General features: G+C 68.4%; 188 protein-coding genes, 2 tRNA genes and 12 pseudogenes (1 of these 202 only partly in view). 105 read left to right on the top strand and 97 right to left on the bottom strand.

The window, feature by feature from the left end; translation table 11 throughout:
- Positions 1–191: 191 nt before the first annotated feature.
- Positions 192–1,336, bottom strand: a protein-coding gene (locus tag KHF85_RS08215; RefSeq protein WP_284566970.1) for an IS3 family transposase whose coding sequence is annotated in 2 segments (ribosomal slippage) — positions 192–1,084 and positions 1,084–1,336 — 1,146 coding nt in all. Because the reading frame shifts where the segments join, the coding sequence is not laid out codon by codon here.
- Positions 1,337–1,406: 70 nt separating this feature from the next.
- On the opposite strand from KHF85_RS08215, the gene KHF85_RS08210 reads away from it, so the two are divergent.
- Positions 1,407–2,309: an IS110 family RNA-guided transposase gene (locus KHF85_RS08210; protein WP_284569195.1), complete on the top strand. Its 903-nt coding sequence runs from the start codon at positions 1,407–1,409 to the stop codon at positions 2,307–2,309.
- A gap of 293 nt (positions 2,310–2,602) precedes the next feature.
- On the opposite strand, the gene KHF85_RS08205 is transcribed toward KHF85_RS08210, so the two are convergent.
- From KHF85_RS08205 to KHF85_RS08175, 7 genes are all read right to left on the bottom strand, one after another.
- Positions 2,603–3,037: a ClpXP protease specificity-enhancing factor gene (locus KHF85_RS08205; protein ID WP_284569194.1), complete on the bottom strand. Its 435-nt coding sequence runs from the start codon at positions 3,035–3,037 to the stop codon at positions 2,603–2,605.
- 79 nt (positions 3,038–3,116) lie between these two features.
- The gene (locus tag KHF85_RS08200; RefSeq protein WP_009598113.1) at positions 3,117–3,752 is read right to left on the bottom strand and encodes a glutathione S-transferase N-terminal domain-containing protein; all 636 of its coding nucleotides are present in this window, start codon (positions 3,750–3,752) and stop codon (positions 3,117–3,119) included.
- A 170-nt stretch (positions 3,753–3,922) separates the two neighbouring features.
- Positions 3,923–4,669 carry a cytochrome c1 gene (locus tag KHF85_RS08195; RefSeq protein WP_284569193.1) on the bottom strand — a complete coding sequence of 249 codons (747 nt, stop codon included), beginning with the start codon at positions 4,667–4,669 and terminating at the stop codon, positions 3,923–3,925.
- Positions 4,666–4,818 carry a hypothetical protein gene (locus tag KHF85_RS08190; RefSeq protein WP_284569192.1) on the bottom strand — a complete coding sequence of 51 codons (153 nt, stop codon included), beginning with the start codon at positions 4,816–4,818 and terminating at the stop codon, positions 4,666–4,668. Before KHF85_RS08190 ends, KHF85_RS08195 begins: the two co-directional genes overlap by 4 nt.
- Positions 4,811–6,073: a cytochrome b gene (locus KHF85_RS08185; protein WP_053837154.1), complete on the bottom strand. Its 1,263-nt coding sequence runs from the start codon at positions 6,071–6,073 to the stop codon at positions 4,811–4,813. The genes KHF85_RS08190 and KHF85_RS08185 overlap by 8 nt, the downstream gene beginning before the upstream one ends.
- Positions 6,074–6,076: 3 nt before the next feature.
- On the bottom strand, positions 6,077–6,700 hold the full coding sequence (gene petA / locus KHF85_RS08180; protein WP_009598116.1) for a ubiquinol-cytochrome c reductase iron-sulfur subunit: 624 nt from the start codon (positions 6,698–6,700) through the stop codon (positions 6,077–6,079).
- A 137-nt stretch (positions 6,701–6,837) separates the two neighbouring features.
- Positions 6,838–7,791: a lytic transglycosylase domain-containing protein gene (locus KHF85_RS08175; protein WP_284569191.1), complete on the bottom strand. Its 954-nt coding sequence runs from the start codon at positions 7,789–7,791 to the stop codon at positions 6,838–6,840.
- A 266-nt stretch (positions 7,792–8,057) separates the two neighbouring features.
- Between KHF85_RS08175 and KHF85_RS08170 the strand changes: the two genes are divergently transcribed.
- From KHF85_RS08170 to KHF85_RS08135, 8 genes are all read left to right on the top strand, one after another.
- Complete coding sequence (locus tag KHF85_RS08170) at positions 8,058–8,681, top strand: glutathione S-transferase family protein (RefSeq protein ID WP_284569190.1); 624 nt, start codon at positions 8,058–8,060, stop codon at positions 8,679–8,681.
- Positions 8,682–8,753: 72 nt separating this feature from the next.
- Positions 8,754–10,169, top strand: coding sequence for a tRNA (N6-isopentenyl adenosine(37)-C2)-methylthiotransferase MiaB (gene miaB / locus KHF85_RS08165; protein WP_284569189.1), 1,416 nt, complete (start codon positions 8,754–8,756; stop codon positions 10,167–10,169).
- A gap of 123 nt (positions 10,170–10,292) precedes the next feature.
- Positions 10,293–11,279 carry a PhoH family protein gene (locus tag KHF85_RS08160; RefSeq protein WP_284569188.1) on the top strand — a complete coding sequence of 329 codons (987 nt, stop codon included), beginning with the start codon at positions 10,293–10,295 and terminating at the stop codon, positions 11,277–11,279.
- Positions 11,276–11,761, top strand: coding sequence for an rRNA maturation RNase YbeY (gene ybeY / locus KHF85_RS08155; RefSeq protein ID WP_003471192.1), 486 nt, complete (start codon positions 11,276–11,278; stop codon positions 11,759–11,761). Before KHF85_RS08160 ends, ybeY begins: the two co-directional genes overlap by 4 nt.
- Positions 11,762–11,858: 97 nt before the next feature.
- Complete coding sequence (locus tag KHF85_RS08150) at positions 11,859–12,425, top strand: hypothetical protein (RefSeq protein ID WP_284569187.1); 567 nt, start codon at positions 11,859–11,861, stop codon at positions 12,423–12,425.
- 112 nt (positions 12,426–12,537) lie between these two features.
- Positions 12,538–13,419 carry an HlyC/CorC family transporter gene (locus KHF85_RS08145; protein ID WP_284569186.1) on the top strand — a complete coding sequence of 294 codons (882 nt, stop codon included), beginning with the start codon at positions 12,538–12,540 and terminating at the stop codon, positions 13,417–13,419.
- Entirely contained in the window at positions 13,419–14,720 is a 1,302-nt protein-coding gene (locus KHF85_RS08140) for a lipoprotein N-acyltransferase Lnb domain-containing protein (RefSeq protein ID WP_284569185.1), read from the top strand. The genes KHF85_RS08145 and KHF85_RS08140 overlap by 1 nt, the downstream gene beginning before the upstream one ends.
- Before the next feature lie 25 nt (positions 14,721–14,745).
- On the top strand, positions 14,746–15,738 hold the full coding sequence (locus tag KHF85_RS08135; protein ID WP_284569184.1) for a magnesium and cobalt transport protein CorA: 993 nt from the start codon (positions 14,746–14,748) through the stop codon (positions 15,736–15,738).
- Positions 15,739–15,868: 130 nt separating this feature from the next.
- On the opposite strand, the gene KHF85_RS08130 is transcribed toward KHF85_RS08135, so the two are convergent.
- From KHF85_RS08130 to KHF85_RS08095, 8 genes and pseudogenes are all read right to left on the bottom strand, one after another.
- A complete protein-coding gene (locus KHF85_RS08130) occupies positions 15,869–17,233 on the bottom strand; it encodes an NAD-dependent succinate-semialdehyde dehydrogenase (RefSeq protein ID WP_284569183.1) in 1,365 nt (454 codons plus the stop codon).
- A 196-nt stretch (positions 17,234–17,429) separates the two neighbouring features.
- Positions 17,430–18,284, bottom strand: a complete 855-nt coding sequence (locus tag KHF85_RS08125) for an ABC transporter permease subunit (RefSeq protein ID WP_284569182.1) — start codon at positions 18,282–18,284, stop codon at positions 17,430–17,432.
- Positions 18,281–19,255 (bottom strand): ABC transporter permease subunit, encoded by a 975-nt coding sequence (locus tag KHF85_RS08120; protein WP_284569181.1) that lies wholly within the window; start codon positions 19,253–19,255, stop codon positions 18,281–18,283. Before KHF85_RS08120 ends, KHF85_RS08125 begins: the two co-directional genes overlap by 4 nt.
- Entirely contained in the window at positions 19,252–20,412 is a 1,161-nt protein-coding gene (locus KHF85_RS08115; RefSeq protein WP_284569180.1) for an ABC transporter ATP-binding protein, read from the bottom strand. Before KHF85_RS08115 ends, KHF85_RS08120 begins: the two co-directional genes overlap by 4 nt.
- A gap of 130 nt (positions 20,413–20,542) precedes the next feature.
- Complete coding sequence (locus KHF85_RS08110; protein ID WP_284569179.1) at positions 20,543–22,030, bottom strand: efflux transporter outer membrane subunit; 1,488 nt, start codon at positions 22,028–22,030, stop codon at positions 20,543–20,545.
- 7 nt (positions 22,031–22,037) lie between these two features.
- Entirely contained in the window at positions 22,038–23,621 is a 1,584-nt protein-coding gene (locus KHF85_RS08105) for a DHA2 family efflux MFS transporter permease subunit (RefSeq protein WP_284569178.1), read from the bottom strand.
- Entirely contained in the window at positions 23,618–24,820 is a 1,203-nt protein-coding gene (locus KHF85_RS08100; RefSeq protein WP_284569177.1) for an HlyD family secretion protein, read from the bottom strand. Before KHF85_RS08100 ends, KHF85_RS08105 begins: the two co-directional genes overlap by 4 nt.
- Before the next feature lie 363 nt (positions 24,821–25,183).
- A pseudogene (locus KHF85_RS08095) lies at positions 25,184–25,579 on the bottom strand (extracellular solute-binding protein); the annotation flags it as partial.
- Between the two features lie 75 nt (positions 25,580–25,654).
- Here KHF85_RS08095 and KHF85_RS08090 point away from each other — a divergent pair.
- From KHF85_RS08090 to KHF85_RS08075, 4 genes and pseudogenes are all read left to right on the top strand, one after another.
- Positions 25,655–26,611, top strand: coding sequence for an IS1595 family transposase (locus KHF85_RS08090; protein ID WP_284566649.1), 957 nt, complete (start codon positions 25,655–25,657; stop codon positions 26,609–26,611).
- A 6-nt stretch (positions 26,612–26,617) separates the two neighbouring features.
- Positions 26,618–27,697, top strand: a pseudogene (locus KHF85_RS08085) (DUF445 domain-containing protein); the annotation flags it as partial.
- A 180-nt stretch (positions 27,698–27,877) separates the two neighbouring features.
- Positions 27,878–31,969, top strand: a complete 4,092-nt coding sequence (locus KHF85_RS08080; RefSeq protein WP_284569176.1) for a CHASE domain-containing hybrid sensor histidine kinase/response regulator — start codon at positions 27,878–27,880, stop codon at positions 31,967–31,969.
- 57 nt (positions 31,970–32,026) lie between these two features.
- On the top strand, positions 32,027–33,070 hold the full coding sequence (locus KHF85_RS08075; protein ID WP_284569175.1) for a response regulator: 1,044 nt from the start codon (positions 32,027–32,029) through the stop codon (positions 33,068–33,070).
- 133 nt (positions 33,071–33,203) lie between these two features.
- On the opposite strand, the gene rlmKL is transcribed toward KHF85_RS08075, so the two are convergent.
- The 5 genes from rlmKL to KHF85_RS08050 all read right to left on the bottom strand — a co-directional run bounded on the left by rlmKL (position 33,204) and on the right by KHF85_RS08050 (position 37,431).
- A complete protein-coding gene (rlmKL, locus tag KHF85_RS08070; RefSeq protein ID WP_284569174.1) occupies positions 33,204–35,384 on the bottom strand; it encodes a bifunctional 23S rRNA (guanine(2069)-N(7))-methyltransferase RlmK/23S rRNA (guanine(2445)-N(2))-methyltransferase RlmL in 2,181 nt (726 codons plus the stop codon).
- A gap of 142 nt (positions 35,385–35,526) precedes the next feature.
- Positions 35,527–35,652, bottom strand: coding sequence for an ABC transporter (locus KHF85_RS08065; RefSeq protein ID WP_284569173.1), 126 nt, complete (start codon positions 35,650–35,652; stop codon positions 35,527–35,529).
- A gap of 210 nt (positions 35,653–35,862) precedes the next feature.
- Complete coding sequence (locus tag KHF85_RS08060; RefSeq protein WP_284569172.1) at positions 35,863–36,372, bottom strand: GNAT family N-acetyltransferase; 510 nt, start codon at positions 36,370–36,372, stop codon at positions 35,863–35,865.
- Positions 36,373–36,415: 43 nt separating this feature from the next.
- On the bottom strand, positions 36,416–36,943 hold the full coding sequence (locus KHF85_RS08055; RefSeq protein WP_058363681.1) for an alpha/beta fold hydrolase: 528 nt from the start codon (positions 36,941–36,943) through the stop codon (positions 36,416–36,418).
- A complete protein-coding gene (locus KHF85_RS08050) occupies positions 36,940–37,431 on the bottom strand; it encodes an MOSC domain-containing protein (RefSeq protein ID WP_284569171.1) in 492 nt (163 codons plus the stop codon). Before KHF85_RS08050 ends, KHF85_RS08055 begins: the two co-directional genes overlap by 4 nt.
- Positions 37,432–37,472: 41 nt before the next feature.
- On the opposite strand from KHF85_RS08050, the gene KHF85_RS08045 reads away from it, so the two are divergent.
- Positions 37,473–38,066 (top strand): N-acetylmuramoyl-L-alanine amidase, encoded by a 594-nt coding sequence (locus tag KHF85_RS08045; protein ID WP_284569170.1) that lies wholly within the window; start codon positions 37,473–37,475, stop codon positions 38,064–38,066.
- Between the two features lie 247 nt (positions 38,067–38,313).
- Here KHF85_RS08045 and KHF85_RS08040 read toward each other — a convergent pair whose 3' ends face one another.
- The 5 genes from KHF85_RS08040 to KHF85_RS08020 form a co-directional block, all read right to left on the bottom strand.
- Positions 38,314–39,240: an IS110 family RNA-guided transposase gene (locus KHF85_RS08040; protein WP_284566813.1), complete on the bottom strand. Its 927-nt coding sequence runs from the start codon at positions 39,238–39,240 to the stop codon at positions 38,314–38,316.
- A 259-nt stretch (positions 39,241–39,499) separates the two neighbouring features.
- The gene (locus KHF85_RS08035; protein WP_409976697.1) at positions 39,500–40,417 is read right to left on the bottom strand and encodes a DUF1684 domain-containing protein; all 918 of its coding nucleotides are present in this window, start codon (positions 40,415–40,417) and stop codon (positions 39,500–39,502) included.
- An 86-nt stretch (positions 40,418–40,503) separates the two neighbouring features.
- On the bottom strand, positions 40,504–41,385 hold the full coding sequence (locus tag KHF85_RS08030) for a sulfurtransferase (protein WP_284569168.1): 882 nt from the start codon (positions 41,383–41,385) through the stop codon (positions 40,504–40,506).
- The gene (locus tag KHF85_RS08025; RefSeq protein WP_284569167.1) at positions 41,382–42,182 is read right to left on the bottom strand and encodes an NUDIX hydrolase; all 801 of its coding nucleotides are present in this window, start codon (positions 42,180–42,182) and stop codon (positions 41,382–41,384) included. Before KHF85_RS08025 ends, KHF85_RS08030 begins: the two co-directional genes overlap by 4 nt.
- A 116-nt stretch (positions 42,183–42,298) precedes the next feature.
- Positions 42,299–43,000 carry an FKBP-type peptidyl-prolyl cis-trans isomerase N-terminal domain-containing protein gene (locus tag KHF85_RS08020; RefSeq protein WP_284569166.1) on the bottom strand — a complete coding sequence of 234 codons (702 nt, stop codon included), beginning with the start codon at positions 42,998–43,000 and terminating at the stop codon, positions 42,299–42,301.
- 161 nt (positions 43,001–43,161) lie between these two features.
- Here KHF85_RS08020 and KHF85_RS08015 point away from each other — a divergent pair, with 161 nt between their 5' ends.
- From KHF85_RS08015 to nth, 3 genes are read left to right on the top strand one after another with little or no spacing between them, the layout of a single operon-like run.
- The gene (locus KHF85_RS08015) at positions 43,162–43,944 is read left to right on the top strand and encodes an enoyl-CoA hydratase-related protein (protein ID WP_284569165.1); all 783 of its coding nucleotides are present in this window, start codon (positions 43,162–43,164) and stop codon (positions 43,942–43,944) included.
- Between the two features lie 13 nt (positions 43,945–43,957).
- Positions 43,958–44,326, top strand: coding sequence for a hypothetical protein (locus KHF85_RS08010; RefSeq protein ID WP_284569164.1), 369 nt, complete (start codon positions 43,958–43,960; stop codon positions 44,324–44,326).
- Positions 44,323–44,997: an endonuclease III gene (gene nth, locus KHF85_RS08005; RefSeq protein ID WP_284569163.1), complete on the top strand. Its 675-nt coding sequence runs from the start codon at positions 44,323–44,325 to the stop codon at positions 44,995–44,997. The genes KHF85_RS08010 and nth overlap by 4 nt, the downstream gene beginning before the upstream one ends.
- A 280-nt stretch (positions 44,998–45,277) precedes the next feature.
- On the opposite strand, the gene KHF85_RS08000 is transcribed toward nth, so the two are convergent.
- The 3 genes from KHF85_RS08000 to KHF85_RS07990 all read right to left on the bottom strand — a co-directional run bounded on the left by KHF85_RS08000 (position 45,278) and on the right by KHF85_RS07990 (position 48,077).
- The gene (locus KHF85_RS08000) at positions 45,278–46,849 is read right to left on the bottom strand and encodes a SulP family inorganic anion transporter (RefSeq protein ID WP_284569162.1); all 1,572 of its coding nucleotides are present in this window, start codon (positions 46,847–46,849) and stop codon (positions 45,278–45,280) included.
- Between the two features lie 11 nt (positions 46,850–46,860).
- Positions 46,861–47,550, bottom strand: coding sequence for a carbonic anhydrase (locus KHF85_RS07995; RefSeq protein WP_284569161.1), 690 nt, complete (start codon positions 47,548–47,550; stop codon positions 46,861–46,863).
- A gap of 194 nt (positions 47,551–47,744) precedes the next feature.
- A complete protein-coding gene (locus KHF85_RS07990; protein ID WP_284569160.1) occupies positions 47,745–48,077 on the bottom strand; it encodes a hypothetical protein in 333 nt (110 codons plus the stop codon).
- Positions 48,078–48,367: 290 nt separating this feature from the next.
- Between KHF85_RS07990 and KHF85_RS07985 the strand changes: the two genes are divergently transcribed.
- Positions 48,368–49,618, top strand: a complete 1,251-nt coding sequence (locus KHF85_RS07985) for an OprO/OprP family phosphate-selective porin (RefSeq protein WP_284569159.1) — start codon at positions 48,368–48,370, stop codon at positions 49,616–49,618.
- A 166-nt stretch (positions 49,619–49,784) separates the two neighbouring features.
- Positions 49,785–50,804 (top strand): phosphate ABC transporter substrate-binding protein PstS, encoded by a 1,020-nt coding sequence (gene pstS, locus KHF85_RS07980; RefSeq protein WP_053834616.1) that lies wholly within the window; start codon positions 49,785–49,787, stop codon positions 50,802–50,804.
- Positions 50,805–51,127: 323 nt separating this feature from the next.
- Here the strand turns inward: pstS (KHF85_RS07980) and KHF85_RS07975 are convergent, their stop codons facing one another.
- Entirely contained in the window at positions 51,128–52,084 is a 957-nt protein-coding gene (locus tag KHF85_RS07975; RefSeq protein ID WP_284566649.1) for an IS1595 family transposase, read from the bottom strand.
- A 219-nt stretch (positions 52,085–52,303) separates the two neighbouring features.
- Between KHF85_RS07975 and pstS (KHF85_RS07970) the strand changes: the two genes are divergently transcribed.
- From pstS (KHF85_RS07970) to KHF85_RS07925, 10 genes are all read left to right on the top strand, one after another.
- Positions 52,304–53,404 carry a phosphate ABC transporter substrate-binding protein PstS gene (gene pstS, locus KHF85_RS07970; RefSeq protein ID WP_284569158.1) on the top strand — a complete coding sequence of 367 codons (1,101 nt, stop codon included), beginning with the start codon at positions 52,304–52,306 and terminating at the stop codon, positions 53,402–53,404.
- A gap of 240 nt (positions 53,405–53,644) precedes the next feature.
- Entirely contained in the window at positions 53,645–54,619 is a 975-nt protein-coding gene (gene pstC / locus KHF85_RS07965) for a phosphate ABC transporter permease subunit PstC (RefSeq protein ID WP_284569157.1), read from the top strand.
- The gene (gene pstA, locus KHF85_RS07960) at positions 54,619–55,485 is read left to right on the top strand and encodes a phosphate ABC transporter permease PstA (protein WP_003467254.1); all 867 of its coding nucleotides are present in this window, start codon (positions 54,619–54,621) and stop codon (positions 55,483–55,485) included. Before pstC ends, pstA begins: the two co-directional genes overlap by 1 nt.
- Positions 55,486–55,504: 19 nt before the next feature.
- Positions 55,505–56,332, top strand: a complete 828-nt coding sequence (gene pstB, locus KHF85_RS07955) for a phosphate ABC transporter ATP-binding protein PstB (protein ID WP_237650625.1) — start codon at positions 55,505–55,507, stop codon at positions 56,330–56,332.
- A 71-nt stretch (positions 56,333–56,403) separates the two neighbouring features.
- Entirely contained in the window at positions 56,404–57,114 is a 711-nt protein-coding gene (phoU, locus tag KHF85_RS07950; RefSeq protein WP_003467248.1) for a phosphate signaling complex protein PhoU, read from the top strand.
- A gap of 213 nt (positions 57,115–57,327) precedes the next feature.
- A complete protein-coding gene (locus KHF85_RS07945) occupies positions 57,328–57,699 on the top strand; it encodes an HvfA family oxazolone/thioamide-modified RiPP metallophore (RefSeq protein WP_284569156.1) in 372 nt (123 codons plus the stop codon).
- Complete coding sequence (locus KHF85_RS07940) at positions 57,686–58,561, top strand: HvfB family MNIO-type RiPP peptide maturase (RefSeq protein WP_237650624.1); 876 nt, start codon at positions 57,686–57,688, stop codon at positions 58,559–58,561. Before KHF85_RS07945 ends, KHF85_RS07940 begins: the two co-directional genes overlap by 14 nt.
- Complete coding sequence (locus tag KHF85_RS07935) at positions 58,554–59,300, top strand: HvfC family RiPP maturation protein (protein ID WP_284569155.1); 747 nt, start codon at positions 58,554–58,556, stop codon at positions 59,298–59,300. The genes KHF85_RS07940 and KHF85_RS07935 overlap by 8 nt, the downstream gene beginning before the upstream one ends.
- Positions 59,301–59,604: 304 nt before the next feature.
- Positions 59,605–60,249, top strand: a complete 645-nt coding sequence (gene rnt, locus KHF85_RS07930; protein ID WP_284569154.1) for a ribonuclease T — start codon at positions 59,605–59,607, stop codon at positions 60,247–60,249.
- 364 nt (positions 60,250–60,613) lie between these two features.
- Positions 60,614–61,540, top strand: a complete 927-nt coding sequence (locus KHF85_RS07925; protein ID WP_284569153.1) for a type III effector — start codon at positions 60,614–60,616, stop codon at positions 61,538–61,540.
- A 497-nt stretch (positions 61,541–62,037) separates the two neighbouring features.
- Here the strand turns inward: KHF85_RS07925 and rlmB are convergent, their stop codons facing one another.
- The 4 genes from rlmB to KHF85_RS07905 all read right to left on the bottom strand — a co-directional run bounded on the left by rlmB (position 62,038) and on the right by KHF85_RS07905 (position 66,390).
- Entirely contained in the window at positions 62,038–62,784 is a 747-nt protein-coding gene (rlmB, locus tag KHF85_RS07920) for a 23S rRNA (guanosine(2251)-2'-O)-methyltransferase RlmB (RefSeq protein WP_003467227.1), read from the bottom strand.
- A gap of 337 nt (positions 62,785–63,121) precedes the next feature.
- Positions 63,122–63,592 (bottom strand): GFA family protein, encoded by a 471-nt coding sequence (locus KHF85_RS07915; protein WP_284569152.1) that lies wholly within the window; start codon positions 63,590–63,592, stop codon positions 63,122–63,124.
- Between the two features lie 108 nt (positions 63,593–63,700).
- A complete protein-coding gene (gene rnr / locus KHF85_RS07910; protein ID WP_409976674.1) occupies positions 63,701–66,166 on the bottom strand; it encodes a ribonuclease R in 2,466 nt (821 codons plus the stop codon).
- 137 nt (positions 66,167–66,303) lie between these two features.
- A tRNA-Leu gene (locus KHF85_RS07905) sits at positions 66,304–66,390 on the bottom strand.
- A 441-nt stretch (positions 66,391–66,831) separates the two neighbouring features.
- Between KHF85_RS07905 and KHF85_RS07900 the strand changes: the two genes are divergently transcribed.
- Together KHF85_RS07900 and KHF85_RS07895 are read left to right on the top strand one after the other, a co-directional pair.
- On the top strand, positions 66,832–67,281 hold the full coding sequence (locus KHF85_RS07900) for a VirK family protein (RefSeq protein ID WP_284569150.1): 450 nt from the start codon (positions 66,832–66,834) through the stop codon (positions 67,279–67,281).
- Positions 67,282–67,394: 113 nt separating this feature from the next.
- Positions 67,395–67,481 (top strand) — tRNA-Leu (locus KHF85_RS07895).
- 290 nt (positions 67,482–67,771) lie between these two features.
- On the opposite strand, the gene KHF85_RS07890 is transcribed toward KHF85_RS07895, so the two are convergent.
- Positions 67,772–67,969 carry a hypothetical protein gene (locus tag KHF85_RS07890; protein ID WP_064538097.1) on the bottom strand — a complete coding sequence of 66 codons (198 nt, stop codon included), beginning with the start codon at positions 67,967–67,969 and terminating at the stop codon, positions 67,772–67,774.
- A gap of 287 nt (positions 67,970–68,256) precedes the next feature.
- Here KHF85_RS07890 and KHF85_RS07885 point away from each other — a divergent pair, with 287 nt between their 5' ends.
- A complete protein-coding gene (locus KHF85_RS07885; protein WP_003467211.1) occupies positions 68,257–68,601 on the top strand; it encodes a helix-turn-helix domain-containing protein in 345 nt (114 codons plus the stop codon).
- Between the two features lie 33 nt (positions 68,602–68,634).
- On the opposite strand, the gene KHF85_RS07880 is transcribed toward KHF85_RS07885, so the two are convergent.
- The 6 genes from KHF85_RS07880 to KHF85_RS07855 all read right to left on the bottom strand — a co-directional run bounded on the left by KHF85_RS07880 (position 68,635) and on the right by KHF85_RS07855 (position 76,063).
- The gene (locus KHF85_RS07880; RefSeq protein ID WP_284569149.1) at positions 68,635–70,176 is read right to left on the bottom strand and encodes a GDSL-type esterase/lipase family protein; all 1,542 of its coding nucleotides are present in this window, start codon (positions 70,174–70,176) and stop codon (positions 68,635–68,637) included.
- A 100-nt stretch (positions 70,177–70,276) separates the two neighbouring features.
- Positions 70,277–71,233 carry an IS1595 family transposase gene (locus tag KHF85_RS07875; protein ID WP_284566649.1) on the bottom strand — a complete coding sequence of 319 codons (957 nt, stop codon included), beginning with the start codon at positions 71,231–71,233 and terminating at the stop codon, positions 70,277–70,279.
- A gap of 112 nt (positions 71,234–71,345) precedes the next feature.
- The gene (locus KHF85_RS07870; RefSeq protein WP_284569148.1) at positions 71,346–72,920 is read right to left on the bottom strand and encodes a DHA2 family efflux MFS transporter permease subunit; all 1,575 of its coding nucleotides are present in this window, start codon (positions 72,918–72,920) and stop codon (positions 71,346–71,348) included.
- 8 nt (positions 72,921–72,928) lie between these two features.
- Positions 72,929–74,110: an efflux RND transporter periplasmic adaptor subunit gene (locus KHF85_RS07865; protein WP_284569147.1), complete on the bottom strand. Its 1,182-nt coding sequence runs from the start codon at positions 74,108–74,110 to the stop codon at positions 72,929–72,931.
- A 10-nt stretch (positions 74,111–74,120) separates the two neighbouring features.
- Positions 74,121–75,605, bottom strand: a complete 1,485-nt coding sequence (locus tag KHF85_RS07860) for an efflux transporter outer membrane subunit (protein WP_284569146.1) — start codon at positions 75,603–75,605, stop codon at positions 74,121–74,123.
- An 8-nt stretch (positions 75,606–75,613) separates the two neighbouring features.
- On the bottom strand, positions 75,614–76,063 hold the full coding sequence (locus tag KHF85_RS07855; RefSeq protein ID WP_284569145.1) for a MarR family winged helix-turn-helix transcriptional regulator: 450 nt from the start codon (positions 76,061–76,063) through the stop codon (positions 75,614–75,616).
- A 110-nt stretch (positions 76,064–76,173) separates the two neighbouring features.
- On the opposite strand from KHF85_RS07855, the pseudogene KHF85_RS07850 reads away from it, so the two are divergent.
- Positions 76,174–76,613, top strand: a pseudogene (locus KHF85_RS07850) (helix-turn-helix domain-containing protein); the annotation flags it as partial.
- A gap of 57 nt (positions 76,614–76,670) precedes the next feature.
- Entirely contained in the window at positions 76,671–78,920 is a 2,250-nt protein-coding gene (gene parC / locus KHF85_RS07845) for a DNA topoisomerase IV subunit A (protein ID WP_284569144.1), read from the top strand.
- Between the two features lie 169 nt (positions 78,921–79,089).
- On the opposite strand, the gene bfr is transcribed toward parC, so the two are convergent.
- A complete protein-coding gene (gene bfr, locus KHF85_RS07840) occupies positions 79,090–79,575 on the bottom strand; it encodes a bacterioferritin (protein ID WP_284569143.1) in 486 nt (161 codons plus the stop codon).
- A gap of 210 nt (positions 79,576–79,785) precedes the next feature.
- Here bfr and KHF85_RS07835 point away from each other — a divergent pair, with 210 nt between their 5' ends.
- Complete coding sequence (locus tag KHF85_RS07835; protein ID WP_284569142.1) at positions 79,786–82,161, top strand: penicillin acylase family protein; 2,376 nt, start codon at positions 79,786–79,788, stop codon at positions 82,159–82,161.
- A gap of 115 nt (positions 82,162–82,276) precedes the next feature.
- Entirely contained in the window at positions 82,277–83,317 is a 1,041-nt protein-coding gene (locus tag KHF85_RS07830; RefSeq protein ID WP_284569141.1) for a right-handed parallel beta-helix repeat-containing protein, read from the top strand.
- A gap of 151 nt (positions 83,318–83,468) precedes the next feature.
- Here KHF85_RS07830 and asnB read toward each other — a convergent pair whose 3' ends face one another.
- Entirely contained in the window at positions 83,469–85,163 is a 1,695-nt protein-coding gene (gene asnB, locus KHF85_RS07825) for an asparagine synthase B (RefSeq protein ID WP_284569140.1), read from the bottom strand.
- Positions 85,164–85,737: 574 nt separating this feature from the next.
- Here asnB and KHF85_RS07820 point away from each other — a divergent pair.
- Positions 85,738–86,943 carry an aldose 1-epimerase family protein gene (locus KHF85_RS07820; RefSeq protein WP_284569139.1) on the top strand — a complete coding sequence of 402 codons (1,206 nt, stop codon included), beginning with the start codon at positions 85,738–85,740 and terminating at the stop codon, positions 86,941–86,943.
- Between the two features lie 102 nt (positions 86,944–87,045).
- On the opposite strand, the gene dapE is transcribed toward KHF85_RS07820, so the two are convergent.
- From dapE to map, 5 genes are all read right to left on the bottom strand, one after another.
- Entirely contained in the window at positions 87,046–88,173 is a 1,128-nt protein-coding gene (dapE, locus tag KHF85_RS07815; protein ID WP_284569138.1) for a succinyl-diaminopimelate desuccinylase, read from the bottom strand.
- 164 nt (positions 88,174–88,337) lie between these two features.
- Entirely contained in the window at positions 88,338–88,694 is a 357-nt protein-coding gene (locus tag KHF85_RS07810) for an arsenate reductase (protein ID WP_064540192.1), read from the bottom strand.
- A gap of 187 nt (positions 88,695–88,881) precedes the next feature.
- On the bottom strand, positions 88,882–89,895 hold the full coding sequence (gene dapD / locus KHF85_RS07805; RefSeq protein ID WP_284569137.1) for a 2,3,4,5-tetrahydropyridine-2,6-dicarboxylate N-succinyltransferase: 1,014 nt from the start codon (positions 89,893–89,895) through the stop codon (positions 88,882–88,884).
- Entirely contained in the window at positions 89,895–92,501 is a 2,607-nt protein-coding gene (locus KHF85_RS07800; protein ID WP_284569503.1) for a [protein-PII] uridylyltransferase, read from the bottom strand. Before KHF85_RS07800 ends, dapD begins: the two co-directional genes overlap by 1 nt.
- Before the next feature lie 29 nt (positions 92,502–92,530).
- Positions 92,531–93,307 carry a type I methionyl aminopeptidase gene (gene map / locus KHF85_RS07795; RefSeq protein ID WP_284569136.1) on the bottom strand — a complete coding sequence of 259 codons (777 nt, stop codon included), beginning with the start codon at positions 93,305–93,307 and terminating at the stop codon, positions 92,531–92,533.
- Between the two features lie 226 nt (positions 93,308–93,533).
- Between map and KHF85_RS07790 the strand changes: the two genes are divergently transcribed.
- From KHF85_RS07790 to bamA, 16 genes are all read left to right on the top strand, one after another.
- A complete protein-coding gene (locus KHF85_RS07790) occupies positions 93,534–94,037 on the top strand; it encodes a Csu type fimbrial protein (protein ID WP_003467162.1) in 504 nt (167 codons plus the stop codon).
- Positions 94,038–94,049: 12 nt separating this feature from the next.
- Entirely contained in the window at positions 94,050–94,787 is a 738-nt protein-coding gene (locus tag KHF85_RS07785; protein WP_284569135.1) for a fimbrial biogenesis chaperone, read from the top strand.
- Positions 94,741–97,101 (top strand): fimbria/pilus outer membrane usher protein, encoded by a 2,361-nt coding sequence (locus KHF85_RS07780; protein ID WP_284569134.1) that lies wholly within the window; start codon positions 94,741–94,743, stop codon positions 97,099–97,101. The genes KHF85_RS07785 and KHF85_RS07780 overlap by 47 nt, the downstream gene beginning before the upstream one ends.
- Positions 97,098–98,114 (top strand): Csu type fimbrial protein, encoded by a 1,017-nt coding sequence (locus KHF85_RS07775; RefSeq protein WP_284569133.1) that lies wholly within the window; start codon positions 97,098–97,100, stop codon positions 98,112–98,114. The genes KHF85_RS07780 and KHF85_RS07775 overlap by 4 nt, the downstream gene beginning before the upstream one ends.
- Before the next feature lie 79 nt (positions 98,115–98,193).
- Positions 98,194–98,517 (top strand): Csu type fimbrial protein, encoded by a 324-nt coding sequence (locus KHF85_RS07770; protein ID WP_284569132.1) that lies wholly within the window; start codon positions 98,194–98,196, stop codon positions 98,515–98,517.
- Positions 98,518–99,231, top strand: a complete 714-nt coding sequence (locus tag KHF85_RS07765; protein ID WP_284569131.1) for a fimbrial biogenesis chaperone — start codon at positions 98,518–98,520, stop codon at positions 99,229–99,231. It begins immediately after the preceding gene.
- A gap of 302 nt (positions 99,232–99,533) precedes the next feature.
- Complete coding sequence (rpsB, locus tag KHF85_RS07760) at positions 99,534–100,331, top strand: 30S ribosomal protein S2 (protein ID WP_237650606.1); 798 nt, start codon at positions 99,534–99,536, stop codon at positions 100,329–100,331.
- A 147-nt stretch (positions 100,332–100,478) separates the two neighbouring features.
- Positions 100,479–101,357: a translation elongation factor Ts gene (gene tsf / locus KHF85_RS07755; protein ID WP_284569130.1), complete on the top strand. Its 879-nt coding sequence runs from the start codon at positions 100,479–100,481 to the stop codon at positions 101,355–101,357.
- Positions 101,358–101,473: 116 nt separating this feature from the next.
- Positions 101,474–102,979 (top strand): sensor domain-containing diguanylate cyclase, encoded by a 1,506-nt coding sequence (locus KHF85_RS07750; RefSeq protein WP_284569129.1) that lies wholly within the window; start codon positions 101,474–101,476, stop codon positions 102,977–102,979.
- Between the two features lie 93 nt (positions 102,980–103,072).
- Positions 103,073–103,795 (top strand): UMP kinase, encoded by a 723-nt coding sequence (gene pyrH / locus KHF85_RS07745; RefSeq protein WP_053837237.1) that lies wholly within the window; start codon positions 103,073–103,075, stop codon positions 103,793–103,795.
- 233 nt (positions 103,796–104,028) lie between these two features.
- Complete coding sequence (frr, locus tag KHF85_RS07740) at positions 104,029–104,586, top strand: ribosome recycling factor (protein ID WP_284569128.1); 558 nt, start codon at positions 104,029–104,031, stop codon at positions 104,584–104,586.
- A 38-nt stretch (positions 104,587–104,624) separates the two neighbouring features.
- Positions 104,625–105,362, top strand: coding sequence for a polyprenyl diphosphate synthase (gene uppS, locus KHF85_RS07735; protein WP_409976673.1), 738 nt, complete (start codon positions 104,625–104,627; stop codon positions 105,360–105,362).
- On the top strand, positions 105,359–106,183 hold the full coding sequence (locus KHF85_RS07730) for a phosphatidate cytidylyltransferase (protein ID WP_284569126.1): 825 nt from the start codon (positions 105,359–105,361) through the stop codon (positions 106,181–106,183). Before uppS ends, KHF85_RS07730 begins: the two co-directional genes overlap by 4 nt.
- A gap of 2 nt (positions 106,184–106,185) precedes the next feature.
- Positions 106,186–107,373 (top strand): 1-deoxy-D-xylulose-5-phosphate reductoisomerase, encoded by a 1,188-nt coding sequence (gene dxr, locus KHF85_RS07725; RefSeq protein WP_284569125.1) that lies wholly within the window; start codon positions 106,186–106,188, stop codon positions 107,371–107,373.
- Positions 107,374–107,399: 26 nt separating this feature from the next.
- Positions 107,400–108,764 (top strand): RIP metalloprotease RseP, encoded by a 1,365-nt coding sequence (gene rseP, locus KHF85_RS07720; RefSeq protein WP_053834582.1) that lies wholly within the window; start codon positions 107,400–107,402, stop codon positions 108,762–108,764.
- 86 nt (positions 108,765–108,850) lie between these two features.
- Positions 108,851–111,217: an outer membrane protein assembly factor BamA gene (gene bamA / locus KHF85_RS07715; protein ID WP_284569124.1), complete on the top strand. Its 2,367-nt coding sequence runs from the start codon at positions 108,851–108,853 to the stop codon at positions 111,215–111,217.
- Between the two features lie 129 nt (positions 111,218–111,346).
- Here the strand turns inward: bamA and KHF85_RS07710 are convergent, their stop codons facing one another.
- The gene (locus KHF85_RS07710; RefSeq protein WP_284566649.1) at positions 111,347–112,303 is read right to left on the bottom strand and encodes an IS1595 family transposase; all 957 of its coding nucleotides are present in this window, start codon (positions 112,301–112,303) and stop codon (positions 111,347–111,349) included.
- Between the two features lie 285 nt (positions 112,304–112,588).
- Between KHF85_RS07710 and lpxD the strand changes: the two genes are divergently transcribed.
- The 8 genes from lpxD to KHF85_RS07670 all read left to right on the top strand — a co-directional run bounded on the left by lpxD (position 112,589) and on the right by KHF85_RS07670 (position 122,517).
- Positions 112,589–113,611, top strand: a complete 1,023-nt coding sequence (gene lpxD / locus KHF85_RS07705) for a UDP-3-O-(3-hydroxymyristoyl)glucosamine N-acyltransferase (protein ID WP_284569123.1) — start codon at positions 112,589–112,591, stop codon at positions 113,609–113,611.
- The gene (fabZ, locus tag KHF85_RS07700) at positions 113,608–114,063 is read left to right on the top strand and encodes a 3-hydroxyacyl-ACP dehydratase FabZ (RefSeq protein WP_064538372.1); all 456 of its coding nucleotides are present in this window, start codon (positions 113,608–113,610) and stop codon (positions 114,061–114,063) included. The genes lpxD and fabZ overlap by 4 nt, the downstream gene beginning before the upstream one ends.
- Positions 114,064–114,083: 20 nt before the next feature.
- Complete coding sequence (gene lpxA / locus KHF85_RS07695; RefSeq protein ID WP_053840011.1) at positions 114,084–114,875, top strand: acyl-ACP--UDP-N-acetylglucosamine O-acyltransferase; 792 nt, start codon at positions 114,084–114,086, stop codon at positions 114,873–114,875.
- Positions 114,872–116,182 carry a lipid-A-disaccharide synthase gene (gene lpxB / locus KHF85_RS07690; protein WP_284569122.1) on the top strand — a complete coding sequence of 437 codons (1,311 nt, stop codon included), beginning with the start codon at positions 114,872–114,874 and terminating at the stop codon, positions 116,180–116,182. Before lpxA ends, lpxB begins: the two co-directional genes overlap by 4 nt.
- Positions 116,179–116,868, top strand: coding sequence for a ribonuclease HII (locus tag KHF85_RS07685; RefSeq protein WP_284569121.1), 690 nt, complete (start codon positions 116,179–116,181; stop codon positions 116,866–116,868). Before lpxB ends, KHF85_RS07685 begins: the two co-directional genes overlap by 4 nt.
- 143 nt (positions 116,869–117,011) lie before the next feature.
- Entirely contained in the window at positions 117,012–120,605 is a 3,594-nt protein-coding gene (gene dnaE / locus KHF85_RS07680) for a DNA polymerase III subunit alpha (RefSeq protein ID WP_284569120.1), read from the top strand.
- A 166-nt stretch (positions 120,606–120,771) separates the two neighbouring features.
- Positions 120,772–121,731: an acetyl-CoA carboxylase carboxyltransferase subunit alpha gene (locus KHF85_RS07675; RefSeq protein ID WP_284569119.1), complete on the top strand. Its 960-nt coding sequence runs from the start codon at positions 120,772–120,774 to the stop codon at positions 121,729–121,731.
- Positions 121,732–121,758: 27 nt separating this feature from the next.
- Positions 121,759–122,517: a tetratricopeptide repeat protein gene (locus tag KHF85_RS07670; protein WP_284569118.1), complete on the top strand. Its 759-nt coding sequence runs from the start codon at positions 121,759–121,761 to the stop codon at positions 122,515–122,517.
- 169 nt (positions 122,518–122,686) lie between these two features.
- Here the strand turns inward: KHF85_RS07670 and KHF85_RS07665 are convergent, their stop codons facing one another.
- Positions 122,687–123,142: a CopD family protein gene (locus tag KHF85_RS07665; RefSeq protein WP_284569117.1), complete on the bottom strand. Its 456-nt coding sequence runs from the start codon at positions 123,140–123,142 to the stop codon at positions 122,687–122,689.
- Positions 123,143–123,223: 81 nt separating this feature from the next.
- On the opposite strand from KHF85_RS07665, the gene KHF85_RS07660 reads away from it, so the two are divergent.
- Positions 123,224–123,829, top strand: coding sequence for a class I SAM-dependent DNA methyltransferase (locus tag KHF85_RS07660; protein ID WP_284569116.1), 606 nt, complete (start codon positions 123,224–123,226; stop codon positions 123,827–123,829).
- A 63-nt stretch (positions 123,830–123,892) separates the two neighbouring features.
- Entirely contained in the window at positions 123,893–125,203 is a 1,311-nt protein-coding gene (locus KHF85_RS07655) for a polyhydroxyalkanoate depolymerase (protein ID WP_284569115.1), read from the top strand.
- 45 nt (positions 125,204–125,248) lie between these two features.
- Here KHF85_RS07655 and KHF85_RS07650 read toward each other — a convergent pair whose 3' ends face one another.
- Both KHF85_RS07650 and KHF85_RS07645 read right to left on the bottom strand, forming a co-directional pair.
- A complete protein-coding gene (locus KHF85_RS07650) occupies positions 125,249–126,169 on the bottom strand; it encodes a sensor domain-containing protein (protein WP_284569114.1) in 921 nt (306 codons plus the stop codon).
- Entirely contained in the window at positions 126,166–126,531 is a 366-nt protein-coding gene (locus tag KHF85_RS07645; RefSeq protein ID WP_284569113.1) for a PadR family transcriptional regulator, read from the bottom strand. Before KHF85_RS07645 ends, KHF85_RS07650 begins: the two co-directional genes overlap by 4 nt.
- A gap of 158 nt (positions 126,532–126,689) precedes the next feature.
- Here KHF85_RS07645 and KHF85_RS07640 point away from each other — a divergent pair, with 158 nt between their 5' ends.
- Together KHF85_RS07640 and KHF85_RS07635 are read left to right on the top strand one after the other, a co-directional pair.
- Entirely contained in the window at positions 126,690–128,453 is a 1,764-nt protein-coding gene (locus tag KHF85_RS07640; RefSeq protein ID WP_284569112.1) for an XVIPCD domain-containing protein, read from the top strand.
- Between the two features lie 89 nt (positions 128,454–128,542).
- Positions 128,543–129,457 (top strand): peptidylprolyl isomerase, encoded by a 915-nt coding sequence (locus KHF85_RS07635; protein WP_284569111.1) that lies wholly within the window; start codon positions 128,543–128,545, stop codon positions 129,455–129,457.
- Between the two features lie 46 nt (positions 129,458–129,503).
- Here the strand turns inward: KHF85_RS07635 and KHF85_RS07630 are convergent, their stop codons facing one another.
- The gene (locus tag KHF85_RS07630; protein WP_284569110.1) at positions 129,504–130,016 is read right to left on the bottom strand and encodes a DinB family protein; all 513 of its coding nucleotides are present in this window, start codon (positions 130,014–130,016) and stop codon (positions 129,504–129,506) included.
- A gap of 11 nt (positions 130,017–130,027) precedes the next feature.
- Positions 130,028–130,957, bottom strand: a complete 930-nt coding sequence (locus KHF85_RS07625) for a DMT family transporter (RefSeq protein WP_284569109.1) — start codon at positions 130,955–130,957, stop codon at positions 130,028–130,030.
- A gap of 235 nt (positions 130,958–131,192) precedes the next feature.
- Between KHF85_RS07625 and KHF85_RS07620 the strand changes: the two genes are divergently transcribed.
- Entirely contained in the window at positions 131,193–132,134 is a 942-nt protein-coding gene (locus KHF85_RS07620) for a LysR substrate-binding domain-containing protein (RefSeq protein ID WP_284569108.1), read from the top strand.
- Positions 132,135–132,492: 358 nt separating this feature from the next.
- Entirely contained in the window at positions 132,493–132,786 is a 294-nt protein-coding gene (locus tag KHF85_RS07615) for a hypothetical protein (RefSeq protein WP_003478425.1), read from the top strand.
- 121 nt (positions 132,787–132,907) lie between these two features.
- On the opposite strand, the gene KHF85_RS07610 is transcribed toward KHF85_RS07615, so the two are convergent.
- Positions 132,908–133,090, bottom strand: a complete 183-nt coding sequence (locus KHF85_RS07610; protein ID WP_284569107.1) for a hypothetical protein — start codon at positions 133,088–133,090, stop codon at positions 132,908–132,910.
- Between the two features lie 179 nt (positions 133,091–133,269).
- Here KHF85_RS07610 and KHF85_RS07605 point away from each other — a divergent pair, with 179 nt between their 5' ends.
- Entirely contained in the window at positions 133,270–135,087 is a 1,818-nt protein-coding gene (locus KHF85_RS07605) for a DUF885 domain-containing protein (protein WP_284569106.1), read from the top strand.
- Positions 135,088–135,374: 287 nt separating this feature from the next.
- On the opposite strand, the gene KHF85_RS07600 is transcribed toward KHF85_RS07605, so the two are convergent.
- From KHF85_RS07600 to prmB, 11 genes and pseudogenes are all read right to left on the bottom strand, one after another.
- Positions 135,375–137,204 carry an ABC transporter ATP-binding protein gene (locus tag KHF85_RS07600; protein WP_284569105.1) on the bottom strand — a complete coding sequence of 610 codons (1,830 nt, stop codon included), beginning with the start codon at positions 137,202–137,204 and terminating at the stop codon, positions 135,375–135,377.
- A gap of 99 nt (positions 137,205–137,303) precedes the next feature.
- Positions 137,304–137,543, bottom strand: coding sequence for a helix-turn-helix domain-containing protein (locus KHF85_RS07595; RefSeq protein ID WP_284569104.1), 240 nt, complete (start codon positions 137,541–137,543; stop codon positions 137,304–137,306).
- A gap of 121 nt (positions 137,544–137,664) precedes the next feature.
- On the bottom strand, positions 137,665–138,012 hold the full coding sequence (locus KHF85_RS07590) for a toxic anion resistance protein (RefSeq protein WP_284569103.1): 348 nt from the start codon (positions 138,010–138,012) through the stop codon (positions 137,665–137,667).
- Between the two features lie 176 nt (positions 138,013–138,188).
- Positions 138,189–138,851, bottom strand: coding sequence for a phosphoribosylanthranilate isomerase (locus KHF85_RS07585; RefSeq protein ID WP_003475513.1), 663 nt, complete (start codon positions 138,849–138,851; stop codon positions 138,189–138,191).
- Complete coding sequence (gene truA, locus KHF85_RS07580) at positions 138,848–139,621, bottom strand: tRNA pseudouridine(38-40) synthase TruA (RefSeq protein ID WP_284569102.1); 774 nt, start codon at positions 139,619–139,621, stop codon at positions 138,848–138,850. Before truA ends, KHF85_RS07585 begins: the two co-directional genes overlap by 4 nt.
- A 308-nt stretch (positions 139,622–139,929) precedes the next feature.
- On the bottom strand, positions 139,930–140,040 hold the full coding sequence (locus tag KHF85_RS20615; protein WP_284569502.1) for a FimV/HubP family polar landmark protein: 111 nt from the start codon (positions 140,038–140,040) through the stop codon (positions 139,930–139,932).
- Positions 140,041–141,094: 1,054 nt separating this feature from the next.
- Positions 141,095–141,913 (bottom strand): annotated as a pseudogene (locus KHF85_RS20720) (type IV pilus assembly protein FimV); the annotation flags it as partial.
- Positions 141,914–142,457: 544 nt separating this feature from the next.
- Entirely contained in the window at positions 142,458–143,483 is a 1,026-nt protein-coding gene (locus KHF85_RS07565; protein ID WP_284569101.1) for an aspartate-semialdehyde dehydrogenase, read from the bottom strand.
- Between the two features lie 100 nt (positions 143,484–143,583).
- Entirely contained in the window at positions 143,584–144,621 is a 1,038-nt protein-coding gene (locus KHF85_RS07560) for a 2-hydroxyacid dehydrogenase (protein WP_284569100.1), read from the bottom strand.
- Positions 144,614–145,717: a chorismate synthase gene (gene aroC, locus KHF85_RS07555; protein WP_284569099.1), complete on the bottom strand. Its 1,104-nt coding sequence runs from the start codon at positions 145,715–145,717 to the stop codon at positions 144,614–144,616. Before aroC ends, KHF85_RS07560 begins: the two co-directional genes overlap by 8 nt.
- Positions 145,718–145,727: 10 nt before the next feature.
- Complete coding sequence (prmB, locus tag KHF85_RS07550; protein ID WP_284569098.1) at positions 145,728–146,654, bottom strand: 50S ribosomal protein L3 N(5)-glutamine methyltransferase; 927 nt, start codon at positions 146,652–146,654, stop codon at positions 145,728–145,730.
- Between the two features lie 79 nt (positions 146,655–146,733).
- On the opposite strand from prmB, the gene KHF85_RS07545 reads away from it, so the two are divergent.
- Entirely contained in the window at positions 146,734–147,381 is a 648-nt protein-coding gene (locus tag KHF85_RS07545; RefSeq protein WP_284569097.1) for an SCO family protein, read from the top strand.
- Positions 147,378–148,226, top strand: coding sequence for an archaetidylserine decarboxylase (asd, locus tag KHF85_RS07540; protein WP_284569096.1), 849 nt, complete (start codon positions 147,378–147,380; stop codon positions 148,224–148,226). Before KHF85_RS07545 ends, asd begins: the two co-directional genes overlap by 4 nt.
- A gap of 362 nt (positions 148,227–148,588) precedes the next feature.
- Here asd and KHF85_RS07530 read toward each other — a convergent pair whose 3' ends face one another.
- The gene (locus KHF85_RS07530) at positions 148,589–150,187 is read right to left on the bottom strand and encodes a transglycosylase SLT domain-containing protein (RefSeq protein ID WP_284569095.1); all 1,599 of its coding nucleotides are present in this window, start codon (positions 150,185–150,187) and stop codon (positions 148,589–148,591) included.
- Positions 150,188–150,373: 186 nt separating this feature from the next.
- Here KHF85_RS07530 and KHF85_RS07525 point away from each other — a divergent pair, with 186 nt between their 5' ends.
- Complete coding sequence (locus KHF85_RS07525; RefSeq protein ID WP_284569094.1) at positions 150,374–151,879, top strand: helicase HerA-like domain-containing protein; 1,506 nt, start codon at positions 150,374–150,376, stop codon at positions 151,877–151,879.
- A gap of 164 nt (positions 151,880–152,043) precedes the next feature.
- Here the strand turns inward: KHF85_RS07525 and KHF85_RS07520 are convergent, their stop codons facing one another.
- Positions 152,044–152,643, bottom strand: a complete 600-nt coding sequence (locus tag KHF85_RS07520; RefSeq protein WP_284569093.1) for an NUDIX domain-containing protein — start codon at positions 152,641–152,643, stop codon at positions 152,044–152,046.
- Between the two features lie 249 nt (positions 152,644–152,892).
- On the opposite strand from KHF85_RS07520, the gene KHF85_RS07515 reads away from it, so the two are divergent.
- On the top strand, positions 152,893–154,173 hold the full coding sequence (locus KHF85_RS07515) for a tetratricopeptide repeat protein (protein WP_284569092.1): 1,281 nt from the start codon (positions 152,893–152,895) through the stop codon (positions 154,171–154,173).
- 42 nt (positions 154,174–154,215) lie between these two features.
- On the opposite strand, the gene KHF85_RS07510 is transcribed toward KHF85_RS07515, so the two are convergent.
- Entirely contained in the window at positions 154,216–155,670 is a 1,455-nt protein-coding gene (locus tag KHF85_RS07510) for a rhomboid family intramembrane serine protease (protein ID WP_284569091.1), read from the bottom strand.
- A 109-nt stretch (positions 155,671–155,779) separates the two neighbouring features.
- On the opposite strand from KHF85_RS07510, the gene greB reads away from it, so the two are divergent.
- The 4 genes from greB to KHF85_RS07490 all read left to right on the top strand — a co-directional run bounded on the left by greB (position 155,780) and on the right by KHF85_RS07490 (position 157,749).
- Positions 155,780–156,286 (top strand): transcription elongation factor GreB, encoded by a 507-nt coding sequence (greB, locus tag KHF85_RS07505; protein WP_053836878.1) that lies wholly within the window; start codon positions 155,780–155,782, stop codon positions 156,284–156,286.
- A gap of 186 nt (positions 156,287–156,472) precedes the next feature.
- The gene (locus KHF85_RS07500) at positions 156,473–157,135 is read left to right on the top strand and encodes a dienelactone hydrolase family protein (protein WP_284569090.1); all 663 of its coding nucleotides are present in this window, start codon (positions 156,473–156,475) and stop codon (positions 157,133–157,135) included.
- A gap of 9 nt (positions 157,136–157,144) precedes the next feature.
- Positions 157,145–157,552, top strand: a complete 408-nt coding sequence (locus tag KHF85_RS07495) for an HIT domain-containing protein (RefSeq protein WP_284569089.1) — start codon at positions 157,145–157,147, stop codon at positions 157,550–157,552.
- Positions 157,553–157,581: 29 nt separating this feature from the next.
- Complete coding sequence (locus tag KHF85_RS07490; protein WP_003467495.1) at positions 157,582–157,749, top strand: LiaI-LiaF-like domain-containing protein; 168 nt, start codon at positions 157,582–157,584, stop codon at positions 157,747–157,749.
- A gap of 163 nt (positions 157,750–157,912) precedes the next feature.
- On the opposite strand, the gene KHF85_RS07485 is transcribed toward KHF85_RS07490, so the two are convergent.
- The 3 genes from KHF85_RS07485 to apbC form a co-directional block, all read right to left on the bottom strand.
- Positions 157,913–158,431, bottom strand: coding sequence for an RDD family protein (locus tag KHF85_RS07485; protein ID WP_284569088.1), 519 nt, complete (start codon positions 158,429–158,431; stop codon positions 157,913–157,915).
- A 27-nt stretch (positions 158,432–158,458) separates the two neighbouring features.
- Complete coding sequence (gene dcd / locus KHF85_RS07480; protein ID WP_053836876.1) at positions 158,459–159,031, bottom strand: dCTP deaminase; 573 nt, start codon at positions 159,029–159,031, stop codon at positions 158,459–158,461.
- A gap of 128 nt (positions 159,032–159,159) precedes the next feature.
- Positions 159,160–160,011: an iron-sulfur cluster carrier protein ApbC gene (apbC, locus tag KHF85_RS07475; protein WP_053840129.1), complete on the bottom strand. Its 852-nt coding sequence runs from the start codon at positions 160,009–160,011 to the stop codon at positions 159,160–159,162.
- A gap of 762 nt (positions 160,012–160,773) precedes the next feature.
- On the opposite strand from apbC, the gene KHF85_RS07470 reads away from it, so the two are divergent.
- Together KHF85_RS07470 and KHF85_RS07465 are read left to right on the top strand one after the other, a co-directional pair.
- A complete protein-coding gene (locus KHF85_RS07470; protein WP_284569501.1) occupies positions 160,774–163,512 on the top strand; it encodes a TonB-dependent receptor plug domain-containing protein in 2,739 nt (912 codons plus the stop codon).
- A gap of 494 nt (positions 163,513–164,006) precedes the next feature.
- Complete coding sequence (locus KHF85_RS07465; RefSeq protein WP_284569500.1) at positions 164,007–166,754, top strand: TonB-dependent receptor plug domain-containing protein; 2,748 nt, start codon at positions 164,007–164,009, stop codon at positions 166,752–166,754.
- A 102-nt stretch (positions 166,755–166,856) separates the two neighbouring features.
- Here the strand turns inward: KHF85_RS07465 and KHF85_RS07460 are convergent, their stop codons facing one another.
- On the bottom strand, positions 166,857–168,152 hold the full coding sequence (locus tag KHF85_RS07460) for a sulfotransferase (RefSeq protein WP_284569087.1): 1,296 nt from the start codon (positions 168,150–168,152) through the stop codon (positions 166,857–166,859).
- Between the two features lie 351 nt (positions 168,153–168,503).
- Here KHF85_RS07460 and KHF85_RS07455 point away from each other — a divergent pair, with 351 nt between their 5' ends.
- Positions 168,504–171,251, top strand: coding sequence for a TonB-dependent receptor plug domain-containing protein (locus tag KHF85_RS07455; RefSeq protein ID WP_284569500.1), 2,748 nt, complete (start codon positions 168,504–168,506; stop codon positions 171,249–171,251).
- 102 nt (positions 171,252–171,353) lie between these two features.
- On the opposite strand, the gene KHF85_RS07450 is transcribed toward KHF85_RS07455, so the two are convergent.
- Positions 171,354–172,943 carry a tetratricopeptide repeat-containing sulfotransferase family protein gene (locus KHF85_RS07450; protein WP_284569086.1) on the bottom strand — a complete coding sequence of 530 codons (1,590 nt, stop codon included), beginning with the start codon at positions 172,941–172,943 and terminating at the stop codon, positions 171,354–171,356.
- Positions 172,944–173,059: 116 nt separating this feature from the next.
- Positions 173,060–173,278, bottom strand: a pseudogene (locus KHF85_RS20605) (hypothetical protein); the annotation flags it as partial.
- A 226-nt stretch (positions 173,279–173,504) separates the two neighbouring features.
- On the opposite strand from KHF85_RS20605, the gene KHF85_RS07445 reads away from it, so the two are divergent.
- Positions 173,505–176,555, top strand: coding sequence for a TonB-dependent receptor (locus KHF85_RS07445; protein WP_284569085.1), 3,051 nt, complete (start codon positions 173,505–173,507; stop codon positions 176,553–176,555).
- A gap of 141 nt (positions 176,556–176,696) precedes the next feature.
- Here the strand turns inward: KHF85_RS07445 and KHF85_RS07440 are convergent, their stop codons facing one another.
- On the bottom strand, positions 176,697–178,289 hold the full coding sequence (locus KHF85_RS07440) for a phytoene desaturase family protein (protein ID WP_284569084.1): 1,593 nt from the start codon (positions 178,287–178,289) through the stop codon (positions 176,697–176,699).
- A 71-nt stretch (positions 178,290–178,360) separates the two neighbouring features.
- Between KHF85_RS07440 and KHF85_RS07435 the strand changes: the two are divergent.
- From KHF85_RS07435 to KHF85_RS07405, 7 genes and pseudogenes are all read left to right on the top strand, one after another.
- Positions 178,361–179,495 (top strand): annotated as a pseudogene (locus KHF85_RS07435) (peptidase); the annotation flags it as partial.
- Positions 179,496–179,562: 67 nt separating this feature from the next.
- Positions 179,563–180,707, top strand: a protein-coding gene (locus KHF85_RS07430) for an IS3 family transposase (protein ID WP_284568204.1) whose coding sequence is annotated in 2 segments (ribosomal slippage) — positions 179,563–179,815 and positions 179,815–180,707 — 1,146 coding nt in all. Because the reading frame shifts where the segments join, the coding sequence is not laid out codon by codon here.
- 41 nt (positions 180,708–180,748) lie between these two features.
- A pseudogene (locus KHF85_RS07425) lies at positions 180,749–181,846 on the top strand (M13 family metallopeptidase); the annotation flags it as partial.
- A 243-nt stretch (positions 181,847–182,089) separates the two neighbouring features.
- Positions 182,090–184,099, top strand: coding sequence for a M13 family metallopeptidase (locus KHF85_RS07420; protein WP_284569083.1), 2,010 nt, complete (start codon positions 182,090–182,092; stop codon positions 184,097–184,099).
- A gap of 326 nt (positions 184,100–184,425) precedes the next feature.
- The gene (locus KHF85_RS07415; RefSeq protein WP_284569499.1) at positions 184,426–185,004 is read left to right on the top strand and encodes a hypothetical protein; all 579 of its coding nucleotides are present in this window, start codon (positions 184,426–184,428) and stop codon (positions 185,002–185,004) included.
- Positions 185,001–186,314 carry a DUF6792 domain-containing protein gene (locus KHF85_RS07410; RefSeq protein WP_284569082.1) on the top strand — a complete coding sequence of 438 codons (1,314 nt, stop codon included), beginning with the start codon at positions 185,001–185,003 and terminating at the stop codon, positions 186,312–186,314. Before KHF85_RS07415 ends, KHF85_RS07410 begins: the two co-directional genes overlap by 4 nt.
- A gap of 29 nt (positions 186,315–186,343) precedes the next feature.
- Positions 186,344–186,894 (top strand): annotated as a pseudogene (locus KHF85_RS07405) (relaxation protein).
- Between the two features lie 60 nt (positions 186,895–186,954).
- Here the strand turns inward: KHF85_RS07405 and KHF85_RS07400 are convergent.
- From KHF85_RS07400 to KHF85_RS07390, 3 genes are read right to left on the bottom strand one after another with little or no spacing between them, the layout of a single operon-like run.
- On the bottom strand, positions 186,955–187,611 hold the full coding sequence (locus tag KHF85_RS07400; protein ID WP_284569081.1) for a rhomboid family intramembrane serine protease: 657 nt from the start codon (positions 187,609–187,611) through the stop codon (positions 186,955–186,957).
- A 40-nt stretch (positions 187,612–187,651) separates the two neighbouring features.
- Positions 187,652–188,092, bottom strand: a complete 441-nt coding sequence (locus tag KHF85_RS07395) for an MGMT family protein (RefSeq protein WP_409976671.1) — start codon at positions 188,090–188,092, stop codon at positions 187,652–187,654.
- Entirely contained in the window at positions 188,014–188,949 is a 936-nt protein-coding gene (locus KHF85_RS07390; protein WP_284569079.1) for a DMT family transporter, read from the bottom strand. The genes KHF85_RS07395 and KHF85_RS07390 overlap by 79 nt, the downstream gene beginning before the upstream one ends.
- A 603-nt stretch (positions 188,950–189,552) precedes the next feature.
- On the opposite strand from KHF85_RS07390, the gene xopX (KHF85_RS07385) reads away from it, so the two are divergent.
- The 3 genes and pseudogenes from xopX (KHF85_RS07385) to xopX (KHF85_RS07375) all read left to right on the top strand — a co-directional run bounded on the left by xopX (KHF85_RS07385) (position 189,553) and on the right by xopX (KHF85_RS07375) (position 194,879).
- Positions 189,553–191,694 (top strand): XopX family type III secretion system effector, encoded by a 2,142-nt coding sequence (xopX, locus tag KHF85_RS07385; protein ID WP_284569078.1) that lies wholly within the window; start codon positions 189,553–189,555, stop codon positions 191,692–191,694.
- Positions 191,695–191,834: 140 nt separating this feature from the next.
- A pseudogene (locus tag KHF85_RS07380) lies at positions 191,835–192,179 on the top strand (transposase); the annotation flags it as partial.
- A gap of 585 nt (positions 192,180–192,764) precedes the next feature.
- Positions 192,765–194,879, top strand: a complete 2,115-nt coding sequence (xopX, locus tag KHF85_RS07375) for a XopX family type III secretion system effector (RefSeq protein ID WP_284569077.1) — start codon at positions 192,765–192,767, stop codon at positions 194,877–194,879.
- Positions 194,880–194,930: 51 nt separating this feature from the next.
- Here xopX (KHF85_RS07375) and gorA read toward each other — a convergent pair whose 3' ends face one another.
- The 4 genes from gorA to KHF85_RS07355 form a co-directional block, all read right to left on the bottom strand.
- On the bottom strand, positions 194,931–196,289 hold the full coding sequence (gorA, locus tag KHF85_RS07370; protein ID WP_284569076.1) for a glutathione-disulfide reductase: 1,359 nt from the start codon (positions 196,287–196,289) through the stop codon (positions 194,931–194,933).
- Positions 196,286–197,539 carry an NAD(P)/FAD-dependent oxidoreductase gene (locus KHF85_RS07365; RefSeq protein WP_284569075.1) on the bottom strand — a complete coding sequence of 418 codons (1,254 nt, stop codon included), beginning with the start codon at positions 197,537–197,539 and terminating at the stop codon, positions 196,286–196,288. The genes gorA and KHF85_RS07365 overlap by 4 nt, the downstream gene beginning before the upstream one ends.
- Complete coding sequence (locus KHF85_RS07360) at positions 197,536–198,825, bottom strand: DUF418 domain-containing protein (RefSeq protein ID WP_284569074.1); 1,290 nt, start codon at positions 198,823–198,825, stop codon at positions 197,536–197,538. Before KHF85_RS07360 ends, KHF85_RS07365 begins: the two co-directional genes overlap by 4 nt.
- A gap of 163 nt (positions 198,826–198,988) precedes the next feature.
- Positions 198,989–199,468 (bottom strand): FKBP-type peptidyl-prolyl cis-trans isomerase, encoded by a 480-nt coding sequence (locus tag KHF85_RS07355; protein WP_039955799.1) that lies wholly within the window; start codon positions 199,466–199,468, stop codon positions 198,989–198,991.
- A gap of 176 nt (positions 199,469–199,644) precedes the next feature.
- Here KHF85_RS07355 and KHF85_RS07350 point away from each other — a divergent pair, with 176 nt between their 5' ends.
- The gene (locus KHF85_RS07350; RefSeq protein WP_009584137.1) at positions 199,645–200,124 is read left to right on the top strand and encodes a C40 family peptidase; all 480 of its coding nucleotides are present in this window, start codon (positions 199,645–199,647) and stop codon (positions 200,122–200,124) included.
- A gap of 108 nt (positions 200,125–200,232) precedes the next feature.
- Positions 200,233–201,060 (top strand): C40 family peptidase, encoded by an 828-nt coding sequence (locus tag KHF85_RS07345; RefSeq protein WP_284569073.1) that lies wholly within the window; start codon positions 200,233–200,235, stop codon positions 201,058–201,060.
- Positions 201,061–201,189: 129 nt separating this feature from the next.
- Here KHF85_RS07345 and KHF85_RS07340 read toward each other — a convergent pair whose 3' ends face one another.
- The 5 genes from KHF85_RS07340 to KHF85_RS07320 all read right to left on the bottom strand — a co-directional run bounded on the left by KHF85_RS07340 (position 201,190) and on the right by KHF85_RS07320 (position 205,420).
- Positions 201,190–201,558, bottom strand: a complete 369-nt coding sequence (locus KHF85_RS07340) for a hypothetical protein (RefSeq protein WP_206257460.1) — start codon at positions 201,556–201,558, stop codon at positions 201,190–201,192.
- A gap of 74 nt (positions 201,559–201,632) precedes the next feature.
- Positions 201,633–202,571, bottom strand: coding sequence for a hypothetical protein (locus KHF85_RS07335; protein WP_284569072.1), 939 nt, complete (start codon positions 202,569–202,571; stop codon positions 201,633–201,635).
- A 10-nt stretch (positions 202,572–202,581) separates the two neighbouring features.
- Positions 202,582–203,061, bottom strand: coding sequence for an acyl-CoA thioesterase (locus tag KHF85_RS07330; RefSeq protein WP_206257462.1), 480 nt, complete (start codon positions 203,059–203,061; stop codon positions 202,582–202,584).
- A gap of 174 nt (positions 203,062–203,235) precedes the next feature.
- Positions 203,236–204,072 carry a class I SAM-dependent methyltransferase gene (locus KHF85_RS07325; protein WP_409976670.1) on the bottom strand — a complete coding sequence of 279 codons (837 nt, stop codon included), beginning with the start codon at positions 204,070–204,072 and terminating at the stop codon, positions 203,236–203,238.
- Between the two features lie 7 nt (positions 204,073–204,079).
- Positions 204,080–205,420, bottom strand: a complete 1,341-nt coding sequence (locus KHF85_RS07320) for a dicarboxylate/amino acid:cation symporter (protein WP_284569070.1) — start codon at positions 205,418–205,420, stop codon at positions 204,080–204,082.
- Between the two features lie 149 nt (positions 205,421–205,569).
- On the opposite strand from KHF85_RS07320, the gene KHF85_RS07315 reads away from it, so the two are divergent.
- The 8 genes and pseudogenes from KHF85_RS07315 to KHF85_RS07280 all read left to right on the top strand — a co-directional run bounded on the left by KHF85_RS07315 (position 205,570) and on the right by KHF85_RS07280 (position 212,830).
- Complete coding sequence (locus KHF85_RS07315) at positions 205,570–207,285, top strand: alkaline phosphatase (RefSeq protein WP_284569069.1); 1,716 nt, start codon at positions 205,570–205,572, stop codon at positions 207,283–207,285.
- Positions 207,282–207,833: a WG repeat-containing protein gene (locus KHF85_RS07310; protein WP_284569068.1), complete on the top strand. Its 552-nt coding sequence runs from the start codon at positions 207,282–207,284 to the stop codon at positions 207,831–207,833. The genes KHF85_RS07315 and KHF85_RS07310 overlap by 4 nt, the downstream gene beginning before the upstream one ends.
- A 337-nt stretch (positions 207,834–208,170) precedes the next feature.
- Positions 208,171–209,517, top strand: a complete 1,347-nt coding sequence (gene tilS / locus KHF85_RS07305; protein ID WP_458296509.1) for a tRNA lysidine(34) synthetase TilS — start codon at positions 208,171–208,173, stop codon at positions 209,515–209,517.
- Between the two features lie 31 nt (positions 209,518–209,548).
- Entirely contained in the window at positions 209,549–209,812 is a 264-nt protein-coding gene (locus tag KHF85_RS07300) for an exodeoxyribonuclease VII small subunit (RefSeq protein WP_284569066.1), read from the top strand.
- A complete protein-coding gene (locus tag KHF85_RS07295; protein WP_284569065.1) occupies positions 209,802–210,683 on the top strand; it encodes a polyprenyl synthetase family protein in 882 nt (293 codons plus the stop codon). Before KHF85_RS07300 ends, KHF85_RS07295 begins: the two co-directional genes overlap by 11 nt.
- 223 nt (positions 210,684–210,906) lie before the next feature.
- Entirely contained in the window at positions 210,907–211,167 is a 261-nt protein-coding gene (locus KHF85_RS07290) for a hypothetical protein (RefSeq protein WP_284569064.1), read from the top strand.
- Positions 211,168–211,313: 146 nt separating this feature from the next.
- Positions 211,314–212,405: pseudogene (locus tag KHF85_RS07285) on the top strand (M35 family metallo-endopeptidase).
- Between the two features lie 122 nt (positions 212,406–212,527).
- On the top strand, positions 212,528–212,830 hold the full coding sequence (locus tag KHF85_RS07280) for a LysR substrate-binding domain-containing protein (protein ID WP_284569063.1): 303 nt from the start codon (positions 212,528–212,530) through the stop codon (positions 212,828–212,830).
- 48 nt (positions 212,831–212,878) lie between these two features.
- Here the strand turns inward: KHF85_RS07280 and KHF85_RS07275 are convergent, their stop codons facing one another.
- Together KHF85_RS07275 and pmbA are read right to left on the bottom strand one after the other, a co-directional pair.
- Positions 212,879–213,256, bottom strand: coding sequence for a DUF4870 domain-containing protein (locus KHF85_RS07275; protein WP_284569062.1), 378 nt, complete (start codon positions 213,254–213,256; stop codon positions 212,879–212,881).
- Positions 213,257–213,503: 247 nt separating this feature from the next.
- Positions 213,504–214,868 carry a metalloprotease PmbA gene (pmbA, locus tag KHF85_RS07270; protein ID WP_284569061.1) on the bottom strand — a complete coding sequence of 455 codons (1,365 nt, stop codon included), beginning with the start codon at positions 214,866–214,868 and terminating at the stop codon, positions 213,504–213,506.
- Positions 214,869–214,933: 65 nt separating this feature from the next.
- Between pmbA and yjgA the strand changes: the two genes are divergently transcribed.
- Positions 214,934–215,536, top strand: a complete 603-nt coding sequence (gene yjgA / locus KHF85_RS07265) for a ribosome biogenesis factor YjgA (RefSeq protein WP_284569060.1) — start codon at positions 214,934–214,936, stop codon at positions 215,534–215,536.
- A gap of 165 nt (positions 215,537–215,701) precedes the next feature.
- On the opposite strand, the gene tldD is transcribed toward yjgA, so the two are convergent.
- From tldD to KHF85_RS07245, 4 genes are all read right to left on the bottom strand, one after another.
- Complete coding sequence (gene tldD / locus KHF85_RS07260; RefSeq protein ID WP_284569059.1) at positions 215,702–217,144, bottom strand: metalloprotease TldD; 1,443 nt, start codon at positions 217,142–217,144, stop codon at positions 215,702–215,704.
- Positions 217,145–217,208: 64 nt separating this feature from the next.
- Positions 217,209–221,099: a YhdP family protein gene (locus KHF85_RS07255; protein ID WP_284569058.1), complete on the bottom strand. Its 3,891-nt coding sequence runs from the start codon at positions 221,097–221,099 to the stop codon at positions 217,209–217,211.
- A gap of 134 nt (positions 221,100–221,233) precedes the next feature.
- Positions 221,234–222,724, bottom strand: a complete 1,491-nt coding sequence (rng, locus tag KHF85_RS07250) for a ribonuclease G (RefSeq protein WP_003479481.1) — start codon at positions 222,722–222,724, stop codon at positions 221,234–221,236.
- Positions 222,724–223,290, bottom strand: coding sequence for a Maf family nucleotide pyrophosphatase (locus KHF85_RS07245; RefSeq protein WP_053834901.1), 567 nt, complete (start codon positions 223,288–223,290; stop codon positions 222,724–222,726). Before KHF85_RS07245 ends, rng begins: the two co-directional genes overlap by 1 nt.
- 133 nt (positions 223,291–223,423) lie before the next feature.
- On the opposite strand from KHF85_RS07245, the gene KHF85_RS07240 reads away from it, so the two are divergent.
- The 3 genes and pseudogenes from KHF85_RS07240 to KHF85_RS07230 all read left to right on the top strand — a co-directional run.
- On the top strand, positions 223,424–224,161 hold the full coding sequence (locus tag KHF85_RS07240; protein ID WP_284569057.1) for an SIMPL domain-containing protein: 738 nt from the start codon (positions 223,424–223,426) through the stop codon (positions 224,159–224,161).
- Between the two features lie 238 nt (positions 224,162–224,399).
- Positions 224,400–225,068 carry an energy transducer TonB gene (locus KHF85_RS07235; protein WP_284569056.1) on the top strand — a complete coding sequence of 223 codons (669 nt, stop codon included), beginning with the start codon at positions 224,400–224,402 and terminating at the stop codon, positions 225,066–225,068.
- A 165-nt stretch (positions 225,069–225,233) separates the two neighbouring features.
- Positions 225,234–227,060: pseudogene (locus tag KHF85_RS07230) on the top strand (TonB-dependent receptor domain-containing protein); the annotation flags it as partial.
- 6 nt (positions 227,061–227,066) lie between these two features.
- On the opposite strand, the gene KHF85_RS07225 reads toward KHF85_RS07230, so the two are convergent.
- The gene (locus KHF85_RS07225; protein ID WP_284566649.1) at positions 227,067–228,023 is read right to left on the bottom strand and encodes an IS1595 family transposase; all 957 of its coding nucleotides are present in this window, start codon (positions 228,021–228,023) and stop codon (positions 227,067–227,069) included.
- A 75-nt stretch (positions 228,024–228,098) separates the two neighbouring features.
- On the opposite strand from KHF85_RS07225, the pseudogene KHF85_RS07220 reads away from it, so the two are divergent.
- Positions 228,099–229,049, top strand: a pseudogene (locus tag KHF85_RS07220) (TonB-dependent receptor domain-containing protein); the annotation flags it as partial.
- A 175-nt stretch (positions 229,050–229,224) separates the two neighbouring features.
- Here KHF85_RS07220 and rlmH read toward each other — a convergent pair.
- Positions 229,225–229,695: a 23S rRNA (pseudouridine(1915)-N(3))-methyltransferase RlmH gene (gene rlmH, locus KHF85_RS07215; RefSeq protein WP_284569055.1), complete on the bottom strand. Its 471-nt coding sequence runs from the start codon at positions 229,693–229,695 to the stop codon at positions 229,225–229,227.
- Positions 229,696–229,741: 46 nt separating this feature from the next.
- Positions 229,742–230,686, bottom strand: partial view of a J domain-containing protein gene (locus KHF85_RS07210; protein ID WP_284569054.1) — the 3' portion only. 213 nt of this gene lie beyond the right edge of the window; 945 of the gene's 1,158 nt are visible here — the last part of the coding sequence; the start codon falls outside the window, past its right edge; the stop codon is at positions 229,742–229,744.

The raw sequence follows: 230,686 nt of genomic DNA, 5'->3' as shown, positions 1-230,686 counted from the left end.
AGCCAGGGCGGCCGCACATCGACCTCGTTGCCTAGCCCGAACAGTTGAACGAGCGTTCGCTCGAACTTCACAAGCGTGGGCAGCGACGAGGTGGCTCTCTCCTGTCCCCCAGTCTACCTAACGCTTATGCCTCTTTGGATCGGTATCGATGTGTTGTGGTCAAGTTTTGGTGGACACGTGGATAGGGGGTTTCAGGTAGTGGCTTTCTCGTAGTCGGCTGGAGATCGATAGCCGAGGGTGGAGTGCAGGCGGTGGGTGTTGTAGAAGCCGACGATGTAGTGGGTGATATCGGCGATGGCCTCGTTGGGGTTGGTGTAGCGACGCTGCCAGACGCGCTCCATTTTCAGGCTCAGGAAGAACCGCTCCATTACCGCGTTGTCCCAGCAGTTGCCCTTGCGGCTCATGCTGGCCACCAGCTTGTGCTTGGTCAGCAGGTCGCGGTGGGCCTGGCTGGCGTACTGGCTGCCGCGGTCGCTATGCACGATCAGCCCCGGCTTGGGCTGGCGCAGGGCAATGGCCATCTGCAAGGCGGTACAGACCAGCTCGGCCGGCATGGTCGGTGCCATTGCCCAGCCCACCACCTTGCGCGAGTACAGGTCCAGCACCGCGGCCAGGTACAGCCAGCCGCGCTCGGTGCGGATGTAGGTGATATCGGCCACCCAGGCCTGGTCGAGGGCGTCCGGGTTGAAGCGCCGATCCAGATGGTTGTCCGCCACCGGCATCTCGTGTCGGCTGTCGGTGGTATGGACGAACTTGCGCCTCCAGCGCGCCTTCAGTCCCTGCTGCTTCATCAGGCGGCGGACTCGATGGCGACTGGCGGGCAGACCCTGGGCCTTCAGGCTCGCGCTCAGCCGGCGGCTGCCATAGTTGCCGCCGCTGGCCTGGAACGCCGTCTGCAATGGCGCAGCGAGCGTGCACGCCCTCGGTGCTGAGCGCCGCCGACGGGCCGCATACAGCCCCGAGCGGCTCACGCCCAGCAGCTGGCACAGCCGGGCGGTTGCGGCCTTCTCCTGCCACTGATCGATCATCTGCTGGATCATTTCAGTTCCCGGGCGAAGAAGGCCGATGCTTTTTTTAACAAGCTGTTGTCCTCACGCAGTCGCTGGTTCTCCCGTTCCAACTCACGGATGCGTTGCTGCTCGGGGGTCAGGGGCCGACCTTGCCCAGGCTGGCCGGCATGCTCGGCCTCGTATTGGGCCAGCCAGCGACGCACGGCGCTATCGACCAAGTCCAGGTCGCGGCACACCTGACCCACGCTCAGGCCTTGGTCGCGGATCATTTGCACCACCTGCAGCTTGAAGGCGGTATCGAAATTTCTACGGATACGGGGCGTCATGTCGTTCAAAGTCCTCGCTGGGGATGATCATCCCCTATCGAGGTGTCCACGAGAATTAGACCAGGACAATGTGGCCAAGGACACCTTGGCCGTCCACGTGCTTCCCCTGGACCAGTTGCTGTCCTTTCCCAATACCGCCCAGGGCCACCAGCGCCTGTGCGACCACCTTGCCGGGCACTGCGTCGGCAACGCGCTGCTGGAGGCCACCGGCGGCTACGAACGGGCGGTGATGACGGCACTGGCCACGGCAGGGATCCCGGTGACCCGGATCAATCCGCGCCGGGCACGCGCTTTCGCCACGGCCTTGGGCACAACCGCCAAGACCGATCCGCTGGATGCGGCCTTGCTGGCGCGCATGGCTCACCTGGTGCAAGCGCCCGCGCCGGCTCCCGATCCCTTGCGTGAGCAACTGCGCATGCTGGTCCAGCGCCGCGAGCAACTGGTCCAGCAACGTGACGACGAGCGCCGTCGCTTGCATCAGGCGACCCTGGCCATGGTGCGCGCGTGCCTGATCGAGCAGATCGGCGACGTGCGCCGCCGTATCCAGCGGATGAACCAGGCGATCAAGCAGGTGCGGTGCCAGCTCGACGATGCGCTGGCGCACGCCCTGGGCACGGTCCCGGGCATCGGCGAGGTCACCACCGCCAGCCTGATGGCCTATCTGCCCGAACTGGGGACGCTGGATCGTCGCCAGATCGCGGCCCTGGTCGGCCTGGCTCCCTACAACGTGGACAGCGGGCAGCACTGCGGCAAACGCCGCATCCGCGGCGGGCGTGCCACGATCCGACGAGTGCTGTACATGGCCTGTTGGAGCGTTGTGCGCACTCAAGCCTCCTTCAAGGAGCGTTATCAACAGTTACGGGCACGCGGCAAGCCCGCCAAGGTCGCCATCACCGCATGCATGCGCGTGCTGCTTATCCGACTCAACGCCATGGCACGAGATCGCACACCATGGCGTGAGGTTATCGGATGAGAAGACAGTTGCTCCTACAGGGAGCGTCGTGCGAGCGCGGGAATCTGCCGCCTCATGTAGGAGGGGCTTCAGCCCCGACAGGTAGTTCGGCCCCGAGATGTGGTCGCGGATGGATGGCTCGCGGCTTCGCTCGCCGCGCCTGAAGGCGCTCCTACAGGGGCGCGATCCACCCTGGCGTTGGCGGGCGGGAACCGTGGCGAATGCTGCGCAGCGTCTGGCGCTGGGCGCGATCGGCGGGGCATCGACACCAACAGCGGACGGACCATCGCGGCGGCGCGGACCCGAGGTCGCCGTTACTTCACCACGCGCAGATGCGGACGCTTGCCGCCGGCGCCATCGTCGGAACCGCTGGGCCGCGGCGGCGGGGTGTCGTCGCCCGGCGGCTCGCCGGCGCCGTGGATGTCGTCCGGCAGCGCCATGCCCTGCCCGGTCTCGCGCGCATACACCGCCAGCACCGCGGCCATCGACACCTGCACCGGATAGCTGACGCCGCCGAAGCGCGCGGTGAAGCTGACCCCGTCGTTGTCGATCTGCAGCCGCACCACCGCGCGTTCGGCGATGTTGAGCACCACCCGGCCGTCCTTGACCGCGCTCGGCGGCACCTGCACGTTGGGCAGGCCCGCATCCACCAGGATGTGCGGGGTCATGCCGTTGTCGTTGATCCACTCCACCAGCGCCCGCAACAGGTACGGGCGATGGCTGGTCATGCGGGAAATATCGTCGGTCATGCGCCAATTCTACGCGCCGGCACGCGAAGGCGCCGGGGCAACTCGGGAAATATCGGATGCGCCACGCGCGGCCGGAGCATCAGGCCGGCAGGTCGCGCAGCTTCTTTTCCTGATCCGTCAGGCTGCGGATGAAACCGGGATTGCGGAAGATGCGGTTGCCATAGTCCTCGATCGCCTTGCCGTCCTTGGGCAGCGGAATGTCCAGCGCCTGCAGGCGCCAGATGATCGGCGCCATCGCGCAATCGGCCAGGCTCATTTCCGGGTTGAGGAAGAACTTGCTGGCCTTGAACAGCGGCACCGACGCGGTCAGCAGCTCCTTGAGCCGCTTGCGCCCGGCCTCGGCCTGGGCCTTGTTGCCGAGCTGGATCGCCTGCACCTGCGGCACCCAGTCGTGCTCGATGCGCAACATGGCCAGGCGCAGCCGCGCGCGCGACAACGGATCGACCGGCATCAGCGGCGGATGCGGATAGCGCTCGTCCAGGTATTCGCTGACCACGGAGGCGGCGTACAGCACCAGCTCGCGCTCAACCAGCGTCGGCACCGAATGGTAGGGATTGAGATCGATCAGGTCTTCCGGAGGATTCTGCGGATCCACCGCCACGAAATCGTAGGTCACGCCCTTTGCGGCGAGCACCAGACGGACGCGGTGGCACAGCACATCATCCGTGGAAGAAAACAACGTCAAGGTATTTCGCATACGCACACTCGCCGCCATTCAAGGCTCTCCGACGACCGGAATCCGCCGGCCGCATCGACGCCGCCAGCACCTTGCTGACGGTCGTCACGGTCCCCGAGTGTGCAACCCTCGCTCGCAAAAGCCAATAGGATGAACATGGGATCGGGTCAGCAACGATGCAGAGAACGCGCCGGCACCGCGGCCGACGCTCAATGCACGTCCTTCCAGTATTCCTTCTTCAGCAGATAGGCGAGGAAGGTCAGCAGCGCCAGGAACAGCACCACCCACACGCCCAGGCTCTGCCGCTTCAGCGCCGCCGGTTCGCCGGCATACTCGAGGAAATTGCTGATGTCGCGGACCGTCTGGTCGAACTGGGCCGGCGTCTGCCTGCCCGGCGAGGCCAGTTGCAGCCGCTCCACCGGCTTGTCCACGCCGGGCTGCTCGGCCTTGCCGTAGATCGGCTGCTGCAGGCCCTGCAGTTCCCACAGCGGATTGGGCATGGAGGCATTGGCGAACAGCTTGTTGTTCCAGCCCAACGGGCGCGACTGGTCCAGATAGAACGACTTGAGGTAGGTATAGACCCAGTCGGTGCCGCGCACGCGCGCGATCAGGCTCAGGTCCGGCGGGGCCTTGCCGAACCACTTGGCCGCCGCATCGTGCGGCATCGCCGCCTCGATGTGCTCGCCGACCTTGGCGCCGGTGAAATTGAGGTTGGCCATCACCTCGTCCTCGCTCAGGCCCAGATCCTCGGCCATGCGCGAATAACGCAAGTATTTCAGCGAATGGCAGCCGGAGCAGTAATTCATGAACAGCTTGGCGCCGCGCTGCAGCGAGGCGCGGTCGCCGAGGTCGTTGCCGGCCTGCTGGGTGGCGCCGCCCTCGGCGGCCAGCGCCGAGGCGGACAACAGCAGCGCGGAGGCGAAGCAGGCCAGCACGGACAGCAGGCGCTTGCTCATAGGGATCCCTCCGCCATCGCAACGAACCAGGAGCCGAGCGCCTGCCGGCCCCGGAACACGATCTGCCGCAACGGCAGCAGGTAGCGCATGGCGGACACCAACGAGACGCTCGCGAAGCAGGCCAGCACGGCAATCACGGGCTTAGTCATGGGTGGTCACCCGCTCCGGCACCGGCTTGGTCCGGTCCAACGTGGTCCAGACCGGCATGGTCAGGAAGAATCCGAAGTACAGCACGGTCAGCACGCGCCCGATGATGGTCTCGCTGGCATCGGTGCCGGGACCGGAGCCGATCACCCCGAGCCACACGAAGCACACCGCCAGCACGCCCAGCATCACCCTGGAGAGCCAGCCGCGATAGCGGATCGATTTGACCTTGGCGCGGTCCAGCCATGGCACCAGGAACAGGATCGCGATCGCCGAGAACATCACCAGCACGCCGCCGAGCTTGTTCGGCACCACCCGCAACATCGCGTAGTACGGCGTGTAGTACCACACCGGCTTGATGTGCTCGGGCGTGACCAGGCGGTTGGCCTCGGTGAAGTTGTCGTGCTCCAGGAACAGGCCGCCGAAGGCCGGCACGAAGAAGATGATGAAGGCGCCGATCAGCAGCAGGAAGCCGACCCCGACCAGATCCTTGACCGTGTAGTACGGGTGGAACGGAATGCCGTCGGCCGGCTTGTTCGGATCCCAGCGGTTGCCCTTGGGGCCCTTCTTGATGTCCACGCCGTCGGGGTTGTTGGAGCCGACCTCGTGCAGCGCGCCCAGGTGCAGCACCACCAGCAGCAACAGCACCAGCGGCAGCGCGATCACGTGCAGCGCGAAGAAGCGGTTGAGGGTGGCGTCGGACGGCAGGTAGTCGCCCATGATCCACTCGGTCAGGCCGTTGCCGATCACCGGGATCGCGCCGAACAGCGAGATGATCACCTTGGCGCCCCAGAACGACATCTGCCCCCACGGCAGCACGTAGCCCATGAACGCTTCGGCCATCAGCACCAGGTAGATCAGCATGCCGAGGATCCACACCAGCTCGCGCGGCTTCTTGTAGCTGCCGTAGAGCAGGCCGCGGAACATGTGCAGGTAGACCACGATGAAGAACAGCGAGGCGCCGGTGGAGTGCATGTAGCGGATCAGCCAGCCCCACTCGACGTCGCGCATGATGTACTCGACCGAGTTGAATGCCTCGGCCGCGCTGGTCTTGTAGTGCATCGTCAGGAAGATGCCGGTGACGATCTGGTTGACCAGCACCACCATCGCCAGCGAACCGAAGTAGTACCAGAGGTTGAAGTTCTTCGGCGCGTAGTACTCGCCGACGTGCTTGCGGTAGAACGGCATCAGTCCCGGCGCGCGTTCGTTGACCCAGTCGAACACGTTGCCCGCGGTGCGGGTGAGGAGATTGTCGGCCATGGCTTACGCTGCCCCCTTCGCGGACGAACTGGGATCGACGCCGATGATCAGCGTGTTGTCGTCCTGGTAGTGATGCGGAGGCACCAGCAGGTTGATCGGCGCAGGCACGCCCTGGAACACGCGGCCGGCCATGTCGAAGCGCGACTTGTGGCAGGGGCAGAAGTAGCCGCCCTTCCACTCCGGATCGTAGGGTTCGGGGCGGATCTCGGCGACCATCTCCGGCGAACAGCCCAGATGCGTGCACAGCCCGACCAGCACCGAGATATCCGGCTTGATCGAGCGGCCTTCGCCCTTGATGTAGGCCGGCTGCTGGTCGGTGACCTCGGACTTGGGGTCCTTGAGCCGCCCGTCCAGCGTCGGCAGCGCGTCCAGGATCGCCTTGGAGCGCTTGACGATCCAGATCGGCTGACCGCGCCACTCCATGATCAGGCGCTGGCCTTCCTGTAACGCGCTGATGTCGGCGGTGACCGGCGCACCGGCCAGTTTGGCCTTGGCGCTGGGGTTCCATGACTTGATGAAAGGAACCGCGACGAAACCCGCACCCACCGCGCCCACCACCGCCGTGGTGGCAGTGAGAAAGCGGCGGCGTCCTGCATTAACAGAATCGTTGACCCCATCGTTGGCCATCCGGCACTCCGATTTTTGATTGGGTAGCGTGAGGCTGCCAGCGGCTCGGTGGGGGTCGAGCCGCATAAAATCCACTGCAGTGTAGCGGAACCCTTAACGCGCAGACAATGCATTGGGGCGACGGCAACCAGAATGCCTCAATGCGCCGCCGCCAGCACGCCGCGGTAGCGGTCGGCGAGCACGCCGACGCGCTGCACGTAGCGCTGCGTCTCGCTATAAGGCGGCACCCCGCCGTGTTTGTCTACCGCGCCTTCGCCCGCGTTGTAGCCGGCGGCGGCCAGGCTCAGGTTGCCGTTGAAGCGTTTCAGCAGCCAGGCCAGGTACTGCACGCCGCCGCGGATGTTCTGCGCCGCATCGAACGCATCGCTGACCCCGAAGCGGCGCGCGGTCGGCGGCATCAGCTGCATCAGGCCCTGCGCGCCGGCGCGGCTCAGCGCCATCGGGTTGTATGCCGATTCGGCATGGATGATCGCGCGCACCACCGCCTCGTCGACCCCGTACTCGCGCGCGGCGGCGGCGATCTCGCTCTGGTAGGCGGTGGTGTTCAGCCGCACCGCACCGAAGTTCAGGCCGGGGTTGGCGCAGGCGTAGCAGGTCTCGATGAAGCTGTAGTGGATGGTGCGCACCGTGCCGACGCTGGCGACCTGGGTTGGCCGCGCGCTGGTGTAGTGGCGCACGCCGTCCTTCATATAGGAATAGACCTGGCCGCTGACCACCCGCCGCGGCGCGATACCGGCCATCGCAGGCACGGGCGCCACCCGCGTCGGCGCCGCGCTGGCGGCGACCGGCGCCGTGACCGGGGGACGACTGATGATGGTAGCAGGGGCGCCGGCCTGCGCCGCGGCCAGGGCGATGCCCCCGCGGCTGGGCGCGCGCTCGGCCGAAGCCGGAGCAAGCGCGGGCGCCGCGCGCACGGCACGGCGCTCGGGCGCATAGCGGCCGACCACGCTGCAGGTGGCACCGGCCACGCGCTTGCCGCCGTAGCTGGGCGCGCCGTCGCCACCGATGCACTTGTACAGGGTGCCTGCGCTGGCCGGCATGACCGACAGCGTTGCGATTGCCAGCCCCACAAGCCCCGCCATCCCCTTCATGGCCGCGAGTGTCCCAACTTCGCCGGCACTTGCCAAGTGCGCGGCGGCGGCAGGGGGACCGGCCGCCCGTGTCGCCGCCCGACCCGCCTGGCGCCTGGCCGGCTCATTCGAGCGTGGCCGGCGCCGGCCCGGACCCGGCGGGTGTGCAGCAAGCCGATCAGGCGCAAGGCGCGTGAGACAGGGGACGGCATGGCGCACGGAATTGCAGACAGACTCCGTCCGCAATAGCGCCTAGCATGGGCGCTCGATCACCGAGGAGAGCCGCCATGCCCATCGCCGACCGCCATGTGACCCTGTACCACAACCCCAAATCCCGCTCCAAAGGCGTGCTGATCCTGCTCGAGGAACTGGGCGCGGACTACGCGCTGCAACGCATCGACTTCGCCAGCGGCGCGCAGCTGGAACCGGAGTACCTGGCGATCAACCCGATGGGCAAGGTGCCGGCGATCGACCACGCCGGCGCGGTGGTCACCGAACAGGTGGCGATCTACCAATACCTGGCCGACCTGTACCCGGAAGCCGGGCTGGCCCCGGCGATGGGCGATCCGCGCCGCGGCCCCTACCTGCGCTGGCTGGCGTTCTACGGCTCGGCGTTCGAGCCGGCGGTGATCGACCGCGCGCTCAAGCGCGAGGCGCCGCCGCGGGCGATGTCGCCATACGCCGACTGCGACACGGTGATGGGCGTGGTCGACGACCAGCTGGCGCGCGGCGACTATCTGCTCGGCGACCGCTGCACCGCGGCCGATGTGCTGTGGGGCAGCGCGCTGGGCTGGATGATCGGCTTCGGCCTGGTCGACCCGCCGGCGCCGACCCGCGCCTACGTCGAACGCATGGCGGCGCGGCCGGCGGTGCAGCGCGCGCAGGCGATCGACGCGGCCGCCGAGGCCTGAGCCGCCTGCGCGGCGCGGCCGGCCCAGGTAGACTAGCCGGCTGTCCTCAACTACCCGCCTGGATTAAGCGCCATGACCGGGAACGCCCTGCATCCCCTGCCCTCCGCCGACACCGCGGCCGCTGCCGCACCCGCGGTCCGCGGCAAGCTTTACATCAAGACCCACGGTTGCCAGATGAACGAGTACGACTCGGCCAAGATGGCCGACGTGCTCGCCGCCGCCGAGGGCCTGGAGCTGACCGACAACCCCGAAGACGCCGACGTGGTGCTGGTCAACACCTGCTCGATCCGCGAGAAGGCGCAGGAGAAGGTGTTCAGCCAGCTCGGCCGCTGGAAGGCCCTGAAGGCCGGCGGCAAGCCGGTGATCATCGGCGTCGGCGGCTGCGTGGCGTCGCAGGAGGGCGAGGCGATCGTCAAGCGCGCGCCCTACGTGGACCTGGTGTTCGGCCCGCAGACCCTGCACCGGCTGCCGGAACTGATCCGCGCGCGGCGCGCATCGGGCAAGCCGCAGGTGGACATCAGCTTCCCCGAGGTCGAGAAGTTCGACCGCCTGCCGGAGCCGCGCGCCGAAGGCCCGTCCGCGTTCGTGTCGATCATGGAGGGCTGCTCCAAGTACTGCTCGTTCTGCGTGGTGCCCTATACCCGCGGCGAGGAGATCAGCCGGCCGTTCGAGGACGTGCTGGTGGAAGTGGCGCAGCTGGCCGCGCAGGGCGTGCGCGAGATCAACCTGCTCGGCCAGAACGTCAACGCCTACCGCGGGCCCTACGCCGACGCCGAGGCCGGCGAGCAGCCGCAGTACGCCGACCTGGGCCTGCTGATCCGCAGCATCGCGCAGATCGACGGCATCGGCCGCATCCGCTTCACCACCTCGCATCCGCTGGAGTTCAGCGATTCGCTGGTGGACGCCTACCGCGACGTGCCGCAGTTGGCCAACTACCTGCATCTGCCGGTGCAGGCCGGCAGCGACCGCATCCTCAGCGCGATGAAACGCGGCTACACCGCGCTGGAATTCAAGCAGAAGATCCGCAAGCTGCGCGCGGTGCGGCCGGACATCTCGATCAGCTCGGACTTCATCGTCGGCTTCCCCGGCGAGACCGACGCCGATTTCGACAAGACCATGCAGCTGATCGAGGACGTGGGCTTCGACCAGAGCTTCTCCTTCATCTACTCGCGCCGCCCAGGCACGCCCGCGGCCGATCTGGAAGACAGCACCCCCGACGCGGTCAAGCACGCGCGGCTGGCGCGGCTGCAGGCGCACATCAACGCGCACTCGCTGCAACTCTCGCGCGCCATGGTCGGCAGCGTGCAGACGGTGCTGGTCGAAGGCCCGTCGAAGAAGAACCCGGCCGAACTGACCGGCAAGACCGAGAACATGCGCTCGGTGAACTTCCCCGGGCATCCGCGCCTGGTCGGCCAGTTCGTCGCGGTGGCGATCACCGAGGCGCTGAGCAATTCCTTGCGCGGGCGCTTGGTCGCCGACGACGCCTGAGCGCCGCGGGCCGTCAGCCGCCCGCGGCGACGCCGACTGGCCCTTCACCGCCACGCGCGCTACGCTTCCATCCCCAGTCCTGAACGACCCCCGGCCGCGCCACGCGCGCCGCGTCAGCACCGAATGAGCCTACCCGCGCAACGCGATTTCACCCTGGACCCCGCCGACAGCGAACGCCTGGCCAACCTGGCCGGGCCGTTCGACGCGCACCTGCGGCAGATCGAACTGCGCCTGGGCGTGGAGATCTCCAACCGCGGCAACGTGTACCGGGTGACCGGCCCGGCCACCGCGGTCGCCGCCGCCGAGACCGTGCTGCAGGCCCTGTACGCCGAGTCGGACAGCGTCGTGTTCGACGACCAGGCCATCCACCTGCGGCTCAACCAGGCCAATGTCGATCTGGTCGCCGAGCGCGCCTACGCCCCGCAGGACGTGGCGATCAAGGTCAAGCGCGGCACCGTGCGCGGCCGCGGCGCCAACCAGGCCAGGTACCTGCACCAGATCGCCAGCCACGACATCAACTTCGGCGTCGGCCCGGCCGGCACCGGCAAGACCTTCCTGGCCGTGGCCAGCGCGGTCGAGGCGCTGAACGAATCGCGCGTGCAGCGGCTGATCCTGGTGCGTCCGGCGGTGGAAGCCGGCGAGAAGCTCGGCTTCCTGCCGGGCGACCTGAGTCAGAAGGTCGATCCCTATCTGCGCCCGCTGTACGACGCGCTGTACGAGATGCTCGGCGTGGAGAAGGTGATCAAGCTGCTGGAAAAAAACGTTATCGAGATCGCGCCGCTGGCCTACATGCGCGGACGCACGCTCAACGACGCCTACGTGATCCTGGACGAGGCGCAGAACACCACCATCGAACAGATGAAGATGTTCCTGACCCGGCTCGGCTTCGGCTCCACCGCGGTGGTCACCGGCGACCTGACCCAGATCGACCTGCCCAAGCACGTCAAGTCCGGTCTGCGCGACGCGATCGAAGTGCTGCATGAGGTCGAAGGCGTCAGCTTCACCTTCTTCGAGGCGCGCGACGTGGTGCGCCACCCGCTGGTGGCGCGCATCGTCACCGCCTACGAGAAACGCGACGTCATCGACAAGACGACCGGGCCGGCGCCATGACCAAAGGTCCGGTTCGCCTCGATGTCGGCGTCAGCTACGCCCTGCCCCGCGCCGGGCTGCCGGCGGCGGCGAGCTTCCGCAAGTGGGTGGCCGCCGCGCTGAAGAGCCGCATCCGCGAAGCCGACCTGGCGATCCGCCTGGTCGACGCCAAGGAAGGCCGCGCGCTCAACCACCACTACCGCGGCAAGGACTACGCCACCAACGTGCTCAGCTTCCCCGCCGAGTTGCCCGAAGGCCTGCCCAAAGGCGTCAAGTTGCCGCTGCTCGGCGACCTGGTGATCTGCGCACCGGTGGTGGCGCGCGAGGCCGCCGAACAGGGCAAGCCGCTCAACGCCCACTACGCGCACCTCACCGTGCACGGCGTGCTGCACCTGCTCGGCTGGGACCACGAGGACGACAAGGAAGCCGACGCGATGGAGCAGCTGGAGCGCGAGATCCTGGCCGACCTGGGCGTGGGCGACCCCTACGCCGGGGAACGCTGAGGCTGGCGATGGCTGGTCAAGCGCGGGCGCGGGCGCTACCGTTGCCGCGCGGCCGCCGCGCCACGCCACTTCGCTCACCGGCCCGAGGTCCAGCGCGTTGATCCGTCCATCCTTGCTTGTGCTCGCGCTCGCGGCCGCGCTGCCCGCGGCGGCCGCCCCCGCCATCGACCTGCCAGCGCTGCTCGAATGCCGCCAGGGCGTGGCCGACTTCGCTGCGCTGGGGCCGTTGCTGGCCGATCCGCTGAAAGCGGTGGCACAGGGCTGGCGGCCGTTGCCGCAATCCAACCTGTTCATGAGCGAATACGAACTGGTGCGGCCGATCCAGGTGTTCGGCCACAGCACCACGCGCATCGGCGTGGCCGGCGCCAGCGTGATGGCGATCCTGGATCTGGCCGATCCGCGCCCGCTGGCCAGGCAGTTGCAGCTGGAGGCGGCGGTGGATACGCCGCAGAAGGCCATGTTCGGCCGCGAAGTGGTCAGCCGCGACGTGACCGACCCGAAGACCGGCGAGCCGATGATCGAATCGATCATCCTCAGCCTGTCCACGGTGCAGTCGCATCCCGGCAAGACCCTGGCCGGCTGCAGCTACAGCCTGGACCTGCCGGAGGATCCGGCCGCCGCGCCGGCGCCGGACCCGCTGCACGCGCCTGCCAGCGGCGGCTGAATCCGTCCCCGCGCGCGCCGCCACGGCCGCCATCGGCGTCGCGGCTCTGTCCCATTGGCCCTGCTAGACTTGCGCCCATCGCCCGGCAGACCGGGTGCCGTATCCACAGAACATGTCAGAAGACGACTCTAGTAACTCCCCTTCGGAAACCCACGAAAAACGCCGCGGCTGGCTGGAACGGCTGAGTTCGGTCTTCTCCAGCGACCCGCACACCCGCGACGACCTGGTCGAGGTGCTGCGCGACGCCCAGCACGACGGGCTGATCGCCGCCGACACCTTGCGCATGATGGAAGGCGCGCTGTCGGTGTCCGAACTGACCGTCGGCGACGTGATGATCTCGCGTTCGCAGATGGTGTCGCTGTCGGCCGAATCGCGCTTTCTCGACCTGATGCAGCAGGTGGTCGAATCCGGCCATTCGCGTTTCCCGGTGCACGGCGAGAACAAGGACGACATCCTCGGTATCCTGCTGGCCAAGGACCTGCTGCGCGGCGTGGTCGCCGACCACGGTCCGGGCACGGTGCGCGAGTTGCTGCGCCCGGCGGTGCTGATCCCCGAGTCGAAGAAGCTCAACGTGCTGCTCAAGGAGTTCCGGCTCTCGCGCAACCATATGGCGATCGTGGTGGACGAGTACGGCGGCGTCGCCGGGCTGGTCACCATCGAGGACGTGCTGGAGCAGATCGTCGGCGAGATCGACGACGAGCACGACGACGCCGAGGACGAAGCCTCGCTGATCGCCGCGCAGGCCGACGGCCAGTACGTGGTCGATGCGCTGACCCCGATCGAGGATTTCAACGAACGCTTCGGCGCCGACTTCTCCGACGACGACTACGACACCGTCGGCGGCCTGGTCACCGAGGCCATCGGCCACCTGCCGGAAACCGGCGAGGAACTGACCCTGGGGCGCTTCGCGTTCCGCGTGGCGCGCGCCGACGCGCGCCGGGTGCAGGCCTTCCACGTCACCATCCTGCCGCCCGACCCGCAGGAAGACGCTTGATGGCGCGTGCGCTGTCGCGCGGGCCGGCACGCGGCTGGCCGCACTGGCTGCTGGGCACGCTGCTGGCCGGCTGCGCGGCGCTGGCGTTCGCGCAGGCCGGCGCAGCCGACCCGGCTGCACCGCCGGCGCTGGCGCCCGCGGCCACCGCGGCGCCCGCCGCCGAACCGCCCGGCGACGATGCGTCGGCACCGGCGCCGCGCATCGGCGTGGCCACGATGCAGCCGGGCGAGGTGTTCTTCGAGCGCTTTGGCCACGATGCGATCGTGGTGATGGATCCGCGCAGCGGCCAGGCCACTTCGTACAACTTCGGCTTCTTCGATCCAGGCGAGCCGGATTTCGTGAGCCGCTTCGCCGCCGGCGACATGCGGTATTACCTGGTCGCGCTGCCGTTGCAGGAAGACATGGCGCAGTACCGCGACGCCGGCCGCGGCATGGACATCCAGTGGCTGGACATGGAACCGGCGCAGGCGCGCGCGCTGCAGCGGGCGCTGGCCTGGCGCGCGCGGCCGGAAAATGCGCGCTACCGCTACGACTACTACACCGCCAACTGCGCCACGATGGTGCGCGACGCACTGGACAGGGCGCTGGGCGGCACGCTGCACGCGCAGCTGTCCGGGCGTTCGCGCGGCAACACCTACCGCAGCGAATCGGTGCGCCTGGCCTCGCCGGCGCCGTGGATGTGGCTGGGCTTCGACCTGGGCCTGGGGCCGTTCGCCGACAAGCCGCTGTCGCGTTGGGAGGAGGCGTTCGTGCCGATGCGCCTGGCCGAGAGCCTGGGCGAAGTGCGCAACCGCGCCGGACGCCCGCTGGTACAGGCGCGCCAGCAATTGCTGCCGCAGCGGCTGGCGCCGGAACCGACCGAACAGGCGCGGCACTGGTGGCCGTGGCTGCTGGCCGGGCTGCTGGTCGCCACCGGCGTGATCGCGCTGGCACGGCGGCCGCGCTGGCTGGCGGCGCTGGCGTTGCCGTTCTGGCTGCTGTGCGCGCTTGGCGGCGGCGTGCTGCTGTACTTGTGGGGTTTCAGCGACCACCGTGCGGCCTGGGCCAATCGCAACCTGCTGCTGCTCGACCCGCTGTGCCTGCTGCTGGTCGGCGGCGCCATCGCGCAGCTGCGCGGCCGCCAGCCCGGACGCTGGTTCGGCATCGTGCTGTGGCTGGTGGTCGCCCTGGCCGGCGCGGCCTTGCTGATCCATTGGCTGTCGATGCTGCAGCCGCAATTCAACCTGCAGTGGATCGCCCTGCTGCTGCCGGTGCACGCCGCGCTGGCCTGGGCGTTCACCCGGCGCCGCTTGCAGCGCTGATCCTGCCCGCACACGATTCCCACCCATGGCTACCGTCCCCGCAAATCCCGCCTGCGTCATCAACTGCGTGCACTACGACGGCGACGGCCGCCGCCACGACATCGCCCTGGAGCAGATCAGCGACGTGCTGGCCGGCGACGACGGCTTCGTCTGGGTCGGCATGTACGAACCCGCCGACCATGTGCTGCAGCAGTTGCAGGACGAATTCCAGCTGCACGACCTGGCGATCGAGGACACGCGCAAGGCGCACCAGCGGCCCAAGGTCGAGGCCTACGGCAATTCGCTGTTCCTGGCCGTGCACACCGCGCAGGTGATCGACGAACGCATCGTCTACGGCGAGACCCACGCCTTCCTCGGCGCGCGCTTCCTGCTGACCGTGCGCCACGGCGCCTCGCTGCCGTACGCGCCGGTGCGCGAGCGGCTGGAGCGCGAGGCGTCGCTGATGCAGCTCGGCCCGTCCTACGCGCTGTACGCGGTGCTGGACTACATCGTGGACAACTACCAGCCGATCCTGGACGAGTTCCGGCAGAGCCTGGAGCGCCTGGAGAAGGACATCTTCGCCGAGGCCTACCGGCGCGACACCGCGATCCGCCTGTACGAACTCAAGCGCGAACTCAACCAGATGCGCCTGGGCGTGGCGCCCCTGCAGGACGTGCTGTCCCACCTCAAGCGCAACCCCGGCCCGCTGATCCCCGACGAAGTGCGGCTATACGTACGCGACGTGCTCGACCACGCGGTGCGCACCAACGAAGCGATCGACACCTTGCGCGAGATGCTAGGCACCGCGCTGAGCGTGAACCTGTCGCTGGTGACCCTGGCCCAGGGCGAGACGGTCAAGCGCCTCGGCGCCTGGGCGGCGCTGCTCGCCGCGCCGACCCTGATCACCAGTTGGTACGGCATGAATTTCAAGCAGATGCCGGAACTGGAATGGCCCTGGGCCTACCCGCTGATGGTCGGCGGCGTGGCCGCGGTGTGTCTGGGGCTGTATGTGGCGTTCAAGCGGGCGCGGTGGCTTTGAAGCCGGGACCGGGGACCGGGGACCCGGGACCCGGAAAAGCGGAGCTTGCGATGGCTGAAACTCTGCGCGTAAAGCGGTAGCCACCCGCTTTTGCCTTGGCTTTTGCCGTTCCCGGTCCCCGGTCCCGGCCTCACCCAACATACACCGACTTGATATTCATGAACTCATGAATCCCGTGCTCGGCCAGTTCGCGGCCGAAGCCGGAGCGCTTGATGCCGCCGAACGGCAGGCGCACGTCGCTCTTGACGATGGCGTTGACGAAGGCCGCGCCGCACTGCAGCTGGCGGGCGACGCGCTCGCCGCGGGCGCGGTCGGCGCTCCAGACGCTGCCGCCCAGGCCGAAGCTGGTGTCGTTGGCCACGCGCACGGCTTCGGCCTCGTCGGCCACGCGCAGGATCGCGGCGACCGGGCCGAACAACTCTTCGTCGTAGGCTGGCATGCCCGGCACCACATGATCCAGGATCGAGGCCGGGTAGCCGGCGTGGGTGGCGGTGTCGGGCGCGGCGCCGAGCAGCGGCGTGGCGCCCTTGGCGATGCTGGCCTGCACCTGCTTGTGCAGCTCGTCGCGCAGATCCTGCCTTGCCATCGGCGCCAGCGTGGTCGCCTCATCCTGCGGATCGCCGAGCCGGCGCTCGGCCGCCGCGGCCACGAAGCGGCGCACGAAGTCGTCGGCAATGGCATCGACCACCACGAAGCGCTTGGCCGCGATGCAGGTCTGCCCGGCATTGTCGAAGCGCGACTTCACCGCCGCAGCTACTGTGGTGTCCAGATCGGCGTCGTCCAGCACCACGAAGGCGTCGCTGCCGCCGAGTTCCATCACGCATTTCTTCAACTGATCGCCAGCGTTGGCGGCGATCGAGCGGCCGGCGCGCTCGCTGCCGGTCAGGGTCACCGCGGCGATGCGCGCATCGCGCAGCACCGCGGCGGCCTGGTCGTTGTCGAGATGCAGCACGTCGAACACGCCGGCCGGCACGCCGGCGGCGGCCAGCGCGGCGTGGATCGCATCGGCGCAACGCGGCACGTTGCTGGCGTGCTTGAGCAGCGCCACGTTGCCGGCCATCAGCGCCGGCGCCAGGAAGCGGAACACCTGCCACAGCGGGAAGTTCCACGGCATCACCGCCAGCACGCAGCCCAGCGGCTCGTAGCGCACGTAGCTGCGCTGCGCATCGGTGGCGATCGGCTGCTCGCGCAGGTAGTCGGCCGCATGTTCGGCGTAGTAATCGCAGGCGTCGGCGCACTTGTCGATCTCGGCAAGCGCCTCGTTGCGCAGCTTGCCCATCTCCGCGGTCATCAGCCGCTGGATGTCCTCGCGGCGCGCGCGCAACTGCGCGCCGACCTGCCGCAACAGCGCGCCGCGCTGCGCCAGCGGCGTTTGCGCCCACGCCGGGAATGCCTGCGCGGACGCGGCCAGGCGCTGTTCGACGGCGGCGGCATCCATCAGCTCCAGGCGGTAGTCGACCTGGCCGGTGGCGGGATTGACGGTGTCGTAGGGCATCGCGACGGACTCCTGGAAAAAGTCCGCCCAGCCTAGCGCTGCGCAGGTTGCGGCGGCGTGGCGATGGCGCCGACGCGATGCACCACAGCGTTCTGCGGCGGCCGCAGCTTTTGTAGGAGCCGCTTCAGCCGCGACCGGGCGTTACCGGTAACGCCCGGTCGCGGCTGAAGCCGCTCCTACAGAAAAGCGAAGCGCCCTAGCCGCCCTGCTGCAGCGCCAGCTGGATGTCGCGCTGGCGGCGCTTCTCGCTGCGCGCCATCAGCCACCAGCCGACGAAGGCGGCGATCGACACCGCCAGCACCATCAGCGTGGCCAGCGCGTTGATTTTCGGCTTCAAGCCCATCCGCACCGAGGAAAACACCGTCATCGGCAGCGTGGTCGAGTTGGGTCCGGCCACGAAGTTGGCGATCACCACGTCGTCCAGCGACAGGGTGAAGGCCAGCAGCCAGCCGGACACCAGCGCCGGGGCGATGATCGGCAGCGTGATCAGGAAGAACACCTTGAGCCGGTTCGCGCCCAGGTCCATCGCCGCCTCTTCCAGCGAGCGGTCCAGCTCCTGCAGGCGCGAGGACACCACCACGGTGACGAAGGACAGGGTGAAGGTGACATGCGCGGCCCAGATCGCGGTGACGCCCTTGGGCGGGATGCCGATCAGCCCGCCCATCGACACCAGCATCATCATGATCGACAGGCCGATGATCACCTCCGGCATCACCAGCGGCGCGGTCACCAGCGCGCCGAACAGGCTCTTGCTGGGGAAGCGGCGGAAACGGGTCATCACCATCGCCGCCAGCGTGCCGATCACCATCGACGCGGTGGCGGTCCAGAACGCCACCTTCAGGCTGATCCACGCCGCCTGCAGGATCTGCCGGTCGCGCAGCAGTTCGCCGTACCACTTGGTGGAGAACCCCGCCCACACCGTGGCCAGCTTGGAAGAATTGAACGAGTACACCATCAGCAGCAGGATCGGCAGGTACAGGAAGGCGAAGCCGCCGCCCAGCACCGTCCAGCGCAGCACCCGCCCGCCGCGCAGCGCGCCCGCACCGCTCATGCCTGGCCCCCGGCGAGCTGGCGCTGCTGGTAGCGGTTGAAGATCAGGATCGGCAGCATCAGCAGCGCCAGCATCGCGATCGCCACCGCCGAGGCCGCCGGCCAGTCGCGGTTGTTGAAGAACTCGCCCCACAGCACCCGGCCGATCATCAGCGTGTCCGGCCCGCCGAGCATTTCCGGGATCACGAACTCGCCCACCGCCGGGATCATCACCAGCATGCAGCCGGCGACGATGCCCGGGCGCGACATCGGCAAGGTGATGGTCGCGAACGCCTTCCACGGCCGCGCGCCAAGGTCGTAGGCGGCTTCCAGCAGGCGGTGGTCCTGCTTCACCAGTGTGGCGTACAGCGGCAGCACCATGAACGGCAGATAGCAGTAGACGATGCCGATGTAGGCGGCGATCGGGGTGTACAGGATGCGCAGCGGCTGCTCGATCAGGCCCAGCGCCAGCAGCGCGCGGTTGAGCACGCCGTTGCTGTCGAGGATGCCGATCCAGGCGTAGACGCGGATCAGGAACGAGGTCCACGACGGCAGCACCACCAGCATCATCGCGATGTTGCGCGCCGACGGCGACAGGCGCGCGATCACGTAGGCCATCGGATAGCCGATCAGCAGGGTCAGCAGGGTGGAGATCCCGGCGATCTTGATCGAGCCCCAGTAGGCCTCGATGTACTGGTTGTCGCGCACCAGCGCCAGGTAGTTCTGCAGGGTGAACTTCAGCGTCAGCACGCCGTCCTTGTAGTCGACCAGCGCGCTGTACGGCGGGCTGCTGATCGCCTGCTCGGCGAAGGAGATGCGCAGCACGATCAGGAACGGGATCGCGAAGAACAGCAGCAGCCACAGATACGGTGCGGCGATCACCAGCCAGCGCGCGCCGGGCAGGCGCCGCTGGCGCAGCCGCTGCAGCAGCCGCTGCAGCAGGCGCGCAGCGGCGGGTGCTGCGGCAGGCGCGGCGGCGGCGGGCGCGCTCATGCGGTCAGCACCACGCCGTCGTTGTCGCCCCACCACACCCACACCGCATCGCCCCAGGTCAGGGTGTCGCTGGCCCAGCGCTGCCGGTTGGCGAAGTGGGCCATCAGCTTGACCCCGCTGGGCAGGCGCACGTGGTAGACCGAATGGCTGCCGAAGTAGGCGATGTCCTCAATCGTGCCCTGCGCCTTGTTGTGCGCCTGGTCCGGCACATCCTTGCCGATGCCGAGCTTCTCCGGGCGCACCGCGAACGACACCGGCTGCCCGCTGATGCCGGTGATGCCGTGGCCGACGTAGATGCTGTCGGAGAACGCGCCGCTGCGCAGGGTCACGTAGTCCGGCAGGTCTTGGTCGATGACCGCCTCGATCAGATTGACCGAGCCGATGAACTCGGCGGCGAAACGGTTGGCCGGCTGCTCGTAGATCTCGTCCGGGGTGCCGACCTGCTGGATCCAGCCGGCATCCATCAGTGCGATGCGGGTGGCCATGGTCATCGCCTCCTCCTGGTCGTGGGTGACCATCACGCAGGTCACCCCGGAGGTTTCGATGATGCCGACCAGTTCCAACTGCATCTGCGAGCGCAGTTTCTTGTCCAGCGCGCCCATCGGCTCGTCCAGCAACAGCAGCTTCGGTCCCTTGGCCAGCGAGCGCGCCAGCGCCACACGCTGCTGCTGGCCACCGGACAGCTGGTGCGGCTTGCGCTTGCCGAGCTTGCCCAGTTGCACCAGCTCCAGCATCTCGCCGACGCGCCTGGCGATGGCCGCGCGCGACAGCCCGTCCTGCTTCAGGCCGAAGGCGATGTTCTGCTCCACGCTCATGTGCGGGAACAGCGCGTAGGACTGGAACATCATGTTGAGGGGGCGCTCGTACGGCGGCAGATCGTCCAGCGGCTGGCCGTCGAGCACGATGCGGCCGCGGCTGGGTTGTTCGAACCCGCCCAGGCAGCGCAGCAGGGTGGACTTGCCGCTGCCCGAGCCGCCGAGCAGCGCGAAGATCTCGCCCTTGCGGATATCCAGATCGACGTCGTCGAGCGCGACGAAACCGTCGAATTCCTTGCGCAGGCCGGCGATGGACAGGTAACCGCTGCCCTTGGCCGGCGGCGCTGCGGCGGCCGCGATCGCGGCCGGCAGAAGATCGGGTCTCGCTGCGCTCAACGCCATCTGTTGCTCCCCGTGGAAGACACCACGGCGCGCGTCCGCCGATGCTGCCGGGATTGCGCGGCCGATTCCCGTGTCGTTGCGGCCCAGTGTAGCCGCGGCCGCCGCATCGGCGATACCGCAGCGCAGGCGGTTATTGCGTCTGCGTCTGCGCTGGCGGCGCCCAGCCCAGGCCCAGGCTCTTCTGCAGGGCCACGTAGCGCAGCAGCACCTGGGTGCGCGCCTGCACCGCGCTGTCCTGCGCCGAGGCCTGCTGGCGCTGCACGTCCAGCGCATCGATCAGCGACGAGGCGCCGGCCGCGTAGCGCTGCTGCAGCAGCGCCGCGGAACGGTCGGCCGACGCTTCGGCCTTGGCCGCGGCCAAGGCCTGCTGGCGCGCGGCGCCGAACCGCGCCAGCGCGCTGTTGGCGTCCTGCAACGCGGCCAGCACGGTGCCTTCGTAGGCGGCCAGGCGTGCGTCGTTGCCGGCGCGCGCCTGCGCGACCTTGGCCTTGGTCGCGCCGAAATCGAAGAGCGACCAGCGCAGGAACGGCGCCACCACGCTGTTGATCGCGTCGCTGCCCAAGCCGCTCAGCGAGGTCGCGGCCATGCCGATGTTGCCGAGCAGGGTCACCTGCGGGAAGTACGCGCTCAGCGCCTGCCCGATCTGCGCCGACGAGGACGCCAGCTGGCGCTCGGCGCGGCGCACGTCCGGGCGGCGGCGGATCAAGGCACCCGCATCGTCCACCGGCACCACCGCCGGCAGCGTCGGCAGCGGCCGGTCGGCGGCCAGCGCGGCATCGAGCGCGCCCGGCTCGCGGCCGATCATCAGCGCCAGCTGGTCCAGCGCCTCCTTCGCCTGCGCCTGCAGGTCCGGCAACACCGCTTCCTGCTGCTGCAGCTGTGCCTGCGCGCGTTCCACCTGCAAGTCGGCGTCGGCGCCGCGCTCGCGGCGCTGCCGGGTCAGTTGCAGGGTCTGCCGCGCCGCTTCCAGGTTGCGCTGGGCGATGGCGATGCGCTCGCGGGTGCTGCGATAGCCCAGGTAGGCCTGCCCCACTTCGGCGGCCAGTTGCACCTGGGTGTCGGCCAACTCGGCCTCGTCGGCCTGCGCATCGGCCAGCGCGCCTTCGCTGGCGCGGCGGCGGCGGCCGAAGAAATCCAGTTCCCAGCTGGCATCGAAGCCGACGTTGTACAACTGCGCATGCGGATCGATGGACAGTGGCTGGCCGCTGCGGGCGGCGACGCTGCCCAGGCCGTCGGCCAGCGCGTCCGGCGCCCTGGCGTTGAGATAGGCGGCATTGGCGCCGACGCTGGGCAGTCGCTCGGCATGGCGCTGCTGCACCAGCGCGCGCGAGGCGCGCAACTTGGCCTGCGCGGCGCGCAGGTTCGGGCTGTTCTGCAGCGCCTGCTCGACCAGGCCGTTCAATTGCGGATCCTGCAGCGCCTCCCACCAGCGCTGCGGCGGCGCGGCCGGCACCACGCCGGCGGCGGCGGCGACCGCATCGGCGCGATGCAGCTGCGGCTGCGCCTGCGCCGCCGCGGCCACCGGCGGCGGCTTCACGTAGTTCGGGCCGAGCACGCAGGCCGACAGCAGCAGCGGCAACGCGGCGGGGACGAGCACACGGGAAAAACGCTGAGCCATGGAATCCTCAATGCATCGCAAGCGGAGCGCTGCCCTTGGGCAGCGGTTTGAGCAGCAACCCCAGCGGAATCGTGCACACCACGATCACCCCGAAGATCCAGAACAGGTCGTTGTAGGTCATCACCAGCGCCTGCTGCTGCACCATGCGCGCCAGCTGCGTCACCGACTGCAGCGCCGCGCCGGCGCCGGAAGCGGACTGCAGCTGCGCGGCCAGGCCATGCAGGTAATCCTGCGCCAGCGGTGAATTGGCGCTGGTGCCGCTGCCGATCATCTGCGTGTGGAACACCATGCGCCGCTCCTGGAAGGTGGAGATCAGCGCCAGGCCGATCGAGCCGCCCATGTTGCGCGCGGCGTTGAACAGCCCGGAGGCGTCGCCGGCCAGTTCCGGCGGTACCGACGAGATGGCGGCCTGGTTCAGCGACATCATCGCCAGCGCCAGGCCGCAGCCCTGCAGCAACTGGCCGACCACGAAATGCATGCCGACCGAATCGGCACTGAGACGCATGTTGACGAAGCAGGCGATGGCGAAACAGCTGAGCCCGCCGATCACCAGGATGCGCACATCGACGTTCATCAGCATCTTCGGCATCAACGGCATCAGCAGCATCGTCGGCACGCCGGACAGCAGCACCACGTAGCCGGACTGCTCGGTGTTGTAGCCGGAGATCGTGGCCAGGAACTGCGGGATCATGTACATGACCCCGAACAGGATCATGCCCACCGCCATCACCATCACGAACACCGCGCCGAAACTGCGCTGCAGCAGGATCGACAGGCGGATCACCGGCTGCCGGCTGAAAAACTGCGAGGCGACCAGGGCGACGAAGCCGAGCAGCGAAAGCAGGCTCAGCAGCACGATCTCGGAAGACTCGAACCAACGCTCGCGCTGGCCTTCCTCCAGCACCACGGTCAGCGCGCCGAGCCCGGCGGTCAGCCCGAAGATGCCGAGCCAGTCGGCGTCGAGCAGCCCGCGCAGGTTCATGCGCTCGTGCGGCAGACCGAGCAGCAGCAGCGCCACCAGCCCGGCGCAGATCGGCACGTTGATGAAGAACGCGTAGTGCCAGCTGACGTTCTCGGTCAGCCAGCCGCCGAGCAGCGGCCCGATCACCGGTCCCAGGATCACGGTCATGCCGAACAGCGCGGTGCCCATGGTCTGCTGCGCCGGCGGCAGCCGCGTGGCGACGATGGTCAGCGCGGTGGGGATCAGCGCGCCGCCGGCGAAACCCTGGCCGACGCGGCCCAGGATCATCATCGGCAGGCTGTTGGACAGGCCGCAGACCACCGAGAAGAAGGTGAACAGCAGCGCGCAGATCAGCAGGAAATTGCGTAGCCCCAGGGTCCGCACGAACCAGCCGGTCAGCGGGATCATCACGATCTCGGCGACCAGGTAGGCGGTGGAAATCCAGGTGCCCTCGGTGCCGCTGGCGCCGACCTCGCCCTGGATGGTCGGCAATGCGGCGTTGACGATGGAGATGTCCAGCGTCGCCATGAACGAGCCGATGGTACCGGCGGCGACCGCAAGCCACGCGCCGGCATCGGCCTTCTGCTGTGCGCCGGCACCCGCCGCCGGCGCAGCGGCGGCCTCGTTCACGGGGTGCCCTCGCCCTGCTTGCCTTCCTGCTGCACGCGGTCCTTGGCGTCCTTGGCCGCGCGCGTATCCACGGTGACCGTCGCCGACATGCCCGGCACCAACACCTTGCGCGCCTCCGCGCCGGCCTTGAGCCGGATCCGCACCGGCACCCGCTGCACCACCTTGGTGAAGTTGCCGGTGGCGTTCTCCGGCGGTAGCAGCGCGAACTGCGAGCCGGTGCCCGGCGCGATGCTTTCGACCACGCCGTCCAGCTCGACCCCGGACAATGCATCGACCTCGATCCGCGCCGGCTGCCCGGGCCGCATCAGCCCGACCTGGGTTTCCTTGAAATTGGCGCTCAGGTACAGCGCATCGACCGGCACCACGCTCATCAGCCGGGTGCCGGCGGCGACGAACTGGCCGACCTGCACGGTCTTGTCGCCGATGCGCCCGTCGATGCGCGCGGTCAGCCGCGTGTCCTCCATCGCCACCTGCGCCTGATCGGCGTCGGCCTGCGCCTGCTGCAGCCCGGCGCGGGCCTGGTCCAGCTGCGCGCCCGCGCCCTGCACCTGGCTCTCGGCAGCGACCACCTGGGCCTTGGCCGCGTCGTACTGGGCCTGGGCGCGATCGCGGTCGTGGACGATGCTCTCGTAGTGCTCATGGGTGTCGGCGCCGGACGCGGCCAGCGGCGCGAAGCGCTTGGCCTCGGCCTGGGCGAAGCGCAGGCTGGCGGTAGCGGCAGTGACCTGGGTGCGCGCCTGCAGCAGGGTCGCGTGCTGCGCCTGCAGGCCGGCCTCGGCGGCGGCGATATCGGCCTGGCGTACCGCGACCACGGCCTGCGCCTGCTGCTGGGTGGCGCGGTAGCTGCGCTCATCGATCTGCAGCAGCGGCTGCCCGGCCTTGACCGTCTGGTTGTCGCCGACGAACACGCCGGTCACGTAGCCGTTGACCCGCGGCGCCACCGCCACCGCATCGGCCTGCAGATAGGCGTTGTTGGTTTCCTGCAGGTAGCGGCCGGTGGTCAGGTAATAGACCAGCCACGCCAGCAGGGCGATCAGCACGATCAGGCCGATCAGCAGCAGCGTCCATTTCACCTTGGGATTCTTCAGTGGCGACGGCTTGTCGGGCTGCCTGGCATCGTCCTGGGCCGGCGCGGCGCGCGCTTCGTCCGAAGTGGCCTGCCGTTGCGTCTGCGTGGCATCTGGGTCGTGGGTGCTCAAAGTCGCAGGTTCCTGGGTGTGGGGACCATCGTCGCCAGTGCGCTTGACGGTGCAGGGACAGCGCTGCACTGCCAGGCGGCGCGCTCACCAGACGGCGGCGTACGGCAGACTTTACAAGTATCTGTATCGCAGGGTCCAGAGTGTGTGAGTACGGCTGGCGGTAGCGTTCAGGCGTCGCCGCGAGCGGCTCCCCATCCCGATCCTTGCCCGCCGTAACGATGGCCGATGGCGTGCGGCCAGGCGCATCGAGTGCAGCGTGCTGCTCAGGAATGCCGCCTGCGCCGTACCCTCACCCAGTCTCGGAACGACATGCGTGCGACAGGCCGCCCACTGCGGCCTGCCCCTTTCCCCGCGCCATCCCCATCAGCGCCCCGTCTTCAGTTCGGTCCACAGCCGCGTGTATTGGCGGTCCACTTCCGGCGGCATCACCGCCAGCGCGAACAGCTTGGCCTGCACGTCCGCCGGCGGGTAGAGGGTGCGGTCGCCGCTGATCGCCGCATCGATCAGCGGCAGCGACTTGGGCACCGCGTTCGGATAGCTGACGAAGTTGGTATTGGCCGCGGCCACTTCCGGCGTGAGCAGGTAGTTGATGAACTGGTAGGCGTTCTCCGGATGCTTGGCGTCCTTGGGAATGGCCAGCATGTCGAAGAACTGCAACGCGCCTTCCTTCGGGATCGAATAGGCGATGTGCACGCCGTTCCTGGCTTCCTCGGCGCGGTCGCGCGCCTGCAGGATGTCGCCGGACCAGCCCACCACCAGGCCTGATTAGCGCTGTGTCTCAGCTGGTGATGCTGCCTTGGTTTAGAAATGCAGGTTCTTCAGTGAGATACGGCGATGACGCTCAATCGGATCCAGTTCCAAAAGGGGCTTTCGATTCCGGCTTTTCTGAGCCGCTACGGCTCCGAGGCGCAATGTGTCGAGGCCTTGGTTCAGGCCAGGTGGCCCAATGGCTTCGTGTGTCCGCAGTGCGGACACACGCATGCCAGTGGCTTTGAGCGGGGACGCCAGCACCTGTGGCAGTGCGCGCGCTGCCGGGTACAGACCAGCTTGACCGCCGGCACGCCCATGGCAGACACCAAGCTTCCCTTGCGGGTGTGGTGGCTGGCCATCTATCTGGTGAGCCAAGCCAAGAACGGAATTGCTGCGCTGGAACTGGCTCGGCAACTGGGCGTGTGCTATCGCACTGCATGGCGGATCAAGCACAAAGTGATGTCGGCGATGGCCGATCGTGAGCAGTCACGCCGGCTCGACGGAGAGGTCCAGATCGATGATGCCTATCTGGGCGGCGAACGCGCCGGTGGTCCAGGCCAACCGCAGTGGCGCAATAAAGTGCCGTTTATTGCAGCGGTTTCCCTGCATCAAGGGCGCCCGCGCTATCTCCGCCTGGATGTGGTCTCCAGCTTCCGAAGAAGCGTCGTGCACACGTGGGCTCAGCAGGCACTGGCACCGGGCACCCATGTCGTCAGTGATGGGCTGACAGCGTTCACCGGTGTGGGCTGGGCAGGCCTGACCCACGATGCCATCGTGACCGGAAGCGGCCGCAAAGGCGTCCAGCAGCCTCGTCTGCGTTGGGTCAATACGATCCTGGGCAATCTCAAAACGGCGCTTAGCGGCACCCACCATGCGGTGGACTTCCCCAAATACGGCGCGCGCTACCTGCATGCGCATGCCTACCGCTTCAATCGCCGCTTCAACCTGGCCGCCATGGTGCCGCGCCTGGCCAGTGCCCTGGCCGGCGCGGGAAGGCTCACAGAGCAGCAACTGCGTACGACAGCTGAGACACAGCGCTAATCAGGCCATCCGCTGGGGCTGCCGATTCCGCACACCGCGATTATCCCGCACGGCAAGGCGCGCATCGCCGACAGCCTGGCGCTGTTCGTGCGCGACCATTTCCTGGAACCGACCGCGCTGCTGGCCAAGCTCAGCGCGTTCGATCCGGCCAAGCGGCTGGGCCAGTGGCTGGCCGAACCGGCGCAGGCCGGCAAGCTGGCCGAGCTGGCCCGCGGCTGGGCGCTGCAGGCACTGGATCTGCTCGACGAAGCCGCAGTGCGGCGCCGCATCCACGGCTTCGTGGTGGCACGCCTGCACGAATGGAACGCGGCCGCGACCGCCGGCGAGATCCTCGGCCTGCTCACCGCCGACGGCCGCCACCAGGCGCTGCTCGACGAAGCGCTGACCCGGCTCGGCCGGCACCTGGACGATGCGACGGTGAAGCAGCGCGTGTCGGCGATGATCGTCAAGTACGCGCGCCGCGAATGGCCCAAGCTGGTCGGCACGGTGGAATGGGTCAAGCCGGTGGAAGGCATCGCCGACACCCTGGCCGAACGCCTGGCGCATGCGCTGCTGGACGAACTGCAGGACGTGCTGTCGCAGCCGCAGCACCCGCTGCGCCAGGACTACGAGCGCTGGCTCGGCGGCTACGTGCAGCGCCTGCGCAACGACCCGGCCACCGCCGACAAGCTGCAGGCGATGAAGCAACGGCTGATCGAGCATCCCGGCGTGCAGGACTACGTGCAAGGCCTGTGGGAGCAGATCCACGCCAGCCTGCGCGAGGACCTGTCGCGCAGCGACGGGGTGTTGGTGCAGCATCTGCAACGTTCGCTGGGCGCGCTCGGCGAGTCCTTGTCCCAGGACCGCGCCTTGCGCGACGCGCTCAACCAGCACCTGCTCGGCGGCGCGGAGAAGCTGACCCAACGCCTGCGTAGCGGCGTCACCGAGCACATCGCGCAGACCGTGAAAGGCTTGGACGAACGTCACCTGGTGGAGCAGCTGGAGCTGAGCGTCGGCCGCGACCTGCAGTACATCCGTTTCAACGGCACCCTGGTCGGCGGGCTGATCGGGGTCGCGCTGCACGCAGCCGTCACGCTGATTCCATGAAGGTCCTAGATGGGCATCCCTGCTATGCGCCGAGGGTGCTGGTAAGGCAGCGACGATCGCGCTAGCGTGCGTTGCAAGGCACCTGCAGGGCCGCCGCTTTCATCGTCAAAGCCATCCCGTACAGACCGAAGGGGCGCCGATGCCTGCGCATCGCCAGCGCTCGCAAAAGGAAAGCGGCTCATGTCGAAGAACCACTGGACACCCGCTGCCGGCCCTGCGCGCTCGGCGCTCGGCGCCGCACTGGTAGTGCTGCTGCTCGGCTTGCTGGCCGCGGCGCTGATCGCGCGCGGCCTGCAGCAACGCAATCTGCAAGAAGCCCACGACCGCTTCCAACAGCTCGCCACCCATGTCACCGGCGAACTGCAGCAACGCCTCAACGTCTACGAACACGGCTTGCGCGGCGCGCGCGGCGCCGTCATCGCCGCTGGTGGCGACCACATCAGCCGCGAACGCTTCGAGCGCTACAGCAACTCGCGCGAATACCAGCGCGAATTTCCCGGGGTGCGCGGCTTCGGCTATATCCGCCGGGTGAGGCAGGCCGACGAAGCTGCCTTCCTGCAGCAGGCACGCAGCGACGGCGCCCCGTCGCTGCAGATCCGTCAGCTGACGCCGCACGACGGCGAGCGTTTCGTGATCCTGTATATCCAGCCGCTGCGGCTCAACAATCCTGCGCAAGGCGTCGACATCGCCTCCGAGCCCGCGCGGCGCGCGGCGGCGCTCGCCGCAGCACGCTCGGGCCAGCCGACCATCACCGCGCCGATCCGCCTGGTCCAGCGCCCCGGGGTCGGCAACAGCGGTTTCCTGCTGCTGCCGGTCTACCGCGAAGGCCTGCCGCTGCAGACCCCGGAGCAGCGCTGGCAGGCCACCACCGGCTGGGCCTATGCACCGTTGAACATCGACGAGGTGCTGGTGGCCTCGCCCAACCACGCCCACGAATTGCAATTGACCCTGGCCGACAGCGAGAACGGCACCCAGCCCTTCTATCGCGGCGGCGACCCCGCCGCGCGCACCCCGGCAATGGAACTGCACGCCGAACGCAGCCTGCCGGTCTACGGCCGCCGCTGGCTGCTCGGCGCGCAGGCCACGCCGGGCTTCGTGCGCTCGCTCAACCAGACCTCGCCGCTGCTGGCCGGCGGCCTGGCCGGCGGCATTTCGGCGCTGCTCGCCGCGCTGCTGTACCTGTACCTGACCGGCCGCCACCGCCGCGACCTGATCCTGCGCGAGCAGAGCCAGCTGGCCGCGCTGGTCGGCAGCTCCAGCGAGGCGATCGTCGCCGAGGACCTGCATGGCCGCATCACCCACTGGAATCCGGCCGCCGAACGCATCTTCGGTTACGCCGCTGAACAGGCAATCGGCCAGCCCCTGCAGGAGCTGCTCGGCGCGCAGGTGCGCGACGTTGCCGGCAACGGCTCGCAGCTGCGCAAGCTGCAGCATCGCGACGGCCATGTGGTCAACGTGCTGGCCAGCGCCTCGCCGATCGTGGACAACGACGGCGACGTCATCGGCCACTCGCACCTGCTGCACGACGTGTCCGAACGGGTGCGTGCCGAAGCGCGGGTGCTGGAACTCAACGCGACGCTGGAGCAACAGGTGGCGCAGCGCACCAGCGAACTGGTCACCTATTCGGCGCTGCAGCGCGCGATCCTGGCCAACGCCGGCTACGCGATCGTGGCCACCGACCCGGACGGCACCATTACCCTGTTCAACCCTGCCGCCGAGACCATGCTCGGCTATCCCGCGCACGAGATGATCGGGCGCAAGGCCACCGGCCTGTTCCTGGATCCGGAGCAATTGGCCAGCCGCGCCGAACGCATGACCGCGCAATCGGGCATCGCGGTGGCGCCGGCGTTCGAATCGGTGGCCGCGCTCTCCACGCTGGGGCGCAGCGACACCCGCGAATGGACCTACGTCAGCAAGGACGGCCGCCCGTTCCCGGTGCTGCTGACGCTGAGCACGCTGCGCGACGACAACGACCAGGTGATCGGCTATCTCGGCATCGCCGTCGATCTGACCGAGCAGAAGCGCCGCGAGCGCGAACTGCGCCTGGCGATCGACGCGGCGGAGACCGCCAACCAGTCCAAGAGCGATTTCCTGGCCAACATGAGCCACGAGATCCGCACGCCGATGAACGCGATCCTGGGCATGCTGTACCTGCTGCAGCACAGCGAACTGCCGCAAGCGGCCAAGGACATGATCCAGAAAAGCGACGCGTCGGCACGCGCGCTGCTGGAGATCATCAACGACATCCTCGACTTCTCCAAGATCGAATCCGGGCGCATCGACCTGGAATCGGAACCGTTCGGCCTGAATCAGCTGCTGGAGAACATCGCCGCGCTGATGACCTCGGCGATCAGCGCCAAGCCGGTGGAGATGATCGTCGAACCGCTGCCGGCCGGCTGCCGCTGGCTGCGCGGCGATGCGCTGCGCCTGAACCAGGTGCTGATCAACCTGGTCGGCAACGCCATCAAGTTCACCGAGCAGGGCGAAGTGGCGCTGTCGGTGCGCAGCTTCCCCAGCGGCGAACCCGGCAAGATCAAGCTGTTCTTCTCGGTGCGCGACAGCGGCATCGGCATCCCGCGCGACAAGCAGAGCCTGATCTTCTCGCCGTTCCTGCAGGCCGACACCTCCACCAGCCGCCGCTACGGCGGCAGCGGCCTGGGCCTGACCATCAGCCGGCGCCTGGTGGAACTGATGGGCGGCCAGCTGGAAGTGCAGAGCACGCCGGGCCGCGGCAGCGATTTCTATTTCGCGATCAGCTTCCCGGTGCTGCCGGCGCCGGCCGCCGAGGCGGAGCATCCGGAGGCGCGGCGGGTGCTGATCGCCGACGACCACGACCTGGTGCGCAGCAACCTGAGCAGCATCGCCAGCGGCTTCGGCTGGCAGGTGGAAGCGGTGGCCAACGGCACCGACGCGATCGCCGCGGCCGGCCCGCAACGCGAGGGCTTCGACGTGATCCTGCTCGACTGGCGCATGCCCGACCTGGACGGGCTAAGCGTGGCGCAGCGCATCCGCGCGCAATCGGCGGCGGACCGGCAACCGATCATCGTCATGGTCACCGCCTACGAGCGCCGCCTGCTGGAAGAGCAGCACCACGCGCCCAGCGACGTGGACGCGGTGATGACCAAGCCGGTCACCGCCTCGGCGCTGTACCGCACCATCGCCACGCTGCTGGCACGGCGCCGCGGCGACGGCCCGCCGCCCTTGCTCAGCGGCGACGGCACCCCGCGCCTGGCCGGCGCACGGCTGCTGGTGGTCGACGACAGCGAGATCAATTGCGAGGTCGCGCAGCGCATCCTCGAAGGCGAAGGCGCGCTGGTGGAACTGGCCCACGACGGCGAGCAGGCGCTGCAACGGCTGCGGCGCGATCCCAGCCGCTTCCAGCTGGTGCTGATGGACGTGCAGATGCCGACCCTGGACGGCTACGAGGCCACCCGCCTGCTGCGCGAAGACCCGCGCCTGGCCGGCCTGCCGGTGATCGCACTGACCGCCGGCGCTTACCGCCAGCAACAGGAGCTGGCGCTGGCCAGCGGCATGAACGGCTTCATCGCCAAACCGTTCCAGGTCGAGGAACTGATCGCGATCATCCGCCAGTTCCTGCCGCTGCGGCTGCCGCCGGCGCTGGACCCGCTGCCGGCCGCCACGGCCGAGGTCTGGCCCAATCCCGATCCGCAGCTGCTCGACGCCGCGCAGGCGCAGCGCCTGTGGAGCGAACGCGCGCCCTACCAGCGTTACCTGCTGAAATTGCTGCAGGACACCCCGGATCCGGCGGCGACGCTGCAGGCGTTGCTGGATCCGCAGGCGCCGGCGGCGGCGATCTCCTACGTGCACAAGCTGCGCGGCTCGGCCGGCTCGCTGGCGCTGCCGGCGCTGGTCGCGGCCAGCGCCGAACTGGAGGAACGGCTCGGCGACGCGCCGGCGCAGGCCGACGCCGCGATCGCCGCGCTGGGCGCGGCCATGCAGGCGACGGCCGCGGCGATCCAGCGCTTCGTGGCCGCGGCCGAGGCGGCGCAGGCCCTGCGGGACGCGCCCCTAGCCGGCGACGGCGCTGCGGGCGACGGCGCCGCGTCGGCGCTGCCGCTGCAGCAGCAGTTGCAGCACCTGCTGCAGGCCCTGGACAGCGACGATCCGGACCGCGTCGAGCGGGTGCTGGATGGCCTGGCGCCAGCGCTGCCGGTGGCGATGGCCACCGAGCTGATGCAGCTGGTCGAGAGTTTTTCCTTCCGCGAGGCCGAGGCTAAAGTCAGGCGCTGGCAGGCCGATGCAATCCAATAGCATGCGCAGCGCCGGTCCCATCCAGCTGCCGTTGGGTGCACACGACAAGGAACGACGATGGTTCAGTCCCCCATCCTGTGCGTAGACGACGAAGCCAGCAACCTGGCGCTGATCCGCCAGATCCTGCGCGAGGACTACCCGCTTACCTTCGCCAAGAACGGCGCCGAGGCGCTGCGCGCGGTGGTCAAGCACCGCCCGGCGCTGATCCTGCTCGACATCGACCTGCCCGACCTGGACGGCTACACCATCGCCCGCACCCTGAAACAGGACCCGCGCACCGCGGCGATCCCGATCATCTTCGTCACCGCCAAGGACAAGGACGCCGACGAGAGCATCGGCTTCGAGGCCGGCGGCGTGGACTACATCACCAAGCCGTATTCGCCGAGCATCCTGCGCGCGCGGGTGCGCACCCACCTGTCGCTGGTCAGCGCCGCCAGCCTGGCCAGCAGCCATCGCGACGCGATCCAGATGCTGGGCATGGCCGGCCACTACAGCGACTCGGACACCGGCACCCATATCTGGCGAATGGCCGCCTATGCGCGCGCGCTGGCGATCGCCGCCGGCTGGTCGGGCGAGGACGCCAAGCTGCTCGAGCAGGCCGCGCCGATGCACGACACCGGCAAGATCGGCATTCCCGACGCCATCCTGAAGAAGCCCGGGCCGTTGGATGCGGACGAATGGACGGTGATGAAGCGGCATCCGCAGATCGGCCACGACATCCTCAGCCGCAGCAGCGCGCCGCTGTTCCGGCTCGCCGCCGAGGTCGCGCTGCACCACCACGAGCACTGGGACGGCAGCGGCTATCCGGCCGGCCTGGCCGGCGAGCGCATTCCCGAATCGGCGCGGATCGTGGCCGTGGCGGACGTGTTCGATGCGCTGACCACGCCGCGTCCGTACAAGGACGCATGGCCGTTGGCGAAGGTGATGGAGCTGTTCCAGCAGCAGGCCGGCGCCCAGTTCGAACCGCGCCTGGTCTGCCTGTTCACCGAGATCCTGCCGCAGATCCTGCAGATTCAGCACTACTGGAGCGAATGCGCGCCGGGCGAGGACGTGCCGCAGCGCACCAGCACGGATGCCGCGGCGCGGCACAGCGACGGCTGAGCCGCGCGGCCGCCGCTACACCCGATGCAGGAGCGGCTTCAGCCGCGACAGGCGCTCTCCGTAGCGCCTGTCGCGGCTGAAGCCGCTCCTACAACAGCGAGACCAAGACGAAAACGTCGCGACGCCCGCCCCCTCAGCGCCGTTGCAACCGCCAGGCGCGGTGAATCCGCGGATTGCGCTCGAAATCCGGCGCGATGGTCTGCGCGGTGATCTCCTCGCACGAGGCGAATTCGCCCAGCGCGTCCTGGTCCAGCTTGAAGCGGCGGAAATTGTTGGAGAAGTACAGCACGCCCTCCGGCATCAGCCGCGCCACCGCCGCGCGCAGCAGCCGCACGTGCTCGCGCTGCAGATCGAAATCCTCGGCGCGCGCGGAGTTGGAGAAGGTCGGCGGGTCGCAGAAGATCACGTCGTAGCGGTTCTTCTCCGCCTCCAGCCAGGTCAGCGCGTCGGCCTGCACCAGGCGGTGCTGGGCGCCGCCCTTGCCGTTGAAGCCCAGGTTGTCGGCGCACCACTGCAGGTAGGTGCCGGACAGGTCCACGCTGGTGGTGGAATCGGCGCCGGCCACCGCGGCCTGCACGCTGGCCACGCCGGTGTAGCAGAACAGATTGAGGAAGCGCTTGCCGCGCGCCTGCTGCGCCATCGCCCCGCGCAGCGGGCGATGGTCCAGGAACAGGCCGGTGTCCAGGTAATCGAACAGATTCACCCGCAGTAGCGCGTCGTGTTCGCGCACCACCAGGAACTCGCCGCGCTGCTCGAAGCGCCCGTACTTGCTGCCGCCCTTACCGCGCTCGCGCGACTTCAGCGCCACCCGCTCGGCCGGCACGGCGAACACCTCGCGCGCGGCGGCCAGCAACTCGTTGCGGCGGCGGCGCACATCGGCGTCGGGGATTTCTTCGGGTGCGGCGTATTCCTGCACGTGCAGGTAGGTGCGCGCCTGGCCGCCGTCTTCCTGGTACACGTCGATCGCCGCCGCGTACTCGGGCAGGTCGGCGTCGTAGGCGCGGAAGCAGCTGACCCGTTCGCGCGCGCGCCAGCTCTTGAACTTGCGCAGGTTCTTGCGCAGCCGGTTGGCGACCATCTGTGCGCCGTCGCTGAGCGCGCGCGGCGCCTCGGCCGGCGCGCGCTGCGCGACCGCGATCGGGTCGCAGACGATCAACGGACATTCCAGCGCGCCATTGAACATCTGGTATTTCTTCGCCGCGCGCAGGCCGGTGGCATAGGCCAGGTCGGCATTGCCGCACAGCAGGCTGGCGCGCCACTGCGGCACCGCGCACTTGAGCGCCTCGCCCAGGCGCCGGTACAGCGCGGTGTCGGCGGCCAGGCGTTCGTCGTAGGGCGGATTGCACACCACCGTGCCCAGCGCCTGCGCCGGCGTGCGCAGGTCGGCGACATCGCGCACCTCGAACACGATCGCCGCGGCGACCCCGGCCGCCTGCGCGTTCTCGCGCGCGGCGCGGATCGCATGCGGATCGAGGTCGCTGCCATGGATCACCGGCTGCAGCGCGGCGCGGCCGGCGGCCTCGCGCTGCCGCGCCTCGGCCAGCAGGCTGCGCCAGGCCTCCTGGTCGAAGCCCAGCCAGCGGCTCGGCGCGGCGCTGAATGGCAGCGGGCCGGCGTCGCCACGGCGTGCGGCGGCCAGATCGCCGCGCAGCAGCCCCGGGGCCACGTCGGCGGCCATCAGCGCGCCTTCGATCAGCAGCGTGCCGCTGCCGCACATCGGATCCAGCAGACCGCCGCCCTGCGCGTACAGCTGCGGCCATTGCCCGCGCAGCAGCACCGCCGCGGCCAGGTTCTCCTTCAACGGCGCCGCGTTCTGCACCTGGCGCCAGCCGCGCCGGTGCAGCGAGCCGCCACCCAGGTCCACCGACAGCGTGGCGCGGCCCTTGCGCAGCGACAGGTTCAGGCGCAGATCCGGATCCTCCACGTCCACCGACGGCCGTTCCAGGCCTTCGCCGCGCAGCGTGTCCACCACCGCGTCCTTGACCCGCTGGGCGGCATAGCGCGCATGCGTGATCGCGGTACCGGACACGTGCGCGTCCACCGCCAGGGTGTGCTGCGAGGTCAGGTGCTGGCGCCACGGCAACGCCGCCACGCCGGCATACAGCGCGGTCTCGTCGGGACAGTCGAACTCGTCCAGCGGCCACAGCACGCGGCTGGCCAGGCGCGACCACAACACCGCACGCTGCGCATCGCGCAGCTCGCCCTCGCTATTGACCCCGGACACGGTGGCGGTGGCGGTGGCGACGCCGAGCGCGAGCAGCTCGTCGACGAGCAGGTATTCCAGGCCCTTGGCGCAGGAGACGAAGAATTTCACGGGAATGCGGACCACACGAAGAAGGAGGGATGCGCGGGCGGGCGCCAGGCCCGCCCCGCGCGTATCGCGGCAGCGCGGCCCACGGCGGGCGGGCGGCGGCAACGGACGGGAAGACGCGAATGGTCGGCCATCGCGCCCACCATTACCAGCCCGGGGCGCGGTCCACGCCTGGTTGCCGGCGCTGCGCACGGTCGAGAGGGTTGCTCGGTTCGGCCGGGATCAGCACATCGGCGTCGGACAGCCAGGCGCCGAGCAGCGGCACGCGCATCGCTTCGCTTGGCAGCCGCTGCGTTCGGCCGCCGGCCGCTGCGCGGTCACAGCGCCGAGCCCGCGGCGCGCAGCCGCTGGGCGATGTCCCAGCGCTCGCCGAGCGAGCCGAAGTCGGCCGGATCGTTTCGGAGAAATCCTCGGCTCGCTCATCGCAGGCACGATGGTAACCCGTGTATCCGCGGCCGCGGTACAACCGCAGCGGCGACGCTCAGCCTCCGACCAGGAACGCGTCGTGGTACTCGGCCTCGGCCACCGGCGGCATACGGTCGCCGAAACCGATCACCTGGAAGTCCCCGGCCGGCACGCCCGGCAGTACCAGTCCCGGTTCCGGCGCGAAGCCGAAGCGCGCGTAGAACGCCGGCTCGCCGAGCACCACGCAACCGGCCGCGCCCAGCGCCTGCAGCTGCGCCAGCGCCTCGCGCACCAGCCGTGTGCCCAGCCCCTGGCGCTGATGGCCCGGCCCCACCGACAGCGGTCCCAGCGCGTACCAGCCGCGGCTGCCGTCGGACAGTTGCAGTGGCGACACCGCCACATGGCCGACGATGTAACCGTCGTGCTCGACCACCAGCGACAGGGTCAGCGCGCCGTCCGCGCGCAGCCGTTCGATGATCTGCTGCTCGTCGTGGCGGCTGTGCGCGACGCGGAAGAACGCGACCAGGATCAGCGCCTCGATCGCGGCGTGGTCGGCTTGGGTTTCGGCGCGGATGTTCAGTTCCATCGGTGGCTCCGGTTGATGCAGTCTGCTGCGCGGAACACGAAGCTCACAGCGTTTCCAACAGTTCGGCGAACGCGCGCGCCGACGCTTCGACGTGGCCGCCCAGCCGGTGCATGTCGTCGACCAGCAGCAGCCGCGCCGCGCGCGCCTGCGCCCAGGCGATCACCTCGGCGGCGGGAATCAGCTCGTCGTGCCAGGCGTGGACGATCGAGATCGGCACCGGCGCCGCGTCCAGCGCCGGCATCCAGCCCATCCGCGTCGGCGGCACCATCAGGAACAGGCCGCGCACCGGCACCTGCAGCGACACCTGCGCGGCGATGTACGCGCCCAGGCTGGACCCGGCCAGCACCACCGGCCCGCGCTGCGCGGCGGCCTGCGCCAACCCCAGCAGGCGCTGCAGCCGCGCCGGCACGTCGCCGAGCTGGCTGACCTCGCGGCGCGCGTCCAGGTCGGTGAAATCCGGGCGCTCATGGCTCCAGCCCAGGCGCTGCGCGACCTCGGCCAATGCCGTGACCTTGATCGCGTCCGGACCGCTCTCGAACCCGTGCGCGAGGATGCAGTGGCCGCGGCTCACAGCGCCAGCACCGTATCGCCGAGCCGCAGCGTGCCGCCGTGCACGATCCGCGCGCACAGGCCGCCATGGCCGCGCATCGCGTTGTAGCCGCCGGGACCCAGCGCGTCCTCCATCCGCGAGCACGGATCGCACGGCGCGATGCCTTCCAGCTCGACCTCGCCGATGCGGAAGCGGCGCCCCTTCAATGCGATCAACGGGATGCCGGAGACGACCAGGTTGCGCCGCAGCGTCGCCGGTGCCACTTGCGCATGGCCGGCCAGCGCGGCGATCGCCGGCAGGTGTTCGGCCTGGATCAGGGTCAGCCCGCGCCTGCCGTTGCGGCCGGCGTAGCGGTCGCCGAACAGGCCGGCATCGGCATGCGCCACCGCCTGCGCCACTTCCAGCATCGGCACATCGCGCGCCGGGCGCAGGCCTATCCAGTCCACGCGTCCGGCGCGCGGCAACGTGGCGAGCAGCGTCGCCAGCGGGCTATCGGGATTCAGAGTCATCATCGGGATTCACAGCGATCGGCGAATGCTAGCATCCGTGCATGCCGCAGATCCCGCCGTTGCCGATCCACGATGTCCCCCTGCCCTACGTCGAACGGCTGCAGGCGCGCACGCTGGATGCGATCGACCTGGCGGTGATCCATTGCACCGAACTGCCCGACCTGGCCAGCGCGCGCGCCTATGGCGAGCGCGTGCTGTATGCGTCCGGCACCGGCAACAGCGGCCACTTCTACATCGACCGCGACGGCAGCGTGCACCAGTACGTGCCGCTGCAGCGGGTGGCGCACCACGTGCGCGGCTACAACGCGCAGTCGCTGGGCATCGAACTGGTCAACCGCGGGCGCTATCCGCACTGGCTGGATTCGCGCCACCAGGCGATGCATGAGCGCTACCCGCCGGCGCAGATCCAGGCGCTGATCGCACTGCTGCAACAGGTGCAGGCCGAGCTGCCGCAGCTGCGCCATATCGCCGGCCACGACGCGCTGGACCGCAGCCGCGAAACCGCCAGCGACGATCCGGCGCGGCAGGTGCAGCGCAAGCTCGATCCCGGCCCGCGTTTTCCGTGGCCGCAGGTGCTGGAGGCGGTGGCGCTGACGCCGTATGCGCCTTCGGCGGATGCGCCTTCCGACCGCTGACACCGCTCCCTGTAGGAGCGGCTTCAGCCGCGACGAGCGAAGTGGTGAATGTTCCGAACGGGCAGGCAGCCGGGACTGAAGTCCCTCACACAAGATGCCTCGCCGCTCCGCGGCGCCGATGGAATCCTTGTGGGAGCGACTTTACGCAGCGGCGGGCCTTCCGACTTGGGAAATTGTCGCGGCTGAAGCCGCTCCTACAATGCACCCAGCCGGCTATTCGCAGGCTGTTGTAGGAGCAACTGTCTTCTCATCCGATAACCTCACGCCATGGTGTGCGATCTCGTGCCATGGCGTTGAGTCGGATAAGCAGCACGCGCATGCATGCGGTGATGGCGACCTTGGCGGGCTTGCCGCGTGCCCGTAACTGTTGATAACGCTCCTTGAAGGAGGCTTGAGTGCGCACAACGCTCCAACAGGCCATGTACAGCACTCGTCGGATCGTGGCACGCCCGCCGCGGATGCGGCGTTTGCCGCAGTGCTGCCCGCTGTCCACGTTGTAGGGAGCCAGGCCGACCAGGGCCGCGATCTGGCGACGATCCAGCGTCCCCAGTTCGGGCAGATAGGCCATCAGGCTGGCGGTGGTGACCTCGCCGATGCCCGGGACCGTGCCCAGGGCGTGCGCCAGCGCATCGTCGAGCTGGCACCGCACCTGCTTGATCGCCTGGTTCATCCGCTGGATACGGCGGCGCACGTCGCCGATCTGCTCGATCAGGCACGCGCGCACCATGGCCAGGGTCGCCTGATGCAAGCGACGGCGCTCGTCGTCACGTTGCTGGACCAGTTGCTCGCGGCGCTGGACCAGCATGCGCAGTTGCTCACGCAAGGGATCGGGAGCCGGCGCGGGCGCTTGCACCAGGTGAGCCATGCGCGCCAGCAAGGCCGCATCCAGCGGATCGGTCTTGGCGGTTGTGCCCAAGGCCGTGGCGAAAGCGCGTGCCCGGCGCGGATTGATCCGGGTCACCGGGATCCCTGCCGTGGCCAGTGCCGTCATCACCGCCCGTTCGTAGCCGCCGGTGGCCTCCAGCAGCGCGTTGCCGACGCAGTGCCCGGCAAGGTGGTCGCACAGGCGCTGGTGGCCCTGGGCGGTATTGGGAAAGGACAGCAACTGGTCCAGGGGAAGCACGTGGACGGCCAAGGTGTCCTTGGCCACATCGATACCGATCCAAAGAGGCATAAGCGTTAGGTAGACTGGGGGACAGGAGAGAGCCACCTCGTCGCTGCCCACGCTTGTGAAGTTCGAGCGAACGCTCGTTCAACTGTTCGGGCTAGGCAACGAGGTCGATGTGCGGCCGCCCTGGCTCCTACACGTGCTTGAACACTACGGCCTGTCGGCGTGCCGCACATCGCTCTCCACTCAAACTGTAGAGCAATCTCCAGACACAAGCGGCTTCAGACGCGATGAGCGACATGGTGAATTTTGCGAACTGGCAGGCTCAGCGCAGACCGAGATAGTTCTTCTCGCCCGCGGTCACCGCCTGCTCCAGGCGATTGCCGACCGGCGCCAGCGGGCACACCACGTGCGCGGTGAACGCGCAGGGCGGGTTCTGCGCCAGGTTGAAGTCCAGCACGATGCGCCCGCCCTGCGCCGGCTCGACGAACAGATAACGCGCGCCGCCATAGCTCTCGCGGCCGCTGGTGCGGTCGGTGAACGGGAAGAACAGCCGCTTGCCATCGTCGTCGCGCAGCGCCTGCAGCCGGTAGCGGCGGCCACCGAGGGTGAATTCGGCGCTGCCCGCCAGCGCCAGCGGCTGCGGCGTGCCGATCGACGTGAGCAACACAAGTGCGCGCGGCAGCGGGGCCGGATGCCAGTCGGCGACCACCCGCCAGCGCGGATCGATCGGAAAATAGTCGATGCCGTGGAAGCTGCTGCGCGCGGCCGCGTGCGGATCGCGGAAGCGCCAACCGAACAGGTTGCCGGTGCGCACCACGTAGAACTCCTGCTCGCCCAGCGCCAGCCGCGTCTCGGTGCCGTGCGCCGCATCGGTGCCGAGGCGACCGGCCCGGAACGCCTGCCCGCGCACCGTCGGCATGGCGTCCGCGGCGGCCTCGAACACCACGCCGGCATCGGCATCGATACGCAAGCTGCCCAGGTGCGCGGGACCGGCCGGCAGTTGCACGTCGTTGTCTGCGGCGCTGCCCACCTGGTGCACGCCGCTGTGCAGGCGACCGGAGCCGGTATAGCTGAGCCAGCCGCCCGGCGCGCGCAGCCGCGCCACCCGCTGCGCGCGGCGCTGCTCCACCGCCATCCGGTAGTGCGCGTCGGCTTGCGAGCGCGGCGAGGCGTCGGCGCCGGCCGTGCGCGGACGTTCGCCGCAGGCGGCCAGGCTCAGCGCTACCGTCAGCATCCACATCCCACGCCAGCGCATCGTCTCAGCCCCTGTACTTGTCACCCATGCCTCCTCCACACCACGCCGATCCGGCGTGCCTGCCGCAGCAACTAGCCGCTGGCACGCGGCCGCGCAGGATCGGCGATCCAGCCGCTCCACGATCCGGCATACACGCGCGCACCGTGCAGGCCGGCATGCTCCAGCGCCAACAGCAGATGGCAGGCGGTCACGCCCGATCCGCACATCAGCACCACCTCGCGTGGATCGCGCCCGTGCAGCAACGGCTCCAGTTCCGCGCGCAGTTCCTGCGGCGGGCGCAGGCGCCCATCGCGCAGGTTCTGGCCCAGCGGGCGGTTGATCGCGCCGGGCACGTGTCCGGCGACCGGATCGATCGGTTCGACCTCGCCGCGGAAGCGCTCGCCGGCGCGCGCATCCAGCAGCCAGCCCGGCGCCTCGTGCAGGCGCGCGGCGATCTCCTCGGCAGCGGCGATACGGCTGGCATCGAAGCGTTGCGGATACGGCGGCAGCGGCGACGGCGTTGCGGCGGCATCGGTTTCCGGCAAGCCATGCCGGCGCCATTCGGCCAGGCCGCCGTCGAGCACGGCGACGCGGCGATGCCCGAGCAGGCCAAGCATCCACCACAGCCGCGCCGCGGCCATGCTGCCGTCGCCGGCGTCGTAGACCACCACCTGGGTGTGCGGCGCGATGCCCCAGCGCCCCAGCGTCTGCGCGAACGCATCGGCCTCGGGCAACGGATGCCGACCCAGGCCCGGACGGCCAAGGTCGGACAGATCCGTGTTGAGATCGGCGTACACCGCAGCGGGCAGATGCGACTGCGCGTAGGCCTGGCGCGCGAGCTGCGCGGCCTGCGGATCGGCAAGCGCGGCGGCAGCGAAACGCGCATCCACGATGCGCAGATCCGGGTGGCCGAGCGCCGCGGCCAGCGTCGGCACATCGACCAGCCGTTGCCAGTCGGGTGACGGTTCGCTCATGCGGTTTGCTCCAGTCGTCGGCGCAGGTTGAGCAGGATCGCTGCGGTCGCGCCCCAGATCCGCTGCCCCGGCCAGCCGTATTCCAGCACCACCCGCGGCCGCCCGCGGTAGTCGGTCTCGATGCTGCGCAGGTTGTCCGGCGCCATCAGGTAGGCCAGCGGCACCTCGAACACTTCGGCCACTTCGCCGGGATGCGGCTGCGGCACGAATGCCGGATCGATCGCGGCCACCACCGGCATCACCCGGAAACCGCTGATGGTCACGAACGGATCGAGATAGCCCAGCGCTTCCACCTGCGTTGGGGACAGCGCGATTTCTTCCTCGCTCTCGCGGATCGCCGCGGCCACCGCATCGGCGTCGTCGGCTTCGATGCGGCCGCCGGGAAAACTGACCTGGCCACCGTGGTGGCGCAGGCTGTCGGTGCGGCGGGTGAGCAGCACGTGGGTGCCGTCGGCGCGCGGCAACAGCCCGACCAGCACCGCCACCTCGGCCGGTGCGCCGTCGGGCAGCAGATCGTGCAGTTCGTGATGGTTCCAGCCGGGGCCGCCGGGCGGCAGCTGCAGCGGATGCAGCGCGCGCAGCAGGCGCGTGCGCTCGGCCAGGCGCTGGCCTGGCGTGGGCGACCAGCCGCGCTGCGGCAATATCTCCTGCATGTAGCGCTGGCGCTCGGCGTCGCTCATGCCGCGCCAACGCGCGATCTCGTCGCCGTTGCGCAGGCAGCCCGCGCAGTAGCCCTGCGCGTCGAGGGCGCAGATGCCGATGCAGGGCGTGAGCAGTGCATGGGGGACGGGATCCATCGGATTCGACACCTGCTCAGACTAGCGCGATTTGCCGGCAACGGCACTTTCCCTGCCGCAAAAAAAATTGCGCCGGCGTTGCCGCCGGCGCAATCGTCATGCACTGCGCAGCGCGCTTACTTGACGCTGATCAGCTTGATCTCGAACTGCACCGCCACGTTCGGCGGGAACGGCGTGCGCGGGTCGGCGCCATAGGCCTTGTCCGGCGGCAGGGTCACTTCCCACTTGGAACCGGCCGGCATCTGCAGCAGCGTGTCGCGCATGGCCTGCATCTCCACTTCGCTGACCTTGATCGACGGGATCTGCTGCGCCGGACGCGACTGCGCCGGGCGCTGGCCGAACGGATACGGACCGGCCACTTCCAGCTGCACGGTGCTGGCCTGGGTCGGCTTGGCACCCTTGCCGGCTTCGATCACGCGGTACTGCACGCCGCTGGGCAGCGTCTGCACGCCGGCCTTGGCCTTGTTCTGCGCGATGAACTGCTCGCTCTTGGTCTTGTTCTCGGCAGCGGCCTTCTCGTAGTCGGCCTTGGCCTGCTGGGCACGGCCCTGCTCGCGCTTCTGGAACGCTTCGACCGCCGGCTTCAGCTGGTCGGCGGCGACCGCCGGCTGCTTCTTGGCGTAGGCATCCTGCAAGCCCTTCACCACTGCATTGATATCGAGCTGCTCGCCACGGCCCGACAGTTCGGCAAGGTTGTTGCCGTAGTCGTAACCGAAGTAATAGCTCAGCTTGCCCTTCTCGGACGAGGTGTCCTGGGCGAACGCATTGCCGCTCAGGGCTAGGGCCGCCACGGCGACCGCAATAGAACGCAACTTCATCAAACAATTCTCCAGGGTGGTGGCACAGGGCGGCCTGTGCCGCCTGAGATGACGCGTTAGGATAGCCTCCGCGGCGCATATCCGCTACCGACGACGCAACTCTGACCAACTTGCGCCACCGGAGTTCCCTTCACTCTTTTTTTACATCTTCAGGAATAGCCATGTCCGGCACGCCGGTGCTCAGCGCGACCCAGGATGCGATCCGCATCATCACCGTGAACCGCGCTGACAAGCTCAACGCGTTGAATCGGCAAACATTGCAGGCGCTGGACGCGGCCTTCGCCGAGGCCGAAGCCGACCCCGCGATCCGCGTGGTGGTCCTAACTGGCGCCGGCGAGAAGGCCTTTGTGGCCGGCGCCGACATCGCCGAAATGAACGAACTCACACCGGTTCAGGGCCGCGACTTCTCGCAACTGGGCCAGCGCCTGATGCGCCGCATCGAGCGCCTATCCAAGCCGGTACTGGCGATGGTCAACGGCTTCGCGCTCGGCGGCGGGCTGGAACTGGCCATGGCCTGCCACCTGCGCATCGCCGCCGACGGCGCCCGGCTCGGCCAGCCGGAGATCACCCTCGGGCTGATCCCCGGCTTCGGCGGCACCCAGCGCCTGGTGCGCCTGGCCGGCCGCGCCGCGGCGCTGGAACTGTGCCTGCTCGGCACGCCGATCGATGCGGCGCGCGCGCTGCAGCTGGGCCTGGTCAACCGCGTGGTGCCTGCGGCCGAGCTGCGCGCGGCCACGCTGCAACTGGCGCAGCAACTGGCCGCCGCCGCGCCGCTGGCGTTGCGCGGCATCCTCGATGCGATCCAGGTCGGCGCCGAATCGGCGATCGAACAAGGCCTCGAATACGAGACCGCGCAGTTCGGCCTGTTGTTCTCCAGCGAGGACATGCGCGAAGGCACGCGTGCGTTCCTGGAACGGCGCCCGCCGCTGTTCCGCAATCGCTGAGCCGCGCGCGCCGATGTCCGACCTACCCTCCCCCGCATCGCCGCTGCAACTGCTGCGCTGGGTGCTCGACGACGATCTGGACGCGGCGATCGATGGCGGCCTGATGGCCTACGCCGGCGCGGCCGACGACGACCGGCTCGATCCGGCGCATCCGCAGCTGCGCGCGCAGCTACTGGCGGCGCAACAGCGCCTGCGCGAGGCCTGGGCCGCACGCGAACGCTACCGCGCGCGCAGCGCACGCCTGGCGCGCCGCGCCGCCGCACGCGAGGCACGGCGCGCGCCGCCAGCGACCGTCGCCGCCGCGGTGCCGTCGCTGCCGCCGGCCGCGTCAGCGATCCTGGCTCGAGCCAAGGCCAAGGCCGCCGCGCGGGGTCCGCAATGAGCGCAGCGGCCGCCGCGCCGCGGCGTGGACCCACGTTGCGCAAGGCCGAGATCCACGAACTGTTCTCGCGCCTGTCCGAACTCAATCCCACGCCGACCACCGAGCTGGACTACAGCACGCCATTCGAGCTGCTGATCGCGGTGATCCTGTCGGCGCAGGCCACCGATGTCGGGGTCAACAAGGCCACGCGCCGTCTCTATCCGGTGGCCAACACGCCGGCGGCGATCCTGGCGCTGGGCGAGGATGGCCTGAAGCGCTACATCTCCACCATCGGCCTGTTCAACGCGAAGGCCAAGAACGTGATCGCCACCTGCCGCATCCTGGTCGAGCAATACAACGGTGCAGTGCCGCGCGAGCGTGCCGCGCTGGAGGCATTGCCCGGGGTCGGCCGCAAGACCGCCAACGTGGTGCTCAACACCGCCTTCGGCGAGCCGACCATCGCCGTGGACACGCATATCTTCCGCGTCGCCAACCGCACCGGCCTGGCCCCAGGCAAGGACGTGCGCGCGGTCGAGGACGGCCTGCTCAAGCGGGTGCCGGCGCAGTTCATGCACGATGCGCACCATTGGCTGATCCTGCACGGCCGCTACGTGTGCAAGGCGCGCAAGCCGGAGTGCCCGCGCTGCGTGATCCGCGACCTGTGCCGGTTCAAGGACAAGACGCCGGAGTGAAGTTGCTCGAACATCTCAGCCATCGGATCCGCCGACCAAATGCGCTGTAGGAGCAACTTCAGCCGCGACACACTGGTGCAGAAAGAAATGCGGCTTCGGTGGAATCAGCTCGCGGCTGAAGCCGCTCCTACAACGGCCTGCAAATAGCCGGCTGGGCGCACTGTAGGAGCGGCTTCAGCCGCGACAACGTCCGAAGCCGGAAGGCCCGCCGCTGCGCTCGTCGCGACCGAAGCCACGCCTGCACGATTGCTGTGGTTGCGCATCAGAACAACGCGGCACGCTACGCCGCGCGCCGCCCCTCCACGCGCCGGTCCAGTTCCTTCCAGTCCACCACCAGGGCGCAGCCGCGGGCGGCGGCGTTGCGGCTCCAGTCGCGCAGCAGTTCCAGGCAGGCATGGTCGACGTGGTGCAGCCGCGCCACGTCCAGGTGCAGTTCGGTGTTGGGTGGCAGCCGCTCCAGGGTCCGCGCCATGGTCGGCACACGCAGGAAGGTGGCCGAACCCTCCAGCGACAGGCGCAGCTTGCCGGTGCCCGCCGCCGCGCTGCCGTCGCCGTCTTCGTGCGCATGCACGCCGACCTTCAGCCGCGACTGCTGCAGCGCCAGCCGCAGCAGCGACAACGCGAAGCCGATCAGCACACCGGTGAGCAGGTCGGTGGCAACGATGGCGAAAGTGGTCGCCAGGTAGATCGCGGCGGTGCCGCGGCCGTAGGCGGCCAGGTCGCGCACCTGCCCGAGCTTGACCATCTTCAGCCCGGTATAGACCAGGATGCCGGCCAGGCACGCCACCGGGGTCATCCGCAGCAGCCACGGCAGCAGCAGCGCGAACACCAGCAGCCAGCCGGCGTGCAGGATGGTGGACATGCGGGTGGCGGCGCCGGCCTGCACGTTGGCCGCGCTGCGCACGATCACCCCGGTCATCGGCAACGCGCCGAGAAACCCGCACAGCATGTTGCCCACGCCCTGCGCGGCCAGTTCGCGGTCGTAGTCGGTGCGCGGCCCCTCGTGCATGCGGTCCACCGCCGCGGCCGACAGCAAGGTCTCGGCGCTGGCGATGAAGGCGAAGGTGAAGGCCGACAGCAGCAGCGTCGCGTCGAACACGCCGAGCATCTCGGCCAGGGTCGGGGTCTGGATCGCCGAGAACAGGTTGGCCGGCACGTCGACCTTGCGCACGTCCATGCCCTGCAGCTGCACCAGCGCGGTCATCGCCACCACCGCCAGCAATGCGCCGGGCACGAAGCGCAGCCGCTGCGGGCGCAGCCGCTCCCAGGCCAGCATGATCGCGATGGTGCCCAGGCCCACCAACAGCGCGGCGCGGCCCACGCCCGCATCCAGCGCCTGCCACAGCACCGCCGGCAAGGCGGCGAAATTTTCCAGCCCGCGCGCCTTCGGTGCCGCATCCATCAGCACGTGCGATTGCGAGGCGACGATCAGGATGCCGATGCCCGAGAGCATGCCGGCGACCACCGCCGGCGAGGTCATGCGGAACCACACCCCGGCCCGACACAAGCCGGCGACCAGTTGGATCGCGCCAGCCAGCAGGATCACCGGCCCCAACGCGGCCACGCCATGCTGGCGAACGAGTTCGAACACCAGCACCGCCAGGCCGGCGGCCGGGCCGCTGACCTGCAGCGGCGAGCCGGCGATCATGCCGACCACCAGGCCGCCGACGATGCCGGTGATCAGGCCGGCGGCCGGCGGCATGCCCGAGGCGATGGCGATGCCCATGCACAGCGGCAGCGCGACCAGGAACACCACCACCGAGGCCAGCAGGTCGCGGCCGAACACGCCGTTGCGCAGATAGCCGGCGAGCGCCGACGCACCAGCGCGTGAGGGTTCTTTCATGGTTCGCATGGTCGACTCCTTCAGACCGCGACGTTGCGCAGGACCGGCACCAGGCGCGGCCGCGGGGTGGCTTCGGGCGCACGCTTGCCCTCTTCCGGCAGCAGCGGCAGGAAACGCCCCTGCTCGGCGTCGAAGGCGCGGATCTCGCCGTGGGCGATGTCGTAGATCCAGCCATGGATCCGCAGCGCGCCGCGGGCCAGCCGCGCCGCCACCACCGGCTGGGTGCGCAGGTGGTCCAGCTGCGCCACCACGTTCTCCTCGGTCAGGCAGTTCAGCGCGTCCTCGGGATGCCCGGCATGATCGTGCTGCGCGGCGACCTGGCGTGCGCTGTCGGTGTGCTTGAGCCACGCGGCCACGTTCGGCACCTCGCGCAGCGAGTCGGGATTGAGCACCGCCTTCATCGCGCCGCAATCGGTGTGGCCGCAGACCACGATGTGCTTGACCTGCAGCACCGCCACCGCGTACTCGATCGCCGCGACCACGCCGCTGACGTGCTGCGAGTACGGCGGCACCACGTTGCCGATGTTGCGGTAGACGAACAGTTCACCGGGCTGCGCGGCGAACATCAGTTCCGGCATCACCCGCGAATCGGCGCAGGTGATGAACAGCGTATGCGGGGTCTGGCCGCCGGCCAGTTGCCGGAACAGGCCGCGCTGGCGCGGGTAGACCTCTTTGCGGAAGTGGCGGAAACCATCGAGAAGACTGTCCATGGGAATACCTCGGAACAAAGGGACGAGGGAACGGCGTCGCCGCGGCGGATGCCGCAGAACGGGGGAACGGGGATGGAACGCGGCGACCGCGCCGTCGGCAGCGCGTCATCGCATCGGGCGCCGGGGGCGGACGCTGCCGGAACGGTGATCGAGCTCGCCGCGGCCGTGGGCCAGGCGAGTCAGGATCCAGCGGCTCAGGCGCTGGGAGGTCGCAACCGTGGCTGCGGATGGGTGCCCGCGCCGTGCCAGGCGGCTGGCTCGGGCCAACCGGGCGTCGTCAAGCGCACCTGCCGCCAGGGCGCCGGCGGCACGATTGCGCTGTCGTAGTCGTCGAGCGGATCGGCGATGTCGCGCGATTCGGCCTGCGCGTCCGCCGCCGGCATTTCCGGCGCTGCCAGCAGGCCACTGTCGGTCACCGCAGGCGCCAGCGTCGCCGCTGCCGGACACAACGCCGGAATCAGCGCCAGCAGCGCGATCAGCAGCAGGGCGGCGAGCGTCGGCATCCGATTGCGGGCATGCGAGTTCATGGCCCCACGCTACCCAGCGTTTTCGGCATCGACAAGTGGTGCGGCGCACAAAAAGACCGATCGGTGGTGCGATCGCGAGACGATGCCCAGCTTTGTGATGCCCGTCGTCGGCGACAACCGCCATGCGCCGTTTCATCTGCGCGCCATCGGATCGCAACATGCGGCGCGTTCAATGGCGCAGACGACGCGATGGCGTGCATCGGCGTGCGCGGCCGATGTCCGCCAAGTGTCATATTTACGCAATCTTTACATATTAGCCTGCGCGCATCTTCCAACCGCCCAGGCAACCCATGAAACTGTCTCGCACCCTCCTCTCGGCAGCCGTGCTCATCGCCGTGTTCGCGCCTGCAGCGCACGCCGAAATCGCCATCGACGTGATCGGCGGTTCGGAAGTCTCCTTCGAAGGCCTGGTCCAGGCCGACGGCAACTGGTACGACAACGACGTCCAGGACCTCAACGGCACCACCGGCAACAACGGCAAGAACGCCGAGTTCGGCATCCGCCGCGCCGAGCTGATCGCCAAGGGCAAGGGCCCGGGCAACTACGAGTGGGTGGTCGGCTACGACGCCAGCGTCCTGCGCGAGTCGGCCAACAACGGCACCACCGTGCGCAGCACCGGCAAGTTCCTGGACAACAACATCAAGTACAAGTTCGGCGGCAACGCCAACAACTTCCTGCAGGTCGGCCAGTACAAGCAGCCCAACAGCCTGGAAGAACTGTCCAGCACCAAGAACAACGACTTCATCTCCAAGGCCTCGGTCACCAATACCTACGCGGTGTCGCGTCGCCTCGGCGGCGCGGTCGGCTACGGCGACAACAACTGGAGCGTGGTCGGCAGCGTGTTCGGCCGCGAGCTGACCCGCAATCTGGCGCATGGCAGCGGCTACGGCGCGCGCGGCACCTTCGCGCCGATCAACGAGTCGGGCAACATCCTGCACTTCGGCCTGAGCTACGTGAACTACGACACCGACGCCGACACGCTGCGCCTGCGCGCACGTCCGGACGCGGACCTGGCCTCGGTGCGCCTGGTGGACAGCGGCAACCTGACCAACACCGACCGCATCGGCGTGATCGGCGGCGAAGCGATGTGGGTCACCGGCCCGTTCAAGACCCAGGCCGAGTACTACAACGCCAAGGTCGAGCGCTACGGCTCCAGCGACAATTACAGCAGCGACGGCTGGTACCTCAGCGGCGTGTGGAACATCACCGGCGAGACCTGGGGCTACAAGGCCGGCGTGCCGACCACCCCGCTGCCGAACGAGCCGGCCAGCGGCATGTGGCAGCTGGGCCTGCGCTACGACAGCATCGATCTGAACGACGGCGACCTGGTCGCGCGTCCGGTCGGCGCACCGCTGATCGACGGCGTGCTCGGCGGCAAGATGAGCACCTGGACGGTGGGCGCCAACTGGTACTGGCGTTCCAACTTCAAGCTGGCGCTGAACTACGTGATGGTGGATAGCAGCAAGTACAGCAGCACCACCCGCGGCAACGTCAGCGACAAGCCGAACATCCTCGAAGCGCGCGCGCAGTTCTACTGGTAATCGCCGCGGCCCGCTGCAGTGCGCGGCGCAGGCCGTGCGCTGCAGCGGCGCCATGCTCCATCGCAGCGTCATGTTTCCGTCATGTACCAGCACCGACACCGTCATCGAACGGTTATGTAATGGCCGCATGCGGTGCCCCGCATACCCTACTTCAGGAGCTTCCTCCGTGATCCTCTCGCTCAAATCCCGCGTCGCGGCTGCCGCCGTCGCCGCGTCGTTCGTGTTCGCCGCCAACGCCGCCGATGTCACCGGCGCGGGCGCCTCGTTCATCTATCCGGTCATGTCCAAGTGGTCGGCCGACTACAACACCGCCACCGGCAAGAAGGTCAACTACCAGTCGATCGGTTCCGGCGGCGGTATCGCCCAGATCAAGGCCGCCACGGTCGACTTCGGTTCCTCCGACGCGCCGCTCAAGCCGGACGAGCTGGCCGCGTCCGGCCTGGCCCAGTTCCCGTCGGTGATCGGCGGCGTGGTGCCGGTGGTCAACGTGCAGGGCATCGCCCCGGGCGCGCTGAAGCTCGACGGCAAGACCCTGGCCGACATCTTCCTGGGCAAGGTCAAGACCTGGAACGACCCGGCGATCGTCGCCCTGAACCCGGGCGCGAAGCTGCCCGACGCCAAGATCACCGTGGTGCACCGCTCCGACGGTTCGGGCACCAGCTTCAACTTCACCAACTACCTGTCCAAGGTCAACCCGGACTGGAAGAGCAAGGTCGGCGAAGGCACCGCGGTGCAATGGCCGGTCGGCATCGGCGGCAAGGGCAACGAAGGCGTTGCCGCCTACGTCAAGCAGATCAAGGGCGGCATCGGCTACGTCGAGCTGTCGTATGCGCTGCAGAACAAGATGGCCTACACCGCGATGAAGAACGCCGCCGGCAAGTTCGTGCAGCCCAGCGACGAGAGCTTCGCCGCCGCGGCCGCCAGCGCCGACTGGGCCAACGCCAAGGACTTCTACCTGGTGATGACCAACGCCCCGGGCGAGGCCGCGTGGCCGATCACCGCGACCAACTTCATCCTGGTCCACAAGCAGCCGAAGAACCCGGCCAGCGCCAAGGCCACCAAGGACTTCTTCAAGTGGGTCTACGCCAACGGCGACGCCCAGGCCAAGCAGCTGGACTACGTGCCGCTGCCGGACGCGCTGGTCAAGCAGATCGACGCTTACTGGAGCGCCAACCTGAAGTATTGATCGGCGTTCTCTCTCCGCCGATCGCTACCCGACGCGGGCCCCTCACGGGGTCCGCGTTTTTTATTCCTTCTCCCACCAGGACCATCGCCCCCTTTTCGGGGGAAGCCCGCAGGGCGGATGAGGGTAGGCGGGAAGCGGTGCCTGGTGAGGACGCGAAGCAGCCTGATAGCGCAGGGCATGCAGGAGCGCGAAGCGGTGCCGGATGTCGCAGACGTACAAGAGCCGCCCAGATACCCAGGACGCGAGCACCAGCGCAGCGATTCCGCCCAACTGCGCGAGGCTTCGCCCCTACCCTCCCCCCGGCCCCTCGCCCGATGGCCTGATTAGCGCTGTGTCTCAGCTGTCGTACGCAGTTGCTGCTCTGTGAGCCTTCCCGCGCCGGCCAGGGCACTGGCCAGGCGCGGCACCATGGCGGCCAGGTTGAAGCGGCGATTGAAGCGGTAGGCATGCGCATGCAGGTAGCGCGCGCCGTATTTGGGGAAGTCCACCGCATGGTGGGTGCCGCTAAGCGCCGTTTTGAGATTGCCCAGGATCGTATTGACCCAACGCAGACGAGGCTGCTGGACGCCTTTGCGGCCGCTTCCGGTCACGATGGCATCGTGGGTCAGGCCTGCCCAGCCCACACCGGTGAACGCTGTCAGCCCATCACTGACGACATGGGTGCCCGGTGCCAGTGCCTGCTGAGCCCACGTGTGCACGACGCTTCTTCGGAAGCTGGAGACCACATCCAGGCGGAGATAGCGCGGGCGCCCTTGATGCAGGGAAACCGCTGCAATAAACGGCACTTTATTGCGCCACTGCGGTTGGCCTGGACCACCGGCGCGTTCGCCGCCCAGATAGGCATCATCGATCTGGACCTCTCCGTCGAGCCGGCGTGACTGCTCACGATCGGCCATCGCCGACATCACTTTGTGCTTGATCCGCCATGCAGTGCGATAGCACACGCCCAGTTGCCGAGCCAGTTCCAGCGCAGCAATTCCGTTCTTGGCTTGGCTCACCAGATAGATGGCCAGCCACCACACCCGCAAGGGAAGCTTGGTGTCTGCCATGGGCGTGCCGGCGGTCAAGCTGGTCTGTACCCGGCAGCGCGCGCACTGCCACAGGTGCTGGCGTCCCCGCTCAAAGCCACTGGCATGCGTGTGTCCGCACTGCGGACACACGAAGCCATTGGGCCACCTGGCCTGAACCAAGGCCTCGACACATTGCGCCTCGGAGCCGTAGCGGCTCAGAAAAGCCGGAATCGAAAGCCCCTTTTGGAACTGGATCCGATTGAGCGTCATCGCCGTATCTCACTGAAGAACCTGCATTTCTAAACCAAGGCAGCATCACCAGCTGAGACACAGCGCTAATCAGGGCCCGATGGGAGAGGGGTGCGAAGCGCTTGTTTTCCTTGACCAATTTCACGCACGGGCAGCCGCGTCATGAGGTTGTAACAAAAACATCATTTCATAGCGAGCATCCGCCGGAGCTTCCGGCCCTCTTCGCTACGGAGTGACTCCATGAAACTGCAGCCGGCACGCTTTGCCGTTCTGTCCCTGGCCCTGGCCTTCGCCGTGACTGCCTGCCAGCCGGGCAATGGCGACAAGCCGCAGGGTGCCGCCGATGCGGCAGGTGGTGCGCCCGCAGCCGCTGCGGCCGACGGCGCCAAGACCGCCGCGGAGATCTCCGGCGCCGGCGCGTCCTTCATCTATCCGCTGGTGTCCAAGTGGTCGGCCGATTACCACACCGCCACCGGCAACAAGATCAACTACCAGTCCATCGGCTCCGGCGGCGGCATCGCCCAGATCAAGGCCGGCACGGTCGATTTCGGCTCCTCCGACAAGCCGCTGGACAGCGCCGAGCTGGCCGCCGCCGGCCTCGGCCAGTTCCCCTCGGCGATTGGGGGGGTTGTGCCGGTGGTCAACCTGGACGGCATGGAAGCGGGTAAGCTGAAGCTGACCGGCGCGGTGCTGGCCGACATCTTCCTCGGCAAGGTCACCACCTGGAACGATCCGGCGATCGCCGCGCTGAACCCCGGCACCACCCTGCCCAGCACCAAGATCAACCTGGTGCACCGCTCCGACGGCTCGGGTACCAGCTTCAACTTCACCAACTACCTGTCCAAGGTCAGCCCGGAGTGGAAGAGCAAGGTCGGCGAAGGCACCTCGGTGCAGTGGCCGGGCGGCGTCGGCGGCAAGGGCAACGAAGGCGTGGCCTCGTACGTGCAGCAGATCAAGGGCTCGATCGGCTACGTCGAACTGGCCTACGCGCTGCAGAACAAGATGCCGTACGCCTCGATGCAGAATGCGGCCGGCAACTGGGTGCAGCCCAACGCCGACAGCTTCGCTGCGGCCGCCGCGTCGGCCGACTGGGCCAACGCCAAGGACTTCAATCTGGTCATCACCAACGCCAGCGGCGCGCAGGCGTGGCCGATCACCGCCACCAACTTCATGCTGATGCACAAGCAGCCGAAGGACGCCGCGCGCAGCAAGGCGACCCTGGCGTTCTTCAAGTGGGCGTTCGAGAAGGGCCAGCCGCAGGCCAACGAACTGCACTACGTGCCGCTGCCGCCGGAACTGGTGCAGCAGATCGAGGCGTACTGGGCCAAAGAGTTCAAGTAAGCGCAAGCGCGCTTGCGCCCTCGCCGGCGCAAGCAGGCGCGCGGACGCGGTACGCGCCGCGCAGGTGAATCGCGCCCGGCGCCGCTGCAGGCGGCAGCGGGCGCCAGATCGGCACCACGTATTCCGGACTTTCGGGTTCCCGCTTGCGCGGGAGCGACGCAGCCACCCACCGCGTGCGGCCACCGCCGCCGCGGCAACGACCGGACCGCGCCAGCGCGCGCTCCGGCAAACACCGAGCCCATGAACGCCACTGTCATTCCCGAAGCGATATCGGCGCCCGGCGGACGCGACCTGCGCGACGCCCGTGCCGACCGTCTGTTCCGCTGGACGCTCACCGCCACCGTCGTGTTCGTTCTCATCGCCCTGGCCAGCGCGGCGCTGTCGATGCTGTGGGGCGGCCGCCATGCCCTGCAGATGCAGGGCCTGAGCTTCTTCTACTCCAGCGAATGGAACCCGGTCGAGAACAAGTACGGCGCGCTGGCGCCGATCTACGGCACCCTGGTCACCGCCATGATCGCGATGCTGATCGCGGTCCCGGTGAGCTACGGCATCGCGTTCTTCCTGACCGAAGTGTCGCCGCGCTGGCTGCGCGGCCCGGTCGGCACCGCCATCGAACTGCTGGCCGGCATCCCCTCGATCATCTACGGCATGTGGGGCCTGTTCGTGCTGGTGCCGGTGATGACCGAATACGGCACCCCCTGGCTCAACGACCACATCGGCACGCTGCCGGTCATCGGGCCGATGTTCCAGGGCCCGCCGCTGGGCATCGGCCTGCTCACCGCCGGCTTCGTGCTGGCGATCATGGTGATCCCGTTCATCTCCTCGGTGATGCGCGAAGTGTTCCTGACCGTGCCGACGCGCCTGAAGGAATCGGCCTACGCGCTGGGTTCGACCAAGTGGGAAGTGAGCTGGGACATCGTGCTGCCCTACACCCGCTCGGCGGTGATCGGCGGCATCTTCCTGGGCCTGGGCCGCGCGCTCGGCGAGACCATGGCGGTGGCGTTCGTGGTCGGCAACACGGTGCGGCTGTCGCCGTCGCTGCTGGAACCGGGCACCACCATCGCCGCGCTGATCGCCAACGACTTCGGCGAGGCCACCGAGACCTACCGCTCGGCGCTGCTGCTGCTGGGCTTCGTGCTGTTCATCGTGACCTTCGTGGTGCTGGCGATCGCCCGCCTGATGCTGCAGCAACTGTCGCGCCGGGAGGGCAACTGATGGCCGCCGACATCGCCGACCGCCTGTACAACCGCCGCCGCGTGGTCAACGTGTTCGCGCTGCTGCTCTCTTGCCTCACCGCGCTGTTCGGGCTGGCGTTCCTGGGCTGGATCCTGTGGACCCTGCTGTCCAAGGGCATCGCCGGCATCAACATCGACCTGTTCACCCGCATGACCCCGCCGCCGGGTGAAGAAGGCGGCCTGGCCAACGCGTTCTTCGGCAGCGCGGTGATGTGCGGCCTGGCGCTGCTGATCGGCACCCCGCTGGGCGTGGCCGCCGGCACCTGGCTGGCCGAATACGGCAACGCGCGCAAGACCGGCCAGGTGGTGCGCTTCGTCAACGACATCCTGCTGTCGGCGCCGTCGATCGTGCTCGGCCTGTTCGTGTACACGCTGTACGTGATGCAGACCGGCGGGCGTTTCTCGGCGATGGCCGGCGCGCTGTCGCTGGCCTTCATCGTGCTGCCGGTGGTGGTGCGCACCACCGACGAAATGCTGCGCCTGGTGCCCTCGCAGATGCGCGAAGCGGCGCTGTCGCTGGGCATTCCGCAGTGGAAGGTGACGGTGCAGGTGCTGTACCGCAGCGCCTCGGCCGGCATCGTCACCGGCGTGCTGCTGGCGCTGGCGCGGATCAGCGGCGAGACCGCGCCGCTGTTGTTCACGGCATTCGGCAACCAGTACTGGAACAACAACGTGATGCAGCCGATGGCGAGCGTGCCGGTGGTGATGAACTCCTTCGCCGGCAGCCCCTACCCGAGCTGGCAGCAGCTGGCCTGGTCCGGCGCGCTGGTACTCACCGTGTTCGTGCTGCTGGTCAGCCTCGGCGCGCGCGGCCTGCTGCGCCGCTACAAGACTTCCAACGATTGAGCCACCTATGGAACCGGCCATGAACGATCAGCACAACACCGCACCGATGCACCGCATCGCCATGCCCGCCGGACACACCGCGCTGGCGCCATCGCCGGTCAAGGTGGCCGCACGCGGCCTGGACTTCTACTACGACAAGTACCATGCGCTGAAGAGCATCAATATCGAGGTGCCGGAAAAGCGCGTGACCGCATTGATCGGCCCGTCCGGTTGCGGCAAGTCGACCCTGCTGCGCATCTTCAACCGCATCTATGCGCTGTATCCGAAGCTGGAGGCGCGCGGCGAGGTGCTGCTGGACGGCGAGAACATCCTGTCGCCGAAGTACCCGATGAACCGCCTGCGCAGCAAGGTCGGCATGGTGTTCCAGAAGCCGGTGCCGTTCCCGATGACCATCTTCGAGAACGTCGCCTACGGCATCCGCCACCACGAGAAGCTGTCCAAGGCGGACATGACCAACCGCGTCGAGCAGGCGCTGCGCCAGGGCGCGCTGTGGGACGAGGTCAAGGACAAGCTCGGGCAGAGCGCGCTGGGCCTGTCCGGCGGCCAGCAGCAGCGCCTGTGCATCGCCCGCGCGGTGGCCCTGCGCCCGGACGTGCTGCTGCTCGACGAGCCGACCTCGGCGCTGGACCCGATCTCCACCAGCCGCATCGAGCAATTGGTCGAAGAGTTGAAGACCGACTACACCATCGTCATCGTCACCCACAACATGCAGCAGGCCGCGCGCGTGTCCGACTACACCGCCTTCATGTACCTGGGCGACCTGATCGAACACGACCGCACCGAGATCATCTTCTCGCAGCCCAGCAAGCAGCAGACCGAAGACTACATCACCGGTCGCTTCGGCTGAGACGCTCCGATGCCAGTCCCGCGCCGCCCGGACGGCTGCAGCGACATTCACGAATCCAACGGACCTACGACATGAACACCCAGCCGAACGAGCACATCGTGAAGAGCTACGACGAAGAACAGCAGCGCCTTGTCGCCGAGATCGTGCGCATGGGCGAGACCGCGGTGGCGCAGCTGGAAGCGGCACTGGACGTGGTCGAGCGCCGCGACGACAACGCCGCACTGCGCATCGTCGTCAACGACGAGGCGATCGACGCGCTGGAACATTCGATCAGCAGCGACGTGATGCGGCTGGCGCTGCGCGGGCCGATGGCCCGCGACCTGCGCGAGATCCTCGCCGGCCTGCGCATCCCGGCCGACATCGAGCGCATCGGCGACTACGCCGCGAACGTGGCCAAGCGCTCGATCGCGCTGAACACCTCGCCGCCGATGCCGCAGACGCTGGGCCTGCGCCAGCTCGGCAAGCTGGCCGCGCAGCAGGTGCGCGAAGCGCTGATCGCCTACCGCAGCAACGACGCCGACGCCGCGCTGCGGGTACGCCAGAGCGATGCGCTGCTGGACGCGCAGTACACCGCGCTGTTTCGCGAACTGCTGACCTACATGATGGAAGACCCGCGCAACATCACCCCGTGCACGCACCTGCTGTTCATGGCCAAGAACCTGGAACGGATCGGCGACCACGCCACCAACATCGCCGAGAACGTGTGGTTCCTGGTGCACGGCGACCAGCCGCTGCCGCCGCGCGACAAACGCGACGAGACCAGCACCACCTCCGGTATCTGAGCGCAGGCTCCCGCGGCATGGACACGTGATGGATGCGGTCGATCCGTGGCCACACCCATCGACCGCGAAGCACACCTGGCCCCGCTTCGGCGGGGCCTTTTCGTAGACGACGGCGTAGCGCCGCATGCGGCCGTGTACGCCAGCGGGTACGCTTGGCGTACACGGTCGGCGTGGCGACGCCGGCGCCCTGTCCCGCCTGCCTGGAGAGTCCGCATGTCCATCCCGTCGCGTCCGTCCACCGCCCTCGCCGGCGCCGTCCTGCTCGGCGGCCTGGGCCTGTCCGCCTCCGCACTGGCGATGACCGAACTGGCCCAGGGCTATGCGCTCGGCGCACAGGCCGTGGCGCCGCCGAGCGCCGACAGGGCAGCGAGCACGCTGCCGGCGCAGCCCAAGTCCAGGTCAACGTCCGCCAATGCCACAGGCGCCGGCAAGGCCGCCGAGGCCAGCGGCGCGGCGCATGCGCAGGACGCCGCGGCGGCCAAGCCGGACAAGCCGGACAAGTCGGCCGCCGCCGCGGCCAAGCACGACGACAAGGCGATGGCCGAAGGCAAGTGCGGCGAAGGCAAGTGCGGTGGCGGCGGCTGATGCCGCCCCGCGCGGGCCGGCCGCGGCGAGCGCCGGACTTGGCCTGCGCCGCGGCCTGCTGCCGGAACTGCTGCAGGCAACGCCGGCCGCATTCGATTTCCTGGAGTGCGCGCCGGACAACTGGATCGGTGTCGGCGGCCGCCTCGGCGCGATGCTGGACACGCTGGCCGCGCGCCATCCGCTGAGCTGCCATGGCCTGTCGCTGTCGCTGGGCGGCATGGCGCCGCTGGATGCGGTGCTGCTGCGGCAGACCCGGCAGTTCCTCGATCGACACAAGGTCGCCCTGTACAGCGAACACCTCAGCTACAGCGCCGACGACGGCCAGCTCTACGAACTGCTGCCGCTGCCGTTCACCGACGAGGCGGTGCGCCACGCCGGCGCGCGCATCGCCCAGGCGCAGGACGCGCTGGGCCGGCGCATCGCGGTGGAGAACGTGTCCTACTACGCCGCGCCCGGCCAGGCGCTGAGCGAAGCCGCGTTCGTCGCCGCGGTGCTGGCCGAAGCCGACTGCGATCTGCTGCTGGACGTCAACAACGTCTGCGTCAACGCCGCCAACCACGGTTACGACGCCCTCGCCTTCCTTGCCGCGATGCCGAGCGCGCGCATCGCCTCGTACCACATCGCCGGGCATCGCGACGACGCCGCCAGCGCGCTGAAGATCGACACCCATGGCGCGGCCGTGGCGGCCGAGGTGTGGGATCTGCTCGACGCCGCCTATCGCCTGCATGGCGTGCGCCCGACCCTGCTGGAGCGCGACAGCCACTTGCCGCCGCTGTCCGACCTGCTGCACGAGGTCCAACGCATCCGCGAGGCGCAGGCGCGGGCCATGGCGACGCAGGCGGCACCGCTGGCGCATGGCTGAGTCGCTGCACGCGCAGCAGTTCGCGCTGGCCCTGCACCTGCGCGATCCGCAGCGGCATGCGCCGCCGGCGGACATCGAACCGCGGCGGCTGGCGGTATACCGCGCACTGTTCTTCGACAACATCGCGCAGCTGCTCGCCGCGCATTTCCCGGTGCTGCGCGCCACCCTCGACGCGGACGCATGGCAGGCCCTGCTGCACGCGTTCTGCGCCGAACACCGCGCCCGCACCCCCCTGTTCCCGCGCGTGGGCGGCGAGTTCGTGCGCTTCCTGCAGCAACGCGCGGTGGATGCGCAACGGCCGTGGCTGGCGGAACTGGCGCACTACGAGACGGTCGAGCTGGAAGTGCAGATCGACGACGCGCCGCTGCCGCCGCACGACCCGCACGGCGACCTGCTCGCCGGCGTTCCGCAGCTGTCGCCCTGGCTGCGCCTGCTGCGCTATCGCTGGCCGGTGCAGCGCATCGGCACGGCCTGGCAAACGCGCGAGGCGCCGGCGCAGCCGACCTGCCTGCTGGCGCGACGCGATGCCGACGGCCAGGCGCGCTTCGCCGAACTGGCACCGTTGGCCCATGCCGTGATCGAGCGGCTGCGCGAGGGCGAGCACAGCGGGCGCGCCCTGCTGCTGCGCCTGGCCGCCGAACACGGCCATGACCCGAGCACCCTGCTGCACGACGGCGCCGCGCTGCTCGAGCGCCTGCGCGAACAGGGCAGCGTGCTCGGCACCCGCCTGCCGGCCTGAAGCGCGCAACGCGATAGGCAAGCACGGTGGCATTTCGGTTCACCGGTCATGTGCCACTGTAGGAGCGACTTCAGTCGCGACAGGCGTTCACGGTAAAGCCGTCGCGACTGAAGTCGCTCCCACAACACCCCGCCGACGGCGCCCCCCTCGATCTGCACGTCGCATCACCGATCTGCAGAAATTGGTCTCGCCGCGTGCCGTGGCGCCTGTATCGAAGGCGCGCGCCTGTCCCGATCCGTCTTCGCCAAGCCCGCGCGCGCCCTGTCGCGGCGGAGGTTTAGCCGCGCTCTGCTACCCTTGCCGGATGAACGATCACGTCGACAGCCCGTCCCAGCCCCTTGCGGCCACCCCGATGTCGCGGCGTTTCCGCGGCTATCTGCCGGTGGTGGTGGACGTGGAGACCGGCGGCTTCGACTGGAACCGGCATGCGCTGCTGGAGATCGCCGTGGTCCCGATCGAGATGGACGCTGCCGGCCAGCTGTACCCCGGCACCACCGCCAGCGCGCATGTAGTGCCGGCACCCGGCACCGCCATCGACCCCAAGTCGCTGGAAGTCACCGGCATCATCCTCGACCACCCGTTCCGCTTCGCCAAGCCCGAACGCGAAGCCCTGGACCACGTGTTCGCGCCGGTGCGCGCGGCGGTGAAGAAGTACGGCTGCCAGCGCGCGATCCTGGTCGGCCACAACGCCCACTTCGACCTGAACTTCCTCAACGCCACCGTGGCCCGCTGCGGCCACAAGCGCAACCCGTTCCACCCCTTCAGCGTGTTCGACACCGTGACCCTGGCCGGCATCGCCTACGGCCAGACCGTGCTGGCCCGCGCCGTGCAGGCCGCCGGCTTCGACTGGAATGCCGCCGACGCGCACAGCGCGGTCTACGACACCGAGCAGACCGCGCGCCTGTTCTGCAAGATCGCCAACGCCTGGCCGGGGCCGCAGATTAGTTGAGGTATGCACCGACCGATGCGGTGGCGCATTCACAACCGAAGGACAACCGCTCATCCAAGACGAAGTCGGCTGGTGGCACGCCTCAGTTCGGCCCAGTCGCACTAGCCAGTCAGAAGAATACGGTAGGTATAACCGTGTCGCGACGCGGATATGACCGCAAGAGCCGACTAAACCACCACCCCGGCGACTACAGGATGAAATTCGAAGCAGCAGCCACCAGCTTGGTTGCCGCGCAGCAACCTGTATAAGCGTTTCCTCACAGCGCAGGGAATCGGCAGGCATTCGCAAAAGAAAATTAAACTTCGCCAATTGCGAAAGCCAGGCGCAGTGATGAGGCCATGCTCGTACGACACTACAATGCCTCATGATCGACATGCCAAAAATCAATCGTTCCAACCAATCTTACGAACCATCTACGGCTCATGACGGCCTGACCGGCTTCAGCCAGGAACCCGTCGTTAAATTGCACCAATATTCGTCACCCGAATTTCTCGGACTGAGTTCCTTCAGGTCGAAAAAGGTAAATGTCAACTCATCCACCATAGAAAACTTGAAGCTGGCAGAGGAGGCAGTAATGAAAACAAAATATCTACTGCCTTATGGCGCTGGAAATCAGAAAACTGATGTCAGCTACACGCAAGGAGAATCCTGGGCAAGGCAGACCATGCTTCGAGATAACGAGTATAACGAAAATCCAATCCAGAACGCAGGCAAAGCCGCCGTTTATCAAGCAGGTAACTGCGGCGAACATGCAAATGTCGCCTACACCCTGCTGGCGGCGAAATCCCTGAATGCTCCGCTACTCCGAGTAAATGACCGCAATCAGGATCATGCCTATGTGCTGATCGGCGATCCTCGCGATCGCACCTGGGGCGAAAAGGATACCGTCGTCGTGGACGCCTGGGTGACGCACCCGGCCGCGACGACGCTAGAACAGTCGAACGACCTGAGTCCGAACGTCACTCCGCTCGCACAGCGCGCCCCTCGCAGCCAGCCAGATCCAAGAGCAGTCTCCGCATACGCCAATGTGACGCCGGTATCAACCGAAATGGTCAATGCATACCTTATGCAACGCGGCGCTCATCCTATCGGCAGTGGCCTGGTGGAGAACATGGACACCTATGCGGACACCAGCAGATTCTTCAACGAACGCACCTCTGCCGCTGACCCCAGCACCAAGTATCGCTCGTCGATCATGTCTTCTAATTCATTTGACAAGATAATGTATTGCACAATCGACAATGAAAATTCCGCGCATACGGCATGGCAAAACAATGGCTGCAGGTGGTAGTGCAACTGAAGAGCGGCGAGCAACCCGCAGCGCGGAGTGGTCAGGCGTAACCAACGCGGAGGCCACTGCATTACGGCAACGACGAACTGGCAGGCGCGACCTGGGCGGCGGCAGGGAGATCGTTAGCTGTCCCGCGCCGTTCGCCCACATCAAGGCCGTGCTGCGGCCGCCCGCGCGCGGCCATTGGTAGCGCCGCGCGCGCCGGCAGCGCGCGACATGACCCGCAACCTGCTATTCGTATGCAGCCGGAACCGGCTGCGCAGCCCATCGCCGAGCCGGTGTTCGCCACCGGGCCTGGCCGTGGAGACCACCTTCTTCCGCCACCGTGCAGTCGGGGCTGAAGTCCGCCACAGTGCGCCCGACAAGTATCCGGAGCCCTCGGTGGGAGCGACTTCAGTCGCGACAAACGAAGCGGGCGGACCTACCGGCCCCGCGCCCGTTCCACACTGACCGCGCAGCCTAGCAACGCCCACGCTCAACGTACCTGCGCACCGCCCTCACCCCATGCGCTGCCGCACCGCCTCGAACAGGGTCACGCCGGTGGCCACCGACACGTTGAGGCTCTCGATGTCGCCCGGCATCGGGATCTTGACCAGGCCGTCGCAATGCTCGCGGGTGAGCCGGCGCAGGCCGTCGGATTCGCCGCCCAGCACCAGCGCCACGTTGCCGCGCAGGTCCTGCGCATACAGGGAGGTCTCGGCTTCGCCGACCAGGCCGTAGATCCATACGCCCTGCTTCTGCAGGTCGCGCAGGCAGCGCGCCAGATTGGTCACCGCCACGATCGGGATACGGTCGGCGGCGCCGGCCGAGGTCTTGCGCACCGTGGCGTTGACCGGCGCCGACTTGTCCTTGGGGATCACCACCGCAGTGGCGCCGGCCGCGGCCGCACTGCGCAGGCAGGCGCCGAGGTTGTGCGGATCCTGCACGCCGTCGAGCACCAGCAGCAGCGCGCGGCCTTCCGCGGCGGCAACCAGGCCTTCCAGTTCGTTCTCGCCCCAGGTGCGCGCGGCCGCATAGCGCGCAGCCACGCCCTGATGCCGCACCGAGCCGCCGACGCCGTCCAGCGCCTGGGTGTTGACCCGCCGCACCTCGATGCCCTTGCGCCGCGCGTTCTCCTCGATCTCCACCAGCCGCGGGTTCTTGCTGCCCGCCTCGATCAGCACTTCGCGCACGTTGTCGGCATCGTTCTCGATCGACGAGGCCACGGCGTTGACGCCGACGATCCACTGGTTCTGCTTGCTCATGAGGCGGGGGCTGCAAGATAAGGAAAACGGGAATGGTAGGCGTTGCCGGCGCTCGCGTCACATCGCCTGCGCCGCGCAAGCGCGCCGACCGGGCATCGGCGCCATGCGCAGCAGGACCACAGAGTCCGACCCAGCCGCTGTCGCGCAGCGGCGCCGAGCAAGCAGCGCGCACCGGAAATCCCGCTTACCCGGCAGCAACGCAAGCCGCCTGCTGCGGGCGCAGCGGCCTGCGGCAACACACCCAAACGTCCATGCGGCGCTCGCGGCGCCATGCGCAGCGGCCTTCGGCCACGCCCCCTGCGAACAGGACCGGGACCGGCCTGCGGCGACAGCCGACTCAGGCCGGCCAGCGCTCGGTGTCGTGGTCCGGATGCTGGTGCGACACCAGTTGCGCCAGGAACGGCGCCGCGTCCAGATCGGCCTCGGTGCGGATCGCCGGTAACCGGTGCAGGCCGTCCACGAACGGCAGCCTGGCTTCCAGCCCGTACTGGATCCGCGGCGGCAGCGCCGCCGGGTCGTCGAACGCGCCGGCGGCCACGGCGACGCCGTCCGGCGCCTCGTAGGTCAGCGGCGTGCCGCAGTCGGCGCAAAAGCCGCGCCGCACCAGGTTGGACGATTGAAAATGCTTCAGCGCCCCGCGCGTCCACAGCAGTTGCGCACCGCGCGTGGACACCAGCGGCGCGTAATAGGCGCCGAACGCCTTCTGGCACATCCGGCAATGGCAGATCGACGCGTCGTCGAGCCGGCCGCGCACGCGGAAGCGCACCGCGCCGCATTGGCAACCGCCGCTGTAGTGGTCATGCTCCATGTCGGCTCTCCGCTGCGAACCGCGGTGCGCGGGCCGCGCCCCTTGCGCTGCGCGCAGGGGGCGAACGATCGCGGCGGCCGCCAGGCGGCACGCCGCGACGCCGCGCCGTCAGTACTTCTTTTTCTTGCGCTTGGCCGGCTGCTGCCCACGTTCCGGCGGCGGCGGCATATCGGTCATCGGCTCGCCTTCCACCACCAGGCGGAAGTCGATCTTGCGCTCCTCCATGCTGGCCTTCAGCACCAGGATGCGGACCCGGTCGCCAAGCCGGAACTGCATGCCGCGGCGCTCGCCGGACAGGGTCTTGCGCACTGCGTCGAACTGGTAATAGTCCTGCGGCAGCTGGGTCACGTGGATCAGGCCGTTGACCTTGGACTGGTCCAGCTCCACGAACAGGCCGAAGCTGGTGACGCCGCTGACCACGCCATCGAACTGGCCGCCGACGTGCTTTTCCATCCACGCCGCACGGTAGCGCTCGTCGACCTCGCGCTCGGCCTCGTCGGCACGGCGCTCGCGCTCGGAGCACTGCAGCGCCAGCGCCGCCATCTCGCGCGGCGAATACAGGTACTTGTCCGGCGCGCCGCGGGTCAGCGCGTACTTGATCGCGCGGTGCACCAGCAGGTCCGGATAACGGCGGATCGGCGAGGTGAAGTGCGCGTACGCCTCCAGCGCCAGGCCGAAGTGGCCGGCGTTGTCCGGCGAGTACACCGCCATGCTCTGGCTGCGCAGCAGCACCGACTCCAGCAACGCCGCGTCGGGGCGCTCGCGCACCTTCTTCAGCAGCTTGGTGTAGTCGCCCGGCACCACCTTGCCCCACGGCGGCAGGCTCAGCTTGAATTCCTTGAGGAACTCCAGCAGGTCGGCGTACTTGGACTCCGGCGGCCGCTCGTGCACGCGGTACGGCGCCGGGATGCGCGCCTCCAGCAGGTGCCGCGCCGCGGCCACGTTGGCGGCGATCATGCATTCCTCGATCAGCTTGTGCGCGTCGTTGCGCACCAGCATGCCGGCCTGGGTCACCTCACCGGTGTTGTCGAGCACGAAACGCACTTCCGAGGTCTCGAACTCGATCGCGCCGCGGCGCGAGCGCGCCTTGGCCAGCACCTGGAACAGCTGGTACAGGCGCTCGATCTGCGGCAGCACCGCGGCCACGTCCTTGCGCACCTGCTCGTCCTTCTCGCCCACCGCCTGCCACACCTGGTCGTAGGTGAGCCGCGCGTGCGAATTCATCACCGCCTCGTAGAAGCGCGCGCCGGCCACCTCGCCCTGGCGATCGATCTGCATGTCGCAGACGAAGCACATGCGGTCGACCTTGGGATTGAGCGAGCAGATGCCGTTGGACAGCGTCTCCGGCAGCATCGGCACCACGAAGCCGGGGAAATACACCGAGGTCGCGCGGCGGATCGCTTCCACGTCCAGCGGCGTGCCCGGACGCACGTAATGCGACACGTCGGCGATGGCGACCACCAGGCGGAAGCCGTCCGCGTTCGGTTCGCAGAACACCGCGTCGTCGAAGTCCTTGGCGTCGGCGCCGTCGATGGTCACCAGCGGCGTCTGCCGCAGGTCCACGCGGCCCTTGATCGCCGCCGGCTCCACCGTCAGCGGCACCGCCGCGGCTTCGTCGAGCACCGCCTGCGGGAATTCGTAGGGCAGCTCGCGGCCGTGGATGGCGGTTTCCACCACCAGCGACGGGGTCAGCTTGTCGCCGAGCACCGCGATGATCTTGCCGATCGGCGGGCGCCGCCCGTCCGGGGTGGAGGTCAGTTCGCACACCACCAGCTGGCCGTCGCGCGCCTCGCCGATCGCATCGGTCGGGATCTGGATGTTGCGCTGGATGCGCTTGTCGTCCGGCACCACGTAGGCGATGCCGCCTTCCATACTGAAGCGGCCGATCAGCCGGCTCAGGCCGCGCTCGAGCACGCGCGCGATGCTGCCTTCGCGGCGGCCGCGGCGGTCGATGCCGGTGACGTTGGCCAGCGCGCGGTCGCCATGCAGCACCTTGCGCATCTCGTAGGGCGGCAGGAACAGGTCGTCGCCGCCTTCGTCCGGGCGCAGGAAACCGAAGCCGTCGGGATTGGCGATCACCACGCCGGGGATCAGGTTGGTCTGCTGCACCGGCGCGTAGCCGCCGCGGCGGTTCTGCACCAGTTGCGCCTCGCGCAGCATCGCGCCCAGGCGCTTGCTCAACGCCTCCATGCGCGAAGGCTCGGTCAGGCCGAGTTGCGCGGCCAGCTCTTCCAGCGTCTGCGGGCCGTCGCAGCGGTCCAGCAACTGCAGGATCGCCTCGCGGCTGGCGATCGGCTCGGCATAGCGCTCGGCCTCGCGGGCAGCGAACGGATCGGCCACCGCAGCGGCCGGCTTCTTGCGCGAGGACGCGGCGGCCACCGGCTCAGGTGGAGGCAGCGGCTGCAACGGCGGCTTGGGGCTGCGCCGCAGGAAACTGGGGAGGCTGGGCATCCACGACGGCATCCTGGATTTCTTCGGCGGAGGCGGAGCCGCCGGGGCGCCGGCCTTGCCGGCGGGCGTGTCGTGGGATGCGGATTTGCCGGGCTTGCCGGACTTGGTTTTTCGATTGGTCATCCACCCATGGTACTCGCTGGGCCGTCAACGCAGGCAAACCGGCGAGCGCAAGCTGCGGCGGGCGGTTGCCAGAAACGACGAGGCCCGCATCAGCGGGCCGGTCGTTGCGGGAGTTCAGCGCTCCCGCGTGTTGCATGTGGTGCCCAGAAGAGGACTCGAACCTCCACGAAGTTGCCCCCGCTAGCACCTGAAGCTAGTGCGTCTACCAATTCCGCCATCTGGGCGCTGAAGGCCGCGAATTCTGCGGGCAGCGCGCGCCCTTGTCAATGCCTCCGCGCAACGCGGCGTCCGGCGGCGCACGCGCCGCTCGGCACAGCGCGCAGTGCGCGGCGCACGGATCGCCCGAGCACCAGCCAAGGCGACGCGCCTGCTGCGGCGACATGGCTGGGCCACGGCGCCAGCGGCAACGCATGGCGGCGCCGGATCGCGCGCGGCCACCTGCTGGCAGAGCGATCTGCGCAGGCGCGGCGCATTCGGCAAAAAACCGCATCTTTCATGCGGATCCGGACACGACGCGCAAGCTGCGCCAGGGCGAGCGGAACTGCTTCGAACAAATGCTGTGACGCAGCCGCGAAAACGCGATTTTGTCGATTGACAGCGCAGCGCAAGGGACTAGCGTGCGTGCGGCGAACTGCCCCTCCCTCCCCCATGCTCCGGAGCTCCGCATGAAGTCCCTGTCCCTGTCGCTGCTGGCCGCCTCGCTGCTCGCCGCCACGCCACTCGCCTTCGCCCATCCTGCCGGCGCCGCCACGCCGCTGGATTCGCTCGCCGAGATCGAACGCGCGCTGGACAGCGGCGCCTCGGTCGCGGTCGCGATCGACCTGAGCCAGTGCACGCCCACCAGCGGCGGCGCCACGCCGACCCAGACCCGCGGCGGCCTGCGCATCGGCGCCTACCGGGTGATCGCCGACGGCACCCTGTCCTTCGCCGACGAGCACCTCACCGTGGGCCGCGACGGCAAGCCGATCCAGCAGTTCCTGCGCTACCAGGTGCACCCGGACAGCAGCGTCGACTTCAGCATGGCCGTGTTCGCCCTGCCCGGCTACCAGCAGAACGGCACCACGCTCGGCTACCGCTGCGCGATCAACCAGGGCCTGCGCTTCACCGCCAGCTGATCGCGGCGGGGCGGTGCCTGCGCTGTAGCCACGGCGCACGCGCCGCCGAAGCGCGCATGCAAAACGCCGCTTGACAGCGGCGCGCGCAACCGACAAAATTCTCGGCCTGTATCGCCCAGGTGGCGGAATTGGTAGACGCACTAGCTTCAGGTGCTAGCGGGGGCAACTTCGTGGAGGTTCGAGTCCTCTCCTGGGCACCAGATACAGCAAGCAGTAAAAGAAAAACCCGCTTCGGCGGGATTTTTTTTGCCTGGCGTTTGCGGGAAAGCAATCGATCCCGATGTTGTGCAGGCGCGGCAACCACGGCGGATGCCTGCAAGAACGTGCGCATTGATGAGGCTGCCGCAGCGACTGGTGCTGCAGGTTCGCCGCAAGCGCTGTGCGCGGCCATGCGGCGGAAATCACGGCGCTCCTTCTGCTTCTGCGACACCCGTGCCGCAGAAGGAGCGCACAGCGCATGTCCTGGTGCGCGCGTCCCGCGTTCGCTCGCCTAGCGATCCGGCGGCCGGAACGCGCCAATGTCCACGCGCACGCCGTCCACCCACACCGCGACCATGTACGCCCGATAGCCTGGGTTGTGGCGCTCGGCGGCGCGCGCGGCCAGATACGCGTTGGCGGCGTGGACCAGCACGTACAGCGCCGGCTCCAACTGCGCCACGCGCCTGAGCTTCACTTCGTAGGTGGGCATGCCCCACCCTGTGCTGCAGCCGTGCACGGATCGCCGGCCACCGCTGCGGTCGTCTGGCGCAACGCCACTGCGCTGCACTGCGCCGTCGCGGCGACGGCGATGAAAACTGGGCCAAACACCATGCACTCCTCGGTCGTCCTTGTCCGGCGTGCGCGCGCTCACGTGTCGGCGTCGCCCGCACCGCCAAAGTATCGAATCTCAGAACATCTAGAGTCAAGCATGGCTGTACGACAAGGTTACGGATGCTCCATATCTTGGTAGGCCCTGTCTCTGCAAGGCCCACCGCGATGAAAAGCTTCGGCGACCGATTGCGCGAGGCCAGGAAAGCCGCCGGGCTCACCCAGGAACAATTGGGTTTCGCGCTGGGCGTGACCAAGTCGTCGGTATCGGCATGGGAGAACGATCGCGAAACTCCGAGCTTCCGCCTGCTGCCCAACCTGCGCGGCACGCTCAAGCGCTCGCTGGACGAGCTGATCTGCGGCCAGGGCAGCGCACGCCTGCAGGACATGCCGGCCGATTACGCACTGCAGGCGCACGACCCCCACGAACAGGCGCTGCTGACCCGTTACCGCAACCTGCCGGCGCGGCGCCGCGAAGCGGTGCTGGAACTGCTCAAGCCGGACAAGGGCTGAGCGCGCCGCATCCGCTCCTACAGGGGGCCGGTTTCAATCGCCCACGCCGATCTCGCGCAGCGCCTCGCCCCAGATCCGGTAGCCGTCCTCGCTGGGATGGGTGCTGTCGGGCATCAGCGCCTGCGGCAGGCCGCCATCGGGCTGCAGGAAGCGCGCGCCGATGTCCAGCCAGCGCACCGCGGGATCGTGGCCGAAGCGCGCGGCCAGCAGGCGGTTGGTCTGCGCGATCGGCGCGCGCAGCGGCGCGTCGGCGGCGAAGCCGCGCGGCAGGATGCCCATCAGTACGATCCTGCTGCGCGGCAACCGCTGCCGCACCTCGGCGACCACCGCGGCCACGCCGTCGGCGGCTTCCTGCGGCGTGCTGGCGCGTGCGTGCTCGGTGCCGGTGAGGTTGTTGGTGCCGATGTTGATCACCACCCAGCGCGGCGCCAATCCGTCCACTTCGCCCTGGCGCAGCCGCCACAGCAGGTTCTGGGTGCGGTCCCAGCCGAAACCCAGATTCAGCACCTTGCGCGCGCCGAAGGTACGCTGCCAGGCCCGCGCGCCGCCGACCCGGGTGGCCTGCGGCGGCCCGCCCCAGAAGTGGGTGATCGAATCGCCCAGCATCACCACCTCCGGCTGCACGTGCCGCGCTGCGTCCAGCGCCGCGTGGTGGCGCGCGTACCAGTCGTAGGAATCCTGCTCCAGCCATGGCACCGGGATCAGCGCGGTGTTGGCCGCGGTCATCGCCGCCAGCGGTACCCGCGGCGGCTCGCCGAGCAGGCGCGCCAGGGTCGGCTCGATCGCCTCGGCCATGCGCCGCTGGCCGCGCGTGTCCGGATGCAGCGCGTGGCCGGGCGGCTGCAGCCGCGGATCGTAGAACAGGCGCTGGTCGAGCGCGCCGTCCTTGCGGAACACCGCGCCGATGTCGAGATAGGCGACGCGCGGATTGTCGCCGTAGCGCACCGCCAGGGCGCGATTGACCTCGGCATCGCGCGCGGTCTTCTGCACCGAGCCTGCGCTGGGCAGCAGCCCGAGTAGCAGGATGCGCGTGGTCGGCAGGCGCTGTTCCAGCGTCGCCACCACCGCGTCGATGCCGAGCACGGTGTCGGCGGCGCTGTGCTGCTCGTACCCGGTGTTGTTGGTGCCGATCAGCAGCACCGCCACCTTGGGCTGCAGGCCGTCCACCTCGCCGTGCTGCAGCCGCCACAGCACGTGCTCGGTGGCATCGCCGCTGAACCCCAGGTTGAGCGCGCCGCGGCTGCCGTAGAAGGTCTGCCAGGTCGGCTGGAAATCCTGGTCCGGCGCGTTCGCCTTGTCGTAGTTGTGGGTGATCGAGTCGCCGATCAGCAGCAGCGGCGTGTCCGCATGCGCGCGCGCCTGCGCCAGCACCTGCTGGTGGCGCTGCGCCCACCAGGCTTCGTGCAGGCGATCGGTCGGGGTGGTCGCGGCCACGCCCGCGTCGGCCTGCGCCGCGGCGCTGCCGAAGGCGCCCAGGCACAGCAGCAGCGCCGCACGCGGCCAGGTGCGTGCAGCAGCGCGGCGCGGCCGCGAGCAGTCCGAGCGAGCGCACAAGGCGCGCAGAAAACGCTGCATGTCCGAACCTGCCGAGGGCTGCGAGGAAGCCGCATTCTGGTCTGCCGCACGCTGCGGCGGCAAGCGTGGCGCACAAACGAAACCCCGCAGCAGGCCCTGATTAGCGCTGTGTCTCAGCTGTCGTACGCAGTTGCTGCTCTGTGAGCCTTCCCGCGCCGGCCAGGGCACTGGCCAGGCGCGGCACCATGGCGGCCAGGTTGAAGCGGCGATTGAAGCGGTAGGCATGCGCATGCAGGTAGCGCGCGCCGTATTTGGGGAAGTCCACCGCATGGTGGGTGCCGCTAAGCGCCGTTTTGAGATTGCCCAGGATCGTATTGACCCAACGCAGACGAGGCTGCTGGACGCCTTTGCGGCCGCTTCCGGTCACGATGGCATCGTGGGTCAGGCCTGCCCAGCCCACACCGGTGAACGCTGTCAGCCCATCACTGACGACATGGGTGCCCGGTGCCAGTGCCTGCTGAGCCCACGTGTGCACGACGCTTCTTCGGAAGCTGGAGACCACATCCAGGCGGAGATAGCGCGGGCGCCCTTGATGCAGGGAAACCGCTGCAATAAACGGCACTTTATTGCGCCACTGCGGTTGGCCTGGACCACCGGCGCGTTCGCCGCCCAGATAGGCATCATCGATCTGGACCTCTCCGTCGAGCCGGCGTGACTGCTCACGATCGGCCATCGCCGACATCACTTTGTGCTTGATCCGCCATGCAGTGCGATAGCACACGCCCAGTTGCCGAGCCAGTTCCAGCGCAGCAATTCCGTTCTTGGCTTGGCTCACCAGATAGATGGCCAGCCACCACACCCGCAAGGGAAGCTTGGTGTCTGCCATGGGCGTGCCGGCGGTCAAGCTGGTCTGTACCCGGCAGCGCGCGCACTGCCACAGGTGCTGGCGTCCCCGCTCAAAGCCACTGGCATGCGTGTGTCCGCACTGCGGACACACGAAGCCATTGGGCCACCTGGCCTGAACCAAGGCCTCGACACATTGCGCCTCGGAGCCGTAGCGGCTCAGAAAAGCCGGAATCGAAAGCCCCTTTTGGAACTGGATCCGATTGAGCGTCATCGCCGTATCTCACTGAAGAACCTGCATTTCTAAACCAAGGCAGCATCACCAGCTGAGACACAGCGCTAATCAGGGCAGCAGGCGGGGTTTCGTCGTGGCCGGCAGCCCGGACTCAGTGACCGCCGGCGGCCGCCGCGCCGCCGCCGCCCGCGAACGGCGGCTTGGCCAGCCACAGGAAGAAGATGATCGCCAGGAAGGTCCAGCCCAGCAGGTAGAAGATGTCGTTGAAGCCCATCTGCGAGGCCTGGTGGTTGATGGTGTTGTTGAGGAAGGCCGCACCGCTCTGCAGGTCGCCCCGCCCCATCGCCTGCACCTGCTCCTGCATGCCCGGCGTATAGGCCGAGATATGCTCGGTGAGGTGGGCGTGGTGCAGCTGCGTGCGCTTGGCCCACAGGTAAGTGGTCAGCGAGGCGGCGAAGCTGCCGCCCAGCGTGCGCAGGAACGTGGCCAGGCCGGAACCGGCCGCGATCTCGCGCCCGTCCAGGTCCGACAGCAGGATCTGCAGCACCGGCATGAAGAACAGCGCCACGCCCACGCCCATCAGCAACTGCACCCCGGCCACGTGCGCGAAATCGACGCGCAGGCTGAAGTCCGAGCGCATGAAGCTGGTCACCGCCATGAAGATGAAGGCGATGCTGGCGAGCATGCGCAGGTCGAAGCGCGAGGCGTACTTGCCGACGAACGGGGTCATCAGCACCGGCAGGATGCCGATCGGCGCGGTGGCCAGGCCGGCCCAGATCGCGGTATAGCCCATGTCGCGCTGCAGCCACTGCGGGATCAGCAGCGACACGCTGAAGAACGCGGCGTAGGCCACGATCAGCGCCAGCGTGCCGGCGCGGAAGTTGCGGTGGCGGAACAGGCGCAGGTTGACGATCGGATCCTTGTCGGTCAGTTCCCAGATCAGGAACACCGCCAGCGCCACCGCCGAGATCGCGGCCAGCACCACGATCTTGTTCGAACTGAACCAGTCCTCGTCGTTGCCCAGGTCCAGCACCAGCTGCAGGCAGCCCACGCCGATGATCAGGGTGATCAGGCCGACGTAGTCCATGCGCGGGCGCTCGGTCGGTTCCGGACGCTCGCGCAGCTGCGAGCCGACCACGATTGCGGCGATGATGCCCAGCGGCACGTTGATCAGGAAGATCCATTCCCAGCTGTAGTTGTCGGTGATCCAGCCGCCCAGGATCGGGCCGGCGATCGGCGCGACCACGGTGATCATCGCCAGCAGCGCCAGGGCCTGGCCGCGTTTCTCGCGCGGGTAGATCGATACCAGCAGGCTCTGCGTGATCGGGTACATCGGCCCGCACACGAAGCCCTGGACCGCGCGCGACACCACCAGCATGCCCATGCTCTGCGCCAGGCCGCACAGCAGCGAGGCGAGGGTGAAGGCCAGCGTGGCCCACACGAACAGCTTGGTCTCGCCGAAGCGCCGGCTCAAAAAGCCGGTCAGCGGCAGCGCGATCGCGTTGCTGACCGCGAACGAGGTGATGACCCAGGTCGCCTGCTGCGAACTGGCGCCGAGGTTGCCGGCGATGGTCGGCAGCGAGACGTTGGCGATGGTGGTGTCGAGCACCTGCATGAACGAGGCCATCGCCAAGCCCACCGTGCACAACGCCACGCTGGGCGGGCGGAAGCCCATCGCCGCGTCCGGAGCTCCGGGCGCGGCAGGAGTGGCAGCTTGGTTGGACATGGCCGGACTCAGTTCGCCTTGGCGGCGTCGGGCAGGTTGGCGTGAATGATCTGCGCGATGGTTTCGTCGGCCTGGCCCAGCTGCTGCGCATAGACGTCGGTGTCCAGCAGCGTGCCGGTGGCGAACTTGCTCGGCAGCACGCCGCCGCTCTGCTGGTGCAGGTTCACGTCCACCTTCATCGACAGGCCGATGCGCAGCGGGTTCTGCGCCAGCTGCTTGGCATCGATGGCGATGCGCACCGGCACGCGCTGCACGATCTTGATCCAGTTGCCGCTGGCGTTCTGCGCCGGCAGCAGCGAGAACGCGCTACCGGTGCCCAGGCCCAGGCTCTGCACCGTGCCCTGGTAGTGCACCGCGCCGCCGTACAGGTCCGACTGCAGTTCCACCGGCTGGCCCAGGCGCATGTGCTTGAGCTGGGTTTCCTTGAAGTTGGCTTCCACCCACACCTGCTCCAGCGGCACCACCGCCATCAGCGCGGTGCCGGGCTGCACGCGCTGGCCGACCTGCACCGAGCGCCGCGCGACATAGCCGGACACCGGCGCGACGATCGCGCTGCGGGCGTTGTTGAGGAACGCCTGGCGCACCTGCGCAGCGGCAGCCTGCACGTCGGGCTGGTGGGCCACGCCGTTGTCGTCGATCAGCGCGCGGTTGCGCTCCACCGTCTCGCGCGAACCGCTGACCGCGGCCTCGGCGGCGGCAAGCTGGTCGCGCGCATGCGCCAGTTCCTCGGCGGAAATGGCCCCGGTGGCGACCAGGCTGCTGCGCCGGGCGACGTCGGCGCGGGCGCGCTGCAGGGTCACCTGCTGCGACGACAGTTCGGCCTGCGCGCCTTGCACGCTGCGGAACAGGCCGCGCACCTGGCGCACGGTGCGCGCCAGATTGGCCTCGGCCTGCTGCAGCGCGACCTGGGTGTCGGCCGGATCGAGCTTGACCAGCAACTGGCCGCGCTGCACGCGCATGCCATCGTCGGCGCCGATGCTGACCACGGTGCCGGCCACCATCGGCGTGATCTGTACCAGGTTGCCCTGCACGTAGGCGTCGTCGGTATCTTCGTGCCAGCGGCCGGAGACAAAGTACCAGATCGCCAGCGCGATCAGCACCAGCACCACCAGCACGGCCAGGCCGCGCAACAGCTTGCCGCGCCGGCTGGTGGCGGGAGCGGAGGAATCGGGAGTCGTTGTCTGATTCATTGCAGCGGTCTCAGGAATGCGTGGAAGCGGAAGAGGTCGACGGCGCGTCGGCGGCGGGGGTGGCGTCGTAGCCGCCGCCCAGCGCCTGGTTCAGGCGCACCGAGACCAGGATCTGGTTGGACTGCAGCGAGGCCAGGCGCTGCTGCGCTTCGAGCAACTGTTGCTGCACGCTCAACACGTCCAGGTAGTTGCCGATACCGGCGCGGTAGCGCTGCTGCGCCAGGCCGAAGGCGGCCTGCGCGGTGCTCACCGCCTGCGCCTGCTGCTGCGCCTGCTGCGCCAGCGAACGCGCCGCGCTGACCTGGTCGGCGACCTCGCGCAGTGCCGCCACCAGCGCCTGGTTGTAGCTGGCCACCGCCAGGTCGTAGTGCGCGTCGCGCTCGGCCAGCTGGCTGCGCAGGCGTCCGCTGTCGAACAGCGGCAGGCTCACGCTCGGCGCGAACACGCCGAGCAGCGCGTCGCCCTTGAACAGGTCGGCAGGATTGGCGGCAGCCACGCCACCCAGCGCGAGCAGGTTGATGCTCGGATAGAACTGCGCCTTGGCCGCACCGATACTTTGCGAGGCGGCCTCGACCCGCCAGCGCGCGGCGACCACGTCCGGGCGGCGCCCGAGCAGGTCGCTGGGCAGCACCGAGGGCAGTCGCACCGCCGCCGGGTCCAGCGGCCGCGGCCGCTCGATCTGCAGGCCGCGATCCGGACCGCGGCCGAGCAAGGCCGCCAGCGCGGTCCGCGCCTCGTCGATCTGCTGCTGCGCGGCCTGCTGCTGCTGGCGTGCCGCCGGCACCCGCGCCTCGGCCTGGCGCAGTTGCAGGTTGCTGTCGATGCCGGCGTCGCGGCGCTGCCGCACCAGCTTCAGGCTGTTGTCCGAGCGCGCCAGTTCTTCGCCGGCCAGGTCGTACAGGCGCCAGGCGTAGCCGAGCTGCGCATAGGCGCGGGCCACACCGGCCGACAGGTCCAGGCGCGCGGCCTGCGCATCGACCTGCGCCGCATGCGCCTGGTCCACAGCCGCTTCCCAGGCCGCGCGCTTGCCGCCCCACAGGTCGAAGCCGTAGCTGAAATCCAGCACCGCCTGCTCGGCATGGATGTACTTGCCGCCAATCTCGTCGCCGGCCAGCCCCTTGGGCAGCTGCAGCCCGGTATAGCCGGCCGACAGCGACAGCTTGGCGCCGCGGTCGGCATTGGCCGCGCCGGCCTGCGCCTGCGCCAGGCGCAGCCGCGCGTCGGCCGCTTCCAGGTTCGGCGTACCCTGCAGCGCCTCGGCGATCAGCGCGTCGAGCTGCGGGTCGCCCAGCGCCTTCCACCAGTCCTGCTGCGGCCAGGCGGCCGGCGCCAGCTGGCCGGCGGCCAGGGTCTTGCCGGCCTGCAGTTGCCGGTCGGCGTCGAGCCGGCGGCCCTGCGGTTCCAGGCCACGGCTGCTGGCGCAGGCGGCCAGCGCCAGGGTGAGGGCCGCGGCCGCGAACGGGCGCAGGCGATGGGACGAAGCGGAGAGGTTCATAAGCGGAGTCATGGCGAATTGAGGGAGTCGCGGACGCGGGTCAGCAACGACGTGAGGTGCTCGCGCTCGTCGGCGGAGAGGTCGCGCAAGGCGCTGGCGATGGCCTCGTCGCCGCGCTGCTTGAGCTGCTGCCACAGCGCGCGGCCCTCGTCGGTCAGCACGATCTGCAGCGCGCGGCGGTCCTGCGCATGCGCTTCACGGCGCACCCAGCCCAGGTCCTGGAGCTTGTCCAGCAGGCGGGTGACCGCGCTGGGGTTCTGGTCGATGGCCTGGGCCAACTCGTTGGCGGTGCATGGCGACATGTACGCCAGCGCCTTCATGCCGATGTAGTGGCTGAAGCCCAGGCCGAGCTCGAGTTCGGCCATGGAATCGTCCAGGCGGCGCATCAGCCCGTCGCGGACCTGCCGCAGCAGCAGGCCGAACGACGGCGGACCGGGATGGGAGGGAACGCAGTTCATGGACGCCAATTATTTTCATTTGGAAATATATGTCAAGAAAATATCGCAGAAATAAGTAAATACTGTGTTGCAGCCACGCAACGCTGGCGTCGCCACCCTCCCTGAACGCGGACCAACAGCGGATCTGCGCAGTGCTGCTGGACGCACTGCGCCGGGCGCCGCTCGATCGCCTGCCCCTGCCGAACCGCAGCGACCGGCGCCTGCCGCGGATCACCGCGCAATTGCTCGCCCCCCTGCCGATGGCCGCTGCCTGTCGTAGTGGGCAAAGTGGGCCGGACTGTCCCCCGCGCAGCCTGAGCCGGCAGTTGCGCGAGGAGGCCGGGCTCAGCTTCGCCTGCTGCCGGCAGCAGGCGCGGCTGCCGAGGCACTGCGGCGGCTGAACGACGGCGCCAGCGTCGCCGATGCCGCGCACCGGCTCGGCTACAGCCGCCCCAGCGCCCTCGTCACCGCCTTGCGCGGCCATTGCGGCCATCCTCCGGCACGCGATCCGGCCGCTGCCGGCGGTGCCGGCGCGACGCGCAGCTTGGCATCGCCGGCCGCATCCGGATAATCGACCGGCTGACCTGCGGCGCCCGCCGCCGCGTTCCCCTACAGGTATTCCCCGCGCATGACCGATCTCGCCCGCCCCGCCTTCCATGGTTTCGAACAGCTGCCGCTGCGCGAATACGCCGAACGCGCCTATCTCGACTACTCCATGTACGTGGTGCTGGACCGCGCCCTGCCGTTCCTGGGCGACGGCCTGAAACCGGTGCAGCGGCGCATCATCTACGCGATGAGCGAGCTGGGCCTGAATGCCGGGGCCAAGCCGAAGAAGTCCGCGCGCACCGTCGGCGACGTGATCGGCAAATACCACCCGCATGGCGACAGCGCCTGCTACGAGGCGCTGGTGCTGATGGCGCAGCCGTTCTCCTACCGCTACCCGCTGATCGAGGGCCAGGGCAACTTCGGCTCCACCGACGACCCGAAGTCGTTCGCGGCGATGCGCTACACCGAATCCAAGCTGACACCGATCGCCGAAGTGCTGCTCGGCGAACTCGGCCAGGGCACGGTGGACTGGTCGCCGAACTTCGACGGCACCATGGACGAGCCGACCTGGATGCCGGCGCGGCTGCCGCACCTGCTGCTCAACGGCACCACCGGCATCGCCGTGGGCATGGCCACCGACGTGCCGCCGCACAACCTCAACGAGATCGTCAGCGCGCTGATCCGCCTGCTCGACGATCCCGACGCCAGCGTCGCCGACCTGTGCGAACACGTGCGCGGCCCGGACTACCCGACCACCGCCGAGATCATCACCCCGGCCGCCGACCTGCGCGCGATCTACGAGACCGGCCACGGCAGCGTGCGCGCGCGCGCCACCTTCCAGAAGGAACACGCCAACATCGTGATCACCGCGCTGCCCTACCAGGTGTCGCCGTCGAAGGTGATCGAGCAGATCGCGCAGCAGATGCGCGCCAAGAAGCTGCCGTGGCTGGAAGACATCCGCGACGAGTCCGACCACGCCAATCCGGTGCGAGTGGTGCTGGTGCCGCGCTCCAACCGGGTCGACGCCGAGCAGCTGATGGGCCACCTGTTCGTGACCACCGACCTGGAGCGCAGCTACCGGGTCAACCTCAACGTGATCGGCCTGGACGGCCGCCCGCAGGTCAAGAACCTCAAGACCCTGCTCGAGGAATGGCTGCGCTTCCGCAGCGACACCGTGGTGCGCCGGCTCAACCATCGGCTGGAGAAGGTCGAGCGCCGCCTGCACCTGTTGGAAGGCCTGCTGGTCGCGTTCCTCAACCTGGACGAAGTGATCCGCATCATCCGCAGCGAGGACGAGCCCAAGCCGGCGCTGATCGCGCGCTTCGCGCTCAGCGAGGAACAGGCCGACTACATCCTGGAAACCCGCCTGCGCCAGCTGGCGCGGCTGGAAGAAATGAAGATCCGCGGCGAGCAGGACGCGCTGGCCAAGGAGCGCGAACAGCTGCAGGCGGTGCTGGCCAGCAAGACCAAGCTGAAGAAGATGATCAAGGACGAGCTGGTCGCCGACGCCAGGAAGTTCGGCGACGCGCGGCGCTCGCCGCTGGTGCAGCGCGGCGCGGCGCAGGCGATCGACGAGACCGAGCTGGTGCCGAGCGAACCGATGACCATCGTGATGTCGGAGAAGGGCTGGATCCGTGCGGCCAAGGGCCACGACGTGGACCCGGCCGGCCTGTCCTACCGCGACGGCGACAGCCTATTGGCCGCGCTGCGCGGGCGCAGCACGCAGCAGGTGGCGTTCCTGGATTCAGAAGGCCGCGCCTACTCCACCCTGGCGCATTCGCTGCCCTCGGCGCGCGGCAACGGCGAGCCGCTGACCGGGCGTTTCTCCCCGGCCTCCGGCGCGTCGTTCCAGGCCATGGCCAGCGGCGAGAACGACAGCCGGCTGGTGCTGGCGTCCTCGCACGGCTACGGCTTCGTCACCCGCTTCGAGAACCTGACCAGCCGCAACAAGGCCGGCAAGGCGATGCTCAACCTGACCCCGAACGCCAAGGTGCTGCCGCCGGCCTCGGTCGGCAACGCCGAGACCGACCGCATCGTCGCGGTGACCAGCGCCGGCCACCTGCTGGCGTTCCCGCTTGCCGACCTGCCCGAGCTGGACAAGGGCAAGGGCAAGGGCAACAAGATCATCGACATCCCCAAGGCCAAGCTCGGCACCGAGCGGGTGGTGGCGATCGCCGCGGTCGCGCCGGGCAACACGCTACTGGTGAAGAGCGGGCAGCGCACCATGTCGCTGTCGTTCAAGGACCTGGACGCCTACCTCGGCGCGCGCGCCAGCCGCGGCGGGCTGCTGCCGCGCGGGTGGCAGAAGGTGGATGATCTGGCGGTGGAGTGAGGTGGGGCCGGGACTCGGGACTCGGGACTCGGGACTCGCAACAGCGAACAGCAAATCGGCCCTTTCGGGCCGATTTTTTTTGCCTCGCCATCCATCGGCGGTGAGCGGTAGGCTCTACCGAGTCCCGAGTCCCGAGTCCCGAGTCCCGAGTCCCGAGTCCCGAGTCCCGTTACTCCCCCACCCCACTCCCACCGATCTTCGAAGTCTGATACAGCGCCATGCCCAGCCGCTTGATCAGGCCCAGTTGCTGTTCCAGCCACCAGGCATGGTCTTCTTCGGTGTCCTGCAGCTGCTTGAGCAGGATGTCGCGGCTGACGTAGTCGCCGTGCTGCTCGCACAGCTTCATGGCGGCGGCCAGGTTCGCGCGCACTTCGTATTCGACCTTCAGGTCTTTTTCCAGCATCTCTTCGACCGTGCGTCCGGGTTCGAACGCGTGCGGGCGCATGTCCGGGTCGCCTTCCAGGAACAGGATGCGCCGCAGCAGCGCGTCGGCGTGCTCGGTCTCCTCTTCCATCTCGTGGTTGATCCGCGTGTACAGCGCCTGCAGGCCCTGGTCCTCGTAGCGCCGCGAGTGGATGAAATACTGGTCGCGTGCGGCGAGTTCGCCGCGCAGCAATGCGATCAGGCATTGCACAACTTCAGGATGTCCCTTCATGGGGCAGGCTCCGTCTCAACTAAGGCCGCCATAGTGCCCGAGCCGCGCGGCCCGCGTTCCAATCGGAATCATTAGCATCCCGATTCCATCGGCGCAGCGGCGCAGGCGAAGCTGACCACGCCCCAACCGCACGCGAGCGCCCGCCGGATGTACGCAAGAACGACACGCAGTCGCGTCTAAAATCGGGCATTGGCCGGTGGAGATGCTTGGATGCAGAGCAAGTGGAAACGAGGGATGCTGTGGCTGGCGGCGCTGGCGATCGGCCTGCTGCTGGCGATGTGGCTGCTGCTGCGCGGCAGCCTGGCCACGCTCGACGGCCAGGCCGACTTGGACGGGCTGGCGGCACCGGTGCAGATCCAGCGCGACGCGCTGGGCACGGTCACCATCGACGCCGGCAACGAGGCCGATGCGATGCGCGCGCTCGGCTACGTGCATGCGCAGGAACGCTACTTCCAGATGGACCTGATGCGCCGTGCCGCCGCCGGCGAACTGTCGGAGTTGGTCGGCAACGCCACGCTCGGGGTGGACAAGCAGCGGCGCATGCACCGCCTGCGCGCGCACGCCGCCGCGCAACTGGCCAGCTTCGGCGGCAGCCATGCCGCGGCGCTGCAGGCCTACAGCGCCGGCGTCAACAACGGCCTGCACGCGCTGCGGGTGCGGCCGTGGCCCTATCTGCTGCTGGTCAAGGCGCCGCGCGACTGGCAGCCGGTGGATTCGGTGCTGGCCGGCGACGCGATGTATTTCGATCTGCAAGGCCGCCAGCTCGGCCGCGAACTGTCGCTGTACCGGCTGCAGCAGCACCTGCCGGCGCCGCTGTTCGCGCTGCTGCGTCACGACGGCAGCAGTTGGGACGCGGCGCTGGACGCGCCGGCGCGCGGCGACGCCACGCTGCCCGACGCCAGCCAGGTCGACCTGCGCACCCTGCCCGATGCCCCGCGCGACGCCGGCACCGCAGACCATGCCGCCCCCGGCAGCAACAACTGGGCCATCGCCGGCAGCCGCAGCGCCGACGGCCGGGCCATCGTCGCCAACGACATGCATCTGCAGCTGGGGGCGCCCAGCCTGTGGTTCCGGGTGCGGCTGCGCTACGCCGACGCGCAGGCGCCCGGCGGGCGCGTGGACATCACCGGCTTTTCGCTGCCGGGCCTGCCGGCGGTGATCGTCGGCAGCAACGGCCACGTCGCCTGGGGCTTCACCAACAGCTACGCCGACAGCAGCGACTGGTACCGCTTGACGCCGTGCGCGGCGACGCCGCAGCCCGGCTGCACCGCGGTCGTCCACCACCGCGAGCGGATCAAGGTGGCCGGCGGCCTGGATGTCGCGCTGGACGTGGAAGACACCGTCTACGGCCCGATCCTGCAGCACGAGCCGGACGGCACGGCATTGGCGCAACGCTGGGTGGCGCAGCTGCCCGGCGCGCTGAACCTGGGCCTGGCCGACCTGGCCCGCGCCGATTCCCTCGCCAGCGCCTTCGCCAGCGCGCAGCGCATCGCCACGCCGGCGCAGAACATGCTGCTGGCCGACAGCGCCGGACATATCGGCTGGCGCGTGCTCGGCGCGCTGCCGCTGCGCGGACCCAACTGCCGCAGCGACGCCCTGGTCCACGACGTCAGCGCGGCGGTGCCGGCAGCGCAGCGCTGCGCGCCGTGGCCGATCTCCACGGCGCATTCGCCGCAGCGGATCGATCCTGCCGACGGGCAACTGTGGACCGCCAATGCGCGCGTCGTCGGCGGCGACGAATTGGCCGTACTCGGCGACGGCGGCTACGCGCTGGGCGCGCGCGCGCAGCAGATCCGCGACGACCTGCGCCTGCATCCGCAACTGGACGAACGCCAGTTGCTGGCGATCCAGCTCGACGACCGCGCCTTGCTGCTGCAACGCTGGTGGAGATTGCTGCAGCAACGCGACGGCGCCGCCGCCACGCCGGCGTTGCACGCGCTGGCGCAGGCCAGCAAGCACTGGGAAGGCCGCGCCAGCACCGACTCGGTGAGTTACCGGCTGGTGCGCGCCTGGCGCCTGGCGCTGCTGACCCGGATCCGCGACGGCCTGATCGCGCCGGCCCGCGCCGCGCTCGGCACCGATTACGCCATGCCGCCGTTGCCGCAGCTGGAAGCGGTGGCCTGGCCGATGCTGCAGCAGCAGCCGCCGCATCTGCTGCCGCGCCGCTACGCCAGCTGGCAGGCCTTGCTGGAAGATGCCGCCACCGAAGTGCGCGACCAACCCGACCAGGACGCGCCGTTGCCGCAGCGCCATTGGGGCGAACAGAACACCGCCGCGGTCTGCCATCCGCTGGCGCGCTCGCTGCCGGGAGTGCTGCGGCGCTGGTTGTGCATGCCGACCGAGGGCTTGCCCGGCGACAACGACATGCCGCGGGTGCAGCGGCCGGACTTCGGCGCCTCCGAGCGCATGGTGGTCGCGCCCGGCCACGAGGCCGACGGCATCACGCACATGCCCGGCGGCCAGAGCGAGCATCCGCTGTCGCCGTTCTGGGGGGCCGGCCACGACGACTGGGTGCAAGGCCGCGCCTCGCCGTTCCTGCCCGGCCCGGCGCGCTACACGCTGAGCTTACGGCCACCTGCGCGATAATGAGCGATTACCGCGCCACCCGCGCACGGTACTGCACGCCGTGTCGCCAGCGTTGCGCGGCGCCTGCGGCCGATCGCCGCGTCCTTCCCTCCCCCCAAGCGGAGCCTGTCCCCCAATGAATTCCCGTCCCCTGCTCGCCCTGTTGTTACCGCTCGCCGCCTGCCTGTCGAGCGGTTGCGCCACCGCCGCCGCACCCGCCTCTGCTGCCACCGACTGCAGCGTGCGCGCCGAACCGGGCGACGACCTGCAAGCCGCGGTCGATCGCGTACCCAACGACGGCAAGCCGGCCACGGTGTGCCTGACCGCCGGCGATTTCCACGTGACCAAGCTGCTATCGCTGCAGCGCGACGGCCTGCGCCTGCGCGGCCAGGGCGACGCCACCGTGCTGCGCATGCAGGACGGCGTGCAGCAGCCGGTCATCGTGGTCGGCGACTACCAGAACGAGCGCCCGCAGCGGCCGATCCGCGATGTCGTGGTCGAACAGTTGCAGATCGTCGGCGGCAGTGCCGACAAGGAATTCATGCCCGAGCGCCCGTACCTGAGCAACAGCCTGGTGGTGGTGCGCGCCGGCCAGAACATCCGCCTGTCCGGGCTGCGCGTGAGCAAGTGCCGCAGCGCCTGCCTGCTCAGCGAATACGACAGCCGCGACCTGCTGATCGAGCGCAACGACGTGTCCGGCGCGATCTGGGACGGGGTGTCGTTCAACCGCACGTCCAAGGTCAAGCTGATCGACAACTACATCCACGACAACGTCGCCGCCGGCATCACCACCGAGCACCTGGAAGACAGCGAGATCCGCAACAACCGCCTGGAGCGCAACGGCAGCCAGGGCGTGTACCTGGCCGATGCGCGGCGCAACCAGTTCGTCGGCAACCAGTTCACCGGCAACAAGGGCGCCGGCATCTACCTGGCCTGCTCGATCCGCCAGCGCACCCCGGAGATCCTGTGCTGGGACAACAGCATGAGCCAGGACAACACCTTCGAGAACAACACCTTCCAGGGCAACCCCTACACCTACACGATCGGCGTGGACCGCGCCGCCAACTGCAGCGGTCCGGACTTCCGCCAGAACGTGTGGCGCAAGAACAACCAGGCCGACGCCTCCGGCGTGGACATCCAGCCGGAGCGTTATGGGCGCTGCATGCGGTTCGAATAGCTGCCTGGATTCGGGACCGGGGACCGGGGACCCGGGCCCGGAAAAGCGCGATAAGGCGATCTGAAGCTCTACCGACTTCCGTTCTTCCGGTCCCCGGTCCCTGGTCCCTGGTCCCGACCCCGCCGGCCATTGCCGACGGGGACGCGCCGGCTCACGAAGCCAAGGCTTGCTCGTGGACCCCGGCCACCGCGCGGCCGGACGGGTCGGCGGCGTTGGCGAAGCTCGCGTCCCAGGCGATCGCCGCCGGCGAGGAGCAGGCGATCGACTTGCCGCCGGGCACGGTCTCGGCCGCGGCCGGCGTGGGGAACGCGCGCTCGAACAGCGTGCGGTAGTAATAGGCTTCCTTGGTCTGCGGCGGGTTGACCGGGAAGCGCTTGTCGGCCGCGGCCAGTTCGCGGTCGCTGACCTGCGCCTCGGCGTGCGCCTTGAGCCCGTCGATCCAGCCGTAGCCGACGCCGTCGCTGAACTGCTCCTTCTGCCGCCACAGGATCGAATCGGGCAGATAGCCTTCGAACGCCTCGCGCAACACGCCCTTTTCCATGCGCGTGGCGCCGCCGCTGGTCTTGTCGATCATCTTGTACTGCGCGTCCATGCGCATCGCCACGTCCAGGAACTCCACGTCCAGGAACGGCACGCGCGGCTCCACGCCCCAGGCCATCATCGACTTGTTGGCGCGCAGGCAGTCGTAGTTGTAGAGCGCGTCGAGCTTGCGGATCAGCTCCTCGTGGAACTCGCGCGCGTTCGGCGCCTTGTGGAAGTACAGGTAGCCGCCGAAGATCTCGTCGCTGCCCTCGCCGGACAGCACCATCTTCACTCCCATCGCCTTGATCCGCCGCGCCAGCAGGAACATCGGCGTGGACGCGCGGATGGTGGTGACGTCGTAGGTCTCGATGTGCCGGATCACCTCCGGCAACGCGTCCAGGCCTTCCTCGAAGGTGTACTCGAAGCCGTGGTGCACGGTGCCCAGCGACGCGGCGGCGATCGCCGCGGCGGCCAGGTCGGGCGAACCCTTCAGGCCGATCGCGAACGAATGCAGGCGCGGCCACCAGGCCTCGGCCTGGTCGTTGTCCTCGATGCGCTTGCGCGCGAAACGCGCCGCCACCGCCGCCACCAGCGACGAATCCAGGCCGCCGGACAGCAGCACGCCGTACGGCACGTCGGTCATCAGCTGGCGGTGCACGGCGCGCTCGAACGCCTCGCGCAGTTCCTGCTTGCTCACCTGCACGCCCTGCACCGCGGCGTAGTCGCGCCACGGCTTGCGGTAGTACTGCTGCAGTTCGCCGCTGGCGCTGTCGTAGTAATGGCCCGGCGGAAACTGGGCGACGTCGGCGCAGCTGTCGGCCAGCGACTTCATCTCCGAAGCCACGCGCAGCCGGCCCTGCTGGTCGTGGCCCCAGTACAGCGGACACACGCCCATCGGGTCGCGCGCGATCAGCACGCGCCCGGCGGCCTTGTCCCACAGCGCGAAGGCGAAGATGCCGTTGAGCCGGTTGAGCAGCGCGGCCGGCGTCTCCTCGCGGTACAGCGCATTGATCACTTCGCAATCCGAGCCGGTCTGGAACGCGTAGGGCTGGGTCAGCTGCTGCTTCAGTTCGCGGTGGTTGTAGATCTCGCCGTTCACCGCCAGCGCCAGTTGCCCGTCTGCGGACAGCAACGGCTGCGAGCCGCCGGCCGGATCGACGATGGCCAGGCGCTCATGCACCAGGATCGCGCCGTCGTCGACATACACGCCGCTCCAGTCCGGACCGCGATGGCGCTGCCGCTGCGAGCAGTCCAGCGCCTGCCGGCGCAGCGCCTGCAGGTCGTCGCCGGGTTGCAGGCCGAAGATGCCGAAGATCGAACACATGGAAAAGCTCCTGGATGGTGTGTGGGGGTAACAGGTCGTTGCGGCGATGGTCTGCAGCGGTTGCCGGCCGGCAGCGCGATGCGGGGAAAAATTTCACAAAAAATCTCACACATAAAAAAACCCGCATCGGCCGATGCGGGTTTCCTGGAGACTGGACGCGGTGTTTCGGTAGCGCCTAGTCGCAGACCCGCATCGGCCGCGCACGATTGTTCGCCAGCGCATTATTGCGGCCGTTGGCGTGGATCGGGCGGAGGGCGGACATGGAGATCATGCGGCGAACGTAACCCGGCCGGCGCAATGGCGCAACTGTTTCAAGGGCAACGATGAACACCCGCCCGCCTGCACAGCGGCGACCCAGGCAGGAGCAGCGCCGACGCGCGGTGCATGCCGTAGCCAATGCAGCCAGCGCATGGGGCTCGCAGCAACTGGCGGCACTGCGCTTGCTAGACTCGCGCACGCCGTTTTGCGGCAACCGGCAAGGCGCGTGCGCAACGTCGCGTCTGCTTGCCCTTCACGCCGTGGCCAAGGACCGTCGCGTCCCATGCCCCGGCCGCAACTCCAGAGTAGCCAAGAGATGAAAACATGTCTGATCTGGGCCGCGGCGCTGCTGCTGCCCACCACGGCGGCGGCACGCAGCATCGTGTTGACCGACACGCAGGCCAACCAGGCGCAAGGCGACTGGCGCATCGACAGCCAGGCGCTGGGAATCCATGAGCACCCCTTCAGCATCGAACAGAGCGTGCTGCACGGTGGCCGCCAGGAAGGCAGCAAGATCATCACCATCCGCAGCGAGGACGGCCTGGTCATCGTGCTGAGCCCGACCCGCGGCATGGGCCTGTTGCACGTCACCGGCAAGGGCGTACGCCTGGGCTGGGACTCCCCGGTGGACGAGGTGGTCAATCCGAATAGCATCACCCTGGAAAGCCGTAACGGCCTGGGCTGGCTGGAAGGCTTCAACGAGATGCTGGTGCGTTGCGGCTATGAATGGACCGGCCATCCGGTCACCGCGCAAGGCATGCTGTATACCCTGCATGGCCGCGCCGGCAATACGCCCGCCTCCAAGGTGATCGTGGACATCGACGAGCACGCGCCGTATGCGATCAGCGTGCGTGGGCTGCTCAAGGAGCGCAGCTTCAAGAAGTCGCAACTCGAAACCTGGACCGAATTGCGCTACGTCCCGGGCAGCAACGCGTTCACCATCCACGACGTGCTGAGCAACGCCGGCGACTATGCCCAGGACTACCAGATCATCTACCACAGCAACTTCGGGCGGCCGATTCTCGAACAAGGCGCACGCCTGCTGGCGCCGGCGCGGGAGGTGTCCCCGTTCAACGACTACGCCAAGGCCGGCCTGGACGCATGGCAACGCTACCAGGGGCCGACCCGCGGCTTCGACGAGCAGGTGTTCAACATCGCTCCCTATGCGGACAGCGCCGGCAAGACCTTGGCCGCCTTGGTCAATCGTGCCGGCGACAAGGGCGTGTCCATCGCCTTCGACACCCAGCAGTTGCCGGTGCTGACCTTGTGGAAGAACACCGATACCGAAAAAAAGGGCTATGTCACCGGAATCGAACCTGGCACCAGCTATGCCTACCCGGTGACGATCGAACGCGCGCAGGGCCGGGTGAAGCAGCTGCAGCCAGGACAGCATGCAGACTTCGAACTGACCTACACCCTGCTCGCCGATCGGGCGCAGGTGCGCGATGCGGAACAGCGCGTGACGGCGATCCAGGGAGGCCGTGCCACGACCTTGACGCCGACGCCGATGGCCAAGGAATAAGCGCGGCCAGGCGCAGGCGGGCGGCGCCGCCTGTTGCGGCCGCGAGCGTCCGGCGCGATCGCAACGGTAACCGCGGCCGCCCCAGGCGGCCGCCCCGAAGGTTCACTGCAACAGCTGCTCCAGCAATGCCAGATACAGCCCTGGCAGCGCCTCCAGGTCGGCGACGCGCACGTGCTCGTCCACCTGGTGGATGCTGGCGTTGACCGGGCCGACCTCGATGCACTGCGCGCCGAGCGGTGCGATGAAGCGCGCGTCGGAGGTACCGCCGCCGGTACTCTCTTCCGGCGCCGCGCCGGCGAAGTCCCCCAGCACCGCGCGCGCGACACTGCGCAGGCGCCCTTCCGGGGTGTAGAACGGCTCGCCGCTGCGGTGCCAGCGCAGCGTGTAGTCCAGGCCGTGGCGATCGAGCAGCGCGGCGATCTCCGCTTCCAGCCGCGGCGCGTCCCAGTGCGGGTTGTAGCGCAGGTTGAAGGCCACCTGCAGCTCGCCGGGGATCACGTTGTTGGCGCCGGTACCGGCATGCAGGTTGGAGATCTGCAGGCTGGTCGGCGGGAAACTCTCGTAACCGTCGTCCCAATGCCGCGCGACCAGCTCGGCCAGCGCCGGTGCGGCCAGATGGATCGGGTTGCGCGCCTTGTGCGGATAGGCGACGTGGCCCTGCACGCCTTTCACCAGCAGCGTGGCCGACAGGCTGCCGCGGCGGCCGACCCGCAACAGGTCGCCGAGCCGTTCGGTGGAGGACGGCTCGCCGGTGATGCACCAGTCGATGCGTTGGCCGCGCGCGCGGAAGGTCTCGGCGACCTTGCGCACGCCGTCCAGCGCGTCGCCTTCCTCGTCGGAGGTCAGCAGCAGCGCCAGCGTGCCGGGATGCTCCGGATGGGCGGCGGCGAACTGCTCGGCGGCGACCACGAACGCGGCCACCCCGCTCTTCATGTCGGCGGCGCCGCGGCCGTACAGCACGCCGTCGCGGATCTGCGGCACGAACGGATCGCTGGCCCAGGCCTCGCGCGGCCCCGGCGGCACCACATCGGTATGGCCGAGCAGCGCCAGCACCGGCGCGCCGCTGCCATGCGTGGCCCACAGGTTGTCGACGTCGCCGAAGCGCAGCGGCTCGATGGCGAAGCCGGCCCGCGCCAGCCGCTGCGCGATCAGTTCCTGGCAACCGGCGTCGTCGGGCGTCACCGACGGGCGGGCGATCAATGCGCAGGTGAGGTCAACAATATCGGTCATGGCAGAAATCACTGTAGGAGCGGCTTCAGCCGCGACAGGAACGGAGGGTGCCAGGCATGCCGGCCACTGCGCTTGATCCGGGTTTCGATGAAGTCCCGGGCGATACGGTCGCGGCTGAAGCCGCTCCTACAGGGATACAGGGAGCGAACAGCGGCGCCACCGGCTCAGCCCACGCCGAAGCGCTGCTTGAAGCCGTTGTCCGAGAAACCCTGGCTGAGCAGGCCATCGTCAGTGACCACCACCGGCCGCCGGATCAGTTGCGGGTATTCGCGCAGCAGCAGTTTCCATTCGGCCTCGGAGCCGGGCGTTTTCTTGTTGTCCGGCAACTGCCGCCAGGTGGTCGAGGATTTGTTGACCAGCGCATCGAAACCGCCGGCCTTGCCGGCCCATTCGACCAGAGTCTCCGGGCTCGGCTTGTGCTCGCGGTAATCGACGAACGCATAGGCCACGCCGAAGCGGTCCAGCCACTTGGTTGCTTTCTTGCAGGTATCGCAGTTCTTCAGTCCGTACAACGTCGTCATCGAAAATGTCCCATCGAGCGAATATAGCCCCTCTCCCAACGGCGACCGCAGGAAGTCCCCGCGGGAGAGAGGGGTTGCGGTGAGGGTACGGTGCGAAAGCGTCTGGCTGACCCAACTACACGCAGCTTCGCCCGTCCCCTCATCCGGTGCTGCGTGCAAGCTTCTCCCGATGGGAGAAGCAGATGCGTCAGTCCGCCAGGCCGCGCAGCAGATCGTTGACGCTGGTCTTGCTGCGGGTCTTGGCATCGACCTGCTTGACGATCACCGCGCAGTACAGCGAGTGCGAGCCGTCCTTGGACGGCAGCTGCCCGGACACCACCACGCTGTACGGCGGCACATAGCCGTAGGAAATCTCGCCGGTGGCGCGGTTGTAGATGCGCGTGCTCTGGCCGATGAACACGCCCATGCCGATCACGCTGTGGTGACCGACCACCACGCCTTCCACCACTTCCGAACGCGCGCCGACGAAGCAGTGGTCCTCGATGATGGTCGGGCCGGCCTGCAGCGGTTCGAGCACGCCGCCGATGCCGGCGCCGCCGGACAGGTGGCAATGCTTGCCGATCTGCGCGCACGAACCAACCGTGGCCCAGGTATCGACCATGCTGCCCTCGCCCACGTGCGCGCCGATGTTGGTGAAGCTCGGCATCAGCACCACGTCCTTGCCGAAGTAGCTGCCGCGGCGCGCAATCGCGCCCGGCACCACGCGCACGCCGGCCTTGCGGAACTCGGCCTCGTGGTAGCCGGCGAAGCGCGACTCGACCTTGTCCCAGAACGGCGCCGGCTGCGCCTCGACCACCGCCATCTCGTTGACCCGGAAGTACAGCAGCACCGCCTTCTTCAGCCATTCGTTGACCTTCCAGCCGCCATGCCCGTCGGGCTCGGCGACGCGGAACTCGCCCGCTTCCAGGCCGTCGATGACGCGGTTGACCACTGGCCGGGTCGAGCCTTCGATCTCGTCCAGGGTCAGCGCGGTGCGGCGCTCGAAGGCGCTGTCGATGGTGAACTTCAGCTCGTCGGTGCTGGGAGCGGCGGCCGGCTTGGCGCGCAGGGTCCTGGCCGGCGATTTCGGTGCGGCGCTGGGCTTGGACGGCGCGGCGGCGGCGGCGGTCTTCGTGGCCGCCGCCTTCTTCGCGGAGGTCTTGCCGGCGGCGGCGGTCTTGGCAGCAGGCTTCTTGGCGGCGGCAGGCTTCTTGGTGGCCATTAGCGGGAGTCTCCAGGCGGGGTATCGGGGTCCAGACAGGCCTGCAGTGCGGCGTGCAGCGCCTGGCGGGAGGAGTCGGGCAACGGCAGGTTGTGCTCGTCGGTGATCTGGAACACGTCCTCGGCGCGTTCGCCGAAGGTGGCGATGCGCGCGTCGTGCACGCGCAGCTGCTGGCGGCGCAGCACCTGCGCCACGTTCGACAGCAGGCCGGGCCGGTCCGGCGCGACCAGGCTCAGGCGGGTGCGGCGGCCGTCCACGCTCTCGCGGAATTCGATGCGCGGGGCGAAGCGGAAATGCCGCAGCTGGCGCGGCACCACGCGCCGCGCCGGGCGCAGCCGGGTCAGGTCGCCGGACAGCGCCTCGCGCAATGCCGCTTCCAGCTGCGCGGTGTCGCCGCTGGCGAAGGCGTCGGCCGGCATCACCTCGAAGGTATCGAAGATCGCTTCATGCGGTGCGTCGAGCACGCGCGCGCGGTGAATGCCGTAGCCGCGCCGGTCCAGGGTCATCACGATCGCGGCGAACAGGCCGTCGCGGTCCGGCGAGTAAACGAACACTTCCAGCGCGTCGTCGTCGGGGGTCACCGGGCGCACCTTGACCAGGGTGTCGCCCAGTTCCACTTCCATCAGCGAACCCGCCTGCCAGGCGAGCTGTTCGGGGCGGAAGCGCAGGAAGCTCTCGTCCGGCATGCCGGCGAACTGGCGGTCGATGACCGCATCGTCGTGGCCCTGGATGTGCATCAGCGCGCGCGTGGCCTCGCGCGCCTCCTGCACCCGCTCGGCGATCGGCCGCGGATGCTCCAGGCCGTCGCGCAGCGCGCGCCGCGCGGCGAAGTACAGGTCGGCCAGCAGCCGGTCCTTCCACGCGTTCCACAGCTTGGGGCTGGTGCCGGCGATGTCGGCGCAGGTCAGCAGGTACAGATAGTCCAGGCGCTCGCGGTCGCCGACCAGGGTGGCGAAGTGGTGGATCACGTCGGCATCGGAGATGTCCTGCTTCTGCGCGGTCACCGACATGCGCAGGTGCTGCTCGACCAGCCACACCACCAGGTCGGTATCGGCCGCGCTGAGGCCGTGGCCGGCGCAGAACGCGCGCGCATCCACCGCGCCGAGTTCGGAATGGTCGCCGCCGCGGCCCTTGGCGATGTCGTGGAACAGCCCGGCCAGCAGCAGCAGTTCCGGCTTGCGCAGCCGCGGCCACACCTCGTGCGCGATCGAGAAGCGGTCGTCGGCGCGGGCGCTGGCGAATACCGCGATGTTCTTCAGCACCATCAGCGTGTGCTGGTCCACGGTGTACACATGGAACAGGTCGAACTGCATGCGCCCGGAGACCTGCGCGAACGCCGGGATCCACTGCCCGAGCACGCCCAGCCGCGCCATCCGGGTCAGCGTCTGCACCGCGCGCGGGCCGCGCAGCAGCGCGAGGAAACGCTCGCGCGCCAGCGCGCTGGCGCCGTCGTAGGCGGGCAGTTGCGACAGCGCCTCGGCCAGCGCGCGCGCGGTCAGCGAATGCAGGCCGCGGACCTCGCCATGCGCGGCCCAGGTCGCGAACAGCGCGAACACCTGCACCGGATCGGCCTGCGGCCAGGCCTCGGCATCGGCGGCCAGATAGCCGCGGCGCAGCGAGAAGCCGGCGCCCAGCGGCTGCGGCTGCGCCTCGCCGTCGAACTGTTCTTCGAAGCGCTGCAGCAGGCGGTCGCTGAGCCGGCGCACGATCGCCGCGCTGCGGTAGAAGCGCTGCATCATCTTCTCCACGCCCAGGCTCTCGGCGTCGTCGGAGAAGCCCAGCCGCTGCGCCAGGGTCTTCTGGTAGTCGAAGCGCAGGCGCTCCTCCGGGCGGTTGGCGACCAGGTGCAGCCCGTAGCGCAAGCGGGCCAGCTCGCGGCGCTCGCGGCGCAGCGCCGCGGCCTCGTCGCTGCCGACATGGCCGAGCCCGACCAGCGGCTCCAGGTCGCGCACGCCGAACGCGCGCAGCGCCATCCAGCCCAGCGTATGCAGGTCGCGCAGGCCGCCCGGCCCGTCCTTGATGTCCGGCTCCAGGTTGTCGGCGGTGTCGCCGAAACGCTGGTGGCGGGCCTGCAGTTCCTCGCGCTTGGCCAGGAAGAAGGCGCGCGGCGGCCAGACCTGCTGCGGCGCGATCGCCGCGGCCAGCGCCGCCTTGGCGGCGGCGTCGGCAAGCAGCGGGCGCGCCTCGATCAAGGCGGTCAGCACGCTCTGGTCGGCGCAGGCGGCGGTGCATTGCGCGGCCGAGCGCACCGCGTGGCTGACCGGCACCCCGGCATGCCAGAGCAGCGCGAACAGCCGCGCCAGCGCCTGTTCGTGCGCGCGTTGGCGCTCGGATTCGCCGAACACCAGCAGATCGATGTCCGAGCGCGGGAACAGCTCGCCGCGGCCGTAGCCGCCGACCGCGTACAACGCCAGCCCGGCGTCGCGCGGCAGGCAACGGCTCCACGCATGTTTGATCAACTGGTCCAGCGCGCGTGCGCGCAGCGCCAGCAGGCGGTCGATGTCGTCGTCCTGGTCGAAGCGCTTGCACAGCCGCGCGTCGGCCTGCGCCAGCAACTGCCGCGCCGCCGCGGCCCACTCGGCATCGTCGGCGGCCGCGTCGGGCATGCCGGCATCGCTACCGGCCGGCAGCAGGCTCACGGCTCGCCGAGGTTGCCGGGCGACAGGGTCAGCACTTCCACGCCGTCCTCGGTGACCGCGATGGTGTGCTCCCACTGCGCCGACAGCTTGCGGTCCTTGGTCACCACGGTCCAGCCATCCGGCAGTACGCGGGTGTAGCGCGAACCTTCGTTGATCATCGGCTCGATGGTGAAGGTCATGCCCGGCTTCAGCACCAGGCCCTCGCCGGGCCGGCCGTAGTGCAGCACCTGCGGCTCGTCGTGGTAGACCTTGCCGATGCCATGGCCGCAGTATTCGCGCACCACGCTGAAACGCTCGCTTTCGGCGTATTGCTGGATCGCGTGGCCGATGTCGCCGAGCGTGGCGCCCGGCCGCACCGCGCGGATGCCGCGCCACATCGCCTCGTAGGTCGCCTGGACCAGCCGCCGCGCCATCACCGACGGCGTGCCGACGTAGTACATGCGGCTGGTGTCGCCATGCCAGCCGTCCTTGATCACGGTGACGTCGATGTTGACGATGTCGCCGTCCTTCAGCACCTTGCTTTCGCTGGGGATGCCGTGGCAGATCACGTTGTTCACCGAGCTGCATACCGTCTTCGGGTAGCCGCGATAGCCGATGTTGGCCGGCACCGCCTGCTGCACCTTGACGATGTGGTCGTGGCAGATGCGGTCCAGCTCGGCGGTGGTCGCGCCGGGCTTCACATGCGGCCCGATGAGGTCCAGCACCTCGGCGGCCAGGCGGCCGGCGATGCGCATCTTCTCGATGTCCTGGGGAGTTTTCAGATTGACGGTCATGCCCGCCATTATCGCTCATTCGCGGCCTTCCTGAACGCGCCGCTGCGCACTGACGGTTTTTCGGCGCCGGGCCGGGATTCCGCCGCCTTCACAAATGAAAACCGGGACAACCGCTGAACCCATCACTTTCAAAATTTAGATGCCCATCCAGAACACTGCGGATTGGCCCGCACTTTGCATTGGGTTCGGCACCGACGGACTCCGTCATTCCGAAGAGCCTCACCCCATGCAAACTCTCCACAGTGCACTCGCCATCGCCGTGTTGCTGGCCGCCGGAACCGGCGTAGCATCCGCCCAGACCGACTCGCGCACCTTCAACGTCAAGATCGTGATCACCAGCGTCTGCGACATCCAGACCGCACCGACCGACGTCGATTTCGGCAGCGTCAACTCCACCCAGACCTCGATCAACAGCACCGGCACCTTGAACGTGCGCTGCACCTCGGGCACGCCGTACAACATCGCGCTCAACGCCGGCAGCGGCTCCGGCGCGACGGTGACCGCGCGCACCATGGGCAGCGCCGATGCGGGCAACACCGCGCGCGTGCCGTACGCCCTGTACCGCAACTCGGCGCGCACCCAGAACTGGGGCTCGACCATCGGCAGCGACACCCAGGCCGGCACCGGCAATGGTGCGGTACAACCCCTGGTCGTCTACGGCCAGGTCGCCAGCACCAATTATCCTGCCGGTTCGTATAGCGACGTCGTCACCGCCACTGTCACCTGGTAACAGGAGCGTTCCATGTCCCTGCGATCCTCCTTCCCGCTGCGTTTACCGATCGCCCTGGCCGTATGGCTGGCGGCGACGCTGGCGGCGCAGGCTGCCAGCCTGCAGGTCGCGCCGACCTCCGTGCAGTTGACCGCGGAAGAGTCGGCGCAGGGGCTGTGGCTGAGCAACAGCGGCGACAAGCCGCTGCAGGCGCAGGTGCGGGTGTTCCGCTGGCGCCAGCAGGATGGCGAGGATCTGCTCGACCCCAGCGACAGGATCGCGATCAGCCCGCCGATGCTGGAACTGGCGCCGCACTCGCGGCAACTGGTGCGCATCATCCGCCTGGACGCTGCGCCCAGGAGCACCGAGGACACCTATCGGGTGCTGGTCGACGAACTGCCGGCGGCGGACGCCACGGCCAGCGCGTCCGGCCTGCAGTTCGTGCTGCGCTACTCGGTGCCGATCTTCGTCAAGCCGGCCGCCGCCGCCGCGCCCGTGCTGCAGGCGCGGCTGATCCGCGACGCCAGCGCGCCGGCCCTGGAAGTCGTCAACAACGGCAGCGAACACGCGCAACTGGTGGACCTGCATTTCGTCGCCAGCGACGGCACCCGTGCCGCGATTGCCGACGGCCTGGCCGGCTATGTATTACCGGGCCAACGCAAGCGCTGGCCACTCCCGCCTGCACTGCTGCGCGCCGACGGCGCGTTCAAGGCAACGATCAACGGTGAACCCATTGCTCAATCGCTCGCGCTGGAAGCAAAGGCTCCTTGAGCTGCTGCTGGTGCTGTGGGCGAGCGCCGCGCACCTTGCCGCCGCCCAGCCGAGCGGCCCACCGGTGGAACAGGAAACCCTGTACTTGGAAGTCACCCTCAACGAGACCCGCAAGCCCGGACTGTTCCGCTTCCAGCGCGACGGCGAACGCATGCAGGCCGAGGCCGCCACGCTGCGCCAGATCGGCCTGCGCATCGATGCCGATGCCAACGCCACGATCGCGCTGGAGAACCTGGACGGGGTGCGCTACCGCTACGACGCCGGCCTGCAGCAGCTGGCGATCGATGCGCCGGTGGCGCTGCTCGACGTGCCGCTGACCCGGATCGACGCGCAGGACAGCGGCCCGGCGCTGCCGGCGACCAGTTCGCCCGGCGCGTTGCTGGACTACGACCTGTACGCCAGCCGCCAGGGCAATGCCAGCAACCTCACCGCGAGCGGCGAACTGCGCGCCTTCGGCCTGGGCGACGGCGTGCTCGGCCGCGGCATGTTCCGCCAATCCTTCGTCGGCCGCCTGTACCGCGAGCCGCAGCGCGACTGGCGCAGCCAGGCGATCCGCCTGGACACGCAGTGGCAGTGGTCGCTGCCCGAGAGCATGACCAGCGTGGTGATCGGCGACACGCTGAGCAGCAGCACCAGCTGGAGCCGCACGTTGCGTCTGGGCGGGATCCGCGTGGGCCGCGATTTCGGCCTGCAGCCGTACCGCGTGACCACCCCGCTGCCGGAATTCCTCGGCGAAGTGACGGTGCCGTCGAACGTGGATCTGTACGTCAACGGCATCCGCCAGTACGGCTCGGAGCTGCCGGCCGGGCCGTTCCAGCTGTCCGCCGCGCCCGGCGTGGACGGCGCCGGCAACGCGCAACTGGTCATCACCGACGCCTACGGCCGCAGCCGTTCGGTCGAAATCCCGTTCTACGCCACCCAGGACCTGCTGGCCGACGGCCTGGACGACTGGTCGCTGGCGCTGGGCCGGGTCCGCGAGGGCTACGGCAGCGACGCCTTCAACTATGCCGGCGACACCGTCGCCAGCGCCAGCTGGCGCCGCGGCATCAGCGCCCGCTTCACCGCCGAGGCGCACGCCGAGGCCGGCGCCGGAGTGCGCAACGCAGGTGCCGGCGGCATCTGGCTGCTGCCGCGGGCCGGCGTGGTCGGCGCCTCGCTGGCGCACAGCCAGGGCGATGGCCGCAGCGGCCACCAGTACGCGCTCAGCTACCGCTGGAACAACGGCCGTTTCAACGTCTCGATGGACACCCAGCGCGCGCAGCCCGGCTATCGCGACGTGGCCTCGCAGTACGGCGCGCCGCCGCCGCGGATCAGCGAACGCGCGCTGGCCGGGGTCAGCTGGGAGCAGATCGGCAACGTGGCGCTGAGTTATGTGCGCCTGTCCTACCCGGACAGCGGCGACCTGCGCTACGCCAGCCTGTTCTGGACCCGCGCGCTGCCGTGGCAGTCCTCGCTCAATCTCAGCGTCAACCAGAATCTGGATCAGGCCAGCGACCGCAGCATGTACCTGGGCTGGTCGATCTCGCTCAGCGGCGCGCGCCAGGCCAGCGTCGCCCTGCAGCGGGTCGGCGACCGTCTCAGTACCGCCGCCGACCTCAGCCATTCGGCCGCCGCCGACGGCGGCAGCGGCTGGCGGCTGCAGGCGCGCAGCGGCGAGGACAGCGCCGGCGGCCTGGCCGAGGCCAGCTGGCGCGGCGAGAACGCGCGCTATGCCGCCGGCCTGGCCAGCTACGGCGGCCAGACCTACGGCTATGCCGAGGCCGCCGGCGGCGTGGCCCGGATCGGCGGCGGCTGGTTCCCCGGCCGCGATCTCGACCAGGCCTTCGCCCTGGTCTCCACCGGCGGCGTCGCCGGCGTGCCGGTGCTGCTGGAAAACCGCCCGATCGGCGTCACCGACGCGCGCGGCTTCCTGATGGTCACCCCGCTGATGGGCTGGCAGCACAACCAGGTGTCGATCGATCCGATGCAGTTGCCGCCGCAGATGCGCCCGGAGCGCATCGACCAGATCGTGGTGCCGCGCGACCGCAGCGGCGTGGTGGTGGACTTCCCGATCCGCACCAGCGACGGCGTGCTGGTGCAATTGCATGATGCGCAGAATCAGCCGCTGCCGGTCGGCAGCCGGGTGCGCGGTCCCGGCATCGACGCGGTGGTCGGCTACGACGGCGAGGCCTACCTGGAAGGCCTGAAGATCGGCCGCAACGACCTGCAGGTGGAGATGAGCGCAGGCCGCTGCCAGGTGCGCATCGAGTACACGCCGCAGCAGCGCCCGACCCGCCTGGGACCGCTGCGCTGCACCGCGGGGCCGGCGCCATGAGCCGTGCCGCATGGGGCTGCGCCGCCCTGCTGGCGCTGCTGGCGGCGCTGGCGCCGCTGCGCGCCGGCGCCGCCACCACCTGCACGGCGGTGACCACCGCGCTGGACTTCGGCACCCTCTCCACCAGCGCCGCCACCGACAGCAACGCGCAGATCACGGTGACCTGCCAGACCGGCGCGCTCAGCATCCTGGGCACGATCTACGTGCGCATGTGCCTGAACATCGGCGAGGGCGCGCAGGGCGGCGGCCTGGGCATCGCGCCGCGGCGCATGCTCAACCCGCTCAACGACAGCCTCGGCTTCCAGATGTACCGCGACAGCGCGCGCAGCCTGATCTGGGGCAGCGCGCTGAACGCCTCCACCCCGCTGCAGGTGGACCTGACCTATTCGTCGCTGGTGACCGGCGGCAGCGGCAGCGCCACCTACACCATTTATGGACGCATCCCGCTGCAGAGCGGCATCGCCACCGGGCTGTACCAGAACAACTTCAACGGGGCGTTCACCAACCTGCAGTACCGCTACGACGAACCGCTGATCGGCACCCCGGCGAGCATGCCCGCCTCTTGCACCACCGGCGGCCGCGGCGGCGCCACCGCGGTGCAGTTCCCGTTCGTGAGTTCGGTCACCGCGGCGCCGGTCTGCACCATCGCCAGCATCGCCGACCTGGACTTCGGCAGCCAGTCCGGCCTGGTCGATACCGCGCTGAACTACACCACCGCGCTGAGCATGGACTGCCGCCGGCGCACCGCCTGGCAGGTCGGCCTGGACAACGGCCAGAACGCCAGCGGCAACACCCGGCGCATGCGCAACGCCGCCGGCCAGTACCTGACCTACGAGCTGTACCGCGACGCGGCACGCAGCCAGCGTTGGGGCAGCACCCTGAACAGCGACACCCAGACCGGCACCGGTACCGGCAGTACCCAGTCGCTGACCCTGTACGGCCAGGTGCCGGCCGGGCAGACCCCGCCCCCGGGCAGCTACAGCGACGTGGTCAAGGTGACGGTGACCTACTGAGAGCTAAACGCGGACGCGGACGCGGTAAAGTTGCCTCGCCGGACGCCGTTATCTGTCGCGTCCTCCTTGGAATGCCATCATGACCGCCAGGCCGTTCATGCAATCGCTGCTGCTCGCCAGTTTTTGTGCCGTCTGCGCGAGCGCGGCGGCGCAGATTCCCGGTGCGAACGAAAACACGGCGTTCCGGGTCGGCATCCGCCTGCTGGGCAGCTGCGAGATCGACACCGCCGGCCGCAGCCAGCCCGGCGCGGCCGCCGCGCAGGTGGCCTGCAGCCGTCCGCTGCCCTACCAGGTCAGCATCGACGGCGCCGCCTCGCCCAACGCCGGTGCGCTGGCGCTGAGCCTGAGCGTGGCCAACGGAGTGCAGCGCCAGGATTCGCGCTACGCCACGGTCGCGTTCTAAGTGGACGGCCGCCATCGCGGACGCATCGCCGGCCTGCTGCTGGCGCTGTTACCGAGCCTGGCCGCGGCCGCCGGCGTGCGCATCAGCCCGACCATCGTGCAGATGCCGCCAGGCACGCAGACCGCCGAGATCTGGGTGAACAATACCCAGGACCGGCCCTGGCAGGCGCAGGCGCAGCTATATCGCTGGCATCAGGGCGAAGGCATGGAGCAGCTGCAGGCGACCGACGAGGTCCAGGTCAGCCCGCGCCTGATCGACATCCCTGCGCAGGGGCGGCAACTGCTGCGGGTGGTGCGCATCGGTCCGGCCGCGACCGACAGCGAGCTTGCCTACCGCCTGGTGCTGGAAGAACGCCCGGCCCCGGACAACAGCCCTGCGGACCCGCGCCTGCTGCTGCGCTATTCCACGCCGGTGTTCCTGTCCCCGCCCGGGACCGCGCCGAGCGCCGCGCTCAGCGTCAGCCTGGTCGCCGGTGCCTACGGCCATGAGTTGCAGGTGCGCAACCGTGGCAAGGCGCATGCGCGACTGAGCGATCTGAGCTTCATCAGCGCCGACGGCCGCCAGCTGACTCTGTTCAGCAATCTGGCCGGCTACGTGCTGGCCGGGGAACAGAAGCGCTGGCAGCTCCCGGCCGAGGTCGGGGCCGCGCGCGGCGGCCATTTCGCCGCCCGCCTCGAAAACCAGGCCGAACTGCAGCCGTTGCTGGCCGAATGAGCCGCGCTGGCCGAATGACCCGGCCTGCCCACATTTGCGCCGCAGGCCGCGGCCCGTTATAGTTCCGCGGCTGCGTTGCGCCCATCCGGGCCAGCACACCGTCCACGCCGGACGCACCGGCGAATCCACACCTGCTGCCATCGCCCGTGCCGGGGTGCTCCGCGAGGAGTTCGGTCACGTAAGGCCGCAGGGAGGCCCAACCCCGGAATCGTCGTGCACGCCCCGCAAGGGCCTGCATGTCCATGCGCGGACTCCACTCACACCGCCCGCGCATGGCCGGTTCCCCATCAGGAGTCACTGCAATGCCCCAAGTCACCATGCGTCAGATGCTGGAAGCCGGCGTCCACTTCGGCCATCAGTGCCGTTACTGGCACCCCAACATGGCCCAGTACATCTTCGGCGCGCGCGGCAAGATCCACATCATCAACCTCGAGAAGACGGTTCCGCTGTTCAACGACGCGATGAACTTCATCTCCAGCGTCGCGCAGAAGCGCGGCACCATCCTGTTCCTGGGCACCAAGCGCAGCGCCCGCGACTCGGTCAAGGAAGAAGCCGAGCGTTGCGGCCAGCCGTTCATGACCCAGCGCTGGCTGGGTGGCACGCTGACCAACTTCCGTACCGTCAAGCAGTCGGTGGCGCGCCTGAAGGAACTGGAAGCGGCCGAAACCGACGGCACCTTCGACAAACTGGTCAAGCACGAAGTGCTGACCCTGCGCCGCGAGCGCGAAAAGCTGCTGGCCTCGCTGGGCGGCATCAAGGAAATGAACCGCCTGCCCGACGCGCTGTTCGTCATCGACATCGGCCATGAAGACATCGCCATCAAGGAAGCCAAGAAGCTCGGCATCCCGGTGGTCGCGGTGGTCGACACCAACTACAACCCGGCACTGGTGGACTACGCCATCCCGGGCAACGACGACGCCATCCGTGCCGTGCAGCTGTATGCGCGCGCCGCCGCCGACGCCGTGCTGGAAGGCAAGGCCGCCGCGCCGAACGCCGCCAGCGTGCGCGAGGAAGAGTTCAGCGAAGCCGGCGACGACAAGGGCCGCGGCCCGCGCAAGAACGGCAAGAAGGCAGAAGAAGCCGCTCCCGCCGCCGAGTAACCGGCGCGCCATGCGATTGCGCGAGCATGCGCAGTCGCCACCCGGCGCGCGCTGAGCGCCCGGGTCCGCGGGCGCCGCAAGCGCCCGTTCCCGAGAATACCGGCCGGCCGCAAGCCGGCCCTTTCCCACCTTTTGTGAGGTCACCCCGTGGAAATCACCGCTTCCCTGGTCAAGGAACTGCGCGAGCGCACCGGCGCCGGCATGATGGAATGCAAGAAGGCGCTCACCGAGAACGCCGGCCATATCGAGAACGCCGCCGAGTGGCTGCGCAAGTCGGGTCTGGCCAAGGCCGACAAGAAGGCCGACCGCGTCGCCGCCGAAGGCCGCATCGCGATCGCCCAGGACGGCGGCAAGGCCGTGCTGGTCGAGATCAACTCGGAAACCGATTTCGTCGCCAAGGACAACAACTTCCTGGCCTTCACCGAAGCCGTGGCCCAGGCCGCGCTCAGCTCCGGCGCCGCCGACGCCGAGGCGCTGAAGAGCGCCAAGCTGCCCGCCGGCGAGACCGTCGAGGAAGCCCGCGCCGCGGTCATCGCCAAGGTCGGCGAGAACGTGCAGGTGCGTCGCCTGGTGCGCATCGATAGCGCCAACAACGTCGCCGCCTACGTGCACGGCGGCCGCATCGGCGTGCTGGTCGAGGTCAAGGGCGGCGACATCGAACTGGCCCGCGGCATCGCCATGCATATCGCGGCGATGAACCCGCCGCACGTCAAGGCCGCCGACGTCCCGGCCGAGTTCGTCGCCAAGGAAAAGGAGATCGAGCTGGCCAAGATGTCGGAAAAGGACAAGGCCAAGCCGGCCGACATCCTGGAGAAGATCATCAGCGGCAAGATCGCCAAGATCGTCAACGAAGTCACCCTGTACGGCCAGCCCTACGTGCTGAACACCGACCAGAGCGTGGAGCAGGCGGTCAAGGCCGCCGGCGCCGACGTGATCGGTTTCAAGCGCCTGGCGGTGGGCGAAGGCATCGAGAAGGTGGTGGAAGACTACGCCGCCGAAGTGATGAAGCAGGCCGGCCTGGCCTGAGTCCGGCCCATCCGGAAAAAAAGCCGCGCCTGGTCGCGGCTTTTTTTTTGCCGGTGGTACGCTGCACGCGTTGGGACGCAGTGTTGCCGTCCCCATCACATTCCACGCGGAACCGCATGCGCCCTGAACTCGAAGCCATCCTGGCTCACTCCCGCAACCTGCCCTCACCGCCCGGGATCGCACTGCGCATCATCGACCTGGCCCAGGATCCGGACGTCGATCTGGCCACCGCCGCCGATACCATCGCGATGGACATGGCGCTGAGCGCGCGCATGCTGCGCATCGCCAATTCGCCGCTGTACGCCAGCCGGCGCCGCATCGACAACCTCGGCCAGGCGCTGACCATGCTCGGGCTCAACGCCGCGCTGAGCCTGGCGCTGGGCTTTTCGATGGTGCAGAGCCTGCGCAGCGACACCGTCTCCAGCGACCTGCAGGAACGCATTTGGCGGCGCAGCGTGCTGTCGGCGCTGGCCAGCCGCCTGCTAGGCCAGGCCATGGGCATGCGCAAGCACGAGGAACTGATGCTGGCCGGACTGCTGCAGGACATGGGCGCGCTGGCCCTGCTGCACGTCTGCCACGACGATTACGCGCCGCTGCTGCGCGAGGCCGGCGACAGCGACGGCGAGACCTTGCTGGCGCTGGAGCGCGAGCGGCTGGGCTGCGACCACGCCGAGGTCGGCGCCTGGTTGGCGCAGAAGTGGAAGCTGCCCGGCTACCTGCAACGCGGCATCGGCCGCAGTGCCGACGCGGATCCGGCGCAAGACACGTTCGGCCGGTGCGTGCTGCTGTCCGGCAGCGTCGCCGACATCTGGCTGAGCGCCGACACCGATGCCGCGCGCTGCCAGGCGATGGAGCGCACGTATCGCGAACTGCAACTGGACAGCCGCCGCTTCGACGAGGTGATCGCCGGCATGGCCCAAGCCCTGCCGGTGATCGCGCCGATCTTCGACGTACGCGTCGCGCAGCCGGAGCGGATCGACGCGATCATCAGCCATGCCCGCGAGTTGATGGTGCTACGCAACCTGCGCGAGATCCAGGAAGCCACCCACGCCCGCCAGCAGGCCGACGAATCGGAGCACCGCGCGCGCCGCCTGGCCGAGCAGGCCAGCCGCGACGCGCTGACCGGCGTGTACAACCGGCACCAGCTGGACATCCTGCTCAGCCAGCAGTTCGACCTGGCCAGCCGCCACGACTGGCCGCTGTCGATCGCCTTCATCGACCTGGACGACTTCAAGAAGATCAACGACGCCCACGGCCACCTGATCGGCGACCAGGTGCTGCGCGCGTTCGCGCAGGCCTTGCAGCCGCTGTTGCGCAGCAGCGACACCGTGGCGCGCTTCGGCGGCGAGGAGTTCCTGGTGCTGCTGCCCAACACCAGCGAGGAGGCCGCGCTGAGCGTGATCCAGCGCATCCTGCTCGACATCGTGCAGCGGCCGATGGTCGAACTGAAGAGCGGGCCGCTGTACATCAGCTTCTCCGCCGGCGTGGCCACCCAAGGCGGGCGCGAGCGCTTCGGCACCGCGCAGGAGCTGCTGCAGGCCGCCGACGACATGCTCTACAGCTCCAAGCACGGCGGCCGCAACCGGGTCACCGCGCGCTCGTTCCGCGACACCCTGGCCTGAACCGGGCCACTGCACGCACGCGTGCGCGCGGCAGATTCCGCGCCGCGCTTCGGCTAGAATCGCGTGGTTTGCCCGTCCCCCCACGAGGTCACCATGTCCCAGCTCGCCTATCGCCGCATCCTGTTGAAACTTTCCGGCGAAGCGCTGATGGGGGATGGGGATTACGGCATCGACCCCAAGGTCATCAACCGCCTCGCGCATGAGGTGATCGAAGCGCAGCACGCCGGCGCGCAAGTGGCGCTGGTGATCGGCGGCGGCAACATCTTCCGCGGCGCCGGCCTGGCCGCCGGCGGCATGGACCGGGTCACCGGCGATCACATGGGCATGCTGGCCACGGTCATCAACGCACTGGCGATGCAGGACGCGCTGGAAAAGCTCGGCGCCAAGGTGCGGGTGATGAGCGCGATCAAGATCAACGACGTGTGCGAGGACTTCATCCGCCGCCGCGCGATCCGCCACCTGGAAAAGGGCCGCATCGCGATCTTCGCCGCCGGCACCGGCAATCCGTTCTTCACCACCGACTCCGGCGCGGCGCTGCGCGCGATCGAGATCGGCGCCGACCTGTTGCTGAAGGCGACCAAGGTCGATGGCGTGTACGACAAGGACCCGAAGAAGCACGCCGACGCGGTGCGCTTCGACAGCCTGACCTACGACGAAGTGATCGCGCGCAACCTGGAAGTGATGGACACCGCCGCCTTCGCCCTGGCCCGCGACAGCGAGCTGCCGCTGCGCATCTTCAACATGGGCCAGCCGGGCGAACTGCTGAGGATCCTGCATGGCGCGGAGATCGGGACGCTAGTGAAGGGGCGCAGCTGAAGGCGGCCGGGACTCGGGACTCGGGACCCGAAGAACGGAAGTCGGTAAAGCTTCAGTTCGTGGCGCTGCGCTTTTCCGGGTCCCGAGTCCCGAGTCCCGGGTCCCGGGTCCCAAGTCCCAAGTCCCAAGTCCCGAGTCCCTGGTCCCGAGTCCCTGGTCCCGGGTCACGGGTCCCGAGTCCCGGCAGTTACCCGCTATAATCGTCCGATTCAGATTCAGCACGGACACCGGCGATGCTCAACGAAATCAAACAAGACGCACAGACCCGCATGGCCAAGAGCATCGATGCGCTGCGCCATACGCTCATCAAAGTGCGGACCGGCCGCGCCTCGACTGCCCTGGTCGAACACTTGAAGGTCAATTACTACGGCTCGGAAATGCCGCTGAGCCAGGTCGCCAGCGTGGCCGTGGCCGACGCCCGCTCGCTGACCATCAGCCCGTGGGAAAAGCAGATGGTCAGCGCGGTCGAGAAGGCGATCCTGGCCTCTGACCTGGGCCTGACCCCGAACACCTCCGGCACCACCATCCGCCTCAACCTGCCGGCGCTGACCGAAGAGCGCCGCCGCGAGTTGTCCAAGGTCGTGCATGGCGAAGGCGAGGACAGCAAGGTCGCGATCCGCAACATCCGCCGCGACGCCAACCAGCAGATCAAGGATCTGCTGAAGGACAAGCAGGTCACCGAGGACGAGGCCCGCGCCGCCGAGGACGACATCCAGAAATTGACCGACAAGGCGATCAAGGACGTCGACGACGTGGTCAAGGGCAAGGAACAGGAACTGATGGCGGTCTGAGCCTGCGCCTCGCGGCCATGTCTTCGGACCCCTCTTCCATGTCCCTGCCCCGCCACATCGCCATCATCATGGATGGCAACGGCCGCTGGGCGCAGCGGCGCCGGCGGCCGCGGGTGATCGGCCACCGCGCCGGCGCGCGCGCGGTCAACCGCACCATCGACTTCTGTCTGGAACGCGGCATCCCCGCGCTGACCCTGTTCGCCTTCTCCAGCGAGAACTGGGGCCGGCCGCAGGAAGAAGTGGACGCGCTGATGAAGCTGTTCCTGCACGCGCTGGACCGCGAGGTCGAGGAACTGCAGCGGCGCGGCGTGCGCGTGCGCTTCATCGGCGACCGCTCGCGCTTCGCGCCGTCGCTGCGCCAGCGCATGGCCCAGGCCGAAGCCGGCACCCAGCACAACCAGGCCCTGCACCTGTCGATCGCCGCCAGCTACGGCGGCCGCCAGGACATCGCCCAGGCCGCACGCGCGCTGGCCGAAGACGTCGCGGCCGGGCGCCTGCGCCCCGAGCAGATCGACGAGGAACAGCTGTCGGCGCGCATGGCGCTGTCCGACCTGCCGCCGCCGGACCTGTTCATCCGCACCGGCGGCGACGTGCGCATCAGCAATTTCCTGCTGTGGCAGCTGGCCTACACCGAATTGTGGTTCACCGAGACCCTGTGGCCCGAGTTCGGCGCCGAGGTGCTGCAACAAGCCCTGGACGACTACGCCAGCCGCGAGCGGCGTTTCGGCCTGACCAGCGCGCAAGTCGCCCCGGCGACGGAGAACACATCCGCATGACCCGTACCCGCGTCATCGCCGCGCTGATCATGGCACCGCTGGCCATTTGCGCCATCGCGCTGCTGCCCACGCAATGGCTGGCGGCGCTGGCCGCGCTGATCTTCCTGGTCGGCCTGTGGGAATGGCTGAAGCTGGCCGAAGTCGACGACACCTTGCCGCGCACCATCCTGCTGGTGCTGAACCTGCTGCTGATGGTGCTGCTGGTGTGGGCCTCGGCCGGTTCGCTGGTGCTGTTCCAGCTGACCACCCTGGCCGGCGTCGGCTGGTGGTGCGTGGCGCTGCTGTGGCTGCGCTTCTTCCAGTTCGGCTCCGACCACGCCACCTACGCGCGGGTGTTCAAGCTGGCCGCCGGCACCCTGGCGATCGTCCCGGCCTGGGCCGCGCTGGGCCTGATCCACGCCAGCGAACCGAACGGACACCGCTGGCTGCTGACCGCGCTGGTCACGGTGTGGGCGGCCGATTCCGGCGCCTATTTCGCCGGGCGCCAGTTCGGCAAGCACAAGCTGGCGCCGCGGATCAGTCCCAACAAGACCGTGGAAGGCCTGCTCGGCGGGCTGCTGGCCGGCCTGGTCTGCGCCGCCGGCTTCGGCTGGCTGGCCGGGGTCACCCTGCCGCAGCTGCCCGGGCTGCTGATCGTGGCCGCGGTCAGCGTGCTGGCCTCGGTGGTCGGCGACCTGTTCGAAAGCCTGCTCAAGCGCCACGTCGGCGCCAAGGACTCGGGCCACGTGATCCCCGGCCACGGCGGCGTGCTGGACCGCATCGACGGCGTGCTGGCGGCGCTGCCGATCTTCGCGCTGGGCAAGGACATCTTCGGGTTCTGAATATGGCCGATGCCGTCCGCCACATCGCCGTGCTCGGCGCCACCGGTTCGATCGGCGCCTCCGCGCTGGATGTGATCGCACGCCATCCGCAGCGGTTGCGCGCCAGCGTGCTGGCCGCCGGCGGCAACGTCGCCGCGCTGCTGGCGCTGTGCGCCACGCACCGGCCGGCGCACGCGGTGATCGCCGACCCGGCCCTGTACCCGGCGCTGCGCGACGGCCTGCGCGCTGCCGGGCTGCGCACCCAAGCGCATGCCGGCGCAGCCGCGCTGGAGCAGCTGGTGGCCAGCGACGCCTGCGACAGCGTGGTCGCCGCCATCGTCGGCGCCGCCGGCCTGGCCTCGACCCTGGCCGCGGCCCGCGCCGGCAAGCGCCTGCTGCTGGCCAACAAGGAATCGCTGGTGCTGGCCGGCGAGCTGGTCACCGCCGCGGCCGCCGCCGCCGGCGCCGAGATCATCCCGATCGACAGCGAACACAACGCGATCTTCCAGTGCCTGCGCTCGCGCCAGGCCGGCGCCGAGGTGCGGCGGGTATTGCTGACCGCCTCCGGCGGCCCGTTCCGCGGCTGGGACCGCAAGCGGCTGCAGGGCGTGACCCCGGCGCAGGCGGTGGCGCACCCCAAGTGGTCGATGGGGCCGAAGATCTCGGTCGATTCGGCGACCTTGATGAACAAGGGCCTGGAAGTGATCGAGGCGCACCACCTGTTCGCGCTGCCGCCGGCGCGCATCGAGGTGCTGGTGCACCCACAGAGCCTGGTCCACTCGCTGGTCGAGTTCATCGACGGTTCCACCTTGGCGCAGATGGGGTTGCCGGACATGCGCACCACCCTGGCGGTGGGCCTGGGCTGGCCGCAGCGGATCGAATCCGGGGTCGCCGGGCTGGACCTGCTGGCGCATGGCCGCCTGGAATTCGAGCCGGCGGACCTGGACGCCTTCCCCTGCCTGGGCCTGGCCTGGCGCGCGATGCAGGCCGGCGGCAGCGCCCCGGCGATCCTGAATGCGGCCAACGAAGTGGCTGTTTCAGCCTTTCTTCAGGGCCGTATCGGTTTCCTATCGATTCCTGCGCTGGTCGAGAACGCCCTGACCGTGCTGCCTGCAGGCGCGGCCGACTGCCTGGACGCGCTGCTGGCGGCGGACGCGCAATCGCGCAAGATCACCGAACTCGCCATTGCCCGCCAGCCTGCCCATGTCTGACACGCACGCCCCTATGAGCCACGCGCATGGGTGATTTCATCGGGTCCGTCTGGTGGATGATCGTCAGCCTGGGCGTGCTGGTGACCTTCCACGAGTACGGCCATTTCTGGGTCGCGCGCCGCTGCGGGGTCAAGGTGCTGCGCTTCTCGGTGGGCTTCGGCAAGCCGCTGTGGTCGTACTACGACCGCCACGGCACGGAGTTCGCGATCGCCGCGATTCCGCTGGGCGGCTACGTGAAGATGCTCGACGAGCGCGAGGGCGAGGTGGCCCCGGCCGAGCGCGACCAGGCGTTCAACAACAAGCACGTGTGGCAGCGCATCGCCATCGTCGCCGCCGGTCCGGTCGCCAACCTGGTGCTGTGCGTGGCGCTGCTGTGGGCGATGTTCGTGATCGGCAAGCAGGATTACGCCGCGATCGTGGGCCGCGCCGACGGCCTGGCGCTGCAGGCCGGGCTGCAGCCGGGCGAGCGCATCGTGCGCATCGGCACGCGCGAGGTGTCCAGCTGGAGCGATGCCAGCATGCAGCTGACCGTGGCGGCGATGGACCGCGCCGACGTGCGCATCCAGACCGAGGATAGCCGCGACGGCGCCACCCGCGTGCACACGCTGCGCCTGTCGCAGCTGCCTGCCGACTTCGACGAGCAGCAGGTGCCGCGCCTGGCCGGCCTCACCTGGCGCTTCGCCCTGCAACCGGCGATCGTGGCCAAGGTGAGCCCGGGCTCGGCTGCCGACGGCGTGCTGCGCCCCGGCGACCGCATCCTGGCGGTGGATGGCGCCGCGGTGGTCAGCGCCGACCAGGTCGCCCCGCAGGTGCGGGCCTTGGCCAGGAACGGCGGCAGCGGCCTGGTCGAGGTCGAGCGCAACGGCGAGCGGCTGGCGCTGGACGTGCGCCTCACCCCGAGCAAGGATCCGCGGCTGAAGGGCCTGTCGCTGGGCGTGGACCTCGGCCAGCAGGACCGCCCGCCGCCGGCATTCGACGCCAGGCTGCAGTACGGCCCGCTGGCGGCGATCCCGGTCGCGTTTCGCGAGACCGGCAAGCTGGCCGGGGATACGCTGGGGCTGATCCGGCGCATGCTGACCGGCCATGCCTCGATGAAGAACGTGTCCGGGCCGATCAGCATCGCCAAGGTGGCCAACGGCTCGGCCAAGCAGGGGCCGGACGTGTTCCTGTATTTCCTGGCGCTGTTGTCGCTGAGCCTGGCGATCATGAACCTGCTGCCGATTCCAATCTTGGACGGCGGGCACTTGCTGTATTACCTTATTGAGTTGGTCAAGGGTAGCCCGCTGAGCGAGCGAGCCATGGCCGCGGGGCAGGTCGTCGGTCTGACGATGCTGGCTGGGCTGATGGGGTTGGCGTTCTACAACGACATCTTCGGCCAGGTCTTGCGATGAACCCGATGCTGATCCACTCGACCCCGCTGTCGTCGTCTTACGCCGGCGCCCATGCAACAACGATATCGACCTCTACCGGACGTGACATGACGCGATTTCCCACTCGCCGCCTGCTAGCCCTCGCCCTCGCCGCCAGCCTCAGCTTGCCGGTCCTGGCCCAGGCGACGGAGCCCTTCACCGCCAGCGACATCCGCGTCGACGGTCTGCAACGCATCTCCTCCGGCACCGTGTTCACCTATCTGCCGGTGGAACGCGGCGATACGGTTGACGACGCCAAGGTCGGCGAGGCGATCCGCGCGCTGTACCGCACCGGCTTCTTCGAGGACGTGCAGGTCGATCGCCAGGGCAACATCCTGGTGGTCACGGTCAAGGAACGCCCGGCGATCAACAAGCTGACCGTCACCGGCAACAAGGACATCAAGAGCGAAGAACTGCTCAAGGGCCTGTCCGACATCGGCCTGAGCGAGGGCGGCACCTTCGACCGGCTGAGCCTGGACCGGGTGACCCAGGAACTGACCCGCCAGTACAACAACCGCGGCAAGTACAACGTCGAGATCACCCCGACGGTGAGCCCGCTGGACCGCAACCGGGTCGATGTGGCGATCGCGATCAAGGAAGGCAAGGCCGCCAAGATCCAGCACGTCAACCTGATCGGCACCGAGAAGTTCGCCACCAAGGACATCCTCGACAGCTGGGAATCGCGCGAGCACAACTGGCTGTCGTGGTACCGCCGCGACGACCAGTACTCCAAGGAAAAACTGTCCGGCGACCTGGAGAAGCTCAACTCCTGGTACCTGGACCGCGGCTACGTCGATTTCAGCGTCGATTCCACCCAGGTGGCGATCAGCCCCGACAAGCGCGACATGTACCTGACCGCCGGCATCACCGAAGGCGAGCAGTACAAGATCTCCGACATCAAGGTCACCGGCGATACCGTGCTGCCGCAGGAAGAGGTCGAGAAGCTGGTGATCCCGAAGCCGGGCGACACCTTCTCGCGCGCGCTGCTGGAGTTCAGTTCCGACGCGATCACCAATACTCTCAGCAACATCGGCTACGCCTTCGCCAAGGTCAACCCGATCCCCACCACCGACCGCGAGAAGCGCACCGTCGCGATCAACCTGCAGGTGGTGCCGGGCCCGCGCGTGTCGGTGCGGCGCATCGTGTTCAAGGGCAATACCCGCACCTCCGATGAAGTGTTGCGCCGCGAGATGCGCCAGTTCGAGAACAGCTGGTACTCGCAGGCAGCGATCGACCGTTCCAAGGTCCGCCTGCAGCGCCTGGGCTACTTCGAATCGGTGAACGTGGAAACGCCGCCGGTGCCGGGCAGCAACGACAAGGTGGACGTGGTCTACAGCGTCAAGGAAACCACCTCGGGCAGCTTCACCTTCGGCGTGGGCTATTCGCAGACCTACGGCGTGAACACCTCGGTGCAGCTGTCGCAGAACAACTTCCTGGGCGGCGGCAACCGCGTCTCGGTGGACGCCTCGCGCAGCAGCTACCAGGAGCGCTACGCGTTCTCCTACACCAACCCGTTCTTCACCGACGACGGCGTGTCGCTGGGCTACAACGTGTCCTGGCGCAAGCTCGACTACTCCGACTTCGGCACCGCCCAGTACAACAGCAAGAACGGCGCGGCGCAGATGATCTTCGGCGTGCCGATCACCGAGAACGACACCGTCTCGCTGATGTTCGGCATCGACAGCAACCAGATCACCACCTACGCCAACTACACCCCGCAGGCGATCATCAACTACATCGATGCGATCGGCCAGCGCACCTTCCACGCCTGGCGCAGCGAGCTGGGCTGGGCGCGCGACACCCGCAACGACTACTTCATGCCGACCCGCGGCATGTACCAGCGCGTCGGCCTGGAAGCCACCCTGCCCGGCTCCACCGTCGAATACTGGAAGCTGAACTACCAGATCTCCAAGTACTGGACGCTGATTCCGTCGCTGGTGCTCAACACCCGCGCCGAGTTCGGCTACGGCGACAGCTACGGCAGCGACGTCAGCCGCACCCTCACCAACCCCGACGGCACCACCCGCACGGTCACCGCCGCGGGCCTGCCGTTCTACGAGAACTTCTACGCCGGCGGCACCAACTCGGTGCGCGGTTTCGAGGACAACACCCTCGGCCCGCGTTCGGAGGCCACGCAGTCCTACAGCCGAGGACAGCCGCTGGGCGGCTCGTTCAAGACCGTGGGTTCGGCGGAAATGTACTTCCCGAAGCTGTTCGACAGCCCCTCGGCACGCATCTCCGCGTTCGTCGACGTCGGCAACGTGTTCAACGGCGTGGACAATTACAAGACCAACGAACTGCGCGCTTCCACCGGCGTGGCGCTGCTGTGGCGCGCACCGGTCGGCCCGATCTCGATCAGCTACGCGATCCCGTTGAAGAAGGAAGACAACGACGAGATCGAGCGCCTGCAGTTCACGTTTGGTGGGCAGTTCTGACGAACTGCCCACCCGCCGCCAGGGCGTTGCCCTGGCGGCCCCAGGCTCCCGCGTAGCGGGAACCTGGGTCCCTGGGCTTAGCTCGCCAAATCCCCGCGCCTGTCGGCGCGCCCCCTTTACTAAACCTGATTAGCGCTGTGTCTCAGCTGTCGTACGCAGTTGCTGCTCTGTGAGCCTTCCCGCGCCGGCCAGGGCACTGGCCAGGCGCGGCACCATGGCGGCCAGGTTGAAGCGGCGATTGAAGCGGTAGGCATGCGCATGCAGGTAGCGCGCGCCGTATTTGGGGAAGTCCACCGCATGGTGGGTGCCGCTAAGCGCCGTTTTGAGATTGCCCAGGATCGTATTGACCCAACGCAGACGAGGCTGCTGGACGCCTTTGCGGCCGCTTCCGGTCACGATGGCATCGTGGGTCAGGCCTGCCCAGCCCACACCGGTGAACGCTGTCAGCCCATCACTGACGACATGGGTGCCCGGTGCCAGTGCCTGCTGAGCCCACGTGTGCACGACGCTTCTTCGGAAGCTGGAGACCACATCCAGGCGGAGATAGCGCGGGCGCCCTTGATGCAGGGAAACCGCTGCAATAAACGGCACTTTATTGCGCCACTGCGGTTGGCCTGGACCACCGGCGCGTTCGCCGCCCAGATAGGCATCATCGATCTGGACCTCTCCGTCGAGCCGGCGTGACTGCTCACGATCGGCCATCGCCGACATCACTTTGTGCTTGATCCGCCATGCAGTGCGATAGCACACGCCCAGTTGCCGAGCCAGTTCCAGCGCAGCAATTCCGTTCTTGGCTTGGCTCACCAGATAGATGGCCAGCCACCACACCCGCAAGGGAAGCTTGGTGTCTGCCATGGGCGTGCCGGCGGTCAAGCTGGTCTGTACCCGGCAGCGCGCGCACTGCCACAGGTGCTGGCGTCCCCGCTCAAAGCCACTGGCATGCGTGTGTCCGCACTGCGGACACACGAAGCCATTGGGCCACCTGGCCTGAACCAAGGCCTCGACACATTGCGCCTCGGAGCCGTAGCGGCTCAGAAAAGCCGGAATCGAAAGCCCCTTTTGGAACTGGATCCGATTGAGCGTCATCGCCGTATCTCACTGAAGAACCTGCATTTCTAAACCAAGGCAGCATCACCAGCTGAGACACAGCGCTAATCAGGTTTACTAAAGGGGGCTTTGCTACAGCCAGTTGATCGTGATCTGACTGGGGTTCTTGTTCAGATGGGTATCGCGCTATGGGCTGGTCAGGGGCTTTCCTGCAGCTGGTTGATCGCCACCTGGCCGATCGGCAGGCGGTGGCTGATCCGTGCCGCGCTGCCCGCTGCACAGGCGCAGCATGACCGTACCGGTGGCACACGGTAGAATCTCAGAGTGAGTACTCCTTCCCATACCGCATACGAGATCGCCGAGCGCTTCGGTTTGCAGGTGCATGGCGACGGTGCCGTTGCCGTGCACGGCGTCGCCACGCTGGCGCATGCCGGCCCCGGCCAGCTCAGTTTCCTGGCCAATCCGCGCTATCGCGCGCAGCTGGCCGACAGCGCCGCGGCGGTGGTGGTGCTGCGCGCCGACGATGCCGAAGCGGCGCCCGGTACCGCGCTGATCGCGCGCGATCCGTACGTCGCCTTCGCCAGGATCGCCGCGCTGTTCGAGGTGGCGCCGGCGCGTCCGCCCGGCCTGCATCCCAGCGCCAGCATCGACCCCAGCGCGCAGATCGCCGCCAGTGCGCATATCGGCGCCTTCGTCAGCATCGGCGCGCGCAGCGTGATCGGCGACGGTTGCGTGATCGGTCCGGGCTGCGTGATCGGCGACGATTGCCAGGTCGGCGACGGCTGCGAACTGATCGCCCGGGTCACCCTGGTCACCCGCGTGCGCCTGGGCAAGCGCGTGCGCATCCACCCCGGCGCGGTGCTCGGCGCCGACGGCTTCGGCCTGGCGATGGACGCCGGCCACTGGATCAAGGTGCCGCAGCTCGGCGGCGTGACGATCGGCGACGATTGCGAGATCGGCGCCAACGCCTGTGTCGATCGCGGCGCGCTGGAAGACACCACGCTCGAAGAAGACGTGCGCCTGGACAACCTGGTGCAGGTCGCGCACAACGTGCACATCGGCGCGCACAGCGCGATCGCCGGCTGCACCGGCATCGCCGGCAGCGCCAGGATCGGCCGCTACTGCATGCTCGGCGGCGCGGTCGGCGTGGTCGGCCATCTGGAAATCTGCGACAAGGTGGTGATCACCGGCAAGTCGGTGGTCCGCAACTCCATCCATGCGCCGGGCGAATACTCGTCCGGCACCCCGTTGACCGACAACCGCACGTGGCGCAAGAACGCCGCGCGCTTCAAACAGCTCGATGCCCTGGCCCGTCGCATCCTGTCTGCCAGCAAGGAGAAGCAATGAGCCACGACCAGACCCTGCCGGACATCCAGCAGATCCAGAAGTTGATCCCGCACCGCTATCCGTTCCTGCTGGTGGACAAGGTGGTGTCGCTCGACTACGAGAACCGCAAGATCGTCGCGCACAAGAACGTCAGCGTGAACGAGCCGTTCTTCCAGGGCCATTTCCCCGGCAAGCCGATCATGCCCGGCGTGCTGATCATCGAGGCGCTGGCGCAGGCCGGCGGCGTGCTGACCCAGCTCGCGATGGGCCGCGATGCGCAGTCCAAGCTGTTCTACATGGTCAAGGTCGACAAGGCCCGCTTCAGCAGCCAGGTCGTGCCCGGCGACGTGCTGGAACTGCATGTGGAAATCAAGCGGGTGATCCGCAACATGGCCGTGTACTACGGCGAAGCCAAGGTCGACGGCAAGCTCGTCGCCTGCGCCGAGGTGCTGTGCGCGGGCACCCGCGAATGAGCCCAGGCAGGAGACCTGCGATGAGCGACAACGCCCCTCTGATCCATCCCACCGCGGTGATCGATCCGTCGGCGACGCTGGCGGCGGATGTGCGCGTCGGCGCCTTCAGCCTGATCGGCGCCGAGGTCGCCATCGGCGCGGGCAGCGTGATCGGCTCGCATTGCAGCATCGTCGGCCCGACCCGGATCGGCCGCGACAACCACCTGGTCGGCCACGTCGCGCTGGGCGGCGATCCGCAGGACAAGAAATTCGCCGGCGAGCGCACCGAACTGGTGATGGGCGACCGCAACGTGATCCGCGAGTTCGTCACCGTCAGCCGCGGCACCGGCAACGGCGGCGGCATCACCCGCGTCGGCAGCGACAACTGGTTCCTGGCCTACACCCACGTCGCCCACGACTGCGTGGTCGGCGACCATTGCGTGTTCTCCAACAACACCACCCTGGCCGGGCATGTCGAAGTCGGCGACCACGTGATCATCAGCGGCTTCGCCGGCGCGCACCAGTTCTGCCGCATCGGCGATCACGCCTTCCTGGGCATGGGCGCGCTGATCAACGGCGACGTGCCGCCGTTCACCATGGTCGGCGGCAATTCGCTGGGGCGCCCGCGCGGCATCAACAGCGAAGGCCTCAAGCGCCGCGGTTTCGACACCGAGCGGCTGGCCGCGATCAAGCGCGCCTACCGCGCGCTGTACGTGGCCGGCCTGCCGCTGGCCGAGGCCAAGCAGCACCTGGCGGTACTGGCCGAAAGCAGCGAGGACGTGCGCGCGATGCTGGAATTCATCGAAGCCAGCGAGCGGCCGTTGTTGCGATGAACAGTGGAAACGGGACTCGGGACTCGGGACTCGGGACTCGGAACTCCGGCCGGGGAGCTGCGCGATGTCGTGCCGTTCCGGGTCCCGAGTCCCGAGTCCCGAGTCCCGGCGCAGCGAAGCTGCGCTTCGCCCTGGTCGCCGGCGAAGCCTCCGGCGACCAGCTTGGCGCCGGGCTGATCGAGGCGCTGCGCGCGCGCTACCCGGATGCCGAATTCGCCGGCATCGGTGGCGACGCGATGCGCAATGCCGGCTGCCAGACCTGGTTCGATGCCAGCGAACTGGCGGTGATGGGCCTAATGGAGGTGCTGCGGCATCTGCCGCGGCTGTTGAAACTGCGCCGCGCGCTGCGCCAGCGCCTGTTGGACTGGCGCCCGGACGTGTTCGTCGGCATCGACGCACCCGACTTCAACCTCGGCGTGGAGCGCTGGCTCAAGCAGCGCGGCATCCGCACCGTGCACTACGTGAGCCCGTCGGTGTGGGCCTGGCGCGAGCGGCGCGCGGCCAGGATCGGCGCCAGCGCCGATCGGGTGCTGTGCCTGTTCCCGATGGAACCGCCGATCTACGCCAGGCACGGCGTGGATGCGCGCTTCGTCGGCCACCCGATGGCCGACGCGATCGCCCTGCACGAGGACCGCGGCGCGGCGCGCACAGAGCTCGGCCTGCCGGCCGCCGCGACCGTGCTGGCGGTGCTGCCGGGCAGCCGCCTGGGCGAGATCGGCCGGCTCGGCGACACCTTCTTCGCCGCCGCCTGGGAGGTATTGCAACAGCTACCGGGCGCGCACGTGGTGGTGCCGGCCGCCAACCCCGCGTGCAAGGCCTTGCTGGCCGAGCAGCTGTCGCGCTCGGCGTTGCCGGTGGTGTATTCGCATCTGCTCGACGGCCAGGCGCGCACCGCCCTGCTCGCCGCCGACGTGGTGCTGCTGGCCTCGGGCACCGCCACGCTGGAGGCGATGCTGGTGAAGCGGCCGATGGTGGTCGGCTACAAGGTCGCGCCGCTGACCTACCGCCTCGTCAAGTCGCTGGGCCTGCTCAAGGTGGACCGCTACGCGCTGCCCAACATCCTCGCCGGCCGCGACCTGGCGCCGGAACTGATGCAGGACGCCTGCACCGCCGACGCGCTCGCCGCCGCGCTGCTGCACTGGCTACGCGATCCGCAGGCCGTGGCCGCGCTGCAGCCCGAATACGCGCGGCTGCATCAGTTGCTGCGCCAGGATGCGTCGGGGCGGGCGGCCGATGCGGTGGTGGAATTGCTGGAGAGCCGGGACTCGGGACTCGGGACTCGGGACTCGAAAGAAGCAACACAATGAAGCATCTAGATCCCACATCGCCGCAGCGGGAGCTGCTGTACGAGTCCCGAGTCCCGAGTCCCGAGTCCCGGCTCTACGCCGGCGTCGACGAAGCCGGGCGCGGCCCGCTGGCCGGGCCGGTCGCGGTGGCCGCGGTGGTGTTCGATCCGGCGCGCCCCCGCATCAACGGCCTGGACGACTCCAAGCAGCTGACCGCCGCGCGCCGCGAGACGCTGTACGCGCGCATCGTCGAGCGTGCGCTGGCCTGGCAGGTGGTGCTGATCGACGCCGACGAGATCGACCGGCTGAACATCTACCAGGCCACCATGCTGGGCATGCGCCGCGCGGTCGAAGGCGTGGCGCACGTGGCCGGTTTCGCGCGCATCGACGGCAACCGGGTGCCCAAGGGCCTGCCCTGCGCCGCCGAGGCGCTGGTCGGCGGCGACGGCGTGGACCGCGCGATCATGGCCGCTTCGATCGTGGCCAAGGTCACCCGCGACCGGATCATGCAGCAGTTGCATGCACAGCACCCGCACTACGGCTTCGACCTGCACAAGGGCTACGCCACCCCAGCGCACCTGGCCGCGCTGGCCGCGCACGGCCCGTGCGCGCAGCATCGGCGTAGCTTCGCGCCGGTGCGGCGTGCGCTGCTGGGGCGGGACCCGGGACTCGGGACTCGGGACCCGGAACAGCCGCAGAGCGCATAGATTCCGGCCTGCAACAGCGCGCGCAGGGTCCGCACGCGGCCAACCACCGGGTCCCGAGTCCCCGGTCCCGAGTCCCGAACTTGTCAAGCCTTGCCCGCCCCCGCCCCCGCCGCTAACCTGCCCGGGCATCGTTCTGGTTTCGCATGTCCACTTCCCGCTTCGCCCATCTGCACGTCCACACCGAGTTCTCGCTGGCGGATTCGACCATCCGTGTGCCCGAGAAACCGGATCAGGCCGACCCGAAGAAAGCCAAGCAGGCCAACCTGCTCAGCCGCGCGGTGGAGCTGGAGTTGCCCGCGCTCGCGGTCACCGACCTGAACAACCTGTTCGCGCTGGTCAAGTTCTACAAGGCCGCCGAAGGCGTGGGCATCAAGCCGATCGCCGGCGCCGATCTGCTGATCGCCGACAGCGCCGGCGAGACGCCGTGGCGGCTCACCGTGCTGTGCCGCAACCGCGACGGCTATCTGAGCCTGTCGCGGCTGCTGACCCGCGCCTGGCTGGAAGGCCACCGCAACGAAGGCGGCGTGGCGATCCGCCCGGAATGGCTGCAGACCGGCAGCGACAACCTGTTCGCGCTGGCCGGGCGCAGCAGCCTGGCCGGACGCCTGGCCAGCGAAGGCCGCCACGATCTGGCCGAGCAGCAACTGGCCGACTGGCAACGCATCTTCGGCGACGGCCTGCACCTGGAACTGACCCGCACCGGCCGCGACGGCGAGGACGCGTTCAACCAATTCGCGCTGCATGCCGCCGGCACCCGCGGCTTGCCAGTGGTGGCCAGCAACGACGTGCGCTTCCTGTACGCCAGCGATTTCGCCGCGCACGAGGCGCGGGTGTGCATTTCCTCCGGCCGCGTGCTCGACGATCCCAAGCGCCCGCGCGACTACAGCGACCAGCAATATCTGAAGTCGTCCGAGGAAATGGCCGCGCTGTTCGCCGACATTCCCGACGCGCTCGACAACACGCTGGCGCTGGCGCAGCGCTGCAACATCGAGATGCAGTTGGGCACCTACTTCCTGCCCGCGTATCCGGTGCCCGACAACGAGACCCTGGACAGCTGGATCCGCAGCCAGTCGCGCGACGGGCTGACCGCGCGTCTGGAGAAAAATCCGCTGGCGCCGGGCAAGACCCGCCAGGACTACGTCGACCGGCTCGAGTTCGAGCTGGACACGATCATCAAGATGGGCTTCCCCGGCTACTTCCTGATCGTGGCCGACTTCATCCAGTGGGGCAAGCACCAGGGCATCCCGATCGGCCCGGGCCGCGGCTCCGGCGCCGGCTCGCTGGTGGCCTGGGCGCTGCAGATCACCGACCTGGACCCGCTGCCGTACAACCTGCTGTTCGAGCGCTTTCTCAATCCCGAACGCGTGTCGATGCCCGACTTCGACATCGACTTCTGCATGGACCGCCGCGACGAGGTCATCGACTACGTCGCGCGCAAGTACGGCCGCGACCGGGTCAGCCAGATCATCACCTACGGCACCATGGCGGCCAAGGCGGTAGTGCGCGACTGCGGCCGCGTGCTCGGCTTCCCGTACGGCTTGGTCGATGGCGTGGCCAAGCTGATCCCGAACATCCTCGGCATCACCCTCAAGGACGCGATGGGCGAAGGCAAGGATTCGGAAATGGCCTCGCCGGAGTTGATCCAGCGCTACCAGAGCGAGGACGACGTCCGCGACCTGATGGACCTGGCACGGCAGCTGGAGGACCTGACCCGCAACGCCGGCAAGCACGCCGGCGGCGTGGTCATCGCGCCGACGCCGCTGTCCGACTTCTGCCCGCTGTTCGCCGAACACGACGTCGACAACCTGGGCCGCAACCCGGTCACCCAGTTCGACAAGGACGACGTCGAGCAGGTCGGCCTGGTCAAGTTCGACTTCCTCGGCCTGCGCACGCTGACCATCATCGACTGGGCGGTGAAGGCAATCAACGTGCGCCATGCGCGCGCCGGCATCCCGCCGCTGGACATCACCGCGCTGCCGCTCGACGACGCGCCGACCTACAAGGGCATCTTCGCCTCGGGCAACACCGGCGCGGTGTTCCAGTTCGAATCCTCGGGCATGCGCCGGCTGCTCAAGGACGCCAAGCCCGACCGCTTCGAAGACCTGATCGCGCTGGTGTCGCTGTACCGCCCCGGCCCGATGGACCTGATCCCGGACTTCAACGCGCGCAAGCACGGCCAGCAGGAGATCATCTACCCCGATCCGCGCACCGAAGCGATCCTGAAGGACACCTACGGCATCATGGTGTACCAGGAGCAGGTGATGCAGATGGCGCAGATCGTCGGCGCCTACTCGCTGGGCGGCGCCGACCTGTTGCGCCGCGCGATGGGCAAGAAGGTGCCGGCGGAGATGGCCAAGCACCGCGAGATCTTCCGCGAGGGCGCGGCCAAGGGCGGCGTCGGGCAGGCCAAGGCCGACGAAATCTTCGACCTGATGGAGAAGTTCGCCGGCTACGGCTTCAACAAGTCGCACGCCGCCGCCTATGCGCTGGTCAGCTACCAGACCGCGTGGCTGAAGCGGCATTACCCGGCCGAGTTCATGGCCGCGACGCTGTCTTCGGACATGGACAACACCGACAAGGTGGTCGGCTTCCTCGACGAGGTGCGCAACCTCGGCCTGACCGTGCTGCCGCCGCGGCTCAACGCCTCGGCCTACATGTTCGCCGCGGCCACCCCGGACACCATCCAGTACGGCCTGGGCGCGATCAAGGGCGTGGGCCGCGGCGCCTGCGAGGCGATCGTGGCCGAGCGCGAGCGCGGTGGCGACTACGTCTCGCTGCTGGATTTCTGCACCCGCGTGGAATCGGCCAAGCTCAACAAGCGCACCCTGGAAGCGCTGATCAACGCCGGCGCGATGGACGGGCTGGGCAGCAACCGCGCCACGCTGATGCTGCAGCTGCCGGAGGTGATGAAGGCCACCGAGCAGATGGCGCGCGAGCGCGCCTCCGGGCAGAACTCGCTGTTCGGCGGCGCCGACACCAACGCCCCGGCGCTGCGCCTGGAGCTGCCGGAAAGCAAGGAATGGCCGCTGGGCCAGCTGCTGACCGGCGAGCGCGAGACGCTGGGCTTCTACCTCAGCGGCCACCCGTTCGACCCCTACCGCGAAGAAATACGCGAACTGGTCGGCTGCGACCTGAGCGCGCTGGAAAAGATCTGCGCGCAATCCGGCGGCGGACGCGGCGGCGGCGGCGGCGACGGCGAAAAACGCGCCTGGCGCCCGGAAACCAGCGCGATCCTCGCCGGCCAGGTGGTCGGGGTGCGGCGCAAGGGCGACAGCCAGGTGTTCGTGCAGCTCGAGGATGGCCGCGGCCGGGTCGAGTGCAGCGCGTTCACCGACGCCATCGCCGAGTTCGGCCACCTGCTCACCCGCGACCGCATCCTGATCGTCAAGGGCGGCGTGCGCGAGGACGAATTCAACGGCGGCTATGCGATGCGCATCCGCCAGTGCTGGGACTACGAACAGATCTGCAGCCACCACGCGCAGCGCCTGTCGCTGCGCCTGGACCTGCGCCAGCGCAGCACCTGGCCGCGCATCGACGCGCTGCTGGCGCGCCACCGCCCCGGCAAGACGCCGCTGCGCCTGGACCTGCTGCTGCAGTCCGAACACGGCGCCGTGGCCGGCATGCTCGACCTCAACGGTAGCCATTCGGTCCGCGTGGACCCGCAGCTGCTGGACACCTTGCGCGCCGATCCGGGCGTGCGTGCGGTGAAGGTGAAGTACAGCCCGCCGTGGGCTTGAGGAGCCGGGACTCGGGACTCGGGACCCGTAAGAGCAAGGGCCGTTGCCTTTGACTTTACGAGTCCCGGGTCCCGAGTCCCGGGTCCCGGCCCCTCACTACCCCCCCGTACGGGCCAACCGCATCGGTTCGGCTAAACTGCGCCTCTTACGTTCACGACGGCCTCCAATGAATCCGAACTACCTCGACTTCGAGCAACCCATCGCCGATCTGGAAGCCAAGATCCAGGAACTGCGCAACGCCAGCACCGGCCCGGCGGTCAACGTCGACACCGAGGTGCGCGCGCTGCAGGACAAGCTGCGGGTGCGCACCGCGCAGATCTTCCGCGACCTGTCGTCGTGGCAGATCTCGCAGCTGGCGCGGCATCCGCAGCGGCCGTACACGCTGGACTACATCAACGTGTTCTGCGACGAATTCCAGGAGCTGGCCGGCGATCGCGCGTTCGCCGACGACAAGGCCATCGTCGGCGGCCTGGGCCGTATCGACGGGCGCCCGGTGGTCATCATCGGCCACCAGAAGGGCCGCGACACCAAGACCAAGGTCGCGCGCAACTTCGGCATGCCGCGTCCGGAGGGCTACCGCAAGGCGCTGCGGCTGATGAAGCTGGCCGAGCGCTTCAAGCTGCCGCTGCTGACCTTCATCGACACCCCCGGCGCCTACCCGGGCATCGGCGCGGAAGAACGCGGCCAGAGCGAGGCGATCGCGCGCAATCTGCTGGAGATGGCCGAACTGAAGGTGCCGGTGATCTGCACCGTGATCGGCGAAGGCGGCTCCGGCGGCGCGCTGGCGATCGGCGTCGGCGACCGCACGCTGATGTTGGAATACGGCACCTATTCGGTGATCTCGCCGGAAGGCTGCGCCTCGATCCTGTGGAAGGACGCCGCCAAGGCCAAGGATGCCGCCGAGCAACTGGGCCTGACCGCCAAGCGCCTGTCCGCGCTGGGCCTGGTCGACAAGGTGGTGCGCGAGCCGATCGGCGGCGCGCACCGCAACCCCACGCAGATGGCCAGGCGCCTGAAGGCGGTGCTGCTCAACGAACTGGACGCGCTGGAAAAACTGCCGGTCGAGCAGTTGCTGCAGAAGCGCTACGAGCGCCTGCGCGGCTACGGGGCGTACGAAGCGGCCTGATCGCAACAACACAAGGAAGCGTTGTCCATGAGTCCCATCGTCCTGCTGTCGCTGGCCTTGCAGCTGGCCTGCTGCGTGCACGTGGTGCGCAGCGGCCGCCCGCTGTACTGGATCTTCATCCTGCTGATCTTTTCGTATCTGGGGATCCTGATCTACGTGATCGCCGAACTGCTGCCGCAATGGCGCAACGATCCGCGCGCGCGCCGCCACCTGCGCAAGGTCGGCGCCAAGCTCGACCCGAACCGCGACAAGCGCACCGCCGGCAATCGCCTGGAACTGGCCGACACCGTGGACAACCGCCGGCAACTGGCCGAGGTGCACCTGGGCAACGGCGAATACGCGCAGGCGGCCGAGGTGTTCGAGAGCGGCTTGCGCGGCATCCACCGCGACGACCCGGGGCTGCTGCTGGGACTGGCCAAGGCGCAGTTCGGCCTGGAGCAGCCGGCCGCGGTGAAAGCCACGCTGGACCGGCTGATCGCCGCCAACCCGCAGTTCCGCTCGCACGACGGCCACCTGCTCTACGCGCGCGCCACCGAGGCGCTGGGCCAGACCGACGCGGCGCTGGAGGAATACGCCGCGCTCGCCGACGACTACCCCGGCGAAGAAGCGCGCGTGCGCTACGCGCAACTGCTGCAGCGCGCGGGCCAATCGCAGCGCGCCGGCGAAGTGTTCAACGAAGTGCTGAAGCGCTCCAGCCTGGCCCCGCGCTACTACCAGCGCGACCAACGCCAGTGGATCGACCTGGCCAGCAGCGAACGCAAGCGACTCGACAGCGCCAGCACCTAGCGCATTGCGCCCCAACGGCGGTGCAAGCGGCTTCGGCCGCATGCGCCATCAGCCGCAACGCGCATTCCCGCAAGCTCCACAGCGTCCGTCGCACAAAACGCTGCAGTTACCCAGCCACGCCATCACCGGATCAGCCAGCAGCATATTCCGAGTCCCGGGTCCCGCGCACTCAGAACGGCTTCGCCAACACCAGCCAGATCACCACCAGCAGCGCCAGCACGGGCAGTTCGTTGAACAGGCGCAGCGCGCGCGCGGACGGCAGCGCGCGCGCCTGGCCCACGCCCTTGAGCCAGCGTCCGCTGAAGATGTAATAGCCGAGCATCAGCGCCACCAACCCCAGCTTGGCGTGCAGCCAGCCGCTGTGGCCGGGCGCGACCATGGTCGGGAAATCCGGCAACACCTTATAGCCCAGCCACAGCGTCAGCCCCAGCAGCAAGGCCAGGCCGAACATCATGTGGCCGAAGCGGTACAGGCGCCGCCCCATCAGCACCAGCCGCGCCTGCACCTCCGGCTGCCCCGCGCTCTCGGCGATGTTGACCAGGATCCGCGGCAGGTAGAACACCGCCGCCATCCATGCGACCACGAACAGCAGGTGCAGGGACTTGATCCACAGATAGAGGTGCATGCGCTGGCTCCGGGTCGCTGGCGTAGGATGTCACGCCATTTTCGCCGATTCGCATCGCCCCCGCACGGACCACGACCGCACATGGACAAACAGTACGACGCCGACTATTTCCAGCGCTGGTATCGCCGCGACGCGATTGGCGGCAACGCGCGCCTGGCGCGCAAGGTCGCGCTCGCCGTCGCCCAGGCCGAGTACTACCTGGAACGGCCGATCCGCAGCGTGCTCGACATCGGCTGCGGCGAAGGCGCCTGGCGCGCGCCGCTGCTGAAGCTGCGGCCGAAACTGCGCTACCTGGGCTTCGACAGCAGCGACTACGCGATCGCGCGCTACGGCCGCCAGCGCGACCTGCGCCCGGCGCGGTTCGGCGATTTCGCCTGGCTGCGGCCGTGCGCGCCGGTGGACCTGCTGGTGTGTGCGGACGTGCTGCACTACCTGCCCAGCCGCGAACTGCGCCAGGGCCTGCCGGGCCTGGCCGAACTGTGCGGCGGGGTCGCGTTCCTGGAGACCTTCGCCATGGAGGACGCCTTCGACGGCGACCATGCCGGCTTCCAGCCGCGTCCGGCGCGCTGGTATCGGCGCCAGTTTGGTGCACTCGGGCTGCGCCCGGTCGGCAGTCATTGCTGGCTATCGCCAGCGCTGGCAGGGGATGCAGCGGCGCTGGAAACGATTGGTCTGGTGCCCCATTAAGGTGCAACCACCCCGGATAGGATATGCTGCACGGCAGCATACGCTCAGGATGGAAACACCGGCATGCTCTACCAGTGGCACGAACTGACCCGCAACCTGCTCGCCCCCTGGGTCCACCAGGCAGCGGCCAACGCCAAGATCTTCTCCGACGCCAATAGCCTGTGGGCCACGCTCCCGGGCGCCGAGCGCCTGGCCGCCAGCAACGAACTGCTGCACCGGCTCGGCAAGGACTACGAGAAGCCGGCCTGGGCGCTGGACCACGTCGAGGTCGACGGCCACCCGCTGCCGATCGTCGAGCAGGAAGTGCTGCGCAAGCCGTTCTGCCGCCTGCTGCGCTTCAAGCGTTTCAGCGACGACGCCAAGGTCGTGGCCGGGCTCAAGCAGCAGCCTGCCGTATTGGTGGTGGCGCCGCTGTCCGGGCACCACGCCACGCTGCTGCGCGATACCGTGCGCACCCTGCTGCGCGACCACAAGGTCTACGTCACCGACTGGATCGACGCGCGCATGGTGCCGCAGCGCGACGGCGATTTCGGCCTGGACGACTACGTCAACTACGTGCAGGACTTCATCCGCCACATCGGCGCCGACACGCTGCACGTGATCAGCGTGTGCCAGCCGACCGTGCCGGTGCTGGCCGCGGTGTCGCTGATGGCCGGGCGCGGCGAAGCCACGCCGCGCTCGCTGGTGATGATGGGCGGGCCGATCGATGCGCGCCGCAGCCCGACCCAGGTCAACAACCTGGCCACGCGCAATCCGCTGTCGTGGTTCGAGCACAACGTCATCCACACCGTGCCGCAGGCGTATCCGGGGCATGGCCGCGCGGTGTATCCGGGCTTCCTGCAGCACACCGGGTTCCTGGCGATGAACCCCAGCCGGCACTTCATGTCGCACTGGGATTTCTACGCCAACCTGGTCAAGGGCGACCTGCAGGACGCCGAGGCGCACCGCCGCTTCTACGACGAATACAACGCGGTGCTGGACATGCCGGCGACCTACTACCTGGACACGATCCGGGTGGTGTTCCAGGAATTCCTGCTGCCGCGCGGGGAATGGGTGATCGGCGGCGAGCGCGTGGAGCCGGCGGCGATCCGCGACACCGCGCTGCTCAGCATCGAAGGCGAACTGGACGACATCTCCGGCCTGGGCCAGACCGCCGCCGCGCAGGACCTGTGCACCGGCATCGCCGCGCACCGCCGCCAGCATCTGGAAGTGGAAGGCGCCGGCCATTACGGCATCTTCAGCGGCCGCCGCTGGCGCGACATCGTCTATCCGCAGGTGCGTGCGTTCATCGCCGCCAACGCCGCGACCACGGCGCAGGCGCCGAGCGGCAACGTCACCCCACTCAAGCGTCGCGGCAGCCGTAAGGCCGGCTGAGCGGGGACCGCGCGCGGCCGGCGCCTGCCGGCCGCAGCGTCAAGCTCATTGCGCCGCGCTGTGCACCAGCAGCTGCTTGGCCAGCATGCCGTGCAGCTTGCCAATGCCACGCGCCAGGTGCAGCGTGGCGAACAGCAGCACGACGCCCAGCGCACTCCACAGCGGCAGCAACCACGGCGCGCTTTCGGTGACGTTCCAGTCGACGAACAGGACGTTGAACTGCTGCGGGAGGAAAAATCCCAGCGGTGCTGCCGCGAGCGCCAATCCCGTACTCAGCAGGGTGATGAACACGCTGAAGTAGAAGACCCCCAACGGCAGCATCAGCGCGAAATACAGCATCGTGGTCCAGGTCCGCGCGTCGGTGAACATCTGCCCGATGCGCCGCAGCCACGGCTGTTCGCGCGCGCTGTACAGCGGCCGCCGCGGCATGCGCTCGCCCAGCAAGACCTCGACGATGCGCCCTTCCACCAACGACAGCAGCCGCACCGAACCGAAGAACAGCACCAGCAACGGCACGCCGATGATCAGCACCAGCATGCCCAGCGACACGCTGACCCCGGTGACCACCCAGGTGAAGTAGAAGATGCCGGTGACCAGCGACAGCAGCATGTAGAAGAACGCGCCGTAGGCACGCGGATCGGCGGCCACGCCGAAGAAGCGGCCCAGCAGCGACTTGCGCTTGGGCGGCGCCGGCGGCTTCAGCGCGCGGTTCACCGTGACCTCGGTGTCGCGGTAGATCGCCGCCACCTCCTCCGGCGCGCCGTAGCTGCCGGCGACTTCGGCGATGACCTCGGCCTCGCTCTTGCCGGCCTGCTCGGCCAGCTCGGCGCGCAGGTATTCCTCCGCGTCGTACAACGCGTCCTGGACCAGCGCCGGATCGGCGCCGGCCAGCGCCGCGCGCAGTTGCGCCAGATAGTCGGGAATGGTGGCCGGCAACGGCCGCGCCTGGAGTTGTTCGCTGCTCATTCTGAAATCCCCTTCAGGACGGAATCGACGGAATCGCGGGTGGCGCGCCACGCCGCGGCCCACTGCTGCAAGGTGGCGTGGCCGGGTTCGGTGATGCGGTAGTAGCGCCGCGGCGGCCCGGCCACCGACGGCTCGACATGGCTGGACAGCAGCCCGGCCGCTTCCAAGTTGCGCAGCACCGGATACAGCGCGCTCTGCTTGCCGCTGAGCACGCCCTCGCCCACTTTCTCCAGGCGCTTGGCGATCAGGTAGCCGTACATGGGTTCCTTGGCCTCGGCCAGCACGGCCAGCAGCGCGAGCGACACGGTGCCCGCGCTCAACTCCTTCTGGAACTTCTTCAGCTGCGCATCCGGCTCGACCATGACCACCTCCACCTAGGTAGGAATGGATACTAGTGTCGAGTTCTCTATAGCGAATGTGCTGGTAGTCATGCCGCGAACGAAAGCCTGACGCATCGGCAACATCGGCCTGGCTATCCTCCGCGCCGCTCGCGCCGCCAGGCGCTTTCCAGGAGGAATGCATGAATTCGACGACGCCCCCCGCCCAGGCCACCGATCCCACCTTCGGCGGCGCCACCAGCAACGGCAGTGCAGGTCCGTTGACGTGGAATCCGGCCGACGGCAGCGCCAGCGTGGAGCACACCCAGTCCCAGTCGCTGGGACGCAGCGGGCCGCTCGCGTACCAGCTCGTCTCCACCCAGAGCGTGGGCGCCAGCCGGCGCAGCGCCGACGGCAAAACCGAGTTCGGCCTGGAGATGGAATTCCGCCAAGGCCAGCAGGTCGACGCCGCCAGCAGCGGCCGCAACGCCGCCAGCCTCAGCCGTAGCACCCAGTTCGGCGAGCGCGCGCGCTACACCGTCACCCTGCCCGGCGACGCCAGCGCCGAGGCCGCGCGTGCGGTCGATCCGTTCGATCCGCTCACCATCCCGGTCGAAGGCAGCGTCAGGCTCGACGGCCAGGGCTTCGTGCGCACCTCGCTGGAGACCTCGTTCCGCCATTTCGCCAGCAGCAGCGAACACACCGACGCGGCGGGCGTGAGCTACGCCGCGCAGCGCCTGGACGCCTACCACGTGCGCGTGGCGACAGGACCGACCGCGGCGATCGAACACATCGAAATGCTTGGACTGAAGACGCCCGTGGCGCAGGCCATGCTCGGCCGCCAGGACGCGCTGGGTCAGGCCAGCATGCACACCGCGACCTTCGACCTGCGCGATCCGCAGGCGCAGGCCGCCTACCGCGATTTCCTCGGCAGCGGCCAGTTGCCGGCGCAGGCGCCCGGGGTCAGCGACGTGCAGCGGATCGACACCCTGAGCATGAGTTCGCAGACCCGCGCCAGACTCGGCCTGGGGCCGCTGAGCCTGGACCTGGCCGGGCAGCGCAACAGCGGCGAGAACGTGCGTGCCACCCGGGCCGATGGCAGCAGCACCGTCGCCAGCAAGCTGCAGTACGCCGACAACGTGCCGCTCACCCTGACCCGCCAGTTCGACGCCGCCGGCAGCGAACACGTCGCGGCGCGCCGCTACCAGCTCGGCTTCGGCAAGGTCGACGCCAATCAGGCGCAGCTGCTCAATGCCGCGCTGGCCAGGAAGGACACCGCGGACGACGCCATCGCCGCCGGCCAGGACCTGACCCTGAACTTCTCGGAGGCGCAGATGGGCGCGCTGCGCCAGCAGTACGCACAGGCCGCGCAGGCGCGTCCGTTCGATCGCGAGCAGGCCGGCGCCTACGCCCGCATGAGCAACGAGGCGTTCGCGCTCGATCTGGCGCGCACTCTCGGCAATTCCCCGCACGGCCTGAGCGAACGCCTGTTCCACGTCGCCGCCGATGCCGACGGCGCGCTCGGCGGTGCGCTGACCCGGATCGACGCCGGCATCGACAGCCCCGCGGCGAAGCCAGCGGCCGCAACGCCGACAACCCCGGCGAACGCGCCGTCCGATCCGCGCGACCCCGCGCATCCGGACCATGCGATGCAACGCATGATCGACGCCCGCTTGACCCCGGCCGATCCGCAACTGGCCACGCACCTGCTGCTGGCCGCCAGGCGCGAAGGCCTGACCCGGATCGATCATGTGCTGCGCAACGACGCCGGGCGCGTGTTCGCGGTACAGGGCGACCCGATGTCGGCGGACAAACGCACCGCCTACGTGGACGCGCAGGTCGCCACGGCCACGCCGCTGCAGGACAGCGTGCGCCAGCTCAATGCCTTGAATGCGACGGCTCAACAGTCCGCGGTGGCCGCCGCGCAGGAGACGCCTGACGCCGCGCAGCGCGCACCGGCGCGCTGAGTCCGGCGGCACGCAGGCTACGCAACGGCGGCATTGGCGCAACGGCGGTGGCTGGGTAAGAATCGGCTACCGTCCTCCAGGCTACCGCCATGCCCTTGCGCCCCAGCCTGCTCGCCCTCGCGTTGCTGTCGTCCGCCGCCTGCGCACTGGCGGCGGCGCCGGCCGCGCCATACCGCAGTCCGCAGCAGATCCTGGACGCGTCCAAGCCCGGCGACTGGCGCACGCTGGATCCGGCCAACACCCTGTATCTGGACCTGGACGCCGGTCGCGTCGTCATCGAACTGGCGCCGGCGTTCGCGCCGCAGCATGTCGGCAATATCCGCACCCTGGCCCACGAGCACTTCTGGGACGGCCTGAGCATCTACCGTTCGCAGGACAACTTCGTGGTGCAGTTCGGCGATCCCGACGGCGAGGAGGCGGACAAGGCCAAGCCGCTGGGTTCGGCCAAGCGCCACCTGCCCGCCGAGTTCCAGCGCAACGCCAAGGGCCTGGCGTTCCAGGCGCTGCCGGACCGCGACGGCTGGGCGCCGCAAGTGGGCTTCGTCGACGGCTTTCCAGCTGCACGCGACCCCAAGGACGGCACCGCGTGGCTGGCGCACTGCTACGGCACCCTCGGCGCCGGCCGCAACAACGACGAGGACAGCAGCATCGGCGCCGAGCTGTACGTGGTCACCGGGCAATCGCCGCGGCAGCTGGACCGCAATATCACCGTGGTCGGGCGCGTGGTCAAGGGCATGGAACTGCTCAGCGTGATCCCGCGCGGACCGGACCCGATGGGCTTCTACGCCAAGCCCGAACAGCGCACGCCGATCCGCGCGATCAAGCTCGCCAGCGACCTGCCCGAGGCCGAACGCACCCCGCTGCAGCTGCTGCGCACCGACACCCAGACCTTCCGCGACGTGGCCGAAGCGCGGCGCAATCGCCGCGACGATTTCTACAAGCGCCCGGCCGGGCACATCGACCTGTGCAACGTGCCGCTGCCGGTGCGCACGCCGCCGCAGTAATGCGCCAGCGCGCGCGCCAGCCGGCGGCGCACTGCACCGCCGGCGCTCAGCCCGGCGCCGCGCCGCGGCGCTCGGGGTCGCGCGCGTGCAGGAAGCGGGTGAACAGCTCGCGCGGCTGTTCCACCCCGCACTCGCTGAGCAGCATGGCGATGTTGCCGCGGTGATAGGCGCCATGCGCCAGCACGTGGAACAGCATTTCCTCGCGGGTCATGCGGCCGGCATCGCCATCGGTGAAGCGGAATGCGAGCGACTGCTGCAATGCGCTCGCTTCGAGCCGCGCGATGTAGCCGGCGTACCAACGGTCGGATTCGGCAACGGCCGCGTGCAGTACGTCCAGCGCCGGCGTCTCAGGCGTGTTGCTGTCCGTGAACGCATGCGTGCCGCCGTCCAGATGCGCGGCGAAGATCCGGTCCACCACGTAGGTGTGGTTCAACAGCCGGATCGCGCGCTGCCGTTGCGCCGGATGCGCGGCCGCGTCGATCTGCGCCAACGCCTGCAGCAGCTCGGCGTTGGCCCAGGCCTTGTAGGCGAATTGCGATGCGAGCAAGGAAGCGGTCATCGGCAGGTCCTTCAACGCGCACGCTGGCTGAAGGCGATGCTGCCCAGGATCAACACGCCGGCCAGCAGCATGCTCCAGGTCAGCGGCTCGCCGAGGATCGACCACGACAGCAGCGCGCCGAACACCGGCACCAGGTAGGTCACCGTGGACGCGCGCGCCGGGCCGATGCGCTGGATCAACCGGTAGTACATCAGCAAGGCCAGCCCGGTGCAGACCACGCCCAGCGCGCCGGCGCAGGCCCAGGCCAGCGCCGGCACCGGTGCGGCCGGCCAATGCGTCCACGCCAGCGGCGCCAGCAGCAGTGCGCTGCAGCCCAGCGTGCAGGCAGCCGACGCGGCCGGCGGCAGGTCGCTCATATAGCGCTTCACTAGGCTGTAGCCGATCCCGTACAGCAGCGAGGCGGTGGCACCGGCGAACGCCGCCGGCCCCACGCTCAGCCCGGCCGACTTGCCGGTGGCCAGCACCACGATGCCGACGAAGCCGATCAGCAGCGCCACCGCGCGGCGCGCGCCGATCTTCTCGCCAAAGAACAGGAATGTGATCAGCGCGGTGAACAGCACCGTCATCGCGTTGCAGATCGCGCCGATCGCCGCCGGCGCATGTTGCGCGCCCCATGCGAACAGCAGGAACGGCAGCGCGGAGTTGAGCAGCCCGATCGCCGCCAGCGCCGGCCAGCGGCGCAGCGGAAAGCGTGCGCGCGCCATCCACAGGAACGGCAGCAGCACCGTCGCCCCCAGCGCCAGGCGCAGCTCCACCAGCGCATAGGCGCCGAACGGCGGCGCCGCCACGCGCATGAACAGGAACGAGCAGCCCCAGACGATGCCCAGGAACAGCAGTTCCAGCGGCGTGCGCCAGTCGCGCACCGCGGGTGCCGGAAGGGCGTCGACTGGATCGCCGGACGCGGGATTGGCTGCATTCACCGTGTTGTCTCCTGAGTTCATCTCGAGTCCGCTGCCATCGAGCGTGCTGCCGCCGCGGACGCAGCTGCCGCCTGCCGCCTGGAACAGGCGACAGGCGACAAGCAAAGTTCGCGACCAGCGGCAGAAGCGGCTCCCCGCGCCGACCTGGGCCGCACCGGCCCCGCATCTTGCGCATGGCTGCCAGGATCGCGCGCCGCCGCAACGCGCACAAGCGCGTAGTATCGTCGCAAGCCACAAATCTGCCGCGTGTCTGCCGATGCAATTGCGTCCTGCCCTGCTGCCCGCGCTCGGCGTGTTCGCCGTCGCCGCGCGCCACCAGAACTTCGCCCATGCGGCAGAGGAACTGCACCTCACCGCCAGCGCGGTCAGCCACCACGTGCGCAAGCTGGAAGCGCTGCTCGGCGCGGCCCTGTTCCAGCGCCATGCGCGCGGGATCAAGCTGACCGCCGAGGGCCGGCAACTGGCCGATGCGGCCAGCGCGGCGCTGGCCGACATCGCCGCGGTGGCCGGCAACCTGCATCCGCAGGCCGACACCGCGCCGCTGCGCATCACCACCTTGCGCTCGCTGTCCTACTGCTGGCTGCTGCCGCGGCTGCCGCGCTTCTGCCAGGCGCATCCGCACGTGCGCCTGGACATCCAGACCGACGCGGCGTTCTCGCGCTTCGAGGACGGCGGGCCGGACCTGGGCATCCGCTACGGCCAGGGCGCATGGCCCGGACTGACCTCGCACCACCTGATGGACGACGCGTTGTTCCCGGTGGCCTCGCCGGCACTGCCGCAGCTGGCCACGTTGCACCACCCCGAGCAGATCGCGCAGCTGCCGCTGCTCACCGACATGTCGCCGCAAGGCTGGCGCGACTGGTTCCGCGCCGCCGCGGTGCGCGGCGTGGAACTGCCGCCGATGCACACCTTCAACGACAGCACCGATGCGATGCGCGCGGCGGTGTATGGGGTGGGCGCGGTGCTGGCGCGCAAGCACATTGCGCAGCCCTACCTGCAGCGCTACGAGCTGGTGCGCCTGCCCGGCCCGGCGCTGAAGGCGCGCTATTCCTACTACATCGTGCATCCCGGCCACCGCCTGCCCAGCCCGGCGGCCAGCCAGTTCATCGACTGGCTCAAGCGCGAGGCCCTGGACGAACGCACGCCAATGCCGGCGCTGCCTGCTGAATTGCTGGGGTTGCCGCCGCGGGCGAGCTAGGTTTTGCGTGGTTGCACGCTTTTGTAGGAGCGGCTTCAGCCGCGACGACCGCAGCGGCGGGCCTTCCGGCTTTGGACGTTGTCGCGGCTGAAGCCGCTCCTACAGAAAGGCATCGCCCGAAAATCGGGACTGTTCCGAGGCGCCGCTGTCGCCGCAACGCGAGCAGGTGTTCGCCAACCGTTTCCCCGTGCTGAACCAGGCGCAGGCCACGCCCGACCGGCGCGCGCAGTTGCGGCTTGGCGCCGGTCTTCGACGCCGCCCACTGGGCAGCGCAGCGCCGCACGCGCGCCGAGCCGTCATCACTTCGCCTTAGCCGGCGTCTGCCTAGCCTTGCCTTTCATTCCCCAGAGGAAGGCACATGCCCCTGCTCCGTATCCGCATCACCGGCAGCGAAGACGACGCACGCGCCATCATCAACCTGCTCGGCAGCCTGGAAGGCATCGAGCATGTCGAGGAAATCGACGATCTGATGAACCAGATGGACGACGACGATTCCAGCTCTGCCGGACTGCCCGACGACCAGGGTCCGGGCACCCACGAAGTGGAGATCGAAGCCGGCAACGCCGCCACCGCGCTGAAGGTGCGCGAGGCGGTGGAAGCGCTGGCGTTCGACCTGGAAGTGATCGTGGAGTTCGAGCAGGACGAAGGCTAGCGCCTTCCTCCCTCGGCACCGAAGCCCTGTAGGAGCGGCTTCAGCCGCGACCGAGATTTTCCGGTGGAGCGGTCGCGGCTGAAGCCGCTCCTACAGTGACACCCTGGAAAGCGCCAGCTTCCTAAACGCGTCTGCCTCGCCGTCGCAGCCAGGCGACCAGCCACCAGAGCACCACGCACGGCGCCAGCGCCGCGAGCGCACGGATCGCCAAGGCGGCGGCGAAGATCGATCCGGTCTCGGCGAACGCCCCACCGATCTCGCCGCGGCTGCGTTCGCCATCGGGCGCGGCGGACTGCAGGGTCAACCGGCGGCGTCTCGATGCGCCGACGCTGCTGCGCCGCGTCCTGGCTGGCGGCCAGCAATTGCGTGCCGAGTTCGGCCAGCTTCGCCGACAGGCGGAAGAAGCACCAGGGTAATCCAACAGCAGGTGCGCGCACCGCGGCGGCCGCCTATGCTTGGGAATCGACCACCACAGGAAACCCGATGCGCAAGCACCTGCTCGCTGCTGCCCTGCTCGCCGCCCTCGCCGGCTGCCAGAAGCCCGCCGATGCGCCGACCGTGGCGCCCGCCGCCACGCCCGGCGCGGCCGCCGATGCTGCCGACCCGGCCGCCGATGCCGCCTTCGCCGCGTTGTCCAAGCGTGCCGTGGACACCTGGATGCAGCTGTCCCCGGTCGGCGCCACCCAGACCGGCGATCACCGCTACGACAGCGAGCTGGACGACCTCAGCGCCGCCGGCCGGCAGAAGAGCCTGGACGCGAGCAAGCAGGTGTTGGCCGACCTGGACAAGCTCCAGGTGAGCAAACTCTCGCGCGAGAACCAGGTGGATGCGGCGATCCTGCGCAACCAACTGCAGTCGGACATCTGGAGCAGCGAGGTCTCGCAGAGTTGGGCGTGGGATCCGCAGGTGTACACCGGCCTGGCCGGCGGCGCGATCTACGGGCTGATGGCGCGCGAATTCGCGCCGCTGCCGGAGCGGCTGAAGTCCGCCACCGCGCGCATGGAAAAGATCCCGGCGCTGTTCGCGCAGGCGCGCGCGAACCTGGATCCGGCACGGGTGCCGGAGATCCACGCCAAGACCGTGGCCAAGCAGAACCAGGGCATCCTCAGCATCGTCGATACCTTCATCGCCCCGCACGTCAAGGAACTGCCGGACGCCGACGCGCAGCGCCTGCAGGCGGCGATCGACGGGCTGAAGAAAGCGGTGGCCGAACAGCAGACCTGGCTGGACAAGACCCTGGTGCCCAACGCCAAGGGCGATTTCCGCATCGGTGCTGAGAAATACGACCAGAAACTGACATTCGCGCTCAACTCCTCGCTGTCGCGCGCCGAGATCAAGCAGCGCGCCGAGGCCGAGCTCAAGCGCGTGCGCGAGCAGATGTACGGCATCGCCCGCACCGTGCTCAAGGACCGCCCGAACGCACCGGCGCTGGTCGATGCGCCGAACGACGCGCAGCAGCAGGCCGCGATCGAGGCGGCGCTGGAGCTGGCGTATGCGCAGCATCCGGCGCGCGACAAGGTGGTCGAGGAGGCCAAGGCGTCGCTGGCGGCCTCCACCGAATTCGTCCGCGCCAAGGACCTGCTGACCCTGCCCGACGCGCCGGTGGACATCATCCTGATGCCCGAGTTCCAGCGCGGCGTGGCGGTGGCGTACTGCGACTCGCCCGGCCCGCTGGACAAGAATTTGAAGACCTTCTACGCGGTATCGCCGATTCCCGACGACTGGAGCGCGCAGCAGGCCGAATCGTTCCTGCGCGAATACAACGGCCGCATGATCCACCTGCTGAGCATCCACGAAGGCGTGCCCGGCCATTACGTGGAAGGCTGGCACTCGGCCAAGTTCCCCTCGACCCTGCGCGGCGTGCTGCGTTCGGGTACGTTCGCCGAAGGCTGGGCGGTGTACACCGAACGGATGATGCAGGAACAGGGCTACCTGGACAACGATCCGCTATTCCATCTGGTGCAACTGAAGTTCTACCTGCGCACCCTGGCCAACGCGCTGCTGGACCAGGGCGTGCACGTGGACCACTGGAGCAAGGAACAGGCACTGCGGCTGATGGTGCACGACACCTTCCAGCAGCAGAGCGAAGCCGAAGGCAAGTGGGTGCGCGTGCAGCTGAGCTCGGCGCAGCTGCCGACCTACTTCGTCGGCGTGCAGGAACACCTGGACCTGCGCAAGGCGATGCAGGCCAAGCTCGGCGACAGCTTCGACCTGAAGGCCTACCACGACCAGGTGCTGTCCTATGGGGCGCCGCCGGTGCGCTTCGTGCGGGAGTTGATGCTGGATGAGCCGATTCAGTGAGGGGTGGCCGGGACTCGGGACTCGGTAAAAGCCCTCACCCGAACGTCTCGCACGATCCAACTGGAGAACAGCCCCCCTTGAGTCAAGGGGGGCGCGCCGACAGGCGCGGGGGATGTGGAAGATGGTGAGCCGGGGCCCACGGTTTGCGCAGCAAACTGTGGGGGCGACAGCGCGCATGCGATGGCGCCGCTCAAGGGGAGCGCGCCGACAGGCGCGGGGGATGTGGAAGATGGTGAGCCGGGGCCCACGGTTTGCGCAGCAAACTGTGGGGCGATAGCGCGAATGCGCTAGCGCGCTCCTACGAATCCGCCGGTCTGCCGCGCCCACAGCCGCGCGTACAGGCCGCCGTGCGCGATCAGTTCGGCATGGGTGCCGCTTTCGACGACCGCGCCCTGGTCCATCACCACCAAGCGGTCCATGCGCGCGATGGTCGAGAGCCGGTGCGCGATCGCGATCACCGTCTTGCCCGCCATCAATTCGTCCAGGCTGTCCTGGATCGCCGCTTCCACTTCCGAATCCAGCGCCGAGGTGGCTTCGTCCAGCACCAGGATCGGCGCGTCCTTCAGCAGCACACGGGCGATGGCGATGCGCTGGCGCTGGCCGCCAGACAGCTTGACCCCGCGTTCGCCGACATGCGCGTCGTAGCCGCTGCGGCCTTCGCCATCGCGCAGCGCGTCGATGAAGCCGTCGGCGCGCGCCTTGCGCACCGCCGCCAGCAATTGCGCCTCGCTGGCATCGGGGCGGCCGTACAGCAGGTTGTCGCGGATCGAGCGGTGCAGCAGCGAGGTGTCCTGGGTGACCAGGCCGATCTGCCCGCGCAGGCTTTCCTGGGTCACCGTGGCGATGTCCTGGCCGTCGATCAGGATGCGCCCGCTCTCCAGGTCGTACAGCCGCAGCAGCACATTGACCAGGGTCGATTTGCCGGCGCCCGACGGCCCGACCAGGCCGATCTTCTCGCCCGGGCGCACCTGCAGGTCGAGCCCGGCGATGACCCCGCCGCGCTTGCCGTAATGGAAATGGATGTGCTCGAAACGCACCTCGCCGCGGCTGACCTGCAGCGCCTGCGCATTGGCACGGTCCTGCACCTGGATCGGCTGGGCCACGCTCTCCATGCCGTCCTGCACCGTGCCGATGTCCTCGAAGATGCCGTTCACCACCCACATGATCCAGCCGGACATGTTGTGGATGCGGATCACCAGCCCGGTGGCCAGGGTGATCGCGCCGACGCTGATCCGCCCCTGGCTCCACAGCCACATCGCCAATGCGCAGGTGCCGACGATCAGGAAGCCGTTCAACGCGGCGATCGAGGAATCCATGGCGGTAGTCATCCGGGTCTGCCCGCAGTGCTTGACCGCCAGCTCCTGGATCGACTCGCGCACGTAGGCCTCCTCTCGCCGCGCATGCGCGAACAGCTTCAGCGTGGCGATGTTGGTATAGCCGTCGACGATCCGGCCCATCGCCTTGGAGCGCGCCTCCGAGGCGATCCACGCACGCTGCTGCAAGCGCGGCACGAAGTACGCCATCAGTGCCACGTAGGCGACCAGCCAGCCGATCAACGGCAGCATCAGCCGCGCGTCGGCCTGCGCGAACAGGTACAGCGCGGTGCCGGTATAGACCAGGATGTACCACAGCGCATCGACCATCTGCACCGCCGACTCGCGCAGCGAGGTGCCGGTCTGCATGACCCGGTTGGCGATGCGTCCGGCGAAATCGTTCTGGAAGAAATTCAGGCTCTGCCGCACCACGTAGCTGTGCATCAGCCAGCGTGTGCGGTTGCTCAGCCCGGGCATGATCGCCTGGTTGACCAGCAGGTTGTGCAGCCCGGTCAGCAGCGGCCGCGCGATCAGGGTGATGGCCGCCATCCACAGCAGTTCGTCGCGATGGCGCGCGAAGAAATCCGGCCCCGGCGCCTCGGCGACCAGATCGACGATGCGGGCGAGGAAATCGAACATCGCCACCTCGACCAGCGCCAGCAGCAATCCGGCCACCAGCGTGGCGGCGAACACCGGCCACACCGGGCGCAGGTAGAACGCATAGAAGCGCCACACCCCGCGCGGCGGCGTGCGCGGATCGATGGCGGGGAACACGGGAATCAGCGACTCGAACCAGCGGAACATTGCGCACCATCCTGTTGCAAGACGCGCAGCGTAGCCGATGGCGGTGTCCTCGCCATGTGCGTTCGCGCCGGGCGCGCAGCGCACGCACGCGTTTGCGCCTTAGGCGAACGGCCCGAAGCCGCTGCGGTACACCGATGGCGCCACGCCCACATGGCGCCGGAACGCGGCCCGGAACGCCTCCAGCGTCTCGAAGCCGCAAGCCGCGGCCACCCGCTCCAGGTCCAGCCGCCCGTCCTCGAGCAAGGCTTTCGCCGCGCGCACCCGCTCCTGCTGCAGCCAATGCGCCGGGTTGGTACCGATCGCCGCCTTGAAACGGCGGTAGAAATTGCGTTCGCTCATCGCCGCGACTGCTGCCGAAGGCGGAGGCCTTCCGGCTTCGGGGTCGCGGCTGAAGCCGCTCCTACAGGGGCTCGCCGGCTGCTGAAAGCCATCGGCCGCTGCGCGCCACCGGCGCGACGCCTCAGCCGGCCGGGGTCGGCGCCGCCAGGCGCTGCTGCAGTTCGTCGCGCAAGCGCGCCAGCTCGACCTCGGCCGCGCGCCGCTGCTGCATGCCGTCGCGATGGATCTCGCGCACCTCTTCCGCCGTAGCGATCAACTGCTCATGCACGTGGCGCAGCGTGTCCATGTCGATCACTGCACGCTGGTTGGCGCGCGCTGTGTTTTCCGAGGTCTGCCGCATCAGTTCGGCGTTGCGACGCGTGATGCCGTTGGTGGCGTCGTCGATGGCGTTGGACAGTGCCGCCGCGTTCTGCTGCTCGCTCAGCGACCGCTGGATCGCGAGCTGACGCTTCCACGACGGGGCAGACAAACAGCCAGGCTCTTTTATCTACAGGACACTGCCACCTGCGGCAGCGACTTCGGTCACGACGGATGTTGTCGAGCGCGCCTGCCGCAACGCACGTCCCTGCCACGCGGTGTGAAGTGCCGAAAAAATACGCTATCTCATGCCCCGCTTGTCGGCGCCGACATCGACTGCGAAGGCGCTCAGCAGTTGCTGTTCAACTCATGGCAGTCGGCGCGGCGCACTTCCTCGACGAACTTGCGCATCTTGTGTCCGTCCTTGATGCCCGGCTGGCTCTCGATGCCGCTGGACACGTCCACGCCCCAGGGCAACGTCGCCACGATCGCGTCGAACACGTTGTCGGAGGTGATGCCGCCGGCAAGCAGGAACGGCCGGTGCAGGCCGGTGGGCAGCCGCGTCCAGTCGAAGGTCTTGCCGGAGCCGCCGCTGCCGCCCGGGGCGTGGCTGTCGAACAGGAAGCCGGCCGCGTTGGGGTACTGCAGCTGCAGGGTGCGCGCGTTGATGTCACCGCCGCCCATCGGCACCGCCTTCAGGTACGGCAGGTTGAAGCCGCGGCAGAAGCCGTCGTCCTCGTCGCCATGGAACTGCAGCAGGGTCGGGCGCACCGTGCGCAGCACTTCGCGCACTTCGTCCTTGGGGTTGTCGCGGAACAGCGCGACCACGTCCACCATCGGCGAGGCAGCCTGGCGCATCGCGCGGGCCTCGGCCGGCGCCACCCGCCGCGGGCTGCCGTGGGCGAACACGAATCCCACCGAATCCACCCCAAGTTCGCCCGCCAGGCGGATGTCGCCGGCGCGGGTCATGCCGCAGAACTTGATGCGGGTGCGATACAGGGTGCGATTCATAGGGTGACCTCGGCCGGTAGCTTCCAGATATCGGGGTAGAGCGGACCGACGAAGACCAATCCCTGCGGCGGCGCAGTCGGGCCGGCGACGCTGCGGTCGCGCCCGGCAAGCAGTTCGCCGATCCAGGAAACCGGCTTGTCGCCTGCTCCCACCATGACTAAGGAGCCTACGATATTGCGCACCATGTGATGAAGGAATGCATTGGCCTGGACCTGGACCTCGACGACCTCGCCGAGCCGGGTCACCGCGATCGCCTGCAGCTCGCGCCGCGCATGCAGCGCCTGGCACTGGATGCTGCGGAATGCGCCGAAATCCTGCTCGCCCAGCAGCGCCTGCGCCGCTTCGTGCATCGCCTCGGCCTGCAGCGGCCGCCGCTCCCAGCTCAGCGTCTGCCGGTACAACGCGGGGCGTACCTGGCGGTTGAGCAGGCGATAGCGGTAGCGCCGCGCGCGCGCCGAGAAGCGCGCATGGAAATCGTCTGCGGCCGGCACGCACCAGCGCACGCACACCGACGCCGGCAAGCGCGCGGTGGCGCCGAGCATCCAGCCGCGCGGCGCGCGCGGCGCATCGCAATCGAAATGCACCACCTGGCATTCGCCATGCACACCGGCGTCGGTGCGCCCGGCGCAGATCACGCTCACCGGCCTGTCGGCCACCGACGACAGTGCCGCCTGCAGCGTCGCCTGCACGCTCGGCCCACCGGATTCGCCGAGCTGTTGCCAGCCCTGGAACTCACTGCCGTCGTATTCCACGCCCAATGCGTAGCGCATCGCACCCTACTCCCTCACGACGCGCAACGCGGGCCGCAGCGGCCATGGCACTGCACTGCGGCATACGCGGGAGCCTGGCGCGATGCGCGGCCGAGCGGCGCTGGCCGAGCGCACAGGCAGCCGTGGCGATGGAGCGACCAGCACGCATGCGCGTGGGGCCGCAACGCTGGCCTGAGGCGCCGGCCGGGACAGCGGCTGGCGGCGTGTCGACGGCATCATCGCAAGCTTGCAAAGGTAGTCGCGCATCGTCGCATTCCCGGTCGCGGCAGCACGGCGGCGGCGCCTGCGCCGCACGCCGCCTGCGCGCATCAGTTCAAGCGGGCCAGCAACTGCTGGGCTTCGGCACGCGCCGCCGGATCGCCGGCGGCCGCCACTTCGACCAGCAGGGTGCGCGCGGTTTCGTTGTCGCCCAGGTCCATGTAGGCCACGGCCAGCTCCAGGCGCTCGCGGCCGATCGGCAGCTGCGTGGGCGCCGGTTCGGGGGCAGGTTCGGCGGCGGCCGGCAGATCGCCTTGATGCCAGGTCGGCTCCTGGCGGTGCGCGAGCACCGGCGCGACTGGCGTCGGCGCCAGTACGGGCGGCGGCTGCCGCCATGGTTCGTCGGCGTCGACCGGCGGCGGCGTGGGCGCGACCTCGGCGTCGGGCCGCAGCGCGAAGTGCAGATGCTCCGCGGCCGGCACGGCGCGGCTGGTCGTCGTGACGCTGCGCCTGCGCGGCCAGTTCGCGCTCGAATGCGTGGTCCTGGGATGCCCGCTCTTCGGCGGCCGCGTCTTCGGCCACTTCGCGCTCATGCTCGTGCTCGTCCAGCGGCGGCAGGTCCGGCGCATCGACGTCGCGATGCGCGACCACCGGCACCGCCGCGGCCAATGCCGCCGTGTCGTAGTCGTGCCGCGGCAGCGGCGGCAACGGCGAGGGCTTGCGGCGGCGTGCCAGCAGCAGCGCGCCCAGGCCCAGCAGCAGCAGCGCCAGCCCGCCCCACAGCCACAACGGCCAGCCGCCGGAGCCCGCCGTCGGCGCGGGCTGCGCCTGCGCCTGGGTCTGCCCGGCCTGCGCCAGGCGCTTCTGCGCCGCGGCCAGGTCGCTGTCCTTCAACGCGATCAGTTGCTGCTGCTGGGCCTTGAGCTTTTCCAGCTGCTCGACCCGCGAGCGCAGATCCTGGACCTCGGCATCGCGTGCCGCGAGATCTTCGCGCGCCTGCTGCAATTGTTGAGTCGCCACCATGTCTCCCTCGTCGCCGGCACCGGTGCCGGACTTGGTTCCCGCGTTGTCGCGTTGCGCCGGCACCGCCGGCGCGATTTCCAGGCGTGCGCCAGACGTTGCCGCCGCGGCCGCGGCCGGCTTGGCGGCCGGCTTGGCGCTGGCTTCTGCCTGCTGCGCCTGCGCCGGCTGCGGCACCGGCGCTCGCGCCTGTCGCCATTGCGCGGCCTGTTCGCGAACGATGGCGGTGGCCGCAGCGGCATCGATGCTGGCCAGCTCTTCCTGCCGCGGCGTGCGCAACACGGCGCCCTGCTTGAGCAGGTTGACGTTGCCGCGGATGAACGCATCCGGATTGGCGCGCAACAGCGCGACCATGGTCTGGTCCAGCGAGTGGCCGCCGCTGCGCGCCAGTTGCCCGGCGATCTGCGACAGGGTCTGCCCGCGCTGCACCGGCGCCAGCGCATCGCCGAGCGCCGCGACCGGCGCTGGCGCGCTGCGCACCGGCGCAGCGGGTGCGGTCGGCGCTGCAGGCGTCGGCGTGCTGGCGGCCGGCGCCGACGGCTCGCGACCCGCGATGCGGTTGGACGGTACCGCGGCGGACGGTGCATCGATCGCCGGCGCGTCGATCGCCGCGGCGGTGTTGGGCGCATCCAGCAACGCCGAATACTCGCGGATCAACCGACCCTGGCCCCAATCGACCTCGATCAGGAAGCTCAGCGACGGCACCTCGACCGGCATGCTGCTGCTGACGCGGATCACCGCGCGGCCCTGGCGGGCCTGCGCGAAGCGGAACTGCAGGCTGCCGACCAGGCCGTCCGGGCGCTGCAGTCCGACCCGGGCGAAGGTCGCCGGCGAAGCAAGCGCCACACGTGCGTTTTCCAGCTCGCCGGGTTCGTTGGAGATCACCGGGATCTCGGCCAGGAACGGCTGACCAGGTTTGGAAAGCACGCGGATGTCGCCCAGCCCCAGCGCCAGCGCGGCCTGGCTGCAGGCCAGCAACAGCAGCGCGCATGCCGCACGCCAAGCGCGGCTCGGGCCGGATGCAGACGCAGCATGGCGACGCAGACGATGGGAACTAGGTGGTTGTAGGCGCATTACGCCTCTGCCCTTGGTGTCATGGCGTGCAATATATATGAAGCCGGGACTCGGGACTGGGGACTCGGGACCCGGAACAGCAAAAGCGAACGGCAAGAGCATGCTCCCTCTTGCCGTTGTACACGGCCTGTCGTCAGTGAAGCCGGGACTCGGGACTCGGGACTGGGGACTGGGGACTGGGGACTGGGGACTCGGGACTCGGGACTCGGGACTCGGAACAGCAAAAGCGAACGGCAAGAGCATGCTCCCTCTTGCCGTTGTACACGGCCTGTCGTCAGTGAAGCCGGGACTCGGGAACGGGGACTCGGGACCCGGAACAGCAATAGCGAACGGCAAGAGCATGCTCCCTCTTGCCGTTGCACACGGTCTGTCGTCAGTGAAGCCGGGACTCGGGAACGGGGACTCGAGACCCGGAACAGCAATAGCGAACGGCAAGAGCATGCCTCTTGCCGTTGCACACGGCCTGTCGCCAATGGCGATCTCCAAGCCCGCGTCGGCCTCCGGGTCCCCAGTCCCCAGTCCCAAGTCCCGAGTCCCGACTGGCTCAGCCTTGCTGCGCCACCAGCTCGGCCAGTTGCACCGCGTTGAGCGCGGCGCCCTTGCGGATGTTGTCGGAGACGATCCACAGGTTCAGCCCGCGCGGATGCGAGATGTCCTCGCGGATGCGGCCGACGTAGACCGCGTCGGTGCCGGAGGCGTGGGTGACCGGGGTCGGATAGCCGCCGGCCTTGCGCTCGTCGACCACTTCCACACCCGGCGCCGCGGCCAGCAGCGCGCGCGCCTGCTCGGCGCTGACCTTGCGCGTGGTCTCGATCGCGACCGCTTCGGAGTGGCCGTAGAACACCGGCACGCGCACCGCGGTCGGGTTCACCTGGATGCTGTCGTCGCCGAGGATCTTGCGCGTCTCCCAGACCAGCTTCATCTCTTCCTTGGTGAAGCCGTTCTCGAGGAAGTCGTCGATGTGCGGGATCAGGTTGAAGGCGATCTGCACCTGGAACTTCTTCGGCTCGATGTCCTGGAACGCCAGCAACTGCGCGGTCTGCTTGCCCAACTCTTCCATGCCCGAACGGCCGCCGCCGGACACCGACTGGTAGGTGGCCACGTTGATGCGCTCGATGTTGTACTCACGATGCAACGGCGCCAGCGCCACCAGCATCTGCATGGTCGAGCAGTTGGGGTTGGCGATGATGCCACGCGGGCGCTGCTTCAGCGCTTCCGGGTTCACTTCCGACACCACCAGCGGCACGTCGTCGTCGTAGCGGAACGCCGAGGAGTTGTCGATCACCACCGCGCCGGCCGCGGCGAACTTCGGCGCGTATTCCTTGGAGATGCCGCCACCGGCGGAGAACAGCGCGATGTCCACGCCGGTCGGGTCGAAGCTGGCCAGGTCGAGCACGGTGACCTTCTGGCCCTTGAACTCGATCTGGCCGCCGGCGGAGCGCTCGGAGGCCAGCGGGTACAGGGTGGCGATGGGGAAATCGCGCTCGGCGAGGATGGCCAGCATGGTTTCGCCGACAGCGCCGGTGGCGCCGACGACGGCGACGTTGAAACGACGGGATTCGTTGCTCATGGGAGATGGTTCGATCGGGTAGGAGAAAGGGGGAACAGCCGCACTGCCAGCTGGATTCGGGGAACCTCCCGAGCGCGCCACTCAGGTCGCCGGAGGTTCCCTATCGTTTTTTGCCCGCGATGCCGCCGTCGCCATTGCCGGCGCCCGCGATCGCATCCAGGTTCAACGCATTCGGCGGACGCCCGGCGTCGGCGCCGAAACCCAGTGCGGCCAGCAGGTTGTCCACCGCCAGCGCCACCATCGCACGGCGGGTGGCGGCGCTGGCGCTGCCGATGTGCGGGGTCAGCACCACGTTGCGCAGCGCCAGCAGCTCCGGGCGCACCGCCGGCTCGCCTTCGTACACGTCCAGCCCGGCCGCGGCCAGGCGCCCGTGCGCGAGCGCATCGGCCAGCGCCAGTTCGTCGATCAGGCCGCCGCGGGCGATGTTCACCACCGTGGCGCCCGGCTTCATTTGCGCCAGCGCGGCGGCATCGAGGATGTGGTGCGACTGCGCCGAATACGGCAGCACCAGCAGCAGGTGATCGGCGCGTGCCAGCAGGGCGTCGAAGCCGACGTACTCGGCGGCGTGCGCGCGCTCCACCTCGGCCGGCAGGCGGCTGCGGTTGTGGTACAGCACGCGCATCGAGAAACCGGCGGCGCGGCGCGCGATGGCCTGGCCGATGCGGCCCATGCCGAGGATGCCAAGGGTGCTGCCGTGCACGTCGGCGCCGAGCATGATCTGGAACGACCACTGCCGCCACTGCCCTTCGCGCAACCAGCGCTCGGACTCGGTGATGCGCCGCGCGGCGGCCATCAGCAAGGCGAAGCCGAGGTCGGCGGTGGTTTCGGTGAGCACGTCCGGCGTGTTGCTGGCGACGATGCCCGCCGCGCTGAGCGCGTCCAGGTCGAGGTTGTTGTAGCCGACGCCGACGTTGGCGATGGCGCGCAGTCGCGGCGCGCCGGCGATCTCGGCCGCGCCGATGCGCTCGTTGAGCGTCACCAGCGCGCCGTCCAGCGGCGCCAGCGCCGCGGCCAGGTCTTGCGGCGAATACTTGGTCACGTCCGCGGTGGTGGTCAGCGCGCAATGTTCGCCGAGCCGTGCGACGACATCGTCGAACAGCGGTTGGCTGACCCACACCCGTGGCCGCGACTCAGCCATCGCCACCGCCGGGGATGTGCGGGGCGACGCTGCCGACGTCGCCGCACTGCGCGCGGTGGCGCAGCGCCTGGTCCATCAGCACCAGCGCCATCATCGCCTCGGCGATCGGGGTGGCGCGGATGCCGACGCAGGGGTCGTGGCGGCCGGTGGTGATGACGTCCACCGTCTGCCCGTCCACGTCCACCGTGGCGCCGGGCAGGCGCAGGCTGGAGGTGGGCTTGAACGCCAGCGAGGCGACGATCGGCTGGCCGGTGGCGATGCCGCCGAGCACGCCGCCGGCATGGTTGGACTGGAAGCCGTCCGGCGCGATCAGGTCACGGTGCTCGGTACCCTTCTGCGCCACCACGGCGAAGCCGTCGCCGATCTCCACGCCCTTGACCGCGTTGATGCTCATCAGCGCCGCGGCCAGTTCGCCGTCGAGCTTGCCGTAGATCGGCTCGCCCCAGCCCGGCGGCACGCCGTCGGCGACCACGGTGACCTTGGCGCCGATCGAATCGCCGGACTTGCGCAGCGCGTCCATGTAGCGTTCCAGCTCCGGCACCTGCGCGGCGTGCGGCCAGAAGAACGCGTTGTCCTCGACCGCGTCCCAGGCGAAGCCCTGCGGCACGACCGGCCCGAGCTGCGCCAGGTAGCCGCGCACGCGCACGCCATAGCGCTGCGCCAGCCACTTCTTGGCGATCACCCCGGCCGCCACGCGCATCGTGGTCTCGCGCGCCGAGGAACGGCCGCCGCCGCGCGGATCGCGGATGCCGTACTTCTGCCAGTAGCTGTAGTCGGCATGGCCCGGGCGGAACTGGCGGGCGATGTCGGTGTAGTCCTTGCTGCGCTGGTCGGTGTTGCGGATCAGCAGGCCGATCGGGGTGCCGGTGGTGCGGCCTTCGTAGACCCCGGACAGGATCTCGATCTCGTCGGCCTCGCGCCGCGCCGAGGTGTGGCGGCTCTTGCCGCTGGCGCGGCGCTGCAGGTCGTGGGCGAATTCGGCCGCGTCCAGTTCCAGCCCAGGCGGGCAGCCGTCGATCACGCAGCCGATCGCCGGCCCGTGCGATTCGCCGAAGGTGGTGACGGTTAGCAGGGTGCCGAAGCTGTTCGCGCTCATGGCCGCCCGCTCACCGGCTCGCCGCCAGATCGGCGATGCGCGCGTGGTGCGCGACCAGCTCGCTGGCCTCCACCGCGAAGATGCCCATCTGCCCGACCTTGAACTCGACCCAGGCGAACTCCACTTGCGGCAGCAGCTGCACCAGCGCGCGCTCGGATTCGCCGACTTCGCAGATCAGCAGGCCGTCCTCGCTGAGGTGCGCCGGCGCGTCGCGCAGGATCTTCAGCGCCAGGTCCAGGCCATCGTCGCCGGCGCGCAGGCCCAGTTCCGGCTCGTGCGCGTATTCGGGCGGCAGCGCGTCGGTCTCGGCGTGGGTGACGTACGGCGGATTGGTCACGATCAGCTCGTAGCGGCGCCCGCCCAGCCCGGCGAACAGGTCGGACTTGACCAGCTCGACGTTGTCGGCCAGCAGCCGCGCCTTGTTTTCGGCGGCCAGGGCCAGCGCGTCGTCGCTGATGTCGACCGCGTCCACCTGCCAGTTCGGGTTGTGGTGGCCCATCGCGATGGCGATGCAGCCCGAGCCGGTGCACAGGTCCAGCGCGCGGCTGACCTCGCGCCCGGCCAGCCACGGCTCGAAGCCGGCCTCGATCAGCTCGGCGATCGGCGAGCGCGGCACCAGCGCGCGCGCATCGCTCTTGAAGCTGAGCCCGGCGAACCAGGCCTCGCCGGTCAGGTAGGCGGCGGGGATGCGCTCGGCGATGCGGCGCTCGAACAGCGCCAGCACCTGCGCCTTTTCCGGCGTGGTCACGCGCGCCCCGCCGTAGGCCGGACCCAGGTCGTGCGGCAGGTGCAGCGCGTGCAGCACCAGTTGCGTGGCCTCGTCCAGGGCGTTGTCGTAGCTGTGGCCGAAGCTCAGTTCGGCCGCATTGAAACGGCTGGTGCCGTAGCGGATCAGGTCGATGATCGTGTGGAGTTCGGCGGCCGCGTCGGCAGTCATGGCAACAGGCAAGGCAATTCGGCCCCCGATTATAGAGGCCCGGCCGCTATCATGAGCGTTCGTTGCAAGGGAAATCAGTATGTTCAACCGCAACTTCGGCATTGTCCTGGTGGTCGCCCTGGCCGCCGGCCTGGGCCTGCTGCTGGCCCAGAAGTACTTCGGCGGCAGCGCTTCGGCGTGGCCCGAGACCCGCAGCGTGCGCCTGTACCCGCAGCCGCGCGCCCTGCCCGACTTCCACCTGCGCCAGTCCGACGGCACACCGCTGGCGCCCGGCGAGCTGAAGGGCCACTGGACGCTGGTGTTCCTGGGCTTCACCGCCTGCCCGGACGTGTGCCCGACCACCCTGGCCGACCTGGCCCGCGCGCAGCAGCAGTGGCAATCGATCCCGGACACGCTGCGCCCGCGGGTGCTGTTCGTCTCGGTCGATCCGGAGCGCGACACCCCGGCGCGGCTGGGCGCCTACGCGCACGGCTTCCACAAGGACACCCTGGCCGCCACCGCCGACGTGCCGGAGCTGGAACGCTTCGCCACCGCGCTGGGCTTCGTGTTCCAGAAGGTGCCCGGCAAGCATTTCCAGGAAAATCCCAACGACTACAGCATGGATCACTCCGCCGCGATCGCCGTGCTCGACCCGCAGGGCCGCCAGGCCGGGCTGATCCGGCCGCCGTTCGAGCCGGCGGCGATCGCCGCCGACCTGCAGGCGCTGACCAAGGCGACCGCGCCATGAGCCTGCTGACCACGCTGACCTACGTGCTGCCGCACCGGCTGCTGTCCTCGCTGGCCCGGCGCCTGGCCTACTCGCCGCGGCCGGGGCTGAAGCAATGGCTGATCGACAGCGTGGTGCGCCGCTTCGGGGTGGACCTGGGCGAGGCCGCCGAACCCGACCCGCGCGCCTACCCGACCTTCAATGCCTTCTTCACCCGCGCGCTGCGGCCCGGCGCGCGCGTCGCCGATCCCGACCCGCAGGCGCTGCTGATGCCGGCCGACGGGCGCATCAGCCAGCTCGGCCCGATCCAGGACGGGCGCATCTTCCAGGCCAAGGGCCAGTCGTTCACCACCGCCGAGCTGCTCGGCGACGACGGCGCGGCCGCGCCGTTCGCCAACGGCCTGTACGCCACCGTGTACCTGTCCCCGCGCGACTACCACCGCGTGCACATGCCCTGGAGCGGCACCCTGCGCGAGACCGTGCACGTGCCGGGACGCCTGTTCAGCGTCGGCCCGGACGCGGTGCGCCACGTGCCGCGGCTGTTCGCGCGCAACGAGCGGCTGGTCTGCCATTTCGATACGGACTTCGGCCCGATGGCCTCGGTGATGGTCGGCGCGCTGCTGGTCAGCGGCGTGGAAACGGTGTGGAGCGGCGTGGAAATCCCGTGCTACGGCGACCGCATCACCCGCAAGGACTGGCGCGGCAAGGGCATCGTGCTGCAGCGGTTCGCGGAGATGGCGCGTTTCAATTACGGTTCGACCGTGATCGTACTGCTGCCGCCGGGCGTGGCGACACTCGACCCGACGCTGGCGGCGGAAACGCCGGTGCGGCTCGGCCAAGCCCTGGCACGGCGGTTGGATCGCTGACGCGCGGCGGCGCGCCAACCTGACGGGCGCACCGCATCCACTGCGGCGCGGCCCGCTTCAACTACGGCTCCACCGTGATCGTACTACTGCCGCCGGGCGTGGCGACACTCGACCCGACGCTGGCGGCGGAAACGCCGGTGCGGCTCGGCCAGGCGCTCGCCAGGCGGCTGCAAGGCTGACGCGCGTAAGGAACCGCAGCGCGCTTCGACCGGCCCCGCGCTTCCTGTAGGAGGGGCTTCAACCCCTCCTGCAAAAACTTCGGCTGCCCCTTGCGGGAGGGACTTCCGTCCCGACGCCTTGCCCGCAGGCAGAACGCGGACCACGCCCGCGTCGATGCCGCGCATCGCTTGCCGCGCAATCGCCTACTTGTCGCAGCCGGCCATCTTCAGCGACTGGCCCGGCTTCAACGCATAACCGGGCGCGCGCAGGCCGTTGGCCTTGGCCAACTGCTTGATGTCGCAGCTGTAGCGGTCGGCGATGCGGCCCAGCGTGTCGCCCTTGGCCACGCGGTAGCTGCGCACCTGCCTGGGCTTGGGCTTGACCGGCGCCGGGCGTCCGGTGGCGATGGTGGTCGGCACGCCGGCCACCGGGGTCACGTCGCCCACCGCCACGTTGCCGGTGGGATCGGTCACCACTGGCGTGTTGCTGCGGATCGCGGCATTGACGTCGGCGGTGATCAGCGCCCGCGCCAGGTCGGCGCGCGGGCCGCTGACGCAATAGCGGTTGTACAGGCCGACGATCTTGGTGGTGGCATTGATGCTGACCCCGGCCGGGATCCAGCCATCGGGTTCGTAGCGCGGGTTGAGGTTGCGCAGCGCGCGCATGTAGCCGTCGCGGGTAGCGTCGCTGCCCAGGCAGATGGTCAGCTCGTAGATCGTGGTGGACTTGGCCAGGCGCAGCGTCGCCGGCTGCGCGTTGATCTTGGGGAACGCCACGCCGTACTGCTGCGGGTGCAGGAAGATCCACGCCGCGGCGATCACCATCGGCACGTAGTCCTTGGTCTCGGCCGGGAACTGGTTGTACACCGAGGCGTCCCAGAAGCTGCGCCCCTGCATCTGGTTGTACACGCGCGCGGCGCGGCCCTCGCCGCCGTTGTAGCCGGCCAGCGACAGCTCGATGCTGCGGTTGAGTTCGGCCATGCGCTCGTTGATGTACACCGCGCTGGCCTCGGCGGCGCTGCGCGCGTCGTAGCGGGTATCGAAGCCGGTGCCGTCCGGGCCAAGCCCGAAGCGGCGCCCGGTGGCCGGCATGAACTGCATCAGCCCGGCGGCGCCGACCCGCGAATTGGCGTGCACGCGACCATTGGATTCCTTGGCGACGATGCCGAACAGCAGCGCCTCCGGCAGCCCGCGCTTTTCCCATTCCGGCCACATGATCGCACGCAGGTTCTGGTAGTTCTCGTAGCTGTTCATCAGCGACGGGCGCATGTCGGTGAGCCAGCGGCGGATGCCGGCCTGCACCGCCGGGTTGTATTCGACCATCGCGTCGAAGGCATGCCGCTGGTCGTTGAGCAGGCTGGCCGCGCGCGCCGCTTCCGGCACATTGGCGGCCAGCGGACGGATGTGGTCCGGATCGGCCTGCAGCGGCGCGGCGTCGTCGTCGGTCGCATCGGCATCGGTCGCCGCGCCCTGCGCGTCGGCCTTGGCCTTGAGCAGGCGCTTGTACGCGCCCAGGTAGGTGCCGACCTCGCAGCCGCGCTGCTTGATGCAGGCGTCGACCACGTCCTCGATGTCCTCCAGCGCCGCGTCGCTTTCCTGGGTGCCCTTGGGGTCGCTGTTGCCGACCAGCACCATCGCGTCGTTGTAGCGCTTCTCGGCCGCCGCCAGGCGCTGGTCGAGGACCGCGATGGCGGCCTTGTCGCGCGCGGAGACGCGTTCGGCGTGGGCAGACGGCGCGGCGCAAGCCAGCGCCAAGGCAGCCACGGCGGGCCATCCATGGGTGATACGGAACGAAAGGGGCATGATGGGACGCAACGACGGAAAGGCCGCAGGGTAGCCGCCGCTGTCACATCGCGGCAAGGTCGGGCAAGGACCGGCACCCCGCCAGCCGGGCGTTCGTTCATCGCTGCAGCCGGGCAAACCCTGCTCATAGCGAGCGGGCGCCGGCGCGAACGCCTAGAATCCGCCCACCTCACCGCGGAGTTGTTCATGGACCCGATCCTGCTGGGCAAAGGCCTGACCGACGACATCGCGGTGCTGCTGCAGCCGCGCCTGGGCAATCGCCACGGCCTGGTCGCCGGCGCCACCGGCACCGGCAAGACCGTGACCCTGATGACCCTGGCCGAGGGCTTCTCGCGGATCGGCGTGCCGGTGTTCATGGCCGACGTGAAGGGCGACGTGGCCGGGCTGGCGGTGGCCGGCGACGGCAGCCAGAACGTGCTGCAGCGCGCCAAGGAGATCGGCGTGGCCGACTACGCCCCGGCCGCCAACCCGGTGGTGTTCTGGGACCTGTACGGGCAGCGCGGCCACCCGGTGCGCACCACCGTCAGCGAGATGGGGCCGACCCTGCTGGCGCGGATCCTGGAACTCAACGACACCCAGGCCGGCGTGCTCGACATCGTGTTCAAGCTGGCCGACGACCGCGGCCTGCTGCTGCTCGACCTGGACGACCTGCGCGCGCTGCTGGCGCTGGTGGTGGAGCAGCGCAAGGACATCTCCACCGAATACGGCCTGGTCAGCGCGCCGTCGGTGGCGGCGATCCAGCGCGCGCTGCTGCGCCTGGCGCAGGACGGCGGCGAAGGCTTCTTCGGCGAGCCGGCGCTGGACCTGGCCGAACTGATGCGGGTCGATAACGACGGCCGCGGCGTGATCGGCATCCTCGCAGCCGCGCAATTGGTGCTCAAGCCGCGCCTGTACTCGACCTTCCTGCTGTGGCTGCTGTCGGAACTGTTCGAGCGGCTGCCGGAAGTGGGCGACCTGGACAAGCCCAAGCTGGTGTTCGTGTTCGACGAGGCGCACCTGCTGTTCGACGACGCGCCGCCGGCGCTGGTGCAGCGCATCGAGCAGGTGGTGCGGCTGATCCGCTCCAAGGGCGTGGGCGTGTACTTCTGCTCGCAGTTCCCCGACGACGTGCCGGACAACATCCTCGGCCAGCTCGGCAACCGCGTGCAGCACGCGCTGCGCGCCTACACCCCGCGCGACCAGAAGGCGGTGCGCACCGCCGCCGAGACCTTCGTCGCCAATCCCAAGCTGGACGTGGCCAAGGCCATTTCCCAGCTCGGCACCGGCGAGGCCCTGGTCTCCACGCTGCAGGACCAGGGCGTGCCGATGCCGGTGCAGCAGACCCTGATCGCGCCGCCACGCTGCCGGATGGGCGCGATCTCCGACGCCGAGCGCGCGCAGGTACGCGCCGCCAGCGTGGTCGGCACCCGCTACGACACCGCGATCAACCGCGACTCGGCGGCGGAAATGCTGGCACGGCGGGTCGAGCAGGTGGCCGAGAAGACTGCGGCACCGGCGGCGCGCACCCGCGAGCAGGACGACGCGCAGGACAGCGGCTTCGGCCAGGCGGTCAAGGACGCGGTGTTCGGCACCAAGCGCCGCCAGGGCATGCTCGAGGCGATGGCCAAGCAGACCTCGCACAGCGTTGGCAACCGCATCGGCCAGCAGATCGTGCGCGGCATCTTCGGCAGCATCTTCGGCGGCAAGCGCTGAGCGTGGCCGATGGCAAGGCCGGTGGTCATTTCAGATCCCGACACAGCACCTGTAGGAGCGGCTTCAGCCGCGACGGGCTTCACCGATGACGCCCGTCGCGACCGATGGCCCGAAGCCAGCCGAAGTCGCTCCCAAAATGTTTAAAAAGCCGATAGAAAAACCCGCTACCCCAGCACCCCATGCAGCTTGGCGTACTGCAGCAGCATGATGGTCTTGCCGTCGGCGATGCCGCCGGATTCGATCATCGCCAGCGCCGCGTCGAGCGACAGTTCCAGCACCTCGATCTCTTCGCCCTCGGCCGCGACCCCGCCGCCCGCGCCGACCTTGTCTCGATCGAAATACTCGCCGACGAAAAAATACAGCCGTTCGGTCACCGAGCCCGGGCTCATGAACGCCTCGAACACCTTGCGCACGTTCTCGATCCGGTAGCCGGTCTCCTCTTCGGTCTCCTTGCGGATGCAGGTCTGCGCATCGTGCTGGTCCAGCAGCCCGGCGCAGGCCTCGATCAGCATGCCGTCGGGATTGCCGTTGAGCAGCGTCGGCAACCGGAACTGGCGGGTCAGCAGCAACGTCTGCTTGGCGCGGCTGTAGAGCAGGATGGTGGCGCCGTTGCCGCGGTCGTAGGCCTCGCGCGACAGCGTCTGCCAACTGCCGTCGTTGCGCTGGAAATCGAAGCTGACCTTGCGCAGCACGTACCAGTTGTCCGACAGCACGGCGATGTCGCGGATACGCACGCGCGGATTGCCTGCAGGAAATGGATTCAAGCGGAAACTCCCTGTGATCGAATGGCGGCGCCGCCGCCTGCGCGCGGAGTGCACCGAAGCTGCCGCGACCAGGCCTGCACCGACGGCCATTCTATCGGCCGCAGCGCAGCGCCAGCGAACAGGGTACGGCAGCGACCGGCACTGCATCGCTCCCCCGCCGGCAGCGGCGCAATCGGCATGCCCGCGCGCCCGATTGCATGCGCGCCCGGCGCGTCGCACAATCGGCGCACATCGAACGCAGGGGGCGTCATGGAAGACCGTCATCGCGCCGGCGCAAGCCGCGCGTGCCGCAGTACACCCGCACCGTTCTGGACGCGCACCCGCGTCATCGCGCTGTATCCGCTGCGCGGCGGCGCGCTGTTCGCGCTGATCGCACTGACCCTGTGCCGCCTGCTGGGGATGTTGCCGGGCATCGGCTGGATCCTCGGCATGGTCACCGCGCTGGCGATCTACAAATACGCCTTCGAGATCCTGCGGCATACCGCCGACGGCTACATGGAGGCGCCCGAGCGCGGCTTCGACATCGGCGACGGGGTGGTGCTGCGGCTGCTGGCGCTGATGATCGTGCTCGGCGCGGTGGTGGTCGCGGCGGCGCTGCTCGCCGGCCCGATCGCCGGCATGTTGACGCTGCTGGCGGTGGTGCTGCTGCAGCCCGGTTTCCTGATCTCGCTGGCCATCGACGGCAGCTTGCGCCGCGCGCTGAACCCGGCCGTGTCGATCGGCTTGGCGCTGCGCATCGGCTGGCCGTACCTGGCCGCGTTCGGCCTGCTGTTCGTGATCCAGGCCAGCGCGCTGACCGCGGCCAACTGGTTGCAGCAGTACCTGCCGCCGTTGGCCAGCGATCTGGCGGTCGGCGTGGTGACGATCTGGGGCCTGTTCGCCGCCTTCCACCTGCTGGGCTATCTGGTCTACCAGTACCACGAGGTGCTCGGCTACGAACCGGCCGCCGCCGACGACGCGACGCATGCTCGCCACGATCCGGACCAACGCGTGCTCGACGAGGCCGAGCAGTTCGTGCGCGACGGCCATGCCGTCGAGGCGCTGCAGCTGCTGCGCGGCGAAGTGCGTTCGCGCGCGGTGAGCCTGGCGGTGCACGAGCTATACCAGCGCCTGCTGCGCAGCGGGGGTCGCGCCGACGACCTGCGCGAGCACAGCCGCCAGTACATCAACCGCCTGCTGCAGGAAAAGCAGGAACGGCGCGCATTGGCGCTGCTGCGCGAAGCCCTGGATGCCGATCCCGACTTCGCCCCACTGCTGCCGGAACAGGCCTCGCTACTGGCCGAGCGCGCGCAGCTGGCCGGGCAGTTCAAGCTCGCGCTCGATGGCCTGCTCGCCGCGCGGCGCGCCTGGCCCAAGGCACCGGAATTTAGCGCCTGGTCGCTGGGCGCGGCGCTGTTGCTGGCCGAACGTTGCGGCGACGACGCGCAGGCGCGCACGCTGCTGCAGGACGCGCTCGCCCGCTGCGAGGACGAGGCGCAACGCGGCAAGCTGCAGGTGGCGCTGAAGGCGCTGACCATCGCGCCGGCCTAGCCCCGCCGCGCGACCGGGCGGCCATGCCGCCGCCATAGGCACTCACGCGTTGGCGAGCAGGAACCGCGCCTTGTCCGCCTGCGGCAGATCCGGGTAGCGCTCGATCACCGCGAGCAGCACGCGGCGCCATTCGTCAGCGGCCTGCCGTTCGCCATGGCCCAGCGCGAGCCGGAACCAGTGCTGCGCCTGTTCGGCGCGCGGCACCGCCGCGGCATCCTGCGCCAGCAGCGCTTCGGCATAGTGCAACCGGCCCAGCGCCAGCCAGCGATCGAACAGCAGCGCACGCGTCGCCGCATCCACGGCGATGGCACCGGCAGTGCAGTCGCCGAGCAACGCCGCCTGCGCTTGCGCCTCCTGCGCCGTGGTCGCCGGCAGGCGCAGCAGTTCGATCGCGCGCGCCTGCGCGGCACGCGCATCGCCGGCATTGCGCGCCACCCGGTAGCGCGCCTGCGCCACGTCGAAGCGGCGTGGCTGCTCGGCGGCGAGTTCGTCGAGCAGGAACGCAGCCTCGCGGTTCTCCAGCCGCCCCAGATGCCGTTGCGCGCGCTCCCAACGGTCGTCCGCGGCGGCGACCGCCTCGTCGCGCATGAACGCCTCGCGGGTCTGCCGCATCGCCACCAGCGCCGCGCCGAGCAGCGCGCCGACGACCAGGCCGCCGGCGTGCGCATCGAAGCCGATCCCGGCATCGCCATTGACCAGCAAGTTGTACAGCTCCCAGCCCAGCCAAAGCGGCAGCAGGGCGATCGCCGGACCGCGCACGTAGTCGAACACCACCGCGAACCAGTAGAAGAAGCGCACCGGCCGCCGCCCCCAGACCACGCAGAACGCCCCCATCAGCGCGGCGATGGCGCCGGACGCGCCGAGCCCGCCGCCGGCCTGGCCCCAGCGCCAGGCCAGGCTGACCGCGCTCGCCCCGAACGCGCCCAGCAGGTAGACCAGCAGGAACCGCCAGCGCCCGATCGCCCCTTCCAGCAAGGTGCCGAGCACGACCAGGAACAGCATGTTGCCGAACAAATGCAACCCATCGGCATGCAGGAACGCCGAGGACAGCATCCGCGCCGGCGACCATTCGGAACTGCGCTGCAGATGGCGCAAGGTGAACACCCGGTCCAGCAACGCGTCGTAGCGGACGCGTAGTGGCGCCCAGGCCTGCTGCGCGGCCGGGTCCTCGAACGCCTCGCCGCTGCGCAGCGCCTGCACGAAGCGCACGTCGTTGAGGCTGGCGCCACCGACGAACGCCGCCTGCCGCGCAGCCGGCACGCGCTCGAACTGGGCGAGCGCATCTTCGCGCCCGCTACGCCGCAGGTAGTGCGTGTAGGCCGGCGCTTCGTGGGCGCCGAGTCCGGAATCGAGGTAATAGCGCTGCGCCTGCTGCAGCGGCACCGCGTCCTGGCGCTGCCAGCCGAAGTAGATCGCCGCGTTGAGCAGCACCAGCAGCAGCGTGACCAGCGGAAAATTCTCCCGCGACAGCGGCTTGTGCAATGGCAGGATCAGCATCGAACAACGTCCTTGTGGATGGCCGCGCCAGCTTCGGCCATCGCCCGCGGGTGCGCAAGCCGGGCGCACGCGCTAGCATCGCCACCCCGCTCCACCGCAGTGCGAATCGATGAGCCGCTGGCGCCCCCCTGCCGAAAAGAGCACCGCCCTGATCACCGCCGAAGGCCACGCCCGGCTCAAGGCCGAACTGGAGGACCTGTGGCGCGTGCGCAGGCCGGAGGTGGTCAAGGCGCTGGCCGCGGCCGCGGCCGAGGGCGACCGTTCGGAAAACGCCGAGTACACCTACCGCAAGAAACAGCTGGGCGAGATCGACCGCCGCGTGCGCTACCTGAGCAAGCGCCTGGAAGCGCTGCGCGTGGTGGACACCGCGCCGTCCGATCCGCAGGCGGTGTTCTTCGGCGCCGTGGTCGAGCTGGAAGATGCCGACAGCGGCGAACTGCTGCGCTACCGCATCGTCGGCCCGGACGAAACCGATGCCGGCCGCGGCTGGATCAGCATCGACTCGCCGCTGGCGCGGGCGCTGTTGAAGAAGCGCATCGACGACGAGATCGAGGCGCAACTGCCCGGCGGCCGTCACAGCTTCGTGGTGGTGTCGGTGCACTACGCGGCGCAGTGAGCGCCCGCCAGCGCCTGCACGGCACGACGACACGGCGAAGTTCGGGCCATCGAGCAACGCCGGCAACCGCGCGCACCCGAGCCGGTCGCAGGCGATCGGGCATCGCCGGCTGCCTGGATCGCGTTAACGGGCCACACCCGCCGGGCATGGATAATCGACGCTTCTCTCCCGCCACAGGAACGCACCATGGGCCACTGGACTACCCTCGATACCGCGCACGGCCAGGTCGCAGCCTGGCATGCCGTGCCGCAAGGCGCCCCGCGCGGCGGCCTGGTGCTCATCCAGGAGATCTTCGGCGTCACCGCCTACATCCGCGAGGTGGCCGACTACTACGCCGCGCAAGGCTACGAAGTGCTGGCGCCGGGCCTGTTCGATCCGGTGGAGAAGGACGCGCAGCTGAACTACGACCAGGACGGGGTGAACAAGGGCCTGGAACTAGTCGGCGCGCTCGGCTTCGACAAGGCGCTGGACATCGTGCAGGCCGCGGCCCAGGCGCTGGCGCCGGCCGGCAAGGTCGGCACCGTCGGCTATTGCTGGGGCGGCAGCGTCGCGCTGCTGGCGGCGTTGCGGCTGGGCCTGCCGTCGGTGAGCTACTACGGCGGGCGCAACACCCAGTTCCTCGACGAGACGCCGAAGGCGCCGGTGCTGTTCCACTTCGGCGCGCGGGACAGCAGCATTCCGCCGGAAGCGGTGCAGCAGCATCGCGAGAAGCTGCCGCGGATGCAGACCTACGTGTATCCGGCCGGGCATGGCTTCGACCGCCATGTCGATCCGAACCACTACGACGCCGACAGTGCCGACAGTGCGCGCCAGCGCAGCCTCGCCTTCCTCGCCGAACACCTGGGCTGAGCCGCGACGATGCCCGACTTCACGCTCGATCCGCGCTTGCAGGCCGATAGCGCGTTCATCGCCGACGGCCCGCTGTCGCAGATGCGGCTGATGGACGACGCGCGCTTCCCGTGGCTGCTGCTGGTGCCGCGCGTGGCCGACGCCAGCGAGTGGATCGACCTGGACGGCGCCCAGCAGCGCCTGCTGCTGGCCGAGATCAACCAGCTCTCGCAGCTGCTGCGCGGCGAGCCGGGCGTGCACAAACTCAACATCGGCGCACTGGGCAACATCGTGCGCCAATTGCACGTGCACCTGATCGGGCGCCACCCAGGCGACGCGGCCTGGCCCGGGCCGGTGTGGGGCAGCGGCACGCCGCAGCGGCTGCCGGCCGATGTCCTGCAGACCCGTGTTGCGGCGTGGCGGCAACGGCTACGATAGGCGCCCTTTTTGACGGAAGCCGCGCCTCCATGAAATCCAATGTGATCGCCGCCATCGTGCTGATCGTGATCGGCCTGGTGTTCCTGGCCAACAACCTGGGCTGGACCAATCTCAGCCTGGGCCGGCTGATCGCCACCTGGTGGCCGGCGATCCTGGTCGCGGTCGGCGTCGGCATGCTGTTCGGCCGCGGCAAGTAGTCGCTGCCGGGATGGGGGATTGGCGATTGGATCCGGCGATCTCCAGCTCCCGGCTGTCCGCGCCCCGCGATCGGCGCTCGCGGCCGGTTCCAGGCCTGGCGCCGCAGGTCGGCGCGGTCGCGCCGTTACCGGTCCGCCGATGCGCGGCGGCCGGCACGCCATCTCAACGGCGGACGTTGACCACCTGGGTGCCGGCGAGGATGTCGTGCAGGCAGCGCTTGTCCTGGCGGAAGATGAACAGCGCATCCAGCAGCGCGTAGACGTTGCCTGCGACCGGCACCAGCGACAGCAGCTGGGTCGGCAGGTAGCGCAGCACGATCAGCCGCCACAGCGGCGGCAGCTCGCCATGCAGATCGACGATGCGGATCGACAGCAGCTTCTTGCCCCAGGTCTGCCCGGTCCTGGCCAGCGGATAGCCCTGCACCACCACGAACACCAGCGCCACATAGCCGGCCATGGCCAGCAACGACATCGCCTCGCCACCGCGCGCCGCCGCCATGACCTTGCCGAAATAGCCGGTGAGCGCGGCCAGCGGCAGGAAGATCAGCAGCGAGATCACCCCGTCGATCAGCGATGCGCCCAGGCGCTCGCCGTGGCCGGCCAGCACCTCGGCAGGATCCAGCGCCGGCGGCGCCGCCGGCAACGGCGCTTCGGGCGCCTGATAGGGATTGCGGTCGTTCATTGCGCGCTCCTTGTGCAATGGGAAAACTCAGGTCCTGGGCAGGGTCACGCCGGTCTGGCCCTGGTACTTGCCGCCGCGATCCTTGTAGCTGGTCTCGCAGATATCGTCGGCGTCGGACTGGAAGAACAGCATCTGCGCCACGCCTTCGTTGGCGTAGATGCGCGCCGGCAGCGGCGTGGTGTTGCTGAATTCCAGCGTGACGTGCCCTTCCCACTCCGGCTCCAGCGGCGTGACATTGACGATGATGCCGCAGCGCGCGTACGTGCTCTTGCCCAGGCACACCACCAGCGTATCGCGCGGGATGCGGAAGAATTCCACCGTGCGCGCCAGGGCGAAGCTGTTGGGCGGAATGATGCATTCGTCGGCCTCGATGTCCACGAAGCTCTTCGGATCGAAGCGCTTGGGATCGACGATGGTCGAGTTGATGTTGGTGAACACCTTGAACTCGCGCGAGCAACGCACGTCGTAGCCGTAGCTGGAGGTGCCGTAGCTGACGATGCGCTCGCCGTTGACCTGCTTCACCTGGCCCGGCTCGTAGGGCGCGATCATGCCGTGCTGTTCGGACATGCGGCGGATCCAGCGGTCGCTCTTGATGCTCATACGTCTTCCTGATGCCTGTGGCGGCAGGCCGGAACCTGCACGCCGGGAGCGCGGCCGACGCCGGAGCGGGCCGCAGTGACCGCCGATTCTATCCGGTCGCGGCGCGTTCGCGGCGGCCGCGGCAGCGCTCAGAGCAGCGAGGCGGAAATCGGGATCGACGCGCGCGGCCGCTTGCGCAGTTCCTCGGTCAGGCGCTGCGCGGTGGCCAGATAGGCCTGCGCGGCGGCCGAGTCGGGGGCCGCAGCGACGATAGGGGTGCCGGCGTCGCCCTGCTCGCGGATCGCGATCGCCAGCGGCAGCGATCCCAGCAGCGGCACGCCGTATTGCTGCGCCATACGCTGGCCGCCGCCTTCGCCGAACAGGTGCTCGACATGGCCGCATTGCGTACAGGTATGCACCGCCATGTTCTCGACGATGCCCAGCACCGGCACCTCGACCTTCTCGAACATCTTCAGCGCCTTCTTCGCATCCAGCGTGGCGATGTCCTGCGGCGTGGTCACGATCACCGCGCCGGCCACCGGGATCTTCTGCGCCAGGGTCAGCTGGATGTCGCCGGTGCCGGGCGGCAGGTCGATCAGCAGGTAGTCCAGGTCGTCCCACAGCGTATCGGTGAACAGCTGGGTTAGCGCCGAGGTGGCCATCGGCCCGCGCCAGATCATCGGCGTGTCCTGGTCCACCAGCAGCCCGATCGACATCGCCTCGATGCCGAACGCACGCATCGGCTCGATCGACTTGTTGTCGGGGCTGTCCGGGCGGCCGCTCAGGCCGAGCATGGCCGGCACGCTGGGACCATAGACATCGGCATCCAGCACCCCGACCCGCGCGCCCTGGCGCTGCAGCGCCAGCGCCAGGTTCACCGCGGTGGTGGACTTGCCCACCCCGCCCTTGCCGGAGCCGATGGCGATGACGTTGCGGATCCGCGGCAGCGGCGCGAGGTTGGGCTGGACGGCATGGGCGGGAATGCGGGGGCGGTCGGTCATCGGGAACTCGCGAAGGTAGTGCCGGCCTGCGCGCCAAGCGCTGCAGGCGGCGAAAAGAAGCAAAGGGTGACACAGGGCGGGCGTGTTGCGTACCGCACGCGGCGGGCGCCACGCACGTGCGCCGTGGCGATGCGGCGCATGTCGCGCACAGTTGCGCACAGTTGCGCATTCGAATGCCGGATCGCCGCGCGCCGGATCCGCAACGACGGCGGCCGCATGCGCTGCCATCGCCTCGTGGCCATGATCCAGGACCCATCCACGGCGAGCACGCGCATGCACGCGGCCGCCCGTTCCCCATTATGGCCAGATGCCTCACCGCGTTGGTGCATGAGCGGCAGCGGATCTTCGGGGACCGGCTAGGGCATCCGTTCGTGCAAATACCGGGCTCCCAGGCTTGAGAGAACGCGTCCTGGAATCCCCCAAAGGCGCTTCAGCTGCCCGAGGCCCTCAAGCCCCAAATTGGTGCAAAGCAGCGCAAGCAATGCCGCAGTTGGCACCTGCAGCTACATTTGCCGGGCGTTTGCCGCCAGATCGCCGCGGATGCAAGCGCTAGCACCAAAACGTGACGGACCTGTACAAACCGCGTTAAGTTCATGTTACGTTTGGGCCACTCGCAGGGATGCGATCCCAATTTCAAGGCACATGTCGTGGCACGACGCCCCTCGCCTTCTCTTTTTGGTTTTCCGGGGATACAGAAAGATGACCGCACGTCATACGCGTAGTTTCAATCGCAGCTGCCTGAGCGCGGCGCTGATCACTGCCATGGTCGTACCGGTCGCGTTCAGCGCCTTCGCGCAGGACAGCAGCCAGACCAAGGCGACCGACCTGGAGAAGGTCACCGTCACCGGATCGCTGATCCCGCAGAGCGAGATCGAGACCGCCACGCCGGTCACCACCATCACCGCCGAAGACATCAAGGCCCGCGGCTTCAACTCGGTGGCCGACGTGCTGCAGAAGAGTTCGTTCGCGACCGGTGGCGTGCAAGGCGGCCAGAGCTCAGGCACCTTCACCCAGGGCGCGAAGACGGTCAGCCTGTTCGGCCTGCCGCCGGGTTACGTGAAGTACCTGATCGACGGCCGGCCGATGTCGAACTACCCCGCGCTGTACAACGGCAGCGACACCTTCAACAACATCAGCGGCATTCCGATCGACCTGGTCGACCGCATCGAGATCCTGCCGGGCGGCCAGTCCTCGCTGTACGGCTCGGACGCGATCGCCGGGGTGATCAACGTCATCCTCAAGAAGAAATTGGACGGCGCGGTGTTCAGCATCCGCGGCGGCGGTTACTCCGAAGGCGGCGGCAGCAACTTCCGCGCCACCTTCGCCGACGGCTGGACCTCCGCCGATGGCCGCACCTCCGCGCTCGGCGGCGTGCAGTACGAAGAGAAGGATCCCATCTGGGCCTACGACCGCGATATGACCAAGCAGTTCAACAAGCAGGGCTATTCCGCGCAGCTGGTCGGCCGCGACTTCCTGGTGAACAGCCGTACCACTAGCTACAAGTTCCTCGACCCGGCCAATTGCGCGAATGTTGCCGGGCTGTTCGGCGGCACGACGGAATTGCAGAATCGTCCGGGCTCCGGTGACGGCCTCTACTGCGGCTCGCAATACTCGCCAGGCTATCGAACGCTGGACTCAGGTCAAAAATCTCTTCAAGGCTATTTACACGGCACGTTCGACCTGAACGACAACGTGCAGCTATATGGCGACGTACTGTACAGCCATGAAGAAGTCAAATATCACACCGGCTCCAGCTTCCTTTGGTGGAGCACCTCGGCGGACCTCGGCTATTACTACGATACCGGCCTGCGCCAGTTGGTGAACCTACAGCATTTCTTCGCGCCGGAAGAAATTGGCATCAACGGCTTCAACGACACGATGGACCTCAACAAGAGCGACTCGGTACGGGTCACCTTCGGTGCACAGGGCACATTCGGCCAGTCGAGCTGGGACTACGACGCTGGCGTGGCCTACACCCAGTACAAGTTGCAGGAAAGGACATTCGTCCGCTTCGCGGATGCAATCGACCAATTCTTCGTCGACAGGGTGCTTGGCCCGCAGCAGGGCACGATTTCCGGCTACCGCGCTTATTCGCCGAACTATGCGGCCTTCTACCAGCCGATCACGCCCAATGAATTCGCCAGCTTCACTGGTCACGCTACCAACAAGAGCAAGACCTCCGACGGCATGCTGCGGCTGCAGTTGACCAACGCCAAACTGTTTTCTCTCCCCGGGGGCGACGCGGGCCTGGCCGTAGTCGGCGAATACGGCAAGCAGAAGTGGAACTACGATCCGGCGCCGGAAATCCTGAACAAAGAGGTCTGGGGCCTGACCTCGGTGGCCGGCGGCGGCGATCGCGATCGCTATGCGGTGACGTCGGAACTGCGCATGCCGGTGTTCGCACCGCTGACCATCACCCTGGCCGGTCGCTACGACGCGTTCAAGGCTAGCGGTACCACCGTCGACAAGCCGACCTACAGCATTGGCATAGAGTACCGCCCAATAGAGTCGCTGCTGCTGCGCGGCAAATATGGCACCGCGTTCCGTGCGCCGACCTTGTCGGACCAGTATCAGGGCGAGAGTGGCTTTTACAGTTCGGTGGTCGACTACTACCAGTGCGCGCAACGCGGTTATCTGCCGGGCAATACGGGCAACTGCCCCCCGGCATATTTGAATGCACAATACTTCGGCACCCAATCCGGCAATCTTGGCTTGAAGCCGATCAATGCCGACGTGTGGAGCGCCGGCTTCGTATGGTCGCCGATCGACCGCATGGCACTGACCGTCGACTACCTCAACTGGGACATCAATGATGAAGTGACCCAGCAGAGCGCCGATGGCCTGAGCCTGCAGGACTACCGTTGCCGCGCCGGCATCGACGACATCAACTCCGCGCTATGCGTGCAGGCGATGTCGCAAGTCCAGCGCGATGAGTTCGGCGAACTCGTCAGCATCTACAGGCCGAAGATCAATGTCTCCAACCAGAAACTGGAAGCGGTGACTTCCTCATTTCGCTATGGCTACGACTTCGGCCGCTGGGGCGATCTGAGCACGATCGTCAGCTACAGCGAGAATCTGCGCCACAAGTACGTCCAGTACGCCGGCGACAAACCGGTCGATCTGCTCAACGATCCTTATTGGAGTTCGGATCCGAAACGCAAGGCCGACGCCTCTCTGACCTGGGAAATCGGTGACTTCTCCACTACTTGGTACGCCACCTGGTTCGACAAAACCCCGAACTATGCGGCGAACATCAGCGAGAAGGGCTATAAAGCTGAACGCGCCGGCAAGCTGCCATCGCACATCACCCACAACGCCAGCATCACCTACACGGCGTTCGAGGGCATGGAGCTGTCGCTGATGGTGAACAACGTGTTCAACAAGATGCCGCCATTCGACGCGTCCTACCCGGGCAGCTCGAGCGCGCCGTACAACGACTACAATTTCGATGTGTACGGCCGTGCGTACTACCTGGAAATGCGTTACGCCTTCGGCAAGTAATCGCGCACAACGCCACACCGAAGCCCACCCGCAAGGGTGGGCTTTTTTTTGCCAGGCGCCGGCATCTGCGCCGGGCATCAGACTCGGTGCCCGCACTCCAGCGACACCATCATCGCGCCTGATTCGCAGACGCCACCTTGCCGGGCGTCGCCTCTCCACGCGAACTCCTTCAAAGGGAAAAGACCTGCAGCCGCCGCGGACGCGCAGTGCCGCGCCGCACCGGAAAGCAACCGTGTGCGGATATCTGTTTGCGGATGGAGACAGATGCATTCGGTGGCCAAAACCGCAGACAGGTCCGCATAACCCGGGAGTGAGTTCCTGTATGTTGCGCCGCTTACGGATGCGCCCGCTTAAGGCAGGCATGCGTCGCGGCACCAGATCCATTGGCTCTTCTTCATGATTGTTTTCCCGGGAATTCAAAAAAGATGACGATGACTGCAGGTCAAGCACGTAGTTTCAATCGCAGCCACCTGAGCGCGGCGCTGGTCACCGCCATGGTCGTCCCGGTCGCGTTCAGCGCCTTCGCGCAGGACAGCAGCCAGACCAAGGCGACCGAGCTGGAGAAGGTCACCGTCACCGGCTCGCTGATCCCGCAAAGCGAGATCGAGACCGCCACGCCAGTCACCACCATCACCGCCGAAGACATCAAGGCCCGCGGCTTCAACTCGGTGGCCGACGTGCTGCAGAAGAGTTCGTTCGCGACCGGTGGCGTGCAAGGCGGCCAAAGCTCAGGCACCTTCACCCAGGGCGCGCAGACGGTCAGCCTGTTCGGCCTGCCACCGGGCTACGTGAAATACCTGATCGACGGCCGGCCGATGTCGAACTACCCGGCGCTGTACAACGGCAGCGACACCTTCAACAACATCAGCGGCATTCCGATCGACCTGGTCGACCGCATCGAAATCCTGCCCGGCGGCCAGTCCTCGCTGTACGGTTCGGACGCGATCGCCGGCGTGATCAACGTCATCCTCAAGAAGAAGATGGACGGCGCGGTATTCAGCATCCGCGGCGGCGGCTACTCCGAAGGCGGCGGCAGCAACTTCCGCGCCACCTTCGCCGACGGCTGGACCTCCGCCGATGGCCGCACCAGCGTGATCGGCGGCGTGCAGTACGAAGAGAAGGATCCGATCTGGGGCTACCAGCGCGACCTGACCAGGCAATACAACACGCACGGCTATTCGCCGCAGGAGGCCGGCAGCACGTTCGTGGTGTCCAGCAAGTCCGGCGATTACAGGTTCCTGGATCCGGCCAACTGCGGCAATGTCTCCGGCCTGTTCGGCGGCACCAATGGGCGGCAGCAGCGCAACAGCGCCCCCGACCAGCACTATTGCGGATCGAAATACATGCCTGGCTACCGCACGCTGGATGGAAGCCAGAAGTCGCTGCAGGCCTATGTGCACGGCACCTTCGATGCCAACGACAATGTGCAGTTGTACGGCGATGCGCTGTACAGCCATGACCAAGTCGAATACCACGCCGGCGCTGATTCGATATGGTGGGATACCAACACGGATTTCGGCTATTACTACGATCCGAACCTGAACGAACTGCTCAACCTGTATCGCAACTTTGCGCCGGAGGAAATGGGCATCAACGGCATCAAGGATACGATGAGCCGGAACAAGGGCGACTCGGCGCGCGTCACCTTCGGCGCGCAGGGCGTGCTCGGCCAATCCCACTGGGACTACGATGCCGGCGCCACCTACACCCAGTACAAGCTGCAAGAACGCAACCCTGTCCGTTTCAAGGGCCCGATCGACCAGTTCTTCATCGACAAGGTGCTCGGACCGCAGCGCGGGCTGGATCCGATCGACAACGCCTACCCGGTCTACACCCCCGATTACGCGGCGTTCTATCGGCCGATCTCGCAGCAGGAATTCGCCAGCTTCACCGGCCAGGCCACCAACAAGAGCATGACCTCCGATGGCATGCTGCGTCTGCAGCTGACCAACGCCAAGCTGTTCGGCTTGCCCGGCGGCGATGCCGGACTGGCATTGGTCGGCGAATATGGCAAGCAAAAGTGGGACTACGATCCTGCGCCGGAAATCCTCAACGACGAAGTGTTGGGCTTCACCTCGGTGTCCGGCGGCGGCGAGCGCAACCGCTATGCGCTGACCTCGGAACTGCGCATGCCGGTGTTCGACCCGCTGACCATCACCCTGGCCGGCCGCTACGATGCGTTCAAGGCCAGCGGCCGCACCATCGACAAGCCGACCTACAGCATTGCGCTGGAGTATCGTCCGTTCGAGTCGCTGCTGCTGCGCGGCAAGTACGGCACCGCATTCCGTGCACCGACCCTGTCCGACCAATACCAGGGCATCAGCGGCTTCTACAGCACGGTGACCGACTACTACCAGTGCGCCCAACTCGGCTATCTGCCAGGCAACACCGATAACTGCCCAAGCGCATACTCCAGCCGCGTGTACCGGGGCACCCAGTCCGGCAACCTCGACCTGAAGCCGATCAACGCCGATGTGTGGAGCGCCGGTTTCGTATGGTCGCCGGTAGAGCGCATGGCGCTGACCGTCGATTACTTGAACTGGAATATCGACAACGAAGTCACCGAGCAGAGTGACGATGCACTGAGCCTGCAGGACTACCGCTGCCGCGCCGGCATCGACGACATCAACTCGGGGCTGTGCGTCGCGGCCACAACCCAGGTCACGCGCAATGAAGACGGCCAGATCAGCGGCATTTATACACCGAAGGTCAACATCGCCAACGAAAAGCTGGAAGCGGTGACCGCCTCGTTCCGCTATGGGTACGATCTCGGCCGCTGGGGCGATCTCAGCACACTGGTCAGCTACGCCGAAAATCTGCGGCACAAGTACACGCGCTATGCCGGGGATGCGCCGGAGGACCTGCTCAACGATCCCTATTGGAGCACGGATCCCAAGCGCAAGGCCGATGCCTCGCTGACCTGGAAGATCGGCGACGTCGCGGCCACCTGGTACGCCAATTGGTTCGACAAGACCCCGAACTACGCAGCCTTTGTCAACGAAGCGCGATATGCCGCGCCGCGCGCGGGCAGGCTGCCGTCGCACATCACCCACAACGCCAGCATCACCTACACCGCGTTCGAGGGCATGGAGCTGTCGCTGATGGTCAACAACGTGTTCAACAAGATGCCGCCAATCGACGCCTCGTACAGCGGCGGAACGAGCTGGGCTTACAACGAGTACAACTTCGACGCGTTCGGCCGCGCGTACTACCTGGAAATGCGCTACAGCTTCGGCAAGTAGCCGGCTTCGCCGGCAAGCCGCGCCAAGGCCGCGCCCGCAATGGCGCGGCCTTGGCGTTTGATCGGTTCGCCGTAGTCGTGCTCGGCGCGGCGACCGCGCCGTTCAGCGGCGGTCGCGCTCGCGCATCGCGGACGAATGCGTCTGCAGCAACCGCTTGAGTTCGGCGAGATCCTCGCCGTAGCGCTGCCAACGCCCCATGTAGGCGCGCGTCATCGAGGTGCGTACCTGCACCACGCTGGCGGTGGCCACCGGCGCCTGATTGTGCTCGAAACGCAGGCAGGCCTCGTCCCACGGCAAGCCGCAGAACTCCAGCAGACGGCGCGTGGTCGGCTCCTGCTCCAGCACCAGGTCTTCGTAGTCGATTTCCAGCAGATGCTGCGGGAACAACCCGCGCCAATGCGCCAGCAAACGCTCGAACATCAGGTAGTAGCGGCCGACGTCCATCAGGTCGAAGGAATAGTCGTAGTATGGCGAGGACAGCGCGAACAGCTGGCGGAAGTTGCTCAGGCAGGTGTCCATCGGATCGCGCCGCAGGCACACGATGCGCGCGCTCGGCAACGCGCGCGCGATGTGCCCCACGTACAGGAAGTTGTGCGGCAACTTGTCCACGAAGCGCGGTTTGCTGGCGGTGCCGGGGCGGGTGGATTCGACGTAGGCGCGGCCGAGTTCGCGCCAATCCAGGCCCTGCAGCCGGGTCAGGGTGGCCACGTCCAGGATCGCCGGCGATGGCGTGCGCACCAGGCGCTTGAGCAGCGCCGGGAAATTCTGCAGCTCGCCGGCCGAGTGCACCTGCGGATGGCTGGACAGGATCCGGTCCACCAGGGTGGTGCCGCTGCGCGGCATGCCGATCACGAAGATCGGCTCCTGGCTGTCGAAGCCGGACGTCGGCGCAGCGTCGGCACGGAACGCCTGCTGCAATGCCTCGAACAGCGCCGCATCGCGGTCGGACGTGTAGCCGCGCGCGCGCTTCTGCACCGCCTTGCCCTGCACATAGCCACGGAACGCGGCATGGTAGTTGCCGAGGTCCTCATGCTCCTTGGCCAGTGCCAGGTTGAGATACAGCACCGCTTCCGGCGCGTCGCCGGCCGAAGCCAGCGCCTGCTCCAGCGAGGCCAGGTTGTTCTCCTGCACGCTCCATGTGCGCAGCTGCGACAGCGATAGGTAGACCTTCCAATAGCGCGGCTCCAGGGCCAGGCACGCCCGGTATTCCTGCTCGGCATCCTGCAGGCGTCCGGAGAACAGCAGCGAGGTGCCGAGGTTGTAGCGGAAGCTGGCCTGCTGCGGCGCCAGTTGCACCGCCTGGGTGAACGCGTCCAGCGCGGCGACGTGTTCGTTGACCTGGGTATAGACCACGCCCAGCGTGTCCAGCGTATGCGCATCGCTCGGCCGCAATGCCATCGCCTGGTCGGCGAAGCGATGCGCCTCCTGAGGGAAAAGACCTGCAGCCGCCGCGGACGCGCAGTGCCGCGCCGCACCGGAAAGCAACCGTGTGCGGATATCTGTTTGCGGATGGAGACAGATGCATTCGGTGGCCAAAACCGCAGACAGGTCCGCATAACCCGGGAGTGAGTTCCTGTATGTTGCGCCGCTTACGGATGCGCCCGCTTAAGGCAGGCATGCGTCGCGGCACCAGATCCATTGGCTCTTCTTCATGATTGTTTTCCCGGGAATTCAAAAAAGATGACGATGACTGCAGGTCAAGCACGTAGTTTCAATCGCAGCCACCTGAGCGCGGCGCTGGTCACCGCCATGGTCGTCCCGGTCGCGTTCAGCGCCTTCGCGCAGGACAGCAGCCAGACCAAGGCGACCGAGCTGGAGAAGGTCACCGTCACCGGCTCGCTGATCCCGCAAAGCGAGATCGAGACCGCCACGCCAGTCACCACCATCACCGCCGAAGACATCAAGGCCCGCGGCTTCAACTCGGTGGCCGACGTGCTGCAGAAGAGTTCGTTCGCGACCGGTGGCGTGCAAGGCGGCCAAAGCTCAGGCACCTTCACCCAGGGCGCGCAGACGGTCAGCCTGTTCGGCCTGCCACCGGGCTACGTGAAATACCTGATCGACGGCCGGCCGATGTCGAACTACCCGGCGCTGTACAACGGCAGCGACACCTTCAACAACATCAGCGGCATTCCGATCGACCTGGTCGACCGCATCGAAATCCTGCCCGGCGGCCAGTCCTCGCTGTACGGTTCGGACGCGATCGCCGGCGTGATCAACGTCATCCTCAAGAAGAAGATGGACGGCGCGGTATTCAGCATCCGCGGCGGCGGCTACTCCGAAGGCGGCGGCAGCAACTTCCGCGCCACCTTCGCCGACGGCTGGACCTCCGCCGATGGCCGCACCAGCGTGATCGGCGGCGTGCAGTACGAAGAGAAGGATCCGATCTGGGGCTACCAGCGCGACCTGACCAGGCAATACAACACGCACGGCTATTCGCCGCAGGAGGCCGGCAGCACGTTCGTGGTGTCCAGCAAGTCCGGCGATTACAGGTTCCTGGATCCGGCCAACTGCGGCAATGTCTCCGGCCTGTTCGGCGGCACCAATGGGCGGCAGCAGCGCAACAGCGCCCCCGACCAGCACTATTGCGGATCGAAATACATGCCTGGCTACCGCACGCTGGATGGAAGCCAGAAGTCGCTGCAGGCCTATGTGCACGGCACCTTCGATGCCAACGACAATGTGCAGTTGTACGGCGATGCGCTGTACAGCCATGACCAAGTCGAATACCACGCCGGCGCTGATTCGATATGGTGGGATACCAACACGGATTTCGGCTATTACTACGATCCGAACCTGAACGAACTGCTCAACCTGTATCGCAACTTTGCGCCGGAGGAAATGGGCATCAACGGCATCAAGGATACGATGAGCCGGAACAAGGGCGACTCGGCGCGCGTCACCTTCGGCGCGCAGGGCGTGCTCGGCCAATCCCACTGGGACTACGATGCCGGCGCCACCTACACCCAGTACAAGCTGCAAGAACGCAACCCTGTCCGTTTCAAGGGCCCGATCGACCAGTTCTTCATCGACAAGGTGCTCGGACCGCAGCGCGGGCTGGATCCGATCGACAACGCCTACCCGGTCTACACCCCCGATTACGCGGCGTTCTATCGGCCGATCTCGCAGCAGGAATTCGCCAGCTTCACCGGCCAGGCCACCAACAAGAGCATGACCTCCGATGGCATGCTGCGTCTGCAGCTGACCAACGCCAAGCTGTTCGGCTTGCCCGGCGGCGATGCCGGACTGGCATTGGTCGGCGAATATGGCAAGCAAAAGTGGGACTACGATCCTGCGCCGGAAATCCTCAACGACGAAGTGTTGGGCTTCACCTCGGTGTCCGGCGGCGGCGAGCGCAACCGCTATGCGCTGACCTCGGAACTGCGCATGCCGGTGTTCGACCCGCTGACCATCACCCTGGCCGGCCGCTACGATGCGTTCAAGGCCAGCGGCCGCACCATCGACAAGCCGACCTACAGCATTGCGCTGGAGTATCGTCCGTTCGAGTCGCTGCTGCTGCGCGGCAAGTACGGCACCGCATTCCGTGCACCGACCCTGTCCGACCAATACCAGGGCATCAGCGGCTTCTACAGCACGGTGACCGACTACTACCAGTGCGCCCAACTCGGCTATCTGCCAGGCAACACCGATAACTGCCCAAGCGCATACTCCAGCCGCGTGTACCGGGGCACCCAGTCCGGCAACCTCGACCTGAAGCCGATCAACGCCGATGTGTGGAGCGCCGGTTTCGTATGGTCGCCGGTAGAGCGCATGGCGCTGACCGTCGATTACTTGAACTGGAATATCGACAACGAAGTCACCGAGCAGAGTGACGATGCACTGAGCCTGCAGGACTACCGCTGCCGCGCCGGCATCGACGACATCAACTCGGGGCTGTGCGTCGCGGCCACAACCCAGGTCACGCGCAATGAAGACGGCCAGATCAGCGGCATTTATACACCGAAGGTCAACATCGCCAACGAAAAGCTGGAAGCGGTGACCGCCTCGTTCCGCTATGGGTACGATCTCGGCCGCTGGGGCGATCTCAGCACACTGGTCAGCTACGCCGAAAATCTGCGGCACAAGTACACGCGCTATGCCGGGGATGCGCCGGAGGACCTGCTCAACGATCCCTATTGGAGCACGGATCCCAAGCGCAAGGCCGATGCCTCGCTGACCTGGAAGATCGGCGACGTCGCGGCCACCTGGTACGCCAATTGGTTCGACAAGACCCCGAACTACGCAGCCTTTGTCAACGAAGCGCGATATGCCGCGCCGCGCGCGGGCAGGCTGCCGTCGCACATCACCCACAACGCCAGCATCACCTACACCGCGTTCGAGGGCATGGAGCTGTCGCTGATGGTCAACAACGTGTTCAACAAGATGCCGCCAATCGACGCCTCGTACAGCGGCGGAACGAGCTGGGCTTACAACGAGTACAACTTCGACGCGTTCGGCCGCGCGTACTACCTGGAAATGCGCTACAGCTTCGGCAAGTAGCCGGCTTCGCCGGCAAGCCGCGCCAAGGCCGCGCCCGCAATGGCGCGGCCTTGGCGTTTGATCGGTTCGCCGTAGTCGTGCTCGGCGCGGCGACCGCGCCGTTCAGCGGCGGTCGCGCTCGCGCATCGCGGACGAATGCGTCTGCAGCAACCGCTTGAGTTCGGCGAGATCCTCGCCGTAGCGCTGCCAACGCCCCATGTAGGCGCGCGTCATCGAGGTGCGTACCTGCACCACGCTGGCGGTGGCCACCGGCGCCTGATTGTGCTCGAAACGCAGGCAGGCCTCGTCCCACGGCAAGCCGCAGAACTCCAGCAGACGGCGCGTGGTCGGCTCCTGCTCCAGCACCAGGTCTTCGTAGTCGATTTCCAGCAGATGCTGCGGGAACAACCCGCGCCAATGCGCCAGCAAACGCTCGAACATCAGGTAGTAGCGGCCGACGTCCATCAGGTCGAAGGAATAGTCGTAGTATGACGAGGACAGCGCGAACAGCTGGCGGAAGTTGCTCAGGCAGGTGTCCATCGGATCGCGCCGCAGGCACACGATGCGCGCGCTCGGCAACGCGCGCGCGATGTGCCCCACGTACAGGAAGTTGTGCGGCAACTTGTCCACGAAGCGCGGTTTGCTGGCGGTGCCGGGGCGGGTGGATTCGACGTAGGCGCGGCCGAGTTCGCGCCAATCCAGGCCCTGCAGCCGGGTCAGGGTGGCCACGTCCAGGATCGCCGGCGATGGCGTGCGCACCAGGCGCTTGAGCAGCGCCGGGAAATTCTGCAGCTCGCCGGCCGAGTGCACCTGCGGATGGCTGGACAGGATCCGGTCCACCAGGGTGGTGCCGCTGCGCGGCATGCCGATCACGAAGATCGGCTCCTGGCTGTCGAAGCCGGACGTCGGCGCAGCGTCGGCACGGAACGCCTGCTGCAATGCCTCGAACAGCGCCGCATCGCGGTCGGACGTGTAGCCGCGCGCGCGCTTCTGCACCGCCTTGCCCTGCACATAGCCACGGAACGCGGCATGGTAGTTGCCGAGGTCCTCATGCTCCTTGGCCAGTGCCAGGTTGAGATACAGCACCGCTTCCGGCGCGTCGCCGGCCGAAGCCAGCGCCTGCTCCAGCGAGGCCAGGTTGTTCTCCTGCACGCTCCATGTGCGCAGCTGCGACAGCGATAGGTAGACCTTCCAATAGCGCGGCTCCAGGGCCAGGCACGCCCGGTATTCCTGCTCGGCATCCTGCAGGCGTCCGGAGAACAGCAGCGAGGTGCCGAGGTTGTAGCGGAAGCTGGCCTGCTGCGGCGCCAGTTGCACCGCCTGGGTGAACGCGTCCAGCGCGGCGACGTGTTCGTTGACCTGGGTATAGACCACGCCCAGCGTGTCCAGCGTATGCGCATCGCTCGGCCGCAATGCCATCGCCTGGTCGGCGAAGCGATGCGCCTCCTGCATGAACCGCCCCATCGCCAGCACCTTGGCCAGCTGCGTCGCGTAGTCCGCACGTTGCGGATTCAACGTCGTCGCCTGATACAGGTGCGCCGCGGCAGGCTGCATCTGTTTCAGCTCCAACGCTGCCACGCCGGCCACGAAATGCACGCCGGCGTGTTGCGGCAACGACCGCAGCAACTGCTGCGCGAGCCGCTGCGCCTGGCGCCAGTCACGCTGGTTGAGCGCGGCGATGGCCTGGTTGTAGAGCTGAACCTGTTCGGTCATGGAGAGGCCTGATGGCAGAGGAAGCCGCTGCTGGCGCGAGGACGCCACGGTTCGAGCGCGCGGCCAGCCATTATGCCCGGCGATCGGAACGCTGGTCTTGGAATGCAGGCCCTGCACTATGTCGCATCGTGTGCGCACACCGACACAGCGCGACGGCGGGAGCGAAGCCGCCTGACGAGCGCATGCAACGCCACCGCGGACCGGCACACGGCATCGCGCTCAGCGGCGTCCATCGTCCAGCCGCGCCATCGCCGCATGCGCCCGGGCGCGCCGGTCACACTGCCGCCCGGATGGGTGCCGGAGCCGCACAGGTACAGGCCGGGAATCGCGCCGCGGCAGTTTGACCTGGCCTTATCTACGTGGCGACAGGCACTGGCGGTTTGCGCATTTCTGTGAAGCGAAATCAAGTCCAGCTGCCGAATTTGTACAAATTACCGCGCTTTCGATGCGGATGACGGCAGATCTACTCCAACCCTATTGAACCCGCTAGCACACCATTATTACGTTTGGGTTAAGGCCGCTCATGGACGGCCTGCCACCCCACTTCATCGAAGGTACGCAATGAGCAACCGCCCCGATCGAAAGGCATTCAAGCGCACCGCGCTGGCCATGATCCTCACCGCCTCGCTGGCCCAAGGCGCTGTCCACGCGCAAAGCACCACCGGCAGCATCTTCGGCTCCGCGCCGGCGCCCGGCACCAGCATCGTCATTCAAAGCGACACCGGCTTCAGCCGTACCGTGCCGATCGACAGCAACGGTCGCTATACCCTCGGCTCGCTGCCGATCGGCAATTACACCGTGATCCTGCGCCGTGGCGAGGAAACGATCGACACACGCAAGAACATTCAGCTGCACGTCGGCTCCGCCACGGAAGTGTCGTTTGCGACGGCCAACGCCACCACGCTGGAAGCGCTGACCGTCACGGCGGCCAGCGTGCCGAAAATCGATGTCACCGGCACCTCTTCACGCTCGGTCATCACCTCCGAGCAGTTGGACACACTGCCGCTGGGCCGCAGTGCCGAGGCGATCGCACTGCTCGCGCCGGGCACGGTTGCAGGTAGTGGCGCGTTCACCAATGGCTCGCGCTCGGTCGTTTCCTTCGGCGGCTCCGGCGTGACCGAAAACGCCTACTACATCAACGGTTTCAACGTCAGCAATCCGCTCAGCAACCTCGGCGGCGTGAGCCTGCCCTACGGTGCGATCGACCAGCAGGAAACCTACACCGGCGGCTACAGCGCCAAGTACGGGCGCTCCACCGGCGGCGTGATCAATCAGGTCGGCAAGCGCGGCACCAACGAGTGGCACTTCGGCTTCCAGACTACCTGGGCACCGGACTCGCTGGCCAGCTCACCGCGCGACATCTGGTATCCGAGCGCCAGCCTGGGGAAAGACTACAGCTACGAGAATCCCGACCTGGCCGGCACGCTCTACCGCAAGCGCAAGGGCGATACGGAGACCAACACCACCTACAGCGCTTATGCGGGCGGCCCGCTGATCGAGGATAAGCTATTCGTCTTCGTCGCTGGAGAATCCAACAAGACCGATGGGGTCTCGACCAGCGACAGCACCACCAGCTTCAAGAACAGCGACGGCAGCACGACAAGCCTGCGCAACCATTACAACAACAGCGTACCCAATTTCTACGGCAAGATTGACTGGAACATCAACGACAGCAACATCCTGGAATACACCCGCATCCAGAACACCGACCGCCGTGCTGGCTACAACACGTCCTTCGACTACGACACGCTGAGCGGGGGCGGCCGCATCGGCCTGTATCCGGACAGCTACAAGCTCACCGACACCTACGACATCTTCAAGTACACCGGCTACCTGACCGATGGCCTGACCCTGAACGCGACTTGGGCTCGCAGCCGCGAGAGGGACTACCAGATCAACCCGGCGCCCTCGGATCTGCCCTACATCAGCAGTTCCAGCAACCAGGATCCATCGATCACCGGCGATACCCCCATCACCAACAACCAGCCCTCGACCACGGTCAAGAACGCCAATGCGCAGAACAAGACGCGCGGCCTGCGCGCGGAACTGGAGTACCACATCGGCAACCACGACCTGACCGCAGGCGTGGACAACATGTACTTCAACGCCTACAACGAAGGCGTCGATACCAGCGGCCCGGGCTATCTCTGGATCTACAGCAAGGCCTCCAAACCGAACGCGGCCATCGACCCCAACCTCGGGGTCGGCGCGGCAGGCGGCAACGGCTATTACGTGCAGAAGTACATCTTCAACACCGCCACCAGCATGGCAGTGAAGCAGAAGGCCTATTATCTGGAAGACCGCTGGCAGGTGAACGACAAGTGGCTGCTGAGCCTGGGCGTGCGCAACGACAAGTTCACCAACTTCAACAGCAGCCATGTGCCTTACGTGGAAAGCGGCGACCAGTGGGCACCACGCATCGGCGTGAGCTGGGACGTTTTCGGCGATTCCTCGTTCAAGCTATTCGCCAACCTCGGCCGCTACTATCTTGCGCTGCCCAACAGCGTCGCCATCCGAGGCGCCTCGGCCTCGACCTATACCCGCGAGTACTTCACCTACACCGGTATCGATGCGAACGGCGAGCCCACCGGCCTGGCCGCGCTGGGCCCCGGCCCGGTGTCCAGCAATGGCGAATACGGCGAAACGCCGGATCCGAACTCGTTCACGCCCAGCGATCTGAAGTCGCAGTACCAGGACGAGCTGATCATAGGCTTCGAGAAGACCATCGGCGACAAGTGGAACTCGGGCGCAAAGGTCACCTATCGAAAGCTGCAATCGGCGATCGACGATGTCTGCGGCAGCGACGATATGTCGAGCAAGCTCACCTCGCTCGGCATCGATCCGGATTCGGTCACGATTCCAGGCTGCGTGCTGTTCAACCCCGGCGAAACCAACACCTTCAAGCTCGCCAACGTGGACGGCTCCGGCTACACCACGCTGAAGATGTCGCGCTCGGACTGGGGCTTCACCAATTCGGCCAAGCGCAATTACGCCGCCGTCGACCTGTTCCTGGAGCATCCGTTCGATCAGAAGTGGTACGGCCGCGTCGACTACACCTGGTCGCGCAGCTTCGGCAACACCGAAGGCCAGGTGAAGTCGGATATCGGCCAGACCGACGTCTCCAAGACCCAGGATTGGGATGCCGCATCGCTGATGGAATACGCGGGCGGTTATCTGGCAAACGACCGTCGCCATCAACTCAAGGCCTTCGGCGCTTATCAGTTCACGCCGGAGTGGATGCTGTCGGCCACCGTGAAGGTCGCCTCTGGCATGCCGAAGTCCTGCCTAGGCTACTACGGCACCAACGAAGGTAATCCGATCAGCTATGGCTCGGCCTACCACTACTGTGCTGGCAGCCCGTCCAGTCCGGGCCAGGCGGGCCGCCTGCCCTGGACCAAGCTGGTCGACCTGGGCGTGACCTATCGCCCGGCCTTCGCCGACCACAAGCTGGCATTCGGGCTGCAAGCGTTCAACGTCTTCAACGAACGAAAGCCAGTGCAGATCGATGCGACCTACGAAACCGGTCGTTATACCGTATCCAATACCTACGGCATCGGCACCTACTACACCCAGCCGCGCTACGTCCGCCTGTCGGCGTCCTACGACTTCTGACTGTCTGGCGGCGGAACGTCCAGCCAAGACGTTTCGCCACAACGCAATGCTTGTCTCTCTCCTGCCCCGGCTCTGCCGGGGTTTTTTTATAAGCCGCGCCGGCGTGCGACAACTGTAGACGGCCCACAGCCTCGACAAGCCTCAACGCCCCAGCAGCGCCATCGCCGCATTGTGCCTGGGCGCGCCGGTCACGCCGCCGCCAGGGTGGGTGCCGGAGCCGCACAGGGACAGGCCGGGAATCGCACCGCGGTAGTTGGCCTGGCCGAGCATCGGGCGGGCGCTGAACAATTGGTTGAGGCTCAGCGCGCCGTGGAAGATATCGCCGCCGATCAGGCCGAAGGTGCGCTCCAGGTCCAGCGGGGTCAGCGCCTGCCGGCCCAGCACCGAGTCCGCGAAGCCCGGCGCGTAGCGTTCGACGGTGGCGATCATCAGCTCGGAGACTTCGTCGCGGTGCGCGTCCCAGCTGCGCCCGTCCGGCAACTGCGGCGCCACGTGCTGGCAGAACAGGCTGGCCACGTGCTGGCCCGGCGGCGCGAGCGTATCGTCCAGGGTGCTGGGGATCAGCAGTTCGACGATGGGGTCGCGCGACCAGCCGTGCTCGCGCGCATCGCGGTAGGCGCGGTCCATGTAGTCCAGGCTCGGCGCCAGGATGATGCCGGCGGTGAGATGATCGCCCGGCCCCGGCAACGCGCGGAATTGCGGCAGCCGCGACAGCGCCACGTTCATCCGGAACGTGCCCGAGCCGCAGCGCCACTGCGCCATGCGTTCGCGGGTGGCGGCCGGCACGTGCGCCGGGTCGAGCAGGCGCTCGTACAGCAGCTTGGGATTGACGTTGGCGACGACGCGCCGCGCATGCAGGCGCTCGCCGCGTTCGGTAACCACGCCGACCGCGCGACCGTCCTCGACCAGGATCTCGCGCACGCCGGCATCGGTGCGGATCTGCGCGCCGGCGGCGAGCGCGGCCTTGGCCATCGCCTGGGTGATCGCGCCCATGCCGCCAAGCGCATGGCCCCACGCGCCCTTGACCCCGTTGCTCTCGCCGAACACGTGGTGCAGCAGCACGTAGGCAGAGCCGGGCGTGTACGGGCTGGCATAGTTGCCGACGATGCCGTCGAAACCGAACAAGGCCTTGACCGGATCGCTTTCGAACCAACGCTCCAGGTACTCGGCGGCCGAGATGGTGAACAGGTCCAGCAGTTCCTGGCGCAAGCCGGGATCGAGCGCATGCAGGCGGCGGCCCAGGCGGCCGGCGCGCAGCAGTTGCGGCAGCGCCTGCAGCCAGCCGCCATCGGTGACGTTCGGCGGCGGCTGCAGCGCCAGCACGCGCAACACGTCGGCGATGCGCTCCAGCCGCGCCTCGTAGGCCGGCAGGCGTTCGGCATCGCGGGCGGAGAACTTCGCCACCTGCGCCTGAGTGATGCCGGCACCGGCCAACAGGTAGCGGTCGTCGGGCAGCGGCACGAAGTTGTTGCAGCGGCGCGGCACGATGCGCAGGCCGTGCGCGGCCAGGTCCAGATCGGCGATCACCTTCGGCTGCAGCAGCGACACCGTATAGGACGCCACCGAATTGCGGAAGCCAGGGTGGAATTCCTCGGTAACCGCGGCGCCGCCGACCACGCCGCGCCGCTCAAGTACGGTGACCTTCCAGCCGGCGCGCGCCAGGTAGGCGGCGCAGACCAAGCCGTTGTGGCCGGCACCGACGATCAGGGCATCGCAGGACGGTTCGCGCTTCATTCCTGGGATGATACCGGCCCGCCGGCCTCACGCCCGCTGAGCGAGGCCCGCTGAGCGCGAGCACCCGGCCCATGACCTTCGACACCCCTGAAACCCTGGGTAGCGGCGTACAGTCTCGCCACGGCCCCTCGGGCCATTCCGTTATCCACGCTGGCTTGGAGCTTCCTTGTGACCTTTCGCAATCCCCAGATGCTGCTGTTGACCCTGGCCGTGAGCGCCGCCCTCAGCGGCTGCAACAAGCCCGACGCGGCAGCGCCCGCCGCCGACACCGCCAAGACCGAGGCCGCCGCCGCGCCGGCGCCTGCCGCAGCGCCGGCCGAGCTGAAGCTCGACGCCAGCAAACTGCCGCCCTACAGCGCATTCGCCGCCGGCGACCTGGATGCGAGCAAGGACCCCTGCAACGACTTCGCCGGCTACGTCAACGGCAAGTGGCTGGCCGCCAACGAAATCCCCAAGGACCGCAGCAGCTGGGGCGCGTTCTCGATCCTGGACGAGCGCTCGGTCGCCGTGCAGCACCAGCTGGCCGAACAGGCCGCTGCCGCCAATGGGCAGGGCGTGGACAAGATCGTCGGCGATTTCTGGGCCTCGGGCATGGACGAAGCCAAGGTCAACGCGCAGGGCATCGCGCCGTTGAAGGCCGATCTGGCCGCGATCGACGGCCTCAAGGACGGCCCGGCGGTGGCCGAGTACCTGCGCCAGAGCGCGGCCAAGGGCGAGAACGGCCTGTTCGGCTTCGGCGCCGAAGCCGACTTCAAGCATTCCTCGATGAACATGGCCTACGCGATGCAGGGCGGCCTGGGCCTGCCCGACCGCGGCTACTATTTCGACGCCGACAAGAAGGACAAGCTCAACGCCTACCAGGCGCACGTGGCCAAGGTGCTGGAGCTGTCCGGGGTGCCGGCCGCCGATGCGGCCAAGCAGGCCAAGGACGTGGTGGCGCTGGAAACGCGCCTGGCCAAGGTCTCCAAGTCCAGCGAACAGATGTCGCGCGACGCCGAGCTGGCCTACAACCCGATCACCCCCGCCGATGCCGACAAGCTGACCCCGAACTTCCCGTGGACCAAGTTCTTCGAGTCGCAGGGCGTGGCGGTGCCGGAGACGTTCTCGCTGGCGATCCCGGCGTTCCACCAGGAAGTGAGCAAGGCGCTGGGCGACACCGATCCGTCGGTGTGGCGCGCCTACCTGCGCTTCCACAACGTCGATAGTGTCCTGGTCTAATTCTCGTGGACACCTCGATAGGGGATGATCATCCCCAGCGAGGACTTTGAACGACATGACGCCCCGTATCCGTAGAAATTTCGATACCGCCTTCAAGCTGCAGGTGGTGCAAATGATCCGCGACCAAGGCCTGAGCGTGGGTCAGGTGTGCCGCGACCTGGACTTGGTCGATAGCGCCGTGCGTCGCTGGCTGGCCCAATACGAGGCCGAGCATGCCGGCCAGCCTGGGCAAGGTCGGCCCCTGACCCCCGAGCAGCAACGCATCCGTGAGTTGGAACGGGAGAACCAGCGACTGCGTGAGGACAACAGCTTGTTAAAAAAAGCATCGGCCTTCTTCGCCTGGGAACTGAAATGATCCAGCAGATGATCGATCAGTGGCAGGAGAAGGCCGCAACCGCCCGGCTGTGCCAGCTGCTGGGCGTGAGCCGCTCGGGGCTGTATGCGGCCCGTCGGCGGCGCTCAGCACCGAGGGCGTGCACGCTCGCTGCGCCATTGCAGACGGCGTTCCAGGCCAGCGGCGGCAACTATGGCAGCCGCCGGCTGAGCGCGAGCCTGAAGGCCCAGGGTCTGCCCGCCAGTCGCCATCGAGTCCGCCGCCTGATGAAGCAGCAGGGACTGAAGGCGCGCTGGAGGCGCAAGTTCGTCCATACCACCGACAGCCGACACGAGATGCCGGTGGCGGACAACCATCTGGATCGGCGCTTCAACCCGGACGCCCTCGACCAGGCCTGGGTGGCCGATATCACCTACATCCGCACCGAGCGCGGCTGGCTGTACCTGGCCGCGGTGCTGGACCTGTACTCGCGCAAGGTGGTGGGCTGGGCAATGGCACCGACCATGCCGGCCGAGCTGGTCTGTACCGCCTTGCAGATGGCCATTGCCCTGCGCCAGCCCAAGCCGGGGCTGATCGTGCATAGCGACCGCGGCAGCCAGTACGCCAGCCAGGCCCACCGCGACCTGCTGACCAAGCACAAGCTGGTGGCCAGCATGAGCCGCAAGGGCAACTGCTGGGACAACGCGGTAATGGAGCGGTTCTTCCTGAGCCTGAAAATGGAGCGCGTCTGGCAGCGTCGCTACACCAACCCCAACGAGGCCATCGCCGATATCACCCACTACATCGTCGGCTTCTACAACACCCACCGCCTGCACTCCACCCTCGGCTATCGATCTCCAGCCGACTACGAGAAAGCCACTACCTGAAACCCCCTATCCACGTGTCCACCAAAACTTGACCACAACAAAGCGCTTCGCCGTACCTGAGCGATGCGTTCGCGCAGGAGAGCTTCGCGTTCTACGGCAAGGAGCTCAACGGCCAGGCCGAGATGAAGCCGCGCTGGAAGCGCGTGCTCGGCAGCATCGAGGACGGCGCCGGCGAGGCGATGGGCCAGATGTACGTCAAGGTCGCCTTCTCGGCCGACGCCAAGGCCAAGATGCAGCAGCTGGTGGACAACCTGCGCCAGGCGCTGAAGGTGCGCATCGAGCACGTCACCTGGATGAGCCCGGAGACCAAGGCCAAGGCGATCGCCAAGTGGGAGACCTTCACCCCGAAGATCGGCTACCCGGACAAGTGGCGCGACTACAGCGGCCTGAGCACCCAGCGCGACAGCTACCTGGACAACGTGCGCGCCGCCACCGCGTTCAACTACAAGTACAACCTGAGCAAGATCGGCAAGCCGGTGGACAAGACCGAATGGGGCATGACCCCGCAGACGGTCAACGCCTACTACAACCCGCTGCAGAACGAGATCGTGTTCCCGGCCGCGATCCTGCAGCCGCCGTTCTTCGATCCCGCTGCCGACGACGCGTTCAACTACGGCGGCATCGGCGCGGTGATCGGCCATGAGATGACCCACGGCTACGACGACCAGGGCAGCCGTTTCGGACCCGACGGCAACTTCATCAAGGATCCGGGTTGGTGGACGCCGAAGGACCTGGCCGCGTTCAAGCGGCTGACCGGCAAGCTGGTCAAGCAGTTCGACGAGTACAAGGTCGACGGCAAGCCGGTCAACGGCAAGCTGACCCTGGGCGAGAACATCGCCGACCTGGGCGGCCTGTCCACCGCCTACGACGCGCTGCAGAAGGCCACCGCGGGCAAGGACGATCCGAAGGTCGGCGGCATGACCCGCGACCAGAACTTCTTCCTCAACTGGGCCACCGTGTGGCGCACCAAATACACCCCGCAGAACGCGATGGTGCGCCTGGCAACCGATCCGCACGCCCCGGCGCAGTTCCGCGCGATGGGCGCGCCGTCGAACCTGCCGGCCTTCGCCGCCGCGTTCCAGTGCAAGGCGGGTTCGCCGATGGTGCGCGCCGGCGACAGGCAGGTCGTGATCTGGTAAGCGCAGCAGCTGCGCTGCAACGCGAAAAGGCCCGGCATGTCCGGGCCTTTTCTTTGCGCGCTGCGCGCGCCGGTCGCGTGCGTTCGCGCGGGCAGTGCAGCGGCGACATCCCCGCGCCCGCCTGGCACACGCCAGCGCATCCTTCTGAACCGGTTAGGGAAAGCCGCGCCATGCCATGGCCACAGCTGCAGGCCGCAGCTTGTTAAACTCCGCCGACTTTAATCCTGACCGGATTCGCTCCCGATGCTCAATGCCCGTCCGCTTGCCCTCGCTGTCGCCCTCGGCCTGATCGCCCTGGCGTCCACCGCCGATGCCGCGCCCAAGAAGAAGCGCGCCGCCGCCAAGGCGCCCGTCGTCAGCGCCGCCTGCACCGATTTCTACGACGACGCCAATGCCGACTGGCTGAAGAGCAACCCGCTGCCGCAGACCGGCGCGGTCACCGCACTGGGCCAGTTGTCCGCGCGCGCGCAGCAACAGCAGCGCGACCTGCTCGATGCGTCGATGCAGTCGCCGCAGAACGACGTGCAGAAGGCGCTGGGCGATTTCTGGGCCAGCGGCCTGGACGAAGCGGCGGTGGAGAAGGACGGGTCCAACCCGATCGCGCCGCTGCTCAGCCGCATCGACGCGATCAAGAAGGCCAAGGAGGTGCCGGCCTCGATCGCCGCGCTGCACCAGATCGGCATCCCGGTGGCGTTCAACTTCGGCGCCGACGTCGACCTGAAGGCGCTGGACCGCCACATCGGCTACTTCATGCAAGGCGGCATGGGCCTGCCCGACCCGGCTTTCTACACCCGCACCGACGCCGACACCGTCGCGCTGATGGGCCGCTACCGCGCCTACGTCAAGCAGATCCTGACCCTGACCGGCACCCCGGCCGCCAAGCTCGAGGCAGACGCCCAGTCGGTGCTGCAGATCGAGACCGCGCTGGCGCGCAGCGCCAAGTCGCTGGCCGGCATCAACAACCCGTTCAACAACTACGCGCCGATCTCCACCAAGGAGTTGACCAAGCAGTACCGCAACCTGCAGCTGGACGCGTTCCTGAAGGCGCAAGGCGTCAACGACGACCTGGTGTCGATGGCCGATCCGGACATGTTCAAGCAGCTCGACGGCATGATCGTGAGCATCAAGCCCGAGCAATGGAAGGCCTACCTGCGCTGGCGCGTCGGCGACGCGATGGCGCCGTACCTGTCCAAGAGCTTCCGCGACGCCAGCTTCGAATTCCGCGGCCGCGTGCTGGAAGGCCAGACCCTGCCGCCGCAGCGCTGGTCGCAGGTGCTGGACGCGATCAACGTCGCCGCCGGCCCGATGCTGGGCCGCGAGTACGTCGGCCGCTATCTCAACGCCGACACCCGCCGCCAGGCCGAACGCATCGCCGACCAGGTGCGCGACACCGAGATCGCCGCGCTCAAGCGCAACACCTGGCTGAGCGAGTCGGCGCGCGCCGAAGCGCAGGCCAAGCTGGCCGCGCTGAAGATCGAGATCGGCGCGCCGCGCCGCGACCTGGACTACAGCGTGCAGCCGATGGGCCGCGGCAGCTTCGGCGGCAACATGCTGATCGCCTCCACCTGGCGCCACCGCGAGGAAATGAAGCGCATCGGCAAGGGCAACGCCGACCGCCGCTGGGACGTGCTGCCGCAGCAGCCGGCGCTGACCTACGACCTGGCCCAGAACCGCCTGATCGTCACCGCCGCGGTGCTGCAGCCGCCGGTGTTCGTCGCCGGCGGCGATGCCGCCGCGCTGTACGGCGGCTACGGCGCGCTGGTCGCGCACGAACTGATCGGCGCGATCGACAGCAAGGGCAGCCAGGTCGATGCCAAGGGCGAACTGCGCAACTGGTGGACTCCGGAAGACAAGAGCGCGTGGAACGCATTGAGCGCGCGCGCCGCGGCGCAGTACGGCGCCTACGACTTCCCCGGCGTGAAGGGCGCCAAGGTCAACGGCCAGCTGACCCAGGAACAGGACCTGACCGACATCGGCAGCGTCGAGCTGGCCTGGCAGGCCTACGCCGCCGCCCAGCCCGCCGCCGGCGACGCCGGCAAGCAGGCGTTCTACAAGGCCTGGGCCGGCCTGTGGGCGCAGCAGCTGTCGCCGAACGAAGCGGTGCAGCGCGTCACCGCCGACGTGCACGCGCCCGGCCGCTGGCGCGCCAACGGCCCGCTGGCCAACCTGCCCTCCTTCGCCGCCACCTTCACCTGCAAGGCCGGCCAGCCGATGGTGCGCAGCGACGCCGAACAGATCCGCGTCTGGCCGTAACCGCAGTTCGGCAAGCAGTGCAGGCACGACGGCGCGGGCAACCGCGCCGTCGTCGCGTGTGGCGCCCGCGATACCTGGCGCGCGGCATCGGCAGCATCCGAGTGATTGAAGCGCCTTGCGCACCGCCCGGGGCAATCGCCTCACCCGCGGCCGAGCGGCGATCACCCTAGCCAGCATCTGGATTGCGAACCCGCGAAAAACCGACGTAAGATTTCGGCCATAAGGCATCAGGCCGGCCAAGGAGTGCCATGCATCACATTCGCGCCGCCTCGTTTTCGATGTTCTTCGCCATTGCACTGTGCGCCTGCGGCGGCACGGGGAACCACATGCACTCCAAGAATGGCCAGGATGTCGATGCCGACGGCGACCCGATCTATCGAAAGAACCCGCACCCCAGGCAGGCGTACCGGATCACGATGACCATCGAGGATGCGCCGGGGCCGTTTGGACATGTGGATGCAGCGGCGTTCTATCAGATGACCAACCATCAGCAATGCACGCCCGTTGAGCCGATCGCGGGTGTCTGGCCGAAGCAGAAAGAAGATAGTATTCCTGCCGTCTTCCAGAAGATGGATGAGACAACCTATGTCACCACAATCTATGTCGATGGCATGGTCGAGGCTGATTACTATGGCAAGGGCATTTGTCATTGGGAGTTGACGGGAATTGGCGTTTCCTTAAAGTCCACAGGGAAGCATCAGGAGACGAAATTTTCGCCCACTTTGGAAAAAGACTTGGTGTTAAATTCAGAAAAGAAAATCACCTATTTTTGGAAGGGTGGTTATCCCAAGAGTGAAGTGGCGGACTATCCTGATACGGGAGAGAGCAGTGAAGAAAAATACAATGAACCGAATCGCAGCCATTTGTTTCGTATAACGCTCCGAGGGGAGAAGGTGAACCCATGAGCCTGACCGACCAGCAATATGCCGCGCCGACCTATGATGGATATGACAAGCCTGACAAGGTTGGAGCGAAAAGTCCGGTTGTCGATATCGGTGGCATGCCATGCCAGAGGCTTGATTTTGTGGACCGCCCTTCCGGCTACCAAGGCGTCCTCTACCAGCGTGTGGATACCAGAGAATTCATCGTCGTCCACCGCGGCACCGAGTTCGACCGCCAGCCGCTGCGCGATGGCCTGTACGCCGACGGTGGCATGGTCGCGACTCGCCACAACGCACAGGTCGCTGACGCCATTGAGTTCACCCAGCACGCGCTGGAGTACGCAAAGCAGCAGCACATCAAGACCGGCCAGCCCACCCCTCAAGTCACCGTCGCCGGCCACTCCCTCGGCGGCGACCTGGCCCAGGTCACCGCGCACCATTTCGGCCTCAAAGGCGAGACCTTCAATGCCTACGGCGCGGTCAGCCTGGACCGGCGCATCCCCGAAGGCGGCAACGACGTCGTCAACCATGTGATGGCCGGCGATCCGGTCAGCGCCGCCAGCCGGCACTACGGCCAGGTGCGGGTCTATGCGACGCCGCAGGAAATCGCCACGCTGGAGCAGGCCGGGTACGACAATCGCAGTGGCGGACTGGACGCGCGCAACCCGCTGGGCGCCGCCAAAGGCCTGGTGATGGACTCGCACCGGATGCACAACTTCCTTCCCGTGGATGGCAACGGCAAGCCTGACCGCTCGGTCCTGGAAGATCCGGCGGCGCGGCAGCGCGCGCAGCAGTACGCGCCGATGATCGACAAATACCGCCACGACGTGGAGACGATGCGGACCGGGGTAACCATCGGCGCACGCGGTTGGCAGGGCATAGTGGTCGATGGCATCGATGTACTGCGCGGCCCCGCACCGCCTGGGGCAGGCCGCCGCGCGATGGACGCGCCCAGCTGGCCCGAGCAGATGCAGCGCCTGCACGAAAGCCGCGAACGCGGCCATGCGCCGCAAGACTGGCAGGTGCCGTTGCGAGTACCTGGCGACAACGACGCGCAGGCAACCAGGAATTCTGCGCATGCCTCCTTGCGAGACGACCCCGGTGCCTTCCTAGACCGCATGTTGGCCGCCTCGCAGAACGGCGACCGCGACCTGTTCCGGCAGATGACCCAGGAACTGGCCACCGCGGAGCCTGGCCGCACGCTGCGCGGCGCAGCTGTCGAGACGGTGAACCAGCAGGAGCAGCAGGCCGCGCAGCAAGCGATGCAGGCGCAACGGCAACAGGCCGAGATGCAGCAGCAGGAACCGATGCGCATTGGCGCGCGCAGTCTCTGATCGTCACCACAGCAGATGCAGGAAGCACGATGAACCAACCCGATCCCGTGGCGCTGGCGAGCAAGGCCGCCGGCGCCGCTGCGCCGAGCTCGAACGGCAGCAAAGGCAAATCACCCAACAACTGGAACACGTCGCGCAATCGTTGCCGGGTGTCGTCGCGCGTTCGGCGCAAGAGACGTTGCAACGCGTTCCGGACACGCTGATCCGCCATGTGCAAACCGGCATCGACCAACCCGTGGCCGGCTTCGAGAAGCGGCTGCAGCAGGCCGGCAGCGCGATCGCCGAAGGTGCCCACGCGTTGGCCGCGCAGCTCAATCGCATCGAGCGCGTGCAGCGCAGCCTGTTGTGGAAAAGCGCCGCCGTCACCCTGGGCAGCTTGCTGCTGTTGCTCGCCGGCGGCGGTTGGTTGCTGGTGCAATACCGGCACGACATCCAGGACAACCAGCTGCGTGCGGAATTGCTGCGTGCCTACAACGCGGCTGACGTGACCCTGTGCGCAGGCCGCCTGTGCGCCAACGTCGACCCCAATGGCGCGGCCTACGGCGATCGCCGGCAGTATCGGCTGATCCGCCCGCGCTGACCCCGCGGCTGGCGCGCTGGCGAGGGCGAAGCCGGCGGCGTCAGCCCTCGCCCGCCCCCCTCAGCGCACGATCCGCGGCCGCGGCGGCTTGCGCTTGCCGAACGGCGGCTGGCCGCGCCAGTAGCGGATCAGCAGCCAGCCGAACAGCATGCCGCCCAGGTGCGCGAAGTGCGCCACGCCCGGCTGCCAGCCGGTGAAGCCCATGATCAGCTCCAGCGCGCCGAACACGATCACGAAGGTGCGCGCCTTCATCGGGATCGGCGGGAACAGCAGCATCACCCGCTGGTTCGGGAACAGCATGCCGAACGCCAGCAACAGGCCGAACACGCCGCCGGAGGCGCCCAGGGTCGGATACGGATCGCCGCCGTTGCGCACCGTCCACCAGCCCACCAGCACCTGGCACAGGCCGGCGCCGGCCACACACACCAGGTAGTAGGTCAGGAAGCGCTTGTTGCCCCAGGTCTGCTCCAGCGGCCCGCCGAACATGTACAGCGCCAGCATGTTGAACAACAGATGCGAGAAGCCGCCATGCAGGAAGCCGTAGGTCAGCAGCTGCCAGATCTGGAAGTTTTGCCCCGGCGAAAACGCATCGAAGTTGCTGATCGGCCACAGCATGAAGGGCGCGAAGCTGTCGTCGCCCAGCAATAGCTGCAGCAGGAACACGGCCACATTGCCGATCAGCAGGGCTTGGGTCACAGGCGGAAGTCTGGGGAACATGGTCGTGTCCGTGGCAACTGCCGACCATCATAGCCGCTCGCTATTGCGGCCCCCATAACGCCGCGTCCAGATCGCGCGCCGGCGTTGGGTCGCGCTTCACCCGTCCGCCCTGCACCGCCACGCCTTCGCCGCGCAGCCGCTGGCACTGTTCGCGGAAGCCGCGCGAGCCTTCCGCGAAGGCGATGCGCCCGTCGCTGCGCAGCACCCGGTGCCAGGGCAGCGCCGGATCGGTATTGCCGCCGAGCACGCGCGCGACCAGCCGCGCGCGGCCCGGTAGCCCGGCCAGCATCGCCACCTCGCCGTAGCCGCGTACCTGGCCGGACGGGATCGCACGGATCGTCGCCAGGATGCGGGCCTGGGCCAGCGCCGATGCCGCGGCGTCGGGTGCAGCGCGGCGCCCGCTCATGCCGGCAGCGTCCGCGCCGGCCGCGTTACCAGCAGCACCCCGCCCAGCACCAGCAGCGTGCCGGCGATCTGCCACGGCCCCATCGCCTCGCCCAGCAGCAGCACGCTGAGCACGATGGTCGAGACCGGGCCGAGCATGCCGATCTGTGCGGTCAGGCCCGAGCCGATCCGCCGCACCGCCAGCATCGTCGCCAGCACCGGCAGCGCCGTGCACAGCGTGCCGTTGAGCAGCGACAGCGCATACACCGGCGTCGGCAGCAGCAAGGCCTGCAACGGCCGCAGCAGCAGGAACTGAGCGATGCACAGCACGCAGGCGACCAGGCTGGCGTAGGCGGTCAGCCGCACCGCGCCGATCCGCGCCACCACCTGCCCGCTGCCGACCAGGTACAGCGCATAGGCCATCGCGCTGCCGAACACCAGCAAGCTGCCCCAGGCGGTGCGCGCGCCGCCGACCTGCAGGTCGTGGCCGAAGGCGAGCAGCACGCCGAGATAGCTCAGCGCCAGCGCCCACAGCTGGCGGCGCTGCGGCCGGCGACGGAAGACCAGCACCCCGATCAGCAGCACCAGGGTCGGGGTCAGGTACAGGATCAGCCGCTCCAGCGTGGCGGTGATATAGGCCAGGCCGAGGAAATCCAGGTAGCTGGCCAGGTAATAGCCGAGCACGCCGAGCGCGCAGATGCGCCAGCGGTCGCCGCGCCGCAACGGCGGCGCGTGGCGCGCGGCCCACAACGCCATCGCCACGAAGCACGGCAGTGCCACCAGCATGCGCAGCGCCAGCACGGTCACCGCATCCAGGTCATGGCGATAGCAGAGCTTGACGATGATCGCCTTGCCGGAAAATCCGATCGCGCCGGCGGCGGCGAGCAGCACGCCGCCCAGGTCGGAATGTGCGGTCGCCAACGGGACCGGAGTCGAGCGTTCGGGCGCGCTCATCGCGAACCGGTGTCCAGGAGGAAACGGACATTGTGCATGCCACCATTCTAAGGCCGCAGCGCACTGTCCCGCGCGGCGGCCGCTGAGCGCGGGCCGCGCATCGATGCGGCCGCCGCGCAGCGCGCATGCCGACCAGCACCGGCAACTCGCCATCGCCATCGCCATCGCCATCGCCATCGCCATGGACCGATAGTGGCGCCGCCGCGACGGCAGCACGAGCCAGGGCCGGCCGCTGTCATCGCGCGTACCGATACGCGCACAGAGAACTGCATGCCTGCAAACTTCCTATAACGCGCCATGATTTCGCACCGAAGGGTCTTGACAGCAGGATCGTCCTTAATATCGCTTCAAGGGTGTGTCATTCATGTTGCAACAAGGCTGCACGCCATGGTTGCGCATGCATCGCGCGGACAACGGATCGTAGGACATGGCATTCATGCCTGGCGCTGGCACCGCCAGGAATGCAATGCATGCTTCAAGCGAGCTGAAAAACGCGACGCAGCGCAATCGGCATTGCTGGCACGCCCCCGATCGCCGCACTCGCCTGCGGCGTTTTCACCGCCCTGCCCCTCCCCCAGGTTCAATGCAGAGGATCCTATCCACATGTACACCAAATCCGTTAGCCCATCGACCGGCACCTCGCCACCGGAGATTTCCACCGCAGCAGCGCCCGCAGCGCCCACAGAGCCCGCAGCGCCCAATGTAACGACGGCGCCGCCAGCCGAGGCGCCCATGCCCGGCCTTTTGGCCGAGCGGGCGCCTCGCCGTAGCAGCAGCGATGCCGACAGACCCGCCATCGCTCAGACGACAGCTGATGAGCAAACGGCTGCGCACGCAGACCCTGCAACGCCCCAGGACAGCGGCGATCAAGCGGCGGCTTCGTCCCTGGCGCATGCGCGCACCTTGCTGGCGGCGGGTGCGCAGCGGGTCACCGGCGTCGCGTCGCAGGCGGCCGGACTGGCCACTTCGGCATGGAATAGCAGCGCATCCGGCATTGCATCGGCAGCCAAGCAGGTGTGGACGATGAACGACCTGCGCACCATGCTGCAGGTGCAGGCGAATGACCCGGAATTCCTGAGAATTCTGCGTGGCATCGATCCGGAGCAGCCATCCGCCCACACCCTGGCCTCATGCCGCGAGCAAATGCAGCAATTGAGAACACTGTGCGAAGATGCGTCGCCTGGTATGCCGCCGCATCTGCGCAACGCGATTCTGAGCGATATCCAAGCGGTGGAGAAGGCGCTGGATCCGCTCGAAAATGGCACACCGGCCACGGGCCGGGCACTGAAGGCCTTGGCCAACGTGGTCAATGCCTGGCCGGCGCTGGTACCCAGCCCGCTGCTGGCCAATCAGGCCAAGACGTTCGCCTACACGATCGCTGGCGTCACCAAGGGCGTCCTCGGACTGTCGATGTCGGCATTGCGCTCGACCGCCGATGGCCTGCCTTTTCCGCTGGGGGGCGGCCAATTGGGCCGGGAAGCCAACGAAGTGCATTTCTATGTGGCGCTGCTCAATGGCATCTTTCTTGCCACCGCGCTGCCGAAGAAATTTGGCTCGGAATCGGTGAAGGAGAAGGCCGAAGCGATCGACAACAGCCTCTACTTCCGTTCGGGCGCCGTCGTCGCTGCCGCCGCCGTGCTGTTGACTCCATTCGTATGGAACAACGTCAAACAGATCGCCGGCCGGGCCCGCGATGGTGCCATGCGCATGGCCGCCAATAGTTTGGAATGGGCAGGTCAAAGCAATTGGGCGAAGCCGTTGCACGAACGGCTCGATCCCGTCCAGGTCAGCACAGAACTGCGCAATAGCTTGAACCAGATCTGGGTGCAGCTGGAGAACGGGCGCGCGGCATTCGAGCAAAGCCGCCGCGACTTCACCGAAGACGTCGGGCGCGAACTCACACGCACGCTGAATTCCCAGTGCACCCACTTACTGGAAACCTTGCACAACTGCAGCGAACGCTTCAGTGGCGCGCTGGGACTGGATCGCACGCAGGAGGGCATCGCGCCGCAGGGGACGAGGAACTCCGATTTTGCTTCCAAACTGGCATTGACCATCCTGGCTGCCGGCGTCACCGGATCCACCGCCTTCTTGATCCAGCCCGACAAGATCGGCACCGCGGATGTGGTGGCCGATGCGCTGGTGGTGACAGCGGTCATGGCGCAATCGGCCTGGAACAAGCAGGCCACCCGGCAAGACGCGATGGAACGTTTCAAGACGATGAACGCGGTCAGCATGGTGATGGTTCTCGCGCTGGGTGCGGACAAGTTATCCAAGCTCTTCACGCCCAAGGGCCTGGTCGAGTCGTCCCCGAACTCGCCTTATTACGCAGGACTGGTGATGGCGCTCATGTCGATGACCATGCCCGGCCCGATGGCGCGCGGCGCCGAGTTGGCGATGAACTGGGCCGCTGGCAAGATCCTCGGCCGGTGCACGGACGCGAACGGCACCACGCTGGTCACCCGCGAAGCGCAGACTCTCCAAGAGTTGCAGGAACACATGACCAGCGTGCAGGAGCACGTCGCCAGCCTGAGTCCCGAAGAGCTAGAGCAGTATGAGGAACTGGCAGCCGCCAACGTGCACAATCTCATCGTCAATGCTGGCGCAGCGCAGCAGCCGGCCCGAACGTCCGGCGTGACGATCACCGAAATCGAAGAAGAAACCACGACGCCGTCCGCACACGACACCGGCGTCGAACCAGCGCCCACGCACAGCCCAGCGCATGGCGCATCCCAACCTAGCTGAAGCCGGCGCAATCCCGGCACGCGCCCGCCCGGCCCAGCGCCGGGCGACGCGCAGCGCATCAACACCACCTCCTCGGCCTGAGTCGCCCAGCCGCCTTTCATAGCCATCTTCGAGCCATTGTGGCAATGGAAGAAATGAGCATGAGTGGCAAGCGCTCTACGGATGCGCTCAAGATCGAGGCGATCAAGCAGGTGACCGAGCGTGGATTCACGGTGGGCGAGGCCGCCCAGCGCCTGGGCATCGCCACATACAGCCTGTATGCGTGGAAGGGAAGTTCGCAGGTCCGGATGTCGCGCAGCGGGTCCTGCCAGACCACAACGCGGAGGTTCGTCGGCTGCAAGCCCAGGTCAAGCGCCTGAAGGAGCCGCGCGACATCCTAAAAAAGCCGCGGCGTCCTTCGCAAAGGGGAAAAGGCGAAGGACGGGTTCATGCGTGACCATGCCCGCGAGTTCCGCCTTTGCGCGATGTGCCGCGGGTTGGGGGTGCCTGGCCAGCGGCCAGGGAGACGTGGCGCCTAAAGCGCCGTGTCACGCGCCGCGGACACTGAACGTCGACCACGCGTCGATGCGGCCGCCGCGCAGCGCGCGCGGGCCAGCACCCGGCAACTCGCCACCTCCACCGCGCAATCGTGGCGCCGCCGCAACAACGTCACGAGCCAGGGCCGACCGCTGCAATCGCGCGTACCGATACGCGTACCGATCACTGCATGCCTGCAAACTTCCTATAACGCGCGATGATTTCCCTATAACGCCACATGATTTTGCACCGACGGGTCTTCGCACCAAAATGGTCCTTAAGATCATTTCAAGGGAGTTTCATTCCTATTGCAGCAAGGCTGCACGCCATGGTTGCGCATGCACCGCGCGGACAACGGATCGCCGGACATGGCCTTCATGCCTGGCGCCGGCAGCGCCGGGAATGCAATGCCTGCTTCAAGCGAGCTGAAACGCGATCGGCGTGATAACGCGCCCCCGATCGCCGCACTCGCCTGCGGCGTTTTCACCGTCCTGTGGTTTCACAGCCCTGCCCCTCCCCCCCCCCCCAGGTTCAATGCAGAGGATCCTCTTCACATGCACACCAAAGCAGTTACCGCATCGACCAGCACCACGCCACCCGAGGTTGCCGCCGAAGCAACGCTCACATCGCTCCATGCAACGACGGCGCCGCCAGCCGAGGCGCCCGTGCCTGGCCCTTTGGGAGAACGGGCGCCACGCCGTGGTAGCAACGATGCCGACAGCCCCGCCGCGCCGGCGACTGCTGAGCAAACGGCTGCGCACGCAGAACCCGCAACGCCCCAGGACAGCGGCGATCACGCAACGGCTTCGTCCCTGGCGCCTGCCCGCGCCTTGCTGGCGGCAGGTGCGCAACGGGTCACCAGCGTTGCGTCGCAGGCGACCGAACTGGCCACTTCGGCATTGAATAGCAGCAAATCCGCAATCGCATGGGCAGCAAAGGAAGTGTGGACGATGAGCGACCTGCGCACCATGCTGCAGGTGCAGGCGAATGATCCGGAATTCCTGAGAATTCTGCGTGGCATCGATCCGGAGCAGCCAACCGACCACACCTTGGCCACGTGCCGCGAGCAACTCCAGCAACTGAGCAAACTGTGCAATGAATCGACTGATATGCCGCAGCATTTGCGCAACGCGATTCTGAGCGACATCCGAGCGGTGGAGCAGGCGCTGGATCCGCTCGAAAAGGGCACGCCGGCGACGAGCCGGGCGCTGAAGTCCTTGGTCAACCTGGTCAATGCCTGGCCATTGCTGGTTCCCAGCCCGCTGCTGGCCAATCAGGCCAAGACCTTCGCCTACTCGATCGCTGGCGCCACCAGGGGCGTCCTCGGGCTGTCGATGTCGGCATTGCGCTCGACCGCCGATGGCCTGCCTTTTCCGCTGGGGGGCGGCCAATTGGGCCGGGAAGCCAACGAAATGCATTTCTATGCGGCGCTGCTCAATGGCATCTTCCTTGCCACCGAACTGCCGAAGAAATTTGGCTCGGAATCGGTGAAGCAGAAGGCCGAAGCGATCGACAACAGCCTCTACTTCCGTTCGGGCGCCGCCATCGCTGCCGCCGCCGTGCTGGTGACTCCGTTCGTATGGAACAACGTCAAACAGATCGGCGGCCGGGCGCGCGATGGTGCGATGCGCATGGCCGCCAATAGTTTGGAATGGGCAGGTCGAAGCAATTGGGCGAAGCCCTTGCACGACCGGCTCGACCCCATCCAGGTCAGCACAGAACTGCGCACTCGCTTGATCCAGATCTGGGCACAGCTGGAGAACGGGCGCACGGCATTCGAGCAAAGCCGCCGCAACTTCACCGAAGACGGCGGGCGCGAACTCACCAGCACGCTCAATTCCCAGTGCACCCATTTGCTGGAAACCTTGCACAACTGCACCGAGCGCTTCAGCGGCGCGCTGGGACTGGATCGCACGGAAGCGGGCATCGCCCCGCAGGGGACGAAGAACTCCGATTTCTCTTCCAAACTGGCGTTGACCCTCCTGGGTGCCGGCGTCACCGGATCCACCGTCTTCTTCATCCAGCCCGACGAAATCGGCACCGCGGATCTGATGGCCGATGCGCTGGTGGTGACCGCGGTCATGTCGCAATCGGCCTGGAACAAGCAGGCCACCCGGCAAGACGCGATGGAACGCTTCAAGGCGATGAGCGCGGGCAGCATGGTGATGGCGCTCGCGCTGGGAGCGGACAAGTTCTCCAAGATCTTCACGCCCAACGGCCTGATCGAGTCGTCCCCGAACTCGCCTTATTACGCAGGGTTGGTGATGACGCTCATGTCGATGACCATGCCCGGCCCGATGGCGCGCGGCGCCGAGTTGGCGATGAACTGGGCCGCTGGCAAGATCCTCGGCCGGTGCACGGATGCGAACGGTACTACCCTGGTCACACGCGAAGCGCAGACTCCCCAACAGTTGCAGGAACACGTGGCCAGCGTGCAGGAGCACGTCAGCGGCCTGAGTCCCGAAGAGCTAGAGGCTTACACACAAGTGGTAGCCAACAACATGCAGAATCTCATCGCCAACGCTGGCGCAGCGCGGCAGCCGGCCCGAATGTCCGGCGTGACGATCACCGAAATCGACGAAGAAGACGCGGTGCCGCCCGCACACGGCACCGGCGTCGAACCAGCGGCTAAGCACAGCCTCGCGCCTGGTGCATCCCAACCTAGCTGAAGCCGGCGCAATCACCGGCACGCGTTCGCCCGGCCCAGCGCCGGGCGACGCTCAGCGCATCAGCACCACTTCCTCGGCGGAGGTCGGATGGATCGCCACCGTGTCCTCCAGCTGGCGCTTGGTCACGCCCAGCTTCAGCGCCACCGCGAAGCCCTGCAGGATTTCGTCGGCGCCGTCGCCGAGCAGGTGGAAGCCGACCACCCGTTCCTCTTCGCCGACGCACACCAGCTTGAACAGGCTGCGCTGCGGCGAGTCGGCCAGCGCATGCAGCATCGGCCGGAAATTGCTGCGGTACACCGTCACCGCCTCGCCGTAGCGCGCCCGCGCCTGTTCTTCGCCCAGGCCGACCTGGCCCAACGGCGGATGCGAGAACACCACGCTGGGCACGTTGTCGTAATCCAGCCGCGCCTGCGGCCGGTCGCCGAACAGGCGCTCCATCAGCTTGCGCCCGGCGGCGATCGCCACCGGGGTCAGGCCGACCTTGCCGGCCACGTCGCCGATCGCGTACAAGCCCGGCACGTCGGTGTTCTGGTAGTCGTCAACCACGATCTCGCGCTTGTCGCCGAGCCGCACGCCCAGCGCTTCCAGGCCAAGATCCTGGCTGTTCGGGCGGCGGCCGATCGCGAAGAACACCTGGTCGAACGTCTCGCTCGGCTGCGTATGCGCGGCGTGCAGCTGTATGCCGTCCGCCGTGCGGCGCAAGGCGCTGGCGCGATAGCCGAAATGCAGGCGCACGCCCTGGTGACGCAGGTTCTCGCCGAGCTGCAGCGCCAGTTCCGCATCGAAACGCTCCAGCAGGCGCTCGCCCTGCACGAACAACGCGACGCGGCTGCCCAGCGCCTGCAGCAGGCCCGCCAGCTCCACCGCGATATAGCCGCCGCCAATGATCGCCACCCGCGGCGGCGCCTCGCACAGATTGAAGAAATCGTCCGATACCAGGCCCAGCTCGGCGCCCTCGATCGGCGGCCGCAGCGCGTGCGCGCCGGTGGCGATCACCACATGGGCGGCGCTGACCCGCACGCCGTCGCCGCATTCCACCGTATGCGCGTCCAGCAGCCGGCCGCGCTGCGGAATCAGCACCACGCCGTCGGCATCCAGGCGCCGCCGGTAGCTGGCGTGGATGTTGCCGATATAGCCCTGGCGATGCGCCACCAGCTGCGGCCACGACAGGGTGGAACTGGGAATGGAGAAGCCGATGTCGCGCGCCAGGTCGATGCGCCCGACCAGATCGGCGGCCAGCCACATCGCCTTCTTCGGCACGCAGCCGATGTTGACGCAGGTGCCGCCGAGCGCGCCCGGCTCCAGGATCGCCACGCGCGCGCCGAGGCCAGCGGCGCGGAACGCGGTGGCCAGGCCACCGGAACCGCCACCCAGCACCAGCAGGTCGTAGTCGTGGACGGCAGCGCTCACCGGAAACGCTCCACGCGGTACGGCGTGGGGTCGATGGCGGGCGCCTGCCCGCAGATCAGGTCGGCCATCAGTTGTCCTGTCGCGCTGCTCATGCTGATGCCGAGCATGCCATGGCCGGCCGCCAGCCAGACGTGAGGATGCCGCGGCGAACGCCCCAGCGCCGGCAAATCGTCCCAGGTCATCGGCCGCCAGCCGTACCAGCGCTCGCGCAGCTGCGGGCCTTCCGGTTCGTGCAGGTAATGCCGCGCGGCGCGTTGCAACGCTGCCAGGCGCACTGCGTTCAAGCGCGTGTCGTGGCCTGAGAATTCCATTGTGCTGCCAAGCCGGAAACCGCTGCCCCAGGTGGTGACGCAGACCAGCGGATCCTTCAGCACCACCGGCCGCGTTGGCGCCAGCGTCGGCCGCGTGTAGGTGATCGAATAGCCCTTGCCGGCCTGGATCGGCAGGCGCACTCCCAGCAACTCCGCCAGTGCCGGCGACCATGGCCCGGCCGCCAGCACCAGATCGCGCGCGCGCCGCGGGCCGTGCGCGGTCTCCACGCGCACGCCGTCGGCATCAGGCTGCAGCGACTGCACCCGGCAGTGTTCTTCGATCGTCGCCCCGCGCTCGCGCAGCGCGCGCGCCAGTTCGGCGGTATAGCGGTCAGGGCGCAGATGCGCATCACCGGGAAAATGCACCGCGCCGACCACCACGTCGCGGAACGCCGGCTGCTGGCGCAGATAGTCGGCGCCGCCGATCACCTGGGTGCGGATGCCAAGCCGTTCCAGCGCCACGCATTCTTCGGCGTAGTGCTCGAAGTTGCGCCGATCGCCGAACACGTAGTCCAGCCCGTCCGCCTTGAATTCGCAGTCCAGTCCATAGCGCTCGATCCAGGCGACCAGGCGCGTGCGCGCATCGTCGAGCAGCGCCGCGCGCGCCTGCGCGCTGGCCAGCCAGTCGCGCGCATTGCAGCGCGCGCCAAAGCGCAGCAGCCAGTGCCACAGCGCCGGATCCAGGCGCGGGCGGATGTACAGCGGCGCATCCGGGCGCAGCATCCAGCGCAACGCACGCCACGGCACGCCGGGCGCGGCCAGCGGCGGCGCGTGGCTGGGGGTGATGGTGCCGCAGTTGCCGTGCGAGGTCGCAGCGCCGACGCCGCCGGCGTCCAGGATCCGCACCTGGCGGCCGGCCTCGAGCAGCGCCAGGCCGGTGGCCAGCCCGATCGCGCCGGCGCCGACGATCAGCACATCGTCTTGCGGCAGCGCCTTCATGGTGCCGGCTCGGCCGCGTCGCGGCGGCGCAGCGGCTGCCAGCGCAGGTAGGTCGCCGAGCGCCACAGCCATTCCACCGGGCCGAAGCGGAACCGCCGCAACCACAGCTGCGACAGCGCCACCTGCAGCGCGAACAGCGCGAACGCGAACGGAATCTGCCAGGCCCGCGGCAGCCGTTCGAAATACCCCAGGCCGTAGCCGTAGAACAGCGTGGTGCACAGCAGCGACTGCAGCAGGTAGTTGCTCAACGCCATACGCCCGGCCGGCGCCAGCCAGCGTAGCGCCGGGGCCAAGCGCACCAGCCAGGCGGCGTAACCCAGCGCCATCATGCCGCTGGCCAGCGTGGCCAAGGCGAAGGCGAAGCCCAGACGCAGATCCAGGCGCGCCGGATCCATCCACGGCTCCAGCCGGAAGCTCAGCAGCATCAGCGCCGTGCCCAGCGGCAGCACGCCCCAGCGCAGCGCCGCCAGCAACCGCGGGCGCTGTTGCGGCTGCTGCGCCAGGCCGCTGCGCACGCACCACGCGCCGAGCAGGAACATGCCGAAGATGGTCGGCGCATTGAACACCAGCATGCCCAGCGCATCGAACAGATCGCGCAGGCGCTGCGCGGTGGCCTCGGCGTAGCTGCCATGGCCGAATGCCTGGCGCTGCTGCGCCAGCGCCGCTGTCGCACGTTGCGCCTGTTCCGCCATGTCCTGGTGCCAGCGCACGGCAGCGTGCGGATCGGCCTGCGCCGCCGAAGCGCTCGCGCCGGCCAGCAGCGACAGCAGCGGCGAGCACAGATAGACCGCCAGCGCCATCCACGGCAGCCAGCGCGTGGACGCCTCGCGGAAGGCCAGCAGCACGAACCCCAGCAGCGCATAGCTGACCAGGATGTCGCCGGACCACAGCAACAGCGCATGCAGCACGCCGATCAGCAGCAGCACCGCGCTGCGGCGCAGGAAGAAACCGCCGAACGCGCGCCGTGCCGCCTCGGCGCGCTGCGCCATCACCGCAAAGCCCATGCCGAACAGCAACGCGAACAAGGTATAGAACTTGCCCTGCACCAGCAGGTAGACCGCCGCATCGGCGATGCGGTCGGCACCGCGCAGCAGCGGATCCAGCCCGGTCGCCGCCGTCTCCAGCGGACCGACGAAGCCCTCGATGTTCATCAGCAGGATGCCCAGCAGCGCGAAACCGCGCAGCACGTCCAGGGTGACGAGACGTTCGGCGGGTGCGACGGGCTGCAGCACGGGAGCGGAGGAAGCCAAGGCGTGGCACCGGGCGAAAGAGCGGCGATTATCCATCGCCGCGGCCCCCTTGCGCCTGGGCGCGGGGCAAATCCACAGGGGGAGGAACGGCACGCGCCGCGGCGCCGTCCGGCGCGGCCGATCAATCGGGCAGCAGCGGCGCAGCGCGCATCGGCACGGCAGAGACGGATCCCGCGAACGCGATCCGTGTCGCACTCGATCAGTGCTGGTGACCGCCCTCGCCGTGCACGTGGCCGTGCTCGATCTCTTCCGGCCTGGCCTCGCGCACCTCGAGGATCTCCACATCGAAATGCAGGTCCTTGCCCGCCATCGGGTGGTTCAGATCGACATCGACCACGCTCATGCCGACCTTCTGCACGGTCACCGCGCGCGGGCCGAAGTTGGTCTGCAGCACGACCTGGCTGCCCGGCTGCAGCTTGGCCGCGCCGAAATGCTTCTTCGGCACGCGCTGGGTCAGGCCTTCGCGGTAGTCGCCGTAGGCGTCCTTGGCGGCCACGTCCACGCCGAAGCTGGCGCCGGCTTCCTGCTCCAGCATCGCGGTCTCCAGGCCCGGGATGATGTTGCCGTGGCCGATCAGGATCACCAGCGGATCGCGCTCCCTGGACGTCTCGATCGGCGCCTGGCCGGCTTCGGAGACGGTGTAGTGGAAACGGACGACGCGGTCTTTTTCGATCTTCATGTGCAACTCTGCGCTATGGCTGCCGATGGCAGACGGTGTGAACGGCTTGTCGGCCGACGGGAGCGCCGCCATGATGGCGGCCATCTGAGGTTTCGCATTATCCCGGCTCCATGCACAACACGCCAGTTTCAACGTCCGCGCGGCGCCGTCTTCCCTGCTGGGCGGCCCTGCTGTGCATGGCCGTGCTGGCCGCCTGCGGCCGCCATGAGGTGCGCCCGTCGCGTCCGCCGCCACCGGTGGCGGTGCGCAGCTGGCCGCAGGTGGCGCCGGCCGATCCGGCTGCGGCCAACGCCGTGCTGATGCGTGCGCTGGGCCTGGTCGGCACGCCCTACCGCTACGGCGGCAATACCCCCGACTCCGGCTTCGACTGCAGCGGCCTGGTCGCCTACGTCTACCGCGACATGCTCGATCTGCAGTTGCCGCGCACCTCGCGCGAACTGGCCGCGGTGCAGGGCCCGCGGATCGATCCGCAGCGCCTGAGCACCGGCGACCTGGTGTTCTTCGGCAGCGGCGGCAGCGTCAGCCATGTCGGCATCTATGTCGGCGAAGGCCGCTTCGTGCACGCCCCCAGCACCGGCGGAACGGTCCGCCTGGACTACCTGGACGGCGCCTATTGGCGCGATCACTACACCGGCGCCAAGCGCGTCCTGCACTGAAATGTGGTTGCTGTCACATTCATAATTACGAAATATTAACGCTATTTGAACTTCCTCTTGCTGTCTACAAGGCATCATCCCCCATCGTTTTAAAATTGTGATCGAAGCGTGACGACTGAAGCCAAGACCTCTCCAGGCAAGACCACCGTCCCCCGCCGGGCCGCTCTCCGTCTCATCTGCACCGCCTCGCTCTGCCTCTCGGCCGTTCCGGCCCTGGCCCAGTCGGCTCCGGCCGACACCGTGATCCCCGAAGCGATCGCCACCGTCACCGCCGCACCGGCTCCGGTGAGCGCCGCCGGCACCACGGGTACCCCTGCCAACACCGTGCAGCCCGCCACTGCCAAGCCGGCCGCCGTGCAGGCACAGGCCCCCGCCCGCAGCAAGGCCGACGCCGCCGCCACCGCCACCCTGGCCGCCCTGCTGCCGCACCTGGCCGCCAACGACACCATTCCGCTGATGGACCGTTCGGCGATGTTCGCCGGCGACATCAGCCGCCTGCTGGCCAACTACGACGTCTCCCAGGCCCCGCTGCGCGAAGGCGTGGTCCCGGGCGGCGACAAGGTGCAGTCGGTGCTCAAGCGCGCTATGGCGCTGCTCGGCACTCCGTACCGCTGGGGCGGCGATGACACCGAAGGCTTCGATTGCAGCGGCCTGGTCGGTTACGTGTTCCGGACCGCACTGGGCATCGAGTTGCCGCGCGTGTCGCGCGAGATGGCGCGCGAGGCCAATGCCGAACTGATCAAGGACCGCTACGCGCTGGCCCCGGGCGACCTGGTGTTCTTCGGCCGCAAGGGCCGCGTCGACCATGTCGGCCTGTACGTCGGCGAAGGCCGCTTCCTGCACGCGCCGAGCCGCGGCAAGGACGTGCGCGTGGACACGCTGACCAGCGGCTACTGGAGCGAGAAGTTCGTGCAGGCGCGGCGCGTGGCGATGTAAGCCGCGCGGCACGCGGGCAAAAAAGAAAGGCCGCTGGGGACAGCGGCCTTTTTCGTTGCGGCATCATCGCACCCGCCCGAACGCCCAAATCAAGCCGAGCCACGAAGCGGCTTCGGCTCGAATGAACTGTTAGGCGGCACCTGGAGCGCCACCGCCTGCCGTCTCTCCCTGGGGATACGCCTGGCTCATAATGTCCTTGAAAGTCAGGCCGTCCAGCTCTTTACGGCAAGTACTCAAGTCAGCCTGTCCGCCAAGGACCTTGTCAAGGACTGGCTTGTCAGGAATCGGCTTGGTCGCGAGGCAGCCTTTGGGCGAGAGAACGATCAACTCCGCCAAAGTGAATCGCATCCGGTCTTGGGGAGAGAGCGCTGCCATGACGGCAGCATGACTGCGCTGGAACGCAGCATAAGAACTGCCATCGATCCTTGGGGAGGAACCGCAAGAGGCGAGCCCCAGCAGGGGTAGCACGGTGAATCCAAGAAAGCCGGGTGCGTTCATGTGCCACCTAACGCCTGAATTATGCCGACCCGCGAGGCGGGTTCGGCTTGAATGAGTTGTTAGGCGCCAACCGACTACATCCAGCGCTTTGCACGTACTTTCCGAAATGCTTTATCAAAGTACTCGCTGTGACTATTCAGATAGTCATTTAGATGTTGATCATTAACAACACCCACCCAATCGTCGGTTCCGCCGAAAGTATTGTATTGGACTAAGCGAAACCAGCGAATTTCAGTAGGCTCCTCCGAAATTGCAGACCAAATACGGCCCTGAATAACAACGATTGGAACATAAAAATTTATCCTGCATGCATGAGATTCAATATAATGCATGGCGCTTTTATATGGAATCTTTCTACGACGAGCGGACTCAAGGCCTATAGATAGATCGCTCTCAAGTCCATCTATAAGATCGGCTTGTGCGCTTCGAATGGCGGATCGAAGCGTAGAGGTCGCGCGCCATAGTACTGAGCTGTCTAGGTCTTTCTCGACCTTTCCATTTGTTTCTCGAAACGACGAAAAATTACTCTCTATGGGTGGCGGACGTAAACGTAAAGCGGAAGTTCGCATCGTATGGCGCGGGAAGGCTACATTTTCCGCTTGGTGGAGAAAGCTTTTTATATCTTGATGTTCAATTTGGAAAAGCGCGAGCCGTTGCTCTATCCTTATCTGCGCTTCTTCGTTGTATCCGATCCAGTACTCGTTGGCGCCAAATTGAGATTGCTCATCGGCTGATCCGGCGCAAATAATATGAAAGTCTCTGTTTGTCTTTACCTCAACGAACAGATTGACTCGAGCAGTCAATGTTCCGGTCTTAAGCTTTTTTTGCCAATAGCCGGACCCCGTGATATCCAGCTCTCTTGACTTGCCCGTCTTGAGGTCAACGTAGTAGGGGCTATGTCGGACAAACCATCCGTGTCGTTCTAGGCATGACGCAACATCTTGTTCGGATCGAAGCGACTGGTACGCATCCGAGTTTTTAATCTTTGCGTCGATAAGCGAGTGATCGTCCATGGCATCTAACTCAGGTTTGGTAGTGGGAAATGGTGTCCTCGATGCCCTTGCTCAGCTCCATCACCTTCAGCGCGTACTCGGCCAGGCGATGGTCCTCCGGCGTGTCCGGCTGCCACGACGGCACCGGGGTCGGCTTGCCTTCCACCCCGTCCAGGGCCACGAACACGATGATGCAATGCGTGCACAGCCGCGAGTCGCCACCCATCGGGTCGCGCGCGCGCACGTCGATCGCGAAATGCATGCTGGTACTGCCGGTATAGACCAGCTTGGCGGTGACCGTGACCATGTCGCTGATCCGGATCGGCGAGACGAAGCGGATCCCGCCCACCGCCACGGTCACGCTGTAGCGCCCGCTCCAGCCCACCGCGGCGGCGTAGCCGACCTGGTCGATCCACTTCATCACCACCCCGCCGTGGACCTTGCCGCCGTAGTTGACGTCGATCGGCTCGGCCAGGAAGCGGAAGGTCAGTTCGCGTTGCGTGCCGCTCATCGGGGCTCCAGGGAAGGGAAAGACGCTGAAGTCTGCCACGTCCCGATGCTGCAGGCCCCGCACCGCCGCAACGCGCGGATCGGCGGTTCAGGGCCGGCAACGGCGCTGCGCAGTAACCGCCAGTGCCGCGCGCCGTCGCCGCGCCGACGGCGGCCGCCGCGCGATCGCCACGGCCTAGCCAGCCGCCAATGCCGGGTTGTCGCGCTTGCCGATGCACAGCCACGGAAAGTGCGGCTGCCGCCAGCGCAGCGCGCGCAGGCAGCGGGCGCGCAGGCTGCGCGGATCGAACAGCAGGCGCAGCGCGATGCCGTCGAGCGCGGCCCAGGTGTGCTGGTGGTACTGGCTGGCCAGTTCCGCGCAGCCCAGCCCGCTGAAGTAGCGCAGGCTGCGCGCGGCGCTGGCCTGCGCCTGCGCGGCATCGGCGTAGAACGGGCTGTCGATCACGTGCAGCTCGCCGTCGTGCTGCAGCAGGTCGAGCAGGCGCGCGATCAGCGCGCGCGGGTCGGCGAAATACTGGATGCAGGCCGGCAGCACGATCGCATCGAAGCGCTGCGGCGGCAGCGGCAACGTGTGGATGTCGCCAGCAACGAAGCTCAGGCGCGGACTGGCCGCGAACACGCGTGCGGCCTGCGCCAGTTCGGCGCGGTTGACGTCCACGCCGCAGACCTCGCGCTGCAGGTCCGCGGCCAGCCGCTGCGACAGCCAGCCGTTGCCGCAGCCCAGTTCGAGCAGCGGCCCGCGGCCGCCGCGCGCCTGCAGGTGACGCAGCAGGCGCCGGCATGACTCGGCGCGCACCCGCCACTCGTGGCTGGCGCCCAGCGCCCCGTCGGGATGCGGCAGCGTGCGTACCTGCACGTCGCTGTAGACGCGGCCCTCCTGCTGCCGGACCGCGAGGTATTGGCGCTCGAACGGATCGGTGGCGAGCGCCTGCTGCACCAGCACCCCGTCGATCGGGGTCAGGCCGGGCAACGCTTGCAGTTGCGCGCGCAAGCGGGTTGCGGACGTGCTCACCGTGCGCTCAACGCACCTGTCCGGAACCATCGACCGGCGGATCGTCCAGGCCGACGTTGCTCGACGCCGCCTCGTACACGCTGCGGTCGAGCAAGCCGGTTTCCTTGGCCACCAGCACCGGCACCAGCATCTGCCCGGTGACGTTGGTCATGGTGCGCATCATGTCCAGGATGCGATCGATCGCGTACAGGTAGCCGATCACTTCCAGCGGCAGGTTGGCCGCGCTCAGCACCACCGTGGCCATCACCACCGCGGTGCCGGGCACGCCGGCGGTACCGAAGCTGCCCAGCACCGAAGCGATCAACACCACGAAATACTGGTTGGCGGTCAGCGGCACGCCGGTGTACTGGGCGATGAACACCGCGCACAGCGCCGGGAAGATCGCCCCGCAGCCGTCCATCTTGATGCTGGCGCCCAGCGGCACCGCGAACGCGGCGTAGTCCTTGTTGACGCCCAGGTTGTGGGTGATCGAACGCAGCGCCACCGGCATCGCGGCGAAGCTGGAAGAGCTGACGAAGGCCACCTGCATGCCCGGCGCGGCGCCGCGGAAGAACTTCCACGGGTTCAGCCCATGCGCCAGCAGCAGCCCGCTGTACACCACCAGGATGTGGATCGCGCAGGCCAGGTACAGCGCCAGCACGAAGTTGCCGAACGGCAGCAGCTTCTCGAAGCCGTAGGTGCCGACCAGCGAGGCAATCAGGCCGAAGGTGCCGAGCGGGGTCATCTCCAGCACGAAGCGGGTGACCTGGATCATGATCTCGCTCATCTGCGCGGTGAGCTTGCGCGCCTGCGCCACGCGCTCGCCGAGCTTGACCATCGCAAAGCCGAGCAGGCCGGCGAAGAAGATCACCGGCAGGATCGAACCGCGCCCGGCCGCCAGCACCGTCTCGCCGGCGGCATTGGTCCTGGTGCCGATGCCGGTCAGCGCGTAGAACGGATTGGACGGCACCACGTCCAGCAGCACCTGGATCGGGCTGGGCACGTCGCGCGGCGTCCACGCGCTGTCCACGCTCAGGCCGAAGTGGCCGGCGCCCGGCTGCAGCAGCGTGCCCACGCCCAGGCCGACGCCGACCGCCAGCGCGGCGGTGAGCACGAACCACAGGAAGGTGCGCCCGCCGAGCTTGGCCACCGATTGCTGGCCGTGCAACGAGGAGATCGCGTTGATCACCGCGAAGAACACCAGCGGCACCGCGATCATCTTGATCAGGGTCACGTACAGGTCGCCGAGCGGCCCGAACCAGGTGTCCGCCGCCGGCCCCAGCGCCCAGCCGGCCAGCGCACCGAGCACGAAGCCGGCCACCACGCGCTGCCAGAACGGAATGCGCAACCAGGCGCTCACCAATGTCATCGAGGCTATCCAGAAAATCCCGGGATCCTGCACGATAGCGCAAGCCGGCACGGACGACGATGCCATGGCTGGAAAGGCGCCATGTCATCGGCGTGCCTTGCCGCGACAGGCATAATGCGCAGGACTTCGTGCCCAGGGCCGTTCCTCGCATGCGCTACCTCGTTCCCGCCTTCGCCGCCGCCTCCACCCTGCTGCTGGCGGCCTGCGCCAGCGCGCCGCGCGCGCCTTCCGGTGCCGCCATCGCGCCCATCGTCGTGCCCGCCGTCGCCCATCCCGGCGGCGAGACGCCGGACTGGTGGTACCGCAGCGGCGCGGCCAAGGCGGCCAACAACGGCGCGATGCGCGGCAAGGCGAAGAACGTGATCCTGTTCCTCGGCGACGGCATGAGCCTGACCACGGTCGCCGCCGCGCGCATCCTCGACGGCCAGCGCAAGGGCGCCTCCGGCGAGGAGAACCAGCTGTCGTGGGAGGCGTTCCCGGCCACCGCGCTGAGCAAGACCTACAACACCGACTCGCAGACCCCGGACTCGGCCGGCACCATGACCTCGATCACCACCGGGGTGAAGACCCACATGGGCGGCATCGGCGTCTCTTCCGGCAAGCGCGAGGCCTGCGCCGACAGCCTCGGCAAGCGCTTGCTGACCTGGCTGGAACTGGCCGACAGCGCCGGCCTCAACACCGGCATCGTCACCACCACCCGGCTGACCCACGCCACCCCCGCGGCGACCTACGCGCACACCCCCGAACGCAATTGGGAAAGCGACACCGACCTGCCCGAGAAGGCGGTGGCCGAAGGCTGCCGCGACATCGCCCAGCAGATGGTCAGCGCGCGCTACGGCCGCGGCCCGCAGGTGATGCTGGCCGGCGGCCGCAGCCAGTTCACCACGGTCGAGCAGCGCGATCCGGAATACGACGACAAGGTCGGCCTGCGCCTGGACGGCCGCGACCTGATCGGCGAATGGCGCCAGCGCCACCCGCAGGGCGCCTATGTCTGGAACCGCGGGCAACTGGAAGCGGCGCAGAACGCGCCGGCGCTGCTCGGCCTGTTCGAACCGGACCACATGCAGTTCGACCACGACCGCGACCAGAGCGCGGCCGGCGACCCGAGCCTGGCCGAGATGACCCGCGCCGCGATCCGGACCCTGTCGCGCGGCAAGGACGGCTACGTGCTGATGGTCGAAGGCGGCCGCATCGACCACGCCCACCACGCCGGCAACGCCTACCGCGCGCTGGACGAGACCATCGCCCTGTCGCAGGCGGTGCAGGCCGCGGCCGAGGCGACCTCGGCCGAGGACACGTTGATCATCGTCACCGCCGACCATTCGCACACGCTGAACTTCGTCGGCTACCCGCAGCGCGGCAATCCGATCCTGGGCAAGGTCCGCGGCACCAGCGGCGAAGACGCCAATACCGGCGAGCTGGCGCTGGACGGCAACGGCCAGCCGTACGCCACGCTCAGCTACGCCAACGGCCCCGGCTACACCGGCGCCAGCAACCAGCAGCCGGCCGGCGCCAAGCAGTTCCCGCACGCGCCGAGCAGCTTCGAGCCGGTCAAGGGCCGCCCCGACCTGACCCACGTCGATACCGAGCGCCCGGACTTCATGCAGGAAGCGTTGGTGCCGACCAAGGCCGAGACCCACGGCGGCGACGACGTCGGCATCTGGGCGCGCGGTCCCGGCAGCGACGCCTTCCGCGGCAGCCTGGAAGAGAACGTGATCTACCACGTGATCGTGCAGGCCATGCCGAAGCTGCGCGGACGCCTGTGCCAGGCCGGCACCTGCAATGGCGACGGCGTGCCGGTGCAGCTGCCGAAGCCGGACGCGTTCGTGGCCGACGCCGCCAGCGCCACCACCGCCGCGAAGTGACTTCGGCGCGGCGTCGCTGCCTGGCAATACGCTTCGCGCTGGCGCTGATGGCGATCGCCGCGGCGCCGTTGGCCTGGGCGCAGGCGGACGGCGCATGCTGGCTCGGCGATCCGAACAGCGAACGCGACATCGTGCCCGGCTGCAGCGTCGGCGCCGATGGGCGCCTGCGGCTGGCGCCGCAGACGGCGCAGCGCTTGCCGTTCGACGCCGACGGCCTGTCGGTGCTGACCGTGAACGACCAGTTCTACTACGTGCGCGCCGACGGCAGCAGCCTGCCGGTGATCCTCTGGGACAACGGCCCGGACTATTTCGCCGAAGGCCTTACCCGCGGCCTCTTCCATGGCCGCATCGGCTTCTACGACCGGCAACTGCGCGAAGTGATCCCGCCGGTCCACGATTTCGCCTGGCCATTCGAGCACGGCGTGGCCCAGGTCTGCGATGGCTGCAGCCGCGGCACGCCCGATGGCGACGGGCATACGCCGATGCAAGGCGGGCGCTGGTACACCATCGACCGCAACAACCGCGAAGTACCAGAACCGCAGCCCTGAGCTGCGCTGTGGTGCGCGCGGCAGCGTGGACCTGGCGACCCGTACTGGGCAAGCCAGGTTCGCATGCGCTGCATAGCGATCCAGCGCAATCGCTTCCTGCGCCCGGAGCGCGCAGCCGTCGCTTGCGCCGAAAGCAGCGGCCGCACGCTGCTCCGCACAGCCTTGCCTGAGTGCGATCGTGTGCAGCAGCCTGGCGATCGGCCGTGGATGCAACGCCGCGGCCGTTGCGGCGTGCACCGTCCCTTCGCCGCCGCGTCACTGGCAATACGTCGCGCCGCCACCCCGCGCTGGCCGCTACGCGCTTCGCTGCCGCGCCACTAGCCTCTAAAGTGGCGCGATGACGCCCCATCCCGATACCGCATCACCCTGCGCCGTGAGCGCGGCCCTGCCCGACCCGGCGCCGGCCGCGGTGCTGGTCGGGCTCAGTGGCGGGCTGGATTCCAGCGTTTTGCTGCACGCACTCGCGCACCAGCCGCACTACCGCCGCGCCGGGCTGCGCGCGCTGCACGTGCACCACGGTCTGCATGCCGACGCCGACGCCTGGGCCGACCACTGCGCCGGGTTCTGCGCTGCGCTGGCGATCCCGCTGCAGGTGCTGCGCGTGCAGGTGCCGCGCGACAGCGGCTACGGCCTGGAGGCGGCCGCGCGGCAGGCGCGACGCGCGGCTTTCGCCCAGGTGCTGGGCGAAGGCGAGTGGCTGGCACTGGCGCAGCACCGCGACGACCAGGCCGAGACCTTCCTGCTGCGCGCGCTGCGCGCCTCCGGCCCGGACGGCCTGGCGGCGATGCAGGGCCTGCGCAGCTTCGCCCACGGCATGCTGTGGCGACCGCTGCTGGCCCTGCCGCGCAGCGAATTGCACGGCTATGCGCAGCGGCACGCGCTGCGCTGGATCGAAGACCCGAGCAATGCCGACCCCGGCTTCGACCGCAACTTCCTGCGCCTGCGGCTGCTGCCGCTGCTGCGCCAGCGCTGGCCGCACGCCGATGCCGCGCTGGCGCGCAGCGCACAGCTGTGCGGCGAAGCCGGCGCGCTGCTGGACGATGGTGACCAGGCCGCGCTGGAGGCGCTGCGCGAGCACGCCACCGCGCCGCTGTCGCTGCCGCCGCTGCGCGCGCTGCCGGCGCCGCGCCGCGCGCGCGTGCTGCGCCGCTGGGTCGCGCAAGCGGGCCTGCCGCCGCTGCCGGCCGCGGGCCTGGCGGCGATCGAACACAGCCTGCTGCATGCGCGTGCCGACGCTTCCGCGCAGTTCGCCTGGCACGGCGCGACGCTGCGCTGCTGGCGCGAGGCGCTGTACGCCGAGCGCGATCCGCCGCCGCTGCCCGCCGACTGGCAGGCGCAATGGGACGGCCGCGCGCCGCTGGCATTGCCCGACGGCCGCCACCTGCAGCTGCTCGCCGACGCGCCGCTGGGTTTCGACGCACCGCTGCAGGTGCGGCTGCGCCAGGGCGGCGAACGCGTCCTGCTGCCCGGACGCGTGCATTCGCAGGCGCTCAAGCAGGTCCTGCAGCAAGCCGCGGTCCCCCCCTGGCAACGCGCGCGCCTGCCGCTGCTGTTCGACGCCGGGCGCCTGCTCGCCGCCGGCGCGGGCATCGTCGCCGCGCCGCTGCACGCCTGGCTGCAGGCGCGCAACGCGCGGCTGGCGCTGGACGCTGCGGCCACGCCATCGTCACCTGCCTCGCATTGACCCTGCTGCCGACGCCGCGCACACTTCCGCGATGCCCAAGAAGTCACTAGAAGAAGCCTCCCCGGTCGCCCGCTTCGAGCAATCGCTCGAGGAACTGGAAGTGCTGGTGGAGAAGATGGAAGCCGGCGACTTGAGCCTGGAGCAGTCGCTGAGCGCCTACGAGCGCGGCGTCGGCCTGTACCGGCAGTGCCAGCAGGCGCTGGAACAAGCCGAACTGCGCGTGCGCGTGCTCAGCGATCCGGAGCAGCCGGACACCGCCGAGCCGTTCGATCCCGCCCCGCTCCATGGCGGCTGATGCCGCGTTCGCGCGCTGGCGCCAGCGCGTGGAAGCCGGCCTGGACGCGCACCTGCCCAGCGCCGCAGCCGCACCGCAGCGCCTGCACGCGGCGATGCGCCACGCCACCCTCGGCGGCGGCAAGCGCATGCGCCCGCTGCTGGTCTACGCCAGTGGCGCGCTGTTCGCCGTCGACGCAGCACAACTGGATGCGCCGGCGCTGGCGGTGGAATTGATCCACGCCTATTCGCTGGTCCACGACGACCTGCCGGCGATGGACGACGACGCCTTGCGCCGCGGCCAGCCCACCGTGCACATCGCCTTCGATGAGGCCACCGCGATCCTGGCCGGCGACGCGCTGCAAAGCCTGGCCTTCTCGCTGTTGGCCGGCGCCGACGCGGCCGATGCGGCATTGCGGGTGCGCTGGCTGCAGACCCTGGCCGAGGCCGCGGGCGCGGCTGGCATGTGCGGCGGCCAGGCGCTGGACATCCACGCCACCGGCACGGTGCAGCCACTGGCCGACCTGCAGCGCATGCACGCGTTGAAGACCGGCGCGCTGATCCGCGCCAGCGTGCGCCTGGGTGCGCTGGCCGGCGGCGCCGACGCCGCCGCGCTGGCGCAGCTGGACGCCTTCGCCAGCGCACTGGGCCTGGCGTTCCAGGTGCGCGACGACATCCTCGACATCGAGGCCAGTTCCGAACAGCTCGGCAAGACCGCCGGCAAGGACGCGGCGCAGGCCAAGTCCACCTACCCGGCGCTGCTCGGCATGGAGGGCGCCAAGGCCAAGCTCAGCGAACTGGCGACGACGATGCGCGACAGCCTGCACGGCCACGGCACGCGCGCCGACGCGCTGGCGGCGCTGGCAAGGCTGGCGGTGGATCGCTCGCACTGACGCGATCCAGGCACGGCCCCTGTACGCCCCTGTAGGAGCGGCTTCAGCCACGACAGGCTTTACCGATAACGCCTGAAGCCCTTTTTACAGTGCACGTAGCGCACTGGCCGCAGATTCATGTAGGAGCGACTTCAGTCGCGACGGGCATTCCCGGTAACGCCCGTCGCGGCTGAAGCCGCTCCTACAGGGGCATGCCTGCGACCGGTTGGCGAGAGAAATTCCGTTGGCACAGGCGCAACTCGACCAGCACCACAGCGTTGGCACGCATCGCAACGTCCGCCTGCGCATTGCCATCCTTGCCGACCCGCACGCGCCGCCATCGGCGCTCACGCCTTGCAGCTTGGGCGCTCGGCGCCTTCGGCTCGCCGATGCGCATAAACGCGCCGTATGCAGCATTGGCGTGGAAAACGCTGCAGCGGAGGCGCGATGCAAGGCGCGCCACGCGCTCGCCCGGCACAGCGGATCGACGCTGGAACGGCCTTGACGCGAACGTCGATTGTGGGATTCCTCCCCCATTTCGCTGGACGAAACGGCAGACAAGCGCATAAATTTCGGTTGCTCGCCGATTGCCGGGTTAGTTTGCATACGCCCGAGTATGGGCACCCCCCTTCTTCGACGGAGAGAGCCTGCATGAACCACGCATCCCTGATCTCGGCGGCAATCGGCTTCAGCCTGGTCGGCATCATCTCGGCGGCCACTGCGCAATCGCAGCTCACGCACAACACCACGCCACTGTAGGTGGAACTGGCGCCGGTCGCCGACGCGGACGGCCAGTATCGCGGCCAGGTCGCGGTCACCGTGCGCAACAGCGGCGAGCGCGTGGCGCGCGTGCCCAAGTGGGAATTGCCGCTGGGCGAACTCGACGCCAGCCTGTTCGAGGTGCAGCGCGACGGCCGCGCGGTCGATTACGTCGGACGCCTGGTCAAACGCGCCGCGCCGCGCGCCGAGGACTTGGTGACCCTGCAGCCGGGCGAAGCGCGGCATGCGCAGATCGACCTGGGCAACGCCTACGACCTGTCGCGCAGCGGCAACTACACCATCAAGCTCAACGCATCGCTGCAATACGCCGCATTCGCCGACGGCGCCAGGATGCAGCGCGCCGACAGCCAGCCGCAGACGCTGTCCAGCGCACCGCTGACGCTGTGGCTGGACGGCCGCGGCCGCGCGGTGCGCAACGAGCTGATGGCCGGTCCGCAGGCGGTGGTCAACGGCATCAACTACGCCTCGTGCAGCAGCAGCCAGATCAGCACCATCGGCAGCGCGGTGAACTCGGCGCGCACCTACGCGCAGAACGCCAAGACATATCTCAACGGCGGCGGCACCGGCGCGCGCTACACCTCCTGGTTCGGCGCCTACGACGCCAGCCGCTACAGCACCGCCAGCTCCAACTTCGTCAACATCGACGCGGCGATCGACCAGAACAACGGCCAGATCACCATCAACTGCGGCTGCAGCGACAGTTACTATGCCTATGTCTACCCCAACCAGCCTTACCAGATCTACGTCTGCAACGCGTTCTGGAGCGCGCCACTGACCGGCACCGATTCCAAGGCCGGCACCCTGATCCACGAGATGAGCCACTTCAGCGTGGTCGCCGGCACCTCGGACTATGCCTATGGCAAGAGCGCGGCACGCAGCCTGGCCACCAGCAACCCGGCACGCGCGGTGAAGAACGCCGATAACCACGAGTACTTCGCCGAGAACAGCCCGGCGCAGAACTGAGCCTGCGCGCCGCCTTGAACGATTGCGCCCGGACGTTACCGCCAGGTCGGTAGCGTCCGGGCGCGGTAGCGGTCGGCGCGGCCTACGACGCGCAATTCGCCGATATGCCGCAGCAACGATGGTTGCTGGACATCGCCGGCGAACGCACGCTCGGCTGCGAACTCAGCGATATCGGCAGTCATCTGGCCGCGGCGCGGGCCGGTGCCGGGGTCGCCGGCCTGCCATGCTTCCCGGGCGACGCAGACCCCGCGCTGTTGCGGCTGGAACACGCGGCAAGCGCGTTCTCGCGCGATTTCTGGCTGGTCGTGCACCGCGATCTGCGCCGCGCTGCGCCGGTGCGCACGGTACTGGACTTTGTGGCCGCGGCCGTCGCAGCGACAGCGGGGCTTGGCCTTGCAACATCGGTTGTCAGGCAGCCCACATAGAAAAGGCCCGGCGGATGCCGGGCCTTTCTCGCGAACCAGACCGCGCGCTTACTTGATCAGGCGCAGCGCGAACGGGTAGCGGTAGGCCACGCCTTCGTTGGCCTTGATCCCGGCCAGGATGCAGAACACCAGGTTCACCACCCACACCACCGGCATCAGCAACCCGCCGATCACGATGACGCTGAGCACCACGCAGATGACATACGCGATGGCGACGGTGATCTGGAAGTTCAGCGCTTCCTTGGCCTGGTCGTTGAGGAACGACTTGGCCGGGTTGTCCTTGTTGATCAGCCAGATGATCAGCGGCACGATGAAGCCGGCGATGATGCCCGACAGATGGGTGATCAGGGCGACCGTGCGGTCTTCCTGCGGGCCGGTGCCCGCCGGCGGCGGCGGCGGTGCGGTCACGTTGTCGAATTCGCTCATCGTGGTTCCTTTCCTTGTAGTGGTGAGTGGGCAAGACGTGTTGCGCGCCACTCTCGGGGGCCTGCACGAGCCTGTCAAGCCGTCTGCGCGCGGCGAGCGACGTCCGTACCGGCCGTGCCGCGGCAATCAGGCCACCCGAGCGCCCCGTCCGTCGATGCACCGCCATTGCAAGCAAGCGCTGCGACGCCGGCATCGTTGCCGTCGTCGCGGCCGTCCATGCCGCATGCGCGGCCTGGCAGCCACAGGCTCAGTCGCTTCCGGCCACCGTCATCTTGCCGACCAGCACCGCGCCGATGTGCACGTGCGAGCGCACGTCGATGTCGCGGCCGACCGCCTCGATGCGCTGGAACATCTCGCGCAGGTTGCCGGCGATGGTGACCTCGTCCACCGGATAAGCGATGGCGCCGTTCTCGATCCAGAAGCCGCCGGCGCCACGCGAATAGTCGCCGGTGACCGGATTGACGCCGCTGCCCATCAGTTCGGTGACCAGCAGGCCGCGCGGAATGCCGGCGGCGATCGAGGCCAGGTCGTCGGCGTTGGCCGCCACCTGCAGGTTGTGCACGCCGCCGGCGTTGGCGGTGGTCTGCAGGCCGAGCTTGCGCGCCGAATAGCTGCCCAGCACGTAGCGCTGCAGCACCCCGCCGGCAATCAGCGGCGCGGCACGGGTGGCCACGCCCTCGCCATCGAAGGCGGCCGAGCGCAGCCCGCGGCGCAGGTGCGGCAGCTCGTCGATCGCGAACCAGTCCGGGAACAGGCGGCTGCCGACGCTGTCGAGCAGGAAGCTGGCGCGGCGGTACAGCGCACCGCCGGACACCGCGCCGAGCAGGTGCCCGACCAGCGAACGCGCCATCTCCGGGGCGAACAGCACCGGCAGTTCGCCGGTCGGCAGCGAGCGCGGCTGCAGCCGGGCCACGGTGCGCTCGGCGGCGCGGCGGCCGATCGCCGCCGGCGCTTCGAGATCCTCGCGCGCCAACGCGCTGCTGTACCAATGGTCGCGCTGCATGGCGTCGCCCTGCCCGGCGATCAGCGAGCAGCCGATCGAATGGTGGGTGCTGCGCTCGCGGCCGACGAAACCGTGCGAGTTGGCGTACACCGACAGGCTTTCGCTGCTGCCGGCCGAGGCGCCGTCGGAATTGGCCACGCGCGGATCGGCGTCGCGGCCGGCGGCCTCGCAGACCAGGGCCAGCTCGATCGCCTCCTCCGCCTCCAGCGCCCACGGATGCCAGCGGTCCAGTTCGGGCAGCTCGCGCGCCATCAGCGCGGCGTCGGCGAGTCCGGCGGCGACGTCGTCCTCGGTGTAGCGGGCGATCGCGCAGGCCTGGGCGACGGTCGCCTCGAGGCTGGATTCGTGCAGGTCGGCGGTGCTGGCGCTGCCCTTGCGCTGGCCGAAGTAGACGGTGACGCCGATGCCGCGATCGCGGGTGGCCTCGACCGTTTCCACCGCGCCCAGGCGCACGTTGACGTCCAGCCCGCGGTCTTCGCTGCAGCTGACCTCGGCCTGGCTGGCCCCGAGTTCGCGCGCGCGCGCCAGCAGCCGCTGGGCGATGTCGGACAGGCGCTCCAGGCGTTCCAGGCTGTCGTCGCGGCGCAGTTCGGAAGTGATCGCGTTCAATGCTTTATCCTGTAGAGGTCACGGCTCCGCGCAACGCGGAGCGGAAAATTCGAATTGGAAAGACGATGCGCGGACGCGACGAAGACACCGGTGAATTCCGCGGCGACAGCCGCAGCCAGCAGCGCCGCGCGGCGTTGGACGTGCTGAGCCTGGGCGAGAAGCTGGTGGCGCTGACCCCGGCGCAGCTGGCCAAGCTGCCGGTGCCCGAGTCGCTGATCCCGCATATCGAGGAAAGCAAGCGCATCACCTCGCACATCGCGCACAAGCGGCAGCTGGCGTTCCTGGCCAAGCAGATGCGCCGCGAGGACGACGCAACCCTGGACGCGATCCGCGAGGCGATGGATGCCAACAGCGACGGCGCGCGCCGCGAAGTGGCGGCGATCCACCGGGTCGAGGACTGGCGCGCGCGGCTGCTCGCCGACGGCGACAGCGCGCTGTCCGAACTGCTGGGCACCCACCCCGAGGCCGACCGCCAGCGCTTGCGCCAGCTGATCCGCAACGCCAAGGACGAGCGGCTGAAAAACAAGCCGCCGCATGCCTACCGCGAACTGTTCCGCGAGCTGCGCGAGCTGGTGCTGGGGGCGGACTCGGGACTCGGGACTGGGGACTCGGGACTCGAAGCAGCGGACCTGGACGCGATCGAAACCGATCCCGACGAACGCGACTGAGCCGCGGCGCCGGCCGCGCGCGGCGCCGCATCCGATGGCATCGGACGCGATAGCGACGCGGCGCAAGCGGCGGCGCCGGATGCAGCAGCCGATCGCACCGGCATCGCCATGGCCGCCATGCGCGGCTCTACCGATTCCCGTTTCCCGATTCCCCATTGCCGGCACTCAAGCCGTCCCGCCCACGGTCAGCCCGTCGATCAGCAGCGACGGCTGGCCGACGCCGACCGGCACGCTCTGCCCGTCCTTGCCGCACACGCCCACGCCTTCGTCCAGCGCCAGGTCGTGGCCGATCATGCGCACCTTCTGCATCGTCTCCGGGCCGTTGCCGATCAGCGTGGCGCCCTTGACCGGCGCGGTCACCTTGCCGTCCTCGATCAGGTAGGCCTCGGTCGCCGAGAACACGTACTTGCCGCTTGTGATATCGACCTGGCCACCACCGAAATTGACCGCGTACAGGCCCTTCTTCACCGAGCGGATCATCTCCTGCGGGTCGTGCTGGCCGGCCAGCATGTAGGTGTTGGTCATGCGCGGCATCGGCAGGTGCGCGAACGATTCGCGGCGGCCGTTGCCGGTCGGCGCCACGCCCATCAGCCGCGCGTTCAGCGAATCCTGCATATAGCCCACCAGCACGCCGTCCTCGATCAGCGTGGTGCAGTTGGTCGGGGTGCCTTCGTCGTCCACGTTCAGCGAACCGCGGCGGCCTTCCAGAGTGCCGTCGTCGACGATGGTCACGCCCGGCGAGGCCACGCGCTGGCCGATGCGCCCGGCATAGACGCTGGTGCCCTTGCGCGCGAAGTCGCCTTCCAGGCCATGCCCGACCGCCTCGTGCAGCAGCACGCCGGGCCAGCCGGGACCCAGCACCACCGGCATCACCCCGGCCGGTGCCGGCACCGCCTCCAGGTTGACCAGCGCCTGGCGCAGCGCCTCCTGGGCGAAGACCTCGGGGCGGCCATCGGCGAACAGCACTGCGTAGCCGTAGCGGCCGCCGCCGCCGGCATGGCCGGACTCGCGGCGCCCGTTCTGTTCGACGATCACCTGCACGTTGAGCCGCACCAGCGGGCGCACATCGGCGGCGAGCACGCCGTCGCTGCGCGCCACCAGCACGGTGTCCACGCCGCCGGACAGGCTGACCATCACCTGCTGCACGCGCGGGTCGGCGGCGCGCAGGAACTGGTCCAGGCGCCGCAGCATCTCGACCTTGAGGTCGTTGCCCATGCCATCCACCGGGTCCAGCGCCGGATACAGCGCGCGCGCGCCGCCGCGCAGCAGCGCTTGCGCCGGCTGCGCGCCGCCGTCGCGGGAAATCGCCCGCGCCGACTGCGCCGCGGCCAGCAGCGCATCGCGGTGGATGTCGTCGGAATAGGCGAACCCGGTCTTCTCGCCGGAAATCGCGCGCACCCCCACGCCCTGCTCGATGGAGTGGGCGCCGTCCTTGACGATGCCGTCCTCCACGCTCCAGCTCTCGCGCCGCGAATGCTGGAAATACAGGTCGCCGAAGTCGATGCCGGGGCCGAGCAACGTGCCGAAGGCGCGCTCCAGGCTGGTGGCATCGAGGCCGGCAGGAAGCAACAGGCGGGTTTCGGCGAGGCTGAGGGCGTTTTCGGTCATGGGACTCAACATGGGGGACGGGGGCGCTCAGCGCAAGCGCCGGCGGCGCGGCGCAGGCGCCGATTCAGGGACTTCTGGACGCCGCAGGCGGCGCCGGACGCGACGATTCGCGCTCGATCACTTCCACCTTGGGCTCCTTCCACGGGCCGGTGACGCGGTAGGTGCGCGCGCCGATCGCGCCCAGCGGCTTGCCCAGCACCGCGTTGGCGGCGGCGCCGACCGCCGCGCCGACCGGGCCGCCGGCGACCGCGCCGACCACGGTCAGCAGATTGCCGGACTTGGGATTGACGTCGATGGTCTGGTCGAACTGCTGCGCGCGCAGGTCGGCCTGCCCGCGCACCTTGATCTCCGCGGCCGGGCCATCGATCAGCATCGATTCGCTGCGCGCCACGCCGTTGCCGAACTGCACCTGGCCGTCGATACGGTTGAAGGCGAAGCCCTTGGAGAAGAAGTCGCGGAAATCGAACATCAGCCGGCGCGGCAGCTGCGCCACGCTGAGCAGGCCGAGCACGCGCCCGGCACCGGGGTTCAGTTCCAGCAGCTGGCCGTTGCGCGCGGCCACGTCGAGCTGGCCCTGCAGGGTGGCCAGCTGGAACCCGGCCGGGTCGCCGGGCCAGGCGGCGCGCAGATGCAGCGTGCCTTCGCCGCCACGCAGCTGGCCGCCGAAGTCCAGGTTCTGCATCAATTCGCCTAGGTCCTGGCTGTCCACGCTGGCGCTGAGCTGGGTGCGCGCGGTGGCGCCCTTGCCGCGCCAGTCGCCGCTGATGTCGATCTTCTGCTTGTCCGAGCGCAGGTGCAGCTGGTCCACCTGCATGCCGTCGCCCAGCTTGCGGGTGCGCAGCGAAGCCGCGCCGAGGTTCATCGCGCCGAAACGCAGGTCGTCCACGTCCAGCGCCAGCGCCGGGATCGAAGCCGGCTCGATCGCCTCGGTCAACGGCCGCACCGCCGCTGCAGCCGCAGCCGCAGCCGGCGCCGAAGCCGGTGCCGGGTTGGCGGCGCTGGCGGCCGCGGCCGGGGCGGAGGCCGACGCAGCGCGCCAGTGCACCCGCGCCAGACGCCCGCCGAGCACCCCGCCCGGCTTGCTCGGCACGCTGAGCTCGCCGGCCAGCGCCGCTCCGTCCAGGTGCACCGCCACCGTGTCGGCCTGCGGCTGCAGGCGCAGGCGGGTGTTGTCGAACACGCCGCCGAGCAGCAGCAGATGGTCGGCCAGCACGTCGATCTGGCGCAGCGGCATCGGGTCTTCGGCGCCCGGCATGGCCGACTTGTTCGGATCCGGGCCGCTGACCAGGCCGATCCAGTCGATCGCGTTCAGCGAGGCGGTGCGCCCGCTCACGACCAGGCCGCTGGCTGGCGGATCCTCGCTCACGTGGTCGCTGCCCATCACCACCTTGACCCCGGTCCTGCCGTTCTGGTTGCGCGCGACCAGCGCCATCAGCTTGCCGAAGGCCACCTCGATGCGCCCGCTGCCCACCGGCAGCGGCACCGCGACCGAGGTCGCCAGCGGCGCAGCCACGCCCTTGTCCATCGGCGCCGGCAGCAGCAACTGGGTGCCGACCAGGTCCGAATGCAGTTGCAGGCGGGTCGGCGGCTGCGCCCCGCCGTCGGCGGTCCTGGGCAGGGCGACGCCGATGTTCCAGCGCGAGCGGCCCTGCACGTAGGGCTTGAGCCAGGCCATGTCCGGCGCCCGGTCGAGCAGTTCGTCGGCATCGGCCGACACGCTCAGCGCCGCCTCGAACGCCAGCTGCGGATCGCTCACGCCGTCGCCGGCACGCAGCGCCAGCGTGCCGGGATGGCCCTGCTGCAGCACCGCCAGTTGCGGCGCCTCGAAACCGGTGTCGCGGTAGTCGGCGCTGCCGCGCATGTCCTCGAAGGCTACGTCCCAGCGGCTGTCGGCGAGACGCGCGCCGAGCAATTCGACCTTGCCGCGCAGGTGGTGGGCGCCGACATCGGCGCGCAACGGCTGCAGCAGATCGAAGCTGACGTCGGCCGGGCCGGAGGCGCTGAGCGCGTCCAGGGTGTCGCCATAACGCTTGCGCAGCGGGCTCTGCCGCAGCATCGCCAGCAGCGTGCCGGTCTCGGCGCGGCTGCTGGCCAGCACGCTGAGTTGGCCCTGCTTGTAGTCCGGCAAGGTCGCCGACAGCCGTTGCACCGGCACCCCGCCCATCTCGCCGCGGCCCTGGATCTGGAAGCCATTGCCGATGAACACGACATCGGCGTCCACCTTCTCCACCGCCGGCCATTCGCGCTGGAAGCGGACCTTGCCGTCGTCCAGCCGCGCGCTGGCCTCGAAGCGGCCGTTGTGATCGACGAAGGGCCACTGGTCCAGGTCGCCGGACACCAGCGCGCGGCCACCGCGCAGGCGCCCGCCCTGCAGCGCGGCGTCCAGCCAGTCGGTGGCGGCCTTGCTCATCTTCGAGTGCACCCAGAATTTCTTCGCCGCCACCACCGGCGCGTCCTGCAGCTGCGCGGCCAAGTCGATCCATGGCCGCGAGCCGTCGGCCTGGAAGCGCAGCCCACCGCGGACATCGGCGCCGTAGTCGGTACCCTGCACGCGCAGCGCCGGCGTCGCCACGCGCAGGTCCTCGCCATCGCGAAACACCACGATGCGCCCGGCCAGTTGCACGTCGTGCGGCACGCCGAAGCCGCTGGGCCAGTCGAAACGCACCGGACTGGAAGCGTCCAGCACCAGTTCCCCGCCCTGCGCGTCGCCATCGAAGCGACCGCGCAGGCCGCTCACCCCGGGCGACTGCCCGACCGGCGCGAACGCCAGTTCGCTCAGGCGGCCCTCGCCGTACAGGGGGCCGCCGGCGCGGCCGGTCAACGCCACCTGGGTCAGCTGCAGCCGCGGCCGGGCCGCGTGCAGCCAAGCGCGCAGGGACGGCGACAGGCTGTCGCTGAGCGCGGCCACCGCCAGCAGCGGCGCTGCGTCCAGGTGCGCGCCGAGCAGCGCGAAGCGGCGCCCGCCGGCCACGGTCAGCCCGTCCAGGCGCTGCGTCGGCTGGCCGGCCTGGCCGATCTGCAACTGCGGCGCATCCAGCCGCCAGCCGCCATCGATCTGCCGCCAGCGCGCGGTGGCACGCAGCGTGGTGAATGCGGTCTGCGGCCGCGCGGCGCCGGCCGCCAGCGGCGCGCCGCTCAGGCGCAGGTCGCGCAACATGGCCTCGACGCTGACCCCGACGATCCGGTGCTGCTGCAGCTGCGCCCAGCCCTGCACCTGGCCGGTGCCGGCGTCCACGCGGATCCCGCCGGCCTGCAGCAGCCCCGACCAGCCGGCCAGCTCGGCCGGGCGCGCGGCCACATAGGCCTGGCCGGTGCCGCGCCGGCGGTCCATGTCCAGCACCGCGGTCAGCGGCGCCTGTTGCGGATCGATCCAGCCCTGCGCACCGACGCGCAGGCGGTCGCCGTCCACGCGCAGGCGCAGATCGATCTTCGGCAAGCGCGCCTCCACGCCCAGTTGCGGCGCATGCAGCGCCAGCCGGCCGTCGATGACCTGCAGCTCGCCCAGGCCCTGCAGCGCGTCCAGCGGATCGCCGCCCTGGCCGGTGCTCGGCAGGCCCTGCACCGACCAACTGCCATCGGCGCCGCGCAGCAGGGTCAGCGCCAGCCCGCGCAGGCGCAGTTCGGTGAACGAGCGGCCCGGCAACAGGCCGGCGTACATCGACACCAGCACCTCGGCCTGGCCGACCCGCACCCCGTCGCCGGCGCCCACGCGCAGCCCGTCCAGGCGCAGCAGCGGGCCGCGCCGGGTCCAGGCGGTCTCGACCCGATCGAACTGGATCGGGCGCCCGGCGCGCTCGCTGAGCCAGGCCTGGATGCGCTGCGGATGCCGCTCCACGAACGGCAGCGCCTGGCTCAGCGCCCCGACCACCAACGCCACGCACACCAGCCCGATCGCCACCGCGTAGAACGCGAAACGGCGGGCCAGGCGCAGGCGGCGGCGCAGGGGGGGGGGCATTCAGGCGGGACTCGGGACTCGGGACTCGGGACTCGGAAAAGCGACGGCGCAAGGATGGCCCTCGCGCACCGAAACCCGACAGCGCCCGCGCTTGTGCTTGCCGAGTCCCGAGTCCCGAGTCCCGAGTCCCGGCGTCACAACAACACCACGTCGAACTGCTCCTGCAGATATTGTTCGTCGGCCTGGAAGCGGATGCTCTTGCCGAGGAATTCCTCCAGTTCGGCCACCGCCGAGGATTCCTCGTCGGTGATCCGCGCCACCACCTTGCTCGAGGCGATCACCAGCAGCCGCGCCGCGTCGAACTGGCGCACCGCGCGGGTGATCTCGCGGAAGATCTCGTAGGTCACGGTTTCGGCGGTCTTGATCGAACCGCGCCCGCTGCATTCCGGACACGGCTCGGACAGCTGCCGCTCCAGGCTCTCGACGGTGCGCTTGCGGGTCATCTCCACCAGGCCCAGCGGCGAGAATTCGTACACCGTGGTCTTGGCGTGGTCGCGCGACAAGGCCTTCTCCAGCGTGCGCAGCACCTGGCGCCGATGCTCGGCGTCGTCCATGTCGATGAAGTCGATGATGATGATGCCGCCGAGGTTGCGCAGCCGCAGCTGCCGCGCCACCGCCTGCGCCGCCTCCAGGTTGGTGCGGAACACCGTTTCCTCGAGGTTGCGCTGGCCCAGGAACGAGCCGGTGTTGACGTCGATGGTGGTCATCGCCTCGGTCTGGTCGATGACCAGGTAGCCGCCGGACTTCAGCGGCACCTGCTTGTCCAGCGCGCGCGCGATCTCGTCCTCCACGCCGTACAGGTCGAAAATCGGGCGGTCGCCGGTGTACAGCTCCAGGCGCTCGGCCAGGATCGGCATGTACTTGGCGACGAACGCCTGCAGCCGTTCGAAGGTCTCGTGCGAATCGACCTTGACCTTCTCCACGTCCTTGCGGATCAGGTCGCGCACCGCGCGCAGCGGCAGGCTCAGGTCTTCGTAGATGATGCTGGCCGGGGCGCCGTCGCGGCCGCGCCGCTCGACCACGTTCCACACCCGCGACAGATAGGCGATGTCCTCGGCCAGCGCCTCGGCCGGCTGGCCCTCGGCATTGGTACGGATGATGTAGCCGAAGCTGCCGTGGCTGGCGGCCAGGTCGGCGACCAGGGTCTTCAGGCGCAGCCGCTCGGCCTCGTCCTCGATCCGCGCCGACACCCCGATCACCCGCGACTGCGGCAGCAGCACCAGATAGCGCGAGGGAATGCTGATCTGCGTGGTCAGCCGCGCGCCCTTGCTGCCGATCGGATCCTTGACCACCTGCACCACGATGTCCTGGCCGTCGCGCAGCAGCTCCACGATCGGCACCCCCGACGCCACCGGCAGCGGCGGCGCCTCGTCGGTGTCGCCGTTGGCCACCGGCGCCGGCCGCACCACGTCGTTGGCGTGCAGGAACGCCGCACGCTCCAACCCGACCTCGACGAACGCCGCCTGCATGCCCGGCATGACCCGCTGCACCCGGCCCTTGTAAATGTTGCCCACCACCCCGCGGCGCCAACCGCGCTCGATGTGCAGTTCCTGCAGCATGCCGTTCTCGATGACGGCCACCCGGGTCTCGCGCGGTGTGACGTTGACCAGGATCTCTTGCGACATCAAAGCACTCCGAAGGCGCGCAGCAGGTGGGAAGTCTGGTGCAGGGGCAGGCCCATCACCCCGGAATAACTGCCGTCCAGGCGGCTGACGAAGCGCTCGGCGCCGCCCTGGATCGCATAGGCGCCGGCGCGCCCCATCGGTTCGCCGCTGGCCACGTAGTCGGCGATGTCCTGCGCCGACAAGGCCGCGAAGCTGACCTGCGTCGGCACCAGCAGCACCTCCTCGCGTGCGGCGGCGACCAGCGCCACCGCGGTGATCGCCTGGTGGGTGCGTGCCGACAGCGCCGCCAGCATCGCCGCCGCGTCGGCAGCGTCGGCCGGCTTGCCGAACACGCGATCGTCCAGCACCACCTCGGTGTCGGCGCCGAGCACCACCGCATCGGCGCTGCCGGCCAGCTGCGCCATGCCGGCGCGGGCCTTGTCCAACGCCACCCGGCGCACATAGGCGTGCGCCGATTCGTCGGCCGCGCGCACTTCCGGCACCTCCAGATCGAGGATCCGGAACGGTACGCCCAGGCGCGTCAGCAGTTCGTTTCTGCGGGGGGAACGGGAAGCGAGATACAACATGACGAAAGGATAACCCGGCGGGCCTGACTGAACGATCGCTAATTCCGCAGGCGCAGACGCGACCCCGGCCCGCATCACGACGCGTTCATCGTCGCGGCAACACCCTCGCCCCATCCTTCAAGGAAAACATCCGATGCGTGCACTCTCCGTCCGTCCGCTGCTGCTGGCCCTGACCCTCGCCCTAGGAGGCACGATGACCGCCCATGCCCAATCCGCCACGCCGGCCTACGCCGTGCCGGCCGATGGCACCTTGCTCAACATCGCCGCCCAGGCCGAGGCCAAGCACGCCCCGGACGTGGCCACGCTGTCGGCCGGCGTGGTCACCCAGGCCAGCGACAGCGCCGCGGCGATGCGCCAGAACGCCGAGCAGATGACCAAGGTCCTGGCCGCGGTGCGTGCCGCCGGCATCGCCGACAAGGACGTGCAGACCAGCGGCATCAACCTCAGCCCGCAGTACAAGTACGTCGACAACCAGGCGCCGCAGGTCGTCGGCTACCAGGCCAGCAACTCGGTCAACCTGAAAGTGCGCGACATCGCCAAGCTCGGCAAGGTGCTGGACGCGCTGGCCGCGCAGGGCGCCAACCAGATCAACGGCCCCAGCTTCGAGATCGACGATCCGGAACCGCTGTACGACCAGGCCCGGGTCGATGCACTGAAGAAGGCGCAGGCCCGCGCGCAGACCTACGCCAAGTCGCTGGGCCTGCGCGTGCGCCGCATCGTCAGCATCTCCGAAGGCAGCGGCGGCGGCGTGCGCCCGATGCCGATGATGCGCGCGATGGCGATGAAGGCGGAGATGGACAGCACCCCGGTGGCGACCGGCGAGAGCAGCGTGTCGGTCAACCTGGACGTGGTGTTCGAACTGGGCAAGTAAGCCCCGCGCGCACCAGCTTGCCGACGACGGCGCCTGCGGGCGCCGTCGTCGTTTCTGCGCCCATGCGATGCCGTGGCGCCGGGCTGGCGTGCGGGTCCGCTGGCGATGCTTGCCATGGCGACGGCAACAGGCGCAATGTCGGAAACGCGGGCGGGTGGCGCATCGACCCCGTCCGCCGCGCTGGCGCGTTTGGTCGTACCGCAAGTCCACAAGACGCACGTCATCATGGAGGTGGATCATGGTTCGCACGCAACTCCCCGCTCCCTCGTTCGCTATCGACCTGTCGCGGATCCTGGCGCTCAGCGCCGCGATTGGCCTGCATCTGTTGGCCATGCTGCTGTTGCTGATCCCGCTCTCGCACGTGGCGCCGCCGCAGGCGCCGGCCAAGGCGCAACCCGTCTGGCAGCAACCGATCGTGGTTCCGATCACCCCGCCGCCGCAAACCGCGGTGCAGCCGGAGAAGCGGCCCATGACCCAACCGCGGGTGCCGACCGCCGCGCCGGTCTCGACGCCGGTGCAGACAGCGTTGGCCGACGCCAGCCCGATGCCGGTGCAGGACGCGATCGCCGATCCGGCTCCGGTCACCGCCGAGCCGAGCGTGCCGCCCGCTCCGCTCAGTGCACCGGTCGCCGGCATGCAGCTGCAATACCTGCGTGCGCCGGCCCCGCCCTACCCGCGCGATGCGCTGCGCGACGGCCTGCAAGGCAGCGTGTTGCTGCGCGTGCTGGTCGGCGTCGACGGACAGCCGCTGGAGGTCAGCATCGCCAGGAGCAGCGGCCACCGGATCCTCGACCAGGCCGCGCGCGAGCAGGTGCTGAAGCGCTGGAAGTTCCGTACTGCACTGCAACAAGGAATGCCGGTTCAGGCGTATGGACTGGTACCGGTGGATTTTTCGCTAGGCCGTTGAATGCGGGTGCGGCCCCGGTGCAGGAGCGCGCATCGGGGTCGCCTTAATCAAAAATTCACAATTCATTCACGTTAAATACATGTAGATGGCATTAGCCGACCATTTGTGTCGGCGCTTGGCAAAAATTAGACATCAAAACTTGCGCTTCCAGTTAGGAGAGAAACTGTGAACAACCCGAACCAACGGCGTGCAACCCGCCGCCATATCCTTTGCGCGTCCGTCGCTGCCGTCCTGGCCACCAGCGCCGCCGTCCCCGCCGCGTTCGCGCAGGAGGCGGCAACCACCCTCGACCGCATCACCGTCACCGGCTCCAACATCCCACGCACCAACACCGAGACCCCGTCCCCGGTCCAGGTGGTCACCCGCCAGGAAATCGATCGCACCGGCAAGAGCACGGTGGCCGAGTACCTGCAGACCCTGACCTCCGACGGCGCCGGCTCGATTCCCAAGAGCTTCGGCAACGGCTTCGCGGGCGGCGGCGCCGGCATCTCGCTGCGCGGCCTGGGCGCCGGCTCCACCCTGGTGCTGTTGAACGGCCGGCGCATGGCGACCTATGGCCTGGCCGACGACGGCCAGAAGGTGTTCACCGACCTGAGCACCATCCCGCTGGACGCGGTCGAGCGGATCGACATCCTGAAGGACGGCGCTTCGGCGATCTACGGCTCCGACGCCATCGCCGGCGTGGTCAACATCATCCTGCGCAACGACTTCGAAGGCGCGATCCTGCGCGGCTCCTACGGCCTGTCCGGCGACAGCGACGGCGACGCGCGCAAGGCGACCCTGACCGCCGGCACCGGCAGCCTCGCCAAGGACGGCTGGAACGCGTTCTTCAGCCTCGACGTGGGCAAGTCCGACGCGATCAAGATCAGCGACCGCAAGGACCGCAAGTGGATCGGTACCGGCGACATCCGCCGCTACGGCTACGGCAACGATGCCCAGTTCCTCGGCGGCGCCTACCTCAGCGGCGGCACTGTCGGCGGCACCGGTCCGAACGGTTCGGTGTTCAACAACGATGCCCCCAGTCCCCATCTGGTCGCCCTGCCCGGTTGCGCCGGCCTGACCACCATTCCCGGCCAGACCGATGCCACCGCGCAGGCCCAGGGCTGCCTGTGGGATCCGGCCCAGCAGTACCGCGACCTGAGCCCGGAAGAGAAGTACGTCAACGTGTTCGCCCGCGCCAGCTTCGCCTTCGGCGAGGGCGGCGAGATCTATACCGAGATCGGCTACTCGAAGAAGGAGACCGTGTTCTCCAACACCCCGTCCGGCGTGTCCGGCGGCTGGGGCTATCCCGGCGGCCCGGTCAACGCCAACAGCGGCGCCGGCGCCACCATGCTCTATGCCGGCCATCCCGACAATCCGCTGCCCTACGCCGCGCGCGTGCGCTACAGCGCCTGGGACGTGGGCCCGCGGGTGACCGACAACACCAATGAGTTCAACCGCTTCCTGGTCGGGGTCAAGGGCAACTGGGGCGAGTGGAGCTACGACACCGCATACCTGCATTCGGGGACCGACCTGATCAACAAGCGCACCGGCTTCCTGCGCTACAGCTCGGTGCGCTGTGTGCTCGGCAACCCGGCCTGCGCGGCCGGCACCTGGCGCATCGGCGACAACGCCGGGCTGAACTCGCAGGCGCTGTACGACTTCATCTCGCCGACCATCAGCGCGACCGCCAAGTCCAGCCTGGACATGTTCGACTTCACCGTCTCGCGCAGCCTGGCCGACCTGCAGGGCGGCCCGCTGGGCCTGGCGCTGGGCACCGAATGGCGCAAGACCAGCAACAGCCTGACCCCGCAGACCTACACCGATGTCGGCGACATCATCGGCCTGGGTTACTCGGCCTACGACGGCACCCAGAACGTCTATGCCGCCTACGCCGAGCTGTCGGCGCCGGTGCTGGAGCAACTGGAACTGTCCGCGGCGGTGCGTTACGACAAGTACGAGAGCGGCGACGGCAAGGCCACGCCGAAGCTGGGCGTGAAGTGGACCCCGGCCGCCTGATTAGCGCTGTGTCTCAGCTGTCGTACGCAGTTGCTGCTCTGTGAGCCTTCCCGCGCCGGCCAGGGCACTGGCCAGGCGCGGCACCATGGCGGCCAGGTTGAAGCGGCGATTGAAGCGGTAGGCATGCGCATGCAGGTAGCGCGCGCCGTATTTGGGGAAGTCCACCGCATGGTGGGTGCCGCTAAGCGCCGTTTTGAGATTGCCCAGGATCGTATTGACCCAACGCAGACGAGGCTGCTGGACGCCTTTGCGGCCGCTTCCGGTCACGATGGCATCGTGGGTCAGGCCTGCCCAGCCCACACCGGTGAACGCTGTCAGCCCATCACTGACGACATGGGTGCCCGGTGCCAGTGCCTGCTGAGCCCACGTGTGCACGACGCTTCTTCGGAAGCTGGAGACCACATCCAGGCGGAGATAGCGCGGGCGCCCTTGATGCAGGGAAACCGCTGCAATAAACGGCACTTTATTGCGCCACTGCGGTTGGCCTGGACCACCGGCGCGTTCGCCGCCCAGATAGGCATCATCGATCTGGACCTCTCCGTCGAGCCGGCGTGACTGCTCACGATCGGCCATCGCCGACATCACTTTGTGCTTGATCCGCCATGCAGTGCGATAGCACACGCCCAGTTGCCGAGCCAGTTCCAGCGCAGCAATTCCGTTCTTGGCTTGGCTCACCAGATAGATGGCCAGCCACCACACCCGCAAGGGAAGCTTGGTGTCTGCCATGGGCGTGCCGGCGGTCAAGCTGGTCTGTACCCGGCAGCGCGCGCACTGCCACAGGTGCTGGCGTCCCCGCTCAAAGCCACTGGCATGCGTGTGTCCGCACTGCGGACACACGAAGCCATTGGGCCACCTGGCCTGAACCAAGGCCTCGACACATTGCGCCTCGGAGCCGTAGCGGCTCAGAAAAGCCGGAATCGAAAGCCCCTTTTGGAACTGGATCCGATTGAGCGTCATCGCCGTATCTCACTGAAGAACCTGCATTTCTAAACCAAGGCAGCATCACCAGCTGAGACACAGCGCTAATCAGGCCCGGCCGACTGGATCGCCCTGCGCGCCACCTACGCCGAAGGCTTCCGCGCGCCGAACCCGGCCGAGAACGGCGATGGCGGCCTGGCCGCGTTCTCCAACGCATCCGACCCGGTGCGCTGCGCGATCGACCCGGCCAACGAATGCGGCGCGCGTTCGGTGGCGCTCATCACCCGCCCGAATCCGGCGCTGAAGCCGGAAGAGTCCAAGAGCTACTCGTTGGGCTTCGTGCTGCAGCCCACCTCCAGCACTTCGCTGACTGTGGACGCCTGGGAAATCAAGCGTACCAACGAGATCGCCCAAAGCGACACCAAGGACGCGATCCAGGCCGGCGATGTCCTGCGCGACAGCAACGACATCGGCGGCGTGGCCAACAGCGGCACCATCCTGGCGATCAATACCGATTACGTGAACGCCAACTCCTCGCGCGTGCGCGGCATCGATACGGACATCCGCCAGACCTTCGCCATCGGCCCGGGCCAGCTGGAGCTGGATGCGCAGTGGAGCCACCTGCTCAAGTTCGAGCGTACTGGGGCTAGCGGCACGGTCGATTACGTGGGCACCCACGGCAACTGCGACGTGACCAACTGCATCGGCACCCCGCAGGACCGCGTCAACGTCGGCACCACCTGGAAGCAGGGCAGCTGGAGCGTCAGCGGCGTGGTCAACTACATCGACAGCATCGAGAACAAGGACAGCCGCGGCGGCAGCTACCTGGCGTTCTACGCGGACGACACGCCGGTCGAGAAGATCGCCTCGTTCACCACCTTCGACCTGTCCGGCCGCTGGAACGTCACCGAGGCGTTCGAACTCAATGCCTCGGTGCAGAACCTGTTCGACCGGATCGCGCCGCTGGATCCGTCCACCTACGGCGGCGTCAACTACAACCCGCTGCACTTCAGCGGCGCAGTCGGCCGCTACTTCACCGTGGGGGCGAAGTACACGTTCAACTGATCGAACGCGTGCGCTACACAAAAAGCCCGGGCCTGAGCCCGGGCTTTTTGTTTGCCGATGCTGCGCAGGTCGCAGAGGTCGCAATGCGATTTCGCTGCCGGCGTCGCGCTGGCGATGCGGCCGACGCGCAACTGCGCGTCGTGCGCGCGCCGGGCGGATCAGGCGAACCTGACGCTCACGCGCGATGGTAGGGATGGTTGGCCAGCATCGCCGCGGCGCGGTACAGCTGTTCGGCCACCACCAGCCGCACCAGCATGTGCGGCAGGGTCAGCGGCCCCAGCGACCAGGATTCGCCGGCCACCGCCAGCACCTCGGGCGAGTGGCCTTCTGGGCCGCCGATCAGCAGCGCCAGGTCGCGGCCCTGCCCGCGCCAGTGCTCCATGCGCTGCGCCAGCTGTTCGGAACTGTACGGCTTGCCGGGCACGTCCAGCGCCACCACCAGCGCGTTCTTCGGCAGCGCGGCGAGCACGCGGCGGCCTTCGTCCTCGATCGCGCGCTGCGCATCGCGGCCTTTGCCGCGCAGCCCGGGTTCGATCTCGAACAGTTCCAGCGGCAGCCAGTGCGACAGGCGCTTGCGGTATTCGGCGAAGCCCTGCGCGACCCAGGCGGGGGCGCGTTCGCCGGTGGCGATGAGGCGCGCCTTCATCGCTGCGGCGCGGCCGGCCCGCGCTGCCCGCCATGCACCACGCGCATCACCAGCGCTCGGCGGAAAAAGCGAAGTCCATCAGCGCCGCATCGCGCTCCTGCTCAGCGATGCGCGCACGCTGCAACTTGAGCCATTGCTTGAGCGTGGATGCCTGCTGCAGATAGCGCAGTTCCTCGGCGAATCCTTCGATCTCGTGCTGCAGTTGGCGTTTGATCTGCGCCATCAGCGGATCGAGGCGCTGCGGCTTGGGCCGGCGCTCGGCGTACACGTCGTACCTGTCCATGAACACTGCGGCGACCTGCGCCAGTTCCTGCTCCACCTCTTTCAGTTGCGTGGCCAGCATCCGGTTGTAGTGCTGGATGCGCTCCTCGCTCATCGCCGCGATCCCGGCGCGATCCAACTGGCCGATTTCCAGTTGCAACTCCAGCAGCGCCAGCAGATCGCCATCGCGATAGGCACTATTGAGGCGCTGCATCAGCGCGGTCTTGCGCTCGCGCCGCTGCGGATCGCTCTCGCGGTCCGGGTGCAGGGCGGTCACCAGTTTGCGATAGAGCTCGCGCAACGACTGCTGCGGATCGAACCCGGTCTTCTGCGCCTTGCGCGTGCCGGCGCGACGGCTCTTGGCGGTCTTCTGCGCGCGCTCGGCCTTATGTGCCTGCTGCTCATGCAGGCGCTGTTGCACCTGCGCGTACAACTCCTCGGGCGATTGGATATGTTCCAGTTCTTCCGGCGCAAGGCCGAACTCGGCGCCGATCACCGACTTCAGCAGCGCGTTGGACTCGGCGATTTCCTGGTCGAATCCCACCTCGCTATGGCGGTCGTAGATAGGCTTCAGCTGCTCGAAGCCGCCTTCCTCGATCAACGCGCCGGCCAGTTCGCAGATCGTGTCCGACAAGGTGGCACGATCGCTCTTGCTCAGCTTGTGCGCGGCATGCGCCGCGTCCAGCGCATCCACCATCCGTGCCTGGGCCGCATCGCGCGCCTGCAGCAG

It is taken from the genome of Xanthomonas graminis pv. graminis (assembly GCF_030168915.1).
In the GTDB taxonomy this organism is placed as follows: Bacteria; Pseudomonadota; Gammaproteobacteria; order Xanthomonadales; family Xanthomonadaceae; genus Xanthomonas_A; species Xanthomonas_A translucens.
This window is presented reverse-complemented; position numbering and strand designations above follow the sequence as displayed.

Coding starts and splice junctions, on each gene's coding strand:
- KHF85_RS08205 (WP_284569194.1), bottom strand. CDS start 3,037: ATGACCGACGATATTTCCCGCATGACCAGCCATCGCCCGTACCTGTTG.
- KHF85_RS08200 (WP_009598113.1), bottom strand. CDS start 3,752: ATGGCGGCGAGTGTGCGTATGCGAAATACCTTGACGTTGTTTTCTTCC.
- KHF85_RS08195 (WP_284569193.1), bottom strand. CDS start 4,669: ATGAGCAAGCGCCTGCTGTCCGTGCTGGCCTGCTTCGCCTCCGCGCTG.
- KHF85_RS08190 (WP_284569192.1), bottom strand. CDS start 4,818: ATGACTAAGCCCGTGATTGCCGTGCTGGCCTGCTTCGCGAGCGTCTCG.
- KHF85_RS08185 (WP_053837154.1), bottom strand. CDS start 6,073: ATGGCCGACAATCTCCTCACCCGCACCGCGGGCAACGTGTTCGACTGG.
- petA (WP_009598116.1), bottom strand. CDS start 6,700: ATGGCCAACGATGGGGTCAACGATTCTGTTAATGCAGGACGCCGCCGC.
- KHF85_RS08175 (WP_284569191.1), bottom strand. CDS start 7,791: ATGAAGGGGATGGCGGGGCTTGTGGGGCTGGCAATCGCAACGCTGTCG.
- KHF85_RS08170 (WP_284569190.1), top strand. CDS start 8,058: ATGCCCATCGCCGACCGCCATGTGACCCTGTACCACAACCCCAAATCC.
- miaB (WP_284569189.1), top strand. CDS start 8,754: ATGACCGGGAACGCCCTGCATCCCCTGCCCTCCGCCGACACCGCGGCC.
- KHF85_RS08160 (WP_284569188.1), top strand. CDS start 10,293: ATGAGCCTACCCGCGCAACGCGATTTCACCCTGGACCCCGCCGACAGC.
- ybeY (WP_003471192.1), top strand. CDS start 11,276: ATGACCAAAGGTCCGGTTCGCCTCGATGTCGGCGTCAGCTACGCCCTG.
- KHF85_RS08145 (WP_284569186.1), top strand. CDS start 12,538: ATGTCAGAAGACGACTCTAGTAACTCCCCTTCGGAAACCCACGAAAAA.
- KHF85_RS08140 (WP_284569185.1), top strand. CDS start 13,419: ATGGCGCGTGCGCTGTCGCGCGGGCCGGCACGCGGCTGGCCGCACTGG.
- KHF85_RS08135 (WP_284569184.1), top strand. CDS start 14,746: ATGGCTACCGTCCCCGCAAATCCCGCCTGCGTCATCAACTGCGTGCAC.
- KHF85_RS08130 (WP_284569183.1), bottom strand. CDS start 17,233: ATGCCCTACGACACCGTCAATCCCGCCACCGGCCAGGTCGACTACCGC.
- KHF85_RS08125 (WP_284569182.1), bottom strand. CDS start 18,284: ATGAGCGGTGCGGGCGCGCTGCGCGGCGGGCGGGTGCTGCGCTGGACG.
- KHF85_RS08120 (WP_284569181.1), bottom strand. CDS start 19,255: ATGAGCGCGCCCGCCGCCGCCGCGCCTGCCGCAGCACCCGCCGCTGCG.
- KHF85_RS08115 (WP_284569180.1), bottom strand. CDS start 20,412: ATGGCGTTGAGCGCAGCGAGACCCGATCTTCTGCCGGCCGCGATCGCG.
- KHF85_RS08110 (WP_284569179.1), bottom strand. CDS start 22,030: ATGGCTCAGCGTTTTTCCCGTGTGCTCGTCCCCGCCGCGTTGCCGCTG.
- KHF85_RS08090 (WP_284566649.1), top strand. CDS start 25,655: ATGACGCTCAATCGGATCCAGTTCCAAAAGGGGCTTTCGATTCCGGCT.
- KHF85_RS08080 (WP_284569176.1), top strand. CDS start 27,878: ATGTCGAAGAACCACTGGACACCCGCTGCCGGCCCTGCGCGCTCGGCG.
- KHF85_RS08075 (WP_284569175.1), top strand. CDS start 32,027: ATGGTTCAGTCCCCCATCCTGTGCGTAGACGACGAAGCCAGCAACCTG.
- KHF85_RS08065 (WP_284569173.1), bottom strand. CDS start 35,652: ATGCGCGTGCCGCTGCTCGGCGCCTGGCTGTCCGACGCCGATGTGCTG.
- KHF85_RS08060 (WP_284569172.1), bottom strand. CDS start 36,372: ATGGAACTGAACATCCGCGCCGAAACCCAAGCCGACCACGCCGCGATC.
- KHF85_RS08050 (WP_284569171.1), bottom strand. CDS start 37,431: ATGACTCTGAATCCCGATAGCCCGCTGGCGACGCTGCTCGCCACGTTG.
- KHF85_RS08045 (WP_284569170.1), top strand. CDS start 37,473: ATGCCGCAGATCCCGCCGTTGCCGATCCACGATGTCCCCCTGCCCTAC.
- KHF85_RS08040 (WP_284566813.1), bottom strand. CDS start 39,240: ATGCCTCTTTGGATCGGTATCGATGTGGCCAAGGACACCTTGGCCGTC.
- KHF85_RS08035 (WP_409976697.1), bottom strand. CDS start 40,417: ATGTGGATGCTGACGGTAGCGCTGAGCCTGGCCGCCTGCGGCGAACGT.
- KHF85_RS08030 (WP_284569168.1), bottom strand. CDS start 41,385: ATGAGCGAACCGTCACCCGACTGGCAACGGCTGGTCGATGTGCCGACG.
- KHF85_RS08025 (WP_284569167.1), bottom strand. CDS start 42,182: ATGGATCCCGTCCCCCATGCACTGCTCACGCCCTGCATCGGCATCTGC.
- KHF85_RS08020 (WP_284569166.1), bottom strand. CDS start 43,000: ATGAAGTTGCGTTCTATTGCGGTCGCCGTGGCGGCCCTAGCCCTGAGC.
- KHF85_RS08015 (WP_284569165.1), top strand. CDS start 43,162: ATGTCCGGCACGCCGGTGCTCAGCGCGACCCAGGATGCGATCCGCATC.
- KHF85_RS08010 (WP_284569164.1), top strand. CDS start 43,958: ATGTCCGACCTACCCTCCCCCGCATCGCCGCTGCAACTGCTGCGCTGG.
- nth (WP_284569163.1), top strand. CDS start 44,323: ATGAGCGCAGCGGCCGCCGCGCCGCGGCGTGGACCCACGTTGCGCAAG.
- KHF85_RS08000 (WP_284569162.1), bottom strand. CDS start 46,849: ATGCGAACCATGAAAGAACCCTCACGCGCTGGTGCGTCGGCGCTCGCC.
- KHF85_RS07995 (WP_284569161.1), bottom strand. CDS start 47,550: ATGGACAGTCTTCTCGATGGTTTCCGCCACTTCCGCAAAGAGGTCTAC.
- KHF85_RS07990 (WP_284569160.1), bottom strand. CDS start 48,077: ATGAACTCGCATGCCCGCAATCGGATGCCGACGCTCGCCGCCCTGCTG.
- KHF85_RS07985 (WP_284569159.1), top strand. CDS start 48,368: ATGAAACTGTCTCGCACCCTCCTCTCGGCAGCCGTGCTCATCGCCGTG.
- KHF85_RS07975 (WP_284566649.1), bottom strand. CDS start 52,084: ATGACGCTCAATCGGATCCAGTTCCAAAAGGGGCTTTCGATTCCGGCT.
- pstS (WP_284569158.1), top strand. CDS start 52,304: ATGAAACTGCAGCCGGCACGCTTTGCCGTTCTGTCCCTGGCCCTGGCC.
- pstC (WP_284569157.1), top strand. CDS start 53,645: ATGAACGCCACTGTCATTCCCGAAGCGATATCGGCGCCCGGCGGACGC.
- pstA (WP_003467254.1), top strand. CDS start 54,619: ATGGCCGCCGACATCGCCGACCGCCTGTACAACCGCCGCCGCGTGGTC.
- pstB (WP_237650625.1), top strand. CDS start 55,505: ATGAACGATCAGCACAACACCGCACCGATGCACCGCATCGCCATGCCC.
- phoU (WP_003467248.1), top strand. CDS start 56,404: ATGAACACCCAGCCGAACGAGCACATCGTGAAGAGCTACGACGAAGAA.
- KHF85_RS07945 (WP_284569156.1), top strand. CDS start 57,328: ATGTCCATCCCGTCGCGTCCGTCCACCGCCCTCGCCGGCGCCGTCCTG.
- KHF85_RS07935 (WP_284569155.1), top strand. CDS start 58,554: ATGGCTGAGTCGCTGCACGCGCAGCAGTTCGCGCTGGCCCTGCACCTG.
- rnt (WP_284569154.1), top strand. CDS start 59,605: ATGAACGATCACGTCGACAGCCCGTCCCAGCCCCTTGCGGCCACCCCG.
- KHF85_RS07925 (WP_284569153.1), top strand. CDS start 60,614: ATGATCGACATGCCAAAAATCAATCGTTCCAACCAATCTTACGAACCA.
- rlmB (WP_003467227.1), bottom strand. CDS start 62,784: ATGAGCAAGCAGAACCAGTGGATCGTCGGCGTCAACGCCGTGGCCTCG.
- KHF85_RS07915 (WP_284569152.1), bottom strand. CDS start 63,592: ATGGAGCATGACCACTACAGCGGCGGTTGCCAATGCGGCGCGGTGCGC.
- rnr (WP_409976674.1), bottom strand. CDS start 66,166: ATGACCAATCGAAAAACCAAGTCCGGCAAGCCCGGCAAATCCGCATCC.
- KHF85_RS07900 (WP_284569150.1), top strand. CDS start 66,832: ATGAAGTCCCTGTCCCTGTCGCTGCTGGCCGCCTCGCTGCTCGCCGCC.
- KHF85_RS07890 (WP_064538097.1), bottom strand. CDS start 67,969: ATGCCCACCTACGAAGTGAAGCTCAGGCGCGTGGCGCAGTTGGAGCCG.
- KHF85_RS07885 (WP_003467211.1), top strand. CDS start 68,257: ATGAAAAGCTTCGGCGACCGATTGCGCGAGGCCAGGAAAGCCGCCGGG.
- KHF85_RS07880 (WP_284569149.1), bottom strand. CDS start 70,176: ATGCAGCGTTTTCTGCGCGCCTTGTGCGCTCGCTCGGACTGCTCGCGG.
- KHF85_RS07875 (WP_284566649.1), bottom strand. CDS start 71,233: ATGACGCTCAATCGGATCCAGTTCCAAAAGGGGCTTTCGATTCCGGCT.
- KHF85_RS07870 (WP_284569148.1), bottom strand. CDS start 72,920: ATGTCCAACCAAGCTGCCACTCCTGCCGCGCCCGGAGCTCCGGACGCG.
- KHF85_RS07865 (WP_284569147.1), bottom strand. CDS start 74,110: ATGAATCAGACAACGACTCCCGATTCCTCCGCTCCCGCCACCAGCCGG.
- KHF85_RS07860 (WP_284569146.1), bottom strand. CDS start 75,605: ATGAACCTCTCCGCTTCGTCCCATCGCCTGCGCCCGTTCGCGGCCGCG.
- KHF85_RS07855 (WP_284569145.1), bottom strand. CDS start 76,063: ATGAACTGCGTTCCCTCCCATCCCGGTCCGCCGTCGTTCGGCCTGCTG.
- parC (WP_284569144.1), top strand. CDS start 76,671: ATGACCGATCTCGCCCGCCCCGCCTTCCATGGTTTCGAACAGCTGCCG.
- bfr (WP_284569143.1), bottom strand. CDS start 79,575: ATGAAGGGACATCCTGAAGTTGTGCAATGCCTGATCGCATTGCTGCGC.
- KHF85_RS07835 (WP_284569142.1), top strand. CDS start 79,786: ATGCAGAGCAAGTGGAAACGAGGGATGCTGTGGCTGGCGGCGCTGGCG.
- KHF85_RS07830 (WP_284569141.1), top strand. CDS start 82,277: ATGAATTCCCGTCCCCTGCTCGCCCTGTTGTTACCGCTCGCCGCCTGC.
- asnB (WP_284569140.1), bottom strand. CDS start 85,163: ATGTGTTCGATCTTCGGCATCTTCGGCCTGCAACCCGGCGACGACCTG.
- KHF85_RS07820 (WP_284569139.1), top strand. CDS start 85,738: ATGAAAACATGTCTGATCTGGGCCGCGGCGCTGCTGCTGCCCACCACG.
- dapE (WP_284569138.1), bottom strand. CDS start 88,173: ATGACCGATATTGTTGACCTCACCTGCGCATTGATCGCCCGCCCGTCG.
- KHF85_RS07810 (WP_064540192.1), bottom strand. CDS start 88,694: ATGACGACGTTGTACGGACTGAAGAACTGCGATACCTGCAAGAAAGCA.
- dapD (WP_284569137.1), bottom strand. CDS start 89,895: ATGGCCACCAAGAAGCCTGCCGCCGCCAAGAAGCCTGCTGCCAAGACC.
- KHF85_RS07800 (WP_284569503.1), bottom strand. CDS start 92,501: ATGCCCGACGCGGCCGCCGACGATGCCGAGTGGGCCGCGGCGGCGCGG.
- map (WP_284569136.1), bottom strand. CDS start 93,307: ATGACCGTCAATCTGAAAACTCCCCAGGACATCGAGAAGATGCGCATC.
- KHF85_RS07790 (WP_003467162.1), top strand. CDS start 93,534: ATGCAAACTCTCCACAGTGCACTCGCCATCGCCGTGTTGCTGGCCGCC.
- KHF85_RS07785 (WP_284569135.1), top strand. CDS start 94,050: ATGTCCCTGCGATCCTCCTTCCCGCTGCGTTTACCGATCGCCCTGGCC.
- KHF85_RS07775 (WP_284569133.1), top strand. CDS start 97,098: ATGAGCCGTGCCGCATGGGGCTGCGCCGCCCTGCTGGCGCTGCTGGCG.
- KHF85_RS07770 (WP_284569132.1), top strand. CDS start 98,194: ATGACCGCCAGGCCGTTCATGCAATCGCTGCTGCTCGCCAGTTTTTGT.
- rpsB (WP_237650606.1), top strand. CDS start 99,534: ATGCCCCAAGTCACCATGCGTCAGATGCTGGAAGCCGGCGTCCACTTC.
- KHF85_RS07750 (WP_284569129.1), top strand. CDS start 101,474: ATGCGCCCTGAACTCGAAGCCATCCTGGCTCACTCCCGCAACCTGCCC.
- pyrH (WP_053837237.1), top strand. CDS start 103,073: ATGTCCCAGCTCGCCTATCGCCGCATCCTGTTGAAACTTTCCGGCGAA.
- frr (WP_284569128.1), top strand. CDS start 104,029: ATGCTCAACGAAATCAAACAAGACGCACAGACCCGCATGGCCAAGAGC.
- uppS (WP_409976673.1), top strand. CDS start 104,625: ATGTCCCTGCCCCGCCACATCGCCATCATCATGGATGGCAACGGCCGC.
- KHF85_RS07730 (WP_284569126.1), top strand. CDS start 105,359: ATGACCCGTACCCGCGTCATCGCCGCGCTGATCATGGCACCGCTGGCC.
- dxr (WP_284569125.1), top strand. CDS start 106,186: ATGGCCGATGCCGTCCGCCACATCGCCGTGCTCGGCGCCACCGGTTCG.
- rseP (WP_053834582.1), top strand. CDS start 107,400: ATGGGTGATTTCATCGGGTCCGTCTGGTGGATGATCGTCAGCCTGGGC.
- bamA (WP_284569124.1), top strand. CDS start 108,851: ATGACGCGATTTCCCACTCGCCGCCTGCTAGCCCTCGCCCTCGCCGCC.
- KHF85_RS07710 (WP_284566649.1), bottom strand. CDS start 112,303: ATGACGCTCAATCGGATCCAGTTCCAAAAGGGGCTTTCGATTCCGGCT.
- fabZ (WP_064538372.1), top strand. CDS start 113,608: ATGAGCCACGACCAGACCCTGCCGGACATCCAGCAGATCCAGAAGTTG.
- lpxA (WP_053840011.1), top strand. CDS start 114,084: ATGAGCGACAACGCCCCTCTGATCCATCCCACCGCGGTGATCGATCCG.
- lpxB (WP_284569122.1), top strand. CDS start 114,872: ATGAACAGTGGAAACGGGACTCGGGACTCGGGACTCGGGACTCGGAAC.
- KHF85_RS07685 (WP_284569121.1), top strand. CDS start 116,179: ATGAAGCATCTAGATCCCACATCGCCGCAGCGGGAGCTGCTGTACGAG.
- dnaE (WP_284569120.1), top strand. CDS start 117,012: ATGTCCACTTCCCGCTTCGCCCATCTGCACGTCCACACCGAGTTCTCG.
- KHF85_RS07675 (WP_284569119.1), top strand. CDS start 120,772: ATGAATCCGAACTACCTCGACTTCGAGCAACCCATCGCCGATCTGGAA.
- KHF85_RS07670 (WP_284569118.1), top strand. CDS start 121,759: ATGAGTCCCATCGTCCTGCTGTCGCTGGCCTTGCAGCTGGCCTGCTGC.
- KHF85_RS07665 (WP_284569117.1), bottom strand. CDS start 123,142: ATGCACCTCTATCTGTGGATCAAGTCCCTGCACCTGCTGTTCGTGGTC.
- KHF85_RS07660 (WP_284569116.1), top strand. CDS start 123,224: ATGGACAAACAGTACGACGCCGACTATTTCCAGCGCTGGTATCGCCGC.
- KHF85_RS07655 (WP_284569115.1), top strand. CDS start 123,893: ATGCTCTACCAGTGGCACGAACTGACCCGCAACCTGCTCGCCCCCTGG.
- KHF85_RS07650 (WP_284569114.1), bottom strand. CDS start 126,169: ATGAGCAGCGAACAACTCCAGGCGCGGCCGTTGCCGGCCACCATTCCC.
- KHF85_RS07645 (WP_284569113.1), bottom strand. CDS start 126,531: ATGGTCGAGCCGGATGCGCAGCTGAAGAAGTTCCAGAAGGAGTTGAGC.
- KHF85_RS07640 (WP_284569112.1), top strand. CDS start 126,690: ATGAATTCGACGACGCCCCCCGCCCAGGCCACCGATCCCACCTTCGGC.
- KHF85_RS07635 (WP_284569111.1), top strand. CDS start 128,543: ATGCCCTTGCGCCCCAGCCTGCTCGCCCTCGCGTTGCTGTCGTCCGCC.
- KHF85_RS07630 (WP_284569110.1), bottom strand. CDS start 130,016: ATGACCGCTTCCTTGCTCGCATCGCAATTCGCCTACAAGGCCTGGGCC.
- KHF85_RS07625 (WP_284569109.1), bottom strand. CDS start 130,957: ATGAACTCAGGAGACAACACGGTGAATGCAGCCAATCCCGCGTCCGGC.
- KHF85_RS07620 (WP_284569108.1), top strand. CDS start 131,193: ATGCAATTGCGTCCTGCCCTGCTGCCCGCGCTCGGCGTGTTCGCCGTC.
- KHF85_RS07615 (WP_003478425.1), top strand. CDS start 132,493: ATGCCCCTGCTCCGTATCCGCATCACCGGCAGCGAAGACGACGCACGC.
- KHF85_RS07605 (WP_284569106.1), top strand. CDS start 133,270: ATGCGCAAGCACCTGCTCGCTGCTGCCCTGCTCGCCGCCCTCGCCGGC.
- KHF85_RS07600 (WP_284569105.1), bottom strand. CDS start 137,204: ATGTTCCGCTGGTTCGAGTCGCTGATTCCCGTGTTCCCCGCCATCGAT.
- KHF85_RS07595 (WP_284569104.1), bottom strand. CDS start 137,543: ATGAGCGAACGCAATTTCTACCGCCGTTTCAAGGCGGCGATCGGTACC.
- KHF85_RS07585 (WP_003475513.1), bottom strand. CDS start 138,851: ATGAATCGCACCCTGTATCGCACCCGCATCAAGTTCTGCGGCATGACC.
- truA (WP_284569102.1), bottom strand. CDS start 139,621: ATGCGCTACGCATTGGGCGTGGAATACGACGGCAGTGAGTTCCAGGGC.
- KHF85_RS20615 (WP_284569502.1), bottom strand. CDS start 140,040: ATGGACCTGGGCGACAACGAAACCGCGCGCACCCTGCTGGTCGAAGTG.
- KHF85_RS07565 (WP_284569101.1), bottom strand. CDS start 143,483: ATGAGCAACGAATCCCGTCGTTTCAACGTCGCCGTCGTCGGCGCCACC.
- KHF85_RS07560 (WP_284569100.1), bottom strand. CDS start 144,621: ATGGCTGAGTCGCGGCCACGGGTGTGGGTCAGCCAACCGCTGTTCGAC.
- aroC (WP_284569099.1), bottom strand. CDS start 145,717: ATGAGCGCGAACAGCTTCGGCACCCTGCTAACCGTCACCACCTTCGGC.
- prmB (WP_284569098.1), bottom strand. CDS start 146,654: ATGACTGCCGACGCGGCCGCCGAACTCCACACGATCATCGACCTGATC.
- KHF85_RS07545 (WP_284569097.1), top strand. CDS start 146,734: ATGTTCAACCGCAACTTCGGCATTGTCCTGGTGGTCGCCCTGGCCGCC.
- asd (WP_284569096.1), top strand. CDS start 147,378: ATGAGCCTGCTGACCACGCTGACCTACGTGCTGCCGCACCGGCTGCTG.
- KHF85_RS07530 (WP_284569095.1), bottom strand. CDS start 150,187: ATGCCCCTTTCGTTCCGTATCACCCATGGATGGCCCGCCGTGGCTGCC.
- KHF85_RS07525 (WP_284569094.1), top strand. CDS start 150,374: ATGGACCCGATCCTGCTGGGCAAAGGCCTGACCGACGACATCGCGGTG.
- KHF85_RS07515 (WP_284569092.1), top strand. CDS start 152,893: ATGGAAGACCGTCATCGCGCCGGCGCAAGCCGCGCGTGCCGCAGTACA.
- KHF85_RS07510 (WP_284569091.1), bottom strand. CDS start 155,670: ATGCTGATCCTGCCATTGCACAAGCCGCTGTCGCGGGAGAATTTTCCG.
- greB (WP_053836878.1), top strand. CDS start 155,780: ATGAGCCGCTGGCGCCCCCCTGCCGAAAAGAGCACCGCCCTGATCACC.
- KHF85_RS07500 (WP_284569090.1), top strand. CDS start 156,473: ATGGGCCACTGGACTACCCTCGATACCGCGCACGGCCAGGTCGCAGCC.
- KHF85_RS07495 (WP_284569089.1), top strand. CDS start 157,145: ATGCCCGACTTCACGCTCGATCCGCGCTTGCAGGCCGATAGCGCGTTC.
- KHF85_RS07490 (WP_003467495.1), top strand. CDS start 157,582: ATGAAATCCAATGTGATCGCCGCCATCGTGCTGATCGTGATCGGCCTG.
- KHF85_RS07485 (WP_284569088.1), bottom strand. CDS start 158,431: ATGAACGACCGCAATCCCTATCAGGCGCCCGAAGCGCCGTTGCCGGCG.
- dcd (WP_053836876.1), bottom strand. CDS start 159,031: ATGAGCATCAAGAGCGACCGCTGGATCCGCCGCATGTCCGAACAGCAC.
- apbC (WP_053840129.1), bottom strand. CDS start 160,011: ATGACCGACCGCCCCCGCATTCCCGCCCATGCCGTCCAGCCCAACCTC.
- KHF85_RS07470 (WP_284569501.1), top strand. CDS start 160,774: ATGGTCGTACCGGTCGCGTTCAGCGCCTTCGCGCAGGACAGCAGCCAG.
- KHF85_RS07465 (WP_284569500.1), top strand. CDS start 164,007: ATGGTCGTCCCGGTCGCGTTCAGCGCCTTCGCGCAGGACAGCAGCCAG.
- KHF85_RS07460 (WP_284569087.1), bottom strand. CDS start 168,152: ATGGCATTGCGGCCGAGCGATGCGCATACGCTGGACACGCTGGGCGTG.
- KHF85_RS07455 (WP_284569500.1), top strand. CDS start 168,504: ATGGTCGTCCCGGTCGCGTTCAGCGCCTTCGCGCAGGACAGCAGCCAG.
- KHF85_RS07450 (WP_284569086.1), bottom strand. CDS start 172,943: ATGACCGAACAGGTTCAGCTCTACAACCAGGCCATCGCCGCGCTCAAC.
- KHF85_RS07445 (WP_284569085.1), top strand. CDS start 173,505: ATGAGCAACCGCCCCGATCGAAAGGCATTCAAGCGCACCGCGCTGGCC.
- KHF85_RS07440 (WP_284569084.1), bottom strand. CDS start 178,289: ATGAAGCGCGAACCGTCCTGCGATGCCCTGATCGTCGGTGCCGGCCAC.
- KHF85_RS07420 (WP_284569083.1), top strand. CDS start 182,090: ATGCTCAATGCCCGTCCGCTTGCCCTCGCTGTCGCCCTCGGCCTGATC.
- KHF85_RS07415 (WP_284569499.1), top strand. CDS start 184,426: ATGCACTCCAAGAATGGCCAGGATGTCGATGCCGACGGCGACCCGATC.
- KHF85_RS07410 (WP_284569082.1), top strand. CDS start 185,001: ATGAGCCTGACCGACCAGCAATATGCCGCGCCGACCTATGATGGATAT.
- KHF85_RS07400 (WP_284569081.1), bottom strand. CDS start 187,611: ATGTTCCCCAGACTTCCGCCTGTGACCCAAGCCCTGCTGATCGGCAAT.
- KHF85_RS07390 (WP_284569079.1), bottom strand. CDS start 188,949: ATGAGCGCGCCCGAACGCTCGACTCCGGTCCCGTTGGCGACCGCACAT.
- xopX (WP_284569078.1), top strand. CDS start 189,553: ATGTACACCAAATCCGTTAGCCCATCGACCGGCACCTCGCCACCGGAG.
- xopX (WP_284569077.1), top strand. CDS start 192,765: ATGCACACCAAAGCAGTTACCGCATCGACCAGCACCACGCCACCCGAG.
- KHF85_RS07365 (WP_284569075.1), bottom strand. CDS start 197,539: ATGAAGGCGCTGCCGCAAGACGATGTGCTGATCGTCGGCGCCGGCGCG.
- KHF85_RS07360 (WP_284569074.1), bottom strand. CDS start 198,825: ATGGATAATCGCCGCTCTTTCGCCCGGTGCCACGCCTTGGCTTCCTCC.
- KHF85_RS07355 (WP_039955799.1), bottom strand. CDS start 199,468: ATGAAGATCGAAAAAGACCGCGTCGTCCGTTTCCACTACACCGTCTCC.
- KHF85_RS07350 (WP_009584137.1), top strand. CDS start 199,645: ATGGCCGTGCTGGCCGCCTGCGGCCGCCATGAGGTGCGCCCGTCGCGT.
- KHF85_RS07340 (WP_206257460.1), bottom strand. CDS start 201,558: ATGAACGCACCCGGCTTTCTTGGATTCACCGTGCTACCCCTGCTGGGG.
- KHF85_RS07335 (WP_284569072.1), bottom strand. CDS start 202,571: ATGGACGATCACTCGCTTATCGACGCAAAGATTAAAAACTCGGATGCG.
- KHF85_RS07330 (WP_206257462.1), bottom strand. CDS start 203,061: ATGAGCGGCACGCAACGCGAACTGACCTTCCGCTTCCTGGCCGAGCCG.
- KHF85_RS07320 (WP_284569070.1), bottom strand. CDS start 205,420: ATGACATTGGTGAGCGCCTGGTTGCGCATTCCGTTCTGGCAGCGCGTG.
- KHF85_RS07315 (WP_284569069.1), top strand. CDS start 205,570: ATGCGCTACCTCGTTCCCGCCTTCGCCGCCGCCTCCACCCTGCTGCTG.
- tilS (WP_458296509.1), top strand. CDS start 208,171: ATGACGCCCCATCCCGATACCGCATCACCCTGCGCCGTGAGCGCGGCC.
- KHF85_RS07300 (WP_284569066.1), top strand. CDS start 209,549: ATGCCCAAGAAGTCACTAGAAGAAGCCTCCCCGGTCGCCCGCTTCGAG.
- KHF85_RS07295 (WP_284569065.1), top strand. CDS start 209,802: ATGGCGGCTGATGCCGCGTTCGCGCGCTGGCGCCAGCGCGTGGAAGCC.
- KHF85_RS07275 (WP_284569062.1), bottom strand. CDS start 213,256: ATGAGCGAATTCGACAACGTGACCGCACCGCCGCCGCCGCCGGCGGGC.
- yjgA (WP_284569060.1), top strand. CDS start 214,934: ATGCGCGGACGCGACGAAGACACCGGTGAATTCCGCGGCGACAGCCGC.
- tldD (WP_284569059.1), bottom strand. CDS start 217,144: ATGACCGAAAACGCCCTCAGCCTCGCCGAAACCCGCCTGTTGCTTCCT.
- KHF85_RS07255 (WP_284569058.1), bottom strand. CDS start 221,099: ATGCCCCCCCCCCTGCGCCGCCGCCTGCGCCTGGCCCGCCGTTTCGCG.
- rng (WP_003479481.1), bottom strand. CDS start 222,724: ATGTCGCAAGAGATCCTGGTCAACGTCACACCGCGCGAGACCCGGGTG.
- KHF85_RS07245 (WP_053834901.1), bottom strand. CDS start 223,290: ATGTTGTATCTCGCTTCCCGTTCCCCCCGCAGAAACGAACTGCTGACG.
- KHF85_RS07240 (WP_284569057.1), top strand. CDS start 223,424: ATGCGTGCACTCTCCGTCCGTCCGCTGCTGCTGGCCCTGACCCTCGCC.
- KHF85_RS07235 (WP_284569056.1), top strand. CDS start 224,400: ATGGTTCGCACGCAACTCCCCGCTCCCTCGTTCGCTATCGACCTGTCG.
- KHF85_RS07225 (WP_284566649.1), bottom strand. CDS start 228,023: ATGACGCTCAATCGGATCCAGTTCCAAAAGGGGCTTTCGATTCCGGCT.
- rlmH (WP_284569055.1), bottom strand. CDS start 229,695: ATGAAGGCGCGCCTCATCGCCACCGGCGAACGCGCCCCCGCCTGGGTC.